Annotated in this window: 211 protein-coding genes, 1 tRNA gene, 1 pseudogene and 1 riboswitch (1 of these 214 running past the window's edge); of the genes and pseudogenes, 175 read left to right on the plus strand and 38 right to left on the minus strand. The window is 34.2% G+C overall.

Going from position 1 to position 230,686, the window contains the following annotated elements:
• The 9 genes from CVU84_09960 to CVU84_10000 all read left to right on the plus strand — a co-directional run.
• On the plus strand, positions 1-454 hold the end of the coding sequence (locus CVU84_09960) for an aspartate carbamoyltransferase (protein PKM94386.1). Its footprint begins 482 nt before the window's first position; the window shows 454 of its 936 coding nt (coding positions 483-936); its start codon lies off the left edge, out of view; the stop codon is at positions 452-454.
• 89 nt (positions 455-543) lie between these two features.
• Positions 544-1,818 carry a dihydroorotase gene (locus CVU84_09965; protein PKM94387.1) on the plus strand — a complete coding sequence of 425 codons (1,275 nt, stop codon included), beginning with the start codon at positions 544-546 and terminating at the stop codon, positions 1,816-1,818.
• A gap of 26 nt (positions 1,819-1,844) precedes the next feature.
• Positions 1,845-2,777 (plus strand): orotidine-5'-phosphate decarboxylase, encoded by a 933-nt coding sequence (gene pyrF / locus CVU84_09970; GenBank protein PKM94388.1) that lies wholly within the window; start codon positions 1,845-1,847, stop codon positions 2,775-2,777.
• A gap of 44 nt (positions 2,778-2,821) precedes the next feature.
• Positions 2,822-3,883, plus strand: coding sequence for a carbamoyl phosphate synthase small subunit (locus CVU84_09975; protein ID PKM94389.1), 1,062 nt, complete (start codon positions 2,822-2,824; stop codon positions 3,881-3,883).
• Positions 3,884-3,927: 44 nt separating this feature from the next.
• Positions 3,928-7,149, plus strand: a complete 3,222-nt coding sequence (locus tag CVU84_09980) for a carbamoyl-phosphate synthase large subunit (GenBank protein PKM94390.1) — start codon at positions 3,928-3,930, stop codon at positions 7,147-7,149.
• A gap of 1 nt (position 7,150) precedes the next feature.
• Entirely contained in the window at positions 7,151-7,927 is a 777-nt protein-coding gene (locus tag CVU84_09985) for a dihydroorotate dehydrogenase electron transfer subunit (protein PKM94391.1), read from the plus strand.
• Entirely contained in the window at positions 7,927-8,829 is a 903-nt protein-coding gene (locus tag CVU84_09990; protein PKM94392.1) for a dihydroorotate dehydrogenase, read from the plus strand. The genes CVU84_09985 and CVU84_09990 overlap by 1 nt, the downstream gene beginning before the upstream one ends.
• A gap of 71 nt (positions 8,830-8,900) precedes the next feature.
• On the plus strand, positions 8,901-9,575 hold the full coding sequence (locus tag CVU84_09995; GenBank protein ID PKM94393.1) for an orotate phosphoribosyltransferase: 675 nt from the start codon (positions 8,901-8,903) through the stop codon (positions 9,573-9,575).
• A 95-nt stretch (positions 9,576-9,670) separates the two neighbouring features.
• The gene (locus tag CVU84_10000) at positions 9,671-10,060 is read left to right on the plus strand and encodes a hemerythrin (GenBank protein PKM94394.1); all 390 of its coding nucleotides are present in this window, start codon (positions 9,671-9,673) and stop codon (positions 10,058-10,060) included.
• A 340-nt stretch (positions 10,061-10,400) separates the two neighbouring features.
• On the opposite strand, the gene CVU84_10005 is transcribed toward CVU84_10000, so the two are convergent.
• On the minus strand, positions 10,401-12,995 hold the full coding sequence (locus CVU84_10005; GenBank protein PKM94395.1) for a hypothetical protein: 2,595 nt from the start codon (positions 12,993-12,995) through the stop codon (positions 10,401-10,403).
• A 113-nt stretch (positions 12,996-13,108) separates the two neighbouring features.
• The gene (locus CVU84_10010) at positions 13,109-15,877 is read right to left on the minus strand and encodes a hypothetical protein (protein ID PKM94396.1); all 2,769 of its coding nucleotides are present in this window, start codon (positions 15,875-15,877) and stop codon (positions 13,109-13,111) included.
• A gap of 137 nt (positions 15,878-16,014) precedes the next feature.
• On the opposite strand from CVU84_10010, the gene CVU84_10015 reads away from it, so the two are divergent.
• Complete coding sequence (locus CVU84_10015) at positions 16,015-17,364, plus strand: phosphoglucosamine mutase (protein ID PKM94397.1); 1,350 nt, start codon at positions 16,015-16,017, stop codon at positions 17,362-17,364.
• 11 nt (positions 17,365-17,375) lie between these two features.
• Positions 17,376-19,208, plus strand: a complete 1,833-nt coding sequence (gene glmS, locus CVU84_10020) for a glutamine--fructose-6-phosphate transaminase (isomerizing) (GenBank protein ID PKM94398.1) — start codon at positions 17,376-17,378, stop codon at positions 19,206-19,208.
• Between the two features lie 88 nt (positions 19,209-19,296).
• Here the strand turns inward: glmS and CVU84_10025 are convergent, their stop codons facing one another.
• The gene (locus CVU84_10025) at positions 19,297-19,509 is read right to left on the minus strand and encodes a hypothetical protein (GenBank protein ID PKM94399.1); all 213 of its coding nucleotides are present in this window, start codon (positions 19,507-19,509) and stop codon (positions 19,297-19,299) included.
• Between the two features lie 220 nt (positions 19,510-19,729).
• Here CVU84_10025 and CVU84_10030 point away from each other — a divergent pair, with 220 nt between their 5' ends.
• The 14 genes from CVU84_10030 (at position 19,730) to CVU84_10095 (ending at position 29,928) form a co-directional block, all read left to right on the plus strand.
• Positions 19,730-20,599: a hypothetical protein gene (locus tag CVU84_10030; protein PKM94400.1), complete on the plus strand. Its 870-nt coding sequence runs from the start codon at positions 19,730-19,732 to the stop codon at positions 20,597-20,599.
• 175 nt (positions 20,600-20,774) lie between these two features.
• Positions 20,775-21,122: a transcriptional regulator gene (locus CVU84_10035; GenBank protein PKM94401.1), complete on the plus strand. Its 348-nt coding sequence runs from the start codon at positions 20,775-20,777 to the stop codon at positions 21,120-21,122.
• Positions 21,123-21,194: 72 nt separating this feature from the next.
• Complete coding sequence (locus CVU84_10040; protein PKM94402.1) at positions 21,195-22,202, plus strand: hypothetical protein; 1,008 nt, start codon at positions 21,195-21,197, stop codon at positions 22,200-22,202.
• A 21-nt stretch (positions 22,203-22,223) separates the two neighbouring features.
• Positions 22,224-22,454 carry a redox-active disulfide protein 2 gene (locus CVU84_10045; GenBank protein ID PKM94403.1) on the plus strand — a complete coding sequence of 77 codons (231 nt, stop codon included), beginning with the start codon at positions 22,224-22,226 and terminating at the stop codon, positions 22,452-22,454.
• 261 nt (positions 22,455-22,715) lie between these two features.
• Complete coding sequence (locus CVU84_10050; GenBank protein ID PKM94404.1) at positions 22,716-23,234, plus strand: hypothetical protein; 519 nt, start codon at positions 22,716-22,718, stop codon at positions 23,232-23,234.
• Positions 23,209-23,892 (plus strand): hypothetical protein, encoded by a 684-nt coding sequence (locus CVU84_10055; GenBank protein ID PKM94405.1) that lies wholly within the window; start codon positions 23,209-23,211, stop codon positions 23,890-23,892. The genes CVU84_10050 and CVU84_10055 overlap by 26 nt, the downstream gene beginning before the upstream one ends.
• Positions 23,893-23,911: 19 nt before the next feature.
• A complete protein-coding gene (locus CVU84_10060) occupies positions 23,912-24,145 on the plus strand; it encodes a 4Fe-4S ferredoxin (GenBank protein ID PKM94406.1) in 234 nt (77 codons plus the stop codon).
• Positions 24,146-24,185: 40 nt separating this feature from the next.
• A complete protein-coding gene (locus CVU84_10065; GenBank protein PKM94407.1) occupies positions 24,186-25,469 on the plus strand; it encodes an MFS transporter in 1,284 nt (427 codons plus the stop codon).
• Positions 25,470-25,525: 56 nt separating this feature from the next.
• Entirely contained in the window at positions 25,526-25,912 is a 387-nt protein-coding gene (locus tag CVU84_10070; GenBank protein ID PKM94408.1) for a transcriptional regulator, read from the plus strand.
• Between the two features lie 97 nt (positions 25,913-26,009).
• Complete coding sequence (locus tag CVU84_10075; GenBank protein ID PKM94409.1) at positions 26,010-26,315, plus strand: arsenical resistance operon transcriptional repressor ArsD; 306 nt, start codon at positions 26,010-26,012, stop codon at positions 26,313-26,315.
• Positions 26,308-28,188, plus strand: a complete 1,881-nt coding sequence (locus CVU84_10080) for an arsenic-transporting ATPase (protein ID PKM94410.1) — start codon at positions 26,308-26,310, stop codon at positions 28,186-28,188. Before CVU84_10075 ends, CVU84_10080 begins: the two co-directional genes overlap by 8 nt.
• 100 nt (positions 28,189-28,288) lie before the next feature.
• Positions 28,289-28,513 carry a hypothetical protein gene (locus CVU84_10085; GenBank protein PKM94592.1) on the plus strand — a complete coding sequence of 75 codons (225 nt, stop codon included), beginning with the start codon at positions 28,289-28,291 and terminating at the stop codon, positions 28,511-28,513.
• Positions 28,514-29,060: 547 nt separating this feature from the next.
• The gene (locus CVU84_10090) at positions 29,061-29,444 is read left to right on the plus strand and encodes a response regulator (protein ID PKM94411.1); all 384 of its coding nucleotides are present in this window, start codon (positions 29,061-29,063) and stop codon (positions 29,442-29,444) included.
• Between the two features lie 4 nt (positions 29,445-29,448).
• Positions 29,449-29,928 carry a hypothetical protein gene (locus CVU84_10095; protein PKM94412.1) on the plus strand — a complete coding sequence of 160 codons (480 nt, stop codon included), beginning with the start codon at positions 29,449-29,451 and terminating at the stop codon, positions 29,926-29,928.
• Between the two features lie 71 nt (positions 29,929-29,999).
• On the opposite strand, the gene CVU84_10100 is transcribed toward CVU84_10095, so the two are convergent.
• On the minus strand, positions 30,000-30,749 hold the full coding sequence (locus CVU84_10100) for a hypothetical protein (protein ID PKM94413.1): 750 nt from the start codon (positions 30,747-30,749) through the stop codon (positions 30,000-30,002).
• Between the two features lie 373 nt (positions 30,750-31,122).
• On the opposite strand from CVU84_10100, the gene CVU84_10105 reads away from it, so the two are divergent.
• The 9 genes from CVU84_10105 to CVU84_10145 all read left to right on the plus strand — a co-directional run bounded on the left by CVU84_10105 (position 31,123) and on the right by CVU84_10145 (position 43,781).
• Positions 31,123-32,352, plus strand: coding sequence for a hypothetical protein (locus tag CVU84_10105; GenBank protein PKM94414.1), 1,230 nt, complete (start codon positions 31,123-31,125; stop codon positions 32,350-32,352).
• A 58-nt stretch (positions 32,353-32,410) separates the two neighbouring features.
• Positions 32,411-32,785, plus strand: coding sequence for a response regulator (locus tag CVU84_10110; GenBank protein ID PKM94415.1), 375 nt, complete (start codon positions 32,411-32,413; stop codon positions 32,783-32,785).
• Positions 32,786-32,936: 151 nt separating this feature from the next.
• The gene (locus CVU84_10115; GenBank protein ID PKM94416.1) at positions 32,937-34,517 is read left to right on the plus strand and encodes a methyl-accepting chemotaxis protein; all 1,581 of its coding nucleotides are present in this window, start codon (positions 32,937-32,939) and stop codon (positions 34,515-34,517) included.
• Between the two features lie 97 nt (positions 34,518-34,614).
• Entirely contained in the window at positions 34,615-36,798 is a 2,184-nt protein-coding gene (locus CVU84_10120) for a transcriptional regulator (protein ID PKM94417.1), read from the plus strand.
• Between the two features lie 32 nt (positions 36,799-36,830).
• Positions 36,831-39,911 carry an ATP-binding protein gene (locus CVU84_10125; GenBank protein ID PKM94418.1) on the plus strand — a complete coding sequence of 1,027 codons (3,081 nt, stop codon included), beginning with the start codon at positions 36,831-36,833 and terminating at the stop codon, positions 39,909-39,911.
• Positions 39,908-40,351 carry a chemotaxis protein CheW gene (locus CVU84_10130; GenBank protein PKM94419.1) on the plus strand — a complete coding sequence of 148 codons (444 nt, stop codon included), beginning with the start codon at positions 39,908-39,910 and terminating at the stop codon, positions 40,349-40,351. The genes CVU84_10125 and CVU84_10130 overlap by 4 nt, the downstream gene beginning before the upstream one ends.
• A gap of 36 nt (positions 40,352-40,387) precedes the next feature.
• A complete protein-coding gene (locus CVU84_10135; protein ID PKM94420.1) occupies positions 40,388-41,533 on the plus strand; it encodes a chemotaxis response regulator protein-glutamate methylesterase in 1,146 nt (381 codons plus the stop codon).
• 1 nt (position 41,534) lies between these two features.
• Complete coding sequence (locus tag CVU84_10140; protein ID PKM94421.1) at positions 41,535-42,383, plus strand: chemotaxis protein CheR; 849 nt, start codon at positions 41,535-41,537, stop codon at positions 42,381-42,383.
• Between the two features lie 204 nt (positions 42,384-42,587).
• Entirely contained in the window at positions 42,588-43,781 is a 1,194-nt protein-coding gene (locus CVU84_10145) for an MFS transporter (GenBank protein PKM94422.1), read from the plus strand.
• On the opposite strand, the gene CVU84_10150 is transcribed toward CVU84_10145, so the two are convergent.
• Positions 43,778-44,239 (minus strand): ethanolamine utilization protein EutP, encoded by a 462-nt coding sequence (locus tag CVU84_10150; GenBank protein PKM94423.1) that lies wholly within the window; start codon positions 44,237-44,239, stop codon positions 43,778-43,780. The genes CVU84_10145 and CVU84_10150 overlap by 4 nt on opposite strands.
• 9 nt (positions 44,240-44,248) lie before the next feature.
• Entirely contained in the window at positions 44,249-44,626 is a 378-nt protein-coding gene (locus CVU84_10155) for a propanediol utilization protein (GenBank protein PKM94424.1), read from the minus strand.
• A gap of 312 nt (positions 44,627-44,938) precedes the next feature.
• Between CVU84_10155 and CVU84_10160 the strand changes: the two genes are divergently transcribed.
• The 25 genes from CVU84_10160 (at position 44,939) to CVU84_10280 (ending at position 66,631) form a co-directional block, all read left to right on the plus strand.
• Positions 44,939-46,003, plus strand: coding sequence for a PTS sugar transporter subunit IIC (locus CVU84_10160; protein ID PKM94425.1), 1,065 nt, complete (start codon positions 44,939-44,941; stop codon positions 46,001-46,003).
• Between the two features lie 94 nt (positions 46,004-46,097).
• Positions 46,098-48,650 carry a hypothetical protein gene (locus CVU84_10165; GenBank protein PKM94426.1) on the plus strand — a complete coding sequence of 851 codons (2,553 nt, stop codon included), beginning with the start codon at positions 46,098-46,100 and terminating at the stop codon, positions 48,648-48,650.
• A gap of 355 nt (positions 48,651-49,005) precedes the next feature.
• Positions 49,006-49,653, plus strand: a complete 648-nt coding sequence (locus tag CVU84_10170; protein PKM94427.1) for an SAM-dependent methyltransferase — start codon at positions 49,006-49,008, stop codon at positions 49,651-49,653.
• 222 nt (positions 49,654-49,875) lie between these two features.
• A complete protein-coding gene (locus CVU84_10175) occupies positions 49,876-50,403 on the plus strand; it encodes a DUF2318 domain-containing protein (protein PKM94428.1) in 528 nt (175 codons plus the stop codon).
• A gap of 46 nt (positions 50,404-50,449) precedes the next feature.
• A complete protein-coding gene (locus tag CVU84_10180; GenBank protein PKM94429.1) occupies positions 50,450-51,163 on the plus strand; it encodes a DNA-binding response regulator in 714 nt (237 codons plus the stop codon).
• Positions 51,153-52,547, plus strand: coding sequence for a two-component sensor histidine kinase (locus CVU84_10185; protein ID PKM94430.1), 1,395 nt, complete (start codon positions 51,153-51,155; stop codon positions 52,545-52,547). Before CVU84_10180 ends, CVU84_10185 begins: the two co-directional genes overlap by 11 nt.
• Positions 52,548-52,963: 416 nt before the next feature.
• Complete coding sequence (locus CVU84_10190) at positions 52,964-54,118, plus strand: hypothetical protein (GenBank protein ID PKM94431.1); 1,155 nt, start codon at positions 52,964-52,966, stop codon at positions 54,116-54,118.
• A gap of 14 nt (positions 54,119-54,132) precedes the next feature.
• Positions 54,133-54,891 carry a hypothetical protein gene (locus CVU84_10195; protein PKM94432.1) on the plus strand — a complete coding sequence of 253 codons (759 nt, stop codon included), beginning with the start codon at positions 54,133-54,135 and terminating at the stop codon, positions 54,889-54,891.
• Positions 54,892-54,921: 30 nt separating this feature from the next.
• On the plus strand, positions 54,922-55,395 hold the full coding sequence (locus tag CVU84_10200; protein PKM94433.1) for a hypothetical protein: 474 nt from the start codon (positions 54,922-54,924) through the stop codon (positions 55,393-55,395).
• Between the two features lie 11 nt (positions 55,396-55,406).
• Positions 55,407-55,718 (plus strand): hypothetical protein, encoded by a 312-nt coding sequence (locus tag CVU84_10205; GenBank protein ID PKM94434.1) that lies wholly within the window; start codon positions 55,407-55,409, stop codon positions 55,716-55,718.
• Positions 55,702-56,067 carry a hypothetical protein gene (locus tag CVU84_10210; GenBank protein PKM94435.1) on the plus strand — a complete coding sequence of 122 codons (366 nt, stop codon included), beginning with the start codon at positions 55,702-55,704 and terminating at the stop codon, positions 56,065-56,067. The genes CVU84_10205 and CVU84_10210 overlap by 17 nt, the downstream gene beginning before the upstream one ends.
• 14 nt (positions 56,068-56,081) lie before the next feature.
• Positions 56,082-56,840, plus strand: coding sequence for a hypothetical protein (locus CVU84_10215; GenBank protein ID PKM94436.1), 759 nt, complete (start codon positions 56,082-56,084; stop codon positions 56,838-56,840).
• Positions 56,841-57,268: 428 nt separating this feature from the next.
• Entirely contained in the window at positions 57,269-57,490 is a 222-nt protein-coding gene (locus tag CVU84_10220; GenBank protein ID PKM94437.1) for a hypothetical protein, read from the plus strand.
• Positions 57,491-57,661: 171 nt separating this feature from the next.
• Positions 57,662-57,991 (plus strand): hypothetical protein, encoded by a 330-nt coding sequence (locus tag CVU84_10225; GenBank protein PKM94438.1) that lies wholly within the window; start codon positions 57,662-57,664, stop codon positions 57,989-57,991.
• A gap of 5 nt (positions 57,992-57,996) precedes the next feature.
• Positions 57,997-58,254 carry a hypothetical protein gene (locus CVU84_10230; protein ID PKM94439.1) on the plus strand — a complete coding sequence of 86 codons (258 nt, stop codon included), beginning with the start codon at positions 57,997-57,999 and terminating at the stop codon, positions 58,252-58,254.
• Entirely contained in the window at positions 58,199-59,659 is a 1,461-nt protein-coding gene (locus CVU84_10235; protein ID PKM94440.1) for a hypothetical protein, read from the plus strand. Before CVU84_10230 ends, CVU84_10235 begins: the two co-directional genes overlap by 56 nt.
• A complete protein-coding gene (locus tag CVU84_10240; GenBank protein PKM94441.1) occupies positions 59,659-61,008 on the plus strand; it encodes a two-component system response regulator in 1,350 nt (449 codons plus the stop codon). The genes CVU84_10235 and CVU84_10240 overlap by 1 nt, the downstream gene beginning before the upstream one ends.
• 199 nt (positions 61,009-61,207) lie before the next feature.
• Entirely contained in the window at positions 61,208-61,387 is a 180-nt protein-coding gene (locus tag CVU84_10245) for a hypothetical protein (protein ID PKM94442.1), read from the plus strand.
• A gap of 26 nt (positions 61,388-61,413) precedes the next feature.
• Positions 61,414-61,851, plus strand: a complete 438-nt coding sequence (locus CVU84_10250; GenBank protein ID PKM94443.1) for a hypothetical protein — start codon at positions 61,414-61,416, stop codon at positions 61,849-61,851.
• Positions 61,844-62,215: a hypothetical protein gene (locus CVU84_10255; GenBank protein PKM94444.1), complete on the plus strand. Its 372-nt coding sequence runs from the start codon at positions 61,844-61,846 to the stop codon at positions 62,213-62,215. The genes CVU84_10250 and CVU84_10255 overlap by 8 nt, the downstream gene beginning before the upstream one ends.
• A 118-nt stretch (positions 62,216-62,333) precedes the next feature.
• Complete coding sequence (locus tag CVU84_10260) at positions 62,334-62,558, plus strand: copper resistance protein CopZ (protein ID PKM94445.1); 225 nt, start codon at positions 62,334-62,336, stop codon at positions 62,556-62,558.
• Between the two features lie 179 nt (positions 62,559-62,737).
• Positions 62,738-64,435 carry a hypothetical protein gene (locus CVU84_10265; GenBank protein PKM94446.1) on the plus strand — a complete coding sequence of 566 codons (1,698 nt, stop codon included), beginning with the start codon at positions 62,738-62,740 and terminating at the stop codon, positions 64,433-64,435.
• A gap of 84 nt (positions 64,436-64,519) precedes the next feature.
• Positions 64,520-65,812 carry a hypothetical protein gene (locus CVU84_10270; GenBank protein ID PKM94447.1) on the plus strand — a complete coding sequence of 431 codons (1,293 nt, stop codon included), beginning with the start codon at positions 64,520-64,522 and terminating at the stop codon, positions 65,810-65,812.
• A 171-nt stretch (positions 65,813-65,983) separates the two neighbouring features.
• Positions 65,984-66,112 carry a hypothetical protein gene (locus CVU84_10275; GenBank protein PKM94448.1) on the plus strand — a complete coding sequence of 43 codons (129 nt, stop codon included), beginning with the start codon at positions 65,984-65,986 and terminating at the stop codon, positions 66,110-66,112.
• Positions 66,113-66,406: 294 nt separating this feature from the next.
• A complete protein-coding gene (locus CVU84_10280; GenBank protein ID PKM94449.1) occupies positions 66,407-66,631 on the plus strand; it encodes a hypothetical protein in 225 nt (74 codons plus the stop codon).
• Here the strand turns inward: CVU84_10280 and CVU84_10285 are convergent.
• Both CVU84_10285 and CVU84_10290 read right to left on the minus strand, forming a co-directional pair.
• Positions 66,620-66,820, minus strand: a complete 201-nt coding sequence (locus tag CVU84_10285) for a hypothetical protein (protein PKM94450.1) — start codon at positions 66,818-66,820, stop codon at positions 66,620-66,622. The genes CVU84_10280 and CVU84_10285 overlap by 12 nt on opposite strands.
• Before the next feature lie 437 nt (positions 66,821-67,257).
• Positions 67,258-67,437 (minus strand): annotated as a pseudogene (locus CVU84_10290) (DUF421 domain-containing protein).
• Between the two features lie 432 nt (positions 67,438-67,869).
• Between CVU84_10290 and rpoN (CVU84_10295) the strand changes: the two are divergent.
• The 9 genes from rpoN (CVU84_10295) (at position 67,870) to CVU84_10335 (ending at position 74,804) form a co-directional block, all read left to right on the plus strand.
• Positions 67,870-69,210: an RNA polymerase sigma-54 factor gene (gene rpoN, locus CVU84_10295; GenBank protein PKM94451.1), complete on the plus strand. Its 1,341-nt coding sequence runs from the start codon at positions 67,870-67,872 to the stop codon at positions 69,208-69,210.
• A 19-nt stretch (positions 69,211-69,229) separates the two neighbouring features.
• A complete protein-coding gene (locus CVU84_10300; GenBank protein ID PKM94452.1) occupies positions 69,230-69,565 on the plus strand; it encodes a hypothetical protein in 336 nt (111 codons plus the stop codon).
• A gap of 96 nt (positions 69,566-69,661) precedes the next feature.
• Positions 69,662-70,741: a hypothetical protein gene (locus CVU84_10305; protein ID PKM94453.1), complete on the plus strand. Its 1,080-nt coding sequence runs from the start codon at positions 69,662-69,664 to the stop codon at positions 70,739-70,741.
• Positions 70,742-70,999: 258 nt separating this feature from the next.
• Positions 71,000-72,142 carry a hypothetical protein gene (locus CVU84_10310; GenBank protein PKM94454.1) on the plus strand — a complete coding sequence of 381 codons (1,143 nt, stop codon included), beginning with the start codon at positions 71,000-71,002 and terminating at the stop codon, positions 72,140-72,142.
• Positions 72,143-72,150: 8 nt separating this feature from the next.
• Positions 72,151-72,921: a hypothetical protein gene (locus tag CVU84_10315; protein PKM94455.1), complete on the plus strand. Its 771-nt coding sequence runs from the start codon at positions 72,151-72,153 to the stop codon at positions 72,919-72,921.
• Between the two features lie 34 nt (positions 72,922-72,955).
• Positions 72,956-73,474 (plus strand): hypothetical protein, encoded by a 519-nt coding sequence (locus CVU84_10320; protein PKM94456.1) that lies wholly within the window; start codon positions 72,956-72,958, stop codon positions 73,472-73,474.
• Positions 73,452-73,757, plus strand: a complete 306-nt coding sequence (locus CVU84_10325; protein PKM94457.1) for a hypothetical protein — start codon at positions 73,452-73,454, stop codon at positions 73,755-73,757. The genes CVU84_10320 and CVU84_10325 overlap by 23 nt, the downstream gene beginning before the upstream one ends.
• The gene (locus CVU84_10330) at positions 73,750-74,127 is read left to right on the plus strand and encodes a hypothetical protein (GenBank protein PKM94458.1); all 378 of its coding nucleotides are present in this window, start codon (positions 73,750-73,752) and stop codon (positions 74,125-74,127) included. Before CVU84_10325 ends, CVU84_10330 begins: the two co-directional genes overlap by 8 nt.
• Complete coding sequence (locus tag CVU84_10335; GenBank protein ID PKM94459.1) at positions 74,124-74,804, plus strand: hypothetical protein; 681 nt, start codon at positions 74,124-74,126, stop codon at positions 74,802-74,804. Before CVU84_10330 ends, CVU84_10335 begins: the two co-directional genes overlap by 4 nt.
• A 132-nt stretch (positions 74,805-74,936) precedes the next feature.
• On the opposite strand, the gene CVU84_10340 is transcribed toward CVU84_10335, so the two are convergent.
• The 3 genes from CVU84_10340 to CVU84_10350 are packed head-to-tail and all read right to left on the minus strand — an operon-like array spanning position 74,937 to position 76,692.
• Positions 74,937-75,722 (minus strand): iron export ABC transporter permease subunit FetB, encoded by a 786-nt coding sequence (locus CVU84_10340; GenBank protein PKM94460.1) that lies wholly within the window; start codon positions 75,720-75,722, stop codon positions 74,937-74,939.
• 3 nt (positions 75,723-75,725) lie between these two features.
• Positions 75,726-76,364, minus strand: coding sequence for an ABC transporter ATP-binding protein (locus CVU84_10345; GenBank protein PKM94461.1), 639 nt, complete (start codon positions 76,362-76,364; stop codon positions 75,726-75,728).
• Between the two features lie 19 nt (positions 76,365-76,383).
• Positions 76,384-76,692: a PadR family transcriptional regulator gene (locus tag CVU84_10350; protein ID PKM94462.1), complete on the minus strand. Its 309-nt coding sequence runs from the start codon at positions 76,690-76,692 to the stop codon at positions 76,384-76,386.
• 175 nt (positions 76,693-76,867) lie between these two features.
• On the opposite strand from CVU84_10350, the gene CVU84_10355 reads away from it, so the two are divergent.
• The 14 genes from CVU84_10355 (at position 76,868) to CVU84_10420 (ending at position 92,261) form a co-directional block, all read left to right on the plus strand.
• Positions 76,868-77,962: a chromate transporter gene (locus CVU84_10355; protein ID PKM94463.1), complete on the plus strand. Its 1,095-nt coding sequence runs from the start codon at positions 76,868-76,870 to the stop codon at positions 77,960-77,962.
• A gap of 61 nt (positions 77,963-78,023) precedes the next feature.
• Positions 78,024-78,953: a phosphate ABC transporter substrate-binding protein gene (locus CVU84_10360; protein PKM94464.1), complete on the plus strand. Its 930-nt coding sequence runs from the start codon at positions 78,024-78,026 to the stop codon at positions 78,951-78,953.
• Positions 78,954-78,971: 18 nt separating this feature from the next.
• Positions 78,972-80,435: a hypothetical protein gene (locus CVU84_10365; GenBank protein ID PKM94465.1), complete on the plus strand. Its 1,464-nt coding sequence runs from the start codon at positions 78,972-78,974 to the stop codon at positions 80,433-80,435.
• Positions 80,436-80,650: 215 nt separating this feature from the next.
• Positions 80,651-81,940, plus strand: a complete 1,290-nt coding sequence (locus tag CVU84_10370) for a hybrid sensor histidine kinase/response regulator (protein ID PKM94466.1) — start codon at positions 80,651-80,653, stop codon at positions 81,938-81,940.
• Between the two features lie 14 nt (positions 81,941-81,954).
• Complete coding sequence (locus CVU84_10375) at positions 81,955-82,713, plus strand: ABC transporter-associated protein EcsC (protein ID PKM94467.1); 759 nt, start codon at positions 81,955-81,957, stop codon at positions 82,711-82,713.
• A 56-nt stretch (positions 82,714-82,769) separates the two neighbouring features.
• Positions 82,770-83,612, plus strand: coding sequence for a cation transporter (locus CVU84_10380; protein ID PKM94593.1), 843 nt, complete (start codon positions 82,770-82,772; stop codon positions 83,610-83,612).
• Between the two features lie 185 nt (positions 83,613-83,797).
• Entirely contained in the window at positions 83,798-84,217 is a 420-nt protein-coding gene (locus CVU84_10385; protein PKM94594.1) for a hypothetical protein, read from the plus strand.
• Between the two features lie 99 nt (positions 84,218-84,316).
• Positions 84,317-85,696 (plus strand): RNA polymerase sigma-54 factor, encoded by a 1,380-nt coding sequence (gene rpoN, locus CVU84_10390; GenBank protein ID PKM94468.1) that lies wholly within the window; start codon positions 84,317-84,319, stop codon positions 85,694-85,696.
• A 150-nt stretch (positions 85,697-85,846) separates the two neighbouring features.
• Complete coding sequence (locus CVU84_10395; GenBank protein PKM94595.1) at positions 85,847-87,880, plus strand: Fis family transcriptional regulator; 2,034 nt, start codon at positions 85,847-85,849, stop codon at positions 87,878-87,880.
• Positions 87,881-87,999: 119 nt separating this feature from the next.
• On the plus strand, positions 88,000-88,635 hold the full coding sequence (dhaL, locus tag CVU84_10400) for a dihydroxyacetone kinase subunit L (GenBank protein ID PKM94469.1): 636 nt from the start codon (positions 88,000-88,002) through the stop codon (positions 88,633-88,635).
• Between the two features lies 1 nt (position 88,636).
• Positions 88,637-89,035: a PTS mannose transporter subunit IID gene (locus CVU84_10405; GenBank protein PKM94470.1), complete on the plus strand. Its 399-nt coding sequence runs from the start codon at positions 88,637-88,639 to the stop codon at positions 89,033-89,035.
• Between the two features lie 51 nt (positions 89,036-89,086).
• The gene (locus CVU84_10410; GenBank protein ID PKM94471.1) at positions 89,087-89,359 is read left to right on the plus strand and encodes a phosphocarrier protein HPr; all 273 of its coding nucleotides are present in this window, start codon (positions 89,087-89,089) and stop codon (positions 89,357-89,359) included.
• A 10-nt stretch (positions 89,360-89,369) separates the two neighbouring features.
• Positions 89,370-91,088 carry a phosphoenolpyruvate--protein phosphotransferase gene (gene ptsP, locus CVU84_10415; GenBank protein ID PKM94472.1) on the plus strand — a complete coding sequence of 573 codons (1,719 nt, stop codon included), beginning with the start codon at positions 89,370-89,372 and terminating at the stop codon, positions 91,086-91,088.
• A 177-nt stretch (positions 91,089-91,265) separates the two neighbouring features.
• Positions 91,266-92,261, plus strand: a complete 996-nt coding sequence (locus CVU84_10420; GenBank protein PKM94473.1) for a dihydroxyacetone kinase subunit DhaK — start codon at positions 91,266-91,268, stop codon at positions 92,259-92,261.
• A 79-nt stretch (positions 92,262-92,340) separates the two neighbouring features.
• Here the strand turns inward: CVU84_10420 and CVU84_10425 are convergent, their stop codons facing one another.
• From CVU84_10425 to CVU84_10440, 4 genes are read right to left on the minus strand one after another with little or no spacing between them, the layout of a single operon-like run.
• Positions 92,341-93,594 (minus strand): hypothetical protein, encoded by a 1,254-nt coding sequence (locus tag CVU84_10425; GenBank protein PKM94474.1) that lies wholly within the window; start codon positions 93,592-93,594, stop codon positions 92,341-92,343.
• A 31-nt stretch (positions 93,595-93,625) separates the two neighbouring features.
• Positions 93,626-93,931 (minus strand): hypothetical protein, encoded by a 306-nt coding sequence (locus tag CVU84_10430; GenBank protein PKM94475.1) that lies wholly within the window; start codon positions 93,929-93,931, stop codon positions 93,626-93,628.
• 4 nt (positions 93,932-93,935) lie between these two features.
• Positions 93,936-94,349, minus strand: a complete 414-nt coding sequence (locus CVU84_10435; protein ID PKM94476.1) for a hypothetical protein — start codon at positions 94,347-94,349, stop codon at positions 93,936-93,938.
• An 18-nt stretch (positions 94,350-94,367) separates the two neighbouring features.
• The gene (locus CVU84_10440) at positions 94,368-95,348 is read right to left on the minus strand and encodes a hypothetical protein (GenBank protein PKM94596.1); all 981 of its coding nucleotides are present in this window, start codon (positions 95,346-95,348) and stop codon (positions 94,368-94,370) included.
• Between the two features lie 1,195 nt (positions 95,349-96,543).
• Here CVU84_10440 and CVU84_10445 point away from each other — a divergent pair.
• From CVU84_10445 to CVU84_10455, 3 genes are all read left to right on the plus strand, one after another.
• Entirely contained in the window at positions 96,544-97,908 is a 1,365-nt protein-coding gene (locus CVU84_10445) for an FAD-dependent oxidoreductase (GenBank protein PKM94477.1), read from the plus strand.
• An 83-nt stretch (positions 97,909-97,991) separates the two neighbouring features.
• Positions 97,992-99,926, plus strand: coding sequence for an ATP-dependent helicase (locus CVU84_10450; GenBank protein ID PKM94478.1), 1,935 nt, complete (start codon positions 97,992-97,994; stop codon positions 99,924-99,926).
• Between the two features lie 416 nt (positions 99,927-100,342).
• A complete protein-coding gene (locus CVU84_10455) occupies positions 100,343-100,846 on the plus strand; it encodes a hypothetical protein (protein PKM94479.1) in 504 nt (167 codons plus the stop codon).
• 100 nt (positions 100,847-100,946) lie between these two features.
• On the opposite strand, the gene CVU84_10460 is transcribed toward CVU84_10455, so the two are convergent.
• Positions 100,947-102,233 (minus strand): hypothetical protein, encoded by a 1,287-nt coding sequence (locus CVU84_10460; GenBank protein ID PKM94480.1) that lies wholly within the window; start codon positions 102,231-102,233, stop codon positions 100,947-100,949.
• Between the two features lie 223 nt (positions 102,234-102,456).
• A complete protein-coding gene (locus tag CVU84_10465) occupies positions 102,457-103,797 on the minus strand; it encodes an NADP-specific glutamate dehydrogenase (GenBank protein PKM94481.1) in 1,341 nt (446 codons plus the stop codon).
• Between the two features lie 304 nt (positions 103,798-104,101).
• Here CVU84_10465 and CVU84_10470 point away from each other — a divergent pair, with 304 nt between their 5' ends.
• The 21 genes from CVU84_10470 (at position 104,102) to CVU84_10570 (ending at position 126,309) form a co-directional block, all read left to right on the plus strand.
• Positions 104,102-104,950 (plus strand): ferredoxin-NADP reductase, encoded by an 849-nt coding sequence (locus tag CVU84_10470; protein ID PKM94482.1) that lies wholly within the window; start codon positions 104,102-104,104, stop codon positions 104,948-104,950.
• A complete protein-coding gene (gene gltA, locus CVU84_10475; GenBank protein PKM94483.1) occupies positions 104,943-106,334 on the plus strand; it encodes a glutamate synthase (NADPH), homotetrameric in 1,392 nt (463 codons plus the stop codon). The genes CVU84_10470 and gltA overlap by 8 nt, the downstream gene beginning before the upstream one ends.
• Positions 106,335-106,403: 69 nt before the next feature.
• Positions 106,404-107,546: a hypothetical protein gene (locus CVU84_10480; GenBank protein PKM94484.1), complete on the plus strand. Its 1,143-nt coding sequence runs from the start codon at positions 106,404-106,406 to the stop codon at positions 107,544-107,546.
• A 307-nt stretch (positions 107,547-107,853) separates the two neighbouring features.
• On the plus strand, positions 107,854-108,042 hold the full coding sequence (locus CVU84_10485; GenBank protein PKM94485.1) for a hypothetical protein: 189 nt from the start codon (positions 107,854-107,856) through the stop codon (positions 108,040-108,042).
• A gap of 13 nt (positions 108,043-108,055) precedes the next feature.
• Positions 108,056-108,907: a Ku protein gene (locus CVU84_10490; protein ID PKM94486.1), complete on the plus strand. Its 852-nt coding sequence runs from the start codon at positions 108,056-108,058 to the stop codon at positions 108,905-108,907.
• 4 nt (positions 108,908-108,911) lie between these two features.
• A complete protein-coding gene (locus tag CVU84_10495) occupies positions 108,912-109,856 on the plus strand; it encodes an ATP-dependent DNA ligase (protein PKM94487.1) in 945 nt (314 codons plus the stop codon).
• A 27-nt stretch (positions 109,857-109,883) separates the two neighbouring features.
• Positions 109,884-110,069: an H-type small acid-soluble spore protein gene (locus CVU84_10500; protein PKM94488.1), complete on the plus strand. Its 186-nt coding sequence runs from the start codon at positions 109,884-109,886 to the stop codon at positions 110,067-110,069.
• A 558-nt stretch (positions 110,070-110,627) separates the two neighbouring features.
• The gene (locus CVU84_10505; protein ID PKM94489.1) at positions 110,628-112,535 is read left to right on the plus strand and encodes a phosphate/phosphite/phosphonate ABC transporter substrate-binding protein; all 1,908 of its coding nucleotides are present in this window, start codon (positions 110,628-110,630) and stop codon (positions 112,533-112,535) included.
• A gap of 634 nt (positions 112,536-113,169) precedes the next feature.
• On the plus strand, positions 113,170-113,739 hold the full coding sequence (locus CVU84_10510) for a glycerol-3-phosphate responsive antiterminator (protein ID PKM94490.1): 570 nt from the start codon (positions 113,170-113,172) through the stop codon (positions 113,737-113,739).
• Between the two features lie 377 nt (positions 113,740-114,116).
• Positions 114,117-114,470: a hypothetical protein gene (locus CVU84_10515; GenBank protein PKM94491.1), complete on the plus strand. Its 354-nt coding sequence runs from the start codon at positions 114,117-114,119 to the stop codon at positions 114,468-114,470.
• Between the two features lie 20 nt (positions 114,471-114,490).
• The gene (locus CVU84_10520; GenBank protein PKM94492.1) at positions 114,491-114,829 is read left to right on the plus strand and encodes a hypothetical protein; all 339 of its coding nucleotides are present in this window, start codon (positions 114,491-114,493) and stop codon (positions 114,827-114,829) included.
• Positions 114,830-114,940: 111 nt separating this feature from the next.
• A complete protein-coding gene (gene glpK / locus CVU84_10525; protein PKM94493.1) occupies positions 114,941-116,419 on the plus strand; it encodes a glycerol kinase in 1,479 nt (492 codons plus the stop codon).
• Between the two features lie 170 nt (positions 116,420-116,589).
• Positions 116,590-118,032, plus strand: a complete 1,443-nt coding sequence (locus CVU84_10530; protein PKM94494.1) for an FAD/NAD(P)-binding oxidoreductase — start codon at positions 116,590-116,592, stop codon at positions 118,030-118,032.
• Positions 118,033-118,056: 24 nt separating this feature from the next.
• Entirely contained in the window at positions 118,057-119,322 is a 1,266-nt protein-coding gene (locus CVU84_10535) for a pyridine nucleotide-disulfide oxidoreductase (protein PKM94495.1), read from the plus strand.
• Positions 119,323-119,685 (plus strand): molybdopterin oxidoreductase, encoded by a 363-nt coding sequence (locus CVU84_10540; GenBank protein PKM94496.1) that lies wholly within the window; start codon positions 119,323-119,325, stop codon positions 119,683-119,685. It abuts the gene before it with no gap.
• A 216-nt stretch (positions 119,686-119,901) separates the two neighbouring features.
• Positions 119,902-120,015: riboswitch (FMN riboswitch) on the plus strand.
• A gap of 118 nt (positions 120,016-120,133) precedes the next feature.
• Positions 120,134-121,222 (plus strand): riboflavin biosynthesis protein RibD, encoded by a 1,089-nt coding sequence (ribD, locus tag CVU84_10545; protein ID PKM94497.1) that lies wholly within the window; start codon positions 120,134-120,136, stop codon positions 121,220-121,222.
• Between the two features lie 39 nt (positions 121,223-121,261).
• Complete coding sequence (locus tag CVU84_10550; protein PKM94498.1) at positions 121,262-121,906, plus strand: riboflavin synthase; 645 nt, start codon at positions 121,262-121,264, stop codon at positions 121,904-121,906.
• 346 nt (positions 121,907-122,252) lie between these two features.
• Positions 122,253-123,452 (plus strand): bifunctional 3,4-dihydroxy-2-butanone-4-phosphate synthase/GTP cyclohydrolase II, encoded by a 1,200-nt coding sequence (locus CVU84_10555; protein ID PKM94499.1) that lies wholly within the window; start codon positions 122,253-122,255, stop codon positions 123,450-123,452.
• 15 nt (positions 123,453-123,467) lie between these two features.
• Entirely contained in the window at positions 123,468-123,929 is a 462-nt protein-coding gene (locus tag CVU84_10560) for a 6,7-dimethyl-8-ribityllumazine synthase (GenBank protein PKM94500.1), read from the plus strand.
• A 14-nt stretch (positions 123,930-123,943) separates the two neighbouring features.
• The gene (locus CVU84_10565) at positions 123,944-124,603 is read left to right on the plus strand and encodes an HAD family hydrolase (protein PKM94501.1); all 660 of its coding nucleotides are present in this window, start codon (positions 123,944-123,946) and stop codon (positions 124,601-124,603) included.
• Between the two features lie 341 nt (positions 124,604-124,944).
• Positions 124,945-126,309 (plus strand): citrate synthase, encoded by a 1,365-nt coding sequence (locus CVU84_10570; protein PKM94502.1) that lies wholly within the window; start codon positions 124,945-124,947, stop codon positions 126,307-126,309.
• Between the two features lie 149 nt (positions 126,310-126,458).
• Here the strand turns inward: CVU84_10570 and CVU84_10575 are convergent, their stop codons facing one another.
• From CVU84_10575 to CVU84_10585, 3 genes are all read right to left on the minus strand, one after another.
• Positions 126,459-127,091 carry a hypothetical protein gene (locus CVU84_10575; GenBank protein ID PKM94503.1) on the minus strand — a complete coding sequence of 211 codons (633 nt, stop codon included), beginning with the start codon at positions 127,089-127,091 and terminating at the stop codon, positions 126,459-126,461.
• A gap of 117 nt (positions 127,092-127,208) precedes the next feature.
• Positions 127,209-127,964, minus strand: coding sequence for a 4-hydroxy-tetrahydrodipicolinate reductase (locus tag CVU84_10580; GenBank protein ID PKM94504.1), 756 nt, complete (start codon positions 127,962-127,964; stop codon positions 127,209-127,211).
• 13 nt (positions 127,965-127,977) lie between these two features.
• Positions 127,978-128,871: a 4-hydroxy-tetrahydrodipicolinate synthase gene (locus CVU84_10585; GenBank protein ID PKM94505.1), complete on the minus strand. Its 894-nt coding sequence runs from the start codon at positions 128,869-128,871 to the stop codon at positions 127,978-127,980.
• Between the two features lie 701 nt (positions 128,872-129,572).
• Between CVU84_10585 and CVU84_10590 the strand changes: the two genes are divergently transcribed.
• Positions 129,573-130,952: a hypothetical protein gene (locus tag CVU84_10590; GenBank protein ID PKM94506.1), complete on the plus strand. Its 1,380-nt coding sequence runs from the start codon at positions 129,573-129,575 to the stop codon at positions 130,950-130,952.
• A gap of 83 nt (positions 130,953-131,035) precedes the next feature.
• Here CVU84_10590 and CVU84_10595 read toward each other — a convergent pair whose 3' ends face one another.
• Positions 131,036-133,369: a hydratase gene (locus CVU84_10595; GenBank protein PKM94507.1), complete on the minus strand. Its 2,334-nt coding sequence runs from the start codon at positions 133,367-133,369 to the stop codon at positions 131,036-131,038.
• A gap of 303 nt (positions 133,370-133,672) precedes the next feature.
• Here CVU84_10595 and CVU84_10600 point away from each other — a divergent pair, with 303 nt between their 5' ends.
• The gene (locus tag CVU84_10600) at positions 133,673-134,104 is read left to right on the plus strand and encodes a flavodoxin (GenBank protein PKM94508.1); all 432 of its coding nucleotides are present in this window, start codon (positions 133,673-133,675) and stop codon (positions 134,102-134,104) included.
• A 189-nt stretch (positions 134,105-134,293) separates the two neighbouring features.
• On the plus strand, positions 134,294-134,656 hold the full coding sequence (locus CVU84_10605; protein PKM94509.1) for a response regulator: 363 nt from the start codon (positions 134,294-134,296) through the stop codon (positions 134,654-134,656).
• Positions 134,657-134,751: 95 nt separating this feature from the next.
• Here CVU84_10605 and CVU84_10610 read toward each other — a convergent pair.
• Together CVU84_10610 and CVU84_10615 are read right to left on the minus strand one after the other, a co-directional pair.
• Positions 134,752-134,824: transfer RNA gene (locus CVU84_10610), tRNA-Val, on the minus strand.
• 58 nt (positions 134,825-134,882) lie between these two features.
• Positions 134,883-135,539 (minus strand): DNA-binding response regulator, encoded by a 657-nt coding sequence (locus tag CVU84_10615; protein PKM94510.1) that lies wholly within the window; start codon positions 135,537-135,539, stop codon positions 134,883-134,885.
• A gap of 249 nt (positions 135,540-135,788) precedes the next feature.
• Here CVU84_10615 and CVU84_10620 point away from each other — a divergent pair, with 249 nt between their 5' ends.
• From CVU84_10620 to CVU84_10670, 11 genes are all read left to right on the plus strand, one after another.
• Positions 135,789-136,172 carry a two-component system response regulator gene (locus CVU84_10620; protein PKM94511.1) on the plus strand — a complete coding sequence of 128 codons (384 nt, stop codon included), beginning with the start codon at positions 135,789-135,791 and terminating at the stop codon, positions 136,170-136,172.
• The gene (locus tag CVU84_10625) at positions 136,159-138,180 is read left to right on the plus strand and encodes a chemotaxis protein CheA (GenBank protein ID PKM94512.1); all 2,022 of its coding nucleotides are present in this window, start codon (positions 136,159-136,161) and stop codon (positions 138,178-138,180) included. Before CVU84_10620 ends, CVU84_10625 begins: the two co-directional genes overlap by 14 nt.
• 24 nt (positions 138,181-138,204) lie before the next feature.
• Entirely contained in the window at positions 138,205-138,693 is a 489-nt protein-coding gene (locus tag CVU84_10630) for a chemotaxis protein CheW (GenBank protein ID PKM94513.1), read from the plus strand.
• Between the two features lie 20 nt (positions 138,694-138,713).
• A complete protein-coding gene (locus CVU84_10635) occupies positions 138,714-140,546 on the plus strand; it encodes a methyl-accepting chemotaxis protein (protein ID PKM94514.1) in 1,833 nt (610 codons plus the stop codon).
• Between the two features lie 170 nt (positions 140,547-140,716).
• The gene (locus CVU84_10640) at positions 140,717-141,064 is read left to right on the plus strand and encodes a cupin domain-containing protein (GenBank protein PKM94515.1); all 348 of its coding nucleotides are present in this window, start codon (positions 140,717-140,719) and stop codon (positions 141,062-141,064) included.
• A gap of 155 nt (positions 141,065-141,219) precedes the next feature.
• Positions 141,220-142,338 carry an AI-2E family transporter gene (locus CVU84_10645; protein PKM94516.1) on the plus strand — a complete coding sequence of 373 codons (1,119 nt, stop codon included), beginning with the start codon at positions 141,220-141,222 and terminating at the stop codon, positions 142,336-142,338.
• A gap of 62 nt (positions 142,339-142,400) precedes the next feature.
• The gene (locus CVU84_10650; GenBank protein PKM94517.1) at positions 142,401-143,180 is read left to right on the plus strand and encodes a zinc ABC transporter ATP-binding protein; all 780 of its coding nucleotides are present in this window, start codon (positions 142,401-142,403) and stop codon (positions 143,178-143,180) included.
• Complete coding sequence (locus tag CVU84_10655) at positions 143,174-144,013, plus strand: metal ABC transporter permease (GenBank protein ID PKM94518.1); 840 nt, start codon at positions 143,174-143,176, stop codon at positions 144,011-144,013. Before CVU84_10650 ends, CVU84_10655 begins: the two co-directional genes overlap by 7 nt.
• Before the next feature lie 206 nt (positions 144,014-144,219).
• Positions 144,220-145,518, plus strand: a complete 1,299-nt coding sequence (locus CVU84_10660) for a uracil permease (GenBank protein PKM94519.1) — start codon at positions 144,220-144,222, stop codon at positions 145,516-145,518.
• Positions 145,519-145,787: 269 nt separating this feature from the next.
• Positions 145,788-147,101, plus strand: a complete 1,314-nt coding sequence (locus CVU84_10665; GenBank protein ID PKM94520.1) for an HlyC/CorC family transporter — start codon at positions 145,788-145,790, stop codon at positions 147,099-147,101.
• A gap of 156 nt (positions 147,102-147,257) precedes the next feature.
• A complete protein-coding gene (locus CVU84_10670) occupies positions 147,258-149,012 on the plus strand; it encodes a multifunctional 2',3'-cyclic-nucleotide 2'-phosphodiesterase/5'-nucleotidase/3'-nucleotidase (protein ID PKM94521.1) in 1,755 nt (584 codons plus the stop codon).
• Between the two features lie 306 nt (positions 149,013-149,318).
• On the opposite strand, the gene CVU84_10675 is transcribed toward CVU84_10670, so the two are convergent.
• Both CVU84_10675 and CVU84_10680 read right to left on the minus strand, forming a co-directional pair.
• Positions 149,319-151,790: a hypothetical protein gene (locus tag CVU84_10675; GenBank protein PKM94522.1), complete on the minus strand. Its 2,472-nt coding sequence runs from the start codon at positions 151,788-151,790 to the stop codon at positions 149,319-149,321.
• 419 nt (positions 151,791-152,209) lie between these two features.
• The gene (locus CVU84_10680; protein ID PKM94523.1) at positions 152,210-152,626 is read right to left on the minus strand and encodes a nucleoside-diphosphate kinase; all 417 of its coding nucleotides are present in this window, start codon (positions 152,624-152,626) and stop codon (positions 152,210-152,212) included.
• A gap of 300 nt (positions 152,627-152,926) precedes the next feature.
• Here CVU84_10680 and CVU84_10685 point away from each other — a divergent pair, with 300 nt between their 5' ends.
• From CVU84_10685 to CVU84_10705, 5 genes are all read left to right on the plus strand, one after another.
• Entirely contained in the window at positions 152,927-154,363 is a 1,437-nt protein-coding gene (locus CVU84_10685; GenBank protein ID PKM94524.1) for a hypothetical protein, read from the plus strand.
• A gap of 356 nt (positions 154,364-154,719) precedes the next feature.
• Positions 154,720-157,221: a hypothetical protein gene (locus CVU84_10690; protein PKM94525.1), complete on the plus strand. Its 2,502-nt coding sequence runs from the start codon at positions 154,720-154,722 to the stop codon at positions 157,219-157,221.
• A gap of 127 nt (positions 157,222-157,348) precedes the next feature.
• On the plus strand, positions 157,349-158,410 hold the full coding sequence (locus CVU84_10695) for a two-component system response regulator (GenBank protein PKM94526.1): 1,062 nt from the start codon (positions 157,349-157,351) through the stop codon (positions 158,408-158,410).
• Between the two features lie 159 nt (positions 158,411-158,569).
• The gene (locus CVU84_10700) at positions 158,570-159,511 is read left to right on the plus strand and encodes an ABC transporter substrate-binding protein (GenBank protein PKM94597.1); all 942 of its coding nucleotides are present in this window, start codon (positions 158,570-158,572) and stop codon (positions 159,509-159,511) included.
• Between the two features lie 8 nt (positions 159,512-159,519).
• A complete protein-coding gene (locus tag CVU84_10705) occupies positions 159,520-159,969 on the plus strand; it encodes a transcriptional repressor (protein ID PKM94527.1) in 450 nt (149 codons plus the stop codon).
• Between the two features lie 51 nt (positions 159,970-160,020).
• Here CVU84_10705 and cooS read toward each other — a convergent pair whose 3' ends face one another.
• A complete protein-coding gene (gene cooS, locus CVU84_10710) occupies positions 160,021-162,153 on the minus strand; it encodes a carbon-monoxide dehydrogenase catalytic subunit (protein PKM94528.1) in 2,133 nt (710 codons plus the stop codon).
• 188 nt (positions 162,154-162,341) lie between these two features.
• Between cooS and CVU84_10715 the strand changes: the two genes are divergently transcribed.
• From CVU84_10715 to CVU84_10790, 16 genes are all read left to right on the plus strand, one after another.
• Positions 162,342-163,172, plus strand: coding sequence for a sodium:proton antiporter (locus tag CVU84_10715; protein ID PKM94529.1), 831 nt, complete (start codon positions 162,342-162,344; stop codon positions 163,170-163,172).
• 372 nt (positions 163,173-163,544) lie between these two features.
• A complete protein-coding gene (locus CVU84_10720; protein PKM94530.1) occupies positions 163,545-163,805 on the plus strand; it encodes a hypothetical protein in 261 nt (86 codons plus the stop codon).
• 60 nt (positions 163,806-163,865) lie between these two features.
• A complete protein-coding gene (locus CVU84_10725) occupies positions 163,866-164,234 on the plus strand; it encodes a dinitrogenase iron-molybdenum cofactor biosynthesis protein (GenBank protein ID PKM94531.1) in 369 nt (122 codons plus the stop codon).
• A 1-nt stretch (position 164,235) separates the two neighbouring features.
• A complete protein-coding gene (locus CVU84_10730; protein ID PKM94532.1) occupies positions 164,236-165,093 on the plus strand; it encodes an ATPase in 858 nt (285 codons plus the stop codon).
• A complete protein-coding gene (locus CVU84_10735; protein PKM94533.1) occupies positions 165,071-165,967 on the plus strand; it encodes an ATPase in 897 nt (298 codons plus the stop codon). The genes CVU84_10730 and CVU84_10735 overlap by 23 nt, the downstream gene beginning before the upstream one ends.
• 71 nt (positions 165,968-166,038) lie before the next feature.
• Positions 166,039-166,395, plus strand: coding sequence for a dinitrogenase iron-molybdenum cofactor (locus CVU84_10740; GenBank protein PKM94534.1), 357 nt, complete (start codon positions 166,039-166,041; stop codon positions 166,393-166,395).
• 244 nt (positions 166,396-166,639) lie between these two features.
• Positions 166,640-167,020, plus strand: coding sequence for a hypothetical protein (locus CVU84_10745; protein ID PKM94535.1), 381 nt, complete (start codon positions 166,640-166,642; stop codon positions 167,018-167,020).
• 434 nt (positions 167,021-167,454) lie between these two features.
• Positions 167,455-168,360, plus strand: coding sequence for a serine/threonine protein phosphatase (locus CVU84_10750; GenBank protein PKM94536.1), 906 nt, complete (start codon positions 167,455-167,457; stop codon positions 168,358-168,360).
• 137 nt (positions 168,361-168,497) lie between these two features.
• A complete protein-coding gene (gene ppk2, locus CVU84_10755; protein ID PKM94537.1) occupies positions 168,498-169,307 on the plus strand; it encodes a polyphosphate kinase 2 in 810 nt (269 codons plus the stop codon).
• 384 nt (positions 169,308-169,691) lie between these two features.
• Complete coding sequence (locus CVU84_10760) at positions 169,692-170,591, plus strand: glycosyl transferase family 2 (GenBank protein ID PKM94538.1); 900 nt, start codon at positions 169,692-169,694, stop codon at positions 170,589-170,591.
• Positions 170,592-170,606: 15 nt separating this feature from the next.
• Positions 170,607-172,112 (plus strand): flippase, encoded by a 1,506-nt coding sequence (locus CVU84_10765; GenBank protein PKM94539.1) that lies wholly within the window; start codon positions 170,607-170,609, stop codon positions 172,110-172,112.
• Positions 172,072-172,710, plus strand: a complete 639-nt coding sequence (locus CVU84_10770) for a sugar acetyltransferase (GenBank protein PKM94540.1) — start codon at positions 172,072-172,074, stop codon at positions 172,708-172,710. The genes CVU84_10765 and CVU84_10770 overlap by 41 nt, the downstream gene beginning before the upstream one ends.
• Positions 172,711-172,731: 21 nt before the next feature.
• Positions 172,732-172,971 (plus strand): acyl carrier protein, encoded by a 240-nt coding sequence (locus CVU84_10775; GenBank protein PKM94541.1) that lies wholly within the window; start codon positions 172,732-172,734, stop codon positions 172,969-172,971.
• A gap of 20 nt (positions 172,972-172,991) precedes the next feature.
• On the plus strand, positions 172,992-173,747 hold the full coding sequence (locus CVU84_10780) for a 3-oxoacyl-ACP reductase (protein ID PKM94542.1): 756 nt from the start codon (positions 172,992-172,994) through the stop codon (positions 173,745-173,747).
• 15 nt (positions 173,748-173,762) lie between these two features.
• Positions 173,763-175,181: an o-succinylbenzoate--CoA ligase gene (locus CVU84_10785; GenBank protein PKM94543.1), complete on the plus strand. Its 1,419-nt coding sequence runs from the start codon at positions 173,763-173,765 to the stop codon at positions 175,179-175,181.
• A 40-nt stretch (positions 175,182-175,221) separates the two neighbouring features.
• Complete coding sequence (locus CVU84_10790) at positions 175,222-176,316, plus strand: aminotransferase (GenBank protein ID PKM94544.1); 1,095 nt, start codon at positions 175,222-175,224, stop codon at positions 176,314-176,316.
• A gap of 162 nt (positions 176,317-176,478) precedes the next feature.
• Here the strand turns inward: CVU84_10790 and CVU84_10795 are convergent, their stop codons facing one another.
• Positions 176,479-178,209, minus strand: a complete 1,731-nt coding sequence (locus CVU84_10795) for a sodium:proton antiporter (GenBank protein ID PKM94545.1) — start codon at positions 178,207-178,209, stop codon at positions 176,479-176,481.
• 278 nt (positions 178,210-178,487) lie between these two features.
• On the opposite strand from CVU84_10795, the gene CVU84_10800 reads away from it, so the two are divergent.
• From CVU84_10800 to CVU84_10815, 4 genes are all read left to right on the plus strand, one after another.
• Positions 178,488-178,895 (plus strand): hypothetical protein, encoded by a 408-nt coding sequence (locus tag CVU84_10800; GenBank protein ID PKM94546.1) that lies wholly within the window; start codon positions 178,488-178,490, stop codon positions 178,893-178,895.
• Between the two features lie 91 nt (positions 178,896-178,986).
• The gene (locus CVU84_10805) at positions 178,987-180,141 is read left to right on the plus strand and encodes an acyl-protein synthetase (GenBank protein ID PKM94547.1); all 1,155 of its coding nucleotides are present in this window, start codon (positions 178,987-178,989) and stop codon (positions 180,139-180,141) included.
• The gene (locus tag CVU84_10810; protein ID PKM94548.1) at positions 180,134-181,423 is read left to right on the plus strand and encodes an acyl-CoA reductase; all 1,290 of its coding nucleotides are present in this window, start codon (positions 180,134-180,136) and stop codon (positions 181,421-181,423) included. Before CVU84_10805 ends, CVU84_10810 begins: the two co-directional genes overlap by 8 nt.
• 49 nt (positions 181,424-181,472) lie before the next feature.
• Positions 181,473-182,465: an oxidoreductase gene (locus CVU84_10815; GenBank protein PKM94549.1), complete on the plus strand. Its 993-nt coding sequence runs from the start codon at positions 181,473-181,475 to the stop codon at positions 182,463-182,465.
• Positions 182,466-182,613: 148 nt separating this feature from the next.
• On the opposite strand, the gene CVU84_10820 is transcribed toward CVU84_10815, so the two are convergent.
• The 4 genes from CVU84_10820 to CVU84_10835 all read right to left on the minus strand — a co-directional run bounded on the left by CVU84_10820 (position 182,614) and on the right by CVU84_10835 (position 185,456).
• On the minus strand, positions 182,614-183,852 hold the full coding sequence (locus CVU84_10820) for a pyridine nucleotide-disulfide oxidoreductase (GenBank protein ID PKM94550.1): 1,239 nt from the start codon (positions 183,850-183,852) through the stop codon (positions 182,614-182,616).
• 24 nt (positions 183,853-183,876) lie between these two features.
• Positions 183,877-184,404 carry a YeeE/YedE family protein gene (locus tag CVU84_10825; protein ID PKM94598.1) on the minus strand — a complete coding sequence of 176 codons (528 nt, stop codon included), beginning with the start codon at positions 184,402-184,404 and terminating at the stop codon, positions 183,877-183,879.
• Between the two features lie 71 nt (positions 184,405-184,475).
• Positions 184,476-184,703 carry a sulfurtransferase TusA family protein gene (locus tag CVU84_10830; protein PKM94551.1) on the minus strand — a complete coding sequence of 76 codons (228 nt, stop codon included), beginning with the start codon at positions 184,701-184,703 and terminating at the stop codon, positions 184,476-184,478.
• Positions 184,704-184,730: 27 nt separating this feature from the next.
• Positions 184,731-185,456, minus strand: coding sequence for a transporter (locus tag CVU84_10835; GenBank protein PKM94552.1), 726 nt, complete (start codon positions 185,454-185,456; stop codon positions 184,731-184,733).
• Between the two features lie 275 nt (positions 185,457-185,731).
• Between CVU84_10835 and CVU84_10840 the strand changes: the two genes are divergently transcribed.
• The gene (locus CVU84_10840; protein ID PKM94553.1) at positions 185,732-186,631 is read left to right on the plus strand and encodes a LysR family transcriptional regulator; all 900 of its coding nucleotides are present in this window, start codon (positions 185,732-185,734) and stop codon (positions 186,629-186,631) included.
• 3 nt (positions 186,632-186,634) lie between these two features.
• On the opposite strand, the gene CVU84_10845 is transcribed toward CVU84_10840, so the two are convergent.
• Complete coding sequence (locus tag CVU84_10845; protein ID PKM94554.1) at positions 186,635-186,850, minus strand: sulfurtransferase TusA family protein; 216 nt, start codon at positions 186,848-186,850, stop codon at positions 186,635-186,637.
• 105 nt (positions 186,851-186,955) lie between these two features.
• On the opposite strand from CVU84_10845, the gene CVU84_10850 reads away from it, so the two are divergent.
• Genes CVU84_10850 through CVU84_10870 form a run of 5 tightly spaced genes read left to right on the plus strand, consistent with a single transcriptional unit; the run spans position 186,956 to position 191,812 of the window.
• Entirely contained in the window at positions 186,956-188,125 is a 1,170-nt protein-coding gene (locus CVU84_10850; GenBank protein ID PKM94555.1) for a dTDP-4-amino-4,6-dideoxygalactose transaminase, read from the plus strand.
• 1 nt (position 188,126) lies between these two features.
• The gene (locus tag CVU84_10855; GenBank protein PKM94556.1) at positions 188,127-188,855 is read left to right on the plus strand and encodes a glycosyltransferase; all 729 of its coding nucleotides are present in this window, start codon (positions 188,127-188,129) and stop codon (positions 188,853-188,855) included.
• Positions 188,852-190,081, plus strand: coding sequence for a carboxylate--amine ligase (locus CVU84_10860; protein PKM94557.1), 1,230 nt, complete (start codon positions 188,852-188,854; stop codon positions 190,079-190,081). Before CVU84_10855 ends, CVU84_10860 begins: the two co-directional genes overlap by 4 nt.
• Positions 190,082-190,132: 51 nt before the next feature.
• On the plus strand, positions 190,133-191,035 hold the full coding sequence (locus CVU84_10865) for an ABC transporter substrate-binding protein (protein PKM94599.1): 903 nt from the start codon (positions 190,133-190,135) through the stop codon (positions 191,033-191,035).
• Positions 191,036-191,038: 3 nt separating this feature from the next.
• Positions 191,039-191,812 (plus strand): ABC transporter permease, encoded by a 774-nt coding sequence (locus CVU84_10870; protein PKM94558.1) that lies wholly within the window; start codon positions 191,039-191,041, stop codon positions 191,810-191,812.
• Positions 191,813-191,825: 13 nt separating this feature from the next.
• On the opposite strand, the gene CVU84_10875 is transcribed toward CVU84_10870, so the two are convergent.
• Positions 191,826-193,370 (minus strand): 4-amino-4-deoxy-L-arabinose transferase, encoded by a 1,545-nt coding sequence (locus CVU84_10875; GenBank protein ID PKM94559.1) that lies wholly within the window; start codon positions 193,368-193,370, stop codon positions 191,826-191,828.
• A 271-nt stretch (positions 193,371-193,641) separates the two neighbouring features.
• On the opposite strand from CVU84_10875, the gene CVU84_10880 reads away from it, so the two are divergent.
• Positions 193,642-194,547, plus strand: a complete 906-nt coding sequence (locus tag CVU84_10880) for a hypothetical protein (protein PKM94560.1) — start codon at positions 193,642-193,644, stop codon at positions 194,545-194,547.
• A gap of 40 nt (positions 194,548-194,587) precedes the next feature.
• Entirely contained in the window at positions 194,588-195,544 is a 957-nt protein-coding gene (locus CVU84_10885) for a sulfurtransferase (protein PKM94561.1), read from the plus strand.
• A 141-nt stretch (positions 195,545-195,685) separates the two neighbouring features.
• Here CVU84_10885 and CVU84_10890 read toward each other — a convergent pair whose 3' ends face one another.
• Complete coding sequence (locus CVU84_10890; protein PKM94562.1) at positions 195,686-196,351, minus strand: hypothetical protein; 666 nt, start codon at positions 196,349-196,351, stop codon at positions 195,686-195,688.
• 279 nt (positions 196,352-196,630) lie between these two features.
• Between CVU84_10890 and CVU84_10895 the strand changes: the two genes are divergently transcribed.
• Positions 196,631-197,791: a hypothetical protein gene (locus CVU84_10895; protein PKM94563.1), complete on the plus strand. Its 1,161-nt coding sequence runs from the start codon at positions 196,631-196,633 to the stop codon at positions 197,789-197,791.
• A 196-nt stretch (positions 197,792-197,987) separates the two neighbouring features.
• On the opposite strand, the gene CVU84_10900 is transcribed toward CVU84_10895, so the two are convergent.
• Positions 197,988-199,547, minus strand: a complete 1,560-nt coding sequence (locus tag CVU84_10900; protein PKM94564.1) for a hypothetical protein — start codon at positions 199,545-199,547, stop codon at positions 197,988-197,990.
• Between the two features lie 302 nt (positions 199,548-199,849).
• Between CVU84_10900 and CVU84_10905 the strand changes: the two genes are divergently transcribed.
• From CVU84_10905 to CVU84_10930, 6 genes are all read left to right on the plus strand, one after another.
• Entirely contained in the window at positions 199,850-200,146 is a 297-nt protein-coding gene (locus tag CVU84_10905; protein PKM94565.1) for a hypothetical protein, read from the plus strand.
• Positions 200,147-200,185: 39 nt separating this feature from the next.
• Positions 200,186-200,533, plus strand: a complete 348-nt coding sequence (locus CVU84_10910; GenBank protein ID PKM94566.1) for a YggT family protein — start codon at positions 200,186-200,188, stop codon at positions 200,531-200,533.
• A gap of 757 nt (positions 200,534-201,290) precedes the next feature.
• Positions 201,291-202,553: an HlyC/CorC family transporter gene (locus CVU84_10915; GenBank protein PKM94567.1), complete on the plus strand. Its 1,263-nt coding sequence runs from the start codon at positions 201,291-201,293 to the stop codon at positions 202,551-202,553.
• 210 nt (positions 202,554-202,763) lie between these two features.
• On the plus strand, positions 202,764-203,837 hold the full coding sequence (ytvI, locus tag CVU84_10920) for a sporulation integral membrane protein YtvI (GenBank protein ID PKM94568.1): 1,074 nt from the start codon (positions 202,764-202,766) through the stop codon (positions 203,835-203,837).
• 230 nt (positions 203,838-204,067) lie between these two features.
• Complete coding sequence (locus tag CVU84_10925; protein PKM94569.1) at positions 204,068-206,143, plus strand: thioredoxin domain-containing protein; 2,076 nt, start codon at positions 204,068-204,070, stop codon at positions 206,141-206,143.
• Between the two features lie 65 nt (positions 206,144-206,208).
• Positions 206,209-206,664, plus strand: a complete 456-nt coding sequence (locus tag CVU84_10930; protein PKM94570.1) for a hypothetical protein — start codon at positions 206,209-206,211, stop codon at positions 206,662-206,664.
• A 149-nt stretch (positions 206,665-206,813) separates the two neighbouring features.
• On the opposite strand, the gene CVU84_10935 is transcribed toward CVU84_10930, so the two are convergent.
• Positions 206,814-210,086, minus strand: coding sequence for a helicase (locus CVU84_10935; GenBank protein ID PKM94571.1), 3,273 nt, complete (start codon positions 210,084-210,086; stop codon positions 206,814-206,816).
• Positions 210,087-210,353: 267 nt separating this feature from the next.
• Here CVU84_10935 and CVU84_10940 point away from each other — a divergent pair, with 267 nt between their 5' ends.
• Entirely contained in the window at positions 210,354-211,673 is a 1,320-nt protein-coding gene (locus tag CVU84_10940; GenBank protein PKM94572.1) for a replication-associated recombination protein RarA, read from the plus strand.
• A 272-nt stretch (positions 211,674-211,945) separates the two neighbouring features.
• On the opposite strand, the gene CVU84_10945 is transcribed toward CVU84_10940, so the two are convergent.
• Complete coding sequence (locus CVU84_10945; protein ID PKM94573.1) at positions 211,946-212,164, minus strand: hypothetical protein; 219 nt, start codon at positions 212,162-212,164, stop codon at positions 211,946-211,948.
• A gap of 267 nt (positions 212,165-212,431) precedes the next feature.
• On the opposite strand from CVU84_10945, the gene CVU84_10950 reads away from it, so the two are divergent.
• The 6 genes from CVU84_10950 (at position 212,432) to CVU84_10975 (ending at position 222,893) form a co-directional block, all read left to right on the plus strand.
• Positions 212,432-215,947, plus strand: coding sequence for a hypothetical protein (locus tag CVU84_10950; protein ID PKM94574.1), 3,516 nt, complete (start codon positions 212,432-212,434; stop codon positions 215,945-215,947).
• Between the two features lie 340 nt (positions 215,948-216,287).
• Positions 216,288-217,556 (plus strand): hypothetical protein, encoded by a 1,269-nt coding sequence (locus tag CVU84_10955; GenBank protein PKM94575.1) that lies wholly within the window; start codon positions 216,288-216,290, stop codon positions 217,554-217,556.
• 60 nt (positions 217,557-217,616) lie between these two features.
• Positions 217,617-218,873, plus strand: coding sequence for a GTPase HflX (gene hflX, locus CVU84_10960; GenBank protein PKM94576.1), 1,257 nt, complete (start codon positions 217,617-217,619; stop codon positions 218,871-218,873).
• Between the two features lie 248 nt (positions 218,874-219,121).
• Positions 219,122-221,500 carry a ribonucleoside triphosphate reductase gene (locus CVU84_10965; GenBank protein PKM94577.1) on the plus strand — a complete coding sequence of 793 codons (2,379 nt, stop codon included), beginning with the start codon at positions 219,122-219,124 and terminating at the stop codon, positions 221,498-221,500.
• 14 nt (positions 221,501-221,514) lie between these two features.
• Positions 221,515-222,345, plus strand: a complete 831-nt coding sequence (thyA, locus tag CVU84_10970) for a thymidylate synthase (protein ID PKM94578.1) — start codon at positions 221,515-221,517, stop codon at positions 222,343-222,345.
• 35 nt (positions 222,346-222,380) lie between these two features.
• Positions 222,381-222,893 (plus strand): diacylglycerol kinase, encoded by a 513-nt coding sequence (locus CVU84_10975; protein ID PKM94579.1) that lies wholly within the window; start codon positions 222,381-222,383, stop codon positions 222,891-222,893.
• 85 nt (positions 222,894-222,978) lie between these two features.
• Here the strand turns inward: CVU84_10975 and CVU84_10980 are convergent, their stop codons facing one another.
• Positions 222,979-223,167: a hypothetical protein gene (locus CVU84_10980; GenBank protein PKM94580.1), complete on the minus strand. Its 189-nt coding sequence runs from the start codon at positions 223,165-223,167 to the stop codon at positions 222,979-222,981.
• 403 nt (positions 223,168-223,570) lie between these two features.
• Here CVU84_10980 and CVU84_10985 point away from each other — a divergent pair, with 403 nt between their 5' ends.
• From CVU84_10985 to CVU84_11020, 8 genes are all read left to right on the plus strand, one after another.
• The gene (locus CVU84_10985; protein PKM94581.1) at positions 223,571-226,024 is read left to right on the plus strand and encodes a hypothetical protein; all 2,454 of its coding nucleotides are present in this window, start codon (positions 223,571-223,573) and stop codon (positions 226,022-226,024) included.
• Positions 225,996-226,223, plus strand: a complete 228-nt coding sequence (locus tag CVU84_10990) for a hypothetical protein (protein ID PKM94582.1) — start codon at positions 225,996-225,998, stop codon at positions 226,221-226,223. Before CVU84_10985 ends, CVU84_10990 begins: the two co-directional genes overlap by 29 nt.
• A gap of 9 nt (positions 226,224-226,232) precedes the next feature.
• Positions 226,233-227,378, plus strand: coding sequence for a hypothetical protein (locus CVU84_10995; protein PKM94583.1), 1,146 nt, complete (start codon positions 226,233-226,235; stop codon positions 227,376-227,378).
• A complete protein-coding gene (locus CVU84_11000) occupies positions 227,379-227,987 on the plus strand; it encodes a hypothetical protein (GenBank protein PKM94584.1) in 609 nt (202 codons plus the stop codon). It begins immediately after the preceding gene.
• Positions 227,988-227,995: 8 nt separating this feature from the next.
• Positions 227,996-228,571, plus strand: coding sequence for a hypothetical protein (locus tag CVU84_11005; protein ID PKM94585.1), 576 nt, complete (start codon positions 227,996-227,998; stop codon positions 228,569-228,571).
• Between the two features lie 92 nt (positions 228,572-228,663).
• A complete protein-coding gene (locus CVU84_11010; GenBank protein ID PKM94586.1) occupies positions 228,664-228,972 on the plus strand; it encodes a hypothetical protein in 309 nt (102 codons plus the stop codon).
• Between the two features lie 25 nt (positions 228,973-228,997).
• Positions 228,998-229,318 (plus strand): hypothetical protein, encoded by a 321-nt coding sequence (locus tag CVU84_11015; protein ID PKM94587.1) that lies wholly within the window; start codon positions 228,998-229,000, stop codon positions 229,316-229,318.
• A 298-nt stretch (positions 229,319-229,616) separates the two neighbouring features.
• Positions 229,617-230,216 carry a hypothetical protein gene (locus CVU84_11020; protein PKM94588.1) on the plus strand — a complete coding sequence of 200 codons (600 nt, stop codon included), beginning with the start codon at positions 229,617-229,619 and terminating at the stop codon, positions 230,214-230,216.
• Positions 230,217-230,686 lie beyond the last annotated feature (470 nt).

Genomic DNA, 230,686 nt, shown 5'->3' on the forward strand with positions numbered 1-230,686 from the left:
TGGAGATATTATGCATAGCAGAGTTGCCAGAAGCAATATTTTTGGTCTTACTAAGCTTGGAGCTAAGGTTGTGCTTTCAGGACCAACGACCTTAGTATCAAAAGGCTTGCAGATTCTTGGAGCAGAGGTCAATCACAATGTAAGAGATGCAGTTAAGGATGCAGATGTAGTAATGGGTCTTAGAGTTCAGCTTGAAAGACAAAAGGGTGGCATGTTCCCTGATTTAAGAGAATATTCACAACTTTTTGGAGTAGATAAGGAAGTACTTGACCTTGCAAAAGAAGATGCATTGTTGATGCACCCCGGTCCAGTAAATAGAGGAGTGGAATTGACCTCTGAAATTATAGATGGTAAACAATCAGCGATTAACATACAAGTTAAAAATGGTGTAGCAGTAAGAATGGCACTACTAACCTTACTTGCCCAGGCAAGGAAATCGGAAGCAATTCGCTAGCCCAGGCTTTGAATTGGAAGCAATTCGTTATAGTAACTGGTGAAATATCTAGCATTAACATATATAACAATGATTAAGGAGAAATGAAGATGAAGCTATTAATAAAAAACGGACGCATGATCAACCCAGCAACAAAAAAAGATCAAGTACAAGATCTGGTTGTTGAAGATGGTATCATTATAGAAATAGGAGATAAAATCAATCTAAAAGATGCTGAAATCATCAATGCAAATAATTGTTGGGTAGTACCTGGATTAATAGATGTACATGTACATTTAAGGGAGCCAGGTTATGAATATAAAGAGACCATAGAAACAGGTTCCATGAGTGCGGCAAAGGGTGGGTTTACTACAATATGCCCGATGCCAAACACGAATCCAGTAGTTGATAACGAAATCCTAGTCGAATACATCAAGTTGAAAGCAGAAAAACAAGCGGTTGTAAATGTGTTGCCAGTTGGTGCGATTACCAAAGGACAAAAAGGCGAGGAATTAGCTAATATTGGAAAAATGAAAGAGGCTGGAATTTGTGCCATAAGTGAAGATGGAAGATCCGTACTTAATGCAGGATTACTAAAAAAAGCCATGATTTATTCTAAAATGTTTGATCTTCCAATCCTATCTCATTGTGAAGACGATTCCCTTGCAGGGAGTGGCTGCATGAATGCAGGAGATACAGCAACCATTCTTGGACTCAAAGGTATTCCAGATGAATCAGAGGAAATTATAGTTGCAAGAGATATTTTACTGGCTGAAAAAACAGGTGTTAAGCTTCATATATGCCATGTTAGTACAGCTGGAAGTGTAGAAATCATTAAGAGAGCAAAGGAAAGAAATATAAGTGTAACTGCAGAAGTTACGCCTCACCATTTTACACTAACAGAAGAAGCAGTTATGGGCTTTGATTCAAATACAAAGATGAACCCACCGCTTAGAACAAAAAAAGATGTCGAGATAATGAAAATTGCATTGAAAGATGGTACAATAGATATCATTGCAACTGACCATGCACCACATCATATCGATGAAAAAAACTGCGAATTCGAAAAAGCTGCCAATGGTATAGTAGGTTTTGAAACAGCGGTGGCATTAACCATAACAGAGCTGGTAGATAAGGGTATTTTAACACCAATGGAAATGATTGAAAAAATGAGTTATAACCCAGCCAAATTACTCAATATAGATAAAGGGAATCTTGATATTGGTAAGATAGCAGATATCACTATTATTGATCCTGAGAAGGTCTATAAGGTAGATGCGAGTACATTTCTATCAAAGAGTAAAAACACTCCCTTTGACGGTAGAGAAGTAAAAGGTCAAGTAAAATATACAATTGTAAATGGTATTGTTAAATACCAGGCATAAATAAACATCATTCAGGAGGAACTATTATGATAGATTCACTAATCGGTAAAATAAAAGCAACTAGTAATCCAACAGTTGTAGGTCTGGATCCAAGATTGGATTTCGTACCTAGTCATATAAAGGAAGAAGCATATGATTTATATGGTAAAACCCTTGAAGGAGCATCAAAAGCATTTTTAGAATTTAACAAAGCGATCATTGATGCAACCTATGATTTGATTCCAGCAGTTAAGCCACAAGTTGCAATGTACGAGCAATATGGAGCAGTAGGTATGCAAGCTTATATTGACACGATAGCATATGCAAAAGCAAAAGGACTCGTAATCATTGGAGATATTAAAAGAAGCGACATAGCCTCAACGGCAACATCTTACTCAGATGGTCATATTGGTAGAGTTGAAATTGAAGGTGAAAAATTAGAAGTGTACAAGGAAGACTTTGTAACACTGAATCCATACCTAGGATATGATTCGATTGAGCCTTATATGGACAATTGCAGGCTATATGATAAAGGCATGTTTGTACTTGTGAAAACTTCTAATCCAAATAGTGGTGAAGTTCAAGACATTACAGTTGGTGAGAATGGCGAAAGACTTTATGAATATATGGGCAAGCTTGTTGCAAAATGGGGCGACGAGGTTATGGGAAATGAAGGTTATAGTAGAATCGGTGCAGTCGTTGGAGCAACGCATAAAGAACAAGGTATAAGACTGCGTGCGCTCATGCCTAAGACTTACTTCTTAGTTCCAGGTTATGGCGCTCAAGGAGCAACAGCAAGTGATCTTGCTGGCTGTTTTAACAAAGACGGTCTAGGAGCAATTGTAAACTCCTCTAGAGGTATTATTGCAGCCTATACACTGAAAGCCTATAAGGATAACTTTACTGAGAAAGAATTTGCACAGGCAGCAAGACAAGCAGTAATTGATATGCGAGAAGATTTAACTAATTGCTTCAGATAGTTGCATATCAATCGATCAAATATTCAAATAGGAGGGCAATATAAATGAAAGCGAAACTCATCCTTGAAAATGGAACAGTTTTTGAAGGTAAAGCTTTTGGACATCTGAAAGAAACAGTTGGAGAAGTAGTATTTAACACTGGTATGACAGGGTACCAAGAAGTGTTGACGGATCCATCATATTATGGACAAATAGTAACCATGACTTACCCACTAATCGGTAATTATGGAATTAATTTAGATGATTTAGAATCAAGTGAAGCAAAGGTAAGAGGCTTCATCGTAAGAGAAAAATGTAACAACCCTAACAACTGGCGTTGTGAATTTGAACTAGAAGAATATTTAAAAAGAAATAGGATTATTGGACTTGAAGGAATTGATACCAGAGCATTAACAAAAATAATCAGAAATTATGGTACGATGAGAGGGATCATCACAGTTAGGGATTTAACAGAAAGTCAAATAAAAAGCAAATTAGACAGCTTCAATAATACCTTTGCTGTAAAGGAAGTATCCACGAACGAGGTCAAGGTTTATGAAGGTGATGGACAACATATAGCAGTTATGGATTTTGGTATCAAAAATAATATTATCAGATCCTTTCAGAAAAGAGACTGCAAGATTACAGTTTTCCCAGCAATGACTACAGCAGAAGAAATACTAGCTTGTAATCCAGATGGGATTTTCCTTTCGAATGGACCAGGGGACCCTAAGGATCTTCAAGAAGTTGTAGATGAACTGAAAAAGTTAATTGGACAAAAGCCTATTACAGGAATATGTCTAGGTCATCAACTGTTAGCTCTTGCACTAGGTGGAGATACAGAAAAATTAAAATTCGGTCATAGAGGAACGAATCATCCTGTAAAGGATCTGACAACGAATAGAGTTATGATTACATCACAAAACCATGGATATGTAGTAAAGGAAGAAGGGCTTCCAAAGGATATTGAAATAACACATATTAATTTAAATGACAATACAGTTGAAGGTATGAGACACCATGGACATCGAATCTATAGTACTCAATTCCATCCAGAGGCTTGCCCTGGACCACATGATACAGATGGGATTTTTGATGAGTTTGTTGAGGCAATGAAGCAGTTATAAAAGGTGAAATGAATAAAAGACCATTTGAAAGGAAAGGTGACATAATGCCAAGAGATTATAGTATAAAAAAGGTTTTGGTTATTGGATCAGGACCGATTGTAATAGGACAAGCAGCAGAATTTGACTATTCTGGAACACAGTGTTGTCAAGCGTTAAAGGAAGAAGGCGTAGAAACAGTTCTGGTAAATAGCAATCCAGCAACCATTATGACAGATAAAGAAATCGCAGATCAAATCTACATTGAGCCATTGACATTAAAGTATTTAGAAAAGGTAATAGATAGGGAAAGACCAGATAGCTTAATAGCAGGAATGGGTGGACAAACAGGACTTAATTTAGCAGTTGAACTACATGACGCAGGTATTTTAGAAAAATATGGTGTTAGAGTTATTGGAACTCAAATTGCTGCAATTAAGGAAGGGGAAGACCGAGAAGATTTCAAGAAATTAATGGAAAAGATTGGTCAACCTGTTATAGAAAGTAAAATAGTAACAACTATGGAGGAAGGCGTAGACTTTGCTGCCCAGATCGGATATCCAGTAGTTGTAAGACCCGCCTATACACTTGGTGGTTCAGGCGGTGGAATCGCAGAAGACCGTGAAGAGCTCAAACAAATTCTAGCACAAGGCTTACAATTAAGCCGTGTTGGTCAAGTGTTATTAGAAAAATCAATTAAGGGCTGGAAAGAAATTGAATATGAAGTAATGAGAGACGGCTTTGGTAATTGTATTACAGTATGTAATATGGAAAATATAGACCCTGTAGGAGTTCATACTGGTGATAGTATCGTTGTAGCTCCATCTCAAACCCTTTCTGATGTAGAATATCAAATGCTTAGAAAAGCATCAATTGACATTATAAATGCAATTAAAATTGAAGGAGGCTGTAATGTACAATTAGCACTGCATCCAGAATCTTTTGAATATGCAATCATCGAAATAAATCCTAGAGTAAGTAGGTCATCAGCACTTGCATCTAAGGCAACGGGATATCCAATAGCTAAGGTTGCAACGAAAATTGCACTAGGCTATGGACTTGATGAAATACAAAATGCAGTAACGAAGAAAACAACGGCTTGCTTTGAGCCTACCTTAGATTATTGTGTAATTAAAATTCCAAAATGGCCTTTTGATAAATTTAGAAGAGCAAAGAAGACCCTTGGAACAAAAATGATGGCTACGGGTGAGGTAATGGCAATAGGAAACACCTTTGAAGCGGCTCTTCTAAAGGCAGTACGGTCCTTAGAAATAGGCCAATACTCATTACACCATCCCAAAGCTGCACTTAGAGATATGGACGAGTTAAAGAGACGTGTTCAAGTACCAGATGATGAAAGATTATTTGACTTAGCAGAGCTTCTTAGAAGAAACTATAGAATTGATAAGGTATGTCGTATAACAGGTATGGATCCCTTCTTTGTGGATAAAATCAAAGGAATCGTTGATGAAGAGGAACGTTTAAGAGAAGTAACCATTACAGATATCGATAGGGACTGGATGAGAGACCTAAAAAAGAAAGGCTTCTCTGATAAAGCAATTGCTGATTTTGTTGGTTGTCCTCCAGTTGAAGTATACAATCTTAGAAGAGCTTTCCAAATTAACGCAGTCTTTAAAATGGTAGATACCTGTGGTGGAGAATTTGAAGCAGTTTCACCATATTATTACTCAACTTACGATGAATATGATGAAGTTGAAGTTACTGATAGAAAGAAAGTTATGGTTTTAGGTTCAGGACCAATTAGAATTGGACAAGGTATTGAGTTCGATTATTGCTCAGTGCATGGAATTATGGCACTGAAAAAAGCAGGTATTGAAACAATTATAGTGAATAACAATCCAGAAACTGTTAGTACAGATTTTGATATAGCAGATAAGCTTTACTTTGAACCTTTAACTGAAGAAGATGTCCTTAATATTATTGAAAAAGAGAAACCAAGTGGTGTAATCTTACAATTTGGGGGACAAACAGCCATTAAGTTAGCAAGTTTCTTAAGTGAAATGAATGTTCCAATACTTGGAACAAAACCAGAGCAAATAGATGAAGCAGAAGATAGAGAAAAGTTTGACGATCTTATGGAAAAATTAGATATTAAAAGACCAAAAGGGAAAGCTGTCTGGAAACTGAAAGAAGGCTTAGCAGAAGCTGAATTGCTTGGTTATCCGGTACTTGTAAGGCCTTCCTATGTACTTGGTGGCCAGGGCATGGAAATCACTTACAATGAGATTGAGCTAGAAAGGTACTTGGTTCAAGCCTTTGAGAGAGATCATAAAAACCCAGTTCTAATAGACCGTTATTTAACTGGTAGAGAAATTGAAGTTGATGCAATCTGTGATGGGGAAAACATTCTTATTCCAGGAATCATGGAGCATTTGGAAAGAGCAGGCATTCACTCAGGTGATAGTATCTCCATTTATCCGCCTCAAAATATTTCTCAATCCATAAAGGATCAAATTTTTGTGCAAACAGAAAAGATAGCCGTTGCCTTAAAGGTAATTGGGATGATTAATATTCAATATATTGAATTTAAAGGAGAGCTTTACATTATTGAAGTAAATCCTAGATCTTCAAGAACAGTGCCTTATATTAGCAAGGTTACAGGCGTACCTATGATTGAGCTTGCAACAAGAATAATGCTAGGAGAAAAGCTGGTAAATCTAGGGTTTGGTACTGGGATTTACAAGGAAGCGGACCTAGTAGCCATTAAGGTACCTGTTTTTTCAACCCAAAAGCTACCTGATGTGGAAGTAAGCCTTGGACCAGAAATGAGATCAACAGGGGAAGTGCTTGGTGTAGGTAAAACCTTTGAAGAGGCTCTTTATAAAGGATTTATAGGTTCGGGCATGGGGGTTCTTAGAGGTGGAGGAACGATTCTAGCAACAATTAAGCCTTTAGACCAACCAGAGTTTATTCCACTTGCTAAGAGATTTATCGAAATGGGTTATAGGTTTGTTGCAACAGAAGGTACTGCCAATGTATTAAAAGAATACGGTGTAAATGTTCAATTGGTTAAGAAAATTAGTGAAGGTGTTCCCAATATACTTGATATGATTAGAAGTGGTCTTATAGATATGGTCATCAACACACCAACAAAAGTAAATGATGTTACAAGAGATGGCTTTATCATTAGAAGAGCTGCAATCGAGGCTTCCGTACCTGTACTCACTTCTCTAGATACCGCGAAGGGTATGCTTGGGATTATTTGTGCAAACATGACGGAAGAAGACACGGATATTTATAATTTAGGGTATAGCAAAGAGGAGCAATAAAATGTGCATAGATGAAAATTTAGGTAGGTCAAGATGTAAAATTATTTATAACAATCAAATTGCTGAGGGAGTCTTTGAAATCGTTTTTGAAAGTGATTCCATTTCATCAGAGGCTAAGCCAGGACAATTTGTAAATTTATATAGTAGCTCGGGGAGTATGCTGCTCCCTAGACCAATCAGTATATGTGAGGTTAATCCAGAGGAACAATGGGTTAAGCTTGTTTATGCAGTAGTTGGAGAGGGCACCAAGGAATTCTCAACTCTTGGAAAGGGTAGTTATATTGATGTTTTAGGACCTGTTGGCAATGGGTACACTATAGAGACTTGTGAAGGTAGCATTTTGGTTGGTGGAGGGGTAGGCACACCACCACTTCTTGAGCTTGCCAAAAGAATTGAAGGAAAGAAAACAATCTATTTAGGCTTTAGATCTAATCCATACTTGATAAATGAACTAAAAAAATATGGAGAAGTATTTGTTGCAACAGACGATGGTAGTGAAGGTCACCATGGTACGGTTATAGAGTTAATGAATCAAACAAGTGCTATAGGTCAAAGAATTTATGCATGTGGACCAAAACCAATGTTAAAAGCTCTACAACAATGGGCAGCCGAAAGGAACATTCCGACACAGCTATCATTAGAAGAGAGAATGGGCTGTGGCTTTGGGGCTTGTGTTGGTTGCGTGTGCAAAATAAAAGCGGATAATGAAGTCGGCTATATTTATAAAAAGGTTTGTAAGGATGGCCCTGTATTTGATGCTAAGGAGGTGCTCTTTTAATGAATTTAGGAGTAAATATTGCTGGAGTTCAACTTAAGAATCCTATTATGACCGCATCAGGAACCTTTGGCTCTGGGAAAGAATTTGAAAAATACATTGATATCAATAGATTAGGTGCAGTAATTGTGAAGGGTGTGGCAAATAAAGAATGGCTAGGAAACCCATCCCCAAGAATTGCTGAAACCTATGGAGGTATGCTAAATGCAGTCGGCCTTCAAAATCCAGGAATGGAAGTATTTATCAAGGAAGACATTCCATTTTTAAGAAAATATGATACTAAAATTGTCGTAAATGTAGTTGGGAGAACGATCTCAGATTATTGTGAGGTGGCCGAAAGACTACAAAATGAAGATGTAGACTTGTTAGAGCTTAATATTTCCTGCCCAAATGTAAAAGAGGGTGGCGTTGCCTTTGGGATTAGCCCACAAATGGCAGAGCAAATAACAAGAGAAGTAAAAAAATATGCGAAACAACCTTTAATCGTTAAGCTAAGTCCTAATGTCACAGACATTGCAGAAATTGCACGAGCAGTTGAAGCTGGAGGTGCAGATGCTATTTCATTGATTAATACCTTAATAGGTATGAAAGTGGATATTCATAAAAGACAACCTGTTATAGCAAATAAGTTTGCAGGTCTATCGGGACCGGCAATTAAGCCAGTTGCAGTAAGAATGGTGTATCAAGTTTCTAAGGCTGTAAAGCTACCGATTATTGGATTAGGTGGTATTATGACAGGGGAAGATGCGATTGAATTTTTAATGGTTGGAGCAACTGCAATCGCTGTTGGAACCGCTAATTTAATAAACCCTAGAGCAACAATGAACATACTAGATGAGCTAGAAACTTTTATGAAATCTAAAAAAATTAGTGACATTAAAGAAATAATTGGTATAATAGAATAATAACGCATGCGTGGGGGCGCATTATAGAGATACATAGAGGGTAAAACTAATAGAAGAAAGGGAATGTTAATATGGAGCAATACAAGAAAGATTTTATTGAATTTATGGTGCAATGCGGAGTGCTTACTTTTGGAGATTTCACAACAAAAAGCGGAAGAAAAACGCCATTTTTTGTGAACACAGGCAATTATAGAACTGGAAGGCAATTAAGCCAATTAGGCGATTATTATGCAAAGGCAATCAGAGAAAATTTTGGTTTAGACTTTCAGGTGCTCTACGGCCCAGCTTATAAAGGAATCCCATTAAGCGTAGCAACTTCAATTGCATTAGCTAATTCCTATGGCGCGGATGTAGCATACTGTTCTAATAGAAAAGAAGCGAAAGATCATGGCGAAGCAGGTGTATTACTAGGAAGTAAGCTTAAAGATGGCGACAAGGTAATTATAATCGAAGACGTAACTACAGCAGGAACTTCTATTTATGAAACCATGCCACTGTTAAAAGAAGCTGCAAACGTAGAAGTCCTTGGACTAATCATATCTGTAGATAGAATGGAAAAAGGCAAAACAAATGTAAGCGCATTAAATGAATTAGCAGAAACCTTTGATTTTAAAACATGTTCTATTGTAACAATGGAAGAAGTAATCGGATACTTACATGGTCGCAAAATTGACGGTGTATGCTATATCGACGATGAAATCAAAGAACGAATTAATGATTACTACAATCTATATGGCGCTAAATAGGTTAAAGGGGACAGGCACTTTTGTCTTAAGCTAAAAGGGACAGGCACTTTTGACTCAGTAAAAATCTATAAAGCAAAAGAAAGGATCGTGAGCATATGGCAAATTATATATGGAGCAAGGATTATTCTGTAGGAAATACGATATTAGACCAACACCATCAAAATTTGATTAAGCTTTTTAATGATGCATTTGAAACGATTAAAGCAGATAAGCCGTTTTCTGAAACAAATAAAATAATTAGTGAATTAACAACATATTCGATTTTTCATTTTCATGAAGAAGAGAAGCTAATGAAGGCTGCAGGTTATGTGGATTTAGAAGATCATAAAAAAGAACATGCTGAGTTTATCGCAAAGGTAAAAGAGTTCAAGCAAAATATTTCAGATGACAACAGCAAGTTAAATGAAGATATTTTCCTCTTCTTATATGATTGGCTAATTAACCATATTAATATAACAGACAAAAAATACGTTTCAATCATATAGCGTTAAAGGGGACACGTTAAAGGGGACAGGCACTTTTGTCTTAATTCAATATAATAGTGTAATTAATTCAAAATTTAGAGACAACTATTGTTATTCAATATGTTGTCTCTTTTGATTTAACCGAATGGAAGAAGTCCCCCACTTCTTAAGTGGGGGAACTAATTCCAACATCGGTGGGGTGGAAGCTCCCACTGATGTGCAAGTGAAGCTTCTTGCATTCGGTTACGAAACCGTAGCGAATGCGGAGGTTTTGTAACATTGACTACTGGTGCATTTGATTGTTTTTGGTTAAAGTGGACAGTCTCCTTTGTCTTATCGTCTTTTCAACTTAAATATTCGTTTATATTGTCAGATTTTGTTCGTTTTTCATTTTTCTTTTATGTTCATACATGGCATTGTCAGCCTGTTCAATGAGATCATCTATCGTGTTACATTCATCTTGAGAATACTCGGAAAATCCATAGCTAATGCTAATAGTATAAGGTTTATAGCCCTTATGATTATGATCTTCAATTGTTTCGGTAATTTTCTCTAAGGCATATCGTGCATTTATTAAATCCAAATCCTTGAAAATAATCAAAAATTCATCTCCACCAAATCTACAGAACATATCAAGCTCACGTAATCTAGACTTAATTAGTGAACACAAGTCTTTGATTAACTCATCACCTTCTCTATGACCAAAGGAGTCGTTAATCTTTTTTAGGTTATTAACATCGATAAAACAAATCGTTGTTTGAGATTCGCCTAGAATAGATTTCTCAAGTAGTTTACTTAGTTGTTCAATTCCAGCTCTTCTATTAGGAATTCCTGTTAATGGATCTGTTAATGCAAATAATCTCTCTTTTTCCTCGGCAGCTTTCCTAATTCGAATGTTCTTATACATTAAAGTAACTATCATACCTAAGCTCATAATCATCAACGCGGAAACTATGTAAAAGAAGGCTCTAAACAATTTTTTGTTGCTATAATAAAAATCAATGAATGAAGTTGGCTCATTTATTATTTTGCTACCCATTGGCAAACTATGTTGGTTGATATGAAACTTTTTTAGCATATTGTAGTCAAACATATATGTATTTGGGCTATTTTTAACAATTGGTATTTCAGAAGGTTTTTTGCCACCCAAGATCTGAAATGCCATTTCTCCTACTGTTTCACCATGAGTAATGCCAGAAGTAAGCACCCCACCTAAAAGCCCTTTCCCAATATAAAAGTCCCAGACTCCATATATCGGAACACTGGCATTTGCAGAAATCAATTCTATACTTTCGTCATAAGAAAAACTATTGTTAGACTTATCTCTATTAAAGGATAGAAGTAATATAAGACTATCACTTCCAAGGGTTTTCACTTTTTCTTGAATCTCTGACATATTAAAATCTTCCCAGAATTCAAAATGAACTTTGTCTTTATAATCAGGTATGATAATATCAAGATTTTTTTTGTTTGCTTGACCAGTTACAGTGGTATCGTTAATCACTATGATTTTTTTGATGGAAGGATTGAACTTAAGGGCAACATTAATTGTTCCAATTAAATCATAAGATTCTACTACACCAGTAATGTTTGCCGAGTTTTCAAGCATTGAATCTTCAAAATAATTTACCCCACAAAATATCGTTGGAACATCCTTGTAAATAGTATTATGGTAGAGCTGAATAAAATTAAAAGCAACATCATCTGTAGTAATAATTAGATCAAATCTCGTGTTATTATATTTTTTTATTAATAGCTCATATAAATTTTGAAGATATACAGGGTCAGCGTTTTTCTTGATATCCATATATTCATGAGTAAATTCTACATCAAATGATTTATCTGCCATAGAAGATTTAATCCCGATCTCTAAATCATCAGTCCATTTTAAGCCTTTATTATAAGAATTCAAAATTAAGACCTGTTTTTTTGCTGTCTTTTCAAGATTTATGATTATGCTATCTTGTGGGAGTGATTCTAATCTTATATCGTATTTTTTCAATTGCAGATAATCAAATTCATATTGAGTAGTTTTCTCAGTAACAACAGGTATATCAAAAGGATTTTCTCCATTTAGCACCCTAAGTGCAGTTTTTGCAGCAGTTTCACCTTGATAAAAACCACTGGTTAATTTCCCACCAACGATTCCATGGCCTAAAGTAAAATCCCATACCCCATAAATTGGTACAGAACTATCTTTCTCAATCATTGAGATGGCGTCGTTATACTCATATCGATTGTCTTCATTGTCTTTAAAGTAAATCAAAAACAAAATGATACTGTCTTCAGGTAAGCTACTTGCTTTTTTTGCTATTTGATTCAGATTTTTACCATCTAATTTTTTGAAGTTGATTTTATTTTTATATTGAGGCATTACATTAGAGAACTCTTTCATAATAGCAATACCTGTAGTTGTATCATCATCTACATAGTATATCGTATTCGTATTCGGATGTAGCTCCAAGGCAGTATTTATGGTATCACTTATATCAAAACCCTCAACTACTCCTGTAAACAAACTATTTGGATTAAGCATATCCTTTTCAAAGTAATTGACACCACAGAAAACAACAGGAGTATTTGGGAATAATTCATCACCATAATTTCGAAGAAAATTAAAAGCAGCATCGTCAGAGGATATAATTAAATCAAAGTGTCGGTCTTCATATTTATAGCTATAAGTTTCAAAAAGTGATTGTAAGTATCGATTATCTACAACCCTTTGTGTATCCATATATTCTACTTGAAGCTCAATGTTAACATTATCGGAGTTAAGTACTGATTTTATGCCATCGTATATATCATCACTCCACTTGTAGCCTTTATGATAGGAATTGAGAAATAAAACAGTTTTAATTTCTGGTGATTGATATTGGGCATAAACCATATCGAATGAACTACTCAAAAGGGATAGTAGTACAACAATTATCAAAAAGATCCGACTGGCTTTTCTCATTATATCACCCCATAAAGTATGCTGAGACAAAGGGGACAGGTACCTTTGTCTTAAAAGATCCGATAGGCTTACCCATAAATTTTGCTGAGGCAAAAGTGCCTGTCCCCTTTGCCTTATTTTTGTTCTCTTTTCATTTTTCTTTTGTTTTTATACATTGCATTGTCTGCCTGTTCAATTAGATCATCAAGAGTATTGCATTCTTTTTGATTGTACTCCCCAAATCCATAACTAATACTGAGCATATAAGGTTTGTATTCGTTTTGGTTATGATTTTTGATTGTTTCGTTTATTCTTTCCAAGGCTTGTTTTGCTTCTATGAGATTAGTATCATAAAATATAATTAAAAATTCATCTCCACCAAATCGGCAGAACAGATCAATGTCACGTAATTGTGAGTTAATTAGCAAACATAAGTCTTTGATTAATTCATCACCCTCTCTATGTCCATAGGCATCGTTTGTCTTTTTTAAGTTATTTACATCAATAAAACAAACTGTTGTTTGGAAATTACCTTCTTTGGATTTCTCCAGTAGAGCATTTAAATGTTCAATGCCAGCTCTTCTATTGGGCATTCCTGTGAGAGAATCTGTTAAGGCGTAAAGCCTCTCTTTTTCCTCAGCAGCCTTCCTGATTCGAATGTTCTTATACATTAAAGATAATATTATGCCTAGGGCGAAAAGTATATAAAGGAAGGGTAGTAATAATTTTTTGTTGTTCGTATAAAAATCTATAAGAGAGTTTGGCTCGTTGATTATTTTACTCCCATAAGGCAAACTAGTTATGTTTATTTCGAATTTATCGAGCATTTTGTAATCGAACATGTATATATTTGGACTATTGATTACTACTGGTATATCAGAGGGTTTTTTGCCGCTAAGAATTTCTAATGCCATCTCACCAACAGTTTGACCATGGGTAGTTCCAGAGGTAAGTACACCACCTAACAATCCTTTTCCAATATAAAAGTCCCATACACCATAAATTGGTACACTGGCATACTCTGATATCATCCCAATACTTTCGTCATAGGAAAAAGTGTTGTTCGATTTATCTCTGTTAAAGGACAATAGTAATATAACGCTATCGTTTTTCAATGTCTTAACTTTTTCCTGTATTTCTGACATATTCATGTCATCCCATATCTCAAAAGAAAGCTTGTCTTGATAATCAGGTATTAGTAAATCTAGATTTTTCTTGTTGGCTTGACCCGTTACTGAAGTATCATTGATTACTATGAATTTCTTAATGGAAGGGTTGATTTCAAGAGCAACATTAATCGTTCCTCTTAAATCATAAGACTCTACTACGCCAGTAAAGCTTTCCTTATTCTCAAGCATTGAATCCTCAAAGTAATTTACGCCACAAAAGATAGTTGGAACATCTTTGTAAATAGTGTCGTGATACATCTTGATAAATTTAAAAGCAACATCATCAGTAGTTATAATTAAATCGAACTTCTTATTCTTGTATTTTCGAATTAGTAGCTCATACAAATTCTGAAGATATACTGGATCAGTATTTTTCTGAACATCCATAAATTCATAAGTAAACTCAATATCATCAAGGCTATCTACTAGAGCAGATTTAATACCAATTTCTAAGTCATCAGTCCATTTCAAGCCTTTATTATAGGAATTTAAAATTAATATCTGCTTTTTTGATGTCTTCTCTAGATTGATGATGATGCTATTTTGAGGAAGCAAGTCTACTTCAATTCCATTTTCTTTCAATTGTTGGTAATCAAATTGATAATGAGTCGTCATCTCAGTAACTACAGGTATGTCAGAAGGATTTTCACCATTTAGTACTCTAACAGCTATATTAGCAGCCGTTTCGCCCTGATAAAAACCACTGGTTAATTTTCCTCCAATTATTCCATAACCTAATGTAAAATCCCATACACCATAAATAGGTGTTGAGCTATTTTGCGATAGCATAGATATAGCTTCGTTATACTCATAATGAGTACCTTCATTATCCTTAAAATAAACCAGGTACAAAATAATACTATTCTCTGGTAGGTCTCGAGACTTTTTGATTATTTCATCAAGGTTTGCTCCATCTAGTTTGGCAAAGTTTAATTTATCTTTGTAGGCGGGCATAACCTTTGAGAATTCTTTCATAATAGCAATGCCAGTAGTTGTATCATCATCTACGTAGTATACAGTCTCAGTAGTTGGATGATGCGTTAAAGCGGTATCAATTGTACTACCAATATCAAAACCTTCTACGACACCAGTATAAGAAGCATGCTTTTTAAGCATATCCTCTTCGAGATAATTCACACCACAAAAAACAACTGGAATACCTGGGAATAATTCATCACCATATTCTAGAAGGAAGTTGAAGGCAGCGTCATCAGAGGAAATGATTAAATCAAAATGTCTATCCTTAAATTTATATTTATATGTATCGAAAAGTGATTGAATGTATTGCCTATCGACTACTCGTTGTGCATCCATATATTCTACTTGAAGCTCAATCTTAGCATCATCAGAGTTAAGTACTGACTTAATGCCATCGTAAATATCATCGCTCCATTTGTAGCCTTTGTGATAGGAGTTGAGAAATAAGACGGTTTTCATTTCTGATGAATTATCATCAGCATAAATAAATCCCAATGAATTAAATATAAAAGATAATAGCACTAAACTTAGAAGGATGAGCTGACAGTTCTTCTTCATGAGATCCCCTCGCAATATGTCGAAATATTTTGTGCTTATACACATTATTATAACATTATCTGATAAGATTTTCAATATATTAACAATGCTATTGAAAAGATATTGGGATTGAGATACAGGGTTATAAAGGGTACTGATTCCAATATTAAATCTATACCAGTATCCATATTGGTATATACCAGAGGTAAAAATAATCATATATTTACGCTTTTTTTATTGATGCTCCAAGGGTCGAATGATATAATCAATCCAGATAGTGTGATAAACATTATGCCTTTGTGAGCCCAAAGATGTAAGAAAGCTCATAAGACATAAAATTTGGAAGGAGTTTGTAAATGGGGAATTTATTTGGAACAGATGGCGTTAGAGGTATTGCAAACAAGGAATTAACAGTAGAACTAGCGTATAGATTAGGTCAAGCAGGGGCCTACGTATTAACAAAAGAGAACAAGCATAAGGCAACTATTTTAATAGGTAGAGACACAAGATTATCTGGTGAAATGCTGACAGCTGCAATGGTTGCTGGAATTTGCTCAGTAGGAGCAGATACAGTATCAGTAGGAGTAGTACCAACACCAGCAGTATCTTATTTGACAAAAGAATATGGTGCAGATGCAGGCGTAGTTATTTCAGCATCCCATAATCCAGTAGAATACAATGGAATTAAATTTTTTAACAAGGATGGCTATAAGTTATCTGACTCCTTAGAGGAGGAAATAGAAGCTTTACTTGCAAATGACAACAAGGATATTGAACTTCCAGTGGGTACTGATATTGGTCGAGTGGTTTATAGAACAGAGTGTATCTATGACTACATTCGTTATGCTAAAAGACAGATCAACACGAAACTAGATGGATTAAAGGTTGTTATTGATTGTGCGAACGGTGCATCTTATGTGTCTGCTCCAGAAGCTCTAAGACAACTTGGCGCAGAAGTTATCATTATTCATAATGAACCTGATGGAACCAATATCAATAAAAAATGTGGTTCAACACATATGAACGATTTACAACTGTATGTGAAACAAGTTGAAGCGCATATTGGGTTAGCTTTTGATGGCGATGCTGATAGATGCCTTGCTGTTGATGAAAAAGGTAATATTGTAGATGGCGATCAAATTATGGCCATTTGTGCGTTATATATGAAGGAACAAGGAATTCTTAAAAAAGATACTGTTGTAGCAACAGTAATGAGTAATCTAGGATTCTTTATCATGGGTAAAGAACAAGGACTCAACATTGAACAAACAAAGGTTGGAGATAGGTATGTTCTAGAAAAAATGCTTGAAGAAGGTTACAATCTTGGCGGAGAGCAATCTGGTCATATTATATTTTTAGACGAAAATACAACTGGTGATGGATTACTTACTGCACTTCATTTACTTGAGGTAATGAAAATGACGGGTAAAAGTTTATCTGCTCTTACATCAGTAATGGAAGTTTTACCACAAGTTCTAGTAAATGCAAAAATTAAAATTGAGAAAAAAGATTTATATGAATCGGATGAAGTGATTGCTAAAGCAATTGCAGCTGTTGAAGCAAAGTTTTCCGGTAGCGGCAGAGTGCTTATTAGACCTTCAGGTACAGAACCTCTTATTAGAGTCATGATTGAAGGAAAAAATCAACAAGAGTTATTAATAGAAGCAACAGGGTTAGCAAAATTAATTGAAAATAGATTAAATTAGGAGGCAATGATATGTGTGGGATAGTTGGATATATTGGTAAACAGGAAGCAACGCCTATTCTGATTGAAGGGCTTAGAAGTTTAGAGTATAGAGGTTATGATTCAGCAGGTGTTGTAGTATTTAAAGATGGATTGAATCTTGTAAAGGCTAAGGGAAGACTTGCTAATCTTGAAGAAAAATTAGTTGAGCAAGCTTCCAATGGATTGATGGGTATTGGCCACACTAGATGGGCAACTCATGGAGAACCATCAGATGTGAATTCACATCCTCATATGAACGCAAATAGTACGATTGCTTTAGTACACAATGGTATTATTGAAAATTATTTATCCTTAAAGGATGAATTAGAACTTGAAGGATATCAGTTTTTATCTGAAACAGATACTGAAGTAGGCTTAATGCTTATTGATTATTACTATAAACAAGCAGGTAATTTGTTGGATGCTGTAATTATGGCAACAGATAGATTCGAAGGGTCTTATGCATTGGCAGTTGTGTGCCAAGATGATCCGAATAAGATTATTGCAACAAGAAAAGACAGTCCATTAATCATAGGATTAGGAAAAGGTGAGAACTTTGTTGCCTCTGATATTCCTGCGATTTTAAAGTATACAAGAAATATTTATTTACTTGAAGATGCTGAGTTAGCGATTGTAACAAAAGATGATGTTACGATTCTTAACGAGAAGAAAGAAGTTGTTAATAGGAAAGTGTTTAAGGTTACTTGGGATATTGCTGCAGCTGAAAAGGGCGGCTATGAACATTTTATGTTGAAAGAGATATTTGAACAACCTAAGGTTATTAGGGATACTTTAATTCCTAGATTGCCTTTAGACAAGGATCAAATTGAGTTAGATCAAATTAAGTTAACAAAGAAAGATTTGGCTAAGATCAATAAAATATATATTGTGGCTTGTGGTACTGCTTTTTATAGTGGATTTGTTGGTAAGTATCTTATAGAGCGTGTATCTAGAATTCCAGTTGTTGCTGAAACTGCTTCGGAATTCAGATATAGAGAACCAATTATTGATAAGAATACACTTCTTATCGTGGTATCTCAATCTGGAGAAACTGCTGATACAGTTGCAGCACTACGAATGGGTAAGAAGGCAGGAGCTCATGTAATTGGAGTGGTTAATGTAGTGGGATCAACGATTGCGAGAGAGGCTACTGATATTTTATATACATTGGCTGGTCCTGAAATTGCAGTTGCATCCACGAAAGCATATTCTGCACAGTTATGTGCGATGTATTTGATTTCTACTAAGATCGCAATGGAGCTTGGAGAAATCACTGATGAAGAATTTGCAGAAATTAAGGAAGAATTATATAGCCTTCCTGAAAAGGTAGAAACGATTTTAGCGCAATCTGGTTATATTAAATCGTTAGCGGATAAATATATTAATCTGAAAAATGTATTCTATATTGGAAGAGGCATGGACTATGCGGTTTCAATGGAGGGTGCGTTAAAGATTAAAGAGATTGCTTATTTACACGCTGAGCCTTATGCAGCAGGAGAGTTAAAGCATGGACCGATTGCGTTGATTGAAAATGGATCGTTGTTGGTGGGGCTAGTAGCTCAAGAAGAGTTGTTTGATAAGACGGTGAGCAATATTAAGGAAGTGAAGTCAAGAGGTGCGAGTATATTAGCAATCGCACTTGAAGGGAATACTGAGATTCAAAAAGTTGCAGATGATGTGATTTATGTTCCAAGAACACATTGGATGTTTACGTCAGTGCTAGAAAATATACCACAACAGTTGTTTGCTTATTATATCGCTTGTGGGTTGGGTCATGATGTGGATAAACCAAGGAATTTGGCGAAGAGCGTTACGGTAGAGTAATAATAAAATTAAGTTGTTCAAAAAAGGCATGTAATTGGGAACGAAAATCTCATTACATGTCTTTTGGTTTTCTAGAAATAGTAAAAAATTAGCCTAGCTTATTTATTTTATACCCATTATTTTGCAAATGATTATTGATCTCTGCATCTGATGTTTCCTCGTCAAAATTTACATCTAAAAATGTTTCATCTTCACTCAAGTATATATCCTGCACACCTCGCATTCCTTCTAATTGGTTTATAACTTTAACTTGTGTTTCTTTTTGCTCTAACCCTTCGATGTTAAGTCTTATACTCTGCATATGCGCTACTCCTCTCTTTTTATGGGGTGTAATTATATTATTTGCAACAAACAATATTTCATACCAACTATCGCTAAGTAAGAACGATCAAAATTCATATTTAGCAAATAATTGATAAGTTGAAATAAAATCTATTGAATATAAAGTAGGCATATGACACAATTATATTACCATATACGGAGAAAATTAATAAAATTCTTATAGAAAGGAAAAAGTGAATATGAACGCATTAAGAAAAGAGTATGATTGTTTCGGACCATGGTTGCTAGAAATCAACAATCAAGAAGAAGTTCCTCCGATATTCAAAGATGCTTATCATTATGGGGATGATGTAAAATTTGCATTTAAAATTCCAGTACATGTTGAACGCAGGAATACATCACCTGGAAGTATTCTTTATGACAGTGTAATAAGTTTAAATGATGAACAAATTTATATTTTTAATCTTGTAAAAACATCAGTTTCAGCAAGAGTAATTCATTATCGAGAAATTTTATTCATTCAAAATATAAAAAATTTATTGAAAGGAGAGTTGAAAATATATATTTCAGGTGAACCTATTTTCATTCATTATAATACGATCTCGAGTACTGTTATTGACCATGTGGTCGAAATATTAAGACAAAAGTATACGCAAGAAAATATAAAAACCTATGAACTCCCCCATCTAAATGAAGTACCTACAATGATTCCACTATTTGAAAACTTATGGAATCAATTAGAAAGAAAAGAACAAGTAGCTATTTTGAATTACCAACCAGTGGTGAAGTTGTCAGCAAATAAAAAGAGCTTACTAGAAAAAATTTTTCAGTGGAGATATAGGATAGAATTACAAGGTAATGTTTTTGCGAGTAACAAAAAAGAACTGATTATAATGAGTAGAATAAATTGTACAAAGTACTCTCGCAGGGCAGATTATAGTGATATGCATACATACATTCCTTTCAATCATATTAGTGATATTACAATAGAACAAAATAATGAATTCGATAACTTGAAAAACATTAGTATTCAGATTGATAACCATGTTGTTGTATTCATGATTAATAAGAATCTTCACATGGAGGAATGGGTGAATCTTTTACGATAGGTAGGAAATTATGTAAGAGCTTATAATGGGGAAAAGATTGGAAAAAACATTTTCATTAAAAAGAGTAATTGACATTTATCAAAAAATCAGTTAAGATACTTATATACCCATATGGGAATAAGAGTATCTTTTTTGGTTATAATAAATCTAATGACAAAACAAAGGATGTGCTATAATGGATAATTTAATTAATTTGTTTAAAGTTTTATCCGATGAGACAAGATTGAGAATTTTAATTTTACTATACCATAGGTCGCTTTGTGTTTGCCAGATGCAGGCAATCTTGGAAGAACAACAGCCGAAAATTTCAAAGCATCTTGGTAAACTGAGAGATATGGGGTTTGTAAAATATAAACGACAAGAACAACTTATATACTATTATTTAGATGATACAAATAGTGTCCTTGCAGATGCATTGCAGATGATCGTATGTAATATGAAGGATGATATTGGATTTAAAAGAGATTTAGAAAGACTGGATAAGGTTGAGGAATATCTACAAGTTCAGAACTTACAGTTATAAAGAAATGTAGAATTCATAAAGATAACTAGCCGGAGATTCAATGGTAAACGAAACAAGGAAGGTGTATAAACTATGCTTAATTTTTTTAATGGAATTTGGAGTGTATTTACTAGTATTTTAAAGTTTGAGTGGTTATATTATTTAGTAGAAAAGCTTGTAGAAAATGTATTTAAATTGTCAATGGATACGAATTTAGGATCATCAGTGCATTTCTTTATATATGATGTCATCAAAATTTTAATGTTATTGAGTATTATGATTTTTGTTATATCATATGTTCGTAGTTATTTTCCACCAGAGAGAACAAAGAAAATTCTCGAAAAGTTCAGTGGAATAAAAGGTAATATTATGGCTTCATTACTTGGAACAGTAACACCATTTTGTTCATGTTCCTCAGTTCCGATTTTTATTGGCTTCGTTGAAAGTGGTATTCCACTAGGAGTAACCTTTTCATTTTTAATCACCTCTCCATTAATTAATCAAGGAGCAATTATTGTTCTTTTAGCGGCATTTGGATGGAAAGTGGCAGCTCTATATATTGCTATGGGTGTTTTGATTGGAATAGTAGGTGGGATTGTTATTGGTAAGTTAAAGCTTGAAGGTGAAGTAGAAGGTTATGTATACGAGATGTCAATGGGTGAAGTTGTTATAGAAACCATGACAAAAAAACAACGTGTTGATTTTTCTATTAATGAGGTTAAAGCAATTGTAAAGCATGTATGGTTATATTTGTTAATTGGAATTGGTTTAGGCGCCGCTATTCATGGATGGGCACCAGCTGATATTCTTAGCAAATATGCGGGACCGGGTAATCCATTTGCTGTACTGGTTGGTGTGGCAGTTGGGATTCCTTTATATGGCGATGTTATAGGAACGATACCAATAGCGGAAGCATTGATTGCAAAAGGTATGGGTATAGGTACAGCGCTTTCTTTTATGATGGCTGTAGCAGCATTATCCTTGCCTGCCATGATTCTCCTACGCAAGGTAATTAAGCCAAAGCTACTTGCCATTTTTGTAGGGATTACAGGAACTGCAATCATTGTTGTGGGTTATATGTTTAATTTTATACTACATTAAAATTCTAAGGAGGTACTTTTTATGGAAATCAAAGTTTTAGGACCGGGTTGTAAGAACTGTAAGGTATTAGAAGAAAACACACAAAAAGCAGTGAAAGCGTTAAATCTTGATGCGACAATTGAAAAAGTAACAGACATGAAGGAAATTATTGGATATGGTGTTATGAGAACACCAGCTCTTGTTGTAGATGGTACGGTTAAGGTGATGGGAAGAGTTCCTTCACCAGAAGAAATTAAAGAGTTGTTAATTTAACCGAATGGAATTAGTTCCCCCACTTCTTAAGTGGGTGAACTAATTCCAACATCGGTGGGGATTCGAGCCCCACTGATGTGCAAGTCAAGATTGCATTCGGTAACGAAACCGTAGCGAATGCGGAGGTTTTGTAACATTGAATGCTAAAAAGTGGTGTTACTAACCTTAAGTTATTACTAAACAAAACCCACCATGACATAATGAGTGGGTTTTGTTTAGTATAAATAGAGTAAAACAAATTAATTAATAGGGGGAATTTATTTGAACAAGAAAAGCTGGGTGATTATTGGAGTTGTTATATTGCTAGTAATATCAACATTTTTAATAAAAAATATTATCGGGAAAGACAAAGAGCAAGAGCAGAGTGTGGTCATCTCAAAACAAACTGAAGATAAGGACAAAGATTTATCTAAAACGAATCTCGAGGAGCAATTTGACTATATCAATAGTCAATCAAAACCAACTTTAATCATTTTTTCATATGAAGGGGATTGTTGTGAAAGCACGAAGAAGTTTTTTGACGAATACAATACCAATGTTTCACAATTGATGACAGAGTATGAAGATGAATTCGAATCACTGCTTATTAATACTGGACTTATTACAAGTGAAGAAGAAAAGGAAGTGCTTATAAAAATTGCAAATGATTATGGAGTTTCAACATTACCTTCAATACTTATATGCGATAAAAAAGGTGAGAAAGTTCAGGTGATTGAAGGCCCCTTTGACCTTGAAAAAGTTAAAATAGTAATGAATGAGGTGGTTGACAGTGAGTCTTAGTTCTGATATGAATATAATAGCTGCATTATTGATTGTCTTTTTCACTGGGCTAATTAGTGGATTAAGTCCTTGTACATTGCCAACAGTAGCTTTTACAGTTGCTTATGTAAGTGGTAAACAAAGTACGTCTAAAAAGAAAGCTTTTATTCTATCCCTTGCGTTTGTACTTGGTATTGCATTTATGTTGACAATACTTGGTATGTTTGCTGGTATGTTAGGAAATGCCTTTCTGAGGAGCAATATCATTAATTACATTATGAGTGGTATATTGATTATCATGGGATTATGGATGTTAAAGGTAATTGATTTTAGTAGAAATAAGTGCGGTCATAGATTAGAGGCTCATATTCCTAATAAAGGAAGTGGCATTTTAGGGGCATTTGTTCTGGGAATTCCTTTTGGGATATCTGCATCTCCGTGTACAATGCCGATCACTGCTTCAGTATTGGCTTATTCGGCAACAACACAAAGTGCATTTATTGGAATGCTTATGATGTTTACATATGCGATAGGAAGAAGCATCCCGCTGCTAATCGTTGGTACTTTTACAGGCTTACTGAACAACTTAAAAACTATTTCAAAATATCAAAGTAAGATAGAAAAAATGAGTGGAGTTTTATTAATTATACTTGCCTTATATTTTATATGGAAGGCGTAAAGAATTTGGAGGATAAAATATGTCGAAAATGTGGTATCCTGTAATAGATTATAGTTTATGCAAAGAATGTGGGGCATGTATTAATCTATGCAGACAGGGCGTTTATGAAAAAGAAGTGTTTAAACCAAAAGTAATTAATCCAGATGGATGCATTCAAGGATGTCATGGTTGTGGGAATTTATGCCCTTTAAGTGCAATAGAATATGTGGGCGATACAAACGATTTGAAGAATATTGGATGTACCTGTTCGTAATAATAGTGAAATATTACACTTGCTTTATATTGGAGGATGTATGTTACAACGAGATGAAACGAATATAGATACGAATGAAAAGAATCCCTTAGGACAAAACACTACAGATGAATTCAACGGTTGGAAGAAGAATGTTGTACTCTTTTTGTCGGGTCAAACAATCTCTTTGTTTGGCTCGGCATTGGTTCAATTTGCTATCATTTGGCATATCACCCTTACAACAAAATCTGGAGTGATGATGACGATATCAACAGTATGCGCCTTTTTGCCTCAATTACTGATATCATTATTTGCTGGGGTTTGGGCAGATAGATACAATAGAAAGCTTCTGATTATTTTATCAGATATTTTAATAGCTTCTTCAACCTTTGTATTAGCCATTCTCTTTTTACTTGGATATGGAAGTCTGTGGCAATTATTCTTGATATCAGGCATAAGGTCTATAGGAACCGGAATTCAATCACCAGCTGTGAACGCCTTTTTACCTCAGATTGTTCCAGAGAAAAAGTTGATGAAGGTTAACGGAATTAACAGTAGTATCGGGTCGTCAATTATGTTGATCTCGCCGATTGTTAGTGGTGCGTTACTTGCAACATCAAAATTTGAGACAACCTTATTTATTGATGTTGTAACTGCTTGTATTGCGGTTTTCATTATGATTCTTTTGAAGGTTTCTCCACACAAAAAAGCTTCGCAAATACAAACCACTGGTTATTTTGATGATCTAAAAGAAGGACTAAAGTATGTTCAAGATAATCATTTTATCAAAGAGCTTTTATGGTTTTATGCGCTATTTTTCTTTTTACTGGTTCCAGTTGCGTTCTTAACACCTTTGATGGTGGCGCGCTCCTTCGGTGATGAAGTTTGGAGACTTACAGCGAATGAGGTCGTATTTTTTTCGGGCTCAATACTCGGTGGAATTGCTATTTCCTTATGGGGAGGTTTGAAAAATCGTATCCATACAATTGCGTTTTCTTGTACTATTTTTGGCGTTCTGACGCTTGCTTTAGGGCTATCAAATACCTTTTTTATCTATCTGTTTTTTATGTTTTTGAGTGGCACTGTTGTACCTTTCTTTAGCTCAGCGATTACAGTATTTCTACAAGAGGAAATTGAGCAAGATATGCAGGGGAGAGTTTTTGGTTTAACTCAAATCGTTATAACTGCTGTTATGCCTTTAGGAATGGCATTTTTTGGTCCTATTGCAGATTTGATAAAAATAGAAATTCTATTAATGATAACTGGACTTCTATTAGCTGTATTAGGTGCTAGAATATATTTTGATAAGCGAATTACCATAAATGGCTTGACAAATAAATCTTAAAGAGGTAATATATTAGTATAATCGAGTTCACTCATATACGAAGGAGGCTATCTAAATTGATTTTATCTGAATTATTTAAAGCATTAGGTGATGAAAATAGACTTAGAATTTTGAATTTATTAATTAATGAAGAGCTTTGTGTATGTGAGGTTGAGATGGTATTGAATATGACCCAATCTAATGTATCAAGACATCTGAGTAAATTAAAAAGCATGGGCTTGATTGCTTCCTATAAAAAAGCACAATGGGTTTATTATGAAATGGATAGTAATTTTATCAATCAATATCCTTTGCTATATGAGTTTCTACAAAATGAGAGCAAGAAGAGCAAAGAATATATGAAAGATATTGAAATCCTTTCTAAATATAAAAAGAGTAGTTGCACTTTTGTGGAATTTAAAGAATCATTTATCAAAGACAATGAATTTTATGTATCCAAATAACCCAAAAAGAATATAATAGTATATGAGTAGGAAATCCTACTTATTTATTTGACTATTATATGCTTAAATTCAATTATAAGCATGAAGGAGATATATTATGATAATAGAGTTTTATGATCCACCAATGTGTTGTTCCACAGGACTTTGTGGCCCAAGTGTTGACGAGAACCTTGTTAAATTAGGTCAAAACATAGATGCACTTAAGACAAAGTATAAGGATATTCAGATTGAAAGATATATGATTACTCAACAGCCTTTAAAATTCAAAGAAAACACAAGCGTTTTTGAAAAGGTAAAGAAAGAGGGCAAGTCAGTTCTTCCTATTACGACATTAAATGGAGAAATCATCAAAGTTGGTGAATATCCGACATTAGAAGAATTGGAGGAAAAAATAAATGCCTAACAAAACGGAATTTATTTTCTTTTCAGGCAAAGGCGGAGTAGGCAAAACATCCATGGCATGTACAACTGCAGTTCATTATGCAGACACTGGAAAGAAAACAATGATAGTAACGACGGATCCAGCAGCTAATTTATCAGATGTATTTGAACAAGAAATTGGACATAATATAACAAAGATTACTGGTATAAATAATTTGTATGCGATGGAGATTGATCCTGATCAATCAACGAAGGAATACAAGGAAAGATCGCTAGAACCAATGAGAGAGCTTTTCGATGAAGAGATGTTGAAAATTGCAGAAGAACAATTAAGTGGTCCTTGTACCGAAGAAATGGCTTCCTTTGATAAATTTATTGATTTCATGGATGATGATAATTATGATATCATTATTTTTGATACAGCACCTACAGGGCACACAATCAGACTGTTGGAGCTTCCGGTTGATTGGAGCAGGCATATTGAAGATAGTTCAAAAGGTAGCGGGCAAACTTGTATGGGCCCAGTTGCATTGATTCAAGAAAGCAAGCAAAAGTATGATGATGCAGTTGCAAAGCTTAGAGACCCAGAGCAAACTGATTTTGTATTTGTAATGCAACCAGAACAGACTTCTTTTCAAGAAACAATTAGAGCTTCTAACGAACTTGCACAGATTGGGATAACTACTACAAGAATTATTATCAATGGATTTATACCGAAAGAAGAAGCCATTAATCCTTTCTTTAAGGCTAGATATGAGATGCAAAGTGAATACCTTAAAAAAGCGAAAGAGACATTTCATAATCTTACAATTCAAACTATGGAATTATTTGATGGCGAGTTAAAAGGTATACCAATGTTTAGAAAAAGTGGAAGTAAGTTATTCAAGGAGAATTATACAAACGTTGATCCTACAGAGAAAGGTGATTCTGAGGTTAAAGTGCCAACAATAAACTCGGTAAAAAATGACTTGCAAATGAATGATTCTGAATTAGATCTTGCAACACTTATATATCCTGTAAAGGGTAAGAGAAAACACATATTTTTCTCTGGAAAAGGTGGTGTAGGAAAAACTTCTTTAGCATGTCTTACCGCTGTTCAAACAGCAAAAAAAGGTTTTAAGACTTTGCTAATGACAACCGATCCAGCAGCTCATATTGGTAATGTATTAGATAAACCAGTATCTGATGAAGTAACAGAGATTGACGGCGTAAAAAATCTATACGCAGTTAAAATTGATCAAAAGAAAGCCACAGAAGATTACAAAGAATCCATATTAGTGGATGCTAGAAAAAACTTTGAAGCAGGTACTATTAAAGCAATGGAAGAGGAATTAGATTCACCTTGTACCGAGGAAATGGCATCTTTCCAAAAGTTTATGGAATATGTAGGTGGGGATGAATTTGAAGTTATTGTATTTGATACCGCACCTACAGGTCATACACTTAGATTGTTAGAACTACCAATGGACTGGAGTAAACAAATACAACTAAAAGCAGGACTTTCAACGAAAATTAGCGAAGCTGATAAAATTCAAAAAGAAAGATTTGACAAAGTCATCGAAATGATGAAAAATAAAGAAGAAACAACCTTTGGATTTGTTATGTATCCAGAAAAAACACCAATTATAGAAGCGTATAGAGCCTCTGAAGAATTAAGAACAGTGGGTGTTAACACACAGCTTGTTGTTGCTAATCTTATTATTCCGGAAGAACAAGCAATTACACCGTTTTTTGAAAATCGTAGGAATATGCAACAAAAATATTTAAAAGAAATTCATGAACAATTTGCTAATGCTAAGATTCTAAAAGTACCAATGCAAGAAAAAGAGATCAGAGGCATTGCAATGTTAACTAAAATGTCAGAAAACATATTTGGAGGGAAAGAACATGAGTAACAAAGTGGAAGTAACTGTATTTGGATTGAAGGATGAGGCTCCAGCAGAAAGTGGATGTGGCTGCAGCTGTGGAGATTCTGGATGTGGACCAACACCAACGATGGGAGAAATGTTTCAAGAATTAACGGAGTTTATAACTCCAAAAATGGAGGATATTGAATTTAAGTTCATTGATATTCTTGAAGACGATTTGGATGAGCATGACGATGTATTAGGTCTCCTTGAAAAGCAATTTCCAATACCGTATACAAAAATAAACGGTAAAATGGCATTCTATGGTGGAATATCTAATGATGCGATTTATGAGGAAATAAAAAAGTTATAAATATCAAAATAATAGAAAATAAATAAAAAACTCCCTATATAAAAGCACTTCCTACCAAAGTTGAGGAAGTGTTTTTATCATTTTTCAAAGGTTAAGAAATATTTTGTAAAATGATTAATCTAACTTTTTAACTTTTTTATTATATTCTTAAAAATACTCCAAAAGGTGAGTGGAAATATAATAAGTGACAACTGTAAAAGCAAGAGACCGAGGTTTTTATATATGTATTTGGAGACGACATTTATTTGTATTTATATACAAAATTCATACGGGTTTTATGAAAAATATTGTTCCTTTTTTTGTTTTAATGTGCTATTATTTAGTTTAAGAGTATTAAAAATTAAAAGTTGTAAATGAATTAGTTATTTATTGTTGTAGTTTTTGCACAATAACCGAAGTTATTAGTTGAAAATATTATGAGAATGGCAGAAGTCACTTTTTTATGCATTAGGAAAGTTAAGAAGAACTTTCCATGCCTTATAAGTATGCTGCGTAAAACGCGTAAGAGAAATAAGCTCTTCTTGTAAAAAAGAAAGGATGTAGACTCATGGGAACTAGAAATAAGATACTTTCAGTTGACGATTCTTTAACAATGAGAAAGATAATTAAAAGTCATGTTGAGGCATTAGGCTATGAATTGTTAGAAGCATCAGAGGGCGCAAATGGACTACAAGTTCTCAACAACGAAATTCACAATATAGGTCTTATTTTACTTGATTGGAATATGCCGGGCATGAATGGGATGGAATTTTTGCAGAAGGTTAAAAGTAATGTCCTATATCATAATATCCCTATTATTATGGTGACAACGGAAGCGGAAAGAGAAAGTATAGTAAAAGCTGTGCAACAAGGAGTGAGTAACTATATCCTAAAACCGTTTACCAACGAAGAGCTAACAAAAAAAATCAATCAGTGTATAAGGAGAGATTAGATTCATGAATATAGGCGAAATAAAAGGAATAGAATTTGGAAATCAATTCGCTAAAGTCATAAAAGATATTATGAATTCAACATCTAATTTGAATCTAACTGTTCAAAATGCAAGTGAAGAAAATGAAAAAGAATATCCCAGTTTTATAACAGGAATAATGGTGCTACAGGGAACAAGAGATGTTGTATTGACATTAACCTTTTCGAAAATGGCTGCGGCTGAAATCGTTAAATCTTTATTGGGAATCAAATATGATAAGATGGTTGATGTGGAAGTTTATGATACGGTAATGGAAATTACAAACATGATAGCTGGAAGGCTGAAAACAGCAATTATAGCTACGGGTGAACACTATCAACTTACCACTCCATTTGTGTTTGTGGGAGCTAACCATTTTATAGGAGCCAAAACGAGACCAATAGGTATTGTTAAAAAATTTAAAGACAGTCATTTTGAAATGCTAGCAGGAGTTTTCTTTCTGTAAGGAAAGCTTCAATGGTTGCCTCCCTGAGAGCTTTCTTTCTTTCAGGGGGGTGGAATGTATTTTTAGGGCTCCTATTTCAAACTAGCATAGCCAGGAGATCTTTTAACAAGCTGTATTTGATCGCGAGTGTTTTCGAAAATCTTTGAAGTTTCCGAAGTTTGTGGTAATCGTAGAACCTGACCAAACCAATGCATAGCTTCTTTTAAATTACCTGCTCTACGGTTCAATTCACCTATTAAATAAGCACATGTAACATAATCAAATTTTCCAATTGGAAGGGGTTCCATTTGATAAGCGTTAATAAAACAATTTGCAGCTTCTTTCAAATATTCCAGCTCCTTTGGATTTTCCATAAATCGGTAGATCCATCCTATTCTCATCAACGTCTTAGCTTTTAAACTAGAAGGAGCATTTCGAGCCTCTAAAGCTAAGATTAGTATTTCAAAAGCTTCTAATGCTGTGAGAAGATCTCTTTCTCCATTACTATTTAGTGAGTCAAGATACTTATAGACTTTTTTATGGAACTCCGCTAATTCAAAAGGATTTTTACTAGGATCTTGGGTAAATTTATCCAAACATAATTTTTTTAGCGCTTCAATTTCCGGACCTGATAGGGCAGCAAAATTTGACTCGTACCCAGCATATCCACAGTGTTCGCAAATCCAGGGATCGTATAGTAAAGGATTTATTTCTTTGTAGTGCATACAGAAATCTTCATCTACTCGATCCAACTTAAAAGCAGAAGACTTTACCTTAACGACATTAAAACTTTTTTCACAAATAGGACAGGTGGTCAAAACAGAATACAACCCATTATCCATAGAATATCACCTACTTTTTATATTTTTTTAATTCAAGATTAAACGCTGTAAAGATAAAACAACATAATCTCAAACAGCTGTTTTGTGAGGAAAGGGTCCAAATTTTACTTTGCGATATCTATATTATATTCAGTATATAAGTGTGAAATCCTTCAAATTCTTCAAATAAAGACATTTACTGAGGATGATTTTAATTTTAGCTTTTGATTCTATTTTAACCGAATGCGGAGGTTTTGTAACATTGACAAATAGGAACAGTTTCTGCGGCTATTACAAAAAATAGAATGAGAAGTTAAATTTAATTTAACCGAATGTAAGGCGGAGGTTTTGTAACATTGTAGAGAAAATCTGGTAGTCATGAAAGGATTTGACAATGCAAAAACTTAATATTAAGACAATGGGAAAAACAATTAGGGAAATCGCCAGTCAAAGAAAAGCTGAAAACAAGACGTTTTGTACCGATTACTTAAAAACACTATCGCAAGATCAAAACATTACCCCAGAGACTGTTGAGTCCAATGATATGAATTGTACCGACGGTTATTTTGAGCTGACTAAAAATGAGTATAAACTAACAACATTTAGCGATATAACCTTTGGCAAAGGCAAAGCAGTTAGCGAAGATGATTTAATCAAGATTTCAGGAGTTTGCTTTTATTACTGTAGCTTTTCTATGTGTGGTTTCAGTAACATATCCTTTGAAAATTGTTCCTTTGTTGGGTGTGATTTTATTGAATGTTATACACTTGGAATGGTTTTAGTATTTAGAAATTGTAGTTTCGTAAGTCGTTCGCTTGGGAAAAAAAGCATAGAGGACATGCCTTCATTATTTGAAAGTTGTGAATTTACCGTGAAATTTTTTAATTGTGATGTGTCTTCGATTATTTTTAATAAAACCCAATTCTACTTTTCCTATTTTGAAAATGTAAATATGTACGATGCGATTTTTCTAGATTGTAGCTTTGATACTACGCAAATACGCGGATGCAATCTAAAAAGCACTAGAATTATCAATCCTAAATTCATAGAATTTTATGTAGATGATCTGGATAAAAAGACGAAAGTGGATCGAAAAACGTTTTTAGATTATATCTGCTACAATAAAAAAGAGAAAAGAGAGGTTAGAGATGCCATTGAAGTCTACTATGCCTTCAGTGAATTATTTGAAAACAATAAAATAATGGACTTTAGCGGTGAGTACTTTTTTTTGAGTCAGACGACAGGAATTAGACAGCTGGAAGGCTTTGCGAAGTTCAAATCCATTATAAGTCTTATCGCCTGTGGTTATGGAGAAAGACCTTCCTACGGTCTTATGACTTCGATGACCTTGGTGCTGGTATGTGGAACCTTATATATGATATTTGGTGTAAATGTTAACAATGAAGTATTTGCTTTTCAACCAACCCTAGGAAATCTTTTTCCAACAATTGATAATTTGATTATGTGGTATCATTTTAGTCTGGTGACATTCTGTACCGTTGGTTACGGAAATGTTCTTCCGATTGGAGGGAGTCTCATCGTATCCGCTATTGAAATGGTGCTTGGCGTTGTAATGATAGGAATTTGGGTATCTACTTTGGTCAGGAAGATGACAAGGAATTAATTTGGTACCTTTGAAGTACATATAAAGAGATAAAAATTTAATTAAAGGTGGAATGAATATGAGCAATAAAATTCTATTTGTAGACGATTCTTCGGTAATAAAAAAGATTGTCCAACGTACAGTTGAATCCGCTGGGTTTGAATTTCTAGGGGCTTCTGATGGGAAAGAGGCACTTTTGGTACTAACCAAGGAAAGTAGTAACACGAAACTGATTTTATCTGATTGGAATATGCCAGTAATGAATGGATTTGATTTTTTAAAAGAGGTGAAAAAAAATAATACATATAAGCATATACCTGTAATCATGATCACCACTGAAGCAGAAAAAAGCAATATCAATAAAGCAATACAGGCTGGTGCTGCAAATTATCTATTAAAACCCTTTAACCCAGAAGATTTACTTTTAAAGATTAAGCAAACTGCCCTTGAGTGAGGTTCGTGTGTATGTTACATAAAAATATTGTGTGGTGTCAAAAGTAAGTTGTTCTAATTCTGTACAGCATATTGTGATGGTTAATACGTCCATACACAATATGCTGTACAGAAAGAACAACTAAAACTTTTGACACGAGGAGGGAAAAAAATTGTATAAGAAAAGAAAAAGCTCAAATTCCATAACATGGTTTGGATATATTCGTAATACACTTCTAATTGTTATTCCATGTGCCGCAGGTATATCATATCTCGTGGGCTTGGGTATTGGAATCAGCAAACATACAATGCTACCGTATGTTATATCCAATACAATGATTGCCATATTCATCGTAATTTTGGCCAGTTCAAAGAATTATCTCTTGTATGTTAAGCCTGCTACGAAATTTATTAATGTTCTAAAAAAAATCGTAACAGAACATGACTTGACCAGTAAAATTATAAAGCTATCCAGAAGAGAAATTGGTGAAATAGAACGGTATTTTAATCAATTTACGGATGAAATTCAAGCTGTAATGAAAAATATATATTCAACAACCCAGACCTTGAATAAATCTTCTGATGATTTATCCCTTATTTCAGGTAATATGGCAGATACCAGCAAAGAGACGAATGATAAAACTGTAATCGTTAAGTTCACCATTGAGGGTATTGCCACAAATTTGGAAGAAACGGCATCTGCCTTATCAGAGGTCAGTGGGAATATGCAGGTGATGACCTCTTCAGTAGTGAATATGTCAGATACGGCTGTTAATTTGGCGGCTATTTCTGGGCAAACATCTATAGCTGTAGAACATGTGGCCGATATTTCGATTGAGATTTCGGGAAGCATCAATAGCGTCTCTGATTCAGCCAAGGAAGTATCCTTATCAGTCAACAGTGTTGCAACAGCGGTAAAGGAAATTAGTATTTCTCTCAATGAGATCAGTAAAAATTGCGAGCGATCTATACATATCACTAACGATGCGGAAATAAACGCTAAAGATACAAATTCAATCATTGCCAAACTCAATGAATCCTCCAAACAAATTGGTAAAATAGTAAATGTGATTAATGATATTGCGGATCAAACCAATATGCTTGCGCTGAACGCTGCTATTGAAGCAGCAGGTGCAGGGGAAGCGGGAAAAGGCTTTGCAGTGGTCGCCAATGAAGTAAAGGAACTGGCGAAACAAACCGCTGAAGCCACAGAGGAAATAAGTGAGCAGATTGAAGCTATGCAGAAAAATATGACGGGAGCTGTCAAATCAGTTGGAACCTTTAATTCTGTAATTGAAGAAATCACTGCCATCACAAACACGATTGCGGCGGCAGTAACCGAGCAGACAGCAATTACAGGGAATATTTCAAGTGCTGTACTAAAAGCAGCAGAGAAGTCTAGTCATATAACAAAGGACATGGTCGAAATTGCATCCAATACTGGAAATGTAACGATGGTCTTAGGTGAAACATCAAATAGTGTTAAGAATATTGCAAATGCTTCAAGGGATCTATCTAGTGATTTGGGTGTCGTGGTTAAAAATGTAGAAAAATCTTATGTAAAGATTGAGGAAATAACAAAAGTGACGCATGAAATTTCGAAAGGCACGAATGAAATTTTTCAAAATATGCAAGAGATTAGTGTGACAACAGGGGAAATCACTCATACTTCTATTCAAACTAACAATTCAGCTAAGGACCTTTCGGAGGTTGCACAGAAACTGGAGGCACTTACCAAGAAATTTAAGATATGACGAAGGGTAGTGTCAAGAGTAAGTTGTTCTAATTCTGTCAAATCATATGGTGATTATAGTGTCAAAATTAAACTGACTTAGAGGAGGTTGAAATTCAATGGAAAATGTTATTTTTGTTAATGAGGAAAAATGTGTAGGTTGTAACAAGTGTATAAGAAATTGTTTGGTAGTGGGTGCGAATGCCTCCTACTTATTAGAGGGCGAAAACAAAGTAAAGATAAATTCGGAAAAGTGTATTTTGTGCGGAAAATGTATTGAAGTATGTAGCCATGAGGCCAGAGATTTTATGGATGATACTGAAATATTTTTTGAAGATTTGGGAAGAGGTAAAAAAATATCAGTAGTTGTAGCACCTTCTGTCAGAGTGAATTTCGTAGATTATGAAAACTTGTTTGGATTTCTCAAGTCAAAAGGCGTGGACGTAATTTATGATGTATCCTTCGGAGCAGACATCACTACATGGGCCTATTTAAAGGTGATTAAGGATATGAATTTATCAACGGTAGTTGCTCAGCCATGTCCAGCAATTGTTAGCTATATAGAAAAATATAAGCCTGAACTTATTCCAAGGCTAGCACCAATTCACAGTCCAATGACTTGTACAGCAGTGTACCTGAAACGATATGCAAATGTTTTTAGTGATATAGCCTTTTTATCTCCTTGTATTGGTAAAATAAATGAAATTAATGATTCGAATACCAACGATTATGTTAAATACAATTTAACTTTTAAAAAATTGACTGACTATATGGAGAAGAATAAAATAAACCTGGCTAACTACCAAAAAGCTGAATTTGAGGATATTGGTTGTAGTCTAGGCTGCTTGTTTAGTAGACCAGGGGGACTTCGTGAAAATGTGGAAGTCAAGGTGAAGAATGCATGGATCAGACAAGTAGAAGGTCAAGAGCATGCTTATAGCTATCTGGATGAATATAGTGACAGATTAAAAAACAATGAACCTGTCCCACTGTTGGTGGATATTTTAAACTGTCCACATGGATGTAGTCTTGGTACAGCCACCTCGAAAAACATTACAATAGATGATTCGGATTTTAGATTGAACAAATTAAAGGTAGAAAAACTGAGTGATAAGGGTGGAAAATTGGTCACAAGAAAAATAGACTGGCTTTACCAACAATTTGATAAAACACTTAAACTGGATGACTTTACAAGGAAATACAATACTAATTTGAGAATAGAGTCCTTGAAAGTACCTACAGATGCACAATACGATGAAATTTTTACCAAGATGCATAAAGTTACAAAGCGAGAAAAAGAATTGAACTGTTCGGCATGTGGATTCAATACCTGCCACGAAATGGTAGAGGCTATTTTTAACGGATTAAATGACATTTCTAGCTGTATTTATTATAACAAGAGTGAAATTAATCTGGAGAGAGAGCATTTGGAATTGAACAATAACACCTTGGAAGCCAAAAACAGCGAAATGAACAATGCATTAGAAGAAGTTAAAATGTTAAGTGAAGAAAGACTTAAAAAATCAGAGGAAATAGAGACCATTATCAAGAAACTGGCAGCAGCTTCGACAAAAACCTCGTCTGGAATAGAAGAAATAAATTCGATTATGGGTGGAATTGCTGATAATACGAACAACGTATCCAATTTTACAAAGGATGTTTCTTCGTCTGTAAATAGTGTGGTTTTGGCTATGAAGGAGATTAATATTTCACTTAATGAGATCAGTCATAATTGCGAGCGTTCTAAAAACATAACGACTGATGCAGAGGAAAAAGCTAAAGATACCAACAGAATTATTGATACCTTGAATACCTCATCCAAGCAGATTGGAAAAATTGTAAAGGTAATAAACGAGATTGCCGACCAAACAAATATGCTGGCACTGAATGCTGCAATCGAAGCAGCCGGTGCTGGAGAAGCCGGCAAGGGATTTGCTGTTGTTGCAGGTGAAGTAAAAGAATTGGCAAGACAAACCGCAGATTCTACAGAAGAAATTGGACAACAGATTGAAGTCATGCAAAATAATATGGCTGATGTAGTGAGTGCTATGGGGACTATAATAGAGGTCATCGATGAGATGACAAGCATTACAAACACCATTGCTGCAGCGGTATCAGAGCAGTCGGCGGTTTCAGGAAATATTTCAGGTGCAGCAGTCACTGCAGCTGAAAAGGTTAACCTGATCACAGAAAAGACTAGGGACATTGCTGTTAGCTCGCAAAATGCTGCAAAAAGTATCGCCGAAGCTGCTGTAGGCATCAAGGATCTGGCATCAACAGCTTCTGAACTTTCAGTTGTATAAGGGAAAATAAACAGGGGAGTTGATTCATTAGTATGCTGGATGATAATGATTTTGTGCAAAGTTTTGTTGAGGAAGCTAGGGTTCATGTTGAAACGGTTGAAACCGAACTGATGCAATTAGATTTAAGTAATGTAAATGATGAAGCCATTAATAACATTTTTCGTGCGGTGCATAGTATTAAAGGAACATCAGGATTTTTGGATCTTACAAAAATCGTGAAGCTTTCTCATTCTATGGAAAATATCTTTGGTGAAATCCGTTCGGGAAAGATGAAAATCAATGATGGAATGATTGATATTTTATTGTCTGCCAATGATTGTATGAAAACCATGGTGGATGATGTGAAAAGTAGTGAAGAGGTTGAGATTTCGGAATTTCTGGATAAACTATCAACTATTTTGTCGGGTCAGTTTTCAGAAAAAGTAGAGCTTACAAAAACTGTTAATTCTGCCCCAAATACTTTGGGTAGTAGTGTTTTTGCGGCAACAGAAGTGAAAAAACAAAAAATTCAGGATTCAGTTGGGCGAGGACATAAAATATATCGAATAAAGAAAAGCCTTGAAAAGGATTTGATTCAAAATGACATTACGTTGATTCAGTTTATACAACAGGTTGGTTCTTATGGCACGGTTATCGACTGCTCAGTAGATATGGAAGGATTGTTGGACTCAGGCGATGAAACACAGGATGTAGGTCTAGAGTTTTTATTTACAACTGTCCTAGAAAAGGATTTATTGTCTATGGCACTTAATTTGTCAGAAGAAGATATCTGCGAAATGAATCCGCTGGAGGAAGAAGAAAAACCAGTGGAAATGGGAAAGGAGGAACCACCAACGCAGGTTCCTGTGGAAAATGTAGTAGTGGTTGCACATGAAGAAGGTGATAAGGAAGTACATACAAATAAGGGACAGTCGATTGTTCCAGAAGACAGTATTCGTGTAAATGTCATGCTGCTTAACGATTTATTAAATTTGGCTAGTGAAATGGTACTTGCCAAGAATCAATTGCTTAGATCAATTGATAGCCATAGAAAGAGTATTCCAGGAATTGAGCCCATTTTTCAAAACATCAATCATATCACCACCAATCTGCAGGAAAAAATTATGCAGACAAGGATGCAACCCATAGCTATTGTTTTCAATAAATTCCCAAGGATTATCCGAGAATTGTCTAAAAAGCTTGGTAAGGATATTCATCTGGAAATGGAAGGGATCGACGTTGAACTTGACAAATCTATTATCGAAGCGTTAGGAGACCCGCTAACCCATCTTATAAGAAATGCAGTAGACCATGGCTTAGAATTACCTGATGCCAGAGAGAAGCAAGGAAAGAAAAGGGTAGGCTCAGTCACATTAAAGGCATATCACGAAGGTGGCTATGTGAATATCGATATTATTGATGATGGTAAGGGAATTGATATTGAATATATAAAAGAAAAGGCACTTTCGAAGGGTTTTGTAGATAAGTTTGATATAGCTACAATGGGTGATCAGGACATACTTAAATTGCTCTTCAAACCAGGATTTTCAACTGCTGAGATCGTAACAGACATTTCGGGCAGAGGCGTTGGAATGGATGTAGTAAAAACCAATATTGAAAAGCTAGGTGGGACTATCGAGATATTTACCGTTCTACATGTTGGAACGACATTTCGACTTTTATTACCCCTAACACTTGCAATTATTCCATCTTTAATTGTGGAGTCTGAAAATCAGAAATTTGCACTACCTCAGGTGAACCTGCAGGAGATTGTACGTATTAAAGCAAGTGATCCCGCAAGAAGAATTGAGTATATCAATAATGCAGAAGTATTACGACTCCGAGACAAACTATTGCCTATTGTTCACCTTTCAGAAGTTTTAGGAATGGAGAGAACTTTTATTGACCAGAATACGGGTGAAAGGGTCGAGGAAAAAAGAAGAAACCTGTTTCATTCAAGGCGCGTCAATCAGCAAACTGTTCCCAAAGAAAATGATCTGCGTGAGATTGGTGATCGCCGACAATTAAATAATATTAATATTGTAAGAATTCTCGTTATCAAAATTGGATCTAGGCGGCTTGGACTTGCGGTAGATGCCATTCATGGTAGTGAAGAAATTCTTGTTAAAACCTTACCAGTCTATGTCAAAGATTGTAAGTGCTATTCAGGGGTAACCATCCTTGGAGATGGAAAGACATCTATGATTTTGGATCCAAGCGGAATTATTGAAAAAGCAAATCTACATTATTTTGATGGAATGGATGAAAAAAATCTCAAAGATGTGACCTTGGAAAGTGAAAATATGAGAGAGACTCAGAATCTTCTTCTGTTTCAATGCTCGGGACCTGAAACATTGGCCCTTAATATGGCTATGGTGTCCAGGGTTGAGGAGATTAAAGCGGAAGACATTGACAAAATAGGAGACAAGGAATATATCAAATTCAGAGGAGAATCTCTTAGGGTAGTCAGACCCGAAGATTTTATTCCCATAACCAATCAAAAAAGTCTGAAAAGTAAATATTATGTCATCATTCCTAAATTAGTAGGCCATCCTATGGGAATTCTCATTGAAAAAATTCAGGACACAGTTCAGGCGGTAGTTCATATCAAGCAGGATGACAATATTACGGAGAAGGGATTGATTGGATCTACCATTTTAAACAATACTATTATTTTGTTGGTAAATATTTATGAGCTTTTTGAGAAAGCCAATCCAGAACATTACAAAGTTGAAACCACAATAAAGAAAGGTGTGAAAATGAACATCCTTCTAGTAGAAGATACGCCATTCTTTCAAAAACTTGAAAAAAGTTATCTTGAAGATGCGGGATACAATGTGCATTTGTCAGAGAATGGTAAAGAAGCTATGGAATTTTTACAAACTGAAAAAGTTGATGCGGTTGTAAGTGATATCGTCATGCCTATAATGAATGGTTTGGAGCTTGTTAGAAAAATTCGTGCAAATCCTGCTTTGAACCACTTGCCAGTAATAGCCATCACATCTCTAACAGGTGAATCACAGATAAAAGAGGGCATGAAAGCTGGATTTGATGCCTATGAGTTTAAATTGGATAGGCAAAAACTACTTGATATTCTTGAGCAGGCTATACAAAAAAGGAGTGTAGAGGTATGAAGATGAAGGTACTTACATTTTATCTTTGTGAAAGTCTCCTGGGTATTGATGTAACTTTGGTGAAGGAAATCAACAGAAATGTGGATTTTTCAGTCGTACCGGGATCACAGCAGTATATCGTTGGATTTTTAAATATGCGAGGACAGGTAGTAACACTCTTTAACTTAGCAAATCTTATTAATCTGGAAAGTGAAAATATTCAAAAAGCGCATACGTGTATTATCTTGAAATCTCCAAAGGATCCTGATCAGGTGGGATTTTTAATAGACCATCCAGGTGATGTAATAGATATTGATCAAGAGGAATGTGAACTGCCACCTGCTAATGTTGGTGGGGTCGAGGGTGAATTTATCAGTAGTATTGTTAAACTTGAAAATGAACTTTTAATCATAATAGATCCTACAAAGATATTTAAAGATCAAAGAAATATTGAGGGATAATTCGTTGCGCTGCATGTTACTTGAGAACATATCATAATGGGGGGATGTTTTTTGAAAAGCCTGAAGATATTGTTAGTGGATAGTTCTGTCATAACAAGAATGGCTATGCTTGAAGTCATCAATGCAACGCGGTACGGTGTTGTAGAGCGAGCAACTTCCGATGGAAGCATTGCGCTTGAATGGCTAAAGCAGTGTGTGATTGATGTTGTAATGATTGATGTTATGATTATAAGAAAAGAAGGTCTTGACCTACTCGAATTGATAAAAAGTAGTTATCCGGAAATTGAAATTATCATCATGAGTAACGATCATCCGGAAAGCCCTTCAATTACATTGGATTCACTTAAAGCAGGTGCAATGGATTTTATACAAAAATTACCTGAAAAGGAATTGGTGAAAAGACAAGGCGAGTTAAAAGCACAACTCCAAGACCTTTTTACACAGATTTTATTAAAAAAATTCTCGGATGTTTCCAGAATTAGTATACCAAGTGAATACAAAGAGAAAGTTAGAAACGAAGGAACTATGATTAACGCTACGGATCAGCAAAAAAGAGAGAACAATACATGGAAAAGCGAAATATTCGGTGGTATTGATTTGATTTTGATTGCATCTTCAACGGGAGGTCCAGTAGCTTTAGATACTATATTCAGTACGTTCGGTTCAAAAATTCATAAACCCATATTGATTGTTCAACATATGCCCCCTGATTTTACAAATATAATGGCGCAGAAGTTGCATGATAAATACAATTTGCAAATTACAGAAGGCAAAGACAAAGAAGTTATAAATGATGGAAATATTATGATTGCCCCAGGCGGTCTGCACATGACCATTGAAGCATGTGGAAGATTTGAAAAGGTCATTCGCCTAATAGATGAAGGCTTTGTGAATGGGGTTAAACCTTCTGCAGATGTTCTCTTTCAATCTGTCGCTGATTCCTTCGAAGGTAAAAATATCTTGGTCGTAATTCTTACTGGTATGGGTAATGATGGTACGCAAGGGATTATTAAACTAAAGAAGCATTGCAATTGTTACTGCATAACCCAAAGTGAAAGTACTTGTGTGGTGTATGGAATGCCCAAGTGTGTTTATGAGGCAGGATTGTCAGATGAAGTGGTTGATCTAGGAGATATTGCTTCTCGTATCCATCAGATTGCACTGGAACGGGGAGGGCGTTAGGGTGGGGAAAGTACTGACATCAAAAGAGATTAGCATGATCCAGAAGCTTATTGAAGATAGATTTGGAATCTTTTTAGAGGAAGAAAAAACATACCTGCTTGATAACAAGCTGAGTAAAATCCTATCCAAGTCAAGCCTTGGGAGTTTTGAGGAATTATATACCCAAATATGCCATAGGAATAATCCTGAGCTTATTGACGATATCATAGATGCAATTACAGTGAATGAGACCTTCTGGTTTAGAGACAGAACTCCCTGGTTTATTATGGAAGAGATATTGCTTCCAACCTATATAGCCGAGTTCAGAGAGGGGAAGCGGGACCTTGTACGGATTTGGAGTGGCGCCTGCTCTTATGGTCAGGAACCATATTCAATTGCCATGAGTATTGACCGTTATCTAAAACACCATAACATCCATGAGCTTAACCTTAGTCATTTCGAAATTTTAGCCACTGATATATCGCGTACCGTTCTTCAAAGGGCCAAGATGGGAGTATATGACAATATTTCTATTCAACGTGGGTTGGATGAAGCCAATAGATTAGAGTATTTTAAAAACGACGGAAAGATATGGAGCATAAATGATAAAATTAGGAATGCGGTTAGGTTTGAACAAATTAATCTCATTCAGGAATCCTTTCCTAGTAAGAGATTTGACATCATCTTTTTCAGAAATGTTTTGATTTATTTTTCGGACAAACAAAAAAAAGAAATGATGTGTAAAATCAAAGATGTATTAAGGCCAGGAGGAACACTATTTATAGGGAGTTCAGAGTTATTTGAGGATCATAAACCGAATTTCTCCATGGCACAGTATAAAAATGGGATTTATTTTAGATTAGAGGAATGATTTCATTTGGGTACCACCATACGGGCTAAGTTCACAAGGTCTCATTTAAGATAAACCAACTTTGTTTATAGAAAGGTTATCTTTAATGAGATTTTTTGATGCAATAGAATTTTGTTTTCTTAATAAAATTTCTTCAAGTGTTTCTGGAATGTGATATAATAAACGACGACATAGAGCATCTTAACAAACTAGGAGGATAATATTTTGAAAGAGCAATCATTTTACGCACAACTTGATCAACACAGCAAATACATTCTAAAATGTTGTTTTTTTGTTTTTGCAGTTAACGGGTTATATGGTATGATTTTAGGTTCCATATTACCACTCATTAGCAATGAATATGGACTAAACAATATAATAAGTGGTGCATTGTTATCTGCCCACCAGGTAGGCAACTTGATAGCGGGCTTTATCGCAGGAATATTGCCTATTTATTTGGGCAGAAAAAAATCAATTATGTTTTTATGTAGCTTTGTAGTAATGGGATTTATGATTATGATATTAACAGGGAATCCAGTACTATTAATCTTGGGATTTTTATTTACAGGACTTAGTAGGGGTAGTATCTCGAATTTTAACAATACTGTTGTAAATGAGGTATCAAACAGTAGCCCAGTAGCTCTTAATATTTTACATAGTATTTTTGCTGTTGGGGCGTTATCTGCACCTTTCTTAGTTATTCTATGTACGTATATTGGAGGGGATATTGGCTGGAAATTAGCTGCAGGCGTTATTATCCTACTAGCAATTATTTCAATCCATCTATTTTCTAGAATGAAAATAGAGGATAGTGCAAAAAATAAGAGCAATAAAAAAATGTCCTATCAATTTCTTGGGAATAAGTATTTTTGGATTAGCGCTGGAATTTTGTTTTTTTATTTATGTGCAGAAGCATCCATTAATGGATGGATTGTTAAGTACTTTGTAGATTCAAATATAATGACGATTCAATATGCCCAAATACTTGCTTCATTATTATGGGTAGTTATTCTTGCAGGTAGACTAACTTGTGCCTTTTTGGGAAATAAAGTATCTAAGAAAGTATTGCTATTGACTACTAGCATAGGAACTGCTGTTTTTTATTTGTTATTGCTTTCTACACAAGATTTATTGATTATTACGATCGCTATAATGGGATTAGGGTTTTCGATGGCAGGTATTTACCCTACAACAATTTCTACTGTTGGGGTTATCCTTAAGGCTTATCCTATGTCAATGGGAGTCTTGCTTATGTTAAGTGGTGCGGGTGCCATTATGATGCCAATCATTACAGGTGCATTATCTGACGCTTTTGGAATTTTGGCTGGTATGAGTGCAATTATAGTTGCAATCATTTTGATGATTCTTTGTGTGGTTTTAAATGTGCTTAGTAAAAAAGATAAAAGGGTGATTGATTAAATTGATTCGCTATCCCATGGAAGTACATCATGTTGATCTCTTAAGTATTCCAGTATTTCACCGACCCCCTCACCTGTATATGCACTCACATGGAAAATGTCCTTACAGCCTACTAGTCTAAGCCATTCTTCAGCTTGAGTAGGATTTGCTTTTTCTGCATCAATTTGCGTTACGATGCCAATGACTGGTCTTGTAACTTGGCCTACTATACAGGGAGGATACAGGGAATAGTGTTCAGTAGAACTAATTAAGAACCCTATTATATCGGCTTCATAAGCAAATAGTGCTAAAGCTCTTGCCAAGGCATGATTTTCAGCATATTCTCCAGGAGTATCTATAATGACATTAAAATGATTGATATATTGGGTTTTTCTATATCGGATTTTTTTGCCCTGAAGTGCCTGTGTTAAAGTCGTTTTACCGCAGCCACTCTTACCCATTAGAATGATTTTTTTCATATTTTAGCCCTATGTTCTTGTCAGTTCACATATTGTGAAACCAAGATTCTCTTTGGTGTATTTTATTATGGCTTGAATGGAGGCTTCTACTTCGGAAACCTTACCTGTAATAATGAGTGTACCACTAAATCTATCAATAAAGCCCAATTCTACATTAGCGGTTTTGATTGCTAAATCTCCAGCGATAACAGACACTTCACTTGGACTCGTGGTTAAGATACCAATGGCGGATCTTGCGTAATCTAAATCAGGGTTAAGACCTAGTTTTTTGTAAATGGTGGGATCAGGACTAGCGATAATATGAGCCAAAGTAATTTGCTTACCAGGTACTAATTCTTGTACAATTCTAATTTTTTCTTCTGAAGATATCATGTTTTTTAAATCCATGTTTGTACCCCTTTTCAAAGTGATTTTTATGTGACTAACAGCGTACTGTGTTAATTATGTTAAATAATCTAAATCTATTATTCTATATCATAAATCAATAGGACTAAAAGGTGATAGTAGATTTATAGACATATTATTGGAGAATTTTGTCCCTTCACATTTTTGCGGACATTCAGTTCCTAAATTATGAGTGTAAATACTAGTAAAGCCATCCTGTTTAAGGAATAAACATATCTTGATTTAAGCTTTCCAATATGGTATATTCACGTCAAAAGATATGATAAAATACATGAAAGAATATAGAGGAAAAGTATGAATCCAAAACAAATGCTCAAGAAGTTTTCCAATCGGTATTTAATTGATGGCTTAAGTGGTATGGCGCTAGGCTTATTTTCTACTTTGATCGTTGGATTAATTTTAAAACAATTTGGTACATTAATAGGCCTGAAGCAACTTGTATGGCTAGGCTCGATAGCTACGATATGCACTGGGGCTGGGATTGGTATTAGTGTTGCCTATAAGTTCAAGAGTGCACCGTTGATCATCTATGCTTCAGGGGTATCAGGCATGGTCGGAGCATATGCGAGCAAAATTATAAGTGGAGCTGCCTTTGAAGGGACAAACATTGTACTCAGTGGTCCTGGTGAACCATTAGGTGCATTTATTGGTGCAGTCATAGGAATAGAAATTGGTCGTTTGATTTCTGGAAAGACGAAGCTTGATATTGTATTAACACCCATAGTCACAATTATTACTGGTGGGACAGTGGGTTTGTTAGTTGGGCCACCGATTTCCTCGTTAATGAATTTGCTAGGAAGTTTCATTATGGCTACGACTGAGCAAGCTCCAGTGATTATGGGGATTTTAGTATCTACAATTATGGGCATTATTTTAACGCTTCCAATAAGTTCGGCAGCTCTATCCATTATTTTAGGTTTAAGCGGTACTGCAGCAGGGGCGGCAACAGTTGGTTGTTCAACACAAATGGTTGGGTTTGCAGTGATTAGCTATAGAGAAAACAAATTAAATGGGCTTTTGGCTCAAGGTTTGGGCACGAGCATGTTACAAGTACCGAATATTGTTCGAAATCCTAGAATTTGGATACCACCAATTCTTACAAGCGCTATATTAGGACCGTTGGCAACAAAAGTATTTGAAATGCAAAATAATCCAGCAGGTGGTGGTATGGGCACTTCAGGATTAGTAGGTCAGTTAATGACATGGCAAACGATGGCTGGAAGTCGACCTGATACCATTTTGTTTTTTGAGATTGTATTGCTACATTTTATCTTGCCAGCTATTATAACGCTGATTATTTCGGAATTTATGAGGAAGAAAAAATGGATCAAGCCTGGAGATATGAAGCTCGAAGTCTAAAGCTCGAAGTCTAAAGCGCCATGACCTAAGCAGAAAGAATTTGTGAGAATGTATGAAGGTATCGATATAGATAAAAGATGAAGGGGGTATAAAGATGAGGTGGAGACAGGGGTGTTTGATCATTCTGGTTGCAATTTTAATATCTAGTTGCAAAAGTGAGACTGTTTATCAACAAGATATGAATCACATTTCACAGGAGCAAACAGAAACGATTTTGAAGCAGTACGGAGGTATTGAAGGTATTAGAAGCATACAATTTTATCAAGAAGTCGAAAATCCAAAGGAGTGGCTACTATTTACCAACTTAGATTTTAACCAAGCTGATTGTTTGCTGAAAAAGGATGGGTCTGAAATCAAACATTTTAATGGGAAGCAGATGGGTACTGATAAATTCAACGGATACCAAGAGTATCTTAAATATAATTCAGATCATGGATTGTTGTTTGCAGAAAATGGAGAGGTGTATTTTTTTGATGATTCATCAGCATTATATGCCATTGACAAAAACGATCAATTGAGACTTTTAATCCCAAATATAATCAACATTGATAGGTTGAGTTTCAACGATAACAAGTTATATTTTATAGCAACAATGGAAAATGACAATGGATTATTTGTACTGGATATTGCCACCAATCATTGCACCAAAATTGATAGTGGTGATATTAGTGAATATCAAGTGGTAAATGGTATTGTTTACTATATATTAAACAGCTATGAAGTTCCTCAAGTACAAGTAATACAATATGAAAGTGGTAATAAAAAGAATATTTTAACAACTAAAAGATACATAGAATGGTTTCATATAACCGGAGATATGCTATATTACATTCCCGAATATGGCACCATCTTGAAGGTTAATCTTAGTGCACCAGAACAAGTACTAGTTAAGAGAGAGGATGCTACCAGTTCTAAAATATATTGTGATGATCAATGGATTTATCTTTGGTCAGAGGGTAGTGCTGTTTATAAAATGGATATGAACTTAGAAAATATCCAAGTTTTGTATGTGAACCAAAGTAATAGCCAAATATTTAAAATTGGCGATCGAGTATATGGTGCTTTATATGATGGATTAGTTGGGGTAAACCTAAGTGCATTTCATGCTAAAAATTTTGACAAGCAAGCAGCGCTTAGTAATAGTGATCTATCTATAAAGGATAAAGTCTGTCAAGTTCAAGTAGAGAAAGAACATGTTTATTACATAAACGCAGACAATAAAAATCAACTTTTTCAAGCAGACACGAACTGGACGAACCCCGATATTTTTATAAAGAAGTCAATATTCGATTATACCATGGATCGGCAAGCAATTTACTATACGGTTATGGAAGACAACTTTGGAATTTGGAAATATGATAAGGAAAGCCAGCAAGATTTGCAGTTAAAGAAGCATGGGTATGGTTTGAAACGAGATGGGGATTATCTATATTATTTAAATAGTCAGGATAAAAATAAGCTCTATAGAATGTCTTTGACACAAGATCAAAATGAAAAATTACTTGAACATACGCCAAATGAATATGAAATCTATAACAATAATTTATATTACCAGAATTTGAATGATGGGGCCAGATTATATAAATTAGATCTAAAAACACATAAAGAGATTAGGTTATCAGAATATCCAGTGAAAAATCTTGTGCAGAGCGATGAAGGACTTTTTGTCACGCTAACAATGGGTGGGACGCTACTATTTGATGTGGATGATGATAAGGATTCGCTACTCTTTCATTCGTTTTGTAGTCATTTCGGAACTGAAGTACTCCTTGAGGATGGTATTATTTACCAGCTTGTTCAAGATGAAGGTGGCAATAGCCTTTTAATCAGAAATTTAGAGGAAGAAAAGGTGGTAGGAAAATATAGTATTGACGGTTGGGTCTATTATTACAACTGGACCTGGAAAAGCACAGGATATCTTTATGCAATTCACAATGAAAGCAGGAAAATCAAATGGATAGTCAAGGATTCCTTGACAAATTATTGTATTGATGGCAATGATTTGTTTTACGGAAATAATTACTATGGTGGTTATATTTCTTATCTAAATCTAAAAACAGGGGAGTTTTATGATATTGAAGCAACACCGACCTCAACTGCATTGGGATACTATGATTTTCTTGTATTGGAGAACCAGTTCTATTATTTGAACACGGATCAAAAGGGTGATGGGAAAATAAAAAAATATGATCGCAAAAACAATATATCTACAGAATTAAAAGGGAGTTATCATGCGTCTGATTTACTGGGTGGTGACGATACACTGTTGGTTTTCTATGATTATCTGAAAGGATATTATACGTATAATCTGCTTTCCTCAGAAGTAAAACCTTTATTAGAGGATATTAACTATACCTATATGGGTTGTGATGAAACCAATCTCTATGTAACAAAAACGGAGGATGCTTACACTTACGTCTATAAGGTGGGAATAAGGGGTACAGATATCGAAAAAGTGGTGGAACAAGGCTACGAAAATGGTAACTTCTACAATCACTATGTTTTTTATACTGAAAAAAACAACCAAAAGCTTTGGAACGTTTATGATATCAAAAAAGGCACAAAGACACAAATTGAGATGGAGGCCAATGAATATATCAATTGGGACTATTTCAACGAAGTGTTGAGGTATGGGGGAAGTATGTAGTATCTAGAAATCAATATAAAAAGCTACAATACTATTTAATTGTTTTATTTGGTAATATGATAAAACAAATGATGAGGAAAAGCAGTCAAAAGTATTGCATGTAAATGAGAAGAACATCCTTTATGATACTAGGCATATTAAAGAGGATGTTTTGTCATGTAAACAAATAGTTTATATAGAGAGTTGACATAATTACCCTATTAGTATACAATCAGAACATATGAACGAACATTCATATGTTCTGATTAATAGTTTGATAATTAAATAAGTATTTTTACAAGTTGTAATACATATCAGCAAGCAAAGGCAATACTAGTATAATGACAGAAAATAAAAGCGTAAAGGAGATTAAAGAATGGGATATTACTCAAATTATCTTTATCCACGAATCGTTGATAAAATACTTTCAACTTCTCGTGTATCTCAATATCGAAAAGAAATTTTATCACATGTAATAGGGGAAATTTTAGAAATCGGTTTTGGCACAGGTCTTAACCTTTCTTACTATCCAGCTTGGGTTAAGGAGATCACAGTAATAGATAATAACGAAGGCATGAATTCATTGGCACAAAAAAGAGTAAAACATTCAAAAATAAATGTCAATTTAAAATTATTAAACGCAGAAATACTTCCTTTTGAGGATAAAAGCTTTGATAGTATAGTTAGTACGTTTACTTTTTGTAGTATTGAAAATATTGACTCAGCTTTAAAAGAAATATATAGGGTTTTGAAACCAGATGGAAAGTTAATTTTTTTAGAACATGGACTAAGCTCGAACAAAAAGCTACGCAATCTGCAACATCGATTGAATCCACTTTATAAAGTTGTTTCGGGGGGATGTAATTTGAATCGTGATATGAAGGACGTTATTGAACGGAATAATTTTAAATTTGATTTTATAGAGGAATTCACGAGTAAAGATATGAGTAAGTTAACAGGCTATTTATATAAAGGCATTGCAATAAAAAGGGGAACATTTGAAAAATTTAAGCTTTTGTTATAAATGGAGTATGTTGAGTTTTGGAAATTACATTTGTCTAAAAAAGCTTTGTTGATGAAGCTTTTTTTTGATATTCCCAGAATTATTGGAAAAAAACATAGCTTATGTTGTAGTGTAATAATCTAGAATATGGATTTATACTTGTATCCTTTCTACTTGCTTCATATATTCTTCATATCTTATTGCTACAATATACACATCAAACAAAATCGAGGTGCAAATAAAATGGCAAATAAAACATACAAGACGAATAAACAAAACCAAAAGATATTAAAGATTGGTGGCTTAATTGCAACGGCTTTAGTCGCTCTTATCGTTATATTCCTTCTTAATAAGGACGGCGATAATGTGGAAAGCTTTCAAACATCTGAAACATCTGAAACTTCCGGAAATGTTTTGAAAATTCTAAAAAGCGAAGTAACTGACCAAGCGAAGTTTTATCCGTATGAAGTAAATGGGATAAATATGGAAGTATTAGCCTTTGTAGCAAGTGACAAAACAATTAGGACTGCTCTAAATACCTGTCAAGTTTGCTATGATTCAGGTAGAGGCTATTACGTTCAAGAAGGCGATGAACTTGTATGCCAAAACTGTGGAAATAGATTTAAAGCGGACCAAGTTGAAATTATCAAAGGTGGTTGTAACCCAGTACCTATTATGGCAGAAAACAAAACTGATGATGGCACTTATATAACTATATCCAATGACTTTTTAGAGCAAAACACTTATCTATTTGCAAACTGGAAAAAATAGTATTTTTGATTATGACGAGCTGATTTATTGACGGAGGACAAAATGAATGAATACTTGTGCAAATAAAATATTGGTTGTTGACGATGAAGAAAAAATAGTTGAGGTTGTAAAATCTTACTTGGAACATGCAGGTTATGACGTATATACAGCTTATAACGGTAAACAAGCACTTGAAACATTCGAAAGAGTATCGCCTGCTCTTGTTGTGTTAGATTTAATGCTTCCAGATATAACCGGTGAGGACATTTGCAAAATGCTTAGAAAGCAATCAAGAGTTCCGATTATTATGGTGACAGCGAAAGTTGAGGAAGAGGATATTTTACAAGGGCTTGCTTTTGGAGCGGATGATTATGTTACCAAGCCATTTAGTCCAAAGCAATTAATCGCAAGAGTATCGGCACTTCTTAGAAGAACCACTGATGATCCGCTACTTCTAGCCGACTTAATTTCCTATAATAACAACCATCTTATTGTTGATTGTATGCAACGAGAGGTTAGAAAGAATGGAAATGTTGTTAACCTGACACCAAAGGAATATAGAATTTTGTTAACAATGATCAAATATCCGAAAAAGACATTTACAAGAGAAGAGTTAATTTTTATGGCAATGGGTGAGGATTTCGACGGCTATGATCGAACAGTAGATACACATATAAAAAACTTGAGATCAAAAGTAGAAGTAGATCCTAAAACACCTAACTATATCTTAACAGTACATGGAGTTGGTTATAGATTTGGTGGTGAGAAAAATGAAATATAGTTTAAGAACGAAGCTTTCATTATCATACATTCTTGTTGCGTTAATTTGCGTCGCCCTAATAAGCTTTCTTACAAACTATCTCGTGGATAAACAATTTCAATCCTATATTAAAAATAATCTAGAACAAGAAAACAAATCAGTGGTAGCTACGATAACACAGCAATACCAAGCTAATAATAACTGGAATATGGATTTAATTGAAAGCATTGGTATTGCTGCAATTGAAAATGGATTAATTATTAAGATAAAAGATAAAAATGGCAAAATGATTTGGGATGCAACTGTCCATAACAATGGAATGTGTGAAGAAATCCTTAAGAAAATGGCAAGTAATATGGAAAATAGTTATCCAAGCTTAAAGGGCGGGTATGTAGAAAAGATTTACCCAATTCTTTATGAAGCAAATACAGTTGGTAGTATAGATATTGGATATTATGGACCTTTTTTCTTAAATGATAATGATATGGATTTTATAAGTAGAATGAATCGACTATTTATCGTTGTTGGTATTTTTTCGTTGATTTTTGCTCTTGTGTTAGGTTTCTTCATGGCAAGAAGACTGAGTACACCAATTGCAAAAGTGATTAATACTGCGGAAATGATTTCTAAAGGCTTTTTTAATAATCGAATACATGAAAATCCGAATACTAAGGAAATGAGTCAACTTACAGAAACGGTCAATCACCTTGCGGAAACTTTAGGAACACAGGAGTCTTTAAGAAAAAGATTAACTGCAGATGTGGCTCATGAACTAAGAACACCAATAGCAACGTTACAAGGTCATATGGAAGCTATGATTGATGGCATATGGGAACCAGATGCCAAAAGACTAAATAGTTGTCATGAAGAGATAATGAGAATCGGCAGGTTAGTTGATAATCTTGGGAAACTTGAAAAGTATGAAAATGAAAATCTAACATTAGATAAAACAGAATTTGATATTTCTAAGATAATAAGCCGAATACTACAAAACTTTGAAAGCCAATTTATTAGTAAGAGTATTGAAGTTGCTTTCATTGAACGTAAAGAGTTTCTTTATGCTGATCAAGATAAAGTAAGTCAAGTTATCGTGAATCTTCTGTCTAATGCCCTAAAATATACCCAAGAAAGTGGAAGGGTTGAAATCACTGTAAAAAGCAAGAGGGATCATGTGGAAATTGTTGTTAAGGATAACGGACAGGGTATTTCTGTGAAGGACCTTCCATATGTATTTGAGCGATTTTATAGAGTAGATAAATCTAGAAATAGATTGACTGGTGGAGCGGGAATTGGTCTTACAATTGTCAAAGCCATCGTGGAAGCTCATATGGGAGAAATAAGTGTTCAAAGTGAAATAAATGTTGGTTCTCAGTTTGTTGTGGTATTACCAAAACATATGAAGTAATAATAAACCCATAACAATAAACTCCTACACGCTTCATTAATGAGGTATGTAGGAGTTTTTATTACTAATATCAAGTCAATGTTACAAAACCTCCGCATTCGCTACGGTTTCGTAATCGAATGCAAGCTTCGCTTGCACATCAGTGGGGGCCCCCACCCCCACTTCTTCCATTCGGTTAAATAAATATTATGTTGAATCTTCATAAAAACTCCACATAACATTTGTAGAATAACACCATAGAAACAAAGCATTTGCAGAAAGGAGGTCATTCTATGAGTAAAAAAATAATTACATCAAACAGTTATAGCAGTTCTTTTAATATAAATAACAGCAGGCTTTGGTATTTGCTAACTATTTATCCTACGTTGGGAGAAGGAACTATGTAATGAATTATAGAAGTCGAAGGAGTGAAGACGATGAAAAAGTTTTTTAGTAGGCTGTTTGTATTTTTATTAGTTATAGTAATAATTGGTGGAATAGGATTTATCGGTTACACCTATCTTAATATGAATCAAACTAATCAGCAGGCATTTGATGAAGCAAATAAAACAAGTAATAGTAACACAACCTCACAAGAAAACGTTCAGCAAGATACCTCAATGGGATCGATGCAAATGAATAAGGAGCAGCCAGTTTCAACTAGCTTAACTACAACACTAAAGAATAAAGAGAACTTAGATAAGATAAGAACTAGTTTTAAAGATGCTCTAAAATATATGACATTGGACCCGTATGCAGCTAATGATGCGGATAATCAAGCGGATATGCAAATGGATATGGGAAATATGCAACAGGGTACAGACGCTACAAGTAATACTAGCCAATCCATAACACAACAAGCAGTAACGGCTGCAGATACAACTATGCAAAATATGGGATTAGCTTATGATTCAAACAAAATGGAGCAATTACATTCGGGCTTATTTAGTATGGCTGTTGGAATGGCATTATTAGACCAACTAAGTGATAAACTTATAGACCAAGCAGCATTTGCTAATATTAATACCCAAAATCCTATTCAAGATCTTACGAATCAATATAATTTAACAGTACAAAATAAAGCAAGTTTGAACCAAGCGATGGGTTATTTAGAAGAATCAGCCAAACTCGTTAATATCAACCCTTACATATCTTCAGACGGATTTGTTTATGATAAAGAAAGAATGGAAAATATTCATCAGAGCGTATTTAAGTTAGCAGAAGGTGTAGCATTAATGAATTTACTCGATAATGAATTAACGAATCAATCTATTTATCTTGCAAATACTACTCAGGTTTATATTAATAATGCAAGTATGATGAATGCAGCTAATACAGCGAATTCTACAACTATTGAGGACACTACGAACAGTGCTCATAATAGCCTAACAGATACAACTAATTCTACGGTAACAACCACAGGATTTTTGGGCGGAATATTTGACAATATAAACATCTCAAGCGTTGTAAATATTATTCTAATTATATTTGTTATTGGCCTGATCTTAGGAATTTTTGGTTTCATTATGAGTCTATTTAAAGCACCTAAAGTATCGCCTACGGTAGATCAACAACATGGTGAAACACTATAAAGGAGGAAGATAGTATGTGGGAAGCCATAAAGAATGATCCATTATTAAAAGCCGTAACAATTATCATTTTAGGTATTCTAGGGTTTGGGTTTGCATTTAATATCCTGTTCGGACGAAATTATGGAAGCTCTATGGATGGTGGAGAAATGGGAGGTATGATGGGTGGTGGTTACTCTTTAGAAAACACATTGTCCTATATTCTTCTAATAGCATTCAAGTTATTTTTAATAGCACTGGTGGTTGTAATCTTTATCGCCTTAATAAAACTTGCAGAATATCTTTTAAAAGGAGAAAAAATAATTATGGAAAACTTAAATAAAGATTCAATTTTAAAAACTTTAGGTATTATAATTCTAGCAATCGTTGCTATTGGACTAGTTCTAAGTTTATTTGGTGGAATGAATGGGAACGGAAATTTCTACGGTATGAATAGTAATGATATGAACAATATGATGAATGGAAACTACAATGGTTATAGCATGATGGGCAATGGTTATAATTTTGGTTTATATGGGTTGCTAGCATTTTTAGTAAAATTATTACTGTTTGTATCCGTTACCGGTTTTATTGTAGGATTAGCGATGTACATATTTAGAAACTTCCCAAAGAACAATGGACAAATCATAGAAGCATCAACAACAAAAAATGTAACAACAACTTTATGTAGCTCATGTGGTACAGAGCTGAAAAAAGAATGGAAGTGTTGTCCAAGTTGTGGAGAAGAAAAAGTTAAGTTAGCTAGTGAAAGTAAAACAACAGTAACAGAAGAATAGAGCCATGTGGTTTAAGGGAGGTGTGCTATAGTGAACCTACGATTTGATTTTGTTATGCATTGGCTCTACGCAATAGTATGGTCACTCCTAGCACTGAGTGGGTTTGGTATGGTTGGTGCAAAAAATGGATGGCTTGTGGATTTTAATTATGCTACAGCCGATTATACCCACCGTGTTTTCGCAGTAATATTTGTACTTTTAACCTTAATATCGATTTTTTATGAAATTTGGAGAAATATTAAAAATGATAATAAAAAATCAGCATGGATGATCATTGGCGGAACTGGATATCAATTGTTTACTTTTATTATTTCTTTGATCTTAATTATAACAGGTGCTTTAATATGGATATGTATAGAATTTGATTTGACGTTTGTCGCTTTTGCACTTGCTATACATGAATATATATCCTATATAGCTCTTGCAAGCGTAATCTGGCATATTTATAAGAAATGCCATGCACTAAAATGGCCAACTCGTCAGGGTAAGCTTAAGCAGGGATAGGCGGTGATCATATGATGCAAAAGATCTGGTTTAAAATATTTATATGGTTCATGTCGACATTCTTCTTCTTCCTAGCTTCAGGGGTGCTGATTTCATTATTTAAGCCAGGACCAACTGAAAGCGAAGTGATGAGGTTCCAAGAAGGCTTTATGAATGCAATGGATAGGTCATTAATGGGAGTCGCAATGGGATTCGAAAGCAATGCTACACTTAAGTTTGTCGTAGAATTTTCTGCTTACATAATCGTTTCAATAATATTATTAAGTGTGTTAGCGGGTTTTGCAATAAGGTGGTCGCAGCGGAGGGATGATAAAAATGTTTGATAAAAAGAAGCTTAATTTCTGGGGGCTAACCTTTATCTTCGCTGGGTTTACGTTAATTACATTGTTTTTGTTATGGAGTTCTCCAACAGAACCAAAAGCACAAATGATGAATACGAGTATGGGTAGTATGATGAAGCAAATGCACCTATCAAACATCACCCTCTATGATTTACTAGGAAATCCTAAGCAAGAAAATCAGATGGGTGATATGAGCGAGATGTTAAAACATCATCAGAATCAAGCGCAAGTAATTGTAAAATTAAATTTTATTACAACAGCTATTATATTTTTGCTTTTGCCATTCCTAATTGGAGGATCAATCGTATTAGCGATCATTTGGAAAAAATAAAGAGGTGATTTAAGGTGAATGCGCTTGGGTCTATAAGTCAGATGTATATGTTTATTCTATTAGCGCTTTTGTTTATGGGCTCTGGCTTTGCGGTGTGGGGATTTGTGAATTTCCTAATGACCAGAACCACACCAAAAAAAGGAGTGATTAAAAAAAGCAAGGTAATTGCTCCAACAATAGTTTTAGAAAAAGCTACAACCAATAATATTAAAAATTTGAATGGAGGATATTTTATGAATAACAATGGATGGATTAAACTAGCGGTATTTTCTTTTGTAGGTATTATTGTAAGTGTAATTGTTCTTGGTTTTGTTTCAACAAATGGTACAGGAGGAGCTACTAATCACCAACAACAACAGGGTGCACAAGTTCAAGGTGGTATGAATGTTGCTACACCAATGGGGAATATGCAGGTGCAGGGCAATATGAATGGAGCTACTAATGATCAAGTGATGATGCAACAACAATTAAATCAAATGCAACAACAACTATCCCAAATGCAACAACAACAAATGAGTAATATGCAAGGTAATATGCCAGCACAAAACAACATGAGTTCAATGCCAGCACAAAATAACATGAGTTCAATGCCACAAGACACCAGTAACGCTGGAATGATGATGGATAGTATGATGAATAAGATGGATAGCATGATGAATATGATGAACAACATGAATAATATGCAGCAACAAAACAGTAATATGACCAATATGGCACCAAGTAATGGTGGAGGTAGCAACAGCGGTGGTAGCATGAGCATGCCAATGATGTAAATGTAAAAGGTTAGCGAACCAAACGAATGCTAACGTAGAGTGCTATTGATATAATTCTAATTTCTAATAAGAGCTGGGCTAGAACAGCATCATGTAAAAACCCTCTAAAACAATTTGTTTTAGAGGGTTAGATGATGTTAGGTTATAGCCTTTTTAGTATTTAGATTTTGTTTTAGAAATGTAAAATATTAATATGAATTACATCACGCCGTAGGAGGAATGATGCAAAAAGATATTTACACAGATTATATACCCAATTACATCCCCAATTACATCCCTAATCCGACAAATACTACAAATAAGTCTGAATAAATACACTAAATCAAAAGGTGGTTTTAAACTACTAATTTGACATTGTTAAAACGAAGAATTCTTCATAAAATCTACATATTGTTGGTTTACAATAAAGGAAAAAGGAGGAATGTCTTATGTTTTTTGTTCCGTTATTATTAATAACATTACTAGTATTAGCCGGTGTATTTATATTTAGAATTGGAACTATCAATACATCTAATACTTCAGGGTATACAAATCAGATTACCAATAATTCCAACGATAATAAACCAATTGAATTTTTAAAAGAGCGTTATGCAAAAGGTGAAATTACCGAAGATGAATATATGAGAATAAAGAGAAACCTTGAAGGTTAAATCAATGTAGGTATATTTATACTACCAAATATTAAGTTGTTTATCAATATGAAATGAAAATGATGCACTGTAGCCAAGGTTACAGTGCATTGAACAGTAACGCTAATACCAATCATACTGGCATGATTCTTGCGCATTATAATTGTAAAAGAATGATATGGAGGAATCTTTATGAATAATAGAAAACCAATTTTGTATATTTTACTGACGGCATTAGGGCTTATATTAATATATAACTATGTAATTGCGCCCTATCAAATGCAAAACAACTATTCGATTGGTATGGGAATGCATTGGAGGATGTATCAAAATACGAATTACATAGTTGATTATCGATGGATCCTTATAATTGCAGTTATAATTGCTGGATTTTTGCTTTTTGAATTATTAAATCCACAAGCAAATCTTCGCAAATGTCTTAAGTGTGGTAAGGAAATTGAAAGTGATCAGTGGCGAATTTGTCCTGTGTGTGGTAACACAATAAATAATAAGAAAGGGTGATACATATGACATTATTTTTGCTTGTACTAACGGCGTTAGCAAGCTATTACTTTTTTATATATAAAGACAGAAATAGATTTAGCTTTTTTGCAGGTAATGATAAAAGATGTCCTAGTTGTAATAATGTAGTTGAGAAGAGTTTTAATGTGTGCCCAATCTGTAAAGAAACCTTAAAAAGGAAATGCGTATCCTGTGGAGAGACAATAGATGCAGCATGGGTATTTTGTCCGTACTGTGAGAACTCTGTTGGAAAGAGTGAATAATATGAAAAAAAGATTAGGCATGAAAAGTTTTATTTTGTTACTAATAATTATTTTAAGCCTACTTCTTTATTTTGGAAGCGATGGGGATCTGCCTGTTAAGAATATTTTCAGGCTTTTGTACTTTATTCCTATTATACTCGCTGCATTAAATTTTGGGTTTAGAGGTGGTGTAGCTGCATCGTTGGTAGTAAGCTTGATTTATTCTCCTTTTATACTGCTTACACTCTACACTTTTAATATCCAGACAATCAATGATTTTTTAGATATTTTGATGTTTTTTACTGTTGGTATTATAACAGGGACACTTGTCGAAAAGAAGAATTTAAATATGATTAAGTTTGATGACGAGCTTAAACGACATTTAATACTCGAAAACTACACAAATAGCATTATCGAGAGTATAAAAAGCGGTGTAATCGTAGTAAATAATGATATGCTAATTACAATCGCAAATCAAGGTGCTCAGAGTATAATGGGGGTTGGTTGTGAGTGTATTGGACAACATTTTACAGAAGCTTTTTCTTGCTGTGAAAGTATCAAGGATAGCATTTTGAATGCTTTTTTAGATAGTGAGGCAAATGAAAATATAGAGGTTGCTTTTACAATAAACGAAAAAGATATAGACATAAGGATAAGTGTATATCCATTAAGCTTTGAAAACATAAAAAAGGGTTTGGTTATTATTATAGATGACATTACAGATATTAAGAAGCTTCATAAGGATTTGTTGCGTAATGAGAAACTAGCAGCTCTTGGAGAGTTATCAACTGGAGTAGCCCATGAAATAAGAAATCCACTTGGTATCATTAAGGCTATTGAACAAACAATGAAAAAAGAATTTAAGGATAATCATGAGGCCGTAAAACAACTTGATATAATTGATGAAGAGATAGAGAGAACCAACAAGGTTATTAAGGCTTTAATGGAATTTGGTAGGCCTCCAAAGGATGAAAAACAATTATTTTCTGTAGATACTGTTCTTGAGGATGTTTTAACAGTTGCAAATAAATATATCCTGCAGCATGGAGTGAAAATACAGCATAATCACGCAGAGGATACATTTGCAGTAATTGATAAGGAGCTTTTAAAGCAGGCTTTTGTTAATATTATTTTTAATGCTGTACAGGCTATGCCACACGGCGGTGACCTTATCATATCCACAACTAATACATATGAACTATTTGTTAAAATATCTTTTGAGGATACTGGAATTGGTATTTCTGAATCCAATATTGAAAAAATCTTCAATCCATTTTATACAACTAAGGCGGAGGGTACTGGTCTTGGCCTAGCAATTGTGAATAGGATTATTGAAGAACATAACGGAACAATTAGCGTATCTAGTAAAGAAGGTCTGGGGACAAGCTTTGAAATTACACTTCCTACTAGGAGGAATGACGAATAATGAAGAAAATTCTGATTGCAGATGATGAAAAAAACATGCGCTGGATTCTTGGGAAAAATTTAAAGAGTGATGGATTTAACGTTATTGAGGCTTCAAATGGAGAAGAAGCTTTTGAATTCTTTATTGATCAAGAGCCGGATATGGTGATCCTTGACTATCGTATGCCAGATATAGATGGCATGGAGGTTTTAAGAAGAATCAAAACCATTAATGATAAGGTGCCTGTTATTATGGTTACAGCTCATGGAAGTACAGATGCAGCTGTTGAGGCAATGAAGCTTGGGGCTATTGATTATATTTCAAAGCCATTTGACATTGAAGAGCTTAAGCTGGCAATAAGAAAGGCATTAAATATTGAAGAATTAAACAATACAATAGAGTACTTGAAGAAACAGGTTATAGAAGCATATGACAAAAGAATTATTGGAAGCAGTAAACGTATGCAGGATATATTTGAAATGATTGATAAGGTAGCAGATACGAATGCAACTGTTCTTATTACTGGAGAAACTGGTACGGGAAAGGAACTTATTGCTCATGCCCTTCACAATAAAAGCGCAAGGCGGGATAAACCTTATATTACTGTAAATTGTGGTGCAATTCCAGAAACTTTACTTGAAAGTGAGCTTTTTGGTTATGAAAAAGGTGCCTTTACTGGGGCTTCGAATCGAAAGCTTGGTAGGTTTGATAGGGCACAAGGTGGGACACTTTTTTTAGATGAAATAGGAGAACTACCTTTATCGCTTCAAGTAAAAATACTAAGAGTCCTACAGGAAAGAGAATTTGAAAGAGTGGGAGGAACTGAAGTTATAAAGGCTGATATAAGGATTATATCGGCAACCAATAGGGATCTTGAAAAACAAGTTGTTGAGGGTAAATTTAGAGAGGATCTTCTTTATCGACTTAAAATTATACCTATAGAAATTCCTGCCCTATCGGAAAGAAAAGAAGATATTTCATTGTTGGTGGAATTCTTTATTGATAAATATGCTATGGAGATGAATAAAGGGCATGTTAAGATTGCAGAAGATGCGCTAGCCATATTAATGCAATATAATTATCCGGGTAATATAAGAGAACTTGAAAATATTATTGAACGTTTAGTTATTTTAGCTTTAGATGGGGAAATTACAGTGCCAATCCTGCCGAAGGAAGTCATTAAAGGGGCGTATTCTAAAAAGGATGATTTTATTTTGCCAGATGAGGGGATTTCTCTTGAAGTAGTTGAAGAGAGCTTTGTAAGACAGGCAATTGAAATGGCAAAAGGTAATCAAACACATGCAGCAAAGCTTTTAGGTATATCTAGACATGCGTTAATTTATAGAATTGAAAAATATAAAATTATGTGAAGATACTTTGTATGAAACAAGCGAATGGTTATTTGGAAGATGTGTTCAAAATCCAACAGTTGAGTGTTGGATTTTGAACACATCTTTCATTGAATATAATAGAACTTACAGTTTTAAGGAATATTTATGTTGGCATACTTCTTGCGCTATACTATTGTGAGAACAAAAAATCTCTAGAATAAAATTAGGAGGAATGTATATGTCAGGAATGCAAGGTGTATCAGGTTCAGGAAGCATGATGAAGAATTGTGGAATGAAAGGAATGCATGAGAATCAACAAAAGCAGAAGGAACGAATTGAAGTTAAGCAACAAGCAGATGCAGTTTTGGAACGTATTCCGAATGAAATCGCAGGTAAAAGATTTGATATGAGTGTTTAGGTAAAAAGAAGTAAGGAGGCATAGGTATGAGTACAACGAATAATAAATCAATTTTAAAACTATTGATAGGTCTTATTATAATTATCTTCGGTTTGTATCTTATCAATACATTATTCTCAGGTTCAGTCACTAGTGGAGGTGGTTATATGTATATGGGTTCAGGAGCTAGTTATGGAAGTGCAGGTACAATATCTTTAATACTATTGTTATTAATCAAAATTCTATTTGTACTTTTTATTGTAGGGTTAGTCGTTGGTATCTTAGTAGCAGTTACAAGGTATTTGCTTAATGAAGAGGATGTAAAGACAATAAAGGGTACTTTTAACAATCAAAAGATAATTGTAATAAAAGAAACCTGCACATTATGTGGCAAACAACAACATAAGGATTGGAAAGTATGTCCTTACTGTGGGCAAGAAATTGAAAAAAGTCAGACATTAAAGGAGGTCGAAGTATATGAATAATACTAGTTCACTTGACAATACTTGGTTTAAATTAGCAATCGTTTCGCTTGTTGGAATAATTCTAATATTTGGTGTTTTATGGGGTGTTGGTCAGTTCAACAGAAGCTTTGGTTATGGTTACATGGGTAATGCATATCAATCGAACGGCGTACAAATGAACGGTATGCAAATGAATCCACAATATGATAATACAAGTATTGGAAATAATAGTGGAATGAATATGCAAGGTAATGTTCAAATGCAAGGGAATATGCAAATGCAAGGCAATATGCAAGTGCAAGGCAATATGAATGGTACAATGCAAAATGACATGGGAATGATGAATAAAATGCAAGGTAAAATGGGTGGTATGGGAATGCGTTAATTAATTCAAGATCGATGAAACCTGACAGTAATGTCAGGTTTTTTTCAAACTAAAACTAATTCTTCACAAAATCTACAAAAAGACTTGATATAATTGAATAAAACAACGGAGGATTAACATGAAAACTCAAACTATCATATTAAAACAGGTAAATATGTTATGCCATAGATGTGTCATGAATGTTATTAGTACTTTAAGCCAGGTACAGGGTATAAAAGAATTGAACGTAGATTTAGAAACACATTATATCAAATTTAAGTACATCAATTCCAGTTTCACTAGGGGAATGGTAAAGAGGCTAATCAAAGAGTCTATTGAAGGGGTTCAGGTAGGTGATATATAATGAGTGCTACGATACTAAATGAGAGTTAAAGGTGGCATTAAATTAATGCTGTTTCAAGTTTATAGAGAGTTAATATTATGTACCATTTAGTATGCGTATTGAATAAGAATATGAGTAAACATATTTAATAAATAAAGTCTACATGCTATAATAATGATCAACTAAGGGAGGTGCATTTAATGGGGTTTAAGCAAAAGTTAGTTATTGGTTTTACTGCTATCATGATAATCATGGTTTTACTTGGATCATTTGGTCTCTATGAAATGAGTAAAATCAATACGAAAGTGGAAGCTATGTTTAATAATCAATTAATGGGATTGTATTACGTAAAAGAAGTTCAATACAATATCATTATGGTACAGCGGGCAGAGAAAAATGTATTGTTAGCCACATCAGAAGAGGAAAAAATGGAACATGTAATGCATTTTGATAAGACTTATTCTGAAGGTATAATTCAAAATCTTAACACCTATATGGAGCTAATGAAGGACGAAGGAAATACTACTGTAATAGAAGGTTTGATTAATAAAGTAAAAGAACTAAAAGTTATACAAAGTGATGTCATTGATACAAGTATTAAAGGTAACCAAGATGAAGCATTAATATTATCAAAGAAAACCACAGAAGCTTTTGGAGAATTAGATAAAGCCATATCTGAACTTTCACAACATGAAATTGATGAAGCTAGAGAGAGCTTTCAAAATAGTAATACTATTTTTAATAAATCTTTCATTTTGTTTATTGGCATTATTGCATTTGCTATAGTTTCGGGGATTTTAATTATGGTTAATATAGCTGCTTCGGTTATCAAACCATTAAAAAAATCAGTCCTGTTTGCTGAAAATATATCAAAAGGTCAGCTGGGAAATAAGATAGACATTGAGATAACAAATGATGAAATAGGTATGCTAATCAATGCTTTGAATAGTACTGGTAGTGAGCTCCGTAAGATTGTATCAGAAATTAGCACTACTTCTCATGGTCTAGAAGAGAGCACGGAACAACTTAATGTAGCAACAGAAGAATCTAATGAAGTTATGTCAGAAATTGGAAGTTCTATAGGAACTATTACGAATAGAATAGAAAATGTTGTTACTTCGGTAGAAAGTATAAGTGATAATATTAAGCGTATTGCGGTAAGCTCAGGAGAGATATCTAAGTTGACTAGAGAAGCACAAAACGATTCACAAATCTTAATAGAATCAGCAAATAGAGGTAGACAATCCGTAGAAATACTGGTGGTTAATACGAAAGATATTGAAAAATCTACTAAAGAAGTACAGGTTACCATTGATGATCTTAAAGTTCTATCTGAGAAAATCGGTAGTATCATTACAATTATTAAAAATATAGCTGAACAAACCAATATGTTAGCACTTAATGCTGCAATTGAAGCGGCAAGAGCAGGAGAACAGGGACGTGGTTTCTCGGTGGTTGCTGAAGAAGTAAGAAAATTAGCTGAAGAAAGTTCTTTGGCGGCAAAGAATATAGAAAATACAATTATTGAGGTGCAAAATAAAACAGGTATTGCTGTCCAAAATATGCTAATTACAGAACGTAAAGTATCAGAAGGTAATCATGCAACTGTAGTTGCCGATACAAATCTATCTGCAATATTAGAAAGTATAGGATTTTTAGCGGATAAGATTCAAAAAATTGCAGGTCAATCGAAGGCTCAAGCAAGCTTAGCAGAGGAAAGCTCAATACATATGGAAAGCGCTGTAGTTAATTCAAAAGATGTATCATTATCTGCTCAGAACATTAATGGAAATATTGGTGAACAAATCGCCACAATAGAAGAAATTAGTGCAGTCTCCGCACCACTACTTACTATGACTGAAAACCTAAATGAATTGATTCGATATTTTAAAGTGTAGATAAAGTTAAATTGTAAAATAATAAGAAATAGAAAATTTGTAATCTTTGTTAAATTACTATATTCAAAGTATTGTAGGTGAGTCATGAAAAAAAAATCATTAATAAAATCTTTTTCAATATATAGCCTTATTGCATTTATAATAACTGGTATAGTGTTATCCTATTTTATATCTGACCATATAAAAGAAGATAAACTTGCTAATTTTAAGGATATTTCATATTTTGTTGTAGACAATATAGTTAAAGATAGTCTTAGCGAATCGGACTTCAAGGGTATTATTGAGAGTTCAAAAAGAGACAGTATTATAAAAAGCATGAACAATGCAAGAGATTATTACAAAATGATTTCAATAACTATTATAAATAGCGAAGAAACTGTAATTCTATCTAGTGGTGGTTTATTGAACGAAGAAAAAGTTGTTAAAGATACTAATGTAGATAAAATTCTGAATTCAAAATTAGGGGAATCATATATTATTACAAAACCGTACAAGCTGGAAATCGCAGGAGAGAACTTAGAAAGAAAAGAGGTATTTAACATATATACAGCAGTTACATATGGACAAAAGATAATTGGTGTATATAAAATAATAGTTCCTTATGAAGAAATAAGTACACATATTAATATGTTGAAGTCTATTATATATAAAACTCTTTTTTTAGGACTTTTAATATTATTCTTATTACTCATGAAGATCATTCATAATGCATCAAAAACATTAGTGAACCAAAACAAAGAACTAAATGAAAAGAAAATAAAGCTTGAAGAATCCTATAAGAAGCTTAATGGTTCATATAAGAATACTGTAGTTGCTCTTTCTAATGCGGTTGATGCTCGGGATCAGTATACTGCAGGACATTCAACAAGAGTGGCAGAAATATCGCTTGAAATTGGTAAAGCGTTGGGGTTTTTGGAAGAAAATCTTACAGACTTAGAGTGTGCAGCATTATTTCATGATATTGGTAAGATTGGCATACCCGATTATATATTAAATAAAAATGAAAAACTTACCAATGAAGAATATGACAAAATAAAGCAACATCCAGAGATAGGAGTTAGTATATTAAAAACAATCGATTTTATGAAAGAAGGATTACCTATCATTCGCTATCATCATGAAAGATATGATGGTAGAGGTTATCCTACGGGCATCGATGGTGAGAATATTCCGCTAGGAGCACGGATAATAGCTATAGCTGATACATATGATGCAATGACTTCAAATCGACCTTATAGGAATGGACTTTCTCACGAGATAGCAATTAATGAAATTTTATTAAATAAAGGATTACAATTTGATGGAACGCTTGTTGATGTATTTATGACAATAGAACAAAAGATCAAAACGATATGTAAAGTGAGGGATTTACGTTAGATGAAGTTGGGTCTGTCGATTTAAGAAAATGAATTTAATGAGAAAAAGGTTAGGTTATCAAGATGGGAGTCTTTTCTTGCTTTCACAATTTTGTAAACTACACACAATCTACATAAGACAGTAGTATAATTAAGTTAGGAAGAAAAAAATAACAATAGGACGGTGTTATTTATGGTTAAATGGGTACAGAAATTTCTAGAGAAACTAGCTAAGGCAAATGCTGATACTTTCCAAGGACAAAAGCTAGATTGTTGCGATTTAAACAAGCAAAGTAATAAACAAGGTCAGAAAAGTAAATAGAAGCTATAAATAAAATGAATATGTGATACTAAAAGGCAACTCTTGAGTTGCTTTTTTAGTTCTAACCATGATACTTCTCCAGTTGCTTATACGTAAAGATAATAATCCCTAATTGTATTACAATAAGGAAGTGCTTTTGTAAAGTTTCGCAGTATCTTCCAATCATATCAATCTTTAGTGGCATGATTGTCATTATGATAGGAGTTATGGTATTTAGCAATAAAGTTAATATATTGAGTCGCGTTTTGAATTCCATAACCTTTTATGGAATGGAGAATAAATATAAGAAAAAATTTGATTATTTGGGTATTTGCAGCAGTGCTTGTTATTATTGCAATCTATACTGTGAAAAACAATCAAGACAAACAAATTACAGAAAATACAAATTCGAACAAAGGGAAAAATATTTCCGATAACAAAAAGGAGCAAAGCCAAGAAAGTAATCCTTCTAAAATCAAACAAAAAAGTGATCTTAGATATTTCAAGATCACTTTTAAGTATTGTAGTTTACGACATTGATGGATTTTGTAGTTCTTGAATCGAATATTGACATTCCTCAATACATAATTTTAGATGATGAGAGCCTTCTCTTAACATCATTTTTTCTTGAGGATTTGTCGATTGTTCAGACATAGTATTAAGCTTTTTGACCGTTTGTTCACAGTTTTGCATACAAGTTTGAATATCATTTACTGCACTAGTTGCCATGACAGGAGATCTCCTTTTTAAAAGATTTTAAAGACATATTGTTTTATTGCATTGAAACATTTTCACATTGACGTATACACATCTCAATATGACCAGCTCCCAAAGTGAGCATTTCTCTAATATTTGATTTTGGGATAGCGTTTGCTGATGAACGAATCATGTTAGCTGCATTGGTGCAATCATCAATGCATTGTTGAATATCTTGTTTTGATGTCAAAATAATACCTCCCTTCTAATAAATTTCTAAATAGATACAGTTATTTGCTACAAGTAATAACATATATTAGTATTTAAAAAAAATAATAACTTTATCCGTTAATTTGAAATAATGAGTATGTTTTTAAATTATTGTCCTGATATAATTTTTTTAAGTCCTGCTATAGCTGAGTAACCTGCTGCATTTTTCCATCTCTCATTTCAGTAAACATCTGCCGTACTTCCGCATTTACCATACGTACTGCTGCTAAACTTGCAATCCCTGCTGCTACAAGGTAGTTGTGACCTGAAAGTATCGACAATTGCCGCTGTCTCATATATCTTGTAGTAATAATAAGTGCTATATATAGCAGTATTGCTCTTATAGAAAAAGCCCAAAACGGGAGCTCTTTAGCCCCAAACCATAAATCCTTCCACATCTTACATCGCCTTGGTTTATAGTTTCATACAACATCTTCACTTTTATTCTTAGTAGGTACAATTAAATGGAAATGGGTTAACAATCCATATATTTTGTCATAGCTTTGGTGATAATTATTTATCTACATATAAACTTCATAAATGTTGTTTATAATAATGGCATTAGTAAAAAAAATATTGATGGAGGATTATCATGAAAAAATTAGTGCAACTTAAACTGGATTTTAATGAGTCAGTTTCATCAGGTGACAAGAATCAGATTCTTGTAATAAGTAAGAGGCTTGATAAGCTAATTGATGATTTCATTAAGAAGAGTATACATATTGAGTTAAAGAAAAATTGACTGGTAAAGATTCCTTAAATAATAATTACCGGAGTACTAATACTTATATAACAATCAAGTAGGTGGGATAATGAATACTTCTCAAGGAAATCAGCTAATACAAAATCAGCGCTTGACACTTACCCCTAAAATGATAGAAGAACTGAAACTATTGCATATGTGTAGCATTGAATTATGCCAATATATTGGGGAGGTATTAAATGAAAATCCGCTACTAGAGAGTGATCAAAAGAATGATTGGATAGAAAAACATGCTGAATATTGTCGTCTAAACAATGAAAAGACATATGCGAATTTTAATGACGCTGATCAAGCTTCAATAGATTATACTGAATATACGGAAGCGCCTATATCTCTAAGGCAGTATTTGATTTCACAGCTAGGTGAAATTAAGATAGATTGTTTATCCAGAAAGATTGCAGAGTATATTATTCAATGCATAGATGATAAGGGTTATTTTGAAGAAAATCTTTCGGAAGTTGGAATATCAATAGGTGCACCCTTAAAAAGAGTTGTAAAAGCATTAAAGCTTGTTCAGAATTTAGAACCAGCAGGTATAGGTGCAAGAAATCTAAAAGAATGTTTGCTATTGCAGTTAAAAAGAAGAAATATAATGAATCCTGAATTGAAAATGATCATTGAAGGGCATCTTGATTTATTGGCTGAGCATCGCTATAAGGAGATTGCTAAAAGGATTTCTATTAAAGAAGAGCAGGTTATAAGTTTACATCAAGTTTTAAGAGATTTAAATCCAAAGCCAGGAATACAATTTTCAGGGCATACAATGAACTATGTTATACCTGAGTTGATCGTTAATGAGAGAGATGGTAAATATATAGTAGAGTTTATTGATGAATTAGTTCCATTACTTAAAATTAACACCTTTTATAAAGGATTAATGAAAAGTACAGAGTGTGGCTCAGAGGAAATGAACTATATTAAAACAAAAATTATGAAAGCCACCGAAATTATTCAAGCCATTGAACAAAGAAAAAAGACGATCTTGGCAACGGCAAATTTTATTGTTCAATATCAGGAAGGTTTTTTTAGAAAGGGGTATTCTTATCTGAAGCCAATGACGATGAAAATGGTTTCGAGTAGTATGGGTGTTCATGAGTCAACAATTAGTAGAACTGTAAATCAAAAATATATACAAACGAGTAGAGGTATTTTTGAACTAAAGTTCTTTTTTTCTTCTAGTCTAGAGGCATCAGGAGGTCAAGATGTTTCATCTACATCTGTGAAAGAGCTTATTAAGTTGCTGGTACTTGAAGAGAATAAAAAAACCCCCTTAAGTGACATGGATATTGTTACTAGGCTTAAAGAGAAGGGTATTCATATTGCAAGAAGAACTATATCAAAATATAGGGAAGAGCTTATGATTCCTTCTTCAAGTAAGCGGAAATTATAAATAAAAAATCAATGTTAAAATGCATTATTATAAATATTTTGCTTATAATGAAATCTTCATAAAAACCACACAAATATTTCATATACTTGTCATAACAAAAATAGGAGGCAAAAAAATGAATAAACATTGTGCAGAAAACAAACTTCATAAGGTTTTAATGGTTCTCTGCTGTGCTATACCAATTATTATTTTAGGTGTACTATATTTAGGGAAGGTTCAAGGAACATCATGGGGAAGTATGTTAAGTTTTGCTGCAATATTATTATGCCCACTACTGCATTTGATAATGATGCCATTAATGATGAGACGTAATAAAAAAGAAAGTACGGGAGAAAATAACTCAAGCTGTCATTAGTCAAAAAGGGCAAGAACGAAGTAAATGAAGTAAATGTTTTGAATACTATTTATATTAATTCGAATACTATAATTAAAAATTTATGGAGGTATTAAAATGAAAAAAACAATTCTTGTGGTTGTTTTATTATTCACTATAATCTTGACCGTTGCTTGTTCTCCAAAACAGACAAGCCCAAATTCAGAAACCCAACCAGAGGTTGAACCTGAAACAACGACTGAAGATGATATGGTAAAGGAAGATATGCCAGAGTATTTTGTATATACTGCAAATGAAGATGATGCAACAGTTTCTGTTATAAACATGGCAACCATGGAAACTACTACAACGATCTCAGTTGGTCAAGGACCTCATAATGTTCAAGTTTCACCAGATGGAAAGTATGTTTATGTGGCGGAGAATAAGGACAACACAGTTTCAGCCATAGATACATCTAACAATTCTGTAGTTAAAACAATAAGTGTAGGAGAAGGCCCTAGTCATGTCATTTTTTCACCAGATTCAAGCACTGCTTATGTGACTGTTAATGAAATGGCAGAAGATGAAACTGATTCAGATGATATGGATATGAAAACCACTGGAAATGTATACGTGATTAATGTCACAAGTGGTAATATTGAGACGAAAATCCCAGTTGGTTATATGCCTCATGGCTTAAGATTTTCATCTGATAATAAATATATTTTTGTAGCAAACAATGATTCCGATAATGTTTCTGTTATTGATGTAGCCACTAATCAAGTAACAAAAACAATTGAGGTCGGAAAGAAACCTGTGCAAGTTGCACCTACTCCAGACGGTAAATTTGTATTTGTATCCTTAAATGAGGATCATAGTGTTGCGGTTATTGATACGGCGACGTTGGAAGTAATTAAGACGATTCCTGTAGGCAAAAATCCTATACAACTATCTTCAACTCCAGATAGCAAATTTATTTATGTAGCAAATACAGAATCTGATAACATAAGTGTTATTGATACAGCTACCCAATCCGTAATTAGTTTTATTCCGGCGGGAGATAAAGCACATGGAGTAGCTATTTCAAAAGATGGTAGTACAGTTTTTGTAACCAACACAGGTGCAAATAATATTACAGTAGTTGATACAGCAACAAACTCGGTTATTGATACTATTTCAGCAGGAAAAGCACCAAATGGCGTTACAATAATGGAATAAGTTAATTGCGAAAGCTTTATAGTAAGTCATCTCTTTCATATGATTTAACATAGACATCCTGAATTTTAAGTTTCGAAATTCAGGGTGTTTTTTGCGTTCTTTTATTGACAATAAGAAACCTACAGAAGTTGTTAGAAAACTGGTAAATTATAACAAAGGGTTTTTTATGAAAATAATCGTATATTTTTATGTTTTATATATAACAATATAAGTGGGATTGAAATTATCCATACTGCTTTTATGATGGAGGGCACTAAGGTGAAGTTTTTAAAAGGGTTGTTTACTTTCTTTGTAATATTGGTTATTTTAGGAGGTTTAGTTTATATTGGTTACGCCGTTCTCGAGAGAGATATATTTCAATTACGTGTTGACACTACTCCAAACGCTCAGATGGAAGAAACGAATCAAGACAATATGAATATGAAAGGCATGGATAATTCGGCTCAAGAAAATGTTAAACCTGCATTACCAAATCCTTATGATGCGCAAAATAGGGAGAAAATGACTCAAGCTATAGGTATGATTGATCAGGCGTTAGAATTAATTACAATTGATCCTTATTCTAAAGCCACAATGCCTAGTTCAAAGGATTCAATGCAAATGGATAGTATGCAAGGACAAGAGCAAGGAAATGGTACAATCAATATCTATCCAAGTGATAACAGTTCAGTTAACATTGGACCGTCAGAAAACAATACGGATTCTGCAAATAACGAAGTAAACGCTACAGATGCTATGCAGGGAAATATGGACAGCATGACCATGAATCAAAGCAATAACTATGTTTATGATCAAGGAAAACTACAACAGCTTCATAGTGGTATATTTACGATGGCACAAGGTGTCTTAGCAATAAATGAATTAAATGATGATCTTATTGAACAATCTATGATGGTAGAAACAAATCCGTTAAGTTATCAAACCTATGTTTTAAGATATAGCACTGCTTTAAAGAATAAAACAAATTTAGAAAATGCTGTAGAAATGTTAAGCCAAGCCTCAGTGCTCATTAATATAAACCCTTATGCATCACAAAACGGATATGCTTATAACAATGATTCTATGAAGCAGCTTCATGAAGGCATTTATAAACTGGCACAGGGTATGGCGTTGTTAAAAAGTTTAAATAATGATTTTACAACTCAAATGACATCAGCCACATTGCAAGCACAAAACATTGTATATAATAATCAAATAAGTGTAGATGATATGGGGTATATGGGATATGGGATGTTTGAAAACATAAGTATATCTACAGTAATTAATTTAGTTATTATAGTTTTGGTGGCTGGATTAATTATAGGTATCTTAGGTGCAATATCAAGTTTATTTAAGAAAAACAAAAAAAATATAATTGTCAATCGAGATTATGAAGAGCACAGCCCTACGGAAAGGGGATGAAGCACATAATGAAAAATGATTGGATAATTAGAAACTTACTAAGCGTAATACTTGGAGCAATTGCATTTGGATTACTATTTAATATATTTACAGGAGGTGGAAATGCTATGAACGAAAATATGATGGGAAATGGAATTGGATCATATGGAAATTCTATAAATGGATTTTTAGCTAGTTTACTTGTTTTACTTGTGAAATTTCTTATGATTGTTCTTGTAATAGCAATCGTAGTTGGAGTTGTAATGTGGATTAAAAACAATTTATTTAAAGATACGCATATAAATATTTCTCAAGCAATCAATCACGATCCAATATTAAAAGCAATATTTGGTATTACAGTTGTTGTATTTGGTATTGTTCTTATAGGTTGGGTGTTTAACAATTTTGTTAATCCTAGTATGGGTTATGGTTATGGTATGGGGAATATGGATGGAAACAGTATGAATTATGCAAATGGACAAGGCATGATGAATGGATCAGGTATAAATATGAATGGATTTAATACCACATTTGGCATAACAGGAGTTGTATCACTTTTAATTAAAGTATTATCCTATGTATTTATAATTTCTTTGATATTGGGTTTAGTTGCATATTTGAAGAAGCAATATGAAGCTGGAAGCTTTGATTTTCTAAAAGCAACGACTAATCAAGTTAATGCAGGTTCAGTTAATACAAGTCCAGTTGCATCAATCATTACGAACCCGAATATGGATCAAAAAACTGAACAAAAAATAGATCAAAAAACAGAAATAAAAACCGATCAAAAACCAAAATAATAAAAAATGATGGCACTGTAAGGGAGAATATAGGGTGAAAACAAGGTTTGACTTTATCATTCATTGGCTTTGGACAATTGTATTTGCCATATTAGCCGTTAGCGGTATTGCAATGATAGGAGTAAAGTATGGTTGGATTTTAAATTATGATATTTCTTCAGCAGATTTAACACATCGTATAGTTGCGGCAGTATTTGTAATTCTTACATCTATAACCATTGGTTATGAAGTAATACGTGGAATCAAGAATGATGAAAAAAAGTTAGCATGGTTGATTATCGGAAAAAGTGGATATCAACTCTTTACCTTTATAACAACCTTAATTTTTATTATTACAGGAGTGATAATTTGGGTGTGTATGGGTACAAATTCAAATATGTCAGCTATAGCTTTTTCACTATATATTCACGAAAAGTTAACTTATGTTGTTGTTGCAAGTGTTATATGGCATATATATGAAAAATGCCATGCACTTACTTGGAATAAGAAGTTAGTTAAATGTAATTTGGTTAAAGAGAGGAAAAAGGACGATGATGCAAAAGGCATGGTTTAAAACATTTATATGGTTTGTTTCAACCGCCATGTTCTTCCTTATATCAAGCATTATAATATCTGAGTTTAGTCCTGAACCATCTGAGCAAGAAGTAATGGCCTATATGGCTGGAATGATGCAAGCTATGGAAACGTCATTAATGGGACTTTCAATGACTATTGAACAAGATGTAGAATTAAAACGCTTCATTTTAAACGCAACATCAATTACTTTCCCTCTTGTTTTTATAGGCATAGCAGGGGGTATTTTCATTAGAGTTACTAGGAGGAAAAATAGTGGTTAAAAAAAAGTTGGCCTTTATAAAACTTTCAGCTTTCTTTGGAATGATAACTCTTTTAACTATATTTTTCTTATGGGGTAATAAATCTAGTACAACTTCACCTGCTAGTATGATGGGACAAAGTATGGGAGACATGATGAGTGGTGAGCATTTACAAGACATTACAGTCAGAGAGCTTATACTACAACAAGATCAAATAGAAGAATCTCAAGATATAGATTCACAAGCAAGTCATCATAGTTCCGAAGGATTTCTTAAAACAGCCCACTATTTATCAACAGCAACGATAGTAATTTTGCTTCCATTTATACTAGCTGGAACGATCTTTCTAGCAATCATCTGGCTAAATACAAAATCGGAGGTAAAAAGGTGAATTTAGGTAATGTTGGTTCTTTTTATATGGTATTTCTTATTTTACTTCTTATTGTAGGGTTGGGCATGTTAGCTATGGGCTTGATCACATATATGTTCAAACCTATAAACAAAAAATCACTCAAAAATGAAGGAGGTAATTTTATGCAAAATAATAATTGGTTAAAGCTAGCGTTATTTTCATTTATAGGTATCATGATTTCAGTCATAATTTTAGGGTTTCTATCACCTAATGGCTTTACGGGAAGTAGTACATCAGGACACGGTGATATTCTATCGCAGCAGATGGGTAATATGAATAATGCTTCAGGCGGAATGATGAATGGTAATGCTACTATTATGAATTCATCTGGAAATATGAGTGGGATGGGAACAATTGGTTATTCGCAAGCAGACAATAATGTAATGATGAACAATTTTTATCAGATGCAATTGCAAATTAACCAAATACAATTGCAAATAACTCAATTGCAACAAATGATGAATAGTACTGGAAGTATGCAAATGCAATCCTCACCTGCAAGTAATTCATCAGGTATGAGTGGAATGGGAATGATGAATATGGGAGGAATGTCTGGTGGAGGTACTGGAAGTACTATGACTACAACAATGCCAGCATCGGCTCCAGCTCCAGATCCAGCTCCAGCAGGGGGCGGTATGAGTATGCCGATGATGTAGATTTTAGTTTTGACGAATGAATAAGAACTATTTAAGAAAATGTAGTATTTCATATGTAATAAATTAAAAGCCCATATCCTAGGTTGAAAATCTAGTATAGGGCTTTATATAAATAATTAAATTGATTGCTACCTATTCCTCAATAACCAACTGACTTTCCTCATTAAAGAAAGTCTTATACCCCAAAGTAACCAATAGTATAACCGTTAATGCAACACTCCCAAGAATACCTAGCATAATGGCTATTTGATATTCGATAGCAGTGGTAGGTGCTGTGCCAGACAATATTTGTCCCGTCATCATCCCCGGTAAAAACACAATCCCCATACCCACCATAGAATTAATTGTTGGAAGTATAGCAGAATCAAAGGCGTTGTCCACGATTGCCTTAGTAGCCATCTTGGGAGTCGCACCTAGCATTAAAGCGGATTCAACAAGATGCTTTTGCGTATTCATACCATCTACTAGTCTTGATACTCCCAATGAAATCCCTGTCATTGAATTACCTATGAACATACCAGCGATAGGTATAAAGTATCTAGGATTATACCAAGGAGTGATATTCACTACAACAAATAAGAAATAGGTAAGACTTGATAATGTGCCAAATAGCATGGAAACAGCAATAATTCTTTTAAAGGATTTTGATAGTTTCGTTTTCGCTCTTTTATATATATTATGGATTGCAAATACTTCCATAAATGATATCGCCAATATTGTATAGACTGGATTAGCATTTTTAAATAAATAAACCAGAATATAACCGGTTAATATAAGTTGAACTGTCATTCTAACAGAAGAAATTAGTATTTCTTTTTCTCTGGAAATGCCCCTTGCTCTTACAATAAATAGTAAGATTACAATAAAAACATATGCAGCAACAATTTGCATCAATTTTAAATCTATTACTCCATCCATCGGCTAAACCTCCCCTTCATCAATGAGCATGCCATTTTTGATTTCAATAATTTGATCAGAAAAGTGATGGGCTACTTTTTTAGAATGAGTAACCATAATCAGCGTCTTATTATTATCTTTTGTATATTTTACCAAGGCCTCAAAAATCAAATGCTCTGTATCTTCATCTAGTGCAGAAGAAGGCTCATCTAACAATAGAACTTCAGGCTTTAGTAGAATTACCCTTCCAAGTGCTACTCTTTGTTTTTCTCCACCAGATAGTTTATCTGCATCTTCGTTTAAATCTTTTTTTAAATTCACAAGCTTTAATATTTCTATTAATTCATCATCTGAAACAAATGTCTTTTCAGCAAATTTCAGGCCAATCAATAGGTTGTCTTTTATGCTACCAGAAAAAATAGCAGGTGATTGTGGAAGCATAACAACATTTCTTCTTAGTTCAATAGAATTAATATCCTTAAGTGATTGATTGTCATAAAAAACTTCTCCACGATCACAGCTGATCAATTTATTTAAAAGTCTAAGGATAGTAGTTTTTCCACTACCACTTTCGCCGATAATACAAGTGATTTTGTTTTTGGGGATCTGAAGTGCTTTAATATCGATAATGTCTTTATATTTAACATCTTTAAGTACAAACATAAAAATGTCCTCCTTGTAATTAGTCTTTAATCTCTTTAAATAATTCATAGGCTTTTTTTCTTGCTTCTTCTAAAACAATATTACCCAGTTCGGTTATTTTGTAGTATTTTCTAATTTTTCCATCAACAGTAATTACCTCTTTCTGCAATAATGCGCTTTTTTGCATGCTGTGAAGTAAAGGATATAATGTTCCGGGACTCATATTATAGCCATGCTCCTTAAGCTCTTCTATCATCCAAGCACCATAAAAGGGGTTCTTTTTTGCATGATGAAGTATATGAATTTGAATAAAGCCTAAGAAAAATTTTCTTAAAATTTGGTCTTGCATTTTTATTCTCCTCTGTATATAATTAACATATCGAAAGTCGATATCAAGTTACGATATTAATATAACATATTTATTTATCTTTTTCAATAGTCTTTATTTTAGTATATACCTAACAATGAAAATGAAAGATAAACTTAAAAAAAGGGTAGAATAAACAAGGAAAGCGAGGTATTTTATGAAAGAAATAATTTTATATTTCCTTAAGATAGGGTTATTCGGATTTGGTGGACCCATGGCACATATCGCTATGATGGATGATGAATTGATTGAAAAACGAAAGTGGGCTTCAAAGGAAGAATTTTTAGATGGCTTAGCAGTTTGTAATATGCTACCAGGACCAGCATCAACACAATTAGGAATATATATGGGATACGTAAGAGGTGGGGTATTAGGTGGAATTTTGGCAGGAATAGCTTTTATTTTACCGGCTTTTTTAATAATCACGTTACTAAGCTTCTTATACTTCAACTACGGAGCAATTCCTCAAGTAAAAGGTATACTATATGGAGTAAATGCAGTAGTAATTGCATTGATTAGTTCTGCACTTTATAAAATGGGTAAGAAGTCTATTGATGATGTGAAAGGTACTTTAATATTTATTGGAAGCGCTCTTCTTATTTATCTAGTTAAGGTAAATATGATTCTGGTATTGATTGTCGGAGGTATACTAGGGATTTTGATTTATTATAAAAGTCAAAATAGTAAAATAAATTGTTTCATAGCTGTTCCTTTCGTTGCATTGGATTCAAGGCTACTGAGACTATTCGCCTTTTTTATTAAGGTGGGCTCATTTATTTATGGTGGAGGCTTAGTCGTCATACCTTTTATTGAACAAGAAGTAGTAGAAAAACTAGGGTGGATGACCCAACAAGAATTTTTAACAGGAATTTCTTTTGGACAAATTACACCTGGCCCAGTAGTGATTACCTCTGCTTTTATCGGCTACAAGGTATACGGTGTATTAGGAGCATTTGTTGCAAGCTTTGCAATTTTCCTGCCATCCTTTGCTTTTATTTTAATTGCGGCGCCCTATTTAAAAAAAGTAAAAAATATTCCATGGGTAAAAGCATTTCTAAAAGGAATCAATGCAGCAGTTATAGGAACTATTTTAGCATCAATACTAACCTTAATTCCGAATGCCTTAATTGATATATGGACTATTTTGATTGCTGTAGGTGGATTTATCGCATTATGGAAGTTTAAAGTTAATGTGTTTTATTGTGTAGGGGCTGCAGCAATACTAGGAGTAATTATCACTAATTTTATATAGTCATAAATGTAAAAAAGTGATATGATTATTCTACAAAAGAGTAAAATATGAGGAGGATACTATGAAAAAAATAAGAATATCAGCAACACTACTTATTATCATGCTTTTAATTACTATGCTAGGGGCCTGTAACAAGGACCAAAAAACCAAGCCTACAATGGATGAACCTGAGGAAGAAAAGAGTGAAGAAAAATTAGTAATTGATAAGGAAGACTATCCCGTTGTTGATGGTTCAACCGCTACGATACCATTATCTTTAGCGGCTTATATGCAGCTAACAGGTGCTGCCGCTGAAGAAGCGGAGGTAGCAATAAAACATACTAGAACAAGCAATTCATATGTTCGACTAATGAATAAAGAGGTTGATCTTCTAATTGTATATTCAGCACCTGAAAGCATTCAACAAGAGATAGACAAAAGCAATGTTAAACTAAACATCAAACCAATTGGCAAAGATGCATTGGTATTTATTACAAATGAATCAAATCCAGTTGAGGGGCTGACAACTGAGCAGATTAAGGATATTTATAATGGAAACATTACGAACTGGTCAGAGGTGGATGGCGAGGATCTGGATATTATTGCATTCCAACGACCAGATGAATCAGGTAGTCAAGCTCTTATGAAGAGCTTAGTCATGAAGGATGAGAAAATGTCTGATGCGCCAACCTTTCAAAAGCCAGCTGAAATGGGAATGCTAATAGATGCCCTTGTGGAATATAACAACGAAGCCAATGCAATTGGCTATTCAGTATTTTATTATGCAAATTATATGTATGATCAACCAGGGCTTAAATTTATAGCGGTGGATGGTGTTATACCTGAAAATGATACGATTCAATCAGGAAAATATCCACATGTTAAGGATTTCTATGCTGTCATAAGAGAAGAAGAAGACAAAGACTCAACTACATATCAAGTATTTGAGTGGCTAACTTCTAAGGATGGACAACAACTCATTAGCGAAAATGGTTATGTAAGTATGGAATAGAAAAGGGAGGGTACCTGTGTGAAGAGAATTGCATGTTTTATTATACTAATTAGTATGACACTTGTTTCATTTAGTGGATGTAAAAAAGACTTTTTAGAAAGCTTTAAGGATGTTGAAGAATCCACAAAGAAATCAACGCAGGAAAATGTAACAAAAACAGCGGTATATTCCTATAAAACACCAATACTTAAGAAAAGCTTATTAAAGATGGATGAAGTATTTCTTTTGGGAAATGATTTGACTGTTATTTCTGAAGGTATTTATTATAATCAGTATTTTGATAATCTTTACATAATAAGTGGTAAAGGTGAGTTGATTAAGCAATTTCAGAATGTGGAGTTGCTAGGTCAACCAGGGATATTGAATGTCAATAAAAATCTATACATGGGAACTTATACGAATGAAGGTTATCTTTATGGATTATATGATTTCAAAAAACTCGATTGGAGTATTAAGCCCCAATACAGCAATATGATTCCCATATCAGAAAATTTTTACAAAGTAATTGATCAAGATGAAAATAGCGGCGTTATAAATAGTGAAGGTAAGGTCATAATCCCATTTAAATATCCTTCTAATTACAGCTTTAGGATGGCTGAGGATTATTTTATTTGTAGTAGTTATGAGGAGAACCAAGTTCTTATACTTGAAGAGGGAGGTAAAGTTATAACCATAATAGAGGGTTGTGATGCTGAGGCAATCGGTAACAATTTATTGGTTTATCATATTGATGGTAACAACTCATTATATGACCTTCAAGGAAAGCCAGTTTTTGATAATCTATCACAAGAATACTTTTTTGACAGCTATTATAAAAAGATAGTAGAGCATGAAGGGAATCATTATCGTATTTATAATGAAGATTTAAGGATGCTTTGTGAGCTTCAATTAAAAGAAGGTCAAGAATTATATACCCAAGAGAACTTCTTTACTGTAAATATAGAAAATAATGGAGCATATATCCAAGAGTATTATGATTATGATGGAAATTTATTGACAGATGAAAGTGGCAAACCATTTACGCATGTGTATTCCAGTTATTTATATTCAAGGCAAAATACAACTACAAATATTTTGGATACGAAAACGATGAAACACATTACTTTACAAGAATCGATAACCGATGATATGTCAATTGTTGAAATTGGAAAAGGGTTTTTTGGAATTACCAACTATACAAATGATTACTATAGAATGAACATTTATAATGATCAGGGTGAGAAACTACCATCTAAAGAGTTTGAATGGGCATATACGTTTGGTGATTATATTGTTGGAACCAGTGAACCCGAATACATCTATGATTACAACTTCATATGTACTATAATAGACTTTAAAGGAAAGGTTTTATATGAATCAAGTGACCGTGAGAATATATCACCTGTTTCAGATTCAATATTATTTGCCAAACGTGGTAATTTTATTGGTATAATAGATATGGATGGTAAATGGATATTTAAAACTTTTCTAGCTAATGAATGATGTTTCACTATACCCGTTTTTCTTGATAACGATAGTATTACATATGCAATTGGAAAAGCGGCGGATATATGTCAAAGGTTTAATTTTACGTAGCCGTTTTTCTTGATAACTAAGATAGTATTATATATGCAATTGGAAAAGCGGCGGATATATGTCAAAGGTTTAATTTTACATAGCCGTTTTTCTTGATTCAATGAAAACAGAGGTGATGATCTATGAGAGTGCTTGTAGTTGATGATGATAAATTGAATTTGAAAGTAGCAGATGGTTTTTTGAAGAATTGTTTCACAGATTATTATGTCATTCTTTGTCAAGAACCGACAAAGGTAATGGGCATTTTAGAGGCAGAAAATATTGACATTCTTTTGCTTGACATTATAATGCCTGAACTAAGTGGTATAGATTTATTAAGACAAATAAGAAGCAATGATTTCTATCGTGATATTCAAGTTATCATGTTGACCTCGCTTAATGACAAGGATAGCTTTAAAGCCTGTTTTGAGTTAGGCGCAAACGATTATATTTTGAAGCCCATAGATATAACAGAATTTCAAGCTAGGTTACATGCCGCAGAAAAGGCAAGAAATAATACACGTATGTTAAGAGAAATGTTAGATATGATGAAAGAACAAAATAATGAACTGAAAACAGTAAATTCATTGCTTAAGGATACCCAGTTTCATTTAATTCAATCAGGAAAGATGTCTGCTATTGGTGAGTTAGCCACCGGTGTTGCCAATGATATTAATGCACCGATTGGTGATGTTTACAATCAATTAAAGGAATTATCGGGTTATCATAAAATAGTTAAGGATTACATTGACTTTAGTACAGATAGTCTTGATAAGATAGCGAGTAGAGTTGAAGATGAAGATACCTTAAAAATAATTGAAGCGGTGAGGAATAAGCATTCGAAATTAAATATGAAAGACGTCACAAAAAATGTTGACTCAATTGTGGAAGAATCCCAAAAAGACCTCACATGTGCATCAGAGATAGTTCAATCTCTTCTAAACCTTTCGTGGATTAACCCGCAAAAGAATAATGCCAGGTGTAGGATAGACAAACTAATTGAACAAGTACTACTAGTGATTAGAAATGAAGCTAGTAAGGTTGTAGAAATAACTAATTTGGTTCCAGAACTCTCAGAGGTGTATTGTAACCAAGGAGAAATAGGTCAAGTAATTCTTAATATTGTAATAAATGCTGTACAGGCTATTAAACATGAGGAAAAAGAAGGATTAGGTCATATCTATTTCAATGGGTATGAAGAGGAAAACTATATTAGCATAAGGATATATGATGATGGACCAGGAATACCACGAGAAAATTTAGATAAAATTTTCAAGCCATTTTTTACTTGTAAGGAAGGGCAAGGAACTGGTCTCGGTCTTAGTATTTCCTATGATATCATTGTGAATAAACATAAGGGTATGATATATGCTGAAAGTGAACTTGAAAAAGGAGCTGCATTTATAATTAAGCTCCCTAAAGTAACAAATTAACTGGAGTGAAATTGATGAATAATTATGAAAATAAAGTAAAAAGAGAAATGCTTATTTGGGAAAAGGAACTGCTAAAGAACCCTAGTTTATCAAGCCGGTTTGCAAAAGGCTTACAAAACAGAGTAAATAATATGATCCCAGCTAATATACATCAAATTGTAACGCAAGCAATCAAAAGGATGGTTAAGGTTGTCCTTTTTGGTTTTGAGTTTATGAGTAAAAAGCCTTTGAGGGGTACTACAATTGCTCATAGAGAAAAAAAGGTATTAGAAAAAATTGATCAATATAAAACGTTAGCAATAGCGAGTGGATTTGGTACAGGAGCTGGAGGTATTTTTATTGGTATGGCAGATTTTCCAATATTATTGTCTATAAAAATGAAATTCTTGTTTGAAGTTGCAAGCTTATATGGTTTTGACGTTAAGAACTATAAAGAGCGTGTTTTTATTCTTTATGTTTTTCAGTTAGCATTTTCAAGTCAGCAATCTAGACAAGAAGTTTATAAGAAAATTGTGAACTGGGAAGAATATGCAAAAAGTCTCCCTACGAAGGAAGATATATTTGACTGGAGATCTTTTCAACAGGAATATAGAGATTATATTGATTTTGAAAAAATGCTTCAATTGGTTCCGGGTATAGGTGCTGTTGTAGGTGCATATGCGAACAATAAGCTTATGAAGCAACTTGGAAATGTAGCCATGCAAGCCTATAGATTAAGGCTATTAGGTTCACCAAATACAACTATAGAGCATACTATAATTACAGAGAATTAATTGGGGATGTTAATTGGGTGAAAGAACGTTTTGTTAAAATTGCAAGAGTACTCTGGATGCTGCTCTTTGCAAATGTGCTAGTTGCAGTGTTGAAAATCTTTGTTGGTAGTATTACCAATAGTGTGAGTATGACAGCGGATGGATTTCATTCATTATCAGATGGTTCATCAAATGTTATCGGTTTAATCGGGATAAAAATTGCTTCAAAGCCAGTGGATGAAAGTCATCCTTATGGACATAGAAAGTTTGAGACGTTATCGGGACTTTTTATATCTGGTATGTTATTTTATATTGCTATAAAGACAATATATGGAGCGATTATAAGATTTGCATATCCTAAAGCACTAAACATTTCTATAGGAAGTGTTGCTGTATTACTTATAACAATTGGTATTAATCTAGCAGTTTCGATTTATGAATACAAAAAAGGATTAATGCTTAACAGTGAAGTTCTAATTTCGGATGCGATTCATACAAGAAGTGATATTTTTATTTCAATAGGTGTTCTTATATCACTACTAAGTATTAAGCTAGGCTTGCCTCCGATGGTGGATTCCATTGGTTCAATGGTAGTTGCGATTTTTATTATTCATGCTTCTTATGAAATATTTATATCTACAAGCAGTATTCTAGTTGATAAAAGCGTGATAGACGAACATACCCTCAAACAAATCGTTATGAGTTATTCTCAGGTAAAGGAAGCTCATAAGATTAGAAGTAGGGGGAAAAAGGACGATGTTTTTATAGATATGCATATTTTAACTGATCCTGAAATGAGTATAGAAGAGTCGCATACACTCATGCATATAATTGAAGAAAGATTTAAAGAAGATTTAAATAGTAATATTCAACTGATTGTTCACTTTGAACCGTTTTATATTAAGAATTTGTCCACGTAGAAAAAATAAATTATATATAATCGATTCATTTCTTGTACCAAACAGAAGTCATATAGAATAAGATAAACTAAGACTTGTAATGAGGTAAAGAAATGGCTATGAATGATGACTTGTATTATGATTATGAAGGTTATGACGATTTTGACGATTATGATGATTATGAAGATTATGACCAAATAGAAAGCATGCAACGCGTACCTGATATTGATGATTATCCAGATCTTCCATTTGATCAACGTAGAAGAAGGCGTCCTAGAAGAAGGCCACCAATTGGAAATATTCCAGGAAGACCACCTCAAGGCCTACCACAAGGACCACCCCAAGGACCTCCGGGATCACCTTCTGGTTCTATGCCACAAGGACCACCTCCGAGTAGGATACCAAGAAGATCCCTTGGTGGACCTAGTTTATATGCTGTTGATCCAGGAGCTATTTGGAATTGTAGATATAAATACACTTATATATGGCTTGAGGATGGACGTAGTTTTTGGTCATGGTTGGTTTTCGTTGGAAGAAGATCCGTTGCTGGCTATCGTTGGATAGGTTATGGTTGGGTATATTTTGGAACTGATTTAGATAATATTTCGGATTTTGTTTGTTATTAAAATAAGATTAATTGAGAAGGCCAGTAAAACGGCCTTCTTGCTTTTTTTATTTTACTTAGCTATAATAATGGTATACAGATGGTTGTGAGGTGATGCATTTTGGACTTAGAAATGAATATGAATCTTGCTCAAGAACAGAGACTACTAATGACTCCACAGCTTGAATACTCGCTGAAAATACTGAAAATGAATAACGAAGAACTACTTGAACTTATTGATGAAGAGGTTCAAGCTAATCCAATACTTGAATACGCGGAGAATACTTCAAAGCCAAGTCGAAACATGAAAGATTCAATCAAAGATACAAGCTACTATGATGAATATGGGACAGCCAACTTTAATGAAGAGAATGATGAATTTAACTATATAAATTCTATACCGGATGCTTCAAGCTTAAAACCAAGCTTGGTGCAACATCTTTTGCTCCAACTTCATACAGAAAAGATTTCCGGCATAATGATGGAATTATGTGAATTTATCATTGAAAGTATTGATTCAAACGGATATTTTACCATGAATGAAAAAGAAATAAAACAAGTGATTCCTAGTACTTCTAAAGAGATTTTGAGAGCAATTGAGTTGGTTCAAAGCTTTGATCCTCCAGGAGTGGGTGCAAGAAATCTTAAGGAATGTTTACTGCTTCAAATTGTAAGGAATAATATGAAGGATAGAAATCTAATTATAATGGTAGATAACTATCTAGAAGATATTGCAGCGAATAGAATCCCTTATTTATCTCAAGTATTAGGACTAGAAATTCCACGGATAAATCAGTTAATTGCTATGATTAAAGGTTTGGATCCTAAACCCGGAAGCAGATTTTCTTTAGAAATAGCTAGATATATTAAACCAGATGTTGTAGTATGCAAAAATGATGATCAGTTTGAAGTAATGATAAATAAAGAACAGCTTCCGAATCTTAATGTCAGTACATATTACAGTGGTCTATTAACAAATAGAAAACAGCTTAATTCTGAAGAATATAGTTATATAAATAAAAACTATACTAGCGCTACATGGTTGATGCGTTGCATAGAGCAACGATTGAATACATTAGAGAGAGTAACTTCTGCTATAGTGCTTCATCAAATTGCATTTTTTGAATTTGGGAAAAAGCATTTGATGCCTTTGACATTAAAAGAAATTGCTTATGAGCTCGATATTCATGAATCAACAGTAAGTAGGGCCGTCAATGAAAAATATCTATTGTGTCAATGGGGAGTATATGAACTAAAATATTTCTTTTCTAGTAAAACAATTAGAGCGGCAAATGGCGAGGATGTCTCTTCATCAAATGCAAAGCTTGTTTTGAAAGAAATCATTGATGAGGAGGATAAATCGAATCCTCTAAGTGATACAACAATATGTAAAATTTTACAAGAAAAAGATATCTTTATTTCTAGAAGAACAGTTGCAAAATATCGAGCTCAACTTAAGATTCCAACGATGGACTTAAGAAAACATTTTAATAATGGGTAAAAATTGACAACAAATAACTTGGTTGATATATATTACCCTAACATCGGAAAGTACTGGTTAGAATTAATCATGTATAGTAATAAAAGCTGGCATGCTTATTGCTTACTTAATATCATTATGACTCACAAAGAGAAGAGGACAAAGGATATGATGATACAAAATATAACAAGAAAAGTCATAATAAACCATGAAAAAGGGCTGCATGCTAGGGTTGCAGCTATGATTGTGCAAAAAGCTGAAGAATTGCAAAAAAAATATAATGTTATCTTTAAGGTGAAAAAAGGTGCCTATAAGGAAGTGCCACTGAGCAGTATACTATTATTGATATCAATGAAAATCAAAGCAAAGGATGAAATTGAAATCATTACTAGTGGCGAGGATGTTAAAATTGCGACTCAATTGATGGGGGATTTTTTGGAAAGTGATTTTGTCTATGATCAGAGTTCCATTAGCAAGGTAGACATTCTTCTACAAGACAACATATTAACCGCAGAGAATATCTTCAGCAATATGGCAAATGGATTGTTAGCGATTGATGAAAATGATGTAATTATTATATTTAATCAAGAAGCAGAGCGAATGTTTGGTATGACCTCGGATGATGTGATTGGCAAAAATATTCAACAAGTATTTCCGGATTCTAAACTTCCTCAAATAAGTAGCACTAAAACATCTGAAATTGGATATACACAACAAATTCGCAATTACACAGTAGTCACAAGTAGCACACCAATCCTTGTTGAAAATGAAAGTAAGGGTGCTATAAGCATTTTTGAAGATATCTCTAAGCTTGTAAATATTTCTTGGCAATTAATAGAAATAAAGGAGTTAAAAGAAAAATATCAACTCATTTTAGAATCTGTTCAAGATGGCATTTGTGTATTAGATGAAAAAGGTGAGATCACTTATGCAAATGCTTCTTATGTACGAATTACAGGTCAAGAATTAGCCAATCTAACTGGTAAGAATATAGTTGATGTATCGCCAAGCGGAGATAGAGTGAAGGTGCTTAAAACAGGTGTGCCTATCTTAGGAAGCATTCGCACAAAAGAAAATGGAGTAGTAGTTGTAGCAAATGTGAATCCAATTATTGTTGATGGGCAGATTTTAGGGGCAATTTCAGTAATCAAAGATATTACGGAGGTTCAAGACCTAGCAGAAAAACTTAATCAAATGTCCGCAAAAGCAGAATATTTGCAAGAAGAGCTCATTCGAACTAAAAAATTAGGGCCTGCATTTGATGGTATTATCGGTATTAGTGGAAAAATATTTGATTCTATGGCTATAGCAGCAAAAGCTTCGATGAGTCACTATACTGTTTTGGTACGTGGTGAGAGTGGAACAGGAAAAGAACTGATTGCTGAAGCGATTCATTATTCTAGCGATAGAAGTAATGAACCCTTTATACGTGTTAATTGTGCAGCTATTCCACCAACGCTGCTGGAAAGTGAGCTTTTTGGGCATGAAAAAGGAGCTTTTACTGGAGCCTTTAAAACAAAGCTTGGCAGATTTGAACTTGCGAATAAAGGAACCATTTTTTTAGATGAAATTGGCGAGATGGATAAAAGTATGCAGGTTAAGTTACTAAGGGCAGTTCAAAAGAAGGAGTTTCAAAGAGTAGGTGGAGAAAGAACAATAAAAGTTGATGTTAGAATCGTCGCAGCGACCAATCAAAATTTAGAAGAATTGGTTAAAACAGGTGATTTCAGAGAAGATTTATATTATAGATTAAATGTAATTCCTATTTGGCTACCACCCTTAAGAGAAAGAAAAGAAGATATTCCTGTACTTGTTGAATACTTTGCACAGAAAATATGTGATGAATTAGGTAAGGAGAAGGTGCAGATTGACAAAGCAGCTATCAATGCGCTGTTTTACTATAATTGGCCAGGCAATATAAGGGAATTAGAAAATATTATGGAAAGAACAATCATTCTATTAGATGATAATACAATAAGGCTAAATAACCTGCCTAAATACATCTATGAAAATGGCAACAACTCCAATGCAGTAGATGAAGTATTGGCTTTATCAGAGCTATTAACCTGGGAAGAATATGAAAGAATAATCATTGAAAAGGCATTAAATAAATATACAAGCTTTAATGCTGCGGGTAAGGCTCTGGGGTTAACACACAATACAATTTCTTCCAAGGCGAAGAAATACAATCTTGTGAAAGAATAATTGCTGGCACACTTCTTGCTTATTAGATTATTATTGATTCATAATCTTAATAAGGAGGCGATTGCAGCATAAACAATATTACCGATAAATGGTAATACATAAATAATGGAGGGATAAAAATGGCAGCAACAATTAATAGCTTTATTAATTCAATCAATGACGAGCTAAACAAAAACAAGGAATACTTAACGGAGTTGGATGGGGCAATTGGAGATGCAGATCATGGAATCAATATGGCTAGAGGCTTCAATGCTGTAGTATCAAAAGTAACAGACGAAGATACAGATATTGGATTAACACTGAAAAAAATTGGTATGACTTTAATTTCTACAGTTGGAGGTGCATCTGGTCCGTTATATGGAACAGCATTCATGAAAGCAGGTAGTGAATCCCTTGGTAAGACAACACTTGATGCTGAGGAAGTTGTGAAAATGCTTACTGCGGCATTAAATGGAATTAAGGATAGAGGAAAAGCCGTTAAGGGCGAAAAAACGATGATCGATGCGATTGAACCTGCATTAGAGGCAATTCAAGTAGGAATAGAAAAGGGTGCATCACTTGTACAATGTCTTGAACTGGCTATTGAAGCGGCAGAAGCAGGAATTGAATATACGAAGACTGTAAGAGCAACAAAAGGTAGAGCAAGCTATTTAGGAGATAGAAGCATAGGACATCAAGATCCTGGAGCGACATCCTCGTTGATTATACTTCAAGCAGTAACTAATCATTATAAATCAAAAGTTTTGGAGGTCTAATATGGTAGGTATCGTTATTGTATCTCATAGCTTTAAAGTTGCCGAAGGCATTAAAGAGCTAGCTATGCAGATGGCTGGCCCAGAACAAAAAATCATTGCAGCTGGAGGCATGGATGATGGTAGTATTGGAACAGACGCTGTCAAAATTTGTGAAGCGATTCAAAGTGCTGACAGTGGCAAAGGTGTGGTAATATTGGTTGACCTCGGTAGTGCAGTTTTAAGTTCTAGCATGGCAATTGAGTTATTACAAGAAAGTGGAGCAAATATTGAGGTGGTCATAGCAGATGCACCGGTTTTAGAAGGAGCTATAAGTGCAGCAGTTCAGGCATATATTGGTAGTAATATAAAAGAGGTTGTTGAAGCTGCTGAGCTAGCACGTGAAGTGTTGAAACTATTGTAAGAAAAGAAGGATAGAATATGAAAATAAAAAAGACTATAGTTGCCTGGAGGTATGTACATGAAAGAAGCTAAATTTATGATTGGAAATGCTTTGGGCATACATGCTAGACCAGCTGCGGAAATTGCTAAAATAGCATCACAGTTTGAAAGCATAATAACCCTTTTTGGAAATGATAGAAAGGCGAATGCGAAAAGTTTATTAATGATTATGTCAATGGGTGTTAAAAATAGCCAAGAATTAACAGTTTCTACTGATGGAAAGGATGAAAATGAGGCAATCGAGGCTCTAAGTCAGCTTATTTCTAATAATTTTTATGAAAATTAGAGGTGTTTGAATGGAATATCAAGGAAAAAGTGTTGTTGAAGGAATTGCACTAGGGACAGTACAGTATATTCAAGACTCTTTTGATGAAATACTTCAAGAATATGTAATAGAAGATCAAGAGCATGAGAAATTGAAGTATGTACAAGCGCTATCTGAGGCAGCTAAACAACTAAGAGTAATCGTTACGAATGCAAAAGAAGCTAACAACAAGGAACAAATCGAAATTATGGAAGCTCATTTATTTATGCTACAAGATCCTATGCTTGATGATAGTATAAATCTACAAATTGAAGCAGGTGAATCAGCACCAAAGGCTATAATAAAGGCATCAGATGAGCTGGCAAATATGTTAGAAAACTTAGAGGATGCTTATTTAAGAGAACGAGCTGCAGACGTTAAAGATGTTGGTAAAAGGCTTCTTAGGAGAATTCTTAATATAGAAGAACCTAAAATTGACCAAGAAGGAATCATTTTATGTGGTGAAGATATTGAACCATCCCTCATTGCAAATCTTTCATCAGATCAAGTGTCAGGAATTGTTATGGGAAGTGGAAGTTCAACATCCCATGCAGTTATTATAGCGAAAGCAAAAGGTTTAGTGACAATAGTTGGATTAGGGACAGCAATGAAAGACTTGAAAAATGGATCAATGGCTATTATAGATGGATATAAAGGTAAGTTTATTGTAGAACCTAGTATAGAGATTATGAATGAATATCAAAAGAAGGCTGAGTTAGAAAAGCAAAGAAAAGCATATTACTTAAGCTTGGCTGATTTACCGGGAATTACCAAGGATGGCTATAAAGTTACACTTGCTACAAACATCGGAAATCCAAAAGACATTGATGATGCCTTGAAATACGGTTGTCAAGGAGTAGGCTTATATCGAACTGAATTTATCTTCATGGGGAAGAAGCAGCTACCAACTGAAGATGAGCAATATAAAGCCTATAGATATGTAGTAGAAAAGGCAAATGGACAGCTATGTGTCATACGAACAATGGATATTGGTGGTGACAAACCCCTTGAATATTTATCCATTGGAAAAGAAGAAAATCCATTTCTAGGTTGGAGAGCCATTAGAATTTGCCTAGAAAGAACAGACATATTTATGACTCAAATTAAAGCAATTCTAAGAGCAAGTGCCTATGGTAAGGTTGCAATTATGCTTCCTATGATTATTAACTTAGAAGAAATTAAACAAGCAAAAGTGTTGATTGAAAGAGCAAAGTTAGAACTCACTGAAGCAGCAGTTGCATTTGCTGAAGATGTTCAAGTAGGAATCATGATTGAAACGCCAGCAGCTGCAGTAATGGCTTCTGTTTTTGCAAAGGAAGTTGACTTTTTTAGCATAGGAACGAATGACCTTGTGCAATACACCTTAGCGGTTGACAGAGGTAACCAAAAAGTAAGTTATTTATACGATCACTTTAATATCGCGGTTATTCACTTGATTACCAAGATTGTAGAAGCTGCTCATGCAAATGGAAAGTGGGTAGGTGTATGTGGCGAAATGGCAAGTGATCCATTAGCAGTTGTGTTGTTTATGGAAATGGCTATAGATGAGCTGAGTATGAGTGCCCCATCGATACCAAAAATTAAGGAAGTAATTAGGGGTTGTAGAAGAGATGGGAAAGTTTTGGAGCAGGTTTTAAAGCTAACGGAAGCGGCTAAGATAAGAGAGTTTTTATCTACGTGTATAGTAAGTGGAAAAGCGGCAGAAGTGTAAGGAGGAATTTGATTTAGCGTAGTGGATTTTCTTTTTGTTAAGAAGTTTTAGCAAATGCAATTGGAAAAGCGGCGGAAGTGTGACGAGAATTTTAATTGCGGCGTAGCCGATTTTCCTTTCTGGCACGCTTCTTGCTAATAATATTAATGATACTATCAATAAATAGGAGGATTTATTATGAAGAAAATTATTAACCAACCAGACAATGTAGTTGATGAAATGTTAAAGGGGATTGTTGCTGCTCATCCAACATATGTAAAGAGAGTAGATGGTTTTGAGATACTTGTTAGAGCTAACAGTCCACAACCAAAGGTTGCATTAGTAAGTGGTGGTGGTAGCGGCCATGAACCTTCTCATGGGGGATTTGTTGGTAAGGGTATGTTAGATGGCGCTGTTGCGGGGGCAGTGTTTACCTCACCTACACCTGATCAAGTATTTGAAGCGGTAAAAGCAGTGAATGGTGGTAAAGGGGTTTTATTAGTTGTTAAGAATTATACTGGTGATATCATGAACTTTGAAATGGCAGCTGAAATGGCGGCTGAAGAAGGCATCCAAGTTGAACATGTTGTTGTAAATGATGACGTTGCAGTTGAAGATAGTACTTGGACAACAGGAAGAAGAGGTATCGCTGGAACAGTATTTGTACATAAAATAGCTGGTGCTAAGGCAGAAGCTGGTGGTGACTTACAAGAAGTGAAAAGAGTTGCTGAAAAAGTAATCAAAAATGTAAAATCCATGGGTATGGCACTTACAACTTGTACAGTACCTGCAGCAGGAAAACCAAGCTTTGTACTTCCAGAAAATGAAGTGGAGATTGGTATGGGTATTCACGGCGAGCCAGGTACTCATAGAGAAGTTCTTAGATCTGCAGACGAAACAGTTGATCATTTATTGGAAAAAATATTTGCTGACATAAATCCTACATCAGGAGATGAAGTAGCAGTATTGGTAAATGGTCTTGGTGGAACACCTATCATGGAACTATACGTTGCGAATTTGAGAGTAGCAAACGTATTAGGTGATAAGGGTGTTAAGATTGCTAAAACTTATGTAGGAAATTACATGACATCTTTAGATATGGCTGGATTCTCAATTTCTATACTTAAATTAGATGCTGAGTTAAAAGAATTGTTATTTGCTGCAGCAGATACGCCAGCATTGGTACAAAACTAGATTAATTGTTGATAAATAAATATATAAATTTTGAAAGGGCGATTAAGAAGGTGTTAATCGCTCTTTTTCTATAAAATGCTTATTGTGATAACCGGATGAGCATCATTGCAACATCATCGGTAAAATCCGTATGATTTGCCTTATGAATCATGTGAAAAGCATAGAAAATCTCTTCTAAAAATTCTTCCGGATTAGTTAAGAGGGCTTTTTTTAAGTATCCTGCCAGAGAGAACACTTTATTCCATCCGGTAAAATCCGTTCCTTCTCCGGAGCAAAACAGCCCGTCCGTATAAAGAAATATAAAATCGTTCTTTTTTAGCTGTATTTGTTCTGTCTCAAATTCAACGTCTTCCATCATTCCTATCAGAAAACCGTTTTGGTGAATTTCTTCAAACTGTTCTATTTCATTAACATAAATCATTGGATATGGCTGGCCGGCGTTTGCATAGTACAACATGTTGTTTTCTATAATCCCTACAAACGCAGTAAAAACAACATAATGATCCTTACCTGCAAAATCAAAATACTGAAAGATGGAATTGTTCATATCCTCTAAGATTTCATGAGGCAAAATCCCCTTTTTTTCTATGCTTTTTCGATATAGAATTTTGATCATCGAAGAAGCCATTCCGGCAGCAATTCCATGTCCGGTTACATCTGCAACCATAAAATGAATTCTTCCATCACTTTCTACGCAATCGAAGAAATCCCCTCCTATTCCGAGGGAAGGATGATATTTTATAAACAAATCTACTCCCTTAAAACTATTGGATTTTGGCAACATAATATTGGCAAAGGCATTGGCATTTTTCAATTCCTCATGAATATGTTTGTTCAGCTCAATAATAATTTGATTTTGTTCATACATTATCAATGCATTTTTTGCTTTTAATGGCAGGATAATATTCATATCATTTGTTGAAAGAGGTTTTGTAAAATAATCCACTGCGCCTTTATTTAACGTGTCTTCTATGGACTTTATTTCTGTGATGGCGCTGTTTACGATAACCGGAATATCTTTGTGCTGCTCATTTTGTTTTAATCTGGTTAAGGTTTCATAACCGTCTAAGACCGGCATAATTAAATCCAAAATAATCAAATCCACTTGGACCAGCTCAACAATATCCAACACTTCTTGCCCATTGACTGCTTCTTCAAAAACAATATCCTCTAAGCTTTGTGCTAATATGTTCTTTATCAGCAATCGATTCATTGCCGCATCATCTGCTATCAGAATGCGATACTTCATGTTACTTTTCCCTCCGGTTGCTACTGCGTGATTTTGCTTTTTATAAAGTGCCAGCTTTCTGTTACACTTATTTAGCATTGCCATTTCTTAGGTTTTATCTTTTGCACTCTTTATATCAGCTTTGCATATCAAAAAACTTGTCAAGCTTCATCAGCTTGAATAAGCATTGAACATCTTCGTTGGCGCCTGCCACACAAAAGTTTTTTTCTATTGCTTTCATTTTTTTGTACATACCGATTACAAAGGTCACTCCGGCAGAATCGATATTATTTGTTAGGGCCAGATTTAAAATACATTCATCATATGCCCCAGGTTCAGGTAGTAATTCCTCCAGATTCTGATTGTACTGAGGGATTTTATTCGCTGTTAATCCTTCTGAAATTGTAAAAATAACTCTTTTTCCTTCTATTGTTTTTTTCATTTTGTTATTCCTCCTGACTTAAGTCTAGTACAACCTTAACCTGATTGCCTGATACACTGACGCTTAATGCCATTTCCATAAGTAATTGATATCCCCTGTTTCTGTCTCTTAGAATTGTATCCACATCTTCAGAATCAAATACCTGATTTGGTAAAATGATTCCTTCGCCTTCGTCAGTTACTTCCAGTATCAGATAAGGGGATTCTTTTATGATACGGCACAGGACCTTTTTACCAGGAGCAAATTTATTGCCATGTTCTACTGCATTATTCATAATTTCTCTCAGCAAAAAATTGATTTTAAATACTATTTTTTTGTCCAGCAATGACCATTGTGCCGTTAATAATTGAAGTATTTCTTCAACAGCTTCATGGACTGCCTGAAAAGAAGATTCAATATTCTTCTCATATACAATCATTCTGATCACCTCGTTGAATTATTTTAACAGGTAAAAGACAGCGGCAGTAATAATAGTTGGCAAGAGTGCGTACTTTAATAAAAGACCTGACGAAATACCATTGTCGAAATATTTTTTTAAAATCGATTGTCCAACTGGATTCGGTGCATTGGCGATTAATGTCAATCCCCCGCCTGTAATCGCACCTGTAACAATTGCATATTTGAGTTCATCCGGAAAATCCGTGACCAATGTGCTTAAATAGGTTATTGCTGCATTGTCATTGAAAGCCGTCAGAACAATTGCTGTCAAATTCAACCCCAGTTCCGGCAGACTTCCCAATAATGGTGCAATCCACCATCCTTGAAGCGTACCATGAATCATTAAACCTGCAAGGAAAAAAGCAACCAATAGAGGTGGTTTCAAATCTAAACGGTTTTGGTAAAAAGAAGTCACCTGATAAAACCCTAAAAAGAATAGAAATCCTGCCAAAAATAAAACTGGTTCATGAGCATTCACTACTGTCCATATCAAAAAGACCAAATGAACGATGATTATCCAAGACGGCACAAAATCTTCCCGTTGGTCCCAGTTAGGATCCATATAGAGCGGTCTTTTGTGTTCCGGCAAAAGCCCTGGAATTGTTCTGCACATTTGCTCGTATTTAATCCCGTTAAATTTTTCATCAATTGCATTTTCAATATCATAGAGCTCACATTCTTCGGGGGTAAGCTTTTCTTTTGCCAACTCTTTAATATTCTCTTGAAGAATCACACTATATGCATCCAGCTCACTGGAAAAAGAAACCCTTTTATCTACAATTTGTTCAAACTGTTCAAAGCTTTCTTCAAGTTCTTTTTTACTGATAAACAGTTTTTGAATATATCTTTTATACAAATAATTATCATATGCACTTTTTAGTTGCTTCAAATCATTTTTTAATAATAGATAATAAGTTGTCGTGGAAAAAACAATTGCAAGTACTGCCTTCCATCCAAAGTTCATCACCATAAAGGCCATATCCCAATTCCATACTTCAGCCACCATCAAAATAGGCGGTGCTGCAAAGTTGGTTAATACCCCGCCAATTGATACGTTGACAAAGAGCAGTGCAAGTGTCACATATTTCAATTTATTGGAAGGATTTAAACTGTAAAATTTATCTGCTAGCAAAAAAGCTCCGATTGTCATTGCCGCCGGTTCTGTAATGAAAGAACCTAGCAATGGAGCTAGAATCAGAATTGTCAGCCACCAAGCTTCTAACGTGTTTCCAAATAGCTTTACCACTCTGCTCAATAGGATTTCAAAGAACTTAATGACTGGCCTGCTTGAAGCTATATTCATCACGACAATAACAAACAAAGGCTCAGAATAATGTAGTGAATTCACATAATGTACAAAAGTGCCCCAATCATAGTAAAAAGCAATAGCACCAGCCAGTATAACAGACCAGAATCCAAAAACAACTTCAACTTCTCCCAAAAGATGCAATAAACTTGCAGGAATGGAATGAGAATTCTTTTCTTTTAATCCCTGCTTAATCAGCGATTGATAGTGAACTTCTAAATGATGGGCTTTTTTTTGAAAGAGACTGGTCAGCATTGTATGCAGAATAGCCATAAAAAATATCAGTGTTGCAAGAACATTAAAAGGTTCTTCTTTTACACGATGTTTTATGATCTGGGAATACTGTTTTAGATGTTTATCGGCATAGGATTCCTGAGATTTGGGAAATGTATTGATTTCTGGGCTTTCATGAGAGGTAGAATTTATCGTGGTCTCCTTTTCCTGGCCATAAACGGTTAATGATATAAATCCAATGATTAAGAAACACAGAAAAAGCAAAACTCTTAATTTTTGACTGATGTACTTTGACATATATTCGCTCCCTTTTATCTGAATTTCAATCTCTTTTCCAAATTCCTTATCCCCGGACCTTGCTCTCAAATGCTAAAAATCATTTCTTTTATTGTACCATTTACTTTGAGAATTTTCCATGATATCTTTGTGTTTTTGAAATTTTCTGTTTCCGTTTCATAACAAGAGTAATACAGTGGGGGAGTTATCATAGAAGGGTTAAAATCGTAGGATTCATAAAACCTTTACCATAGGAACAGACAATTTGAATTCGCCTTACGATTTTTTTGTATATTTTTGACTGAATATTTGATATAATAATTTGTCAGTGAAATTTTAAAGAAATTGAGGTGTTTTTATGTATGATTTAATTATAGTAGGAGCAGGTGCCGCAGGTGTATTTTGCGCTTATGAACTTGTTAAAGAGGGTGTTGATAAAAAAGTTTTAATGATAGAAAAAGGTTTTCCTCTTCACAAAAGAAAATGTCCTAAAAATATATCATCCAATGTTAAGGAATGTAATTGTAAGTCTTGTAGCATTATGGAGGGTTTTTATGGTGCAGGTGGGTTTTCAGATGGGAAATATAATATAACGAATAATTTTGGTGGGGAATTATTTAGATTTATTGGTAGTGAGAAAGCGATAGATTTAATGTGGGAAGTAGATGATATTAATCTGAAAATGGGTGGTGCTGAAGCTAAGCTTTATTCTACAGCAAATAGTGATCTTAAGACAAAAGCCCTAAGACACGACCTTCATTTATTAGATGCTCAAGTGAGACATCTTGGAACAGATAGAAATCTTGTTATAGCAGAGAATATGTACAATTATATCAAAGATAAGATTGATATTCAATTTGAAACAGAGGTTCTAAATGTCGAAAAGATAAATGATGAGTTTATTGTTGAAACAAAGGATGAGACCTATAAGAGCAAACACTTAGTTGTAGCAACGGGTAGAACTGGTTCTAAATGGATTGGTAAGGTTTGTGAAAAATTCAATATTAAGACTGAAAATAATAGAGTAGACATTGGAGTTAGAGTTGAGATTCCTGCTTTGGTATTTAAACATATTACAGATGATGTTTATGAAAGTAAAATTGTATATAAGACTAAAAAATACAATGATGTCGTTAGAACCTTTTGTATGAACCCATATGGTAAGGTAGTAACTGAAAATTATGGAGATATTGTAACGGTTAACGGGCATAGTTATTCAAATGAAGCCTTACACACTGAAAATACTAACTTTGCGTTACTTGTTTCCAACCGTTTTACTGAGCCCTTTAAAAACAGTAATGAATATGGAGAGTCAATTGCAAGACTAAGTAATATGTTAGGTGGAGGCGTTTTAATGCAACGCTTCGGGGATTTGGTAAAAGGAAGAAGAAGCAGTGATAGAAGAATGCTTAAGTCTTTCTTAAAACCGACGTTAAATGCAACTCCGGGAGATTTGAGTCTTGTACTACCTAAAAGACAGCTAGATGACATTGTGGAAATGATTTATGCTTTGGATAAAATAGCACCAGGTACAGCAAATGAAGATACTCTTTTATATGGTGTTGAAGTTAAGTTTTACAATTCAAATGTTGAAGTAGATGAGAATCTAGAGACAAGTGTTAAAGGTTTGTATGTATTAGGGGATTGTTCGGGGGTTACTCACTCACTATCTCAAGCTGCGGCAAGTGGTATACATGTTGCAAGAATAGTTAGCAAACTATAATATTTATCAATAAATTTGCCTTCAGATGTTGACTCATCAGGAGGTTTTTTTATATACTAGATAGAGGTAGAGATAGAGAAGAAATGGGGGGAATCAATATGGAAAAAGAGCGGTTTTTTGAGCAGTTAAAAGATGTTCATAAAATTATTTTAACAGAACAACAATATGAGGGCGTTATTCATACGGAAGGTAGGAACCTGCTTCTGGCATGTCCAGGCTCTGGTAAAACTACTGTTATGGTTATTAAAACAGCATATTTAATTGATGTTATTGGAGTTTTGCCTAACCAAGTTTTATCATTAACATTTAGCAAAGCTGGAGCGAATGATATGCAAAAAAGATTTTGCAATCTATTTGGTAATAGATCAATCATGCCACAATTTTCCACAATACATGGTTTTTGCAATAAATTAATGAAAACTTACTTTGCAAAAAAAGGAATTGTAAAAGAAAATATTGAAGGGAATAATAGCAGAAATGATTCAAAGAAAAAGTTCATTGCTTTGATTTATGAGAAGGTTTTTTATAAAAAACCTTCTGAGGAAATTGTTGAAGAAATCGCAAATGCAATTTCTATTATTAAGAATTCAATGTTTTCATGGGATAATTTTAACGAATATCAATTCAATATTAGATTCCTTAAAGATATATTTCGTCAGTATGAGCTTTATAAGGACAAGTACCATTATTATGACTTTGACGATATGCTTCTATTCGGCTATCAGATACTTGTAAATGATCATCATTTATTAAACAAATTAAGAAAACAGTTTTTATATATTCAAGTAGATGAAGCACAAGACAACTCGAAAATTCAAAATAAAATAATTAGTTTACTTGCTGCAGAAAAAAACAATCTCTTCATGGTGGCAGATGATGATCAAACCATATACGAATTTAGAGGTGCTGATCCAGAATGGATACTAAGGTTCAGTGAGAACTATGTCGATTCAAGTATTCATCATATGGAGCAAAACTTTAGATCAAGTAAAAATATAGTCGATGTATCAAATCTATTCATTCAAAATAATCTGAACAGATATTCTAAAAATTTAACAACTCAAAACACATCTCATAATCCAATTCAAATTGTAAAACTGAATCCATCTGAAGATCAATATGAATATGCTATAAAGCTTATAAACGACAGAAATTTGTCTAACTATGCTTTTTTGTTCAGAAATAATCTTTCGGCCCTACTTCTAGCATACAGGCTACAAGAGGCTGGCTTAAAATTTTTTATTAAGAACTATAATGAAACTTTTTTCAATCATTGGATTGTTAATGACATCGCAGCTTTTTTATTGTTTTCCATAACAGGCAGAACTGAATATTTTGAAAGAATTTACTACAAAAATTTTGCGTATATTTCTAAAAACGAATTTGAATTAGGTAAAATGGGGGTAACAAAAAGGCACTCCATTATTGATGCAATTTATCATAATTGTCAGAGGAATGGCTGTCAAAAACAGAAGCTATTATACCTTAAAAGACAGTTGAAAATACTTGGAAAAAATAAAACCCATCAAGCATTACTAATTATTAGAAAGGAATTGGGATATGAGCGGTGGATGAAAAGCATGATAGATGGTCAAGCAATTTCGACGGAGGGAGTTAATCATATATGGATGATATTAGATTACATAGCAAAGGAATCTAAGGACTTCTATGATTTTTTAAATCGATTGAATAGACTTCAGATTACATTAAAAGCTTCTTCTTCAAATAATAGCCTAAATGCGGTAGCTCTATTGACACTTCATGGATCCAAGGGACTGGAATTTGATACAGTATTTATGGTTGACCTAGATCAAGGAGTAATTCCGTCTTTAGAGTCACTAGAAAATATAAAACAGTTTGAGGCTGAAAGACGATTATTTTATGTAGGAATGACAAGAGCGAAGTACAACCTTTTCTTATTGAGCACATCAAGTAAAAAAGAGAAAAGTTCCTTATTTATTAACGAAGTGGAAAAAATTCTAGGCATAATAAATAGTATGAAGGAAGAGAATAATTGACTAATTAGCTTAGGAATTGTATAATTATGGTATTGATGTAGAGTGCTGAATGGTTATAATCTTAAAATAACCAAGTATTTAAAAGAAAAAAGGCCAATAGTAGTATCGGCCAAAAAATATATTACTGATTCTTTTTTGGAAATTTTAAATGGGTAGAATCATTATCTTTATCAGGTGTTTCAAAGTCATCAGGATTTAGATTGGTGCTTCTAATAAAATCTGATTTAGTTGGGTTGTTTTTGGCGTTGTTTTTATCTTCTTTCAAGTGAACACATCCTTTCATATTATATGATAGTATTATTAGCTAATTTGTTTAAAATATTAATTATTTTATTTGTTGTTGGTACTGGATATTTGCTATCGGCTTTTTTGAAGGCATGGTAGCACTAAAATAAAAGAATGATGGAGGTATTAAGATGGAGGCAAGGTCAAGTATTTCAAAGATATTGGTGGTAGTTTTGATTATATCCATGCTGCTTATGGCAACAAGTTGTGGTAAAATCAAAGACAAAATTGGGGAAAAATTTACAGAAAAGGTTACTGAAAAAGTTCTTGGTGAGGATGTTGAGATTAATGGAGATGGATTTAAAGTCAATGGTGAGGATGGAAGTTTTGAAACTGGAGAGGACCTTGATTGGCCAGAGGATGTAATGGGGGACTTACCTGAGTTCAAAGGTAACATTACAACCTTATGGAAAGATGAAAAGAGCTGCTCAATTGTATTTGCTGATGGTGATGAAGACGATGTAAAAGATTACGCTGAAGAGTTAGAAGATATCGACTTTGAAGATGGTATAGAAACAGATCAAGATGACATCTTCATGTTTTCGGGAACGAGAGAAAGTGAAGGAGATACGATTACGATTACATATTCGGGTACAGATGATACAGTAACAATATTTTATAATAAAGAACAATAGAATATGAACAAAAGCAATGAACAAGAACGATAAAACAAAAGGATCTGGCAAACTAGCCGGATCCTTTTGATGTTTTTTATATTGTATTTAATTTTTAGAATTATTTAAGAGTAAAGGTATACTCGTTTGGTCCATCACTAAAATCGGGATAGCCAGTAATGCAAATGTAGTAAGGTGCTGGAACGTTTTCGGGATCATCATTTGTAAATGTTCCAGATACAGTACCTTGGTGTGTTTGAGCAGAATCAATGTGATATCCTTCTTTATCATATAAAGTAATTTCGGTAGTAAACTTTGCGTTTAAAGTATAGCTTAAGCTTGATGTAGTAGAATCGGAAATATAGTACCAATCACTATTATCTGGACCACCAAGATCATCTGCACCACCTAAGGTGCCAGTGATACTAGTGTTCACCTTTGCTGCTGTTGCCTTTTCGTATTCATCGTTAAGTTCAATATCTTGTGGGTAGGCTTTAAAAGAAGTATCAATTTTATAGCTAGCAGCACCTGAATGACTACGAAGTTCAAGGAAATAAGTACCGGGTTTAACAGCGATTGAAAAGGTATAATTATCTTCATAAGGCATATCATCAGAATAAATTGTATGATTTTCTTTAGATACCAAATAAATTGATAATTGTGCTTCATTTGCACCAGCTACAGTATAAGTGAAAACTCCACTTTGCGTAAAATCGAGTTTAAAATAATCATCTAAATCTTGTTCGGATTGAATGGTTTCACCAACAACACCTTTCATTTTGCCACCATTAACAGGCAATGGATTAGCTGTTTTTATTGTATCGTTTCCTTCTGATTCAACAGAGTATCCGTCCTTAGCAACTTCTACATAACCATCCGTAGCGATGGTAATTGTTTTTGATGGATTATCATAATCTACCTTGATGCCAAGTAATGGACCAACTGCTCTAAGTGGTAGATAAGAACGACCATCGACGATAATTGGATAAACAATATCTCCAGCAGCATTTCTTGGAAAAGTAATAGATCCATTTAATTCAATAGCCATGTCTTTTACTTCTACAGCTTTTTTGTTTACACCAGTTTGGGTTTTGGTATCTGCACCGTAAATAGGTGTTATTTTTGTCTTAGTATCAATCATAATCGTTCTAGTTGGGTTATCATAGGTTACTGTTATGCCAAGCAGATTTCCCAATGCTTTTAAAGGCAAGTAAGATACACCATCAATAACCATAGGATAAGCTGTTGTACCAGCTGTTGCTTCTGCTGAAACGAGCTTTCCGTTAAGCTGGATGTGAAAATGTTTTGCTTCAACCGCTGTTTTATTTGTAGCGTCCGCAGCATTTACTACGAATGAGCTCAAGATGAGCACCATAACTAAAAAGATAATTCCAATACGTTTTTTCATTTAAATATCCTCCTGTAAAATAGTTTAGAAACACGACCCTGAATGCTATACAATATTGTTTTCATGATGAGCTAGCATTCTATTACTATATATTACCACTCGAAAATGAAACATACAAGTATATTTTGTAAAGTTGTAGTAATATTAGCCTTTAAAAAGAGCAGTACTGGAAGATAATCCAATACTGCCCCAATGCTTTGATCGAAAGTAAAGTGTTTAAATCTTAGTATGCAACACCTTGAGCTTTCATAGCTTGAGCAACTTTCATAAAACCAGCTATATTAGCTCCTGCAACTAAATTGTTTTCGGATCCGAATTCTTTTGCTGCAGCACTTGCGTTTTGATAAATATCAATCATAATTTGTTTGAGTTTTGCATCTACCTCTTCAAAGGTCCAAGAGTATCTCATTGAGTTTTGACTCATTTCTAAGCCAGAAGTTGCAACGCCACCTGCATTAGCCGCTTTTCCGGGGCCAAATACAACATTGTTTTTGAGGAAAATTTCAATAGCTTCTGGAGTTGAAGGCATATTAGCACCTTCACCAACTGCAAAGCATCCATTTTCTACTAATTGCGTAGCGGCTTTTTCATCTAATTCGTTTTGTGTAGCACAAGGAAGTGCGATATCACATTTAATTGACCAGATGCCTGCACAGCCTTCAATGTAAAGTGCGTTTTTGTGATGTTTCACATATTCGCTAATTCTCTTTCTTTCAACTTCTTTAATCTGTCTTACTGTATCTAATTTGATTCCATCTTCATCATATATATATCCAGTTGAATCACTTAGTGCAACTACCTTACCACCTAATTGTTGTACCTTTTGAGTTGCATAAATAGCAACATTTCCTGAACCAGATATAACAACAGTTGCATCTTTAAAGGACTTGCCTTTAATAGAAGTCATAGCTTCGTCCATAAAGTAACATAAACCATATCCAGTAGCTTCCGTTCTTGCTAAGCTACCACCAAATGTTAAGCCTTTTCCAGTAAGCACTCCAGTGAAGTCATTTTTTAATTTTTTGTACATACCAAACATGTAACCTATTTCACGACCACCAACACCAATGTCTCCAGCTGGTATGTCTGTATTTTCCCCGATATGTCTTGCTAATTCGAACATAAAGCTTTGACAAAATCTCATGATTTCACCATCAGACTTGCCTTTTGGATCGAAATCGCTACCACCCTTGCCACCACCCATTGGCAATCCAGTAAGAGAGTTTTTGAATATTTGTTCAAAGCCTAAAAATTTAATAATACCGATATTTACAGAAGGATGGAAACGTAATCCGCCTTTGTAAGGACCAATTGCACTATTAAATTGAACTCTAAAACCTCGATTTACAATTACTTTTCCTTGGTCATTAACCCAAGGTACTCTGAAAATGATTTGTCTTTCTGGTTCGATAATTCTGTCAAATATTCCAGCTTCAACAAATTCTGGATATTTTTCTGCAACAGGTTCTAATGATTCTAAAACCTCTTTTACTGCTTGAAGAAATTCGGGTTCATTTGCATTTCTTTTAATAGCGTCATTCATAACATGCCCTAGGTTGTTCATTTTGTTTACCTCCAATATAGTATGTATTCCTTTTATCAATTTCTTGATTATCCCAATTCGTATTATATCAAACATAGAACAATAATGCAATTTTAAACTTGGATTCTTGCAAAAAAATTAAAAATAGAGTATAATAAGAGCTATGAAGATAAGTTTTTGACATAATCCTAGAAAAAAATGAATAAAATAAATCACAATATTGCAAATACAAATTAAATCTTTCATTTTTTCCTTAACAATATTATAATAAATATATTATATTAAATGAAAGCACTTAAAAAACATTAATGGAGGGGTTTATATTATGTTTAAGATTGTAAAAAAACAAGTTTTGAACTCAAACGTAAAGCTGATGGAAATTGATGCGCCCTATGTTGCTAAAAAAGCAGAGCCTGGACAATTCATAATCCTGAGAGTAAATGAATTTGGCGAGCGTATGCCATTAACCATTGCTGATTACGATAGAGTTAAGGGTACGATAACGATTATTTTTCAAGAGGTTGGTCAAACAACAAAGCTACTAGGTGCATTAGAAGAAGGCGAATACATATTAGATTTTGTTGGGCCATTAGGAACAGCATCACATTTTAACAATATTAAAAAAGTTGCAGTTGTTGGCGGTGGTCTGGGTACGGCAATTGCATATCCACAAGCTAAAAAGCTACATGCACTTGGTGCTGAGGTAGATTCAATCATAGGATTTAGAAATGAAGAATTCATTTTACTTGAAGATGAAATGAAGGCAGTAAGTAATCGATTATTTATCACAACAGATGATGGATCTAATGGAAACAAAGGATTTGTTACAGATACGTTAAAAGCATTAATAGAAGAAGGAAATCAATATGATCTTGTGATAGCAATTGGACCGTTAATTATGATGAAGTTTGTAAGCAAACTAACTAAGGAACATGGTATCCCGACAATCGTGAGTATGAATCCGGTTATGATTGATGGAACAGGAATGTGTGGAGGTTGTCGTGTAACTGTAGGCGGACTTACTAAATTTGCTTGTGTTGATGGGCCTGATTTTGACGGTCATGAAGTAGATTTTGATGAAGCTATTCGAAGGCAACAAATGTATAAATCAGAGGAAAAAGACTCAGAGCATCATTGTAAGATGGAAACGATGGGAGGAAACAACAATGCCTAATATGTCTATCAAGAAAGTTGAAATGCCGGAACAAGACCCAAATGTTAGAAATAAAAATTATCTTGAAGTATCATTAGGATATACTGAGGAGATGGCTATTGAGGAAGCGACAAGATGTCTTAATTGTAAGACAAAGCCATGTGTTGCAGGTTGTCCTGTAAATGTTCAAATTCCAGAATTTATTAGTCTAATTGCTGAAGGAAAATTTGAAGATGCGTATCTTAAAATAAAAGAAACAAATTCATTGCCAGCTGTATGTGGAAGAGTTTGTCCTCAAGAATCTCAATGTGAAGAACTTTGCGTACGAACTAAAAAAGGGGATTCTGTCGGTATTGGTAGGCTTGAAAGATTTGCTGCTGATTGGTATATGCATAATTGTTCTGAAACGATAGAGTTAGCCAAGCCTTTAAATAGAAAGGTAGCTGTGATTGGATCAGGACCTGCATCGTTAACCTGTGCCGGAGATTTAGCTAAACTAGGTTATGAAGTTACTGTTTTTGAAGCCTTTCATGTTCCTGGTGGTGTTTTGATGTATGGTATTCCAGAATTTAGGCTTCCTAAAAAATTAGTTCAAAGAGAAATTGACACAATCAAACAATTAGGTGTTGAGATTAAAACAAACATGGTTATTGGCAAGTCATTGTCAATTGAAGATTTGAAGGAAGAAGGATATGAAGCTGTATTTATTGGTTCAGGCGCTGGACTTCCAAGCTTTATGAATATTCCTGGAGAGAATTATAATGGTGTATACTCAGCAAATGAATTCTTAACTAGGATTAATTTAATGAAGGCATATGAATTTCCGAAATATAGTACACCTGTGAAGGTCGGTAAAAGCGTAGCAGTAGTTGGTGGCGGTAATGTGGCTATGGATGCTGCTAGATGTGCCAAAAGACTGGGTGCTGAAAATGTTTATATCGTTTACCGCCGTTCTGAAAATGAAATGCCTGCTAGATTGGAAGAAGTACATCATGCCAAAGAGGAAGGAATCATATTTAAACTATTAACAAATCCAACACGTATACTAGGCACTGACGATGGTTGGGTATGTGGTATGGAATGTGTTCAGATGGAGCTTAGTGAACCTGATGAATCAGGAAGAAGAAGACCTGTTGTAATTAAGGGTTCAGAGCATACAATTGATATTGAAACAGCTATTATTGCAATTGGACAGAGTCCTAACCCACTTATCAAAGCTACAACAGAAGGGTTGGAAACTCAAAAATGGGGCGGAATAATTGCTGATGAGGAGACTGGATCAACGAGCTTGGCAGGAGTTTATGCTGGAGGAGACGCTGTAACAGGTGCTGCTACTGTAATACTAGCAATGGGTGCAGGAAAAAAAGCTGCAACTGCTATAGATTTATATTTAAAAAACATGTAATAGTATTGACAAGCCTTGCAGACTTTGATATATATTACCTACGACAATTAGACCCATTAGGAGGAAAGTATGTTAGGCGAATATATTAAAGCGTTATTTCTGATTTTTTTTGCTGAAATGGGAGATAAGACTCAAATTTTAGCTATGATGTTTGCAACACGCTTTAAGGTTTCTAAGGTAATGTTAGGGATCCTAATTGGTTCCTTTTTAAATCATGGGATAGCAGTAGCCTTTGGTAAATATATAGGTGGAAGAATTCCTGCGCATTTGCTTCAAATGATAGCGGGTATAGCCTTCATTATGTTTGCGATTTGGACCTTAAGTGAAGATGGTGAAGAAGAGGATGATAAAACAGCGTCTAATAAGAAAAAAGGTGGAGCTGTAATTACTGTTGCCTCAGCATTTTTTATTGGAGAGCTAGGCGATAAAACTCAACTTACTGCAATTACATTATCAGTAGATGCTGTGTTTCCTTTCGTTGTATTACTAGGAACAGTGAGTGGCATGCTTGTAACGAGTGGTATAGGAATTTATATTGGAAGCAAACTTGGCGATAGAATTCCAGATATACTAATCAAGATAATATCTGGAACCGTGTTTATGGTTTTTGGAATACAAAAGCTTTATTCAGCTACACCTGTACAATATATTAATCCAATTACTGTAAGTATCTTTGCCCTAGTTGTTCTCGTGACGGTTACATTACTTATTCGCACTATCCTTTTGGCTCGTAAATTAGGGAAGGTATCTCCGTATAAAAGAGCAGCGGGATTGCTGCATGACTATGTTGAAAAGGTGAAAAATACTGTAGATGATATATGTCTTGGACCGGATTATTGTGGACATTGCGAAAAAGGTGCTTGTGCAATTGGATACATCAGAGAGTTGACCAAAGACATCATTAAAATTCCGATAGATCATAGTGAAGAGAACCTACGTCAGGAAGTGAGGTATTACAAGAATAAATTTGATGTTTATAAGCTTACATATGTATTGGCAGTTACGTTGAATTATTTAGATGTAAGTATGGATGATAGGAAAGAGAGAAGAGTAAATGAAATTAGAAATGTTTTGGAAATGATGCTATTTGATACGATATTGCCTTGGAATGATGATTTGGATGATTATTTGGAAAGGGCTGAGGTAGTTAATAAGGAAGTTAAAATGTTGGTGATAAGGCATTTGGATGGTGTTAAAGGGGGCCGCTTGTAAATAGAAGTGGCCTTTTTTTTGCTGTGAAAGTTCTGCATAAACAATTGGAAAAGCGGCAGATAGGTAACGAGTGCTTTAACCCGGCGTAGCCGATTTTCTTTTTTTGCTGTGATTTGCTGTGAAAGTTCTGCATAAACAATTGGAAAAGCGGCAGATAGGTAATGAGTGCTTTAACTCGGCGTAGCCGATTTTCTTGTGACAGAGAGTGAGGGATAAAGTTTATATTATATGAGAAAGTCTGTATAAAATGCCAACTATTACAAATAATATGGTTGTAATACATTAATTTAATTATGGAGGAATGAAGATGGATCAAAAGAAAGATAGAAATAATTCAAACGTTAATAAGGATAATAAAGGGGGGGATAAGGTTAATCCAACTACAGATACGTATACAACCAAACCTAAGGTAAGAGATACTGAATACAGCAGAGAAATTTCAGAAATTCCTGATGAGTATAATTATGATAAGGATGATGAAAATTCTGATTTTTAAGCAGGTGATTTAAATGCAAACCATGTTTAAAGGGTCTATTAGCTTTGGATTGGTAAACATACCCATAAAAATGTTCGCCGCAACCGAAGATAAAGATGTTCGATTTAAATATCTTCATAAGACTTGCAATAGTCCGATCAAATATCACAAAAAATGTCCGACTTGTAATCAAGAAATTCAGCAAGAGGATATTGTAAAAGGATTTGAATATGAACCTGGTAGATTTGTTATTTTAACGGATGAAGATTTTGATGCTGTACAATCTGAGGTCCAGGGTAGAGTGATTGATATATTGGATTTTGTAAGTCTTTCAGAAATAGATCCGATATTTTTTGATAAGTCTTATTATCTTGCACCTCAGGAAATTGGAGCAGGAGCAAAAGCCTATAACTTATTACAGAAGGCTATGTTAGAGTCGGGTAAAATAGCGATTGCCAAAATCACTATTAGAAATAAGCAAACGCTAGCAGCTCTTCGGGTATATGATAAGGTTCTTGTACTAGAAACTATTTTTTACCCAGATGAGGTGAGAGATACGAAATTAGTACCTGGGTTGCCAGAAAACATGGAAGCAGACCCTAAAGAACTTGAAATAGCACAAAAATTAATTGACCATTTGACGCAAGGCTTCGATCCTAATAAATACAAGGATGATTATAGAGAGGCGTTGAAAGCACTAATTGAAAAGAAAATACAAGGGAAGGAGGTTAAAATGGCCCCTGATTTACCTGAAAAGAATGTCATTGATTTAATGGAAGCACTGCAAGCGAGTTTAAAGGAAAGTAAAAACAAAACTATCAAAGCTACTAGGAAAAAGGGGGATCAAAAAACAAGTGTTGAGGATAAATTAAAAAAAACAAGGTGAATATATGGAAATCATAAAACCAATGGAACCCATTTTGTCTAAAATTATTCCTCAATGTGATGAATGGATTCATCAAATTAAATGGGATGGTATAAGAGGCTTAAGCTATATTAACAACAATTCAATTGTAGTGCTTACTAAGAAAGGTAATGAACGTACAGCATTTTACCCCGAATTGCAAGAGGTTATTCAGCTGCTTCAAGGAAAAGAAGCCATCTTAGATGGAGAAATGGTCGTTTTTGATAATCAAGGACGACCATCTTTTGCAAATATACTAATGAGAGAACGCATAAGAACCTTTGAACGATTAAATCAATATTTAGTAAAATATCCAGTTAAGTATATAGTATTTGATATTTTGTATTTAGATGGGAAAGATTTACGAAAAAAATCATTGATTCAGAGGAAAAAAATATTAAATGATAAAATGAGTAAAAGTCCTAACATATCAATAACGGATGATTTTGATGATGGACATGCTTTGTATAAGTTGATGAAGGATCAAAACTTAGAAGGAATTGTATCGAAGAAAAAAAACAGCGTCTATATAGAAGGTAAGAGCCACAATGAGTGGTTAAAGATCAAAGCGCTTAAAAAAATATTAGTAATTGTAGGTGGTATTCAGCTTAAGAACGATTATCCTAGTTCCTTAATGATAGGAGTTTATAGGGATGCTCAATTAGAATACATTGGGAATGTTTCCTCTGGGTTGAAGTCTTCAGATTATCAACTGTTACAATCATATAAAGAAGAGCTTGGTTCCACGGTAAGTCCGTTCGTTAATTATCAAAAGTCTGACAAAGGACATTTTTGGATAAGGGCTACAATTACATGCTGGGTACAATTTATGGAATGGACTTCAACAGGTGGATTAAGGCATCCGACGCTCATTGGCTTTAGTAGCTTAGATGTACTAGAAGCAAATGGCAAGGAATATATATTAGACTAGTACATTATTTGATTATAGGAGGATGCAATGGATATTGAAAATGTGCAACGTATTATGGAGTCAAACGGAGTAATAGAGGTTGATTATATGGGCCAATCTATTTGGATTCAAGGCTATAATAAGGATGAGCAGACAGTTGAAATAGGATTGATTGGTAGCAAGGAGAGTAAGGTTGTAAATGCCAATGAATTAAATGAGGTAGATGGTGGATGAATGTTTTGGGCGTAGAATGTTACGCCTTTTTTGTTTGGTGGGAAAGTTCTGCATATGCAATTGGAAAAGCGGTGCGTAGCCGATTTTCTTGCTTTAAATAAAATTTTCATGTAATATTAACACGAACTTGAGAGAAATAATACATGAAATTTCAGTGTTTAATAACGAGTTTCAGCTTGTTGGGAAATTTAACATAATCAATTGAAAAGGTAACAAATAATGACTAGATATGCGCTCGAATGGACTGTTTTACTAACATATTTTGTCATGGTAAAGTATGGGTGAAACTTGACAATCTACATAAGATAGCATATAATAACAAAGTGTAAAGATATAATTAGGGAGAATAATAGGCTTAAGTTAGAAATGATTGGTCTATTTTTATTTTGATGTTTAAGCTTTTCGCTAATATAGTTTAATCATGAAAATAAGGTTGTATAAAGCGAGTTCTTGTTATAATGTAATTGGCGGAATATATCGATACAATACTATGAGAAAAAATATGTTCGGCTAAAACTTTTTAGATGATTTTTACTATAAAAACGGGGTGGTGGAATAATGAATCTAAAGACAAAGTTTTATTTGGTTTCTGGCATTGGCATTATAATTATTCAAGGCATATCATTCTTCCTTAGGCTAGGAGGACTAATTAACTTCTTATTCTCAGCAGTATGTAGCATTATAATTATTTTCCTTGCGGATTGGATGTTTAATAAGTCTGAACTTCAACAGGTGAGGCAAAATGAACCGCAAACTAAGATTGCTTCAGTAGAAGGGATTAAGGATGGTCTTGATGAAAAGCTATTTAATATAGCAGAAAGTATGGGATTTGATTCTCAACAACTTTTATGGTTGTCACAAGATAACATTAACACATTTGATAAGCTTGCAAAGATATCCTATGAGATTGAAAAATTTAGTGAACAAAATGCAGCTAGTTCTCAAGAAATCAATGCTAGTATAAACGAACTGGTTGATACTTCAACTAATCTTAATACAAGTGTTGTTGAAATTGAAAAACATTCAAAAACATCAATTGAGATGCTTGAGAAAAACAAAAAGACAATCAATAGTATTGGTGATTTTATTTTAAGTTTAACAGATGTAATAACAGTTGCGTCAGATAATAATGTAGAACTACAAAGTTCGTCTAATAAAATAAATGAAATTGTAGATTACATTAGAAAAATATCTAGTCAAACCAATCTGCTGGCATTAAATGCTGCAATTGAAGCGGCTAGAGCTGGTGAAGCAGGTAGAGGCTTCTCGGTTGTAGCAAGTGAAATTAGAAAGCTTGCTGAACAAACAGATGATGCCATTTCTGTAATCGAAGGCGTTGTAAAAAACATCATTGTTAAAATTTCGACATCAAATAATGCTATGAGTGAAATTGGCGAAAAAATGAACAACGTAGATAATGTCATTAAGGAATCATCAGTTGTTATTAGTGAAATTGGATTGATCCTTAACGAAGTAAATACGAATATTGGGGAATTAAGTGAATTATCACTCGTTCAAAAAAACACTGCGATGGAAATTGAAAAGGCAGTAGAAGATGTTGCAATAGCAGTTGAAGAGACACACAATGTTACGTATAAATCAATTCAAATGGTTGAAATACAAAATAAAAAGAATAAGGAAGTACTTGTTTTCTGTAACAAGATCAGTGATGTAGCTGAAGCCTTACAAAAAGAAGCAGTTAATTTCAAAAAGAGTAATGAAATCATATTTGGGGTAAACCCATTTATGGAACCAGAAAGTATTAAGAGAATGTATGTGCCAATTCTTGAAAGAGTATGCGCGAGTATTGGACTTAAAGCTAGAATTATTATTGTAAGAAGTTATGATGCTTTAAGTGAAGGTGTTGAAAAAGGAATTATTGATATTGGATGGTTCTCGCCGTTTGCATATGTAAACGCTCATGATAAATGTGGAGTAAAAGCAGTGGTTACGCCTAGGGTTGGTGGTAAGAGCTCATATAATGGATATATTATCGCCCGTAAAGACGGAGAAGTTAAAAACATGAATGATTTGAAGGGCAAATCTTTTGGTTATGTTGATCAAAATAGTGCTTCTGGTTATTTATATGCAAGAGATAGTATGAAGAATAGCAATTTAAATCCAGATAAGATATTTAATAAGGTTGTATTCTTAGGAAATCACGATAATGTTATTAATGCAGTAATGCAAAGAGAAATAGATGCTGGAGCTACCTATAACGAAGCAATGGAAAAAGCACAAGCAAACGGCATTGCAGTTAATGAGTTGAATATTATATCTAAAACAGATGACATTCCAAAGGATGCTTTAGCAGCTAGGAAAGACATGCCAGATGATATGATAGAGAAGATTAGAAAGGCCTTTGTTGAGTTCAATGACTACCAAGGCATTGACACTAAGGTTCAAGGCTTTATTGAGAGCAGCGACGAGCATTATGATATTATTAGAAAGTTAAATAGCAGATAAATTAAAGATGAAATTATGAGAGGGCTTAACACATGTGTTGAGCCCTCATTTTATTGAATTATTACTTTTGTGGAATCAGATTAGCGTAGGAAAATAAGACGAACAGGAAGTCAAATGAGGGAGTATAGCAATATCAAAGCAAATTAGAGTGAATAATGGCGAATATACAAGGCATAAGACATAAGATTAGCTACTATTAAAAATAAAGTATTGCTACATGTCCATGGTTTTTAGAGTTATTATAGAATAAATAAATAAAATAAATCTAATTAGTGAATATAAATACAATAATAGTGAATACTAATTTACGAGTGAATAAGCACAAGAAGCTTGTAAAATAGGGGATAAGTGGTACTATTAACCTAATTTATTCAATATACATATTGTTATATATTTAACGATAAATATAGAGATCGAATTGGTGATATAGACAGGGATTGATTAAACTTGACAATAAATTATGTATATAGTACAATAACTACAAAATATTTTTTACGAATAATATAACCGCATGTATTCTTTAAGGATATTGATGCGGTTTTTTGTTGGGTTAGGTAGTTTGATGCTTTTTACCATGTTAAATAGCGATATAATCCCTACCCTTAACCGGTTAATAGTGAATTAGGAGGCAACAATGAAGAAAAAAGATGTATATGAAATACTTGTTAACAACCCAATCATAGCTGCTGTAAGTGACAGAGAAAAACTAGATAAAGCACTCAAATCTCCGTGCGAAGTCATTTTTATGCTTTATGGAGACATTTTTACGCTAAAGGAAGATGTTCAAGCTGTATTAGATCAAGATAAGTATGTTTTTGTGCACCTTGACTTAATAAAGGGCTTTTCGAATGATGCTTATTCCCTGAAATATATACAAGAACAGATTAAACCAAGCGGTGTAGTGACTACGAAAACAAGTCTAGTTAAGAAGGCTAAGGAACTGAACTGCTTTGTTGTACAAAGGTTATTTATATTAGATTCTAAGTCCATTCAAGCTGGAATTCAAACAATACATCAAGTAACACCTGATGCAGTTGAAATTATGCCTGGTGTAGTTCCTAAGATTACAAAGGAAATTAATAAGGCTGTAAGAGTTCCAATCATCACTGGAGGGTTAATAGAAACCAAGCATGAAATTATTGAAAGTCTAGACGCAGGTGCAACTTGCATTTCGACAAGCTGTGAAAAGATCTGGTATAGTTAAAACATACAAAAATTGAACTCAAAACCAACGCACAGCTAAATAAAGTGAGTTAAATTGTTAACAATTATCCATCATTTGCCTATTCAATATACAATGTGAATTAAAAAAAATAAATATTGACAAAATAGTTGTTTGTTTTGTATAATGAATCTATAATTTAATAACGTTTAGGCTGAGACGATGAGAGCCGTATTTGTAATATGTATATATTATATAACTTATTATATAAACTTTTATTTAATTAAAAGTAATGAGTTGTTAATATTAATAATATGTATATGATACAGCTTTTATTTTTTTGGGCGAATAGCTCAATGGGGAAATTATCTCAATTCTAAGCGTTACAACAATTAATTAAATTTAAGGGAGGCAATAACATGAAACATGTAGGTACGATTTTAGGAGCTGCATTAGCTGGACTTTTCGTTTTCGGTGTATGGGGAAAATTTGCTGCAGCGTACGGAATTGGTGGAGGTTGGTTTGCTGGTTTAGCGATTATTAGTATCATGTGGTTTATGAATCACTTCGTTGGTCTTATTAACAATGATGGAGCTTTCGTTGACCAAGGACTTGCAGTAGGTATTGCAGGAACAACTATGGGTGGATTTAATGACGGTTTTGATACTATAGCAGCATCATTCCCTACATTAGGTTTAGTATTACTCGGAGCATGCTGTGGTGGTATTACTGCAGGTTTATTCCAAAAATATCAAGCTAACAAAGCAAACTAATTAAAAGGAGGAGAACTTAAATGACAACTCAATTAGCAATAGGAACATTTTTTGGAGGGTTTTTATTTCCATTCATCATTCGTTTATGCTGGGGTAAACTTTGTGAAACATTAGGACCAATCGGCGGATGGGTAGCAGCAGGCTTTATCGTAGGTACAGCTTGGACATTGAATCATGGTGCAGGCTTAATTTTCCAATCTGGAACAGCTTGGATCGACATGGGGTGGGCAGCTGGAACTGGTTTATTTGTAGCAAATATTGTAGTTGATAAAGCAGACATCGGAAAAGGCTTTGTTAATTTAATTATGGTAGCACTTGGTGGGACTTTAGGCGGATTCTTAGTATCTTGTATTGGATAAGAATTAATTTTATCAAATAAAAGATATTAAATTTTTGAGAATACAAATTTTATGTTTATATTAATGAACTATTAAAATTAATTTTATAAAAAACTATATGGGGGTAATAAAATGAAAAAATACGTTATGTCTTTAGATCAAGGAACTACTAGCTGTAGAGCAATCTTATTCGATCATTCAGGAAAAATCGCTGGTGTAGCTCAAAAAGAGTTCACTCAATTTTATCCTAATCCAGGTTGGGTTGAGCATGATGCTAATGAAATTTGGAATAGCCAAAAAGGCGTTATGCTAGAAGTAGTTAAGAAAACTGGAATTGATCCAGAAGAAATCGCTGCGATTGGTATCACTAATCAAAGAGAAACTACAGTAGTATGGGACAAAAACACTGGAGTACCTGTTTACAATGCAATCGTTTGGCAATCACGTCAAACAGCTGGCATCTGTGATGAATTGAAAAAAGCTGGATACGAAGATTATGTAAGACAAAATACTGGTCTTGTAATTGATGCTTATTTCTCAGGAACAAAAGTTAAATGGATCTTAGACGAAACTGGAACTAAAGCGAAAGCACAAGCGGGGGATTTATTATTTGGAACTATGGATACATGGTTAATCTGGAACTTAACAGCTGGAAGAACTCATGTTACAGATTATTCAAATGCTTCTAGAACTTTAATGTACAACATTAGAGATCTTAAATGGGATACAAAAATGTTAGATGCTCTTGGAGTTCCTACATCAATGTTACCTGAAGTTAAACCTTCAAGTGCAGTTTATGGAACTACTAACCTTTTAGGCCCAGATATTCCAATTTCTGGTGCTGCTGGAGACCAACAAGCTGCTTTATTTGGTCAAGCTTGCTTCGAAAAAGGTATGGCTAAGAATACATATGGAACAGGTTGTTTCATGTTAATGAACACTGGTACTGATTTAGTTCCTTCAAAAAGCGGTCTTGTAACTACTATCGCTTGGGGCGTTGACGGAGTTGTTGAATATGCGCTTGAAGGAAGTATCTTTATCGCTGGTGCAGCTATCCAATGGTTAAGAGATGAAGTTCATCTATTAAACAGTGCAAAAGATAGCGAATATTTTGCAACACAAGTAGAAAGTAGTGATGGAGTTTATGTAGTACCTGCATTTGCTGGTTTAGGCGCACCTTATTGGGATATGTATGCTCGTGGAGCAATCCTTGGCTTAACTCGTGGAACAGGACAAAACCACATAATCAGAGCTACTCTTGAATCTTTAGCATATCAAACAAGAGACGTACTTGACGCTATGCAAAAAGACTCAGGAATCACTTTAGCAGCTCTTAAAGTTGACGGTGGTGCTTGTGCAAACAATTTCTTAATGCAATTCCAAGCAGATATTCTTAAAGCTCCTGTTGAAAGACCAGAAATTATTGAAACTACTGCTCTTGGCGCAGCTTACTTAGCTGGTTTAGCAGTTGGTTTCTGGCAAAGTAAACAAGACGTAGTTGACAGCTGGAACTTAGAAAGAAAGTTCGTTCCTGCTATTGGCAACGCTGATGAATTATATGCTGGATGGCAAAAAGCTGTTGGAAGAGTTAAAAATTGGTTAGAAAGTTAATCAATTTAGACTTGATATTTATTTAAAAATTTAGTAAAATATAATATATAAAATAGTGGCATGATGATGAGAAGCCGTATGAGTAGAGTTAAATTAATAGCTTTATCTAATACGGCTTCTTTTATTCTTTATTACTATATAATTAAGGAAATATATAAGGAGGCAACACAATGTATGATGTAGTAGTTATTGGTGCTGGTATTGCAGGCACATTCATTGCAAGAGAATTATCACGTTATGATTTAAAAATCGCTATTGTTGAAAAAACAAATGATGTAGCAAATTCTACGACTATGGCAAACAGTGCGATAATTCATGCAGGTTATGATGCTCCAGCAAACAAGAAGAAAGGTTATTTTAATGCAAAGGGTAATGCATTATATGATCAAGTTTGTGAAGAGTTAGATGTTCCGTTTAAAAGAATCGGTTCATTAGTAGTAGCTTTTTCTGAAGAGGATAAAATCACATTACAAAAGCTATATGAAAATGGATTAGAGGTTGGGGTTCCTGGTATGGAAATCCTTAATCAAGAACAAGTACTTGCTATGGAGCCAAACTTAAATAAAGAAATCCTTGGTGCTTTACATGCTCCATCAGGTGGCGTTATATCCCCTTGGGAAATGGCTATTGCCTTAGCTGAAAATGCTATGGAAAATGGTGCTGAATTATTCCTAAACAAAGAAGTAAAAGATATGAAAAAAGAAGATGATAAATTTACTATTTTCTTTGAAGATGGTACTATGGAAGCTAAATATGTCATTAATTGTGCAGGTCTTTACTCAGATAAAATTAACAACATGGTTGCAACTCCACTTTTCGAAATCAAACCTCGTAAAGGTGAATATTTTATTTTAGATAAGAGCGAAGGTAATTTAGTAAGTAAGGTTATTTTCCAATGTCCAAGTGAAAAAGGAAAAGGTATTTTAGTATCTCCAACGGTACACGGTAACCTATTAGTAGGTCCTGACTCCGAACCGATTGATGATAGAGATGATATCAGTACTTCAAGAGATGCTCTTGAGATGATTAGAGAGACTGCTTTATTAACATGTAAAAATATTCCTTATGGTAAAGTTATTCGTTCCTTCTCAGGTGTAAGATCTACAGCTGATTATGGAGACTTTATAATTGGCGAATCACCAGAGGTAAAAGGATTAATCAATATTGGTGGTTTTGAATCACCTGGTTTATCTTCTGCGCCTGCTGTTGCTCAATATGTTGTTGATCTTATGAAAACCATTACAGGTGGTTTAACTGAAAAAGCTGATTTTAATCCAAGAAGAAGACCTTTTGTAAGGTTTGAAGAATTATCTGAAGTAGAAAAAGCAGAACTAGTTAAAAATAATCCAAAATATGGACGTGTTATTTGCCGTTGTGAAACAATTACAGAAGGCGAAATCATTGATTCAATCCATAGAAAAGCTGGAGCAACTACTGTAAAAGGCGTTAAGAAAAGAACTAGAGCTGGTATGGGACGTTGTCAAGGTGGATTCTGCTCACCAAGAGTAGTTGAAATTTTAGCAAGAGAGCTTAATTGTGATATTAAAGATATCAAATTAGACGGACAAAGCAGTTATATCTTATCTGATAGAACTAAAAACGTAGAAGAATAAAGAATAAGAAGAGAGGTGATAAAGATGCGTGATTATGAAATAGTTGTAGTAGGTGGAGGCCCAGCAGGACTTGCAGCAGCCATTGAAGCGAAGAAAAATGGAGCAGATAATATACTTATAATAGAACGTGATAGAGAGTTAGGCGGTATTTTACAACAATGTATTCACAACGGCTTCGGCTTACATATTTTCAAAGAGCAATTAACTGGACCAGAATACGCAGAACGTTTTATTGTTGAATTAAAAGAAAATGGTATTGATTACCTTACAGATACGATTGTGCTTGAAGTTGGAGACAATAAAAAGGTTCATGCTATGAATCCTAAAGATGGCTACTTTATCGTTCAAGCCAAAGCTGTTATTTTAGCTATGGGTTGTAGAGAAAGAACTAGAGGAGCAATTACGATTCCTGGTTATAGACCTGCTGGTGTATTTACTGCTGGAACAGCACAAAGATATACGAACATGGAAGGTTATATGCCAGGTAAAAAAGTATTTATCCTTGGTTCAGGTGATATCGGATTGATTATGGCTCGCCGTATGGTTTTAGAAGGCGCAGAAGTAATTGGTGTTGCTGAAGTACTACCATTCTCTGGTGGTTTAAAACGTAACATCGTTCAATGTTTAGATGATTATAATATTCCACTATATTTAAGCCATACAATTACTGAAATTAGAGGTAAGGAAAGACTTGAAGGTATCACTGTAGCTAAAGTAGATGAAAACAGAATACCAATAGTTGGTTCAGAAAAATACTATGAATGTGATACATTATTACTTTCAGTTGGATTAATTCCAGAAAATGAGTTATCTAGACAAGCTGGTATTGTGATTAATCCTAAAACATCAGGACCTATTGTAAATGAATCAATGGAAACTAGTGTTGAAGGTATCTTTGCTTGTGGTAATGTTGTTCATGTACATGATCTTGTTGACTTCGTTACAGAAGAAAGCCGTCGTGCTGGATTAAATGCTGCAAGATATGTAAAGGGTGAGCTAAAAGCAGAAGGCCATTTAGTGTCAACTGAAGCAGGTCCTGGTATTGTTTATATAGTACCAAGTAAGATTCGTGTAGAAAATATCGAAAGTAGTTTAGACTTATTTATGCGTGTAAATAATGTTTACCATAATGCTAAGCTTCAACTTATTTCTGATGGTAAAGTTTACAAAGAATATAAGAAAAAACACTTAGCACCAGGTGAAATGGAAAAAATTAGATTGAATAAAAAGCAACTTCAAGAACTAGGAAATGACCTACAAATTAAAGTTGTAGTAGAGGAGGTAGTTTAGATGTCAGTAAAAAGTTTAACATGTATCGCATGTCCTGTTGGATGTCAACTTGAAGTAACAATCAAAGGCGATGACATTACTGTAACTGGAAATGCGTGTAATCGTGGTCCGGAATATGCAGTTAATGAACTAACCAATCCTACTAGAGTATTGACTACAACAGTTGCTGTTAAAGATGGTTTCTTAAATCGTTTACCAGTAAATACAAACATAGAAATCCCAAAAGGACTTTTATTCGAAGCTATGGAAATAATCAATAAGACTATGGTTCAAGCACCTGTTAAAGTAAGAGACGTAATTATTAAAGATATTCTTGGTACAGGCGCAGATGTTCTTGCATCAAGAAGTATGAGCAAGAAGTAATATTAGTTCAACTTTATACCATTAAGAAAGTGGAGCTAATAATAGCTCCTTTTTCTTTTGAACTAATACATTAATGATAATTTTACTAAGTAGGATGAAAAAGTTTTTCTAATTATAGAAAACCAATTCATCTTATCTGAAATGACAATTCATTAATTTTATCTGAAATGATATTGACATCAACAAATGGTTATGTTAACATTATGTCAATTAAATAGTGTTCTTCGGGGCAGGGTGTAATTCCCTACCGGCGGTAAAGTCCGCGAGCCAATTGGCTGACTTGGTGTAATTCCAAGACCGACAGTATAGTCTGGATGAGAGAAGAATAGTAATCTGTATTTTTAATGTATAGATGAGCTAGGCCCTGAAGAATTAATATCTTTAGGGTCTTTATTTATATTGTTAAGTAGTTATAGGTAATATAACGTGGAAAGAAGGGTAGATTCAAATGAAGTACGAATTCATGAAAAGAGCTATTGAATTGTCTAAGCTTGGCATTGGTCATGTGAATCCTAATCCACTTGTTGGTGCAGTTCTCGTAAGAGATGACATTATTATTGGCGAAGGATACCATGAATACTATGGTGGAAATCATGCCGAAGTAAATGCATTCTTAAATGCGAATGAAGATGTGACAAATGCGCATATTTATGTTACCTTGGAGCCCTGCTCACATTATGGTAAGACCCCGCCTTGTGTTGACAAGATAATTGAAAAGAAAATTTCCAAAGTATTTATAGGAATGAAAGATCCCAATCCTCTGGTTATGGGAAGAGGAATCAATAAGTTGTTAGAAAATGGTATAGAAGTAGAGGTTGGATTATATGAAGATGAAATTAAACAACTAAATGAAATATTTATAAAATATATTACTACTAAAATGCCCTTCTGTATTTTGAAAACAGCAATGACTCTTGATGGTAAGATAGCAACGAGAACTGGTGAATCCAAGTGGATTACAAATGAAAAATCAAGAAATTATGTGCATCAATTAAGAAATAGAGTAGCTGGAATAATGGTAGGAATTGGTACAGTTATCAAAGATAACCCATCCCTAGACACACGTCTTGATGGTGTTAAGAGTAGAAATCCTATTAAAATCATTATTGATTCGAGGTGTAGAATCCCAATTGATTCCAAGCTATTTCTTACTGGATCCAAGTCTTCAATTATCATAGCAGTAACGAAAACAATAGATAATAAGCACTTAGATGCTATAAAAGAAAAAGCTGAAATTATTGTAACGCCAGAAAAGGATGGACAAGTTGATCTTAGTTATTTGTTCGAAAAGCTAGGAGAAAGAGGCATTGATAGTGTTCTGATTGAAGGGGGTGGCAATGTTAATTATAGTGCTGTTAGAGCAAATATTGTTGATAAGCTGGTTACATTTATTGGTCCAAAGATAATCGGCGGTAAAGATGCCTTAACTTCCTTTGAAGGAGAAGGTATTGAAAAAATGGAGGATGCCATCTTATTAAAAAAATCAAAGATTTATCAATTTGATGATGACATTATGATTGAAAGTTATTTTTCTTAATAAGATGTTTGAATATACGGTTATGAAGGAGGTGTTACAATGTTCACAGGACTTATTGAAGAAGTTGGAACTATAAAGGATATTTCAAAAGGTACTAAATCTGCAATATTAACTATTAAAGCGAGTGAAGTTTTGAAAGAAGCAAGAGTGGGAGATAGCATTTGCACGAATGGTGTTTGCTTGACGGTTACAAAGTTGTCTAATGATACTTTTTCTGTTGATGTAATGCCTGAAACAATGAGGATGAGTAATCTAGGAAACTTATCAAATGGTAGTAAAGTGAATTTAGAAAGAGCTCTGAAAGTTTCGGATAGAATGGGAGGACATATCGTATCAGGCCATATTGATGATACGGGTATCATAACAAATATTGAAGATGAAGATAATGCAACTTGGATAACAATTAAGCCTCCAAAAGAGCTTATGAAATATATTATCAATAAGGGTTCTATTGCGATAGATGGAACGAGCTTAACGGTAGCAAATGTTGATGAAGTCAGTTTTAAAGTATCCATTATACCGTTAACAAAAGATAAAACAATATTATTAACGAAAAAGGTTGGTCATACGGTTAATCTGGAGTGTGATGTTGTTGGAAAATATATTGAAAAATTACTTTCATTTACCAATGATAAAAAAGAAAGCAACATAACAATGGATTTCTTAAGACAAAATGGATTTTAGTCAATATTGAGACGATACTAATGAGACGATGCTAATTAAGACGATACTAATGAGACGATGCTAATTAAGACGATACTAATTGAGACGATGCTAATTAAGACGATACTAATGAGACGATGCATACTAATTGAGACGATGCTAATTAAGACGATACTAGTTGAGACGATACTAGTTGAGATGATACTAATTGAGACCATACCACTAGAGACCATACCACTTGAGACCATACGACTAGAGACTATAAGATTAGAGACCATATAACTTAGCGTTAACCAATTCCATAGAATATGTGGGCATGTTGAAAGTGATAGAATAAATAGAAACATAAGAAAGAAAGGCGGTTATTATGATTAAATTTAATACAATCGAAGAAGCAATTGAAGACATAAGACAAGGGAAAATGATTGTAGTTGTAGACGATGAAAACAGAGAGAATGAGGGTGATCTAGTATTAGCAGCTGAAAAGGTAACCTCAGAGGCAGTAAATTTTATGGCTACATATGGTAGAGGACTTATTTGTACACCAATGATGGCTGGTCGTTTACAAGAACTTAATATCGGGAAAATGGTAGATCAAAATACGGATCCTAAGGAAACAGCCTTTACTGTGTCTGTGGACCATAGAGATACTACTACTGGAATTTCTTCTTACGAAAGAGCATTAACGATTGCAAAGTTAGTGAGTCCAGATACAAAGCCTGAAGAATTTACGAAACCAGGTCATATTTTCCCCTTGATTGCTAAAGAGGGTGGTGTATTAAAAAGAGCTGGTCATACAGAAGCTGCAGTAGATCTAGCTAAGCTTGCAGGTCTTACTCCTGCCGGTGTTATTTGTGAAATAATGAATGATGATGGAACTATGGCAAGAGTTCCAGAGCTTTTAGAGTATGTCAAAAAACATAACCTTAAATTTATATCAATTGTAGATTTGATTGCGCACAGACGTAAAACTGAAAGTTTGATTGAAAGAGTGTCTGTTGCTGATATGCCTACAATGTATGGAGACTTTAAGATTGTGGGATATATAAATAAATTAAACGGTGAGCATCATGTTGCCTTAGTAAAAGGTGATATAACTCAGGATGATGAAGTATTAATACGAGTTCATTCTGAATGCTTAACAGGGGATGTTTTTGGATCAGTACGTTGTGATTGTGGAGAACAATTGGCGTATGCCTTAGAGAAAATCGATGAGGCAGGAAAAGGTATATTGTTATATATGAGGCAAGAAGGTAGAGGTATTGGACTGATTAATAAGATTAAAGCCTATGCCTTACAAGATGGAGGAATGGACACTGTAGAAGCAAATATTGCTTTAGGTTTCCCCGAAGATATGAGAGATTATGGAATAGGAGCACAAATTCTTGCTGACTTAAATGTTAGAAAGATTAGACTGATGACTAATAATCCTCAAAAATTAAGTGGTGTATCTGGATATGGTTTAGAGATAGTAGAAAGAGTACCAATTGAAATGGAAACACATGCTGCAAATACACATTATTTACACACTAAAAAAGAAAAAATGGGACACATATTACACTTTTAAAGGAGAATGAAAAAAATGAAAACATTTGAAGGAAATTTAATTGCTGAGGATTTAAAAGTTACAATAGTTGCTGCAAGGTTCAATGATTTTATTGTATCTAAGTTAGTTGAAGGTGCACTGGATGGATTAAAAAGACATGGGGTTAGTGAAGAAAAAATTGATATCGTTTGGGTTCCAGGCGCATATGAAATACCATTGGTAGCAAAGAAAGTGGCTAAAGCTGGTAAAAGCGATGCAGTAATATGTCTTGGAGCAGTAATCAGAGGAGCTACACCACATTTTGATTTCGTTGCAGGCGAGGTTTCTAAAGGTGTTGCAAGTGTATCATTGGAAATGGAAATACCTGTTGTATTTGGAGTAATTACGACTGAAAATATTGAACAAGCAATTGAGAGAGCGGGTACAAAAGCTGGAAATAAAGGTTTTGAAGCTGCTATGACCGCTATTGAAATGGCAAATTTATTAAAACAACTTTAGAGAGAGGGTATTTAATGAAGGAAAACAACACCATTAAAACAATCTTTTTAGACTATGATGGCACTATTCACGATAGTATTCAAATATATGCACCTTCTTTTAGGATGGCATATGATTTCTTGATTGATCAAGGATTAGTTGAAAAAAGAGAATGGACTAATCAAGAAATCTCCCGCTGGATGGGATTTAGTAGTAAAGAAATGTGGGAACAATTTATGCCACATTTAGATGAAGAAATTCAAAAAAAAGCTAGCAAAATTGTTGGTGAAGAAATAATCAACCAAATTAAGCAAGGTAATGCTAAGCTTTTTGATGGGGCACTTGAAACTTTAGAATATCTTAAGTCAAAAGGTTATGTATTGATTTTTATTAGTAATTGTAACAGTTATTATAAAGAAATTCATAAATCAACCTTTCAATTGGATCGTTATTTTACTGAACTTGTTGGTTCAGAAGAATTTAATTACATTCCAAAGTCAAGCATTATGGAAATAGTAATGCAAAAATATGAGTCAGATATGTGTATGATTGGAGATAGGTTACAAGACATGAGTGCAGGACGTATGAATGGATTGAAAACCTTTGGATGCTTATACGGATATGGTTCCCAAAGTGAATTAGAAGATGCAGATATCAAAATAAATAGCATTACTGAGCTCAAAAAGTATTTTTAAGATATTTTAAAACAGTATAAGTTCGAGAATCACTCTCTCTTAGGCTGTTTTATGTTAGAGATGGCTATATAGGAACGCGCATTAAAAAAAATATGACTTGAAATAAAGATCAAATTATGTTAGAGTGTATATTAGGGATTCCAGCAGCTGAAATAGTATTTTAGCACAATGGAACCCCTCATTTTCTAATAAAAATTAATTAGGAATGTATAAAAAACAGTGTTTCGCCAAAGGCAAACATAAAGTCAAAGGCAAACATGAAGTCAAAGGCAACATGAAGCCAAAAGGCAAATATAGGAAATTTCTGACGTTCCTATACAAAAATATTAAGGGAGGTAAAAATGATGAGTGGTAAGCAACCTGAACAAAAGATAATCGAAAATTGGAGTGAATTAGCCAGAGCTTGTAACAAAGTTGATCCAGAGCTATATAAGAAATATGAAGTTAAAAGAGGTTTACGTGATATTAACGGAAAAGGTGTACTTGCAGGATTAACTCGAATTGGTGAGGTTCATTCTTATATCATTGATGAAAACGAAATGATTCCTGTACCTGGAAGATTAATCTATAGAGGAATTGATATTGAAAATTTGGTTGACGGTTTCCTTAGTGATAATCAATTTGGCTTTGAAGAAACTTGCTATTTACTCCTATTCGGAGATTTACCAAACCGTACTCAATTAGATGAATATAACAAGGTTATTTCAGATTGTAGAAAATTACCAGATGACTTTGTTAGAGATATGATTATGAAGGCTCCTAGCAAGGATATGATGAATGTTTTAGCTAGAAGTGTACTTGCATTATATAGTTTTGACGATCGTGCAGATGATACAAGCATACAAAATGTACTTAGACAGAGCTTAGAAATGATAGCATATTTCCCATTACTTGCTGTTTATGGATATCAAGCTTATGCACATTATCATGGCAATAGTAGTTTATTTATACATAGTCCTAAACCGGAACTAAGCACTGCTCAAAACATCTTACATATGCTTAGAGCTGATAACAAATATACTGAGCTAGAAGCGAAGCTTTTAGATCTTGCATTAGTGCTACATGCTGAGCATGGTGGTGGAAACAATTCATCCTTTACAACTCATGTAGTTACATCTTCTGGGACAGATACATATTCTACGATAGCTGCTGCACTCGGTTCATTAAAAGGGCCAAGACATGGTGGCGCAAACATTAAGGTAATACAAATGTTTGAAGATATTAAAGCGAACGTAGATGATTGGGAAGATGATGAAAAGGTTAGTCAATATCTAGAACTTATCTTAAATAAACAAGCTTTTGACCATTCTGGTTTAATTTATGGAATTGGTCATGCAGTATATTCTGTTTCTGATCCAAGAGCAATTATATTTAAAGGTTATGTTGAATCGCTCGCAAAGGAAAAAGGATTAGAAAAAGAGTTTGAATTATATGATCGTGTAGAACGTATAGCTCCAGAAGTTATTGGGAGAATTCGTAGGATGTATAAAGGTGTTAGTGCAAATGTCGACTTTTATTCAGGCTTTGTTTATAACATGTTAGATATTCCACAAGAACTGTATACACCGATTTTTGCGATTTCTAGAATTGTTGGATGGTGTGCACATCGTATTGAAGAATTGGTAAATGAAGGAAAGATAACACGTCCTGCATACAAGAGTGTAGCGCCAAGACGTGAATACATACCAATTGATGAACGTGAATAATTTTGGTTTTCTTACTTAATTAATAGTATGGTTTTATCATAAAGTAAGATTTAGAATTTTGTTAATTGTGTTTTTCAACTATAAGAAAAAGCGTTCAGTTTACTTGAACGCTTTTTTTGTTTCTAACAATTCATTCTATTATAACGGTTTTATTCGCAAAACTCTCGTATTTCTATTCCATGATCTCTGAGTTGTTTAACTACCTTATGAATGTCATTCGATTCGACGCGAAGAGTGATTTCTTGGTAACCCATTACTTCAGTATCAGTTTGAACAATATTTTTAATACTTCCACCTGCTTTTGAGATAATGCCCATTATCTGTGCAAGTTTACCCTTGAAATCGTATATATACATTACCAATTTAGGATGTTCTAAACCAAAGAAGTCTTTGTATTTTTCAAGCAATTTACCAGATGTAATAATTCCCTTTAGTTTACCCGAGTGTTCATCAACGATTGGAAGAAATGTCATTTTCTTTTCAAATAAAAGAAGAGCAGCTTCTTCGATAAAGATATTATCTTTTGTCACTGGTATTTTAGCCTTTATAAATTCGCTAACTTTTCTTTTGAAAAATGTTTCTTTATCATACTCTAAATTATTGAAAAATTCTTCATAAATATATCTCCTAGAAAGTACACCTACAAAGTGATCTTGTTCATCAATAACCGGTAAGGACAAAAAGCCATTATCAATTATTTGTTGTAAAGCTGTTCCGACCTCTTGATCAGTTCTAAGAATATGCAATTCTTCAAATGGTATCATGATTGATTTTACGTGCATATGAACACCCCTTATGAAATTATTTGGTCAAGTAAACAATTGGAATGAAATATTTCCTTCATTACACTAATAATATTCAATGAAACCATTTGATTTCCTCTTTTATAATTGGGTTTATTAACCAATTACATGCCCCATATTATAAAGACCTGCAGGTTTACCAGCAAGGAACTTTGCAGCATTTACAGCACCAACAGCAAATATTTCTTTTGACAAAGCACTGTGCTTTAATTCAATAATTTCATCTTGACCGGCATAAATGATGCTATGCTCTCCTACAATTGTGCCACCACGAATTGCATGCATTCCAATCTCTTTTTTGTCTCTTTTTTTTCGTTCAACAGATCTATCATATTGATAGGTGTATTCGTTGTTCAAGGTTTCATTTATTGCATCTGCAATTGCTAGAGCAGTACCACTAGGTGCATCAATCTTTTGATTATGATGTTTTTCAATTATTTCAATATCAAAGTTGGCATTTGTTAAAATAGAAGTAGCCTTTTGAGCTAAATTAATAAGAAGATTAACGCCAAGGGACATATTTGCAGAAAATAATATTGGAATTTTGCTACTAGCTTCATTTATAGCAGTAATAATATCTTCCCCAATTCCAGTCGTGCATAATACCAAAGGTACTTTTTTTTGTGTTGCATACTCAAGTAAGGGCTTAATTGCATGTGCAGTTGAAAAATCAATAATGACATCTGCATCAACATCACAGGTATCAAATGATGAAAAAACCGGATAAGAATTATTCACTCCATTGAATGGATCAATACCTGCAATCATTTCTGAATTTGAATCATTAGCAACTAGGGTAGAAATTACTTGCCCCATTCTACCATTACATCCGTGCATTATAATTTTTATCATAGGGTACTCCTTATCAAATTATAGACATTCCATAGTTTTTCATTTCTGTTTTCAAAAGCTCAATATGAGCAGGCTCCATAGTAGTCAATGGTCTTCTACCAATTCCTGAATTAAATTTTGGTCCCATCATAGAAAGTGCGGCTTTTACAGGAATTGGATTCACTTCACAGAAAAGAGCATCAATTAAGCTATGCATTTTCAACTGAAGATCAAGACTACCTTTAATATCCCCATTTAAAAACATTTCAACAATACGATGAGTTTCTCTAGGTAAAATATTTGCTACAACAGATATTACACCTAAACCGCCTAGTGCTAATAGTGGGACAATTTGATCGTCATTTCCAGAGTATAAATCAAGGCGACCTTCACATCTTTTTACCGTATCTATTACTTGAGCAATATTACCACTCGCTTCTTTTATTGCTACAATGTTTTCGATGTGTGATAAGGTTGCTGCTGTTTGGGAAGTAATGTTTAAGCCAGTACGGGATGGAACATTATAGAGTACGATTGGGATATCAACGCTACTTGCAATTGCTGTAAAGTGTTCAACAAGTCCTTTTTGGGTAGTTTTGTTGTAATAAGGAGTAACTTGTAGTAGACCATCTACACCAAGTGCGGCTGCGTTTCGTGACAACTCTATACCGTGGTTCGTATCATTGCTACCTGTTCCGGCAATTACTGGAACACGTTTGTTTGTTTGCTCTACTGCAATACGAATACATTCTATTTGTTCTGCATCTGTTAAAGTAGAGGCTTCGCCAGTAGTACCACAAACAACAATACAATCAGTACCGTTCTCGATTTGAAAATCAATTAAAGTTCTAAGCTGATTAAAGTTAATGCTTAAGTCTTGGTTAAAAGGTGTAACAATTGCCACACCAGAGCCTGTAAAAATTGCCATTAGGATCATCCTCCAGATCGATTGGTTTTTATGTAGAAGCAAATTTTCCTGTAAATGCTTCCTTATTATAGTATATTAATTTTTTTTGCATAGTTTGCTTAATTTGGTGAAAAAGAGTATATGAACTATTGCTAGTAAACTAGACCCTTTCATATTATATTACTTTTTCAACCATTTGTCGAACCAAATAATGCATAGTTTTCAACATTCAAGACGAATTATGCGATAAAAAGGAAATAAAAAAACAGTCGACAAGTGCCAACTGTGAATAGACAAATAAATTCCTTCACAAGTAGCACTCCAAATAATCATAGCTCAAAATCTAGTTACTATAACTAAATGACAGTCAATAAGCTCTTAACTTATAAACCAGATAAAAAACCAACAGGGGTTTTCCTCTTCGGCATTTTTTCCTTTCATCAAGTCTCATCTATGCCTGAACATATCAAAAATGATTAATTATAAAAAATGCACCTCTACTGTAGTTCATATTAAATTTTGTTAATAATATCATTTTTCCTTCGAAAAGTCAATGCTAACTTTCTTTTATAGCAACTGGAGGGCAATAATTAGCACTAATAATTAGTGAAATAGCAATATTTTTCAAAAAGTGTTTAGCAAATTATAGCTTTTATGGTATAATATGGATGAGAAATTGGTAGTAAAATAGGTAAGATCAATTTAATAACATGGAGGAGATTATGAAGAAAATATTAATAGTAGTTTTAGCAGTTATTATTTTAGCAGGTGGGACAGGGGGATTTTATTATGCAAAAGTATATGCAAATCCTTATAACAGAACATTAAAGGCAATACAAAAATCAACTGAAGCAACAAGTGGGGATGTTACCTGTAAGATGAAGTTCACTTTAGTACCTGAAAAATATGAAGAAGTTACAGGTATGGCACTGACTAAAGATCAAGAAGATATGATGAATTATGCAAATGTATTACTTGAGAAGACAATATTTGAACTTAATTATAAGCAACAATTGAATAAAAAAAATCCTATTGATAGCAAACTTCAATATTCATTAAGCTGGCTATATGATAATGAAAAGTTATTGGATATCATGCTAGGTATGGATGAAGAAAAATTTGAATTACTAATGCCATCATTAATGGAGAAAACAATTTTTATGAACAAAACGGATATCTATGATCAAATGGGTCTGGATATGAAAGATTTTGATTTCGAGAAATACTTTTCTATCATAAAAGACAATGAAAAACTATTTAATAAAGTTGATCAAGAAGAATATTATAAGATAATATTAGATTCATTTGAAGATAGCATCACAAAGGGTGATTCAGTTAGTGTAGCTTTAGCAAATGGGAAAAAAGTAAAGTGTAGAGAATATACAATTGAAATGAATTATGAAGATATGGTTAAAATGATGGAAGATGTAAAAAAACAAATGGAAGACGATGATGCTCTAAAAGAATATATTCGAGTTGTAGCATTAGAAGTTTTACAAGAATTAAATGATTCAAAGGATTATGAAGCTTTTAATCTTGAAAAAGAAGAAGTTGAAGACGCAATAGATTATTTGGAAGATGAAGATGATTTTGATGATGCATATGAAGAAATGATGGCGTCTTTTGATGATGCACTTGTAGAATTAGACACCATGCCTGAAAGTATGGACTTAGACTATACAATTACTTATGCGTTAGATAGGAAGAATAATTTCCGCGGGATGAAAATGAAAATGGATTCTGGTTTCTTTGCTGTAGATTATGATTATGTGATGAATTCTATAAATGAAAAAATCGACTTTGTAGAATATGTAGACAATGAAGCTATTAATGCTATGGATTTAATGGAAAAAGATGAAGATGAACTATATGAATTGTTAGAAGATATCGTTATTGATGCTGGAGATAAGATTATTGAAAACAAAGCTTTAGATAGTATGCTTACGGATATGAAGGACAATAGTGAATTATTACCGTCAGAATATAGTTCAATGCTTGGAAGCTATATCGATGAATTCCAAGGCAATAAAGAAGAATTTATTGAACTTATGATTGAACAAATGCTCTATAGTATTCAAAATCCATATGGCTTCGATTATTAACATTTTATAACTAAATAAAAGGTCTCACTAGATTCATTCTAGGTGAGACCTTTTTTAGTAAAGTTCAGTATTGGAAAAGCAAGTTAATTTGTCTTATAGTAATTGATAAGGCAACCGGCTAATAATATTTCTCTTTCTGAAGCTGAAAGTTCAGGAAGGTAAAGCATAAGTGGACGTTTCTTACCTTCATGGATAATATAAGCTTCTAACTCTTCTTTGCCATTTTCAACCACCCCTTTAATACCAGGTATGTAGATATAATCATCAACAGTTAGCTCGATATTTTCTTCCTTTGTAATGAAAGGTAGCAATCCCCAGTTTATCAAATTACTTCGATATCTTTTAGTTGCATATTCAAGTGAAAGATTTCCCCATCCACCAAGTACCTTTTGACAAGAAGCTGCTTGTTCACGGGCTGAGCCATCACCAGGCTTGTTAGCATAGATGATACTTCCTATTGAAGTTGTTTTTATTAGATTCAAGAAAGAATCTTCGGTATTAATGATATCAAAGATTTCTTTTAATTTGCCGTGGTCACTTTTATCTATATTTTCTAAAGCAATCATTCTTTCTTTTTCTATGGCATAAATTTCTTTTGATCTACCAACATAAGCTGGATCTTTTCTACTTAAGGTGAATTCTGCCAATCTATGTGGATTAGAACGATAGGAGGATGTCTCACCTGAAGGGATCAATTCATCAGTAGTTGTAACAGGATCCTTGATTACAGAAGTTACTTTTAGAAGTAAGTTATCTGTAAGTGAGGACATTGTTGGCCACTCTTTAATATTTGGGCCGAATTTTAGTTCAACCTCTTCATGTGGTTCATGAAAACCCTGATAAATTCTGTGATCATATATTTTGGAATTGTATACATATGGAGCAACAGATACAGGGACATCAATATCAGTTGCCGCAGTTAAAAAGCCACCATTGATAGCTGTTGCTGTAATTGAACGTGCATCCATTAAGGCAACGGAAGAAATCTGACCATCTGATGGCTTAGATCCTTCACGATTAGGGAAGTTTCTTGTTGCATGTCTTATGCTTAAGGCGTTGTTTGAAGGGACATCTCCGGCTCCAAAGCAAGGTCCACAAAAGGCAGTTTTAATATTCGCGCCAGCTTCCATCAATTTATTAATGGAGCCATTTTTGTTTAAAGCATAAAATACGGGTTGACTAGCAGGATAAACACTTAATACGAAATCATCACTTCCTGTAGAATGACCTGCTATCATTTCACCCATAAGAGATATATTTTCATATGTACCACCAGAACAACCAGCAACGATTCCTTGGTCAACCTTGATTTTACCATCAATAATTTTGTCCGTTAAAGAGAAATTTATTTTGTTGTTTCCAAAGATTTTTTTTGCATCTTCTTCTACTAGTTGTAATATTTCTCTTGGATTTGCATTTAATTCTTTAATCGTGTATACATTACTTGGATGGAATGGAAGTGCAATCACTGGTTCAATTGTTGATAAGTCAACTTTAATTAAGCCATCATAATAGGCAACATCAGCAGGTGCAAGTTTTTGGTAAGCATCTTTTCTGCCATGGAGTGCAAGGTAGTCTTCTACTTGTTCATCTGTTGACCAGATCGATGAAAGGCAAGTTGTTTCAGTAGTCATAACATCAATACCATTTCTATATTCTACTGTAAGGTTCTTGATGCCAGGGCCTACGAATTCCATTACTTTATTTTTTACAAAACCATTGTTAAATACTTTTTCAATAATTGTAAGAGCAACATCTTGAGGACCGACTCCTAATCTCGGAGTACCTTCAAGATAGACAGCTACAATTCCTGGATATTTCACATCATAGGTACGTTTAAGAAGTTGTTTCACAAGTTCTGGGCCACCTTCACCTATCGCCATTGTTCCAAGGGCACCATAACGGGTGTGACTATCTGAACCAAGTATCATTTTTCCGCATCCAGCCATCATTTCACGCATATATTGATGGATTACAGCTTGATGTGCAGGAACATAAATTCCACCATATTTTTTTGCTGCAGAGAGCCCAAAAACATGATCATCTTCATTGATTGTGCCACCAACAGAACATAGACTGTTATGGCAATTTGTTAAAACATATGGAATAGGGAAGGAGTCTAATCCACTCGCTTTAGCTGTTTGGACTATTCCTACATAAGTTATGTCATGAGAAGCTAAGGAGTCAAATTTCATTTTTAAATAGCCCATATCATCAGAATTGTTATGTGCCTTAAATATGCCATAGGATAAAGTGTTTTGGCGTGCTACTTCTGGATTAAGTTGTTGTTTTGTTATGAGGTCTTTGCCAGATTGTTGTAAGATATGGTTGATTTCGTCTAGGTTTAGGGTTGTTATATCTTCTACTAGGACAGTATCTTTAATGAGATAGGAGCCTTGATCGAATAATTTTACCATGATTTTCCCTCTTTCTTTGTAGTTTTCAGATAGAATATATTATATCGTATGGTGATTACTAGGTCAATGATTTTGTATTTTTATGCATTGTGTATTTATGAAAAATATTCAGGTAAACATAAGAACCAAGGCACTAAAATCCCAAACAAAATTAATATTGACACTCATTATCAATTAGGATATAATAACTTTGTAAGTTATGGGATTAGCATTATGTAGTTTTTTGAGGTGCTGAACCTTTAAAATTTCTAATAGGACGCTGGAGAATGCGTTTACTATAATACCTACAAGGAGCATAAAAATATGAAGAAAATAAGTGTTATCTATTGGAGTGGTACAGGAAATACGCAAGCAATGGCTGAAGCCATCGCTGAAGGAGCTAACGAAAACGGTGCAGAGGTTAAGTTGTTAAATGTTAGTGATGCATCAAAAGTGGATGTTTTTGAAGCTGACGTAGTTGTATTAGGTTGCCCTTCAATGGGAAGTGAAAATCTAGAAGAATCAGAAATGGAACCTTTTGTAGAGGATATTGAAAAGGAAGATATTTCTAGTAAACCCTTTGCTTTGTTTGGATCCTATGATTGGGGTGATGGCCAATGGATGCAAGAATGGGAAGATAGAATGACTGATAAAGGGGTTAGTCTAGTTGATAGTGGATTAATTATTCAAAACACTCCAGATCAGGATGATTTAGAAAAATGCCGGGCATTAGGTCATAAGCTTGCAGAAGCCTAATATGCTTAAGTATACTTCGAATATTTCATATTAAATGCATGAACTTAACAGATAGGAGTACGCTTATTTATCTTGACAAAAATTGTTTAAGAAGAGATAATATAATATATTAAAGAGAAATTTTGATTCTAGACAAGTTTTAAGAACTCAGAATAAGCCAATCATCATAATAATATGGAGAGTGAAAACATGATTAAAATTCTTGTTGTTGATGATGCCGCATTTATGCGAATGACGATAAAGGGTATCCTTGAAAAGAATGGGTTTGAGGTTGTTGGTGAAGCGGAAGATGGTATTACGGCGATTAAAATGTATTCTGAATTTAAGCCAGATATAGTGACAATGGACATAACAATGCCTGAAATGTCAGGAGTAGATGCGCTGAAAATTATTAAGCGATATGATTCAAAAGCAAAGGTAGTAATGGTTACAGCAATGGGACAAGAATCAATGGTTATGGATGCAGTATCACATGGTGCAAAAGCTTTTATTATTAAACCGTTTAAAGAAGATCATGTTATTAAAACCCTAAAAAAGGTAATGGCAATGTAAATAGAAAAAAATCATGGGGTGCTGTTTGCATATTGGCATCCGATAAGGTTATATTGAATTAAAAAAAGATGGATGATAAATCCATCTTTTTTTAATGGGCACAACTGGACTCGAACCAGCGACCCCCTGCTTGTCGAGCAGGTGCTCTCCCAACTGAGCTATGCGCCCTTATATTGAATGATATTCTAGCATATATAAAGGTTAGCTGTCAATAAGGCTTCATATTTTAAATTAAATTATTTCTAATTGCATATACAGCTAGCTGCGTTCTATCTCTTAATTGAAGCTTAGTAATTATTTCTGTTATTGCATTTTTAACGGTACCTTCTGCAATATAGAGCTTAGAACTAATTTCTTTATTTGTATAACCATCAGTGATCATTTGGATTATGTTCAATTCTCTCTCTGATAGTTCAACTTTAATATCGTTAATATGAAGTGTTTTGGTTTTTTGTTTTGATTCATATGGAACAGATGGAAATTCAGAGAATTTAAACACACACTTTTGAATAATTTCAAAGCCTAGTAGTGCACTTCGTATAGAAATTATTAATTCTTCAGTTCCAATGCTTTTGAGAATATAACCATCAGCACCATTACGAATTGCATTAGATACATCTGCTTCATTTTCAGAGCCTGTAATGATAAGCACTTTTATATTTGGAAATTTTGACTTGATTAATTTTGTAGCGTCAATTCCATTGCAGATAGGCATTGTGATATCCATTAAAACAATATCTGGACTAAGTTCGTTACATATTTTGAAGGCTTCAAATCCATTACTAGCACTGCCTACAACATTAAAATCGTTATGACTTTCTAAAATCTTCTCAAAACATTCCCTTAAAAATTTGTGGTCATCTACGATTAGAACATTAATCATTTTGTCATCCTCACTACTAAATGTATGATAATTAGAATGATTATATCATTTTATTTCAACAAGAACAATAAATAATTCTCATTTGTTTGAATATTGATGAGAGTATTAATTATTATTGTGCAATTTGCACCATTATATAGAACAAATTGTGAAATAGGCATTTAATTTAGTTACTTCAGTGACTAAAGAAATGCCTCATTTAAGAATAGAATTAAACCAACAGAGTAGTCAACTTGAGGAGTGAAGAAGATGAAAAAAGTATTAATTGTTGATGATGCTAGGTTTGTTAGATTTTCAATAAAAATGATTTTGGAAAACCTTGGGTTTGAAATTGTTGGGGAAGCAGAAAACGGAAGCGAAGCAGTTAAAATGTATCATGAACTCAAACCAGATATTGTGACGATGGATATTTCAATGCCAGAAGATGATGGAATCGAGGCGATTAGACTAATAAAGAAGATTGACAAGAATGCCAAAATAATAGTTATCGCTTCATTAGAAGAAAACCAAAGAATTGGAGAAGCAATGCATGAAGGTGCTGTAGCATATATTATAAAAGATTTTAAAGAAGAGGGCAGTACATACTCATATTATTTCAAGAATGAAGGAAGTGATATTCGTGGGAGAAAATGACAATTATAAAACACTATTAGATATGTATATTTTTGAAACATCTCAATTTATAGATCAGCTTGAGCAATTGATTATGAATGGAGAAAACACTGATTTTTCAAGCGTAATACATGAAATATTTAGGATAATGCATACTATCAAGGGCTCATCTGCAATGATGAATTTTAATGATGTAGCTAAATTATCTCATGCTGTCGAAGATTTGTTCTATTATATTAGAGAAAACAACCCAAAGAATTTAGATACGAAGTCCTTAAGTGATATCATCTTAGGTTGCATTGATTTTATTAAAAACGAACTATTTAAGATTGAAAGTGGAAAGATAGAACTTGAAGATTCTTCAGAAAAGATAGAGGAAATAAATAAATTTCTCAGTGGACTAAAAAACTTAAAACGAGTTAATATCTCATTAGAGGCAATTGAATCAACGTTAGTAAAAGACAACGATAGTAAGGATAATGAAAATACATATGAAATAACCATTCATTTCACGGAAGGTTGTGAAATGGAGAACGTAAGAGCTTTTTCTGTAATTCATCAAGTTTCTCAGGCTATTTCAGAAATTAAATATAAACCAGAAGAATTATTTGATCAAGAAAATGAGGCAATTGAACAAATTAAAAAAAATGGGTTTAAGATTATGCTGGTATCAAATTTAAATAAGGAAGGCGTCCATAATTTATTTAAGGAATGTTTATTTATAAGCCAAATTGATATAAAAATTCAAACCAATGAAGAGCTGTCTATAAAGGAGCCTGTTTCGACTATTTCTAAAGTTGATATAAATGAAGAACAAAAGAATATTAATTTGCCACAAAACGGAGGAATTATTAGTGTAAACATTGAAAAGACTGATAGGTTAATGAACTTAATCGGAGAATTGATTATTTCAGAGGCTATGGTTACTCAGAATCCTGATTTAAGAGGTTTAGATTTAGAAAACTTTTCTAAGGCTGCTAGACAGTTAAATAAAATTACGAGTGAATTGCAAGATGTGGTTATGTCAATTAGAATGGTACCGCTAATGGCAACCTTTTATAAAATGCAAAGAATTGTTCGAGACATGAGCAGTAAGATGAACAAAGATGTTAATTTGAAAATCATAGGGGAAGAGACTGAAGTAGATAAAAGCATTATTGAACATATATCTGATCCACTTATGCATTTGGTTCGAAATGCAATAGATCATGGTATTGAGGAGTTAGGGGAACGCATAAAATCCGAAAAACCAAGGATTGGTACAGTTACATTAGAGGCAAAAAATTCAGGAAGTGATGTCTTAGTAATTATTAAAGATGATGGCAAGGGCTTAAACAAGGAAAAAATATTGAAAAAAGCGCTTGAAAAAGGAATCACTGACTTATCAAAGGACTTAACTGACAAGGAAATTTTCAACCTAATTTTACTACCAGGCTTCTCTACAAAGGATAATATAACTGAGTTTTCTGGAAGAGGAGTTGGGATGGATGTGGTAGCAAGAAATATCGAAGCCATAGGAGGCTCGGTAACAGTTGATAGTGAAGAAGGAATAGGTTCAACGATAACACTTAAGATACCACTTACACTAGCAATTATTGATGGAATGAATGTTGAAGTTGGTGATGCAAGATATACCTTGCCTACAATAGCAATTAAAGAATCCTTTAGACCTAAAGAAAGTGATATTATTATTGATCCTCGTGGAAACGAAATGATTATGGTTAGAGGAGAGTGTTATAGAATTCTTCGGCTCCATGAGCTTTTTAATATCCATACAGAAATTACAGCATTTCATGAAGGGATCATAATTATGGTAGAGCAAAATAGTGAAAGCTTTTGCATCTTTGCTGATCAATTATTAGGACAACAGCAAGTAGTCATAAAAGCACTACCTAATTATATAAAAAACACAAAAACGATTGGTGGACTTGCCGGGTGTACACTGTTAGGAGATGGAAGCATTAGTCTAATTCTTAATGTAGGTGGACTAACAAACATGAAGTCTCTCAAATTATCCTCAGTGAGTTAATACTATAAGAAAGGAGTAATGATTATGAGTGACAATATACACGATTTTACTGAACAAGAAGAAGATACACAGAAAGGTAGATTTCTAACTTTTTTGTTGGGAAATGAAACCTATGGAATTGACATTCAATTTGTAACAGAAATAATAGGTATACAACCTGTAACGGAGGTGCCAGAGCTTCCAGAATATATTCGTGGCATTATCAATCTAAGAGGTAAAATAATACCTGTTATGGACGTAAGATTAAGATTTAAAAAACAGTTCAGGCAATACAATGATAGGACCTGTGTAGTAGTAGTTGATATTAAGGACATTTCGATTGGATTAATTGTTGATAGTGTAGTAGAGGTGCTTTCTATTGCTGATGGTGAAATTGTTGATCCACCTGATATAAGTAGGAGTGGAAAAAAATACATAAAGGGTATTGGTAAAGTTGGGAAAGAAGTGAAAATGCTGCTTAACTGTGAACAGCTGTTAACGGAACAAGATACGAATGAACTAATAAATCTATAATAGAAGTGGAGGTATTGACTATGAAATCATTTAATAATTTAAAAATTAAGATAAAGTTACTTATATGCTTTTTAATTGTTGCAATTTTCACAGGGACGGTTGGTACAATTGGGATTTTCAATATGAGTGCTTCAAATGATAGGACAGATTCGATATATCATAATAACTTTTTACCATCCCATAAACTTGCATTAGTAGAAAGAAATCTTCAATTGATACGTGTCAACTATTTTTTAATGCTTTACGAAGAGGATATGTCAACATATAAGGAACGAGTTAATCAAGTGAATGAATGGTCAAAGGAAAATGATGCGAATTTACTAGAATATGAAAAATTAATCATAAATGAAGAGGATCGTGAATTATTTAATGCTTTAAACGGTACGCTTGTAGGGTATAAAGAAATAAGAGCAAAAGCCATAGCTCTGATTGGTGAAGGAAAATATATTGAGGCAAAAGCAATTACTCCCGAATTTGCAAAAAAAAGGAGTGAAGTAGAGACTGCAGTCGAGGCATTAATTAGCTATAATATTAACTTAGCAGATAGAAGCATTAAATCAAGTGAAAGTACATATAAAGCACAATCCCTTATGATGATTGTCATCATAGTAATAAGTGTCTTATTGGCAATTTCGTTAGGATTTGTTATAGCAAATTTAATAAGCAAACCTTTAAAAAAACTAACTAGCATTGCAGACGCAATTAGTGTGGGAGATGTAGAGGTAGATGTGGATATTAATTCTAAAGATGAAATAGGTAAGCTTGCTGACTCTTTTAAGAAAATGATTAAAAATATCCAGGAGCAGACCTTAGTAGTTGAAAGAATTGCAGATGGAGATTTAACAATGTCAGTTGCGGCCAAATCTGAAAAAGATATCCTTGGTATAAAGTTAAATGAAATGGTGGAAAAAAATAATGAGATACTATCTAATATTAGTTATGCTTCTGATCAAGTAGCTTCAGGTTCAAATCAAGTATCTGATTCTAGCATGTCACTTTCAGAAGGAGCAACAGAGCAAGCGAGTGCGATTGAAGAATTATCTGCATCTATTGAACAGATTTCTTCTCAAACAAAACAAAATGCTGTAAATGCAAACGAAGCAAATGGCCTAGCACTAACTGCTATGAAAGAGGCAGAAGAAGGAAATGATAAAATGCAAAACATGCTTCACTCAATGGCAGAAATAAACGATTCGTCTAGTAACATTTCTAAAATTATTAAGGTTATCGATGAAATTGCTTTTCAAACGAATATCTTGGCTCTTAATGCCGCTGTTGAAGCTGCTCGAGCAGGTCAACATGGGAAAGGTTTTGCAGTAGTTGCTGAAGAGGTTAGAAATTTAGCGGCCAGAAGTGCTAACGCAGCAAAAGAAACTACGGTGATGATTGAAAGCTCTATTAAGAAGGTAGATGATGGAACACGATTGGCGAATGATACTGCGTCTGCTTTAAGTAAAATTGTTTTAAGTGTATCTAAGGCAGCTCAATTAGTTGGAGAGATTGCAGTTGCTTCAGATGAACAAGCTACAGGTATTTCTCAAGTAAATCAAGGCATCATGCAAATATCTCAAGTTGTTCAGTCAAATTCAGCTACATCAGAAGAAACAGCAGCGGCAAGTGAAGAGCTTGCGGGACAAGCGGAACTGCTTAAACAGCAAATCTTAAGATTTAAATTAAAAAAAGTAAGTGTTGGGCAAAGTTATAAAGGGTATGAAGAAATTAATCCAGAAATTCTTAGGATGCTTGAAGAAATGAATTCAAGGAAGTACGCAGCCACTACACAACAATCAGAATCAGCATCAGGAAACCCTAAAAAAATAGTGCTCAGTGATCATGAATTTGGAAAATACTAATCAATATTGTATAAATAGAAGGAAAGCTAAGGCTTTCCTTCTATTTATATCCATAAAATGAAAACGGTAGCCAATGCTACGGATTATATTTGGAAAATGATGTATACTATATATAACATGATAAAACGAGCTCATGAAAACATCAATTAAACTTAAATGGAGGATTATTTATGAAAAAGCTATTAAAAAATATAGATTTTGCAAAAATATTAGAAATGGAAGACCTAGTAACTTACAATGAAGGTCAGGTTGTTAGTAAAACACTTGTTCAAAATAAAACAATCAGCATTACACTATTTGCATTTGATCAAAATGAAGAAATAGGAGAACATGTTACAAGTGGAGATGCAATGGTTTACGTGCTAGATGGTATGACAGAAATTACGATCGGAGAGGAATTGTTTAAAGTAAAAAAAGGTGAAACGATAGTAATGCCTGCAGGAATACCACATGCTCTTTTTGCTAGAGAAAAGTTTAAAATGCTGTTGATTATTGTGTTTAATCCAATGGAAGATTAGTAGGTTATTATAATTGACCAAGCAGTTATATAATGATATAATTAATAAATTATATATGATATATAAACTAAGGCAGTATTTACACTGCCTTTTTGTAATACATAGGTTTAACATGGCTACAGAGGGATATAGTATAAAAAAGATAGGAGATTGATATGAATAAAAAATTAATTAAGAGTTGTATGTTTCTAATAACATATTTTATTTTTCTCGTTCTGGTAATCGTAAAGGCGGATATATTAATTGGTTTTTTGACTAACTTCATTATGACGCTTGTACCTTTGTTTATTGGTATTGCTATAGCTTTTATACTGAATAGACCGTATACTTTCTTTTTGAAAAAGTACAATACGATGATAAGAAATAGAAAGCTTAAAAAGTTATCGAAGCTTTTCTCTATTGCCACAGTATATATCTTGTTTTTTGTAATAGTAAGCGGTATAATCACGTTTCTATTACCTCAACTTTCAGACAGCATTGAGATATTATATAATAACCTTGGAGACTATGGTGCGAATCTAGAAAATTTTGCAAATAAGATCAAGGAATTTTTGAAATTAGATACACTTTCAATAAATATTGACTCAGCACTTGCACAAGTTCCTGATATGGCATCTGGTTTTGTTACTGGAATTTTCCCACAAATTTTTGATTTTACAACAGGATTTGTACGTTCAATCGTTAATATCATAATAGGATTTATTATATCAATCTATTTATTAGCAGATAAAGATAGATTAAAAAGACAATTTTCTGATGTGTTAATCGCCTATGCACCTAAAAAAGCGGCTATTAGAATTATAAAGGTGGCTAAATTGGTGATCAATACGTTTACAAGTTTCGTAGGTGGACAGTTTACCGAGGCCTTAATATTAGGAATCATGTTTTTTGTTGGAATGTTAATATTTGGGTTTGATTATCCACTTTTAATAAGTGTAATTATAGCCGTGATGGGTCTAATACCTATTGTAGGTCCAATTATTGGGTTAATTCCCTCAGTATTTATTTTGTTAATGATAGAACCGATGCAGGCTGCATGGTTTTTGCTTTACTTTGTTGTGATACAACAAATCGAAGGTAACTTAATTTACCCTAAGGTTGTTGGTGAGTCTATTGGTCTCCCAGCCCTTTGGGTATTACTCGCAATCATCATTGGTGGTGGTCTTTTCGGAGTTCTAGGCATGGTTTTAGGTGTGCCAACGGCATCCGTGATTTATCAGCTTATGAAAGAAGCGGTTCATAATAGACTTGAGGAAAATAATTCTGAATCATAATACAATAATAAGCAACCTAGCGCTAGGTACACAATAGAGGATATTTGTGAAGAGGAAAACATATGAAGAACTTAGTAGAAGTAAACAATTTAAATTTTGGATATCATAATTCATTGGTCTTAAAGGACATTAATTTTACTGTTAAGAAAGGCGATTTCTTAGGAATTATTGGTGCAAATGGGTCAGGTAAAAGCACCTTAATTAAAATGATGCTTAGAATATTAGATCCATGGAGCGGAGAGATAAAACTGTTTGGTGAAAACATTCAAAACTTAAAATCCTGGAATAAGGTAGGCTATATATCTCAAAAGGCCAACTCTTTCAATGGAAGCTTCCCAGCTACGGTTGAAGAGGTGGTACTTGCGAATCTATACTATCAAATAGGGCCCTTTAAGCTACCACAAAAGAAGCATAAGGAAATGGTTTTCAATGCTTTAGAAAAGGTAGGAATGCAGGAGTATAGAAAAAGTCTTATTGGTAGCTTGTCGGGAGGTCAACAACAAAGGGTATTCTTGGCAAGGGTATTGGTCGGTGATCCGGAAATACTCATTTTAGATGAACCGACAGTTGGAATTGATTTAAAGGCAGAGGAAGCCTTATACTGCTTATTAGCTCGCATCAATCAAGAACTTGGCTTGACTGTTATTATGGTGACCCATGATATTGGAGCTATTACAATTCATGCAAATCGGCTCATATGCTTAGGCGAAAATGGAATGTTTGAACATAATCCAAAGGAAGGCATGACAAGTGATTTTGTCTCAGAATTTTATGGGTATGATGTAAACTTACATGCGCATAACTGTGATAAATGTACGAAGAGTGAGGTGAAATCATGCTAGATATATTTCAATATGCATTTATGCAAAAGGCTTTTTTGGTAGGATTATTAATTGCAGTAATCACACCATGTATAGGTATGATTGTAGTATTAAAAAGACTTTCTATGATTGGAGATTCGCTGTCTCATAACTCGTTAGCGGGAGTAGCTGCAGGCTTAGCATTTGGGTTTAATCCTATCATCGGAGCAGTCATATTTTCAGTAACAGCTGCCTTTGGTATAGAACGTATCCGCAAGGCCTTCCCACAATATGCAGAAATAGCCATAGCTGTCATTATGTCTACGGGTATTGGATTTGCGGGTGTATTATCAGGCTTTGTTAAAAATAGTGCCAGTTTTAATAGCTTTCTTTTTGGGAGTATAGTTGCAATAACAGATTTTGAGCTCTATATTGTGCTTGGTTTAAGCAGTATTGTTATGTTAGCGGTGTTGTTATTATATAAGGAATTGTTTTATGTGACCTTTGATGAAGAGTCTGCTAGACTTGCAGGAGTACCTATTAAGGTTGTGGATTTTATATTTACTCTGTTAACGGCAATTACCATATCTATATCAGCTAGAACAGTAGGTGCACTTGTTATTTCTTCGCTCATGGTTTTACCGGTTGCAACGGCAATGCAATTTGCAAGGAGTTATAAACAAACAATGATATATTCAATCTTGATTGCAATTTTTTGCACCATGATGGGTCTATACGTTTCCTATTATGGTGGGTTAAAACCAGGCGGAACTATAGTTTTAGTTGGTGTTTTAGTATTGTTACTAGTAATTGCTTATAAAAATGTCATTAGAAAAATTTTCTTAAAAAGAGTCTCTATTGGTAATGCTAATTAGAACAGGATTTACTGAAAGGCAACGTAAATTTATTTGTTTTTTTGCATTTATATTGTAGACTGATGGCAAAACCTGTGATATAATTGGCAACGGGTTACAAGTGTAGTCCGTGATCAAATTAAATTAAACGTATATCCTTACTTCCCGCTTTATTAGCATGGGAAGCTTTTTTTGGGATAATAATAAAACTATGGAGGATTGAAATCATGCAAAGAAAAGTCATTCAAGTCGAAGAGAAAGTCCCTTTTTTACAAGGCTTACCTTTAAGTTTTCAACATCTTTTTGCAATGTTTGGTGCTTCGGTACTCGTACCATTTCTTTTAAACGATGCTGCTCAGACACAGGTTGTTGACCCATCTTTGGTATTACTCATGAATGGTATTGGAACACTTCTGTACATCTTTTTATGTAAAGGTAAGTCACCAGCATTTCTTGGATCGAGTTTTGCCTTTATCGGACCTGCAATCTTAATCATTACAAGTTCATCAGATGTTACAGGTAATTATTCAAATGTATTAGGTGGATTTATTGTATCTGCCCTCATTTTTTGTAGTGTAGCACTTATTGTACGTGTTGTAGGAACAAATTGGTTAAATGTTGTATTACCGCCAGCGGCAATGGGTCCAATCGTGGCCTTAATTGGTCTTGATCTTGCGCATACAGCTACAGGAATGGCTGGTTTAAATCCAAGTGATGGAATTTTTGATACAAAAACCATCATTGTTTCCTTGTTTACACTCGCAGTGGTAATATTAGGCACATTGCTTTTTAGAGGATTCTTTTCTATCATCCCAATTTTATTTGGAGTATTATCTGGTTATACATTGGCCGCTTTTTTAGGTATGGTGGACTTCACTAAAATAACAGGAGAAGGGGTTCAACTTCTTACAATGCCCAACTTTGTAATGCCAACCTTTGATATAACTGCAATTATGATTATTATTCCAGCGACACTGGTTGTTATATCTGAACATATTGGACATCTTTTTGTAACTGGAAATATTGTAGGGCGTGATCTTACTAAGGATCCTGGTCTTCACAGATCTCTTCTTGGTGATGGATTATCTTCTTTGATATCAGGTTTTGCTGGTTCAGTTCCAACGACGACTTATGGTGAGAACATGGGTGTTATGGCAATTACGAAGGTATATAGTGTTTGGGTAATTGGTGGTGCAGGTATTATCTCTATCATTCTTGCCTTTTTTGGAAATCTTTCAGGTGCCATTTCTAGTATCCCAGTTCCGGTTATGGGAGGCATTTGTATATTGCTTTTTGGTGTTATTGCTGCATCTGGTATTAGAATGATTGTTGAAGCAAAGGTTGACTACAGTAACTCAAAAAACCTAATTCTTACCTCAGTTATATTAATTGTTGGTATTAGCCAAGTAGCAATTAAAATTGGAAGTGTAGAATTAAAAGGTATGGTATTGGCTACTATCGTAGGTATGTTATTGAGCCTTATGATTTATACCTTTGATAAATTAAAGCTTACGAATGATAATTAAGTAAAGTATTTATTGTGATTTTATAAACCCATCATATGCGAAATAACTCTAAAAGTTAGACACTGTAGTATACTTGTGTTTATAACCAAGGGGTGCATTTCTCATAGGATGGGTTTTTTTGCCGAATGGAATGCGGAAGTTTTGTAACATTGACTTCTTTAGAAACATTCGGTATAAGTAATTGAGTATTATTGACATTTAGAGATAGAATATAGTAAGATGGACAAATAACGAAAAAGTATACATAGTTATGATTAACTGGTTCTTAAATGGAGGATAAGAGTTTGATTACGGATATTATGTTTTTATTAGTACTAATATTGGTTAATGCTTTTTTCGCAGGTTCAGAAATGGCATTGATATCTTTAAATGATAATAGAATAAAAATAATGGCTGATGATGGCCATAAAAAGGCAAAGCTTCTTAAACATTTGCTGAGTGAACCAAGTGAATTTTTGGCTACCATTCAAATAGGTATAACGATTGCAGGGTTTCTTGCAAGTGCATTTGCAGCTGAAAACTTTTCAGGAAGGTTGGTTCAACTATTAAAGGGTACAGGAGTGTCTATTTCGGATTCTGTGCTTAAGACGATTTCTGTAATATTGATTACATTAGTGTTATCCTATTTCACGCTTGTATTTGGAGAATTGGTTCCCAAAAGGTTAGCAATGAAAAAGGCAGAGAAGATTTCTATGATTGCTGTTGGACCGTTAAATTTTCTTTCAATTGTAACCTCACCATTTGTAAAGTTGCTTACGTACTCGACTAACTTTTTCGTAAGATTGTTTGGTGTTGATCCAAATGAAGACGATGAAAATGTAACAGAAGAAGAAATTCGAATGATGATTGATGTTGGTCAGGAAAAAGGCAATATTCATGAAATTGAAAAATTCATGATAAATAATATTTTTGAATTTAATAATAAGCAAGTGACTGATATTATGACACATAGAACAGAAATTGAGGCGCTTCCCATAAGTGCAAGTCTAGATGAAGTGATTGCCTTTATTAATAGAGAAAAGTATTCAAGGATACCCGTCTATCAGGATAATATTGACTGCATTATTGGAGTATTGCATTCAAAAACACTTATAGAAGTGATGACAGATGCGGCTCATAAAGAAAACTTTTCTTTACAGAATATAATAAGAGAACCTTATTTTGTCCATTCCTCAAAAAGAACTGATGAATTATTTAAGGAACTTCAAAGAAACAAGACGCATTTAGCAATTATTGTTGATGAATATGGTGGAACAGCTGGCATTGTTACGTTAGAAGATTTGCTTGAAGAGATTGTAGGCAATATTTTTGATGAAGATGATGATGAAGAAAAAGAAATTGAGAAATTAGACGACAATACATTTTTTATAAATGGAACTACAAGCTTAGATCTTGTTGAAGATTATTTAGAAATTCCTCTTCCAATTGAAGAGTACGAAACGATTAGTGGCTTCTTAATTGGTCAATTAGGCAGAATTCCTTGTAAAGATGATAATCCAATTGTAGAATATAACGGCTTAATCTTTAAGGTTGAAGAAGTAGATGAAAAGAGAATATCAAAGGTTAAGGTGTGTAAAATATAAAGCATTTTTGAGGAAAAGTTATCTTTATTTTTGGATAATATTTTCCTTTTTTTAACACTCAAAACCTCCGTCCTATGGTATAATTATAACAATGCTTATCAACTACGTAACATATGATAATAAGCATATAAAAAAATTTATGGAGGTACGGAGAAAATGAAGAAAATGAAACAACTTGTAGCACTTTTACTAACACTATCTATGATGTTTTCTATGCTCGTAACAAGCTATGCTGCAGACGGGGATAAGACAATTCAAATCATTTCGTTTAATGATTTACATGGATCATTAGCAGAAGGGAGTAAAGATTTGGGCTGGGCAAAAATGGTAGCAGCAGTAAATGCTATTAAGAAAGAAAACCCTAACACAATTGTAGTATCTGCAGGAGATAATTTCCAAGGAACTGCAATAAGCAATCTAACCCACGGAGAACCAGTTAATGAATTGATGAAACAATTAGATGTCACTGCGTCAGCAGTTGGTAACCATGAATTTGATTGGGGTATCGGTAATTTCGAAAAATGGTCTACTGACGGAGGTTATGATTTCCTTGCATCAAATATATATGATAAAACTACTGGGAAGCCCGTTACATGGGCGAAACCATATAAAGTGATTACAATAGACGGAGTGAAAATTGGGTTAATTGGTATTGCAACACCAGAAACCTTAACAAAAACAAAAGCCGAGCATGTTGCAAACTTAGAATTTAGAGATCCTGCCAAAGCGGCTCAAGAATGGATTGATTACCTAGAAGCAGGAAAAGCCTCTGAAGGTAAACCAGAGATTATTATTGCAGTAACGCACTTAGGTGCTGAACAAAAAGATAATGGAACAGATACAACGGTAGCTGTAACTGGAACAGATATTGAAAATCTTTCTAACAATACAAAAGGTTTAGATGGAATTGTTACAGGACATACACATACCTCGGTTGTAGGTTATATAAATGGTGTAGCTATCGTCCAAGCCAATAAGCAGGGTAGAGCACTGGGACAATTAACCATTACACTTAATGCTGATAAGACTATAAAAAGTGTAGTTCCTAAAGTTTTAGATTACGGTAAGGCTAAGGAAGCACTTACTGCAGATGAAACAGCAAAAGCAACCTATGACAAATGGAATACGAAGCTTAGTCCAATTCTTGATGAAAAACTAGGAGTTGCAAAAGGAACATTTACCCATGACAATAAAATAAATGTTAGTGTACTTGGTAAATGGGTATGTGAAGCTATGGCAGAAGCAACAGATTCGCAGATAGCTTTTCAAAATGGTGGTGGCTTAAGAACAGAAATTCCAGCAGGTGACATTACATATGGCCTTATGTATACCGTGATGCCTTTTGACAATACATTAGTTACTATGGATATGAAAGGCTCAGATATTTTAAAAACAGTTGAACATGGAATAGATTTACCGACAGCTGGTTATGGATCATTTAGTGGATTAAAGGTTGAGTATGATCCAACACTTACATATGGTTCAAAAGTGACAAAGATTACTTTGAAAGATGGAAAAGTACTTGATATGAATAAAACCTATAAAGTAGTTACGAATGATTTTATGATCACTGGTGGGGATGGGTATGATTTTACTGGAGCAACCAATGTTGTTGATACCTTTATACCTATTAGAGATATGCTTGTTGATAAGGTGAAAAAGGAAGTTAATGTTTCTGCTGCTGTGGTTGATTACGTTACGATAAAAGCACCAGTAGTAAAACCTGATAAAGACACAAGTGGTACAATAAAAGATACAACGGAAATCATTTATATTGTTCAACCCAATGATATGCTTTGGAAGATTGCTAAAAAGTATAATATGACTTTTAAGGAATTAGGAGAGTATAACAAGTTGAAAAATTATAATTTGATTTATCCTAAGCAAGTGTTGTTAATACCAGTTAAATAAAAGAAATATATTATGACAGAGAAGGTTTTTTATAACCTTCCCTGTTTTTACATTAGACAGTCGACAAAAGCATTTTTTCTTGGTAGGTGTATTCATTATTGGCAGTAAGTGTTCATTTTTCTGGCCTTACCCTTCGGCCGGTCAGGCGAAAAATGAACATTTACTGCCGTTTTTATTAAGCTGTAAGAAAAAATGCTTTTGTCTCTGTTTCGTTAATTTATAATTGATTAAATTGTCGACAATTTTCTCTTTTTGATTTTATAAGTTGATATGCTTCCTATTTCAAAATACACTTTTGAAAATTGACTACAATTCCTTGTAAAGATTTAGATTTTCTTCAAGCACCGCGTCTTTGGAAATGTTGTTGTCTAGAAGTTTGTTGTAACGTCTCTCTAGTACACCAGCATGTTTGATTCTATTTGCATTGAATGGTGTTGCAACATCATTAAAAATAGGTTGCTTTTGAAGCTTTTCACGAATAGGCTTGCTAAATGGACAATGCTTATATAGGATGCTTCTAGCAACCTTGTTAAGTCGGACATTGCCCTTGAATTCATGTTTAATCCAAATTTCATAATCTGCAGTAAAGATCTCTCTCATTTGACTATTGTGTCTTTGGATTTGTGATCTAAGCTTATCTTTTGCTTCTTCTGACAAATCTTTGTTTTTTTTGTAAAACTGAATGTAATCCATGTACTCTGAGGTGAGAGACGATATGGTAACATCATTCCAGGCGGTTCCCATCATAGTTCTACATAGTTCCCAACGGAAGTTTCCAATCATTTTAAGGAGCATGTCCTCTAAATTCTCACTTGTAAAAATAGGAAGTATAATTCGACCAGGAGTACTACGAACCCTACCTGAAATATCCTGCCACATGCTACCTCTAAAACCAAAGGTAGGCATCAGTATAATGTCTGGCGCTACAGCTTTTGATATAATTTCTTTTTCAATACTGAGCTTAGGATTTTTATAAAAAATTTCTCGATGAAAAGCGGAGAAATCAACTTCTAGAATTTTACCTATGATTTCACCAACCAATTCCTTAGTAACATGAGCCTTGGATAAATCTCTTGTAATCATATCACTATGGAGAATTGGAAAATAAGTATTTACCTGACCATAACATAGTCTTTGATTTGTTTTGAACATATTCATTATTTCAAAATTCAGACGAGCATTTGTATCATTGCTATATTTGACCTTGTCATTATCAGATACCTCGCCTTTTTTTTTCATTTCTCTAAATACGTCGAAGTAGTCTTGGTCAAATTCATTCGTAGAAGGGTCTCTTTGCATGGAATGTATTTGATAGAGCCATTCATGCATATTGTAAGTGGTACAAGGACTATCATAAGCTGATTTGTCCACTAATTTGTAAAGTGAGAGAACTTGTTCAGTTGTAAGGAGTTTCTCATCCAAATACCCATAGGTTAGAAACATTTGAAATAATCGGGACTCGTTTTTTTCAGAGGTAACTTTTTTATAAACCAACTCATACAATTCGAAGAATAAGGGGGTAACAATACTCGTTATACTTCTTTCGGTAACATCTGTAGTAAGTTTATCTTTTAATGATCTAAAGGCTTCCAGATTATTTCGCAACAGATCGGTTTTTTCATTTGATAAGCCAGAGTATCGTAGAATCTTTTCTGCACTATCAACCAATTCGTCAGGAATGTTTTTGAGATCCATCGTATCAGAAACATCGGGATCTATTGAGATAGAATCAGAGTTAATTTGTAGCTGATTACTTATATTAATCATATGTTGAATATCTACGTTTAGGGCATAATGATAATCATCTTGAAAAGCTATGGCAATATCCATTATTTTTTTTACCAAATAATCGAGTATTTGAAAAAATTCTGTAGTATCCTGATTGTATTTTTTCACCTCATTAATGAGGGATATCAGTTCGGAAAATATGCTCTTTTCACCTTCTAAGTATACTCTGTCAAAACACTTTATACATAATAACATTGCATCCTTCAGGTTAAATTTGATTTTTTCAAAGTTATGTGCAGCATCATTAAAGTGGTACTGGGATATGTATTCATCTGCACTGAAGAAATTCTTTCTCAGCTGAAGGGGAAGAGAAATGATGTGTTTATAGTATTCGAGTTTGCCTTCAATTACTTCATCTATAGCAACATAATCCAAATCAGTAAGCTCTGGGATTTCTTCCTCCAAGAACTGTGATGTAAACTGCATTGGTATTTGGCCTGCGCTTTTAAGCTGCTTGTATTTTTCTTGTGCTTCAGTTAAATATAGGGATGAAGGCATATGAGATAGGTTGTATTTATCTTTTAATGCCCAAATAAACATTGAAAGGTTATCAGATAAAATACTCAGTGTTTTCATCCATTCTTCTACGTTTAATAGTGCATTATAAGAATGACTCATCAAGGAGGTTATGGAGTTAATGGTCAATGAAGAATATTCTATTTGAGAATGGAGAAGTTCGGTGAATTGATTTACTCCGTTTACGGCATACGCTAATAGACTAGAATCTTCTGCGGTACGATAACTATAAGAAAATTCTCCATTTAGAAATAATTCAGTAGCGCCAATGAAGATATTCTGATCTATTGAAAAAACTCTTAAGCTATTTTTTAAGTTGTTCTTTTCATTTCTATTTACAAGTTCGTCATGAAGAGAAAGATATACATCTATTTTACCCTTTAATAATATGTTGAGTGACTGTAATTTTTGTCCTTCTAGGAAGAGCATCTCGTCCTTTGAGGTGGAATATTTGCCTGTCTGTGTATTACTCATAGTTAAATCACCTTTCCTAAAGTTGATATTATTTGAATCAAATTTTACCATTTTCCATAGAAATTGTTTTAACCTTAATATTTAATTAATATTATAACTATTTTAGTATATCACTTCAAAAGAAAGATGGCAATTGTTTGATTTCTAGTAGCTCTGCTATCAAATTAACGATATGTAATGGGGTCTTAGATTTATCAAAGATTAACAAATATCTGAAATATAGGCCAACATTAAAAAAAGTATAGAATTTTCTTGGTATATGTGCATTTATAAAGCAACTTGCTACTATTCCGGATATTGTTGAAATTTTAGATGATACCGCTGAAATGAAGAGATTGGTCGTTTAATCTTATTTTAACCGAATGGAAGAAGTCCCCCACTTAAAAGTGGGGGACTTCTTCCATTCGGTTACGAATATATCAAGAGTCGAACCTAATTAAGTCCTTCCATATTTCAATTTCATTGATTGCGGCCTCAACAGATTCCGAACCATGGACAGCATTTGCTTGAACAGTTTCTCCATACATATATCTTATCGTTCCAGGTCTAGCTTTGTTTGGATTTGTTGAACCGTTAATTTCTCTAACAATGTTGACTACATCTACACCTTCTAATACCAATACAACTACTTCAGAGGAGGACATAAAATCGACCAATTCATCATAAAAATCTCTGGATTGGTGAGCTGCATAATGTTTTCCTAAAACTTCCTTTGTAGGTAAACATCTATGTGCGTGAATAATATCTAAGCGATTATCCTCATAACATGAAATGATTTTTCCAACTAACTTTTTGATCACTGCTTCAGGCTTAATAATAACTAAGGTTCTTTGCATTGAATCACGCGCCTTTCATTGAATTTTATGAAGTCTTTGCTTTTATACTAGGAAAGCTCTGCTTAAGCAATTGAATAAGCGGCAGCTGGAAAAAAGAATTTTAATTCAGAAAAGCCACTCTTCTAATAGTATTATCAGCAGAACTCATGATACAATTCATCAAATTTATTTTTATTATAGCACTAATAGATAAGTGCTTCAAGGAAAAGGGGATCTGGTTGTTATATTTATTGTAATTTTATCATTTGACATGTTACAATATAAGATATTACCAGAGGTAATCAATGATTAGGAGACAATATGAAAAGACGAGTATCTATTTTAGTGGCTTGTGTACTATTTATTCTGACAATTACAACTTCATCCTTTGCAGCGAGCTCTATTTCAAAAGATATGACAGTTGAATATTCTGGCGGAAAGAAAACGGTTAAAACGGTTTGGATCGATTTGAATGATCCAACGATTAGATTAGATATTGTATGTGCAAATAATAAAGTAGGCACAACTGATTCCTTAAAGGACATTGCGAACTTGGCAAAAGATGATCAGACAAAGGTGCTTGCAGCGATTAATGGCACATATTTTAACGCGTACAGTGATATGCAACCAAGTGGAACATTGATTTCAGAAGGAGAAGTTTTACATGTAACGAATTCCGGAACTGTATTTGGAATAGATGGAGGCAATGATTTTTCAATTGTACCATTATCTATAAAAATTGAGGGGAGCATTAATGATAGTTGGGTGTGGCCAAATAATTGGTATGCCTGGAATATCAATCAAATATTTACAGAAAGTAGTTCCAGTGTCATTTTTACTCCTGAGTATGGAACGAAAACGCCTGTTCATAAAATGACCTCAATTGTGGTAGATAATCATATTGTGACAAAGATTTCTTCTGGGCAAGTGAATATTCCATCAGAAGGGTTTGTGTTGGTAACAGGAGATAACTCGCAAATATCTAAATTCCAGGTAGGGTATAGCGCAGATTATAAAATCACCTATAATGAAAATGATTACGACGGTGCTACAACCGACCAACCGTTATCATGGAATAATATACGAAGCGGAGTAGGTGCGGGCCCACTTTTGCTAAAAGATTCTAAGATTGCAGTAAATGCTAAAAAAGAAGGCTTTACTGAAGAGAAAATAACTGTTTCAAAAGCAACACGAAGCTTTATCGGTATTACCAATAAAAATCAATTGGTTATTGGAGTTGTAGATGGTGTTACAGTGAATGAAATGGCAGAAATAGCAAAAAAACTTGGCCTTACTGATGCTATGTGTTTAGATGGTGGAGCATCATCGGGGTTGTTATATAATGATACTTATCTTTATAAACCGGGTAGAGATCTGAGTAATGCAGTGGTCATTACCCAGTTGAAAAATGCTCCCGTAAGATTGCAGCTTAATGGTAAAGAAATTTACTTTGATAAAGATCCATATATAGAAGCATCTTCTAATAGAACCTTAGTACCAATGAGAAAAATTTTCGAGACACTTGGAGCTTCTGTAAGTTGGGCAAGTGATAGCACGATTACGGCGGTTAAAGGTGATATCACAATTAAACTAAAAGTAGATAGTGATATAGCAACGGTTAACGGAGTTGAGTACAAACTAGAATGTCCAGCTGTTTTAAGAAAAGGGAGAACCTTTGTACCACTTCGATTTATAACAGAGCAATTTGGTGGTAATGTAGAAATGAAGGATGGTATTATTCGACTTAATATTTATTAGTAATTTAACTGATGTGCAGGCGATGCTTGCATTCGGATAGGAAACCGTAGCGAATGCGGAGGTTTTGTAACATGAACACTGGTTTTATAGGGCAACCCGAGGGTTGTTTTTTTTTATTTAGGAAAGCTCCGCATATGTATTGCAAAAGCGGCAGATATTTAACGATAAGTAGCTGATTTTATAGTGTTCCTGCGCCTTTATACCTAGCCCACATAATCATATATGTTCACTGTAAATGGTTGACATAACACCTAATTATTGTTAACATGATAATAACCTTTATCGACAAGAATTTACAAGGTATTTTGATTTCAGAACTTAGCTAAAAAAACCCATATTCAAAAGGAGATTGAAATATGAGAAGACTTGAAAGAACCCTCATTATTCTGCTCGTAGTAAGTCTTTTAGTTGCTAGTTCAGTTAATATCTTTTCTGCAAAGAGTAAAGTAACCACCACCCCTTCGGCACCAACCCTTGGATATTCTCCAATGACGCCAACTAACGGTAATGTAACAGTAACCATCTATTTTCCTTCAACTGCAGTGGTTAAACAGTACAAGATTGGTACTAATGGCACTTGGATCACATATTCCTCACCAATTATTTTAACATCTAATGCGTATGTTATTGCAAGGTATCAAAATAGTAAGGGTCAATGGTCAAATTTAGGTGGTGTGACGGTTTCTAATATCGACAAGACATCTCCGTTAAGTCCAACATTTTCTTTTTCTTCTTTACAATTAACAAATCAAAATGTTAGCGTTACCATTAGCTTTAGTTCAGATTCAACAGTAAAACAATACAAAATAGGCAGTAGTGGTTTATGGACAAGCTATAACTCCCCAATTGTATTAGAATCCAATGATACAATTTATGCAAAGGCATCTGACGCTGTAGGAAACTGGACTTCAATTTCATCCTATTCGATTAGTAATATTGATAAGTCGGAACCCACATTACCAAGTTTTAATATTTCTAATAGTAATTATACCAATCAAGATATTACTGTAGACATTCAGTATAGTAATGATTCAGAATATAAAAAATATAGAATCGGAAGCTCAGAACAATGGAATGATTATGTATCACCCTTAACAATAAGCACAAATACTACTATTCATGCCAAAGCTAGTGATGCAGCTGGAAACTGGACTATGGAAGTTAGTACTGAAATAACGAACATAGATAAGGAAACCCCAAACAGCCCGGATTTTTCTGCTTCTTCAACGGAATTAACCAATCAAGATGTGGAACTGAGCATTCTCTATGACATAGATTCAGTTGTAAAACAATTTAAAATTGGGGATACACAAGCATGGTTTGAATATAGTGGACCTATTATATTAAGTTCAAATGGGATTGTGAGTGCTAGATCCTCCGACGTAGCTGGTAACTGGTCATCAGAAGTGAACTACGTAGTGAATAATATCGACAAAACACCACCGATTTATCCGATTATTACTGCAACTTCAATGGAGTTAACGAGTGAAAGTGTTACGGTGACGATTGATTATAGTGAAGAATCCAGTACTAAGGTTTACAAGATCGGAGCATCTGGAGTATGGGCGGAATATACAGGTCCCATCGTATTGAATACGAACGATATTGTATATGCGAAAGCAGCTGATTCAGTTGGAAATTGGACACCAGAAATTCAATATGAAATCAATAATATTGATCACAGTGGACCTACTACGCCTATCATTATGGTTTCAACTATAGCAAATACCTATGAACCAGTAAAAGTGACCATTCTCTTTAGTGAGGATTCATTAATTAGACAGTATAAACTAGGTTTGAATGGTATTTGGACAAATTATATAGTTCCAATTGATCTTACAGGGAATACTATGGTCTATGCAAAAGCCTCTGATAATCTAGGAAATTGGAGTGAGGAAGCCAATTATTCAGTTGAAAACATTATAAAGATGGTAGTAGGTTATACGGTTAAATATGGTACAACAGATAAAAGCTCCTATAATTCAATGGTATCTAATGTGAATACTTTAAATGAAATAATAACGGCAACTTATACGGTAGACGCACTTGGTAATTTAACAGGTACAGCACCTGCTGATCAAATTACATATGCGAATAACAATAATATTAGTACGAAGCTAATGGTAAGCAATAGCTTTGACTCAAATATTGCCAAGCTGTTACTTCAAAGTCCAGAAAATAGATTGAATTTAAAGAATAACATTATTTATTTGCTTCAAACGAATCATTATAAAGGTGTTGATATCGACATAGAAAACATACCAGCTTCTTGTAGAGATCAATTTACCACATTTATGAGTGAAGTCTATGGTGCGTTGAAGCCTCTAGGATACAGTGTGTCTGTAGCCGTCCAAGCCAAAACATATGATTCCTCTACTGCAACCTGGAATTATGCTTTTGATTATAAGTCTCTAGCTATGTACTCGGATTATCTGATGATTATGGCATATGATGAACATTATCCAGGCGGAACCCCTGGCGCAGTCGCTTCGATAGATTGGGTAAAAAGTGTTGTTGATTATACGTTGACAGTAGTTCCGAAAGAAAAGATCATTTTAGGATTAGCAGCTTATGGATATGATTGGTCTAGCGGTGCTACAAAGGCATATTCAATCAACGGATGTTATAATTTAGCAAATCAGTATGGTGCGACTATTTATTTTGATAATGTTACAAAGTCCAAGTATTTTAAATACACGGTGAATGGCGTTGCACATACCGTTTGGTTTGAAGATGGTGATACCATTCCTTATAAGTTAGATCTTGTGAATTCAAAGGAGTTAAAAGGAATAGGTATTTGGAGATTAGGCCTTGAGAACTCAAATTTTTGGGATGCAATACGTGTGAAATTAAGATAATAAAAGTAGGAAAGATAAACGGGTGAAAGCCCGTTTGTTTTTTTGTGCATTTGGAACTACAGAAAGCGCAAGATATGTGGTAAGATGTCATTAATCAAGTAGCGTATTCGAGAAAGGACACAAGAGAATGAATGGAAACAATTACAATGAAGTAGATTCTAAAATATTAATTGTTGATGATGATGAAGCAAATATATCATCCTTTAGAAGAATGCTAGAAATGAACGATTTTACAAATATCATTTCAACAACTGATTCACGAGAAGTCGTTGCTTTCTATTTAAAGGAAAAACCCGACCTTATTTTGTTGGATTTAAAAATGCCTTATTTGGACGGATTTCAAGTTCTTGAACAGCTTAATCTAATAAAAGAAGACGAATACTTACCTGTTATCATGATTACAGCTGAAAATGATAGACAGACTAAAATGAGAGCATTGGAACTTGGAGCCAGAGAATTTATCAGTAAACCCTTTGATCAAGCGGAGGCAATAACAAGAATAAAAAACTTACTACAAATAAAAATTCTCCATAATAGCATTATAGATCAAAATCATTCACTTGAAAGAAAAGTGGAGGAAAGAACTAGAGAACTCAAAGATATGCAACTCGAAATCATCCAAAGGTTATTGAGAGCTGCTGAATTTCGTGACGATTCAACGGGATTTCATATTTCGCGAATTGGCTACTATGCTAGAGAGCTTGGAAAATTAAATGGTTTTTCAAAAAGTGACTGCGAAAAGCTACTTCACGCAAGCATGATGCATGATATCGGAAAAGTAGGAATTCCTGATCATATATTATTGAAACCTGGTAAGCTGACAAAGGAGGAATGGGAGATCATGAAACAACATACGATTAAAGGCGCCCAGATCTTGTCAGGAAGTAAATCAGAGATTATGCAGTTGGCTGAAATCATAGCTTTAACACATCATGAAAAATGGGATGGAACCGGCTATCCATCACAACTGAAAGGGGAAGAAATACCAATAGAAAGCAGAATAACAACTTTATGTGATGTATTTGATGCACTATTGTCAGTAAGACCTTATAAACATGCATGGCCATTTGTTGAAGTTGTTGAAGAAATAAAAAAGAACAGTGGTGTGTTTTTTGATCCTCAATTAACAACGTTATTTTTGCAAAATTTATCCAATTTTATCGAAATAAAAAACAAATATTTGGAATAGCAAAGGGAAATTATTTAAGAGGTATGTATCTTGGATTAAATGGGTATAACGTAAAAACTATTGCAAATATTGCTTGCAAATGAATTTTATGTATTATATAATGCAAATGAGAATGATTTGCATATAATTCAAGGAGGTTTTTATATGAAAAACAAAAAAATTAACAGGTTAATGAATAGTATTGTATTGGTACTAGTTTTAGTGATGGTAAGTGGATGTGGTTCAAAGGTTGAGAATGAAGAAATATTTGAGAATGGTAAAATTACGGTATATACAAGCTTTTATGCAATGCATGATTTTGCAAATAAGATTGGGGGAGACAAAATCAACTTAATTAATCTTGTTCCCACAGGAATGGAGCCCCATGATTGGGAGCCAAGTCCAAATGATATTGTTAAGCTTGAAAAGGCAGATGTTTTTATATATAATGGAGCTGGAATGGAACATTGGGTGGGAAAAGTATTAGAGTCAGTAGATAGTGAAAGATTGGTTGTAGTTGAAACCGCGAAAGGATTGAAACTTCTTGAAGGGATTGATGATCATGAAGAGGATCTTAAGGAAAAAGACGATGAAGAGTTGAAATATGATCCTCATGTGTGGTTAAATCCAATGTTAGCAAAGCAACAAATGGAAGCTATTAAGGAAGCCTTTGTTTTAGCGGATCCTTCAAATAAGGAATTTTATGAAAATAATTATACGGATTATGCTGAAGAATTAGATGAGCTTTTTGAAGAGTTTACTTCTACATTATCAGCTTTTGAGCATAGGGATATTATAGTAGCACACCAAGCTTATGGTTATTTATGTGATGCATTTGATTTGAATCAAATTCCAATAGAAGGTCTCAATGCTGATGCAGAACCTTCACCATCTAGAATGGCTGAAATTATAGAATTTGCTAAAGAAAAAGATATAAAAGTTATTTTCTTTGAAGAGATGGTGAGCCCAAAGGTTGCAGAAACCATAGCAGAGGAAATTGGAGCACAGACAGCAGTATTAAGCCCATTAGAGGGACTTAAGGAAGCAGATATTGCAGCTGGAAAAGAGTATTTCTCAGTGATGAGAGAGAATCTTGAGGCTTTAAAGCAAGCATTACGATAAGGATGATGATGATGAAAAACACGAGTAAAGAAATTTTATTGGATAAAGGCTTGAAAAATACTCGCCATAGGGAGCTTATCCTTGAGGTTTTTGAAAAAACTCAAAAGCCATTAACTGCAGAGGAAATTTTTTTGTTATTAAAGGGAAGTTCTGAAGCTACGTGTTTATCAACTGTTTATAGGACCGTTGAAGTGTTTGAGTCTAAAGGGTTAGTGATTAAATCTAATAGTATTGATGATGGAAAAGCACGATATGAATTCAATACTATGGAACATCGACATCATGTAATATGTATTGGATGTCATAAAATTATATTTATTGATGAATGTCCATTTATTGAGATTGAAAAGAATCTGAAGGATAAATTAGAATTTGAAATTACAGGGCATAAGTTTGAAATATATGGAAATTGTAAAGAATGTCAGAAACATGAAAGAGTTGAAGAGAATAAAATCTGAAGATATAACAATAAAAAAGTGCCTAAAGAGGCACATTTTTTATTGTATGAGCTATATTAGATCTAATTCCTTGCGTTTTTTCTCTATATGATCCACGTAAATTTGAATTGTTTTCTCGGCATCCAACTCGACAACTACTTTTCCAAGACCTAGGGATTCGGTAGTCTCAGTAAGGGTTTTTACAACAACATCACTACCAGTGATTGAAGGAACAGGAGCAATATGAACAAGCCAACCTAAAGCGATGGCGGTGCAAGCATCGGCTACAGCTTTTTGTTCTAAATATTCTGGGGCACCGATTACAAGGGGCAATTTATTGGTATCTACATTGAGGACATCTGCTAATTCTTTTGCAGTATGAGTCATTTTACCAATATCTACACAGGCGCCATAGGAAAGTACGGGAGGAATGCCCAGCTGTTTGCAAACAGATTTTAGGCCTTCGCCACATTCATCTGCTGCCTCTGGTTGAGTTAGGCCTGTATATTCCATAACAGAAGAGGTACAACCGCCGGAAAGGACTAGGATGTTATTTTTAATGAGACCTTGGGTAATTTTGAATACATTGCTGCCTCCTTGACCATATCGTGCAGTTGTACAGCCCACGATAGTTGCAATGCCACGAATATTGCCATTTACAATTTGTTCTATTAGAGGATCGAAGCTACCACCCAATGCTTTTTTTATAGATTCAGTACTGAATCCAATCATACAATCTGAAACATGAGGGGGTATATAAGCTTTTCGATTTTCACTTTTTCTTTGCTTAAACGCATCTAAAGCCATGTTTAAAGCTTTTTCTGCTTGCTCTTTCATTTTCTCAGGTATAAAATCTAAGGTTTCCGTGCCTTGGAGCTTAATAACAGGATGAGTACTTAACAACTTTGTGCCAAAACGCTTTGCATATAAGGGCATTGTTGGTACAGTACAGTTGTAATCGAACATAAATAAATCAATGACACCTGTTGCCAATACATATTCTTGAGACAACCATTCTCCTTCTTGACCGGCATATCCTTTTTGGTTATGGGTGCCTTCATAATTCATTAATTGCTGACCTTCACATACATGTCCTAATATTTGAATGCCATCAGCACCTAGAGCATGTGCTTTTTGTTGCCATTCATCTGTGGATGCCAATTCAATGGCTACATGAGCCAATAATGGCATATGACCATTTGTAATGATATTTACCATATTGTTCTTTAACAAACCCATATTTTGTTGTTTATGAGCAATCTCCTGTGTGCCCATAAGCATTTCTTGAATTAGGTCAAGTAATAATAAGCCTTGATATTCATTTGCAACACCTAAGCGAACACTGTTGAGTAAGAAGTCAACAGGATCAGAGGAGAAATTGGTCATACACCTTGTTTGAGCATATGCAATTTCACTGTAGCCACCACCGGGAAAAAGACCAAGTTTATTCCATAGCTCTTTACGCTGAGTTGGCGCAAAGGCCTCTACTAACTTAGAAGGAATATGGTAGGGGGCATGTATATCATTTATCACCCAATCAGCAAATTGAATGGCAAGGGCCTCAATGGGTTGATTGGCATCAAGTCCAGCCATATCTGCATATTTTTTCAACTTTTCAGGATCGCGAATTTTCAGGCCGCTTTCAGGGTGCTCACCTGCAGCTTTTAGAGTTCTTGCAGCTTGATGACAGTGAAATATATTAGCGGCTGTTCCAATGGTAACGTGACGATACATAAAGTTTCTTGCTACCATAGTGTGCGCATCTACACCACAGGTACCACGAGGAGCTTTTTTATTGATACGGCAAGGACCATTGGCGCATAATTGACAGGATAAACCTTCGATGCAAAATTGACATTGAATAGGCTGTTGTTCTTTAAACCTATCGAATACATTTGTCAACCCAGCTTCGTGAACAACTTGATACATTTCACGCATTGCAGGGTCGATAATGACATTAAGGGGATACCCTTTTTTTGATTGATCATGCTTTTGGATATGTTTTCGTTGCCATTTATGAACTTCCTTCATATCTGGCATTTTTTCGATATTCTCATAATCAATTTTGTGATCACCATTAAGACCTGGGTGGGTGTTTGGGTCGTTAGAATCTTCAGTGGTAAGCTTTGAGCCAAAAGTAGACTTGCTACCACTCATACGCTCCGAACTATTTTCAAAGGATTTTTTTATTTCTTTATCGGACATTGGTACCTCCTAAAATCTGTATTTTACTTTAGAATTTCCAATTTGTTGGAATAATATTCTACTAGAACGGAGCACAATAAAGGTAGCATGATAAAAGTTTGATTTGGGTATTTGACAATAACTATGGCAAAGGTGTATTATAATAAAAAGCATATGCCAAAAATAAAAATCATTAAGGAGTAAAACTAATGTCAGAATGTACAAGTTGTTCAGCTAATGAAAGCTGCACAAGAGACAAAGAAAAATGTCAGGTAGTGAGTAATTCATTTAGTAATATTAAAAAAACAATAGGTGTAATGAGTGGAAAAGGTGGGGTTGGTAAATCAACTGTTGCCGTATCGATAGCAAAGCAATTAAAAAAGATGGGATATCAAGTAGGTATTTTAGATGCGGATATCACTGGACCAAGTGTACCTAGATTATTAGGGTTACAGGAAGAAAGAGCACTTAATTCAGAGGAATATATTTTGCCAGTTGAATCTAGTGAGGGTATTCGCACCATGTCATTGAATTTTTTGATTGAAGAAGAAAATAGCCCAGTGATATGGAGAGGACCAGCAGTATCTAACGTTGTTAAGCAGTTCTATACAGATGTGTTTTGGGGAGATTTAGATTATCTTGTGATTGATATGCCACCAGGCACCTCAGATGTTGCACTTACAGTAATGCAATCTATTTTATTAGATGGTGTAATTATGGTTACATTACCACAAGATATGGTTTCAATGATTGTATCAAAAGCCGTAAATATGGCTAGGACACTAGAAATTCCAGTACTTGGGGTGATTGAAAATATGAGTTATATATCATGTCCAGATTGTGGAAAACGCATTTCATTATTTGGAGAGGGAAATAGTGATCAATTGCTCTATGGTTTGCAGCTTGAGCTTTTAGGAGAGCTTCCGATGATGAAGGAAGTAGCTAAGCTATCAGCTGAGCTAGAGGAAAGTGAGTCAGAAGTTATTGATTCATTATTTGGGCCTATTGTTGAGAAGATTATTAAAGCAGTTGACCGCTAGGATTATGTGAAATACATAGAGGTATACGATGACCGATTGGAGTGCATTTGACTTTAATCGGTTATTGTGCATAAACACCAGTTATAGTTGGTGAGCAGACTGTCGACAAAAGCATTTTTTCTGATAAGTGTATTTACTATTGGCAGTAAGTGTTCATTTTTCTGGCCTTACCCTTCGGACGGTCTGGTGAAAAATGAACACTTACTGCCTTTCGTATTAATCTAGAAAAAATGCGTTTATCTCTGTTTCGTTAATTGATAATTAAAATCAGGAAACATTATTTTTTGCAAATTAGTTATTGACATATGTTCATAATGGGGTATAATAGTTTATGTAAAGGGTATATGCCAATAATTAATAAGGAGGTTCAACATGCCTAGAAGAGATGGAACAGGTCCTTTGGGACTAGGAGTAATGAGTGGAAGAGGCTTAGGAGTATGTGGAAGAACAATTAATGGAAAATATGGTGCCGGATTAGGTCTTGCATTAGGACTGGGAGTAGGTTTTGGCTGCAGACGAGGTTTTGGTAGGAATTTCTTTGCAGATTCAACTCATGAAAAAGAGATGCTCACAGAGGATATGGATTTGCTTAAAAAGAGGGTTGAGGCTATAAGTAAGAGATTAGGTAATTAGTCAGAGCACACATAAAGAGAGCACAAATAAAATAAGTACTATGACAAAAGGAGGACAACAATGAAAATTGCAATACCGGTAGAGGATAAATCCATGGAATCGAGTGTATGCCAATCTTTTGGACGCACACCGTATTTTCTAATTTATGATACCCAATCAAAAGAAAGCGTATTTCTAGATAACAGCGCAGCGGCTAGCCAAGGTGGTGCAGGGATTAAGGCAGCACAAGCCATTGTAGATAACAAAGTAAGTGCCTTACTAACACCACGCTGTGGAGAGAATGCTGCGGGGGTAATTAAAGCCGAAAGTATAGAAATATATAGGACGATGAATGATTCTATTCAGGATAATATTGATGCTTTTAGTTACGGTAAGTTAGCTTTTCTTGAAGATATACATGCTGGATTCCATAATCATGGAGGAAAATAATATGAAGATAGCTGTGCTAAGTGGTAAGGGTGGCACAGGTAAAACCTTAGTATCTGTAAATTTGGCTGCAGCAGCAAAGAATGCCACATATATTGACTGTGATGTAGAAGAGCCTAATGGACATCTGTTTTTCAAGCCGTATAATATAAAGTCAGAAGAAATTTCAATTAAAATTCCGTTTGTTGATAAACAGCTTTGTAAGGGCTGTCGTCAATGTATTGACTTTTGTAAATTTAATGCCTTAGCCTATATTCATAATGGCCTGATCATTTTCGATGAGGTTTGTCATTCCTGTGGTGGATGTGTACTGCTTTGTCCAGAGAACGCTTTGTCAGAGAAGGAAAAGACAATTGGCGTAATACAAAGAGGTGTTTCTAAACAAATTAAAATTGTTACAGGTATTTTAAATACTGGAGAAGCATCTGGTACACCAATTATAAAGAAGCTTTTAAATGATATGCCAGTAGGTAAAGATATCACCTTTATTGATTGCCCTCCTGGAAGTGCTTGCATTGTTATGGAAAGCATTAAGGATGCGGATTATTGTATTTTGGTAGCTGAGCCAACATTGTTTGGTGTTCATAACCTTAATATGGTCTATGATTTAGTGAAATTGTTTAAGAAGCCCCATGGGGTAGTGCTTAATAAGTGTATCGAGGGAGAAAACCCTGCTGAAAAATTTTGTATAGAAAAGGATATAAAAATTTTAGGAAAGATACCTTTTGATGAAGAACTTGGCACACTTAATTCTAATGCTTTGGTTTCTGTTAGAGTTGATAAAAAGTATATGGATCTTTTCTCTTACTTGCTTGATACAGTGACTAAGGAGGTGCAGCATGAAACAATTGTTAATCCTTAGCGGAAAAGGTGGTACGGGTAAAACTACGATTGCTAGTGCCTTTATTAAGCTTTCTAATGCCAAAGCATATGCTGATTGCGATGTGGATGCACCTAATTTACATCTTGTCATGAAACAGTTATCACAAGCACAAAAAATAGATTATTATGGAATGTCCAAAGCTGAAATAGATACAGATTTATGTAATCAATGTGATTTATGTAGACAAAATTGTCGGTTTGACGCAATTAAGGTTGAGGATAATTATATGGTGGATTGCTTTTCCTGTGAGGGTTGCGGTGTCTGTGAAGCTATTTGCCCAGTAGGAGCTGTGGCTCTAAAGCCTGCAATTGCAGGAGAGTTAGTGCTTTATGTAAAAGATAAGGTATTTTCCACAGCACAGCTTAAAATGGGTAGTGGCACATCAGGGATGTTGGTCACAGAGGTGAAAAAGCAGTTGAAGTCAGTAGCTATTAAGACAGAGCTTACAATTATTGATGGATCTCCGGGTATAGGATGTCCTGTTATAGCATCATTAAGTGGTGTTGATATGGTTTTAATCGTAGCAGAACCGTCAGTTTCAGGAATAAGTGATATGGAACGAATTATAAAAACTGCGGGGAAATTCCAAACAAAAATAGCTGTTTGCATTAATAAGTATGATACGAATATAGAAAACACAAAAAGAATTGAATTGTTCTGTGAAAAACATAAGTTGCCTTTTTGTGGAAGGATACCATTTGATTCAAATGCTGTACAAGCAATTAATAAGGGTCATAGCATCGTTGAAATAGATTGCACGGCAGGGCATGCAGCAAGAGAGGTTTTTGATAGAACAATTGCAGTATTAATGGATGAAAATCTTAGTGTAACTAAAGAGGGTAATGTTGATTGAGGCATGTTACAAGATTTTGAAGGATTGTAAAGATTTTATAAAGAAATTATGAAAAATATGGAGGAAATAAAATGAAGATTGCAGTAGCTAGTGATAAAGGAATGGTAACAGAGCATTTTGGACATTGTGAGAGCTTTAGTATTTTTGAGACTGAAAAGCAACATATTATTAATAACGTGAGTATACCAAACCCTGGACATAAACCAGGATTTTTACCCGTTTTCTTAAGTGATAGAGGAGTAAACGTCATAATTTCAGGTGGAATGGGCGGTGGAGCCGTTGAAATTTTCAATGAAAAAGGTATCGAGGTTGTCACTGGTGCAAAAGGAAGTGTAAAGGCGGTAGCTGAACTCTATTTACAGGGCGCGCTTAAATCTACTGGCTCTGTATGTCACGAACATCATCATCAGGATGAATGTGAAAATTAAATAAGGTAGCGGATTTTTCATATTGGGTGTAAATTTGAAATAATATTCTGTTTTACACCATTTTGCTTTTTTAATGAAAAGCAATGTTAAAAAAGCATGTTAATAAAATGAGTAATGGTTATAAGTCTGATTAGCTTTAGCTGTTGATAGTTGATTAAAACATGGTATAATGACTTAAAAGATTGATTAGGCATTTGTTGTATTAAATCAGAAGACAGCTTATGTCAAGGAGGTATAGTAATATATGGCAAGACCTAGAAAATTCAAAAGGGTTTGTTGCTTACCAGAGGTCACACTATATGGACCATTGAATAAGAATGAACTTCAAAATGAAGATGTATGTATGACAGTTGAAGAATATGAAGTGATCCGAATGATGGATTATGAAGGCCATAATCAAGAAGAATGTGCGAATGCAATGGGTGTTGCTAGATCTACAGTTCAACGTATTTATGATGATGCTAGAAAAAAAATAGCAGATAGCCTAATTAATGGTAAATCACTAAAGATTCAGGGCGGAGATTATAAATTGTGTAGTGATTTTGGTGATGAGTTTCCATGTAAAAGAGCAGGGTGTCATAAGAGAAGACATTTAATGGAGGAAGAGAATGGGGAGACTAAGTAGAGCATAGAATTTATACAATCAATACTTCATATATAGAAATGAAGCCCTATAGGGCTTTTCAGACTGTCGACAAAAGCATTTTTTCTGATAAGTGTATTCATTATTGGCAGTAAGTGTTCATTTTTCTGGCCTTACCCTTCGGCCGGTCTAGCGAAAAATGAACACTTACTGCCTTTAGTATTAATATAGAAGAAAAAATGCTTTTATCTCTGTTTCGTTAATTTATGTGAAGCCCTATAGGGCTTTTTTTTAGTGTTTAAGCATATACGCATAACTAGCTTTCTTTGTATACCTTATTATTAACCCAATGGCAACAGTTAGAATAGAATGAAGTATAAAACCCATTTAACCGATGTGCAAGGAAACTTGCATTCGGTTACGAGACCGTAGCGAATGCGGAGGTTTTGTAACATTGACAAAAAGGGGAACGTTCCATGTCTGTATTTAACCGTTTATCAAACATTTTCGAATCTTCAGATGAAATTCCTTTTGACGACTCCTCAAAAATTGTTCTTATGAGCGATTGTCATAGAGGTGATGGGAGTTGGGCGGATGACTTTTCTAAGAATCAAAACCTCTATGTTGCGGCCTTAACCCACTACTATCGTGAAAAATTTACTTATATAGAACTTGGGGATGGGGACGAGTTATGGGAAAATAGTAAGATTTCTAACATTATACATATTCATAAAGACGTATTCTGGCTTCTAACTAAATTTTATGAAAAGGGTAGGCTTCATATGGTTTTTGGAAATCATGATATTGTCAAAGAAAACACAAGTTATATCGAAGAAAACCTACATTATTTTTTCTATGAACGAGAACAAAAGTACTATCCCTTGTTTCCAAATGTTAAGATTCACGAAGGGTTAGTGCTAAAGCATAGCATTACTGGGGATAGAATTTTTCTCGTTCATGGACATCAAGCTGATTTTCTAAATAGTACACTATGGAGATTAAGTAGATTTTTAGTGAAACATCTATGGAGAAGGCTCGAAATATTTGGTGTTAATGATCCAACAAGTGCCGCAAAAAACTACAAGATTAAGTGGAAGGTTGAGAAGAAATTAAGAGATTGGGTAATCAGAAATAAACAAATGCTAATAGCAGGACATACCCACAAACCTGTATTCCCAGAGGTGGCTGATCCTCCATATTTTAATGATGGAAGCTGTGTTCACCCAAGAGGCATCATAGCAATTGAAATTACAGAGGGTTACATTTTACTTGTAAAATGGCAAGTAAAAACAAAGCTAGATGGTACATTATACGTAGGTAGAGAAATGATAGCAGGCCCAAGGATGTTAGAGGATATATTCATCTTTAAAAATGACAAATGATGTTACCGTACATGCAGGCATAAAATTACATTTAATTAAATTTACAAAACCAATCAGCAAATCTACTGTAGTCTACATATGGAAATTATGGTAATATATTAATATACATTTATGGAGAAGAGAAAGGGAGGTACCTTATGGGTGATAAAAACAAAATCAATAAAAAAGTTTATGAAAAAAAGCTAGAAGAGCTTCAAATTGAATTGGTTAAGCTACAAGAATGGGTCAAAGCTAATGGCTTACGTATAGTGGTAATTTTTGAAGGTAGAGATGCTGCGGGTAAAGGTGGTGTGATCAAAAGAATCACTGAAAATTTAAACCCTCGTGTTTGTAGAGTAGTGGCGTTGGGTGTTCCGACTGAAAAGGAAAAGTCTCAATGGTATTTTCAAAGGTATGTAACCCATTTACCTGCTGCTGGTGAAATGGTACTATTTGATAGAAGCTGGTACAATAGAGCAGGTGTTGAAAAAGTAATGGGATATTGTAGTGATGTCGAATACAATGAATTTTTAAGAAGCTGTCCTGATTTTGAAAGAATGTTGGTTCGCTCGGGTATTATCCTTATTAAGTATTGGTTTTCAGTTTGTGATGAAGAACAAGAAAAAAGATTTCAAGATCGTATAAATGATCCAACAAAGAGATGGAAGATTAGCCCAATAGATCTCGAGTCTAGAAAATACTGGGTGGACTATTCAAAGGCTAAGGATGCGATGTTCGAGTATACAGATATCAAACAAGCTCCTTGGTATGTGGTAAATGCAGATATTAAAACCCATGCAAGACTCAATTGTATTTCCCATTTATTAAGCTTAGTGCCTTATAAAGATTTGACTCCAGAAAAAATTTCTTTGCCCAATCGACAAAATGACGAAGCTTATATTCGTCCACCATTGGATGAACAGACATTTGTGCCTGATATTACTAAAAAACTATTAAAAAATAATTAATATAGCCTCAGGACTAACTGAATTTCTTTAGCGTGTATTTGATCTTATGATATTGAATAACGCAAAACAGTAACACAAAAATAAATAATAAATATCACATAGCTTCCAATGTCTGTAAAGACTTTGGAAGCTTTTATAATGAATTTTATTGGAAAAATAGCAATAAAAATAATTTGACATAAATACAATAACTTTGTCGATATTTGAAATAATTACAGTTTTATACAACTTAATTTAAATAAATTTTACAATGTAATATAATTTTATAATTAACAAGTTGACAAAACGTTTGTAAACTTATACAATAATAATAGTTTTTTGGTGAGATTTAGTTGGGGATTTTTATATGAAAGAATACACTGGGAGGTATTTAAAAAGGAATTGATGAAAGAAAGGGGTAATACCGTGACAGAAATAATGGTGAGCATATGCTGTATTACATACAACCAAGAAAAGTATATTTCAGAAACATTGGAAGGTTTTTTAATGCAAAAAACGGATTTTGAATATGAAATATTAATACATGATGACGCCTCGACAGATCAAACAGCAGCAATCATTAAGCAGTATGAAACAAAGTACCCAGGTATTATTAAATCAATATACCAAAAAACAAATCAGTATTCTAAAGGTGTAAAAATCGACCTAACATTTAATTTCCCAAGAGCAAAGGGAAAGTACATTGCCCTTTGTGAAGGAGATGATTATTGGACAGATGTAAATAAATTACAATTACAAGTAGAATTTATGGAAAAACATGCCAATTGTAGCTTGTGTACGCATATGGCCGAAAAAATTTCAAATGATCTAAAAAATATCGGTTATATTAGACCGAATGTAGGCGACAGGGAATATAAAACTGACGATGTAATTCGTGGTGGAGGTAGTGCATTTGCTACAAATTCTATGATGTTTCCAACAAAGCTAGTGAAGGAACTTCCTGACTTTTACGTAAAAGCGCCAGTGGGAGATTATCCATTAGCAATTTTTCTATCCTTATATGGCAATGTGCAATATATCGATTTATGCATGTCTGCTTATCGTGTTTTGTCGATTGGTTCATGGAGTAGTAAGCTAGAAGCAAATCCCGAAAAGAAGCGTACACATAATAAAAGGATTGAAACAATGCTATATGAAATTGACGAATTTGCAAATTATGCGTATACACAGGAAATTAGGAATTATATTATCAAACAAGAAATTTGTTTGTACATGAAAAACCTTATTGGACAATACATCCCCTTTGCAGGTATATTGTGGAGAAAAATTAAGAATATCGTGTAAAGGAGAAATGGCTTTATGAATGCTCTTAATATGAAAAACACAATCCTTTACGGTCTTTTCTGGAAACTGATGGAGCGTGGAGGAACCCAAGGAATACAATTTATAGTTCAAATTATTTTAGCAAGATTATTGCTACCAGAATACTACGGGTTAATTGCGCTGATTACAGTTTTTATAGCCATAGCAAATGTTTTTGTACAAAGCGGTTTTAGCACCGCCTTAATTCAAAAAAAAGATGTGGACGAGTTGGATTTTAATTCAGTATTCTATATTGGGTTATCAGTGGCCATTGTGATGTATATCATTATATTTTTTTCTGCACCCCTTATAGCAGCTTTTTATAAGGAACCTAAGCTCATTCTCGTTCTTCGGGTATTGTCCTTAACTTTATTCTTTGGTGCGATGAACGCCATACAAATGGCTATAGTATCAAGAACCATGCAGTTTAAAAGGTTTTTTTTTAGTAGTTTAGGAGGGATCATCATTTCAGGAGTTGTGGGCATTGCTATGGCTTTTATGGGATTTGGCGTTTGGGCTTTGGTTGGACAACAGCTCAGTAATGGCTTTGTGGTTACGAGTATCTTATGGTTTACAGTGCAATGGCAACCTAAATTTCAATTCTCTTTAGCCAGAGTCAAAAGCCTTTTTGCATTTGGATGGAAGCTTTTGGTTTCATCTTTGCTCGAGACAGTATACAACAATGTTTATGGGCTGGTCATAGGGAGGACCTATAATGCGCAGATGCTGGGATACTATAACAGAGGTGATCAATTTCCTAATATGATTGTAACAAACATAAATGGTACTATTTCAAGTGTCTTACTACCATCACTTGCAGCACATCAACAGGATAAAGATAGAGTGAAAAGAATGGTGCGTCGGTCTATTGTAACGAGTGCCTTTATCATATTTCCAGCAATGGTAGGCTTGGCGGTATGTGCCCACCCTTTGGTGAGGATATTGCTAACTGACAAATGGTTAGCTTGTGTTCCTTTTTTACAGCTCATGTGCATATCCTATGCTTTCTGGCCCATACACACAGCTAATTTGCAGGCAATTAATGCACTCGGGCGAAGTGATATTTTTTTGAAATTAGAAATTATTAAAAAGTGTCTTGGTGTAGCCGTGTTGTGTGTAAGCATTCCTTTCGGCATTTATGTCATGATTGCATTTAAACCAATAGTATCTTTTGTTTCTACGCTTATAAATTCATTCCCGAATAGGAAATTATTAAACTATAGTTTTAAGGAACAGTGGTTGGATATTATGCCTTCAACCTTACTATCCATAACAATGGGCGTAATTATATATGCAATAAATTTTATCGGTTGGAATGCTTGGGTAACACTTATTCTTCAGTTGAGCATAGGAACAGTATTATATCTTGGAATGGCCCATGTTTTCAAGTTAGAGTGTTACAGATATTTGGTGGATACAATAAAAGAATTTTTTTGGGAAAGAAAGCAGGAGAGGTGTAAAAATGAAAAATTTGATCATCGTGGGGGCCGGAAATGCAGCTAGAGTAGTATTGCAGTTAGCTAAGGATATGAATAGAGAAAAGCTTAGGTGGAACATCAAGGGATTCATAGCAGATAGTGGGTTGGATATAAAAAAACTAACCAATGGAGACTTTGATATTATTGGTACCATTGAAGACTGGCATCCAAGTGATCAAGAGGTATTTACATGTGCTATTGCAGAACCTAAGGGAAGAGAAGCCGTAGTTATGAAACTCAAAGCACGTGGAGCAGAATTTGTTAATCTGATACATCCAACAGCACAGATTAGTGATTATTGTGAAATTGGAGAAGGTGTTATCATAAGTCCTTTCACTTATGTACAGGCGAATGCAAAACTTGGAAATTTTGTTTATCTTATGTCAGGTGTTGCTCACGATGTAAAAGTTCAGGATTATACAACGATTTGTGGACGGTGCTGTATAACAGGAAATGTACAGATTGGTAGACGTGTATTTATCGCTAGTAGTGCAACAATCATTCCTGAAATAAAAGTTGGCGATGATGCTTTTGTATGTGCGGGTAGTGTTGTGAATCGTGATGTGATAGGTGGAACGAAGGTATTTGGTAATCCAGCAAGGGTAATCAGTAAACCAAAATGAAAGTAGTAGGGGGACAAGCAAATGGATCATGTAAAAAAATATAACAGTATATTTATAGAGGTTTTTGACGTAGAGGTAACAGAATTAAATAATGATTTTACAATTGATTATAAAAGCAATTGGGACTCAATCAGACACCTAAGCCTTATAGCAGCCTTGGAAGATGAATTTGATATGATGTTAGATACAGATGATATATTGGAATTTAATTCATACGAAAAGGGAAAGCATTTATTGGCTAAATATGGTATTGAATTATAGCGTTATTGGAGGAAGTGGGAATGTCTAACTCAAGATTATTAGAAGGAAAAGTCTGCCTAATAACAGGAACAAGTAGGGGTATAGGTAGATCAATCGCAGAACAGTTTGCCAAGGAAGGTGCCATCGTTTATGCGAATGCACGAGGCAATGGCTCTATTGATGAGTGGGCCAAGGAGAACTCAGAACGTTATCATACTGTTGTTGTCCCATTGTACTTTGACATTACAGATACAGCAGCTTCAAAAGAAGCTGTTATGAAAATAAAGCAGGAGCAAGGGCATATTGATGTACTCGTCAACAATGCAGCAGTAGAAATTGGTGAATTAATTGGCATGATTTCTCATGAGAGTATGATGAAAATGTTTGAAGTGAATGTTTACGCACTGATTAACTTATTGCAATTTGTAGCTAGGATTATGTCAAATCAGACAGGTGGAAGTATTATCAATATATCATCGGTAGTCGGGCTAAGGGGCAATAGAGGGCAGTTGGTCTATTCAGCAACAAAAGGTGCGGTTATAGCCTTGACCAAATCTGCAGCGAAAGAACTCGCACCTAAGAATATACGAGTCAATTCTGTAGCACCAGGTCTAACAGATACAGATATGGTTAGGGAATTCGACAGGGAGCATTTAAAGGAGCGTATTTCTAATATCGGAATGGGAAGATTGGCCAAACCTGAGGATATAGCAGGTGCATGTGTTTTCTTAGCATCGGATTTATCAGAATACATATCGGGTCAAATTTTGGGAGTAGATGGTTGTTCAATTTTATAGAGGATGGTATAAGAGATGTTTCTAAAATTAGATCAGAAGAAAAGCTTTGCAACTGCTGCTATTGATGACAGTGGAAGCTCAATTTCCTATGGAGAACTCTGTGATTTTGTTGAAGATTTTTATTTGAGAGTTGGAAAAAGGACATTAATCTTTAACCTGTCAGAGAATTGCATCGGTTCTATGGCGGGATATGTAGCTTGTCTTGATAAGAAAGTAGTACCTCTTTTGATTAAGTGCGACTTGGATAGGAGTTTGTTAAGGTTTTTGATCGATCTATATAGACCTGAATATATTTGGATGCCAAAACGGTATAATCAAGAATTTAATTATATGCAAGTTTATGAGCAATATGGATATGTGCTTTGTAAAACAGGCCTTCAAACTTATGAATTGTACCATGATCTTTCGCTTCTGCTTATGACCTCGGGTTCAACGGGTAGCCCAAAGCTCGTACGTCACAGCTATTCTAATATTCAAGCAAACGCTCAGAATGTTGCTGCTTTTTTTGAACTCGATGAAATTGATTGTGGCATTGCCTTATTGCCTATGCAATATACAATGGGGCTTTCTGTGGTAACGAGTCATCTATATGCTGGAGCTACAGTTTTATTGACAACATTAGCAATGACGGAAAAGAAATTTTGGGAATTTATCAAAGAACATAATGCTACGAGTTTTACTGGGGTCCCTTATAATTTTGAAGTTTTAAAAAAATTAAGATTTTTTAAAATGAAATTACCTTATTTAAAAATGATTACCCAAGGTGGGGGTAAATTATCAGAAGATTTGTTTAGAGAATATTCTGAATTTGCTAAGAGGACGGGAAAAAAGTTCATAGCAACTTATGGTCAAACTGAAGGAACAGCACGAATGGCTTATCTGCCTGCGGAATTGGCAACAATAAAAATTGGAAGCATAGGTGGTGCGATACCAAATGGCCATCTTTCACTGATTGATGATGATGGATTAGAAATTGAAGAAATGGAAGCTGTTGGAGAAATGGTATACCGTGGTCCTAATGTAACTTTAGGTTATGCCCAAGATGGAGATGATTTGGTGAGGGGTGACGAGCGAAATGGCGTATTATATACGGGGGATATAGCTCGACGGGATGCTGATGGGTGCTACTATATTGTTGGACGTCTGAACAGGTTTTTAAAGCTTTATGGTCTTCGTGTGAGTCTAGATGAAATAGAGCACTTGGTTAAAAAAGCTTTTGATATAGATTGTGCATGCATGGGTAATGATGAAAAGATGACCATATTTATCACCGATCAAGATAAGCAGGAAGGCGTATTTAAGTACATAGCTGAAAAAACAGGCATTTATACAAAGGCATTTGAAATACGTTTTATAAATGAGATACCACAAAATGATGCAGGGAAAACTTTATATAAGAAATTAGAAACTTTGTATGATCAAATTCTTATTTAGATGAGACGAATGAGGCAGGATATACTAGGAGGTATTCTTTATGATGAAAGCAATCCAAGTAACGCGTTCCTCAATGCCGGATTTTGAGGAGTACATAGAAGAGATTAAAGACTTATGGGAAAGCCGCTGGCTGACGAACAATGGTATAAAGCATATACAATTAGAAGCAGAATTATCAAAGTATTTGAACACTCAAAATCTGACACTTTTTACAAATGGTCATATGGCCTTGGAGTGTGTTATAGCGGCCCTTAACCTTTCAGGAGAAGTGATCACAACACCATTTACTTTCGCATCTACAACACATGCTATTGTAAGGAATGACTTGGAACCAGTGTTTTGTGATATTAATCCAGATGACTATACCCTTGATACACAAAAGCTAGAAGGTCTTATTACAGATAAGACGTCTGCAATCCTTCCTGCTCATGTATATGGGAGCATATGCAATGTCAATGAAGTTGAAAAAATAGCAAAGAAATATGATCTTAAAGTAATCTATGATGCGGCACATGCATTTGGGGTTACTGTTGACGGTATAGGGGTTGGCAGTTTCGGAGATGCCTCGATGTTTAGTTTTCATGCAACAAAAGTATTCAATACGATTGAAGGGGGAGCAATTACATTTAGGGATGTTATGCTCACTAAATTGTTAGATAACTTAAAGAATTTTGGCATTACTGGTCCGGAGTCGGTTGAAGGTATTGGTGGTAATTGTAAAATGAATGAATTCCAAGCAGCAATGGGAATTTGCAATCTTCGAAATGTTGATGAAGAAATTGAGAAACGGAAAACTGTTGTGGCAAGATATGTTAAACGATTGAGTGGTGTTAAGGGCATTAGGTTGATAAAACCCCAACCAGGCGTAAAGCATAATTATGCTTTTGTACCAGCTGTATTTGATGGCTTTACAAGCAATCGGGATGAGGTTTGTGCAGCGCTAGAAAATGAAAATATTTATGCGAGAAAGTATTTTTATCCACTTACAAATACGTTTGAGTGTTATAAAGATAGATTTGATGTTAAAGAAACGCCAGTTGCGCAGTATATTGCTGAAAGGATACTAACATTGCCACTTTATGCTGATTTGTCTCTGGAGGATGTCGATAGAATTTGTGAAATTATTTTAAAGTAGAGATTCATTATTGTAACAGGCAGTCCTATTCAATAGAGAAGATTCTACTTGTTTATTGGAAGATGCTTTCCTAGTAAATGAAAACGCGTGATATCATTTGATATCACGCGTTACTTTATAATGGGGCATAACTATGTAGCTACAATTCTAGATGGCGATCTTTTAGCTTGAGCTTACTTTGTTTCCAACACTTTTTCCGAATATGAAGAGCGTTGCACCAGTTGCTAGAATACCTGCAGGTAAGGTAATTAGTGAGGAAACACCTAGAGCAGCCGGTAAGAAGCCAAAGACTATAGAGATAATCGCTACAACAACAGCGTATAATAATTGGGTTTTCACATGATCAATGTGATCACAAGAAGAACCCATAGAAGATAAAATTGTTGTATCAGAAATTGGTGAACAGTGGTCACCGAAGATTGCTCCAGTTAAAACAGCACCAATACTTAAAGTGATCAGGTTCATATCTCCGCCAGAAGCACTATTTGCCAAAGGTATAGCTAAGGGCATTAAAATTCCCATAGTTCCATAGCTTGTCCCAGTAGCAAAGGAGATGATTGAACCGAGAAGGAAAATTATAGTTGGAATAATGAATGCGGGAATGGTATTTTTTAGGGCGTCTGCTAAATACATATCTGCATCAAGTTGGTTTTTAATCACATCAGCGATTGACCATGCAAGCAATAAAATAACAACAGTAATGATCATGGACTTCCAACCTTCAATCCAGGTATCCACTCCATCTTTAATGGTAAATAGTTTTTGAAAAACACCCATTACAATTGCAACAATTCCTGCTAGCATTGCAGCCATAAATAATACAACAGAGGCATCGGAACTACTATAGCAGATTCTGATAGCTGTTAAGGAAAATGGACTGCTATTCACAAGCTCTAAACTAGCTTCATCTAAAGCATTATAGCCATTAAAATAAAAACCAAGTAAAGAAGCCGCCATAAGAACAAAAATAGGAATAATAGCATTCCAAATATTTGTCTTCATACCAGCGATTGGTTTAATATCCATATTTTCGCCAATAGCAAGAGGAGTAGAACCATCTGCAATGACCTTTCCAGTAGTTCTTGCTCTTTTTTCAGCTTTGTACATTGGACCAAATTCTTTTAATAAAACAATAGAAAAGACAATGAAAGCTAGTATGAAAATATTGTAGAAACGAAAAGGTATGGTTTCTAAGAAAATGGCGTATGCACTTTTCGTAATAGATAGCGCTGTTAGTTCTTCTTGGATTAGACTTAATTCATACCCAATCCAGGTTGATACGATTGCAATTCCAGCGATAGGAGCTGCGGTAGCATCGACTATAAAGGCTAATTTTTCTCTTGATATGCGTTGCTTATCTGTGACAGGTCGCATAATAGGACCAACGATGAGGGAGTTTGCATAGTCATCAAAAAACACAAAGAGACCTAATATCCAAGTAATAAATTGTGAACTTCTTGCTGTTTTGGCTTTTTGAGAAAGCTTTTCAGCAATCGCAAAAGTACCTCCCATTTTTGAGACCAAAGCAATCAAACCACCAATGGCCATAACCTGTAATAAAATACCAGCATTCCATGGATCTGCCATAGAATTAACCATTGATTTTATCATCAAAGTAAAAGCACCAGTTATTGATTTAAAGACATTAGTACCACCAACCAAGGAAACCATCATCGTACCTGAAAAAACTCCAGCAGCGAGTGAAATGATAACATTCTTTGTTAAAAAGGCAAGTACAATAGCAACCAAAGGTGGAATCAAGGTCCAAGCCCCTAATGCTTGCCAAAGAGGTGTTGTTTCGCTAACCGTTACTCGAGATGAAACAAAAAAAGCGATTATTGTTAGAGCGGCCAAAACAAAATACGTTACTTTGGTCAAAGTCTTCTTGTTCATAAAAATATCCTCCACATACATTTTTTCATTCTAAATAATCTTATAACAAATAGCGAAAAATGTAAACGATTAGTTCATTTCAAGTTAACGATTGTTAATAAAAATCCCTAATAAGAAAAATACAAACCTGATTTATTATTAAGAATCATAACTACTGAAAATTCATAAGGAGGCACTTGCAAAGCAAGAAAACATATTGTGCTTCAATTTAGGAAGATACAGTAGTATAATTAAATGAATAAATGTAACTTTATCAAAGAGAGGGAGGGGATGTTGATATGAAATTTAGTGAAGAATTAATTGCTCCTTGTGGAATGAATTGTGGTGTGTGTATTGCATATTTAAGAGAAAAAAATAAGTGCTGTGGTTGTCTGAGTTTAGGTACGAATAAACAAGCGCACTGTAATAAATGTAGTATTAAGTTTTGTGATGAACATAATCGTTCAGAGTTTACATATTGTTATGAATGTCATAAATTTCCTTGCTCAAGGATAAGAAAACTTGAGAAAAGGTATGTTGAAAATTATCATGTAAGTTTAATCGAGAATTCAACTAGTATTAGCAAGTACGGTTTTAGTGAATTTATTATGAATGAAAGTGAAAAATGGAAATGTAAAAACTGTGGTGAAGTGCTATGTATTCATAGAAACATATGCCTAAACTGTAAAGAAGAGACGAATATATAAAATAGCCAACAATGTTACGTAGTGTAGCAGTTGGTTAGGTTTTATAGTGTTTAACAGATTAATTTAAGTGTATTATTTCATAAGGTATATTATGAATATACGAAATGGGGGAATTGATTTGAAGGCAAGGGAGAAGTTGTTTTCATACCGTGAAATCTATGATCATGCAGGTAGTGAAGCATTATTTATAGCAGCAATGAAAGAGTCAATTAACCACCATCGCATGAACTGTAGCTTTTACGATCAATTGCTGAAAACTCGTTGTTTTAGTGTGGAAAGCATTCAGTCCATTGAAGATTGTGCAAAGATACCCTTGATACCAGCTCAATTTTTCAAATACTACGAGGTTCTAAGCGTAAAAAAAGAAGAGATTAAAATCCATGCAACCTCATCAGGAACCCAAGGACAAAAAAGTCAAATTTTCCTCGACAGCGAATCGGTCAGACTTGGCACTAAAATGGCTATTAAGGCGATTAAGTATCATGGTTTTATTTCAGTTATTCCAACCAATTATCTTATTTTAGGATATGAACCTATAGAAGGCAATGACATGGGTAGTGTAAAGATTGCTCTTGGCATAACTCGATTTGCTCCTGTAAAAGAAATTGTATTTGCGTTAAAGCCTCTTGGAGATCGATATGAAATAGATTATTTTGGAATTATAAATGCGTTAAATCGTTTTGATAAACAAAGGCTCCCTGTTAGAATACTTGGATTCCCTTCGTACCTATATATGATGTTAAAGATGATACAGGATTCAGGTAGGAAGCCCTTGAAATTGAATGAAAAATCAATAGTGCTTACGGGTGGTGGCTGGAAGAAATATGATGACATGATAATTGATAAAGATGAGTTGTATTTAATGGTTGAGGAGCTTCTTGGTATTCCTGAAAGGAACTGTCGTGATTTTTACAGTGCGGTTGAGCATAGTGTCGCTTACCCAGAATGCGAAAATCACCATATGCATGTACCCATTTGGAGTAGAGTGATCATACGTGATGTAAAAACCTTAGAGCCTTTAGACTTTGATCAACCTGGGTTCTTAAGCTTTATCAGTCCATTGGTTTCTTCAGTGCCAATATCTTCAATTCTAATGGGAGATATGGCTGTATTGAAAAATGGTATGGAATGTGGCTGTGGAATTACAACACCCTATTTTGAAGTCATTGAAAGGGTAGGAACAGCGAAAACCAGAAGCTGTGCAGTTGCTGCTTCAGAGTATATGAAGGGGGTTGAAAATGAATAATATATATAGGGGTGAAAAAATCTCCAAGCAAGACTTCGTGGATAAGCTAGATATGATGAAGTCTCAAATTGAAAAGGATCTATTGAGAAATCCCTTAATGCCGGAAAAGGTTATCGAAGCAGCAAATACTTTGTCAAAGGAAATGAAAGAAGTAGAGGTTGTAGATAAGATAATTGAACTGGGCATTTCGAAATGGGCAGTCGAAGAATATGTTAGAGTGGCTATTGATAGTTTGAGTAAGGATGCGTTATTAAAAAAAGTACATACAGAACTGAGAGAAAACCCATTTACATGGAGAAAGGTGGTCGAAGGTATAGAAGAAAAAGAGCATCCACTTGGTGTCATTGTGCATATCGGAGCAGGAAATGCTTTGGGACTTTCAGCTTTCAGTGTAATAGAAGGACTACTTACTGGAAATATAAATATTTTAAAGCTACCTGAAAACGAAGGTGGCTTGTCCTCAATGTTACTAATGAGGCTCATCGAGATAGAACCTCTGCTAAAACCGTACATATATGTTCTAGATGTCTCATCTAAGGATAAGGAGGTTATCTGCCAGCTTATTGGGATAGCAAATGCCGTTGTTGTATGGGGATCAGATGAAACAATTAAGGCAATTAGGCAACTAACACCACCGAGATTACCTTTAATTGAATGGGGGCATCGTTTGAGCTTTGCATACTTTACAAATAATGAAAGTATTGGAAAAAACTTAGCTGGATTAGCAAGGAATATATGCATATCAGATCAGTTATATTGTAGTTCTCCGCAATGTGTTTTTTATGAAACAGATGATAGACGTGAGGTTGATCATTTTGCGAATCAATTGGCTCAACATATGGAAAGTATTGCAGGTCAATATCTAGTACAAGATAGACCGTTAGAAATACAGGCACAAATTACCTGGATACAAGAGCTCATTAAAATGGAGGAGTTATTACAATTAAAAAGATTAATTACTGATGAAAACAATACATTTGGTGTAATGGTTGATTATAATCCTGGATTAAAGGCATCACCACTTTTTCGTAATATTTGGGTAATGCCAATAAAAAGAGAAAATTTATTTAAACTGTTAAGAGCTCATAAAGGGCATCTTCAAACGGTAGGATTATGTTGTGAAGAACAAGAATTTGAGGAATTATCAAAGATCTTCTATACAGCAGGTATTCATAGAATTACCTCCTGTGAAGCTATGTCAAAAAACTATAGTGGGGAGCCTCATGATGGGGTATACTCGTTGAGGAACTATGTTAGAATAGTTAATAAGGTATCTATTTAACAGCATATTAAAGAGCAAAGTAACTATGAAATAAAAGGAGAACTCAATGATGAAAACGATTCGATGGGGAATTATTGGCTGTGGTGATGTAACAGAGGTGAAAAGTGGGCCAGGCTTTCAAAAAGCTACGAACTCTGAGTTGATTGCTGTTATGCGACGACAAGGGAATTTAGCACAAGATTATGCCAAACGTCATGAGGTGAAAAAATGGTATGATGACGCGGATGCACTGATTCAAGATCCAGAAGTGGATATAGTCTATATTGCGACACCACCTGCCTTTCATATGGAATACGCGCTTCGTTGTGCCAAAGCTGGAAAGCCAGTATATGTTGAAAAACCTATGGCAAGAAATTTCGAGGAATGTGAAGCCATGATAGCCGCTTGTCAGCAAGCAAAGGTACCTTTGTTTGTGGCTTATTATAGAAGGGCATTGCCTAGATTTATTAAAATAAAAGAATTGATTGATCAAGGTAAGATAGGAGATATATGTTTTGTAAACATAACCTTATACCAGAAGCCTAGGATCGACGAATTATCTGAAGCAACAAGACCCTGGAGAGTCATACCAGAGCTTGCAGGGGCAGGTAAGTTTATGGATTTAGCCTCACATACCTTGGATGTTCTGGATTATATTTTAGGACCAGTAAATGAAGCACTAGGTATGGCATCTAATCAAGGGGGGCTATATAAAGCTGAGGATATGGTTACTGCAAGTCTAAAGTTTGGTTCAAGAATTCATGGTGTTGGAACCTGGTGTTTTACAGCGTTTGCTGATTATGATATGAATGAAATCGTTGGAAGTAAGGGGAAAATAAAATTTTCAACCTTTGGTAAAGAACCTATCGAGTTAATCAACGAGGATGGAAAAACGGAGTTTTCGATTGATAATCCAATTCATATACAACAACCCCTTATTCAAACAATTGTTGATGAGCTTAACGGTAATGGAACTTGCCCAAGCAACGGGATAAGTGGTGCTAGAACGAATAAAGTGATGGATGATATTCTTAGAAGTTATAGAATGGCAGAATTGAGATAAATTACCTAACGCTGACCTCGTAGAATATTCCTATTATAATAAAAAGACCCTGTAAAACAGAAGCTGTTAAAAAAGCATTTTATACGTTTTTTTAACTATCTATTTTATAGGGTCTATTTTATTTTGTACTAAGTGACAAAGGCTTAGCCTAGAGTATAACACTAACAGCTTTTGTTATTGCTTCTTCATTTAAATCTTTAACTAAGCTATTGACAACTGCACCATTTTTAGTAAGAACAATTGAAGGGAATTCCTTAACATTCAAGCGATCAGCGAGACCAGTTGATTTATAAACATCCACTCGATTTACTTGAAGCTTGCCTTCAAAGCTCTCTTCAATTCTCTTAATCGTTTCTAAAAATTCTCTTGAAGGAGCGTCAACTGCATTATAAATGTAGGTTAGTCCAGGTTTTTCTTTTTGTAAAATAATATGATGGAAGCATTCGCTTTCAGCAATGTATTTTTCTGCTGCAAAACCTGCAATAGCACCATCACCCACAGCTGTAGCAATTTGCTTTAACCATTTATCTACAACATCACCACAAGCAAATACACCTTCAATGTTTGTTGCCATTTTTTCATTTGCAATAATATAACCCTGAGATGTTAAATTAATTTGATCTTTGAAAATTTCTGTATTTGGAATATACCCAATAAATTCAAAGCAATTATCACAAGTTATAGGAATTAAATCTCCAGTTTTTACATTTTTAAGTACAACTGTATGTAAGTGTTCATCACCTTCAAAGGAATCTACAACTGTATTCCAAACAAAGGACATCTTAGGATTTTTGAGAGCAGCTTCCTTTGCAATTTCATTACAATCCATTTTACCTTCATCGTGTAAGACAGATACAATGATTTTGTCAGCAAATTTGGTTAAAAACATCCCTTCTTCAATCGCAGCATCACCACTACCAATTACTACAACTGTTTTACCAGTGTTAGCAGCAGCATCGCAAGTTGCACAAAAGGAAATACCTTTATCGAAAAGAAAGTTCTCTTCGTTTTTTGCTTTTGTAACTCTTGGACGACCTCCAGTTGCTAATATAACGGTTTTAGCGATAAATTTATTTCTAAAGGTTTCAACGACTTTATCTTCGCCAGCTAGCTCAACACTTTTTACATCTGTAAGCTTAAATTCAACACCCATTTTTTTAGCTTGTTCTTTCATTAGGTTGGTAATATCTTCACCCTTAGGACTATTTGGAAAGCCAGGATAATTCTCTACCTCATTGGTGTAGGTAGCTAGACCACCCACCAACGCTTTTTCTATAAGCAGTGTTTTCAGGCGAGCTCTACCAGCATATATTGATGCTGTTAACCCAGCGGCACCGCCACCAATAACAATTACATCATAATATTCGATTGCTTTTTCACGTGCCATTTTTAGTCCTCCAATAAATTCAGATTACATAAAGTACTTAACAAGCAATTTCCCGCCAACAATAGCACCACCAAAAATACCAATGGCAAAAACCCATCCGGATAGAGATAAAGAAGCGATACCGCTGTATAAAGCACCAATATTACAGCCATACGCAATTCTAGCTCCATAGCCCATGAGTAAGCCACCTAAGATGGCAGCGATAATTTGCTTTTTCGATTTGATTTTTTTGATTTTAAATTGAGATGCCAGTAACGTTGCAAGTAAGGCCCCTAAAATAATACCAACATTTCTGATTGAAGCAGGGTCATTGATAAATCCAGATTTCAAAGTAGCTTGCGCTGCATCGCTGCTAAAGAAATACCATTTGTCGACACTGCCACCCAATGCTTCAAATACCCAAGCGCCCCAATTTGCAAAAGAAGCAGTGACACCCCACGCGTTACCAGTTGTGGCAAGGGTAACAATCTGAAAAAGTGAAAGGAGTATTGCACCAGTTATGTATGGCCAAGCATCCTTTAACCATCTTTTATAAAAGTCATTTTTATTAATTTTATTAATCAATTCCTTATATGCACTCAAAGTTTGACCTCCTATTTAAGGCTTTTTAATGCAGCATACTTTTATTTGTTTTTTTCAATAACAACTTCCCATTCGCCATCTTCAACTTCTTCAATTTCAACGTTATATCCTTCTTTACGTGCCCATTCAGGAACGTTTTTCATAGCACAGCTATGGTCAATTTGAACAATTAAAATATCGCCAATTTCCATTTCCTTAAGCTTGTTTTGCGCTTTAATTAATGGAACAGGACAAGCTTCTCCCATACAATCTAAAACAACTTCTTTCATATCTGTATCCTCCAATAATTTATATTTTTAGTTATTTGAATCGTTTTTTTGTTGATCTTTCAACGTACGTGCGGTTTGATACTTTTCAGCAGCTATGTATAATAACAATATAATTAATAATTGAATGATGAGTGCACCAATCCACCCAAAAATATCAGGCAAGAATATTGGTTTTCCCTTTGAAATAATGTTATATTTCCACCATTCAAAATCATGAGCTGCCCATAAGGAACCTATAACAAAGAAAACAAGAGAGAGCATTTGCATAGTAAACCCTTCACCAACTCGCATTAAAGTGCCAGAGGCACAGCCGCCTGCAATTACTGCGCCAATACCAAATAAGAAAGCACCCAAAAGAGTTGCGAAGCTTATTGGGGCAACAAATCCGGCGCCAGGAATAGGTAAACCCTTTGCAAAAAAACCATACTTTATTGCAGTAAATCCAATGGTGGTAAAAGCAAAAGCAATCAATACCGCTCTTGTTACTGAGGTGCTTCCTGTTAAATAAGGATCACGTAAGGAAGCGGTAAAACAAAATCGTGATTTCTGTAAAATAAATCCAAAACAAATACCAGTGATAAAGAATAAAGCGATATTGTCTGATCGAATGCTTAAATACATAGTAATACCAGCAATAATCACTAACAATAAAACACCAAAAGGTATTTGATTCACTTTTGGTTTTCTGGTACTTGCTCTAGAACGAGATGAAGAACTTCGCTGAATAGATGAGACGGATTCATTTTCGCTCATAATCAAACACTCCTTATTCATTAATAGTTAAAACTTTAACAAAATAGAATGCGTTTGCAAATAAAAATGTATAGCAAACGACTTAAAAATTCAGTACATAAGCTTGTTGCGTTATTATTTCCCACTAATATAATATCATATTATTCCTAAAGTCTACATTAAGTTTCTTAATGCTACATTCGTATTTCTAATAGCATAAACTTAGTTTTTGTTGAAAAAATGATTCATATCATATATAGTTAAGAAAAACTAAACTTTACTAGGAGGTGGTATTCATGCATATTGACTCTTTGAAATATTTTGTTGATGTAGTTCAAGAAAAGAGTATTTCTAAAGTTGCTCAAAAAATGCACATATCCCAATCTGCATTAAGTCAACATATTCAAAAACTTGAAGAAGATTTTGGACATAAATTATTATTAAGAAGCAATAAAGGTGTGGAAGTTACTGAAATTGGGGAAATTGTACTCAAATATTCTAATAATATTATGAAAAATTATGAAAAAATGTTTCACGACATCAATGCGCATGAACACGACAACAATAGTATTTATATAAATGGAACGAGCGCATTGGTTGCGTATTCCTTGCCTTGTATGATTTATAAAATGAAAAAAAAATTTCCAAATTTTGACTTTCAAATGAGTGTTAGTACAGTGCAACAGACGATTACTGACATACAAAATGATATTTGTGATTTTGGCTTCATTGATATAAAACCTGATGAAAAGTATAATCTTTATTCCTATATCATGGGAAAAGAAAAGGTGGTTTTAATAGCTCCTCCAAAGTATAACATACCAGATAGGATTAAACTGAAAGATTTACTCAATCTAGAAATGATTAATTGTACAATGAATACCCAGACCTGTGATTATCTCAATAAAGAGTTGGGGAAGATTCATAAATCCTTAAAGGATCTAAAAATTATATTTAATGTGGATTCCTTAAGTGCGGTAAAGTCATCAGTAACAAATGGACATGGGGTCGCTTTTGCTCCATACGAATCCATTAAGCATGAATTATATGAAAAGACAGTTAAAATAATAGAAATAGAAGACATCAATTTAGATTATGATATTTTTTTAGTTAGCAAAAAAATATCGGATTTATCAAAGGCTGCAAAAGAGTCCTTAGAGTATTTAATTGAAATTGGCAGAAAAAGCTTTTGTTAATGCTTATCGTTTGACGGTTATTTCCCATACACCGTTGATCACTTCATCAATACTACAGGAAAATGAGAAGTTAAAGCAATGTTCTTTGATAGACTCAACAACACAACTGTGATCGGTGACAAGGAGAATACTATCATTTTGAGGTAAACTACTAAGGGCTTTTTTGATTTTCATTAAGGGAATAGGGCAATAATCGCCTAAGCAATTGAGTTTTTGCATAATACACTCCTTATTAAGTCAAATCGTCAAGGATTCATTCTTCTTAATTTCTATTTTACACCATAATCATTCATTTTAACAGTGCTCTTGGGGCGGTAACAGAATATTTTATTTTTTTTGAATAGAGGCGACCTAGTGAAAATTGTATTTAATAAACCTTATCAATCAAAAAATGAATCAACCTATATCCAACACGTTTTAGAACTTGGAAAAACAGGAGGAGATGGCTTTTATACTGAGCAATGTCAAAGCTGGTTAGAAGAAAACTTAAAAAGCAAAAAGGTATTAATGACAACCTCTTGTACTCATGCTTTAGAGCTGGTCTTTCAGCTTTTAGAGTTAAAGGATTTTGAAGTTATTATGCCCTCCTACACCTTTCCATCTACTGCAAATGCAGTACTTTTAAATGGGGGGAAAGTGGTTTTTACGGAAGTTAATCAAGAGCATTTATGCATAGATGTTCAACATATCGAGGAAAAAATCACTCCAAAAACGAAAGCCATATTAGTCGTTCATTATGGTGGCGTTAGTTGTGATATGGATACAATTATGGCTTTGGCCAATAAATATAATTTGGTTGTTATTGAAGATGCTGCTCAAGGATTTTTAAGTAGTTATAAAAATAAAAGCCTTGGCACTATTGGACATTTTGGATGCTTTAGTTTTCATGAAACAAAAAACATTAATTGCGGTGAAGGTGGAGCACTCAGTATCAATATAGATAATCCAATACTAATGGAAACGGTAGAAAACATACGACGTAAGGGTACAAATAAATATGCTTTTGATAAAGGTGAAGTGTTTTTTTATGAGTGGGTCAGTGAAGGATCTAGTTATTCACCTTCCGAGATTTTAATGGCATATTTATATGCTCAATTAAAGGAATCAGAGAACATACAAGAAAAGAGAATAAACGTTTTTAACCTCTATCAGCAGTGGTTTACAACAACTCACTATGAGAGTATTGAATCGTTTTCTAGGGGCAACCCTTTTGGAAATTTTAATGCACATATTTTTTATGTTATTTTTAAACAGGAGCAACAAGCTATTAAATTTAGGGAGCAATTAGCCCTTGAAAATGTTGTAGCTTATACTCATTTTATACCGTTGCATTTGAGCAAGATGGGTGAGGAGCTTGGTAATCAAAGGGATGACTTTCCTTTTGAGGCAAGTGTTTATAAAAGACTTATTAGACTTCCGATTCATAGTATGATGGACAAAGAAACCATAGAAATGATTATAATTAAAATTGATACGATCTTAAAGAGGTTATAAAATGATATCAATTATTGTACCAGTATTTAACTCCGAAAAATCAATAGTAAAGTTATGCCATCAAATTACAGAGATTATGATAAACCTTCAACAGGCCTATGAGATTATTCTAGTGGATGATGGTAGTCAGGATTGTAGCTACTTATGGATGAAAAAGTTGTCATGCAATCATTCGAATATTATTAGTATTCAATTAGCTCGAAACTATGGTCAACAAAATGCTCTTTTATGTGGACTTAGAAATAGTAAAGGGGATTATGTAGTAACTATTGATGATGATCTCCAATATACACCAAAAGATATTTCCAAGTTATTTGAAAAGATGAATGAGGGCTACGATGTGGTTTATGGTGTACCGAAAGAAAAAGTAAATAGTACTTTGCGAAACTTTGGTTCCAACTTTAAAGAAGTAATGTTCCGATGCTTTTTGAAAAAACCCAAAGATATTACCATTACAAGCTTTAGAATACTAAGAAAAAGCGTAGTAGAAAAAATAACCTTAGATAAGAATAGCTTCGTTTATTTATCGGCAATGACTTTTAGGTGTACTCAAAATGTAGCGAATGTTTCAGTGAAGCATAAACCTCGATTACATGGTAAATCAAATTATTCGTACTTTAAGCTCATTCATTTGATGTTGTATACTATTATTTATTATAGCAATTGTCCATTACTTAAGCCTTTAAAAAAACATAAACCTCAGTACATCATTAAGGAGATTATAAAGTGAAGCTAATGATTCTTGGAGCAGCTTATGCTCAACTCAACGCCATAAAACGTGCCAAGTCCGATGGACTAACTGTTTTAGTAACAGACTACTTAGAAGATTCAATCGGCAAAAAACATGCAGATGAACATGAGTTAGCAAGTACCTTTGATGCTGAAGTGACCTTAGAAGTTGCAAGAAAACATCAAATTAATGGTATTATGACCACGGGTACTGATCAACCTGTTTTAACTGTAACTAAAGTTGCACATGCCCTTGAATTACCAGCATTTTTATCTATTCAGACTGCTTATGCGGTAACTAACAAAAGAGCTATGAAGCAGATTTTTACTCATAAGGGTATACCTACTGCAGATTATCGTATCATAAGGAGTAACTTCTTAGATGAAGAATTAGCTGGCTTAAACTTTCCAGTTGTAGTCAAACCACTGGATTCCCAAGGTCAAAGAGGAATTTTCAAACTATACACAGCTGAAGCTGTAAGAAGATATTTTAACGAGGTACTTGCCCATTCAAGAGAAGAAGAAATATTGGTTGAAGCTTATTATGAAAACGATGAAATTACGATAAGTGGTTGGGTAAAAGAAGGAAAGGCAAAAATATTGACCGTTACAGATAGAGTTACCTTTCAAGAAGAAGGGAAAATTGGCATTTGTTTATCACACGAATTTCCTTCTAAGCATTTGAATAATCATCGAGAAGAAATCAAAGCATTAACAAATCAAATTGTGGAAGCTTTTAATATAAACGAAGGCCCGATTTATTTCCAAATGTTTGTTGGAAAAGAGGGCATAAAGGTAAATGAAATTGCATGTAGAATAGGTGGAGCTTACGAAGACGAAGTGATACCCCTTTTGACGGGTGTTGATATTTTGAAAATGACTATAGATTTTTCCCTTGGAAAGGTTTATGCGAATGAAAGCTATGAATTATATAACCTAGATCAAAACAAATGCTATGCATCTATTCAATTATTTTTTTTAAGAGAAGGAAAGATTACACAGATGCCCTTAGAAGAGGATTTAAAGTTAATAGAGGGTGTTTACAATATAAGGTATCATTATAAATTATTTGATGAGGTCAAAGCAATCCACAATGCAACCTCAAGGGCAGGTTACGCAATTATAATTGGAGGAAGTCAAGAACAACTTGATAATAATAAATCCATGTTTTATTATAAAATGAAAGTACTTGATGAAAATGGCTATAATATGGTCATACATTCATAAACAAAGGAGAATGATATTGTGCTAAATTTAAAATTGATTGTTTGCATCAGTATGATTGTATTCGTTTTTTCTGGCTGCTCTCAAAAACAAGACGAGGATAAACTCATTATTGCAGAACAGTATGGACTAGCGTATGCACCACTTCAAATTATGAAAGAAAAAGGTATTTTAGAAGCTTTATTACCAAACACAGAAATCGAATGGGTTACTCTATCCAATACTACGTCTATTAGAGAAGCTATGCTATCTGATGCGGTTGATGTTGGTTTTATGGGGATACCCCCCTTTATTATTGGACTAGACAATGGAATGGATTGGAAAATGATATGTGGGCTTTCTAAAAATCCATCAGGATTAGTAACGAATGATGAGCAAATACAAACACTCGACGACTTTACAGATGCTGATAAAATTGCACTTCCCCAGCCTGGGAGTATTCAACACATTTTGCTGGCGATGGCTTGTGAGAAACAATTTGACCAAGCGGATAAGCTAGATCATTTGTTAATTGCTATGAAGCACCCAGATGCGTATCAATCTCTTGAATCAAAATCTACTATAAAAGCACATTTTGCTTCCCCTCCTTATTTGTTTGATGAGTTGAAGAATGAGAGCAATCATCTTGTTATATCAGGTGAGGAAGCCTTTGGAGGAGAGTTTACCTTTATTGTTGGTGTTTGTGGAAGAGATTTCTATGATAACAAAAAACAATATGAAGCAGTTCATAAAGGACTTCAGCAAGCCTTTGATTTTATAGCGGAGAATGAAGCAGAAGCGATTGAATTACTTTCAAAAAGCTATTCCTTGGATCAACAGATATTAAAAGATTATTTAAGTCAAGCAGGTATGGAGTATACCAAAGAGGTTGAAGGTGCAGAAACATTTGTGAGTTTTATGCTAAGAAATGAGTACATAAAAAACAACTATGAATTAAAAGACCTTATTTGGGAGTAATGGATGATTAAAAATAGTCTGAAAAATAAATACATACAAAGAAGTATTGTTGTGACGCTTTTGGTATTGCTTTGGGAAGCTTTATATCATTTGCAAGTATTCCCAGTGCAATTATTTCCTTCAACAAGTCAAATTCTGAAAGCTCTGTTTGTTGACTTATTAGATGGAAAATTATTTGTTCAAATTGGTCATTCACTGTATTTGATTTTTACAGGGCTAGTGATTGGTTTTATTATTGCAGTTATTCTATGCTATATAAGCTACTTTTCTAAGCTGATTTCTGTTTTAATAGACACACTGATTGCCATATTAGATCCCTTGCCAGGAGTTGCTATATTACCGATGATCATTCTTTGGATTGGCATTGGAGAGAAAGCCATTTTGTTTATTATGCTTCACTCGATTATTTGGCCTATGGTAATTAGTATTCAAACAGGAATGAAAAATATAGATAGGGTGTATATAGAGAGTGCAAAAATGAATGCTATTCGTAATTGGCAACTATTTTGGTATATTTTATTGCCACTTAGTTTGCCTCAGATATTGGCAGGAATAAAAATTGGTTGGTCTAGATCTTGGAGAGCACTCATTAGTTCAGAAATGATTTTTGGTGCGATAGGTGCCTTTGGTGGAATTGGTTGGTATTTGTTCGAAAAGCGTACATTTATGAACACCCCAGGTATGTTTTCTGGGCTACTTGTAATTATTATGATTAGCATCTTTGTTGAAGATATTATATTTGTTAAGCTGGATCAATATATTATCCGTTCAATTTGATGTTAGATGTTCTTTATTGGAGCACCTTATAAATGCTGATTTCCCACTCATAATCCATCATGTAGCGTGGGATTCTAATGCCATAAAGGGTATGCTTGAAGGAATGTATTAAGGTGCAATTATTTTTGATATAGTCATTCATATCCTCATAATATACATCATCACCATATAAAATAAGCCATCTCGGATTTTTATGGATATAATCCAACTCTTCATAATAAATGATGTATTCAATATCATTTTTTTGTATGTATTCTTTAAAGGACAGGTCGTTTGTTTTTAAATAAGCCAAATTCCGATAATCAAAAAGACTGCCATTATCAAAGTAAAAATCAGTATTTAAGTTACCAAGCACTACACTATCTTTTGGAACTGCTTTCGCGAATTCATTTAAGTAATCGTTATATTGATAAGGAAGGTAAGGTTTAATTTCCTTGATAGACAAAATGAAGGATAGAATGATTAAAATAACAAATAACCCTAAAAGGGTTTTGTTTTTTTTGAAGATTTTAATAAGAATGTTGCCGAGTAGTATGTAAAAAAACGGTATTAGAAAAAGAATGCTAGTAGTGTTATATCTACCAATGATTAGGATTCCCAACTGAATGGCAAAAAGTGAAATGAGCCATTGTGAGAGGGTATACTTTAGTCCGATTTCCGGAGATATTTTTTTGCTGATTAAGATACCAATTGAAATAAGGAGAAGGATTAAAAATGCAATCCAAAAGTATTTCATTTGAGGTATATAATAGGTTCCACTTACACTATTGTATAATTTGTAATAGAAATCATCTAAGGTTAGAAGCTTAGTTCCCATAGGAAAATCAACACCAAAAGTTGCCCCAAACTGACTATAGTGAGCTATAAAATTTGGATCTCCAATATAGCTTAATAAAATGAATGCGGATGCAAAACAACTGACCGTTAGAACTAAAAGAAGTATTTCCTTGAAGGGCTTTTTGCGCATAATCCAATCCTGTAGGTATAAAAATCCAAAAAGAAGGGCGAGTATAAAACTATTGGGATGTATTCCAATACAAAGTCCAATGATACTCCCTAATAATATTGTAGATTTAAATGGTTTAAGATAAACATAAAGGCCTAGCATTAAAAAGAATAAAACGACTATTTCTTGCCGCGCAAAATGTGAAGCATATAGAAATTGTATATTCAAGCTCAATAAAATTGTGGATAAGAGAGCATATAAGGGATGCTTTAGGACAACCACCATTATTTTATGAAATATATATAAAGTAGCCACAGAAAAAAACATGGAAATAAGCCTAACAGAAAACACAGAATTGCCTCCAAAGTGAACAAAAGGCATTTGTACTAAATGAAAGAGTAGCTTGATGCTATGTGGATAACGAGGAAAGAGATCAAAGAAAGTTTCAGTACAATATATACTATGTGTATCCATCATATTTCTTGTTAAACCACTTAACCAGGCTTCATCAGAGTGCACAAATGGAAAAGTAGTTAGAAAAAAGATATTTGCAATAAAGTATAGGAAAAGAAACCATATGATAAAAGGCATATTTTGCAATTTTTTCTTCATTTTATAGCTCCTTAGTGCATTCATGAGTGATTGATGTTTGTTAAAATTACTTGCAAATTTATAGTCATATTATAGCATGGACATAATGCAAATAGAATTATTATTCAATATCCAAGTATCAAATGTAGTATTCGTAAAACTTATAACACGATAAGGAATATTTCATGTATAATTAACAACGTAAGTGTTGCGTTGAAATTTCCCATTATTTGTGTTTTATTTAACAATCTTTTTGACATTAGTGAAAGTAAAGTAAGTGTAGGAGGATAAAATGAAGATAAAACAAAGTAGATACATAATGATTTTATCCATTCTTTTTGTTGCTTTGGTGTTTGCAAGTTGCACTAAAACAGAGTACACAGAAAGCAATAATATCATTGAACCGAGTGAAGTTAAGAATGAAATTGGCAAGGCAAACGTCATTATTGTAGATGCACGATCAAAAGAAGACTATGATAAAGGACATATCAAAGGTGCAATTCATCTTGAAGCTTCAGAATTATCAACAACTAGACCAATTCCAGGCATGTTGCGCTCTAAAGCAGATATCGAAAAAGTATTGAGTAATAAAGGAATTTCAAATGATGCCATTTTGTATGTTTATGACAACAACGATGGAGTCTTTGCTTCAAGAGTATGGTGGACCTTAAAAGGCTATGGTCATGAAAACATCAAAGTAATCAACAAGGGTGAAAAAGGTCTTATTGAAGCGAAAGTTGAACTTTCCTTAGAAGCAACAAGCTTACCTAAAACTTCCTATAGTGCAAAGGATTTTCAAGAGAATAAGGTTGTTAATTTAGAGGAAATGAAAAAAATAACATCAGATGAAAAGAGCAAGACTTGTATTATTGATGTGAGAAGTACTGCAGAGTTTGATGAAGGAGCAATACCAAAAGCGATTCTATATCCACACACAAAAAACATATATACGGATGGTGCATTTAAATCAACTAGGAATATCTACCTCTCCTATAACGAATTGGGTTTAAAGAGAGAAGACTTGATTATCCTATATTGCAAAACTTCTTTTAGGGCAACTCAGACAGCTTTATTGCTTGAAGAAGCAGGCTTTACAAATGTAAAGGTATATGATGGTGCGTGGGAAGAATGGTCTAAAGAGTTTCCAACTGAAAAGCAGGTAGAAAAACCAGTTACAACAACACAAGATGGATCCTAACAAAATCAACTATATTGGGTGAAAAAATCGGAGGATTACGATGAAAAACATGAAGAATTTATTGGTATTTATATTGGTTAGTGCATTGGTATTAAGTTTAATGGGTTGTGCCAAAGAAGAAGTAGTTGATACAAGCATGGATATTGCTAGTGAAACACCTGAAGCACCCGAAGAAGCAGTAGTAGAGACGAAAGTAGTAGAAGAAGGTGTATTAGCTTACTTTGCTAACATGCCTGAAAATGGGTACAAAATTAAAGAAGCAGAATTCGTTGAAAAAGTAAAAGCTGGCGATGAGATGGTGATTCTTGATATCCGTACCGCAGAAGATTATGCAAAAGGTCACGTAGCAGGCGCTATTAACGTACCATGGGGAACAGAAATTAGTAGTAATATCACAAAAATTCCTCAAGATAAAGAAGTTTTTATCTATTGTTATACAGGACAAACAGCTGGCCAAGCGGTTATGACTCTAAATCTTGCAGGAATTAATGCAAGATCAGTAGAATTTGGATGGAATCTTGGTATTTCAAAGGTAGAAGGATTTGAAGCGGTAACAGATGTAAATGAATTTGGTAGTGATGTTTACGAAGTTGATCCAGAAATTGAAGCGGCTTTAAATGATTACTATGGTGGATTAGCAGCAGTGCAAGAAACTAAATATAAGTTTTATAAAATTTCAGAAGATGATTTAAAAGCAATGATGGAATCAGATGAAGATTTTTACATATTATCTGTACGACAAGCTGCAGATTTTGAAAAAGGACATATTGAGGGAGCATCAAATATTCCTTTCATAGCGGGTATGGAACAACAATTTTCAACACTACCTATGGACAAAAAAATAGTAGTGTATTGCTATACTGGTCAAACATCTGGTCAAGTGGTAGCAGGATTAAGATTGTTAGGATATGACGCAGTATCCTTAAATGCAGGTATGGGTAAAGAAAAGAATGCACCTGCAGGATGGGCTAACAAAGGATATGAAGTTGTTCAATAGTTCAGTTTATTATAATTACGTAAATAAACACCATAACAGTATTCGTTATGGTGTTTGTTTTAATAAGGAATGAACAGAATAAACTAAAAAAAATTTCTATATCAGAAATTGGTAGAGCTGCAGATGGGTAACATTTAGATTCTATTCCTCAAAACATTCTTCTTTATTGACGAAAAGCGTTCTCGAAGTTTGACCTAATGTTTCATGCTTAATCTTTGTTGGATCAAATTTCAAAAGCTTAAAGGTTGTCTGAACGCAAAAGCCTATAACAAGGGCAGATATAATTGTTCCTATTCCAACCATGCCTCCAAGTCTCCACCCAAAAAATACTGCTAAAAGCTCAATTGTTCCACGGCAAATACCTACTGGAAGTCGCGTTTTTCGAGTAAGTGCAACCATTAAGCTATCTCTGGGACCGGCACCAAAAGCTGAACCAATATAAAAATAGGAGGCAAAAGCAATGATATACAATCCTAAAATCATCATGATTAACCCGATTAAGAAGCTGTTAGCTACAGGTATTATATGAAATCCTAGAAACATATCTATAAATACACCGATTAGTACCATATTCAATAGGGTACCAAATCCAAGTTTTTCACCAAGGATTATAGCCGTTATACCTATGATAACCCCCGCTATGATTGAAGCCGTACCGATACTTAGGCCTATTGTTTTTGCTATTCCAACATGGAAAACATCCCATGGAGCATATCCTATCTGAGCATTCATTGTAGTAACAATTCCAATTGCATATAGTAAATTCCCCATTATTAAGCGTATTAGGCGGAGGTATAATCTCTTCATAGTGTGTAATCTCCTTTCACATTTCATGATGTAGTAAGGTCAGTTATAAAAGGTAGATATGTATGGTATGTAATACGTGCTTGCATAACTTCTATTATAGCGGTATAAACAGTAAAGTCAACAGATTATGAAATCAATGAGTTCCGTTGTGCATTATAAACTTAAGAAGGTAACAATAGTAACTGAAATATACTTTAAGCAATTATATAACTTTGTACTAGCTGTTGTTATCTGATATAATATTTCTAACAGAGATTTTACCTAGAGGGAGGTGTTATAATGGATGGCTTTCTATATAAACTCGTTGGTTTATATGAGTTATTAAATAAAAGAGTATCGGTCGAAGAAACGTTGGAGCATCTATATAAAACATTTAAGGATTACATACCATACGATCGGATCAGCATAGCACTTTTGGACAATGAAGGGAATATCTTTTCTCACGATTTGCTGAGCCATTACGAGCCCACATTGAAAAAAGGCTTCTCTATGAAATTAGAAAATACGTCACTTAAAAATATTATATCCTCAAAACAACCTAGAGTTATTAATAACTACGTGGAATATATGTATGAAAATCTAAATTCCGAATCAACAAAACTTATGCTAAATGAAGGTATCATGGCAAGCTTAGCATGTCCACTTATTACAAATGATCTATGCTTTGGCATATTGTTATTTTCAAGTAAAACCATAAATATATATAAGGATGAGCATGTATATTTTGCAAAAATGATTTCTAACAATATTGCAATTACGATTGAAAAAAATCTACTTGTAGACGATTTGATTCTAACATCAATTACTGGATTTGCTAGGCTCGTTGAAGCAAAGGATAGCGACACAGGAGTGCATTTAGATAGAATGCAAAATTATTCGAAAATCATTGCAATAGAACTTCAAAAGACGGAAGGTTATAGTGAATTAATCAGTAATTCTTTTATTGATGATATTATACGGTTTAGTCCCCTTCATGATATCGGTAAGGTAGGTATTGCTGATGGAATACTATTAAAGCCTGCAAAACTTACGCCTGAAGAGTTTGAGGTAATGAAAAAGCATACAATTATCGGAAGCGAAGTGTTAAAGAAGGCTAGTAATAATCTTTTAAGAAATGGGAAAAACTTTTTTGAAGTTGGAATCGAAATAGCACTATGCCATCATGAAAAGTATAATGGTCAAGGTTATCCGTTTGGATTATCAGGTGATGATATTCCTCTTTCTGCAAGAATTGTAATGGTAGCTGATGTATTTGACGCGCTCACATCAAAACGTGTATATAAAAGTGCTATTGCAGTGGAAGATGCAATTGAAATTATCATTGATGAAAGTGGGAAAAGTTTTGATCCTAATGTAGTACAAGCTCTGCTTGATAGCAAAGCTAGAATATTAGAGGTTTATCAAAAATATCATGAAACTGTTGACTTTGATAGAAGGTAGTGTAGGACTTAAATGATCAGATATATGTAAGGCTTATTTTAACTTCAATAAATTTTTATGTTTATACATTCTTTGATCTGCAAGATGAATCAAGGTCTTAAGTTCAGTGCTTTTAACAATCTTTTTTATATGAAATCAAAAAATCCACAATACATTAAATTGTATTGTGGATTTTGGTTTTGAGTGATATGTGTTCTTAAGGGGCTACAACAATACTTGCATCCAAAGTGACGGCAGTTTGTGCCAAGAGGCGTCCATTGATTGAGGCATTCGTACCTAAAGTAATATTTGTCATACTTAGAATGTTTCCTTCGAAATGTGCATTCGTTCCAATGGCAACAGTTTCAGCTGTCTGCCAGAAGATGTTCTTGTCTTGAGCGCCACCGGTTAAGATGATTTTAACACCGTTTGCTTGGGTAAGGCCTTCACTTATTTGGAAAATAAAGACGTCATTTGCTCCACCATGGAGAGTGACATCTGAATTGATTAAGACACCAGTACCCCATTTATAAACACCAGATGTAAGCGTTTTTCCACTAAGGTCTCCACTATACAGTTCGGTATAATTGACAGTTCTTCCTGCTGCTTCGGTGTATGCTGTTTCCATATTGCTAATCGCGGTAGTAAGATTACTAGTCGTTGGTGCTGCATAGCTTGAAGCATATATCTTGCCAGTTACTTGGGCTGAAGTTGAAAATAGATTTGTTGCATCTAGTGTCAAAGAAAAGCCAGTGATTCCAGTAGAATCAATTGGACTAACTCCCATATTTCCTATAACAACAGAATTAGGGACTGAAGAAATACCTGTTTTAGACAAAATTGCATAATTGCCTGCTTCACCAAGGTTTATTGGACTTATGGTGTTTTGGTTTTCTGAAACTTCTGAAGCAACTGTAACAATTGTTGATGCAGTTTTCGTTTCATCAGCAGCAGAGGTTGCTGTAATGATGGTCGTTCCGACTGCAATCGGGGTTACTATGCCGCCCGCTACATTTGCTATATCTTCATCACTAGAAGTCCAAATTATATTTTTGTTTGTTGAATTTGTAGGCGTTACTGAAGCAATTATTGTTTCAGGCATGCCAGCCACTGATAAAGTCATAGTATCTTGGGAAACTGTAATAGCATTTACATCTACCACTACAACTCCAGGTACATGATGAAAGGCTCTAGTAATAGTCAACAATGCTTCAGCTCTTGTAATCAGAGCTTCGGATCTGAAGCTGCCATCTGGATAACCAATCATAATTTTTGCTTCAGAAACAGCGATGATCGCCTGCTTACTCCAACTATCAATAGAAAGCTGATCGGAAAAGGAAAGGATATTAGATGCTGCTGTTAGTGATTTAAGACTACTTATAATAACAGCCACTTCCTGACGGGTTATATTGTTTTGTGGATGAATGCTACCATCTGGATAGCCACTGATATATCCTGCTGCGTTTGCTTTTGAAACAACGTTAGCATACCAAGTATCGCTTGCTACATCTGTGAATGTAGTTCCAGAAACTACTGAAAATGCGAATTGATTATTTACCAATTGAAAAAACTCTGCTCTAGTAATTGCATTGTCGGGTTTGAAGGAGCCATCGGTATAGCCGGTTGCAATACCAGATGTAAGGGCTGACTCAATTGTTTTGTTAGCCCAATGTGAAATATAATCATTTGATTTTGTAGCACCAAATGCTGTAATCATTGAAAAAAGCATAAGTAAACAAAGAACCAATGCGAATGGTTTATTAAAAAATGTTTTCATTTTGTACTCCTCTGAATTTTTTGTCCGCGAATGGAAACTCTAAAACGGGGGGGTGAATAGAAATGTTATGGTGTTTCTGCGAAAAGATTGTTTATTATAAACCTTATTATACACATAAAGTTGAAATATAGCAACTACCTTAGAATCATTACTATAATAATAATTCATAAAAATATTAATTAAATCATTGCAATAGTAGTTATTAATATAATATGAATAATAATTAGAATGATTGGTTGACAATATTTGCGTTATCGTGTATGATGATTCATATATTACGAAAAAAGGGGTTAGGTAATTAAATGAATATTTTAACAAAAGCAATTGTCTCGAATTCAGAAATGATAAAAAATTATAAAACTTGTAGGGAAAAAGCCGAAGGTCTCGGTAAGATATTTGTTTTGAAGAATAACCAACCGGATGCAGTATTGTTTTCTATTAATGAATATGAAAGACTCTCAGTTTTCATTGAATATCTTGAAAGTCTTGAGGTAAAAGATATTAAAGCTTTTTTTGAGTCTTTGCCAAAGGAAGTGATTAGGAAAACATATTCTATGGATCTTTTTGAAAGTGATATTAAATCACAGTTGTGTAGTTAACAAAAAAATTAGTACACGAAAGTATAAGGAGAAATCATTATGGAAAAAAGTAATTTAGAGATAGATAACAATGCAAAGTTAAAAGTTAAAAGAATTATTTACTATATATTAGGTATCTTGGAAATTTTATTTACATTTAGACTTATTTTTAAAATTTTAGGGGCAAACCCTGGAAGTCCTTTTGTATCTATAATATACGCTGTTACAAACTTATTTATAGCACCTTTTGCAGGTATATTTAGAGTTGCTGTAACAGAAGGTATAGAAGCTCAGTCAGTTTTAGAACCACAACTTATCATTGCTATGATTGTTTATGCTTCACTAGCATGGGGTATTGTTAAGTTATATGAAATTATCAGCAATCGCAAAGAATCTGAAAATTTGTAAATCAGAAGGGTGTTTACAAGAAGATCAAGACAATACGATAGAATAATACAAGTCAACTAGGAGGAGAACAATATGGGATTTTTACGTTGGTTAGGCGGAATAGTAGTATTTATATGGGTGCTAGGGTTTATATTTAAAGCAGGTGGAAGTATGATACATATTTTACTTGTTGTAGCTGCAATCGTATTCATTTTTGATTTCGTTTTTGGAAGGAAATAATAACTGAAAAGTTGAATGAAGGCAAGATTGATGAAAATCAATCTTTTTTTATATGAAAATAGTATAGTTATTCTTAACTGTAAACCTGGTTTATACTCTAATATAGATAACTAACGCCGTGAAATCAAGATTTCAATCATATACTCTTCACTTACATATTCACTATGCGCCGAAAATATTAATACAGAGGTAATTAATGTTCTTATACATCACCAATGCAGAAAATCTTAAGTAATTGGACCAGTAAAGGTTACAGATCAAAAGATAATTGACTAGATTTGAATAGAAATGATATAATTATAATTAAAAAGGATGGTGAAATAAGGTGGACGATTCTCCGATACCTAAGGAAACTGCTATAAAGACGACCTATTTATATGGCAATAATAGTATTATCAAAGAGATTCAGTTAGCATACGAATAAAAAACAGACCTTTTATCTGTCTAATATTTCGTATGCTTTTTTAACTATATATGATATACAAGCGATAAGAAGAAAAAAATACAAAAGAAAATTGACAGGAGTGAATTAGCTTTTATGGATAGTCATAGTAGTACTTTAATAATCGTTTTTGGGATTTTACTTTTTTTGTCGGCATATTTTTCAGCGACTGAAACAGCTTTTTCAAGCATTAATAGAATAAGAATGAAGCATCTAGCAAATAGCGGAGATAAAAGAGCAGTACAGACCTTAATACTTACAGAAGATTTTGATAGAGTGCTCTCGAGCATATTAATAGGGAACAATATTGTAAACATTGCTTCAGCATCTATTGCAACCGTAATTTTTACAAAATATTTTGGAGATTCAGGTGTAACGCTTGCGACAATAGCAACCACAGTTCTGGTCTTGATTTTTGGTGAAATCACGCCCAAAAGTCTTGCAAAGGAAACACCTGAGACTTTTGCTATGTTTTCAACCCCTATTCTCAGGGTTTTTATATATGTGCTTATGCCACTTAACATAATATTTTCTTTTTGGAAAAAAATTCTCAACAAAGTATTTAAATTTGAAGGTAAGCTCACAATAACACAAGAGGAATTAATTACCATTGTGGATGAAGCCGAGAACGAAGGTGGGATCGACTCTCATGAAGGAGAACTTATTCGTTCAGCAATAGAATTTAATGATCTTGATGTGGAAGAAATTCTTACACCAAGGGTTAAGGTTATTGCAGTAAGTGAAAGTGCATCGATAGAAGTGGTTAAAAATATATTTATGACTCATGGATTTTCCAGACTTCCAGTTTACAATGAAACAGTGGACAGTATTATTGGGGTGATACATGAGAAAGATTTTTATAATATGCTTCATTATGAAAAAGATAATATAGAATCCATTATAAAAAGTATTGTATGCGTAGCCCCACATATGAAGATTTCTGTGCTTTTGAGACGATTACAGCACTCTAAATCTCATATTGCAGTTGTAGTAGACGAATATGGGGGGACAATGGGTATTGTCACGCTGGAAGATATCTTAGAAGAACTTGTGGGTGAGATATGGGACGAACATGATGAAGTTATAGAGTTTTTTACTAAAATTGAAGAACATAAATACCAAATATATTGTAATGCGGATCTTGAAGATCTATTTGAACAATTCAAGCTTAAAAGTAATAGTGATCACTACAATGCCGTGACAGTAAGCGGTTGGGTAGTACAAGAATGTGGAAGAATACCCGAGATAGGTGATGAGTTCATTTACGAGAATCTCAAAGTAATCGTTACTAAAACAGATTTTAGGCGTGTTATTGAGATTGAGGTGGAAATCATCCAAGAAGAAAAGGAGACGCAATAAAATAATTTTAATTTATTGACTACAGTAGTAGTGTTTTGGTACATAAAATTATCTAGAGGTCTCACTACATGTATCTACACTCAAGGAACCCTCTATGCGATATCCATTACAGTCGCAATTGGGATTCACAATATACCAGTAAGTATTGCGATTTCTGTGTAAATTTATTACGTATGTATTATTATTCTTTGATTATTGAGGGAGAAAAATATGGATGTGGAAAAGCGAAGAAGTTTTATAATTAATTTTGTTTACTGCTTTATTATAGGTGGTATTGTATTTGTACTGTTAAGGTATGCCTTGCCATTCATTTCTCCATTTGTAATAGCATTTGTTATAGCATTTATTCTTAAGAAACCGATGACCTTTTTGACAAAAAAGTGCAGGATAAATAAAGTTGTAGCAGGAATTTTTTTGGTTGTCCTTTTTTATGCCTTGGTGGGTATTTTATTGTCCTTAATCGGAATAAAACTATTTGCTACGGTAAAGGAGTTGTTTTTACTACTTCCGGTTTTATATGAGTATGAGATTATGCCATCAATAATGCAGATAGTGAGTTCTATTGAAGTCTACATTGCCAAGTTGGATGCATCACAGATTTTAACTGTGAAAGAAATGTCTTTAAATCTAGTACAATCTCTGGGTGAAAAGATTTCCGGTTTATCTATGCAAGTGATAGGTGGGATCTCTAGCATTGCCTCCTTACTGCCAGGAATGTTGATCAGAATACTTTTTACCGTTATTTCTACCTTGTTTCTGGTAATTGACTATGATAGGATAACCGGCTTTCTTCTATGTCAATTAAAGGAGAAGCATAAGCATTTAGTTATTGAAATTAAGAATTATGTGGTGCATACCTTGTTTAAATTAATCGCATCCTATGCCCTAATTATGAGTATTACTTTTGTGGAACTATCCATTGGTCTAAGTATCTTGGGAGTGGAAAGAGCCATTTTAATTGCACTCATGATTTCGATTTTTGATATTCTTCCAGTATTAGGTACAGGAGGCATTATGATTCCATGGATAATTGTAACGGTTATTCAGCGAGATTATTCCTTGGCGGTAGGTCTCCTAATTGTTTATCTTGTTATCATTATTGTTCGTAATATATTAGAACCTAAAATTGTGGGAGGCCAGATGGGGCTGCATCCTTTGGTAACGTTAATGGCGCTATTTATAGGTGTTCAGCTTTTTGGAGTACTTGGATTACTAGGTCTTCCTATTACACTATCTCTTTTGAAAAATCTCAATGATAAGGGAACCATTCATATTCTAAAATAAATGGTTCACCTGCTCTTAGTGGTGATGTAGGTATTACAGCTGTTTGGTTAATCCTAGGAGTTTGGTTATAATAGGATTAACCATTTTTATTTAATGGAGTTTAATCTATACGATGGATGATGTTAATCCAAAGGTATAATAAAAAAGATCCTTGAGAAAAGACTTGATTTAAATATTCAGGATGAAAATGGTAACAATATCATTAATCATTTTTATTATGGAGGCAGATTATGAATATACAAGAAAAAGATAGTGATTCAAAAAAACAGTACACCAACCACCTCATTCACGAAAAATCACCCTATCTCCTTCAACACGCCCACAACCCAGTTAATTGGTATCCTTGGTCAGATGAAGCCTTTGAGAAAGCAACATCAGAAGACAAAGCAGTCTTCCTCTCCATCGGTTACTCGACCTGCCATTGGTGTCATGTCATGGAACGTGAGTCCTTCGAAGACGAGGACGTAGCAAAGGTTCTTAACAATAAATACATCAGCATTAAAGTAGATCGAGAGGAAAGACCAGATATAGACCAAATCTACATGAGCTTTTGTCAAGCAACGACAGGTTCAGGAGGATGGCCGTTATCTGTTTTCTTAACTTCAGATAAGAAGCCTTTCTATGCAGGCACCTATTTTCCAAAGAAATCTCGTCATGGTATGAGAGGTTTTATAGATATTCTACAAGGAATTTATCAAAAGTGGGATGAAGATCGAGAGGAAGTAGAAGATTCAGCTGAGAAAATGGTTTACATGATCAATCAAATGTCAAATGCAGAGGATGATGCAGAGGAGGAACTTGATGAGCAAATTTTTCATCAAGCATATAACTATTTTAAGAAAAGTTTTGATGATAAATACGGGGGTTTTGGGCAGGCACCCAAATTTCCAACACCTCATAATCTATTATTCTTATTGAGATATTTTAAAACCACCAACAACCAAGAGGCCCTTAATATGGTAGAAAAAACTCTTATCCAAATATACAAAGGTGGAATATTTGATCATATCGGCTTTGGTTTCTCGAGATATTCTACAGATAGAAGGTGGCTAGCACCCCATTTTGAAAAAATGTTATATGACAATGCGCTACTTTTAATGGCCTATAATGAAGCGTATCAAGCAACCCAAAAGCCCATATATAAAGAGATTGCAGAAAAGATTATTGCATATGTTATAAGAGATATGACATCCCCAGAGGGTGGCTTTTATTGTGCAGAAGATGCAGATTCAGAAGGCGTGGAAGGTAAATTTTATATTTGGTCAAAAGAAGAAATAGTTGATATTTTAGGAGATGAGGATGGAAATCTATATTGTAAATATTACGATATAACCCGTAAAGGTAATTTTGAAGAGGAAAACATTCCGAATCTGATTGATGCAAGCCTAGCTACAATTGAAGCTGATTCTGCTTTGAAAGAACATTTATCTAATTTAAGTCAGAAGCTTTTTGAGGTGCGTAAGGAAAGAATACATCCCTATAAAGACGACAAAATATTAACTGCTTGGAACGGACTAATGATAGCTGCGATGGCTTCCTCTGGTAAAATAATGAACAATTCGGTTTATATAGAACATGCACAAAAAGCGATTCAATTTATTGAAGAAAAGCTTATTAGAGAAGATGGACGTTTGCTTTCAAGATATAGAGATGGTGAAGCAAAGAATCTTGCTTTTTTAGAGGATTATGCATTTTTGATTTGGTCATATATTGAGCTCTATCAGGCTGTATTAGAACCTCAATATTTACAAAAGGCAATCAAGCTTACAGAGGATATGATTGTATTTTTTGATGATGAGAAAGCAGCTGGGTTCTTTTTATATGGGAAGGACTCAGAACAATTGATTGCGCGTCCAAAGGAAATATATGATGGCGCATTACCATCAGGAAATTCTGTTGCTACTTATACATTGCTCATGCTCTCTAAGCTTACTGGGAATGAAATGTATGAGGAAAAGGCAAATCAAGTATTAAAATATTTTAGTAGTAAACTCAAGGAAGCACCAATGGCGTATACAATGATGTTATGTGCAAGAATGTATGCAGTTCATACAACGAAAGAGATTGTTTTAGCTGGCAACAGAGAGGATAAGCTACTAAAAGAAATGATAAATAGTATTCATATGAGGTATTTGCCTTTTGCTACCATACTTCTGAATGACGGAAACGGGAAGTTAGAGGGTATTAATGATTTTGCGAGCAAGCAAATTGCCATTGATGAAAAAGCTACCGCCTATATTTGCGAGAATTTTACCTGTCATAAACCTATTTTTAATTTAAATGAATTAAATGAATTAATGAATTGATAGTAATTATTAAATAGTATATAATATTATTAAGACTATATGGATAAAAATAGGAGGTATGATTTATGGAAAATGCAACTTTATATGAAGTACTGCAATTAGCAGTTCACTTAGAAGAAGAAGGCCAGAAATTTTATGAAAAATATGCACAGAAAGCAAAGGGTGATATTAAAGAGACCTTTGAAAGATTAGCGTTAGATGAAGTGAAACATGGTAAATATTTTCAATCCTTATATCATGAAGCTAAGGAAAAACCAGGTTTAGATTATTTGTTTGAAGAGGAAGTAACTGCTTACTTTAAAGAATATGCAGTAAGTGCCGCTTTTGATAGAGAAGAAACAAAAGTGATGTCAGTTGAAGAGGCTGTAGCTGAAGCAATTCTCACAGAAAAAAAATCTATTGATTATTATAAATATCTAGATAAATATGCACTTACTGAAACAAAAGGTATGATCAATACAATTATTCAAGAAGAAGAAAAGCATTTAGCAGTATTAGAGAAATTATTGGAAGCAATGTAAAAGATCAAATATAAAAACATAAAAAAGCAAGTAACTATAATAACAGGAAAGTCTCTTCATATGGGTAGACTTTCCTGTTTTATTATCACTAAGAACTTATGAAACAATGAAAATTCAATTCTATTTTTTAAAAAGTTAGTCCGTAACTATCATTCTTCTTTCAGTTCTAACAACTCCATTACCTCATCTTCACTAAGCTTATTAATCAAAGTCTCACCTGGATGAATAACAGAATCAATTAATGATTTTTTCTTTTGTTGTAGCTTATAAATCTTTTCTTCAATGGTTCCTGCGGTAATGAGTCGAATTACTTGGACTGGTTTATCTTGACCTATTCTATATGCTCTATCTGTTGCTTGATCTTCAGTTGCAGGGTTCCACCATGGATCATAATGAATAACCATATCTGCCCCTGTAAGGTTTAGTCCAGTACCACCAGCCTTTAGAGAAATTAGAAAAATATCCATTTGTCCGGCGTTAAAGTCATTCACCATATCTCGTCGGGTTTTTGCATTTGTAGCTCCATCTAAATAAAAATAAGTGAGCATATTTTTTTCTAGAACTGGTTGAATCAATTTAAGCATGCTTGTAAATTGTGAGAAAATTAATATTCTATGCCCACTTTCTATTGCATCAACTACAAGCTCTTCTAGTAATTCAAGCTTAGCGCTATCACCGGTGTAGTTATCTGCAAATAGTGCAGGATGACAACAGATTTGACGTAATCTAGTTAAAGCAGAGAGTATTTTTATTGTGCTCTTTTGAAATCCATTTGATGTGATTTCGTTCTTTACTTCTCCTTTAACCTTTTCAAGATATGCGATATATAATTTTTTTTGTTTGTCTAATAATTCTGTGGTCATTTTGGTTTCAATCTTTGGAGGTAATTCTTTTAATACATCAGATTTTAGTCTTCTAAGAATGAACGGCTTAATTTGAGTTGTAAGTTTCATTAGAGCCATGTCGTCCTCACCTTTAATGATAGGCTTCTCATAGTTATTGATAAACTTAGAATGAGAATATAAGTAGCCAGGCATAATGAAATCAAATATTGACCAGAGCTCTGATAAAGAATTTTCTATTGGTGTGCCAGTAAGTGCAATTCTAGTACTTGCTTTAATTAATTTTACGGATTTGGCATTCAAGGAATTGGGATTTTTGATATGCTGTGCTTCATCTATAAAACAAAATTCAAAGTTATAATCCATATAAGTCTCAAGATCTCTTTTTAATAGACCATAGGAGGTGATAATTACCTGACTATTTTTAATATCTTCAAAGGCTTGCGCTCTAATTTTCTTGTCACCTGAAATAACACAAACTTTTAAGTCGGGAGCAAACTTATTGATTTCATCCTCCCAATTATATACGAGTGAAGTAGGTGCAATAACCAAAGATTGTTTTGAGGGATCAATGGATTTTAATAGGGTGATTGCTTGCAAGGTTTTTCCAAGACCCATATCATCGGCCAAAATACCACCGAAGCCATAATGACTTAACACCTTTAACCATTGAAAGCCTAGCTTTTGATAATTTCTTAAAGTTGCTTTCAAGGAATCAGGTAGTTCGAATAATTCTGTGGAAGGGTCCTTGATATCTTGCACTAGTTTTTCAAAGGCATTGTTTTTTACATAATCGTAAATGAGCGAATCCTTCATTAATGTATCAACATAAATTGCTCTATATTTCGGTATTTCAATAACCTCTTTAGATAAATCTTTGTTTTTTAAATTTAATTGCTTCATGATATCTGCCATGTCAGTCAATTCAGCAGAGTCTTCAAGTTGTAAGAAGCTTCCATCCTTCAATCGGTAATATTTTTTCTTTTCTTGGATGGATTTAAGGATTTGAGGTAGTTCCTTTCTATCAATACCTTCAATGTTAAAGGAAAACTCAAGCATATTTGAATTTTCGTTCAATCGTACGCCAGCACTAACTGTACTAGGGATTCTAATTTGTAAATTCTTAAACTCAGCGGCATAATATATTCTTGCAATTTCTTGTAGTTTTGGTAAATAAGTATATATAAACTTAAATAATCTATCTTCATCTCTAATCGTAAAAAATTCTTCTGAAGGATCTACATTACAAGAGGCATCTGAAAGTAGAGTGTAAATCTCTCCTTCTTTTTCTACATTGTGAACAATAATAAAATCCTCTGGAAGTGATGGCTGACTTGGTGGATAGATACCAACTTTATAATCCCCATAAAAGAAGGATAAGGTCCCTTTAATGGTGTTTTTATATTTATCTAAGTAAATATGTGGAACACAATCTTCATAAAGCAAATTTGAGGACATGGTTTCATCCATTTTGACAGTGCCTAATTTTTTAAGAACAGGTAAAATTGAAGAAACTAACTTCTGTTTGTAGGATACATGAAGGATAATTGATCTTAGACTATTATTAAACTGTTGAGTAACAACAGAAAAAAACCTTCTTTCCTTGTTATCAAGACGATATATCTGATCTTCAAAGAAGATGTATTCAAGATCCCTGGTAATTGGAAAATAGTCGTAGGACTCAGCCAATTTTACAGTAATATTATTCTCATCCTGTGTTACATTAAAGTTCATAGTTGGAAGATGAGAAGTGATTTCAGAGGTATAGGTTATCCCGCGATATTTTAAGGAAAAGGATTTATTCTTTAAGATATTAAATAATCTTTTCATTGTAACATCTGGAAAGAGAAAATTATTAAAAAGCTGTATGTTTTTACTCTCATAAGGATTTGACTTCAAAAAAGAATAGGTATCAAAGTATTCTTTTATGAGGTCAAGTATAAGCTTAGCGGTTGGATCAAAGTAATGAATTTTAGGGTCAAAGGTAAAACTTTTACCAAAGTTTATAGAGGTACGATCATGAATCGCAGATAATAATTTGGTAATGTCCTTTACGATATAGAACTTATCAGTTCCAATTCTTAGGCTTGTGGCTGTAATGCTCTCCTTCATTGGTTCTATGATAATGTCCAAATAAACGGGCTGTTTAGTCACATTAGGTGAAACACTATCTGTCAAAGCGTTAGAAAACGCATTGATAATGTTTTGGTGAGAAAGCTTATCAATGGATAAGTTGATTTTTTCTTTAGAATAAAGGATTTCTAGTAGTGTAGCTACGATGTGTTTACATGCCCCTGAGTAATTTGTATGGGAAGGGCAGGTACATTCCATACGAGAAAGATTACCTGAATAATCGTCAAAGCCAACCAATACATTATACAGTTGACTACCTAAAACGGTAGATGATATTGTATTGGCGTTTGGTTCTAAATCTTGTACCTGTCCATTGTGATAATATTGAACACCACGTTTAAAGGATAGGTCATTTGTTGTTTTTCTTATATCATTAAGAGAAAGATTAATCATGAAAATCACCTTTTTCATATTTATTAATTCAACCGAATGGAAGAAGTCCTTCATTTCTTAAGTGGGGGAACTAATTCCAACATCGGTGGGGGTGGGGGCCCCATCGATGTGCAAGTGAAGCTTGCATTTTGGCTTATAGTAGCTTCGCTACTATTTGGGGTTACGAAACCGTAGCAAATGCGGAGGTTTTGTAACATTGACATTACATTCTAAAAAGCTATCATCATTATAAAGTTTTTTATCATAAAAAGCAAACTACAAATATTTGTTTTTTATGGTATAATGAGAAAAATTGAGTTTGAACATAAGTGAGGAAATGCTATGGATATATTTGATATGGTTCGAGAGAGAACATTAGAGAAGGAAGCGCCGCTAGCTGCAAGGATGCGCCCAGAGTCTATTGAAGAGGTAGTGGGTCAAGAGCATATAGTAGGAAAAGACAAGCTTTTATACCGAGCTATTAAAGCAGATCAGTTAGGATCAATTATATTTTATGGACCTCCTGGAACTGGTAAAACCACTTTAGCTCGTGTCATTGCAAATACAACCAAGTCCTCTTTTGTTCAACTAAATGCTACTATTGCCGGAAAAAAGGATATTCAGATTGTAGTGGAGCAAGCAAAAGAAACCTTGGGAATGTCTATGAAGCGAACCATTCTATTTATTGATGAAATTCATAGGTTTAACAAAGCGCAACAAGATGCTCTCCTTCCTCATGTAGAGGATGGTACAATTATATTAATAGGTGCAACTACAGAAAATCCTTATTTTGAGGTAAACAGAGCACTAGTATCTCGTTCTAGAATATTTCAACTAAATCCCTTAGATATAGAAGCCATTAAAATTTTAATTACAAGAGCTTTAAACGAAACAAAAGGCTTAAAAAAATACAATGCAAAAATAACAGATGAAGCCCTTCATTTTTTGGCAGACATTGCTGATGGAGATGCACGAGCAGCCCTAAATGCAATAGAACTAGGCGTATTAACTACCAAAGCAGATGAAAATGGAGAAATTACAATTACTGTCGAGGTTGCAGAAGAATGTATCCAAAAAAGAGCCATTAAATACGATAAAGATGGAGACAATCATTATGATGTTATTTCTGCCTTTATCAAAAGCATGAGGGGCTCTGATCCAGATGCAGCAATCTATTACCTTGCACGAATGATCTATGCAGGAGAAGACCCGAAATTTATCGCAAGAAGAATTGTTATCTGCGCCTCAGAAGATGTAGGAAATGCTGACCCAAGAGCATTACAATTAGCAGTATCAGCAGCCTCTGCAGTAGACTTTATCGGATTACCAGAAGGAAGAATAGTCCTAGCCCAGGCAGCTGCATATGTAGCATGCGCACCTAAGAGCAATGCTGCCATAACTTCAATCGATCAAGCAATGGAGGACGTAAAAAACATTCAAATCTTAAGCATCCCCCCCCATTTAAAAGATGCCCATTACAGTTCTGCAAAACAATTAGGCAGTGGTATTGGTTATAAGTATGCCCATAACTATAATAATCATTACATAAAACAACAGTACTTACCAGACGAACTAAAAGACAAGCAATACTACATTTTATCCGATCAAGGCTATGAAAAAAAACTAAAAACCTGGTTAGAATTTATCAAAAAGAACGAATAAAGTCCTCTTGGTATGTATTTCCCAATACACTTTTATAAGACTATGTTTCGAGAATCTCAAAAAAGATGCACTGTTATGAACTGAAGAGTCGATAATAAAATATAATATGAGGATATGTACGTACATTTTTCGCCAGACCGGCCGCAGGGTAAGGCCAGAAAAATGTACGTACATATCCTCATATTTACTTCATACTATAAATCTCTTCAGTTTATAACAGTGTCATCTTTGCGCACACCACAGACAAAGCAAATGACAGTTCTAATCGAGAATCATTCCTCATCATTCCCTTGCCCAACATCTGCCTTTACATAACGATGAAATTTCAGTAAAAAGAAAAGCATAACTGAAAAAAACGCATTAAAACCTAATGCAGAAAGCGAAGCACCCAAATTACCTACAATAGCAAAGTAAATAGAAAGGCCAAAAATAAAAACAATAAATACAATTAAAAGTATAGCAGAAAATCGTTTGATTTTTGTTTTTGACATATACATATCACCTCAAAATATCTCTTTATTTCCCTTAATTCTATAGATATCACCTCATAATGTCAATATAAAAAAGTCTATGGACGGGGAACCATAGACTTTTTCAAAGGATATATTACTTATTGGGAGGATAGTTAGTAATAGTAATATACAATTATTATTGGCAATAAAAGAAAAAATATACAATTCAAAAAAAATTTTTTTTATTTATTATTCCATCCATCAAAGCATAAAAATATAGAAAGTAAAAGAAAAAGTCGAGGAAATATGACTAACCAAAAAATTGGAAATCAATTAAATTTATCCTTAAGCTTACCTGTGAATGAACGAGAGAAATCTGATTTCTTATCTACGGGGTTTAATGAAGTAACAAACACTTGGGAGATTATTGTTAAATACAATGGTGATTTATCTGTTATACAAGATGATGTAATATCAATAGACAGGCTTACAAACCAATATGCAATCGTAGTAGTACCTGAACAAAACATAAGTAAGCTTGCAAACTATAGTCAAATTGAATTTATAGAAAAACCAAAACAATTAGCCTTTGAGTTACAGGAAAGTAAAAGGGCTGCTTGTATTACTCCTGTTCAAATTGGATTTCCAAATTTATCGGGAGAAGGAGTATTGTTAGGTATTATTGATTCGGGCATTGACTATAGACATCCAGACTTTATCAATGAAGATGGAACAACTCGAATTGTTAGTATTTTGAAAATCAATGATGCGCTTAACCTTGATAATCCAAGCATAGAGTATACGAGAGAACAAATCAATGAAGCATTAAGACAACCGACAGAAACAGAGGCATTGGCAATTGTTCCAACTATTGATGTCATAGGACATGGTACTCATGTTGCTGGAATTGCTGGTGGTAACGGACGAGGAAGCAATGGGCAATACAGAGGTGTTGCATATGAGAGTGAATTTATTATTGTGCAATTAAGTGAAACTGGTGCCCAACCCTTTGTAAAAACCACTGAGTTAATGAAGGGCATTGCTTATGTTGTGAATACAGCACAAGCTCTTAATAAGCCGGTAGCAATAAACATTAGCTACGGAAATAATTATGGTTCTCATGATGGGAGTTCTCTGCTAGAAACTTTTATCGACGATATGAGCAATGTATGGAAGAATGTAATTGTAATCGGAGCAGGAAATGAAGGTGCAGCAGCACATCATTACGAAAATACGATAGAAGAAGATGAAACGCAAGTAGTGGAAATTGCCGTATCAAATTCGGAAAAGGATGTATATATTCAGTTATGGAAATCCTACAGTGATGATTTCTTAATTGAGGTAGAAGCACCTAATGGGCAAAAATCTGGATTCATTAAACCTTTATTAGGCACACAGCAATTTAATTTGATGCAGACACAGGTGGCGGTTTTCTTTGGGGAACCATCGCCCTACAATAATGATCAAGAAATCTATTTTCAACTTATTCCCAACCAGGAATTTATAGCGGAGGGGACCTGGAAGATTAATATACAAGGAGTGAAAATTGTAAGAGGTACTTATAACTTATGGTTGCCAACGGCTTCAACACTTAATCTATATACACGTTTCTTACAACCAGAAACAAGAACAACATTAACAGTGCCATCAACAGCAACCAACGTCATTACTGTTGGAGGGTATAACCAGGGGATCAATAGTATTGCAAGTTTTTCAGGAAGAGGATATACGCGGGAAATCAACCTGATTAAGCCTAATCTTGTAGCACCTGCAGTTGACATTATGTCTGCTGTACCAGGAGGAGGTTATGATACCAAAACAGGCACAAGTATGGCCACACCATTTGTTACAGGTGCATCGGCACTTTTAATGCAATGGGGTATTGTTCAGGGGAATGATCCATTTTTATATGGAGAGAAGGTAAAAGCTTTTCTGCAAAAAAGTGCTAGAAGAGATGAAAGCCTTAGAAGTTATCCTAATCCTGATTGGGGATATGGTTCCTTGTGCTTGGAAAATGTTTTTGAAAATGGTGTAAGTGCTGTTATCTCAACAAATACAGTCTCAATAAATGAGCTAGAAAATACGAATAATCAGGTAGATGCTTCGACGATTACAACGATAGGTGAAAATTGTAAGGAAGCCATCATTTCATCGGATTATATCGATTTAATTATTGAATATACAGATACATTAGATGAAATTATAAATCGTTATGATCCAGATTGTATTCAAATTATCGATGATCAGTTTGCAATATTACATATTAAAGTTGAGGATTGTGCTGAGCAAATACAAAGTGAAGGCTTTGGATATAGAAGCTTGTTTCCTGCATTAATTGGTCCATATGGAAAATCTGCTTTAAGCAGTTCAGGTATTCTAACATTTCATACGCAACCATATGTGCCACTCAGAGGGCAAAACACTTTAATAGGGATTGTCGACTCCGGTATTGACTATACACATAAAGTGTTTACCTATGAAGACAATACAACCAAAATTATGTATTTATGGGATCAGACAATTCAAGGGAACCCACCTGAAAATTTTGAATATGGTACAGAATATTCAAGTGAAGATATCAATAGAGCCTTAGCCTCCAGCAATCCGCTTGAAGTTGTTCCATCTACGGATACATCTGGGCATGGTACCTTTTTAGCAGGTGCTGCAGCTGGAAGAGAGGATCAACAAGCTGATTTTATTGGTGCTGCTCCAGATGCTGACTTAATTGTTGTTAAATTAAAACAAGCAAAGCAATGTTTAATGGACTATTACATTATTAACAATCAAGAGCAAGATATTTATCAAAGCACAGATTTAATTCTTGGTGTTAAGTATCTGGCAGAGAAAAGTAAAGAGCTAGGAAGACCTATTTCTATAATAATAGGGCTTGGTAGTAACAATAGTTCTCATGATGGTAGTTCAATGACGGAAACCTTTTTGCTAAATGTAGCAAAAAGACGTGGAAATGTTGTTACAGTTGCAGCTGGAAATGAAGCCAATAAGGGTCATCATTATTATAATTTCTTTTTACCTAATGAAGCGAGTAAGAATGTTGAAATCAACGTTGCTAAGGATGAAGAAGGTTTTATTTTAAGCATTTGGAATCATGCTCCAGATAAAATGTCCATTGCAATTACATCTCCAACAGGAGAATACATTGATAAAATTCCTGCAAGATTACAGCAAGCGCAAGATATCAAATTAGTTCTTGAGGAGACTACTATTTATGTAGAATATCAATTATTTGAAGAAAGAACTGGAGATCAACATATTATTGTGAGAATGGAGAAACCTACGGAAGGTATATGGACTATCACGATATTTGGAGATTTGATTGTAGATGGCAGAGTAGACGTTTGGTTGCCAAGAGAAGGCTTTATTAAAGAAGAAACTGTTTTTTTAATGCCTGATCCATATATAACAGTTACATTTCCATCAACCTCAATTGGACTTATAACTACAGGAGCCTATAATCATCAAAGTGGGAGCTTATATCTTTCGTCAGGAAGAGGCTTAACTAGAGATGTGGAATTGAAGCCGGATTTGGTAGCACCTGGTGTAAATGTTATTGGACCATTGCCAGGTAACCGTTTTGGTACTATGACTGGAACAAGTGTCAGCGCAGCAATAACAGCTGGTGCGGGAGCATTATTACTTGAATGGGGTATTGTATTAGGAAATGATAGGAATATGTATACGGAAAAAGTATTGACTTATTTAATTAGAGGTGCTACGAGGAGGGACAATATTATTTATCCAAATAGAGAATGGGGATATGGGGCGTTAAATTTATTAGGTACCTTTGAAGGGTTAAAAGGATAGATATAAATAAGTAAGTTAAAAAAAGATGTTGGGTTTATTCAACATCTTAGGCTGTCGACAAAAGCATTTTTTCTGATAGGTGTGTACTCATTATTGGCAGTAAGTGTTCATTTTTCTGGCCTTACCCTTCGGTCGGTCAAGCGAAAAATGAACACTTACTGCCTTTGGTATTCATCTAGAAGAAAAAATGCTTTTATCTCTGTTTCGTTAATTGATAATTAATTAAATTGTCAATAACCTGAGATGTTGGGTTTATCCAACATCTTTTTATATACAACACATAAGAATCTCTTGGTTGTTGTATATATTTGTAAAATGATCTATAATGGATTGATACGAAATGGAGGAAAAAACCATGAAAAAGGTAGGAATTACATTGTTTTTATTGGCTTGTACACTTGTCTTTGTAAGTTGTAAGCTTTCAGATAAAGAAAAATTGAACGAGGAAGCATATCTACTCTATGCTTCTAAGGATTATAATGGGGCAATTGAAAGCTATACAAAGGCGATAGAAAGCTACCCGGATTATTCGGATTTTTATACAAATAGAGGAATGGCTTACCATGAAGTTGGTGAGAATGATTTTGCAATGAAGGATTTAGATAAAGCAATTGAGCTTGATCCAAAAAGTCCTGAAGCTTACGGGAATAGAGGATATGTGAACCTAGCTTTAGGTTATAACAATGCTGCTGGGGAAGATTTGAATAAAGCATTAGAGTTAAAGAGCAAATTTGAATCAAAGGACAGTTTAATGCTTACCTATTTAAATATGGGAACGTTAAAAAGTATTCTTGGAGAAAAAGATGAAGCCTTAGAATGGTATGATAAAGCAATAGCTATAGGTATTGAGGATCCAGGTGTATACAATGCTAAGGGAATGGTGCTGAAAGATTTACTAAGATATGAGGAAGCCTTAAGTTATTTTAACAAAGCCTTAGAGGTCGATGAGAGCTTTGCATATGCCTATAGTAATCGAGCAAATGTGTATTTAATTCAAGGAGAATTAGATCTTGCAATGTCAGATATATCAACTGCCTTAAAAATTGATCGAAATATTCCGCAGAGTTATATTATCAAAGGACAGATTTTAAGTGCACTTGATAATCCAGAGGAAGCAATTAAAGTATATTCAACTGCAATATCGATTTGGCCAGGGTATTCAGAAGCGTATTTTCAACGTGGTACTGTATATTTTAATAGTGGAAATTATGCAGAAGCGATATTTGATTATACCTTTGCTACAGATTATGGTCAAATGGAAGGATATAAAGGTAAGGGGAAGGTATTTCGAAAAATAGGACAGTACGAAGATGCAATCACTAGTTTTAGTAAATACTTAGAAGTAGTAGGGGATGACCCTAATATTTTCATGGAGCTAGGGATGACCTATCAAGCAATGAAAGCGTATGATAAAGCGCTAGCGTCATTTGATAGAGTGATTAGCTTAACAAAGGATTTTGCTGACCCGTATATTTTAAAGGGCTTGACCTACGAAGAAATGGGAAAATATAGCGAAGCCATCCGTATGTTTGATAAGGCGATCGAGATTGAACCAGAAAATCAAACAGCGATAGATGAAAAGAAACATATACAAGAAACATATCAATAGAGCATATTATTTTTATTCCAAACCGATACTAAGGATAAGGAATAAGATATGGAGGTAATTATGACAGAAGAGGTTAAGCGTCATGTGGAAGAACGAGTTATTTTAGTAGCAATATCAATGCAAAGACAAGAAGCAGAAACACAAGCATCAATAGAAGAGTTAGAAGATTTGGTGAAAACTGCGGGAGCAATTACAGTTGGCGTCGTAATTCAAAATAGAGACAAATTTCATCCAGGTACTTATGTCGGGAAAGGTAAGATCGAAGAGATCAGGGAAGAGATTGAAAGAACGAATGCAACAGGTATTATTTGTGATGATGAATTATCACCTGCCCAGCTTAGAAATCTTGAAAGCGAATTAAATGCAAAGGTAATTGATAGAACAATATTAATTTTAGATATCTTTGCTAAGCATGCACATACAAAAGAAGGTAAGCTTCAAGTAGAGTTGGCACAACTAAAATTCACCTTGTCAAGGCTTGCTGGGCTAGGAGCAAGCTTATCTAAATTAGGTGGGGGAATTGGAACAAGAGGCCCTGGTGAAAAAAAACTGGAAATGGATCGAAGATACATTAGAGATCGAATCGGTATATTAAAAGATGAATTAGAGGAAATGAAAAGGCATAGAGATATGTTGCGCGAAGGCAGGAAAAATATTGGGAAGCCAATGATTGCAATTGTAGGGTATACGAATGCGGGAAAATCAACAATTTTAAATCAATTAACAGATGCTGGAGTACTGCAAGAAGATAAGCTTTTTGCAACCCTAGATCCAACAACAAGAAATCTTAGTTTGCCAGATGGTAAGGAAATCATGTTGACAGATACGGTTGGTTTTGTAAGAAAACTACCCCATCATTTGATACAAGCTTTTAAGTCTACACTTGAAGAAGCGGCATTTGCCGACATATTGCTTCATGTAGTTGATAGTTCTAGTCCTCAAGCTAGTCGTCATATTGAGGTTGTATATGAAACCTTAGAAAAACTTGGAGCTGGTGATAAACCAGTATTAACATTGTTTAACAAGATTGATAAAGAAGGTGCAGACACTTCTCTTAAGGATTTGAAGGCTTTTAAGACAGTTAATATGTCTGCTATTAATAGTGTTGGTTTTGACGAAATGTTAAAAATACTAGAAGATAAATTGCAAGAGGATAAAATTTTGATTAAGACAACGATACCCTACGATCAAGGGAGTACGCTTCAAGCGATACGTGTGTATGGACAAATACTAAAAGAATCCTATGAAAATGATGGTACTTATATTGAAGCATATGTAGATCACTTTCTTCTTAACAAATACAATTTATCAATTTAATTATTTTGTATTTTATCTAGTTTGGTTATAGGCATAGATTGCTGTATTTCACAGAAAATTCGACGACAACAGGTAAATATAAAAAATATATAGGACATAATGACTAATTTGAAAAACACTATATATTGTGGTTATTTTGTAAAATGCCCACACTATATGGTGTTTTTTGATTGACTTAAACCCTGATACTGTGATATATTATTCTCAACAGAATTTATATATGGAAGGTATTGGAAGGAGAAAGAATTATGTTTAATGTAGTAAAACGAGACGGGGAAAATACAAGCTTTCAGTTACAAAAGATTAAGGATGCGGTTATTAAATCCTTTGTAGCAACAGAAAAAACATATACAGACGAGATTATGGATATTCTAGTGTTACGTGTCACTGCTGACTTTCAATCTAAGATAGCAAACAATCAAATTACGGTTGAAGATATCCAAGACAGTGTTGAAAGAGTGCTTGAACAGACTGGTTATACGGATGTTGCAAAAGCTTATATTCTTTATAGACGTCAAAGAGAAAAGATACGTAATATGAAGTCAACCATACTTGACTACAAAGAAATTGTTGATAATTATGTGAATGCGCAAGATTGGCGAGTAAAAGAAAATTCAACTGTGACTTATTCAGTTGGAGGACTCATTCTTCATAATTCAGGAGCTGTTACAGCTAATTATTGGTTATCCGAAGTATATGACGACGAAATAAGCAATTCCCATAGAAATGGGGATTTACATATTCATGATTTATCAATGTTAACAGGATATTGTGCAGGCTGGTCCTTAAAGCAACTGATACAAGATGGCTTAGGTGGAATTCCTGGTAAGATTACCTCGGCTCCTGCTGGACATTTATCTACTTTATGTAATCAAATGGTTAACTTCTTAGGGATTATGCAAAATGAATGGGCTGGAGCACAAGCATTTTCCTCCTTTGATACCTATTTAGCACCTTTTGTAAAGGTTGATAATTTATGCTATAAAGAAGTTAAGCAATGTATTCAATCCTTCATATTTGGTGTGAATACGCCAAGTAGATGGGGAACACAATCTCCTTTTTCTAATATAACGTTAGATTGGAAGGTTCCACATGATTTGGCAGAGCTACCTGCACTAGTAGGTGGGGAGGAACTTGATTTTAAATATAAAGATTGTCAAACAGAAATGGATATGATTAATAAAGCATACATTGAAATTATGATCGAGGGGGATGCTAATGGAAGAGGCTTTCAATATCCAATTCCAACCTATTCAATCACAAAAGAATTCGATTGGGCAGAAACAGAAAATAATCGCTTATTATTTGAAATGACAGCTAAATATGGTACTCCATACTTTTCAAACTATGTAAACAGTGATATGGAACCAAGTGATATTAGAAGCATGTGTTGTAGACTAAGATTAGATTTAAGAGAGTTACGTAAAAAACAAGGTGGATTTTTTGGTTCAGGTGAAAGCACAGGTTCAGTTGGTGTTGTAACGATTAATCTTCCTAGAATAGCATATTTATCAAAAAACCAAGAAGAATTTTATACCCGTTTAGATCGTATGATGGATGTGAGTGCAAGATCGTTAAAAACGAAGAGACAAGTTATTGATAAGTTGTTACAAGAAGGTCTATATCCATATACACGAAGATATTTAGGAACCTTTGACAATCATTTTTCTACGATAGGATTAGTCGGGATGAATGAAGCAGCATTAAATGCATGCTGGATTGGAAAAGACTTAACCAATAAAGATGCGCAAGCCTTTGGCCTTGATGTCATTGATCATATGAGAGAGCGCTTAGCAGATTATCAAGTAGAATATGGTGATTTATACAATTTAGAGGCAACACCTGCTGAGTCAACTAGTTATCGTTTGGCAAAGCATGATAAGATGCATTGGCCACTCATTATTACTGCAGGTAAAAGTGGGACAACACCTTATTATACCAATAGTACAAATCTTCCAGTGGATTATACGAGTGATATTTTTGATGCATTAGATATACAAGATCAATTTCAAACACGCTATACATCGGGAACAGTGTTTCATGCTTTCTTAGGAGAAAAGGTATCAGATTGGAAGGCTGCAGCTAAGTTAGTTAAAGTAATTTCAGAAAATTATAAGCTTCCATATTATACAATATCTCCAACGTATTCAATATGTAAGGACCATGGTTACTTGAGCGGTGAACAATATACTTGCCCGCATTGTAAAACAGAAACAGAGGTTTATTCAAGAATCACTGGATATTATAGACCGATCAGACATTGGAATGATGGAAAAGCGCAAGAATTTAAAGAGAGAAAATCTTATGAGCCAGATATTGAAGGGTATCAAAACAAGGCGTTGGAAGAAGTTGCAGTAGCTGAAAGCCCAGGAATCTATAGTGAATCAAGTGAGGATACTAAAAAGCTTTTATTTACAACTAAGACATGCCCTAACTGTCATGTTGCTAAGGAATATCTTCATAAGGATTTTATGATTGAAGTGATTGATGCAGAAGAGCATGAATTGTTAACTGAAAAATATAATGTTCGGACTGCTCCAACCCTTATTGTTGTTAGCAATGATATTGTTAATAGATATTCAGGTCTATCTAGTATAAGAAAGTATGCAGACGAAATTGAAGATTAAAAGGAAAAACGAAGATGAGTTTAGCAGATAAAATTTTTATAAATATGTGTAAAGATATTATTGATTATGGTTATAGCTCCGAGGGGCAGCAAGTGAGGCCAAAGTGGTCTGATGGAGCTATGGCGCACACCATTAAGAAATTTGCAGTAGTGAATCGTTATGATTTAAGCTGTGAATTTCCAATGCTTACTCTAAGGCCTACTAATTTAAAGGCGGCTATTGATGAAATCTTATGGATTTGGCAAAAGAAATCCAATAATATCAAAGACCTGAATAGTCATATATGGGATAGTTGGGCTGACGAAGGGGGTTCTATTGGTAAGGCATATGGTTATCAATTAGGAGTTAAGCACAAGTACAGTGAAGGTCTTTTTGATCAAGTTGATAGAGTATTATTTGATTTAATAAACAATCCCTATAGCAGACGTATTATGACCAATCTATACAATCATGAGGATTTGCATGAAATGAATTTATATCCTTGTGCCTATAGTATGACGTTCAATGTAGTAGATAATAAGCTTAGTGGAATATTAAACCAAAGATCTAATGATATATTAGTAGCCAATAACTGGAATGTTGTCCAATATGCGATTTTGCTTCATATGTTTGCACAAGTTTCAGGCCTTGAAGTAGGAGAGCTCGTACATGTTATAGCAGATGCGCACATCTATGACAGACATATACCAATTGTCAAGGAATTAATCGTTAGAGAGACTTATGAGGCACCTAGACTGATTATCAATAAAGAAATTAAGAGTTTTTATGATTTTACCGTAGATGATTTTACATTAGAGGGATACAAAGCAGGAGATCAGATTAAAAAAATACCTGTTGCAGTATAATTGACAATATAAGCTTGAAAGAATGGTGATATGGCTTGAATTTTATTGTGGTTGTTGATCAGAATTATGGAATAGGGTACAAAGACAAGTTATTAACCCATATACCTGAGGATCTAAAGTATTTTAAGAAAATGACGCTAGGTAAAGTAATTATTATGGGTCGAACAACGCTTGAAGCTTTACCGGGTGGTAAGACATTACCAGGTAGAACAACGATTGTAATAACAAATAATCTAGATTATCATTTTAAGGGTGTAGTTGTTGCCCATGGATTAGAGGAACTTTTTGAAATTTTAAAGCCCTATCGAGATGAAGATATATTTGTAGCTGGTGGTGAGACGATTTATAATCTTCTATTACCATATTGTGAATACGGATATGTTACACATATAAAGGCAGAGTTTGAAGCAGATAAACATCTGGCTTGCATAGAACAGCTTGCTGAGTGGGAAAAGATATGGGATAGTGAAGAAAGTAGTCATAATGGGATCTTTTTTAGTTTCCATAAGTATATCAATCATCAGGTTGTAGATTGGCGAAAATTTTAAGTTTTACAAAATATAGATCCCATCTCATTTTGGAGTTAATCAATCCAAGGTGAGATGCGATCTTCTTATTTAACGAGCTGTTTTTCTATGCTTGGTTTTCTTCAATGAATTTCTGTAATTTCGCTGCCTGAATACCTTCTGTTTCTGCACAGGATTGAAAGAATTCTTTGATTTCCTCATCTTGTATATCATTTGCATAGTTTTTAAAATCTCTAACTTGTTCTTGCGTATCTAGCAATGCTTTTTTTAAACGATCCAATGTAGATAATTGCATTTGTAATCCTCCTAATATAAGAAAATCGGCTGAGCTAAGTTAAATTCTCGTTACCTATCTGCCGCTTTTCCAATTGTTTATGCAGAACTTTCTTGCGTAATAAAACCTAAAACATATGGCTACTAACTTTCACTTACATTATTTCATTTTACTTGGTGAAGGCCATGTCGTGAAAGTTTCTTAATGAATAATAAATTCATAAGCTTATTATGTATGAAAATTCAGGGTACTATTCATAATTAACAGTTAAAAACTTTCGTTTACATTATTTCATTTTACTTGGTGAAGGCCATGTCATGAAAGTTTATTAGTATATAAAATAATAAAAAAGTATAGACAATAACTTCCTATTATTTTATAATTATTTCAAGGGGAAAACTAAATATAAGGGGGAGTTCAAAACATGAGATATAGGCCAGAGGGGGCCGTATCTATCTTTCTGTGTGGTGTGCTTTTAGTACTCATTGTGTTTTCATGCACTATAATTGATGTAACTAGAATTCATATTGCGCAAGGTCAGGCAGAACGTGCACTTCTAAATGCAAGTCATTCTATTCTAGCTTCTTATGATTCACAGTTACAAAGTCAATATGGTATTTTCGCAAGAGATTTCTCTTCTAAAGCAACAATTCAAAATGATCTTTATCATTACATCCAACCTTCACTAAATCCCAATTCCATTGAAGAAGTATCAAAATCCACCAAGGAAAGCCATTATTTATTTAAGTACGATATCAACATAATGGATATACCTAATAGCTATTCAATCATCAATACTAAATATATTAAACTTCAGGTTCTAGAATTTATGAAATTCAGAGCACCTTTTATTGTTCTGGAGCCCTTTCTTGAAAAAATGGGCATTATGAGCAAGGCGTCTAAGACAACAGAAATTATTGCCCAAAAAAACGAGGTAGTTTCTGAGGTTCAGTCACTTCAAAATAGCTTTATCAAGCTTGAAATGTTAATAGATGGAATTATGATAGATAAGGATAAGGGAACTATTATTACTGATGAAGAAGGTAATCCAACGCTTAGCCCAAACTACATTAAAAAAGCCATTACTTCAGATACATATACTTCCCCAATCTATTCTGAAAAAGAAATACCACTTGAAAGCTATAGGAATTTACTAAACCAAAATATCTGGAAGCTAGATGAGACAATAAATACTTATAAAAATGATCTTTTAGGATGTGAAGCTTCGATAAAGGATGCTTTTACTTCCCTAAGGACGATTGAAGCACTTGAGAAATATAAACAAGAGGTTGAAAGCATTTTAGCAAGCCTTCCAATTGACGCAGAAAGCTATGGGTTACAAGCTTTTGAACTACAGATAGAAATAAGTCAAATCATACTTCAAATTCAAGAGGAAGAGGAGAAAATGAAAGCAGCTGTGGCGCTTTTTCATTCACTGGACGAGGATATTTATTTAACGCAGCTTCCTAAGATAAAGCTTCTAATAGATGAATATATTCCTTCTGAAAAATATGGTAACAAAGGACTTTTAGAAGAGGCATTGGTAGAAATAGAAATAATCAAAGCGCAAACTCCTGTTGTGGCTGAAAAAATTGGTGCCTTTAAGATTGTGTTAGAAAACAAAGAAGGGAACTACATTACAGATACATGTAAAAGTATAAAAGAGGAAGTGAAAGGTTATGAAAAGCTACTTGGTATAAATGCGGAAAAGGAAGTTACAGTTGTCAACGATATTCTTGCAATGGAAGAAGTTATGGAAGAGAATATTGCAGTCTTAAAACAAATCGAGGAGAATGTTTTAGTTACCCAAAGCAGTAGAGAGATCATGATTGGGCAGTGGTGGAAACAAAACAGCATAGTAAATGAAAATGCAGAAAAGTTACTTGCTCTTTTTAAAGAGGATTTCATTGCAAATATTCATACACCCTATACAAGTAATCCGCAGACAGAGGTTTTAAAAAACCTGGATGAAATAGAAGTTAAACTAGATCATTATAATAGAGGGTTCTATTTTGACTATACTTCAATTAGCACTGAGGTTAAGTCGGATTTTGACTTCTCTAGTTTTGTTGAAAGAGCAAAGGGACTTTTTCCACAAATTAAGTTACCAAATCTGGAGCTTAGTATTTCGGATGACAGTCTACCTTCACTAAGTAAGGGGATTGCTCCATCAACAGAGGAAGACAAGCCACAAACAATTGATATTTCAGCAAGCAATCATTTTTTAGATATACTTAAAAAAATGGGTGGAGATCTAATAGAACGATTTACCGATTTGAGAAATGCAGTTTACATAAATGAATACATTATTGGTATGTTTAGCTGTGCTACCAATCATCACAAGGATGAAAAAGGGTTAGCGGTAGAAGCTTTGACATTAAATAATTATCCGAAATCCAAACATTATTTAAATTATGAAGTTGAGTATGTTCTTTTTGGACAATCCGTTGATTATGCGAACTTATTGGCTACTTGTGGAATCATATTTGCACTAAGAATCGCACTAAATACGATTTCACTATTGTCAGACATGGATAAGATGAAAGCGATTACAAATACAGCGAATGCGATTGCTGGATGGTGGAGCCTAGGAATTGGAAGTATTGTTGTTACGGTAGTTTTGACATTAGTATGGGCGATGATAGAGTCAGTTTCAGATGTCCAGAAGCTATTGTCTGGAGAGCGGGTTCCAATCATTAAAAATTCTGATACTTGGGAGACGGATATTTTAAGTGGAATAACAAACGTGGTGAGCGAGACGGCAGAGGATGCCGCTCAGGTCGAAGAAAAAGGTTATTTACCTAGTCTAGGGTATGAAGATTATTTTAAGATTAATGTTACTAGGGGGGGTGGTAAAGGAAGATACGAAATTACTTAGAATATTAGATTTAATTCAACTTAATATTTCGAAGGAAAGAGGAGAAACCATACTATTGGAAAATTATGTTTCTGCATTTGAATCAGAAGCGGATTTTGAAGTGAACTTTATCTTTTTTAAATTACCCTTTATGTCTAGGAGGGCAAAAGAATTAGGTTCTAATTTTAGCTTTAGTAAAAAAGTTAAGGTATCTTATTAAGGAGGGATTATGAAAAAACTTAAAGGCTCATTGACGATTGAAGCAGCACTCGTATTTCCAATGTTTTTGATGGTTGTTTTTTCGGTAATTTATTTTATTAAAATAATCTATATTTATGAACAAATCCAGTTTGCGATCACTGAAGTGGCAAACCAAATAGCGGTAGGAGCATATATATTAGATGATGCAGGTATCCTTGATTTACAACAAGAAACTTATAATCAGGCGAAGGGTAATGTAGAATCAGCAACAGGATCAGTTGAAGATGTGCTTCAAGAATTAGAGGGTTTGACCCAATTTAAAGTAACGAAACAAGCAGGAGGCAATTTAGTTTCTTCGACTAACAGTGAGGAAGGAGGCTCTTGGAGCGAAAAACTCAACAACGTATCAAAGGAGATTTCTTCTATTAAGAATCAAATTGAAGAAAGAATTACTGGAATTTACAATGTTGTAACTGAAGCCGTTGAATGTATTCAAATTCTTACGGAAGATTCAAAACAAATGATTGTATCCATGGGGGTCGTCCCTGGTATGGAGATTGTCAACAATGCGATCGGTTCAAAGGTAACAAACACTTTGTTTAATCAATACATAACAGAAAATGATTATATCAATTGGGGAATTATAAATGAGGAAAAAGGGATGGATTTTACGGGGTCACAATTTTTCCTAAAAGATGAGGATGTATGTATCGTTGTTAGATACCAAATTGAAATGCCTTTTTTAAAAGGTATATTAGAGCCTATAACAATAACGCAAGCAGTTAGGTCGAGAGCATATACTGGAAATGGTAATTTTAATAGTAAACTTGAAAAGGCTCAAAAGCTTAATGAAGAAGGAAAGGAATCCATCGTTTATGTTACAAAGAAAGGTACCAAGTACCATACCGATAGAAGTTGTCATTATATTGATATCAAAATAAAGGACAGCAGCTATGGAGCAATTAAGGATAATGAAACAATTTGTGAGGTTTGTGCAAAGAATGGATTGGTAACAAGTGATTCGGCTATCGTTTATTCAACTGATGCCAGTGATATTTTTCATACATCAAATACATGCTGGACAATAAAAAGAGATGTAATGACAATAACTTTAGACGAAGCACTAGACAGTGGTTATACCCATTGTAGTAAATGTAAAGAAGGGGGTAAATAGATGATTTATTTTTTAAATATAATATTGTTTTATTTTTTGACATTAATATTAGGTATTGTTACATATATATACCTTGCAGTAAAAATGAAAATACCAAGAGGAAGGGTTGTGTTGGCATTGGCGGTTATGCTGTGTATTATTATCAATTCTATGATGATATTTCAACATAAGTACGGATTTAACAGCTATAGTATGATATACATATTTTTGGTTTATGTTTTATGTATGCTTACGATACATGATTTACTTGATAAGTGCATACCATTAAGGTGGTTGGTGTTGGGTGGTGTTATGGGAAGCGTTATGCTAGTTTACAATCCAAATATAAGTATATTAGAAGGCATAGCTGGTTCGTTTATTACTGGGGTCTTGCTGGTGATCATATCAAAGGTTACAAGAGGTGGTATTGGCATTGGGGATGGGTTCGTTTTTGCATTCATTAGTTTGATTGTAGGCTGGAAAATGGCCTTAACAGTGCTGATTCTTGCATTCATGCTTTCAGGGTTTATAGGAATAGTTCTATTTGTGTTAAAAAAGGTAAATCATAAAACATCTATTCCGTTTATGCCCTTTATACTTGCTGTTACGATATTTATCTTATGGACGTAGGAGGTAATATGAGCGTAAATGGAAGCTTTACAGTTGAGGCTAGTATGATTTTCCCAATCATTTCCTTAATACTAATAGTCGTTCTTTCCATTGCGATTTATACACATGAAATGGCTTGTATGCAAAGCATTGCAAATGGTGCTCAAAATGAGGTGCAGTGCTTTTGCGAAAGTACCGAGTATGAGGATAGATTGGAAAGAGGGCTTTACATAGATGCGAATTTTGAGGATCGATTGGTACAGCATATCAATTCATATGTGAAGGATAGAGCTGAAAAGACATTAATAATGACGAACAAGGAAAGGCTTGCGATTGAAGTGGAGGTTACTCCTTTTATGGTGTATAAAAAAATAGACTTATCAATTTCAAAGGGTTTTACAACACCTTTTCGTTTTAATTATATGATTGGATTATTAAAAATTGATGTTCATTCAAGCTCAAAGTTACTTCAGCCAGCCAATACAATTAGGATGGTTGATGTAATGGATGATTTAACAAATGATATTACGGCTACAAAAGCACTAAAGGAAAGGTATGAAGAAATTCTAAATAAAATAGAAGAATCAATTAACGAGTGGATATAGTTTCAGATTTTATGTTATTGACATATAGTATACTAAGTTTAATAAGCTCTAGGAATGTAGTAGAGCTTAGTCTTATTTGTGGAGAGATGAGCATGAATGAAAATAACAATTCCTACTGTAGCAATTCGAAAGATATGATCACAGCATTAAGAGACATCATAGATGTATTGTACGATGGTTACTGTAAGGTCTTGAGTGACGATGAATTATGTCCGACAATCCGCAAAAAGATGAGAGAGTTAGAGTATCGTTCGAAGAGAGAAAAGCGATATAAACTATTGAAGGTATTTAACATTTTAAACGCTACGCAGCCTAGTTTGAATTATAATTGCAATTTGAACAAGGAAGTAGTAATATCTATATTAGATGAAATATATATTTTATGTATAGAAGTACTATAACAATCAGAGTAGGAGGAAATGTAAAATGCAGTCAAAACCAAGATTATTATTAGGATTTTTTATTATTGCAGTTGGTGTTGTATTTATGCTTGATGTACTCACTGTAATTGATGCGGGTCGAGTTTTCCATGACTTCTGGCCTTTGCTTTTGATCGTTTTTGGATTATTTGCAATGATTGATAAGAATTCCTCTTCTTTTGTCGGCGGTATATTAATATTAATTGGCGTGTACTTTCAACTGAATATGTTGGATTTAGAAATATTAGATAACGTAAATATATCCGAATTCATATTACCAGTAATTATAATTATAATAGGTGTGAAAATTCTAGTTAAGCCCAAATGAAATCATTGAAACAAGTTTTAAGAAAACCTTTTAGACTGGTGAATAGATTTGCTTTCACTGGTTTTTTTGTGTGTTAAGAAAGTTTTCGTGACATACCTTTGACCAAGTAAAAGGGAATGGATGATAAAAAAGTGTAATAGCCATACTTTTTATTTAATGGGTATGATTTTTATAGGCGATTTGAAGCGGGCACTTTCGAATAATATAATAAATCAGAGGCATAATAAATAGAAATGAGAGGAAGTGATTATAGATTAAAGGTCTTGAAGTAATATTAGACAGTAAGTTTTGGATTGATTTGTTAGAAGGCATTACTGCACTTGGACCAATTGCGGGTATACTACTCATCATGACTGAAGCGTTTATTCCTGTTTTACCTTTATCAGTTTTTGTAGCAATCAACGTAATGGCATATGGCTTCTGGCAAGGATATTTGTATTCTTGGATTGGAAATGTGTTAGCTTCTATCCTTCTTTTTTCTATAATAAGAAGATATGGTACAACTAGGTTTAGGAAAAAGATTGAGTCAAATAGAAATTTAAATAATATATTTGTGTGGATTCAACAACATGGGTTTATGCCTATTTTTATATTGCTTTCTTTTCCCTTCACGCCGTCATGTTTGGTGTGTGGGCTATCTGCTTTGGCTGGAATCAGGTATAAAACATTTATCTATTCTATTGTTTTTGGCAAGCTCATTATGATTTTATCCTTGAGCTTCATAGGATATAATATTTCAGAGTTTTTGAATCAGCCGATTAAGTCGGTTGTGTTGATTTTATTAACTTTAAGTATATCGTTTGGTGCAAAGGTGATTATGAGGCGTTATGAGAAGAAGCTTGATAGGATGAGGTTTGAAGAAGATATTGATTTGAATGAGGAAAAAAAAATTGCATAATTAAATAGAATGGTTTTTTTGGTAGTGATAAAAGAGAAAACGAGACGTGTTTTGTTGTGTTTTGTTTTATGCGTAAAGTGAACTGTTGTGAAATGAAAAGAGATAGTCTTTAGTATACGTATTCATGAGAATGGGTAGGTAATTATTTTTCTGGCCTTACCCTTTCGGCCGGTCGGGCGAAAAATAATTACCTACCCATTCTCATATATGGCAATAGACTATTTAGTTCAAAACAGGGCATCTTTTTTCTGAAATATAGTCGAATGATTTATGTTATTGATACGGAGTTATTTGATAAGCCAGTTGTTGGGGTTTTGATAAAAGTAACTGCTTGATTTGTAACTGTTGAGATAATAGTAAATATCTCTTGTCGGGCTTTGACGAAAAAGCAAAAAAAATAAAAAAAAGGTCAAAACGGGTTGACATTGATTTGTGGGGGTGATATAATTACTTTCGCTGCTGAGCTGAGC

It is taken from the genome of Firmicutes bacterium HGW-Firmicutes-1, from assembly GCA_002841625.1.
In the GTDB taxonomy this organism is placed as follows: domain Bacteria; phylum Bacillota; class Clostridia; order Lachnospirales; family Vallitaleaceae; genus HGW-1.

Coding starts and splice junctions, on each gene's coding strand:
- CVU84_10870 (PKM94558.1), top strand. CDS start 191,039: ATGATTAAAAATAGTCTGAAAAATAAATACATACAAAGAAGTATTGTT.
- CVU84_11010 (PKM94586.1), top strand. CDS start 228,664: ATGAATGAAAATAACAATTCCTACTGTAGCAATTCGAAAGATATGATC.
- CVU84_10240 (PKM94441.1), top strand. CDS start 59,659: ATGAAGAAAATTCTGATTGCAGATGATGAAAAAAACATGCGCTGGATT.
- CVU84_10635 (PKM94514.1), top strand. CDS start 138,714: ATGAAATCATTTAATAATTTAAAAATTAAGATAAAGTTACTTATATGC.
- CVU84_10275 (PKM94448.1), top strand. CDS start 65,984: ATGGTTAAATGGGTACAGAAATTTCTAGAGAAACTAGCTAAGGCAAAT.
- CVU84_10740 (PKM94534.1), top strand. CDS start 166,039: ATGAAGATTGCAGTAGCTAGTGATAAAGGAATGGTAACAGAGCATTTT.
- CVU84_10795 (PKM94545.1), bottom strand. CDS start 178,209: ATGAACAAGAAGACTTTGACCAAAGTAACGTATTTTGTTTTGGCCGCT.
- CVU84_09975 (PKM94389.1), top strand. CDS start 2,822: ATGAAAGCGAAACTCATCCTTGAAAATGGAACAGTTTTTGAAGGTAAA.
- CVU84_10360 (PKM94464.1), top strand. CDS start 78,024: ATGAAAAAAATAAGAATATCAGCAACACTACTTATTATCATGCTTTTA.
- CVU84_10205 (PKM94434.1), top strand. CDS start 55,407: ATGATGCAAAAGATCTGGTTTAAAATATTTATATGGTTCATGTCGACA.
- glmS (PKM94398.1), top strand. CDS start 17,376: ATGTGTGGGATAGTTGGATATATTGGTAAACAGGAAGCAACGCCTATT.
- CVU84_10130 (PKM94419.1), top strand. CDS start 39,908: ATGAAGATGAAGGTACTTACATTTTATCTTTGTGAAAGTCTCCTGGGT.
- CVU84_10370 (PKM94466.1), top strand. CDS start 80,651: ATGAGAGTGCTTGTAGTTGATGATGATAAATTGAATTTGAAAGTAGCA.
- CVU84_10905 (PKM94565.1), top strand. CDS start 199,850: ATGAATATTTTAACAAAAGCAATTGTCTCGAATTCAGAAATGATAAAA.
- CVU84_10345 (PKM94461.1), bottom strand. CDS start 76,364: ATGTTTGTACTTAAAGATGTTAAATATAAAGACATTATCGATATTAAA.
- CVU84_10560 (PKM94500.1), top strand. CDS start 123,468: ATGAAAACATTTGAAGGAAATTTAATTGCTGAGGATTTAAAAGTTACA.
- CVU84_10985 (PKM94581.1), top strand. CDS start 223,571: ATGAGATATAGGCCAGAGGGGGCCGTATCTATCTTTCTGTGTGGTGTG.
- CVU84_10190 (PKM94431.1), top strand. CDS start 52,964: ATGAAAAAGTTTTTTAGTAGGCTGTTTGTATTTTTATTAGTTATAGTA.
- CVU84_10745 (PKM94535.1), top strand. CDS start 166,640: ATGGCAAGACCTAGAAAATTCAAAAGGGTTTGTTGCTTACCAGAGGTC.
- CVU84_10550 (PKM94498.1), top strand. CDS start 121,262: ATGTTCACAGGACTTATTGAAGAAGTTGGAACTATAAAGGATATTTCA.
- CVU84_10815 (PKM94549.1), top strand. CDS start 181,473: ATGAAAACGATTCGATGGGGAATTATTGGCTGTGGTGATGTAACAGAG.
- CVU84_10810 (PKM94548.1), top strand. CDS start 180,134: ATGAATAATATATATAGGGGTGAAAAAATCTCCAAGCAAGACTTCGTG.
- ppk2 (PKM94537.1), top strand. CDS start 168,498: ATGGGTGATAAAAACAAAATCAATAAAAAAGTTTATGAAAAAAAGCTA.
- CVU84_10995 (PKM94583.1), top strand. CDS start 226,233: ATGAAAAAACTTAAAGGCTCATTGACGATTGAAGCAGCACTCGTATTT.
- CVU84_10785 (PKM94543.1), top strand. CDS start 173,763: ATGTTTCTAAAATTAGATCAGAAGAAAAGCTTTGCAACTGCTGCTATT.
- CVU84_10245 (PKM94442.1), top strand. CDS start 61,208: ATGTCAGGAATGCAAGGTGTATCAGGTTCAGGAAGCATGATGAAGAAT.
- CVU84_10580 (PKM94504.1), bottom strand. CDS start 127,964: ATGATAAAAATTATAATGCACGGATGTAATGGTAGAATGGGGCAAGTA.
- CVU84_10285 (PKM94450.1), bottom strand. CDS start 66,820: ATGGCAACTAGTGCAGTAAATGATATTCAAACTTGTATGCAAAACTGT.
- CVU84_10000 (PKM94394.1), top strand. CDS start 9,671: ATGGCAAATTATATATGGAGCAAGGATTATTCTGTAGGAAATACGATA.
- CVU84_10355 (PKM94463.1), top strand. CDS start 76,868: ATGAAAGAAATAATTTTATATTTCCTTAAGATAGGGTTATTCGGATTT.
- CVU84_10160 (PKM94425.1), top strand. CDS start 44,939: ATGAATCCAAAACAAATGCTCAAGAAGTTTTCCAATCGGTATTTAATT.
- CVU84_09985 (PKM94391.1), top strand. CDS start 7,151: ATGTGCATAGATGAAAATTTAGGTAGGTCAAGATGTAAAATTATTTAT.
- CVU84_10725 (PKM94531.1), top strand. CDS start 163,866: ATGAAAATTGCAATACCGGTAGAGGATAAATCCATGGAATCGAGTGTA.
- CVU84_09965 (PKM94387.1), top strand. CDS start 544: ATGAAGCTATTAATAAAAAACGGACGCATGATCAACCCAGCAACAAAA.
- CVU84_10410 (PKM94471.1), top strand. CDS start 89,087: ATGTACATGAAAGAAGCTAAATTTATGATTGGAAATGCTTTGGGCATA.
- pyrF (PKM94388.1), top strand. CDS start 1,845: ATGATAGATTCACTAATCGGTAAAATAAAAGCAACTAGTAATCCAACA.
- CVU84_10480 (PKM94484.1), top strand. CDS start 106,404: ATGTTAGGCGAATATATTAAAGCGTTATTTCTGATTTTTTTTGCTGAA.
- CVU84_10100 (PKM94413.1), bottom strand. CDS start 30,749: ATGGATAATGGGTTGTATTCTGTTTTGACCACCTGTCCTATTTGTGAA.
- CVU84_10865 (PKM94599.1), top strand. CDS start 190,133: ATGATTGTATTCGTTTTTTCTGGCTGCTCTCAAAAACAAGACGAGGAT.
- CVU84_10980 (PKM94580.1), bottom strand. CDS start 223,167: ATGCAATTATCTACATTGGATCGTTTAAAAAAAGCATTGCTAGATACG.
- CVU84_10035 (PKM94401.1), top strand. CDS start 20,775: ATGGATAATTTAATTAATTTGTTTAAAGTTTTATCCGATGAGACAAGA.
- CVU84_10875 (PKM94559.1), bottom strand. CDS start 193,370: ATGAAGAAAAAATTGCAAAATATGCCTTTTATCATATGGTTTCTTTTC.
- CVU84_10880 (PKM94560.1), top strand. CDS start 193,642: ATGAAGATAAAACAAAGTAGATACATAATGATTTTATCCATTCTTTTT.
- CVU84_10830 (PKM94551.1), bottom strand. CDS start 184,703: ATGAAAGAAGTTGTTTTAGATTGTATGGGAGAAGCTTGTCCTGTTCCA.
- CVU84_10485 (PKM94485.1), top strand. CDS start 107,854: ATGGATCAAAAGAAAGATAGAAATAATTCAAACGTTAATAAGGATAAT.
- CVU84_10315 (PKM94455.1), top strand. CDS start 72,151: ATGAAAAATGATTGGATAATTAGAAACTTACTAAGCGTAATACTTGGA.
- CVU84_10110 (PKM94415.1), top strand. CDS start 32,411: ATGAGCAATAAAATTCTATTTGTAGACGATTCTTCGGTAATAAAAAAG.
- CVU84_10540 (PKM94496.1), top strand. CDS start 119,323: ATGTCAGTAAAAAGTTTAACATGTATCGCATGTCCTGTTGGATGTCAA.
- CVU84_10630 (PKM94513.1), top strand. CDS start 138,205: ATGAGTGACAATATACACGATTTTACTGAACAAGAAGAAGATACACAG.
- CVU84_10235 (PKM94440.1), top strand. CDS start 58,199: ATGCAGCATGGGTATTTTGTCCGTACTGTGAGAACTCTGTTGGAAAGA.
- CVU84_10570 (PKM94502.1), top strand. CDS start 124,945: ATGATGAGTGGTAAGCAACCTGAACAAAAGATAATCGAAAATTGGAGT.
- CVU84_10765 (PKM94539.1), top strand. CDS start 170,607: ATGAATGCTCTTAATATGAAAAACACAATCCTTTACGGTCTTTTCTGG.
- CVU84_10005 (PKM94395.1), bottom strand. CDS start 12,995: ATGAGAAAAGCCAGTCGGATCTTTTTGATAATTGTTGTACTACTATCC.
- CVU84_10265 (PKM94446.1), top strand. CDS start 62,738: ATGGGGTTTAAGCAAAAGTTAGTTATTGGTTTTACTGCTATCATGATA.
- CVU84_10590 (PKM94506.1), top strand. CDS start 129,573: ATGAAGAAAATATTAATAGTAGTTTTAGCAGTTATTATTTTAGCAGGT.
- CVU84_10420 (PKM94473.1), top strand. CDS start 91,266: ATGAAGAAAATTATTAACCAACCAGACAATGTAGTTGATGAAATGTTA.
- CVU84_10600 (PKM94508.1), top strand. CDS start 133,673: ATGAAGAAAATAAGTGTTATCTATTGGAGTGGTACAGGAAATACGCAA.
- CVU84_10735 (PKM94533.1), top strand. CDS start 165,071: ATGAAACAATTGTTAATCCTTAGCGGAAAAGGTGGTACGGGTAAAACT.
- CVU84_10720 (PKM94530.1), top strand. CDS start 163,545: ATGCCTAGAAGAGATGGAACAGGTCCTTTGGGACTAGGAGTAATGAGT.
- CVU84_09995 (PKM94393.1), top strand. CDS start 8,901: ATGGAGCAATACAAGAAAGATTTTATTGAATTTATGGTGCAATGCGGA.
- CVU84_10615 (PKM94510.1), bottom strand. CDS start 135,539: ATGATTAATGTTCTAATCGTAGATGACCACAAATTTTTAAGGGAATGT.
- CVU84_10670 (PKM94521.1), top strand. CDS start 147,258: ATGAAGAAAATGAAACAACTTGTAGCACTTTTACTAACACTATCTATG.
- CVU84_10195 (PKM94432.1), top strand. CDS start 54,133: ATGTGGGAAGCCATAAAGAATGATCCATTATTAAAAGCCGTAACAATT.
- CVU84_10230 (PKM94439.1), top strand. CDS start 57,997: ATGACATTATTTTTGCTTGTACTAACGGCGTTAGCAAGCTATTACTTT.
- CVU84_10010 (PKM94396.1), bottom strand. CDS start 15,877: ATGATTATTTTTACCTCTGGTATATACCAATATGGATACTGGTATAGA.
- CVU84_10460 (PKM94480.1), bottom strand. CDS start 102,233: ATGAAAAAACGTATTGGAATTATCTTTTTAGTTATGGTGCTCATCTTG.
- CVU84_10425 (PKM94474.1), bottom strand. CDS start 93,594: ATGGCAATGCTAAATAAGTGTAACAGAAAGCTGGCACTTTATAAAAAG.
- CVU84_10715 (PKM94529.1), top strand. CDS start 162,342: ATGTCAGAATGTACAAGTTGTTCAGCTAATGAAAGCTGCACAAGAGAC.
- CVU84_10220 (PKM94437.1), top strand. CDS start 57,269: ATGTTTTTTGTTCCGTTATTATTAATAACATTACTAGTATTAGCCGGT.
- CVU84_10300 (PKM94452.1), top strand. CDS start 69,230: ATGCATTATTATAAATATTTTGCTTATAATGAAATCTTCATAAAAACC.
- CVU84_10340 (PKM94460.1), bottom strand. CDS start 75,722: ATGGATGGAGTAATAGATTTAAAATTGATGCAAATTGTTGCTGCATAT.
- CVU84_10965 (PKM94577.1), top strand. CDS start 219,122: ATGTTTAATGTAGTAAAACGAGACGGGGAAAATACAAGCTTTCAGTTA.
- CVU84_11005 (PKM94585.1), top strand. CDS start 227,996: ATGAGCGTAAATGGAAGCTTTACAGTTGAGGCTAGTATGATTTTCCCA.
- CVU84_10255 (PKM94444.1), top strand. CDS start 61,844: ATGAATAATACTAGTTCACTTGACAATACTTGGTTTAAATTAGCAATC.
- CVU84_10535 (PKM94495.1), top strand. CDS start 118,057: ATGCGTGATTATGAAATAGTTGTAGTAGGTGGAGGCCCAGCAGGACTT.
- CVU84_10040 (PKM94402.1), top strand. CDS start 21,195: ATGCTTAATTTTTTTAATGGAATTTGGAGTGTATTTACTAGTATTTTA.
- CVU84_10555 (PKM94499.1), top strand. CDS start 122,253: ATGATTAAATTTAATACAATCGAAGAAGCAATTGAAGACATAAGACAA.
- CVU84_10305 (PKM94453.1), top strand. CDS start 69,662: ATGAAAAAAACAATTCTTGTGGTTGTTTTATTATTCACTATAATCTTG.
- CVU84_11015 (PKM94587.1), top strand. CDS start 228,998: ATGCAGTCAAAACCAAGATTATTATTAGGATTTTTTATTATTGCAGTT.
- CVU84_10935 (PKM94571.1), bottom strand. CDS start 210,086: ATGAAGGACTTCTTCCATTCGGTTGAATTAATAAATATGAAAAAGGTG.
- CVU84_10405 (PKM94470.1), top strand. CDS start 88,637: ATGGTAGGTATCGTTATTGTATCTCATAGCTTTAAAGTTGCCGAAGGC.
- CVU84_10095 (PKM94412.1), top strand. CDS start 29,449: ATGAATATAGGCGAAATAAAAGGAATAGAATTTGGAAATCAATTCGCT.
- CVU84_09980 (PKM94390.1), top strand. CDS start 3,928: ATGCCAAGAGATTATAGTATAAAAAAGGTTTTGGTTATTGGATCAGGA.
- hflX (PKM94576.1), top strand. CDS start 217,617: ATGACAGAAGAGGTTAAGCGTCATGTGGAAGAACGAGTTATTTTAGTA.
- CVU84_10760 (PKM94538.1), top strand. CDS start 169,692: ATGAAAGAAAGGGGTAATACCGTGACAGAAATAATGGTGAGCATATGC.
- CVU84_10165 (PKM94426.1), top strand. CDS start 46,098: ATGAGGTGGAGACAGGGGTGTTTGATCATTCTGGTTGCAATTTTAATA.
- CVU84_10695 (PKM94526.1), top strand. CDS start 157,349: ATGAATGGAAACAATTACAATGAAGTAGATTCTAAAATATTAATTGTT.
- CVU84_10170 (PKM94427.1), top strand. CDS start 49,006: ATGGGATATTACTCAAATTATCTTTATCCACGAATCGTTGATAAAATA.
- CVU84_10435 (PKM94476.1), bottom strand. CDS start 94,349: ATGATTGTATATGAGAAGAATATTGAATCTTCTTTTCAGGCAGTCCAT.
- CVU84_10350 (PKM94462.1), bottom strand. CDS start 76,692: ATGCAAGACCAAATTTTAAGAAAATTTTTCTTAGGCTTTATTCAAATT.
- dhaL (PKM94469.1), top strand. CDS start 88,000: ATGGCAGCAACAATTAATAGCTTTATTAATTCAATCAATGACGAGCTA.
- ribD (PKM94497.1), top strand. CDS start 120,134: ATGAAGTACGAATTCATGAAAAGAGCTATTGAATTGTCTAAGCTTGGC.
- CVU84_10515 (PKM94491.1), top strand. CDS start 114,117: ATGAAACATGTAGGTACGATTTTAGGAGCTGCATTAGCTGGACTTTTC.
- CVU84_10835 (PKM94552.1), bottom strand. CDS start 185,456: ATGAGCGAAAATGAATCCGTCTCATCTATTCAGCGAAGTTCTTCATCT.
- CVU84_10225 (PKM94438.1), top strand. CDS start 57,662: ATGAATAATAGAAAACCAATTTTGTATATTTTACTGACGGCATTAGGG.
- CVU84_10180 (PKM94429.1), top strand. CDS start 50,450: ATGAATACTTGTGCAAATAAAATATTGGTTGTTGACGATGAAGAAAAA.
- CVU84_10645 (PKM94516.1), top strand. CDS start 141,220: ATGAATAAAAAATTAATTAAGAGTTGTATGTTTCTAATAACATATTTT.
- CVU84_10585 (PKM94505.1), bottom strand. CDS start 128,871: ATGGCAATTTTTACAGGCTCTGGTGTGGCAATTGTTACACCTTTTAAC.
- rpoN (PKM94451.1), top strand. CDS start 67,870: ATGAATACTTCTCAAGGAAATCAGCTAATACAAAATCAGCGCTTGACA.
- CVU84_10495 (PKM94487.1), top strand. CDS start 108,912: ATGGAAATCATAAAACCAATGGAACCCATTTTGTCTAAAATTATTCCT.
- CVU84_10690 (PKM94525.1), top strand. CDS start 154,720: ATGAGAAGACTTGAAAGAACCCTCATTATTCTGCTCGTAGTAAGTCTT.
- CVU84_10125 (PKM94418.1), top strand. CDS start 36,831: ATGCTGGATGATAATGATTTTGTGCAAAGTTTTGTTGAGGAAGCTAGG.
- CVU84_10705 (PKM94527.1), top strand. CDS start 159,520: ATGATGAAAAACACGAGTAAAGAAATTTTATTGGATAAAGGCTTGAAA.
- CVU84_10800 (PKM94546.1), top strand. CDS start 178,488: ATGAAATTTAGTGAAGAATTAATTGCTCCTTGTGGAATGAATTGTGGT.
- CVU84_10930 (PKM94570.1), top strand. CDS start 206,209: ATGGAAAATGCAACTTTATATGAAGTACTGCAATTAGCAGTTCACTTA.
- CVU84_10955 (PKM94575.1), top strand. CDS start 216,288: ATGGAGGAAAAAACCATGAAAAAGGTAGGAATTACATTGTTTTTATTG.
- CVU84_10080 (PKM94410.1), top strand. CDS start 26,308: ATGCCTAACAAAACGGAATTTATTTTCTTTTCAGGCAAAGGCGGAGTA.
- CVU84_10510 (PKM94490.1), top strand. CDS start 113,170: ATGAAGAAAAAAGATGTATATGAAATACTTGTTAACAACCCAATCATA.
- CVU84_10030 (PKM94400.1), top strand. CDS start 19,730: ATGAACGCATTAAGAAAAGAGTATGATTGTTTCGGACCATGGTTGCTA.
- CVU84_10155 (PKM94424.1), bottom strand. CDS start 44,626: ATGGATTTAAAAAACATGATATCTTCAGAAGAAAAAATTAGAATTGTA.
- CVU84_10375 (PKM94467.1), top strand. CDS start 81,955: ATGAATAATTATGAAAATAAAGTAAAAAGAGAAATGCTTATTTGGGAA.
- CVU84_10685 (PKM94524.1), top strand. CDS start 152,927: ATGAAAAGACGAGTATCTATTTTAGTGGCTTGTGTACTATTTATTCTG.
- CVU84_10940 (PKM94572.1), top strand. CDS start 210,354: ATGGATATATTTGATATGGTTCGAGAGAGAACATTAGAGAAGGAAGCG.
- CVU84_10950 (PKM94574.1), top strand. CDS start 212,432: ATGACTAACCAAAAAATTGGAAATCAATTAAATTTATCCTTAAGCTTA.
- CVU84_10575 (PKM94503.1), bottom strand. CDS start 127,091: ATGCACGTAAAATCAATCATGATACCATTTGAAGAATTGCATATTCTT.
- CVU84_10075 (PKM94409.1), top strand. CDS start 26,010: ATGATAATAGAGTTTTATGATCCACCAATGTGTTGTTCCACAGGACTT.
- CVU84_09990 (PKM94392.1), top strand. CDS start 7,927: ATGAATTTAGGAGTAAATATTGCTGGAGTTCAACTTAAGAATCCTATT.
- CVU84_10490 (PKM94486.1), top strand. CDS start 108,056: ATGCAAACCATGTTTAAAGGGTCTATTAGCTTTGGATTGGTAAACATA.
- CVU84_10675 (PKM94522.1), bottom strand. CDS start 151,790: ATGAGTAATACACAGACAGGCAAATATTCCACCTCAAAGGACGAGATG.
- CVU84_10055 (PKM94405.1), top strand. CDS start 23,209: ATGAGGTGGTTGACAGTGAGTCTTAGTTCTGATATGAATATAATAGCT.
- CVU84_10385 (PKM94594.1), top strand. CDS start 83,798: ATGCAACGCGTACCTGATATTGATGATTATCCAGATCTTCCATTTGAT.
- cooS (PKM94528.1), bottom strand. CDS start 162,153: ATGTCCGATAAAGAAATAAAAAAATCCTTTGAAAATAGTTCGGAGCGT.
- CVU84_10210 (PKM94435.1), top strand. CDS start 55,702: ATGATAAAAATGTTTGATAAAAAGAAGCTTAATTTCTGGGGGCTAACC.
- CVU84_10135 (PKM94420.1), top strand. CDS start 40,388: ATGGGGGGATGTTTTTTGAAAAGCCTGAAGATATTGTTAGTGGATAGT.
- CVU84_10840 (PKM94553.1), top strand. CDS start 185,732: ATGCATATTGACTCTTTGAAATATTTTGTTGATGTAGTTCAAGAAAAG.
- CVU84_10185 (PKM94430.1), top strand. CDS start 51,153: ATGAAATATAGTTTAAGAACGAAGCTTTCATTATCATACATTCTTGTT.
- CVU84_10440 (PKM94596.1), bottom strand. CDS start 95,348: ATGGCCTTTATGGTGATGAACTTTGGATGGAAGGCAGTACTTGCAATT.
- glpK (PKM94493.1), top strand. CDS start 114,941: ATGAAAAAATACGTTATGTCTTTAGATCAAGGAACTACTAGCTGTAGA.
- CVU84_10640 (PKM94515.1), top strand. CDS start 140,717: ATGAAAAAGCTATTAAAAAATATAGATTTTGCAAAAATATTAGAAATG.
- CVU84_10150 (PKM94423.1), bottom strand. CDS start 44,239: ATGAAAAAAATCATTCTAATGGGTAAGAGTGGCTGCGGTAAAACGACT.
- CVU84_10660 (PKM94519.1), top strand. CDS start 144,220: ATGCAAAGAAAAGTCATTCAAGTCGAAGAGAAAGTCCCTTTTTTACAA.
- CVU84_10775 (PKM94541.1), top strand. CDS start 172,732: ATGGATCATGTAAAAAAATATAACAGTATATTTATAGAGGTTTTTGAC.
- CVU84_10680 (PKM94523.1), bottom strand. CDS start 152,626: ATGCAAAGAACCTTAGTTATTATTAAGCCTGAAGCAGTGATCAAAAAG.
- CVU84_10565 (PKM94501.1), top strand. CDS start 123,944: ATGAAGGAAAACAACACCATTAAAACAATCTTTTTAGACTATGATGGC.
- CVU84_10025 (PKM94399.1), bottom strand. CDS start 19,509: ATGCAGAGTATAAGACTTAACATCGAAGGGTTAGAGCAAAAAGAAACA.
- CVU84_10105 (PKM94414.1), top strand. CDS start 31,123: ATGCAAAAACTTAATATTAAGACAATGGGAAAAACAATTAGGGAAATC.
- CVU84_10805 (PKM94547.1), top strand. CDS start 178,987: ATGAATATACGAAATGGGGGAATTGATTTGAAGGCAAGGGAGAAGTTG.
- CVU84_10060 (PKM94406.1), top strand. CDS start 23,912: ATGTCGAAAATGTGGTATCCTGTAATAGATTATAGTTTATGCAAAGAA.
- CVU84_10915 (PKM94567.1), top strand. CDS start 201,291: ATGGATAGTCATAGTAGTACTTTAATAATCGTTTTTGGGATTTTACTT.
- ytvI (PKM94568.1), top strand. CDS start 202,764: ATGGATGTGGAAAAGCGAAGAAGTTTTATAATTAATTTTGTTTACTGC.
- CVU84_10395 (PKM94595.1), top strand. CDS start 85,847: ATGATACAAAATATAACAAGAAAAGTCATAATAAACCATGAAAAAGGG.
- CVU84_10945 (PKM94573.1), bottom strand. CDS start 212,164: ATGTCAAAAACAAAAATCAAACGATTTTCTGCTATACTTTTAATTGTA.
- CVU84_10605 (PKM94509.1), top strand. CDS start 134,294: ATGATTAAAATTCTTGTTGTTGATGATGCCGCATTTATGCGAATGACG.
- CVU84_11000 (PKM94584.1), top strand. CDS start 227,379: ATGATTTATTTTTTAAATATAATATTGTTTTATTTTTTGACATTAATA.
- CVU84_10015 (PKM94397.1), top strand. CDS start 16,015: ATGGGGAATTTATTTGGAACAGATGGCGTTAGAGGTATTGCAAACAAG.
- CVU84_10820 (PKM94550.1), bottom strand. CDS start 183,852: ATGGCACGTGAAAAAGCAATCGAATATTATGATGTAATTGTTATTGGT.
- CVU84_10380 (PKM94593.1), top strand. CDS start 82,770: ATGCTGCTCTTTGCAAATGTGCTAGTTGCAGTGTTGAAAATCTTTGTT.
- CVU84_10780 (PKM94542.1), top strand. CDS start 172,992: ATGTCTAACTCAAGATTATTAGAAGGAAAAGTCTGCCTAATAACAGGA.
- CVU84_10445 (PKM94477.1), top strand. CDS start 96,544: ATGTATGATTTAATTATAGTAGGAGCAGGTGCCGCAGGTGTATTTTGC.
- CVU84_10790 (PKM94544.1), top strand. CDS start 175,222: ATGATGAAAGCAATCCAAGTAACGCGTTCCTCAATGCCGGATTTTGAG.
- CVU84_10450 (PKM94478.1), top strand. CDS start 97,992: ATGGGGGGAATCAATATGGAAAAAGAGCGGTTTTTTGAGCAGTTAAAA.
- CVU84_10845 (PKM94554.1), bottom strand. CDS start 186,850: ATGCAAAAACTCAATTGCTTAGGCGATTATTGCCCTATTCCCTTAATG.
- CVU84_10910 (PKM94566.1), top strand. CDS start 200,186: ATGGAAAAAAGTAATTTAGAGATAGATAACAATGCAAAGTTAAAAGTT.
- CVU84_10855 (PKM94556.1), top strand. CDS start 188,127: ATGATATCAATTATTGTACCAGTATTTAACTCCGAAAAATCAATAGTA.
- CVU84_10890 (PKM94562.1), bottom strand. CDS start 196,351: ATGAAGAGATTATACCTCCGCCTAATACGCTTAATAATGGGGAATTTA.
- CVU84_10065 (PKM94407.1), top strand. CDS start 24,186: ATGTTACAACGAGATGAAACGAATATAGATACGAATGAAAAGAATCCC.
- CVU84_10465 (PKM94481.1), bottom strand. CDS start 103,797: ATGAACAACCTAGGGCATGTTATGAATGACGCTATTAAAAGAAATGCA.
- CVU84_10500 (PKM94488.1), top strand. CDS start 109,884: ATGGATATTGAAAATGTGCAACGTATTATGGAGTCAAACGGAGTAATA.
- CVU84_10900 (PKM94564.1), bottom strand. CDS start 199,547: ATGAAAACATTTTTTAATAAACCATTCGCATTGGTTCTTTGTTTACTT.
- CVU84_10090 (PKM94411.1), top strand. CDS start 29,061: ATGGGAACTAGAAATAAGATACTTTCAGTTGACGATTCTTTAACAATG.
- CVU84_10430 (PKM94475.1), bottom strand. CDS start 93,931: ATGAAAAAAACAATAGAAGGAAAAAGAGTTATTTTTACAATTTCAGAA.
- CVU84_10925 (PKM94569.1), top strand. CDS start 204,068: ATGAATATACAAGAAAAAGATAGTGATTCAAAAAAACAGTACACCAAC.
- CVU84_10270 (PKM94447.1), top strand. CDS start 64,520: ATGAAAAAAAAATCATTAATAAAATCTTTTTCAATATATAGCCTTATT.
- CVU84_10620 (PKM94511.1), top strand. CDS start 135,789: ATGAAAAAAGTATTAATTGTTGATGATGCTAGGTTTGTTAGATTTTCA.
- CVU84_10085 (PKM94592.1), top strand. CDS start 28,289: ATGGGAGAAATGTTTCAAGAATTAACGGAGTTTATAACTCCAAAAATG.
- thyA (PKM94578.1), top strand. CDS start 221,515: ATGAGTTTAGCAGATAAAATTTTTATAAATATGTGTAAAGATATTATT.
- CVU84_10595 (PKM94507.1), bottom strand. CDS start 133,369: ATGGTAAAATTATTCGATCAAGGCTCCTATCTCATTAAAGATACTGTC.
- CVU84_10665 (PKM94520.1), top strand. CDS start 145,788: ATGGAGGATAAGAGTTTGATTACGGATATTATGTTTTTATTAGTACTA.
- CVU84_10770 (PKM94540.1), top strand. CDS start 172,072: ATGAAAAATTTGATCATCGTGGGGGCCGGAAATGCAGCTAGAGTAGTA.
- CVU84_10885 (PKM94561.1), top strand. CDS start 194,588: ATGAAAAACATGAAGAATTTATTGGTATTTATATTGGTTAGTGCATTG.
- CVU84_10250 (PKM94443.1), top strand. CDS start 61,414: ATGAGTACAACGAATAATAAATCAATTTTAAAACTATTGATAGGTCTT.
- CVU84_10650 (PKM94517.1), top strand. CDS start 142,401: ATGAAGAACTTAGTAGAAGTAAACAATTTAAATTTTGGATATCATAAT.
- CVU84_10470 (PKM94482.1), top strand. CDS start 104,102: ATGTTTAAGATTGTAAAAAAACAAGTTTTGAACTCAAACGTAAAGCTG.
- CVU84_10750 (PKM94536.1), top strand. CDS start 167,455: ATGTCTGTATTTAACCGTTTATCAAACATTTTCGAATCTTCAGATGAA.
- CVU84_10655 (PKM94518.1), top strand. CDS start 143,174: ATGCTAGATATATTTCAATATGCATTTATGCAAAAGGCTTTTTTGGTA.
- ptsP (PKM94472.1), top strand. CDS start 89,370: ATGGAATATCAAGGAAAAAGTGTTGTTGAAGGAATTGCACTAGGGACA.
- CVU84_10530 (PKM94494.1), top strand. CDS start 116,590: ATGTATGATGTAGTAGTTATTGGTGCTGGTATTGCAGGCACATTCATT.
- CVU84_10505 (PKM94489.1), top strand. CDS start 110,628: ATGAATCTAAAGACAAAGTTTTATTTGGTTTCTGGCATTGGCATTATA.
- CVU84_10260 (PKM94445.1), top strand. CDS start 62,334: ATGAAAACTCAAACTATCATATTAAAACAGGTAAATATGTTATGCCAT.
- CVU84_10730 (PKM94532.1), top strand. CDS start 164,236: ATGAAGATAGCTGTGCTAAGTGGTAAGGGTGGCACAGGTAAAACCTTA.
- CVU84_10120 (PKM94417.1), top strand. CDS start 34,615: ATGGAAAATGTTATTTTTGTTAATGAGGAAAAATGTGTAGGTTGTAAC.
- CVU84_10325 (PKM94457.1), top strand. CDS start 73,452: ATGATGCAAAAGGCATGGTTTAAAACATTTATATGGTTTGTTTCAACC.
- CVU84_10895 (PKM94563.1), top strand. CDS start 196,631: ATGGATGGCTTTCTATATAAACTCGTTGGTTTATATGAGTTATTAAAT.
- CVU84_10175 (PKM94428.1), top strand. CDS start 49,876: ATGGCAAATAAAACATACAAGACGAATAAACAAAACCAAAAGATATTA.
- CVU84_10045 (PKM94403.1), top strand. CDS start 22,224: ATGGAAATCAAAGTTTTAGGACCGGGTTGTAAGAACTGTAAGGTATTA.
- gltA (PKM94483.1), top strand. CDS start 104,943: ATGCCTAATATGTCTATCAAGAAAGTTGAAATGCCGGAACAAGACCCA.
- CVU84_10520 (PKM94492.1), top strand. CDS start 114,491: ATGACAACTCAATTAGCAATAGGAACATTTTTTGGAGGGTTTTTATTT.
- CVU84_10455 (PKM94479.1), top strand. CDS start 100,343: ATGGAGGCAAGGTCAAGTATTTCAAAGATATTGGTGGTAGTTTTGATT.